The organism is Mycolicibacterium lacusdiani (assembly GCF_021916785.1).
Lineage (GTDB): Bacteria > Actinomycetota > Actinomycetes > Mycobacteriales > Mycobacteriaceae > Mycobacterium > Mycobacterium lacusdiani.
In genome coordinates, this window is sequence record NZ_JAKCFC010000010.1 from 1 (window position 1) to 227,053 (window position 227,053).

The 227,053-nt window shown below is 68.0% G+C and carries 218 protein-coding genes, 1 tRNA gene, 1 other RNA gene and 2 pseudogenes (1 of these 222 cut by a window edge); 103 read left to right on the top strand and 119 right to left on the bottom strand.

The window, feature by feature from the left end:
• Positions 1–161: 161 nt before the first annotated feature.
• The 3 genes from LOK44_RS23985 to hisN form a co-directional block, all read right to left on the bottom strand.
• Positions 162–1,370, bottom strand: a complete 1,209-nt coding sequence (locus LOK44_RS23985; RefSeq protein ID WP_237572599.1) for an acyl-CoA dehydrogenase family protein — start codon at positions 1,368–1,370, stop codon at positions 162–164.
• 35 nt (positions 1,371–1,405) lie between these two features.
• Entirely contained in the window at positions 1,406–2,803 is a 1,398-nt protein-coding gene (locus tag LOK44_RS23990; RefSeq protein WP_237572600.1) for an acyl-CoA dehydrogenase family protein, read from the bottom strand.
• 92 nt (positions 2,804–2,895) lie between these two features.
• Positions 2,896–3,675 carry a histidinol-phosphatase gene (gene hisN, locus LOK44_RS23995; RefSeq protein ID WP_237572601.1) on the bottom strand — a complete coding sequence of 260 codons (780 nt, stop codon included), beginning with the start codon at positions 3,673–3,675 and terminating at the stop codon, positions 2,896–2,898.
• Between the two features lie 24 nt (positions 3,676–3,699).
• On the opposite strand from hisN, the gene LOK44_RS24000 reads away from it, so the two are divergent.
• Positions 3,700–4,140 (top strand): hypothetical protein, encoded by a 441-nt coding sequence (locus LOK44_RS24000; RefSeq protein WP_237572602.1) that lies wholly within the window; start codon positions 3,700–3,702, stop codon positions 4,138–4,140.
• Here LOK44_RS24000 and LOK44_RS24005 read toward each other — a convergent pair.
• Entirely contained in the window at positions 4,137–5,414 is a 1,278-nt protein-coding gene (locus LOK44_RS24005) for a DUF222 domain-containing protein (protein WP_237572603.1), read from the bottom strand. The genes LOK44_RS24000 and LOK44_RS24005 overlap by 4 nt on opposite strands.
• Before the next feature lie 48 nt (positions 5,415–5,462).
• Between LOK44_RS24005 and LOK44_RS24010 the strand changes: the two genes are divergently transcribed.
• Entirely contained in the window at positions 5,463–5,867 is a 405-nt protein-coding gene (locus LOK44_RS24010) for a PPOX class F420-dependent oxidoreductase (protein ID WP_237572604.1), read from the top strand.
• On the opposite strand, the gene LOK44_RS24015 is transcribed toward LOK44_RS24010, so the two are convergent.
• A complete protein-coding gene (locus tag LOK44_RS24015) occupies positions 5,864–7,246 on the bottom strand; it encodes an FAD-dependent oxidoreductase (RefSeq protein ID WP_237572605.1) in 1,383 nt (460 codons plus the stop codon). The genes LOK44_RS24010 and LOK44_RS24015 overlap by 4 nt on opposite strands.
• A gap of 168 nt (positions 7,247–7,414) precedes the next feature.
• On the opposite strand from LOK44_RS24015, the gene prfB reads away from it, so the two are divergent.
• The 11 genes from prfB to LOK44_RS24070 all read left to right on the top strand — a co-directional run bounded on the left by prfB (position 7,415) and on the right by LOK44_RS24070 (position 16,279).
• On the top strand, positions 7,415–8,530 hold the full coding sequence (prfB, locus tag LOK44_RS24020) for a peptide chain release factor 2 (RefSeq protein WP_163918519.1): 1,116 nt from the start codon (positions 7,415–7,417) through the stop codon (positions 8,528–8,530).
• Positions 8,520–9,491 carry a mechanosensitive ion channel family protein gene (locus tag LOK44_RS24025; protein WP_237572606.1) on the top strand — a complete coding sequence of 324 codons (972 nt, stop codon included), beginning with the start codon at positions 8,520–8,522 and terminating at the stop codon, positions 9,489–9,491. Before prfB ends, LOK44_RS24025 begins: the two co-directional genes overlap by 11 nt.
• Positions 9,488–10,000 carry an Rv3103c family proline-rich protein gene (locus LOK44_RS24030; RefSeq protein WP_237572607.1) on the top strand — a complete coding sequence of 171 codons (513 nt, stop codon included), beginning with the start codon at positions 9,488–9,490 and terminating at the stop codon, positions 9,998–10,000. Before LOK44_RS24025 ends, LOK44_RS24030 begins: the two co-directional genes overlap by 4 nt.
• Positions 10,001–10,041: 41 nt before the next feature.
• Positions 10,042–10,731 carry a cell division ATP-binding protein FtsE gene (gene ftsE, locus LOK44_RS24035; RefSeq protein ID WP_163924744.1) on the top strand — a complete coding sequence of 230 codons (690 nt, stop codon included), beginning with the start codon at positions 10,042–10,044 and terminating at the stop codon, positions 10,729–10,731.
• On the top strand, positions 10,732–11,625 hold the full coding sequence (gene ftsX / locus LOK44_RS24040; protein WP_237572608.1) for a permease-like cell division protein FtsX: 894 nt from the start codon (positions 10,732–10,734) through the stop codon (positions 11,623–11,625).
• Position 11,626: 1 nt separating this feature from the next.
• Positions 11,627–12,127, top strand: coding sequence for an SsrA-binding protein SmpB (gene smpB / locus LOK44_RS24045; RefSeq protein WP_163918515.1), 501 nt, complete (start codon positions 11,627–11,629; stop codon positions 12,125–12,127).
• A 25-nt stretch (positions 12,128–12,152) separates the two neighbouring features.
• Positions 12,153–12,998 (top strand): EamA family transporter, encoded by an 846-nt coding sequence (locus tag LOK44_RS24050; protein ID WP_283817913.1) that lies wholly within the window; start codon positions 12,153–12,155, stop codon positions 12,996–12,998.
• A gap of 23 nt (positions 12,999–13,021) precedes the next feature.
• A complete protein-coding gene (locus LOK44_RS24055; RefSeq protein WP_237572610.1) occupies positions 13,022–13,867 on the top strand; it encodes a maleylpyruvate isomerase family mycothiol-dependent enzyme in 846 nt (281 codons plus the stop codon).
• 77 nt (positions 13,868–13,944) lie between these two features.
• Positions 13,945–14,313, top strand: a transfer-messenger RNA (tmRNA) gene (gene ssrA / locus LOK44_RS24060).
• 185 nt (positions 14,314–14,498) lie between these two features.
• Positions 14,499–15,365, top strand: a complete 867-nt coding sequence (locus tag LOK44_RS24065) for a cutinase family protein (RefSeq protein ID WP_372481315.1) — start codon at positions 14,499–14,501, stop codon at positions 15,363–15,365.
• A 254-nt stretch (positions 15,366–15,619) separates the two neighbouring features.
• Positions 15,620–16,279 (top strand): DUF305 domain-containing protein, encoded by a 660-nt coding sequence (locus LOK44_RS24070; RefSeq protein WP_237572612.1) that lies wholly within the window; start codon positions 15,620–15,622, stop codon positions 16,277–16,279.
• Here LOK44_RS24070 and LOK44_RS24075 read toward each other — a convergent pair.
• Positions 16,266–17,402, bottom strand: a complete 1,137-nt coding sequence (locus tag LOK44_RS24075) for a sensor histidine kinase (RefSeq protein WP_249784098.1) — start codon at positions 17,400–17,402, stop codon at positions 16,266–16,268. The genes LOK44_RS24070 and LOK44_RS24075 overlap by 14 nt on opposite strands.
• A 20-nt stretch (positions 17,403–17,422) precedes the next feature.
• A complete protein-coding gene (locus LOK44_RS24080; RefSeq protein ID WP_237572614.1) occupies positions 17,423–18,166 on the bottom strand; it encodes a response regulator transcription factor in 744 nt (247 codons plus the stop codon).
• Between the two features lie 122 nt (positions 18,167–18,288).
• On the opposite strand from LOK44_RS24080, the gene LOK44_RS24085 reads away from it, so the two are divergent.
• Positions 18,289–18,561: an SHOCT domain-containing protein gene (locus LOK44_RS24085; protein ID WP_237572615.1), complete on the top strand. Its 273-nt coding sequence runs from the start codon at positions 18,289–18,291 to the stop codon at positions 18,559–18,561.
• 347 nt (positions 18,562–18,908) lie between these two features.
• Positions 18,909–19,592, top strand: a complete 684-nt coding sequence (locus LOK44_RS24090; protein WP_237572616.1) for a sensor domain-containing protein — start codon at positions 18,909–18,911, stop codon at positions 19,590–19,592.
• Positions 19,593–19,904: 312 nt separating this feature from the next.
• Here the strand turns inward: LOK44_RS24090 and LOK44_RS24095 are convergent, their stop codons facing one another.
• Positions 19,905–21,056: an LLM class flavin-dependent oxidoreductase gene (locus LOK44_RS24095; protein WP_237572617.1), complete on the bottom strand. Its 1,152-nt coding sequence runs from the start codon at positions 21,054–21,056 to the stop codon at positions 19,905–19,907.
• A 309-nt stretch (positions 21,057–21,365) separates the two neighbouring features.
• Here LOK44_RS24095 and LOK44_RS24100 point away from each other — a divergent pair, with 309 nt between their 5' ends.
• The gene (locus LOK44_RS24100; protein ID WP_237572618.1) at positions 21,366–22,784 is read left to right on the top strand and encodes an SDR family NAD(P)-dependent oxidoreductase; all 1,419 of its coding nucleotides are present in this window, start codon (positions 21,366–21,368) and stop codon (positions 22,782–22,784) included.
• Between the two features lie 11 nt (positions 22,785–22,795).
• Here LOK44_RS24100 and LOK44_RS24105 read toward each other — a convergent pair whose 3' ends face one another.
• The 4 genes from LOK44_RS24105 to LOK44_RS29840 all read right to left on the bottom strand — a co-directional run bounded on the left by LOK44_RS24105 (position 22,796) and on the right by LOK44_RS29840 (position 25,650).
• Positions 22,796–23,284 carry an ATP-binding protein gene (locus tag LOK44_RS24105; protein WP_237572619.1) on the bottom strand — a complete coding sequence of 163 codons (489 nt, stop codon included), beginning with the start codon at positions 23,282–23,284 and terminating at the stop codon, positions 22,796–22,798.
• Between the two features lie 12 nt (positions 23,285–23,296).
• Positions 23,297–24,997, bottom strand: coding sequence for a tetratricopeptide repeat protein (locus LOK44_RS24110; protein WP_237572620.1), 1,701 nt, complete (start codon positions 24,995–24,997; stop codon positions 23,297–23,299).
• A 7-nt stretch (positions 24,998–25,004) separates the two neighbouring features.
• Entirely contained in the window at positions 25,005–25,436 is a 432-nt protein-coding gene (locus LOK44_RS24115) for a VOC family protein (protein WP_237572621.1), read from the bottom strand.
• 88 nt (positions 25,437–25,524) lie between these two features.
• Positions 25,525–25,650, bottom strand: a complete 126-nt coding sequence (locus LOK44_RS29840) for a hypothetical protein (RefSeq protein ID WP_283817910.1) — start codon at positions 25,648–25,650, stop codon at positions 25,525–25,527.
• A 294-nt stretch (positions 25,651–25,944) separates the two neighbouring features.
• Between LOK44_RS29840 and LOK44_RS24120 the strand changes: the two genes are divergently transcribed.
• Together LOK44_RS24120 and LOK44_RS24125 are read left to right on the top strand one after the other, a co-directional pair.
• Entirely contained in the window at positions 25,945–28,191 is a 2,247-nt protein-coding gene (locus LOK44_RS24120; protein WP_308192784.1) for a molybdopterin-dependent oxidoreductase, read from the top strand.
• Positions 28,170–28,868 carry a TetR family transcriptional regulator gene (locus tag LOK44_RS24125; RefSeq protein ID WP_237572622.1) on the top strand — a complete coding sequence of 233 codons (699 nt, stop codon included), beginning with the start codon at positions 28,170–28,172 and terminating at the stop codon, positions 28,866–28,868. Before LOK44_RS24120 ends, LOK44_RS24125 begins: the two co-directional genes overlap by 22 nt.
• Here LOK44_RS24125 and LOK44_RS24130 read toward each other — a convergent pair.
• Entirely contained in the window at positions 28,841–29,473 is a 633-nt protein-coding gene (locus LOK44_RS24130; protein ID WP_237572623.1) for a TetR/AcrR family transcriptional regulator, read from the bottom strand. The genes LOK44_RS24125 and LOK44_RS24130 overlap by 28 nt on opposite strands.
• Before the next feature lie 98 nt (positions 29,474–29,571).
• On the opposite strand from LOK44_RS24130, the gene LOK44_RS24135 reads away from it, so the two are divergent.
• A complete protein-coding gene (locus LOK44_RS24135; protein WP_237572624.1) occupies positions 29,572–31,332 on the top strand; it encodes an N-acyl-D-amino-acid deacylase family protein in 1,761 nt (586 codons plus the stop codon).
• Here the strand turns inward: LOK44_RS24135 and LOK44_RS24140 are convergent, their stop codons facing one another.
• Genes LOK44_RS24140 through LOK44_RS24150 form a run of 3 tightly spaced genes read right to left on the bottom strand, consistent with a single transcriptional unit; the run spans position 31,333 to position 34,639 of the window.
• Positions 31,333–32,313, bottom strand: a complete 981-nt coding sequence (locus LOK44_RS24140) for an enoyl-CoA hydratase/isomerase family protein (protein ID WP_237572625.1) — start codon at positions 32,311–32,313, stop codon at positions 31,333–31,335. It lies immediately after the preceding gene.
• Entirely contained in the window at positions 32,310–33,698 is a 1,389-nt protein-coding gene (locus LOK44_RS24145; RefSeq protein WP_237572626.1) for a cytochrome P450, read from the bottom strand. Before LOK44_RS24145 ends, LOK44_RS24140 begins: the two co-directional genes overlap by 4 nt.
• 11 nt (positions 33,699–33,709) lie before the next feature.
• The gene (locus LOK44_RS24150) at positions 33,710–34,639 is read right to left on the bottom strand and encodes an SDR family NAD(P)-dependent oxidoreductase (RefSeq protein ID WP_237572627.1); all 930 of its coding nucleotides are present in this window, start codon (positions 34,637–34,639) and stop codon (positions 33,710–33,712) included.
• Between the two features lie 324 nt (positions 34,640–34,963).
• On the opposite strand from LOK44_RS24150, the gene LOK44_RS24155 reads away from it, so the two are divergent.
• The 5 genes from LOK44_RS24155 to LOK44_RS24175 are packed head-to-tail and all read left to right on the top strand — an operon-like array spanning position 34,964 to position 41,068.
• Positions 34,964–36,130, top strand: coding sequence for a thiolase family protein (locus tag LOK44_RS24155; protein ID WP_237572628.1), 1,167 nt, complete (start codon positions 34,964–34,966; stop codon positions 36,128–36,130).
• 13 nt (positions 36,131–36,143) lie between these two features.
• Positions 36,144–38,345 (top strand): MMPL family transporter, encoded by a 2,202-nt coding sequence (locus LOK44_RS24160; RefSeq protein WP_237572629.1) that lies wholly within the window; start codon positions 36,144–36,146, stop codon positions 38,343–38,345.
• Positions 38,346–38,376: 31 nt separating this feature from the next.
• Entirely contained in the window at positions 38,377–39,315 is a 939-nt protein-coding gene (locus LOK44_RS24165) for an SDR family NAD(P)-dependent oxidoreductase (RefSeq protein ID WP_237572630.1), read from the top strand.
• A gap of 31 nt (positions 39,316–39,346) precedes the next feature.
• A complete protein-coding gene (locus LOK44_RS24170; RefSeq protein ID WP_249784103.1) occupies positions 39,347–40,318 on the top strand; it encodes an NAD-dependent epimerase/dehydratase family protein in 972 nt (323 codons plus the stop codon).
• Positions 40,319–40,372: 54 nt separating this feature from the next.
• On the top strand, positions 40,373–41,068 hold the full coding sequence (locus LOK44_RS24175; protein ID WP_237572632.1) for an Ntn hydrolase family protein: 696 nt from the start codon (positions 40,373–40,375) through the stop codon (positions 41,066–41,068).
• A 10-nt stretch (positions 41,069–41,078) separates the two neighbouring features.
• Here LOK44_RS24175 and LOK44_RS24180 read toward each other — a convergent pair whose 3' ends face one another.
• Positions 41,079–41,723 (bottom strand): cutinase family protein, encoded by a 645-nt coding sequence (locus LOK44_RS24180; protein WP_372481316.1) that lies wholly within the window; start codon positions 41,721–41,723, stop codon positions 41,079–41,081.
• Between the two features lie 133 nt (positions 41,724–41,856).
• On the opposite strand from LOK44_RS24180, the gene ggt reads away from it, so the two are divergent.
• Entirely contained in the window at positions 41,857–43,821 is a 1,965-nt protein-coding gene (gene ggt, locus LOK44_RS24185; RefSeq protein ID WP_237572633.1) for a gamma-glutamyltransferase, read from the top strand.
• Positions 43,822–43,859: 38 nt separating this feature from the next.
• Positions 43,860–44,969 (top strand): LmeA family phospholipid-binding protein, encoded by a 1,110-nt coding sequence (locus tag LOK44_RS24190; protein WP_283817911.1) that lies wholly within the window; start codon positions 43,860–43,862, stop codon positions 44,967–44,969.
• Positions 44,970–45,047: 78 nt separating this feature from the next.
• On the opposite strand, the gene LOK44_RS24195 is transcribed toward LOK44_RS24190, so the two are convergent.
• Positions 45,048–45,599 (bottom strand): hypothetical protein, encoded by a 552-nt coding sequence (locus LOK44_RS24195; RefSeq protein ID WP_237572817.1) that lies wholly within the window; start codon positions 45,597–45,599, stop codon positions 45,048–45,050.
• A gap of 54 nt (positions 45,600–45,653) precedes the next feature.
• Entirely contained in the window at positions 45,654–47,225 is a 1,572-nt protein-coding gene (locus tag LOK44_RS24205; RefSeq protein ID WP_372481306.1) for a PTS transporter subunit EIIC, read from the bottom strand.
• A 139-nt stretch (positions 47,226–47,364) separates the two neighbouring features.
• On the opposite strand from LOK44_RS24205, the gene LOK44_RS24210 reads away from it, so the two are divergent.
• Genes LOK44_RS24210 through nagA form a run of 3 tightly spaced genes read left to right on the top strand, consistent with a single transcriptional unit; the run spans position 47,365 to position 49,770 of the window.
• Entirely contained in the window at positions 47,365–47,835 is a 471-nt protein-coding gene (locus LOK44_RS24210) for a PTS sugar transporter subunit IIA (RefSeq protein ID WP_237572634.1), read from the top strand.
• Positions 47,836–48,621, top strand: coding sequence for a glucosamine-6-phosphate deaminase (gene nagB / locus LOK44_RS24215; RefSeq protein WP_237572635.1), 786 nt, complete (start codon positions 47,836–47,838; stop codon positions 48,619–48,621).
• Positions 48,622–49,770, top strand: coding sequence for an N-acetylglucosamine-6-phosphate deacetylase (gene nagA / locus LOK44_RS24220; RefSeq protein WP_237572636.1), 1,149 nt, complete (start codon positions 48,622–48,624; stop codon positions 49,768–49,770). It begins immediately after the preceding gene.
• On the opposite strand, the gene LOK44_RS24225 is transcribed toward nagA, so the two are convergent.
• Positions 49,771–50,382, bottom strand: a complete 612-nt coding sequence (locus LOK44_RS24225) for a TetR/AcrR family transcriptional regulator (protein ID WP_237572637.1) — start codon at positions 50,380–50,382, stop codon at positions 49,771–49,773.
• 128 nt (positions 50,383–50,510) lie between these two features.
• On the opposite strand from LOK44_RS24225, the gene LOK44_RS24230 reads away from it, so the two are divergent.
• Positions 50,511–51,599, top strand: coding sequence for a DmpA family aminopeptidase (locus LOK44_RS24230; RefSeq protein WP_237572638.1), 1,089 nt, complete (start codon positions 50,511–50,513; stop codon positions 51,597–51,599).
• Positions 51,600–51,627: 28 nt separating this feature from the next.
• Positions 51,628–52,221 (top strand): TetR/AcrR family transcriptional regulator, encoded by a 594-nt coding sequence (locus LOK44_RS24235; protein ID WP_237572639.1) that lies wholly within the window; start codon positions 51,628–51,630, stop codon positions 52,219–52,221.
• Positions 52,222–52,228: 7 nt separating this feature from the next.
• Here LOK44_RS24235 and LOK44_RS24240 read toward each other — a convergent pair whose 3' ends face one another.
• Complete coding sequence (locus tag LOK44_RS24240; RefSeq protein ID WP_237572640.1) at positions 52,229–52,411, bottom strand: hypothetical protein; 183 nt, start codon at positions 52,409–52,411, stop codon at positions 52,229–52,231.
• Between the two features lie 52 nt (positions 52,412–52,463).
• On the opposite strand from LOK44_RS24240, the gene LOK44_RS24245 reads away from it, so the two are divergent.
• Positions 52,464–52,889 carry a hypothetical protein gene (locus LOK44_RS24245; RefSeq protein WP_372481307.1) on the top strand — a complete coding sequence of 142 codons (426 nt, stop codon included), beginning with the start codon at positions 52,464–52,466 and terminating at the stop codon, positions 52,887–52,889.
• Here the strand turns inward: LOK44_RS24245 and LOK44_RS24250 are convergent.
• Positions 52,886–53,722, bottom strand: a complete 837-nt coding sequence (locus LOK44_RS24250; protein WP_237572803.1) for an NmrA family NAD(P)-binding protein — start codon at positions 53,720–53,722, stop codon at positions 52,886–52,888. The two genes, LOK44_RS24245 and LOK44_RS24250, sit on opposite strands and share 4 nt — an antisense overlap.
• A gap of 32 nt (positions 53,723–53,754) precedes the next feature.
• On the opposite strand from LOK44_RS24250, the gene LOK44_RS24255 reads away from it, so the two are divergent.
• Genes LOK44_RS24255 through LOK44_RS24265 form a run of 3 tightly spaced genes read left to right on the top strand, consistent with a single transcriptional unit; the run spans position 53,755 to position 57,190 of the window.
• The gene (locus LOK44_RS24255) at positions 53,755–54,831 is read left to right on the top strand and encodes a glycosyltransferase family 4 protein (protein ID WP_237572641.1); all 1,077 of its coding nucleotides are present in this window, start codon (positions 53,755–53,757) and stop codon (positions 54,829–54,831) included.
• On the top strand, positions 54,828–56,552 hold the full coding sequence (locus LOK44_RS24260; RefSeq protein WP_237572642.1) for an alpha-glucosidase: 1,725 nt from the start codon (positions 54,828–54,830) through the stop codon (positions 56,550–56,552). Before LOK44_RS24255 ends, LOK44_RS24260 begins: the two co-directional genes overlap by 4 nt.
• A gap of 14 nt (positions 56,553–56,566) precedes the next feature.
• On the top strand, positions 56,567–57,190 hold the full coding sequence (locus LOK44_RS24265) for a GNAT family N-acetyltransferase (RefSeq protein ID WP_237572643.1): 624 nt from the start codon (positions 56,567–56,569) through the stop codon (positions 57,188–57,190).
• A 10-nt stretch (positions 57,191–57,200) separates the two neighbouring features.
• Here LOK44_RS24265 and mbtN read toward each other — a convergent pair whose 3' ends face one another.
• The 5 genes from mbtN to LOK44_RS24290 are packed head-to-tail and all read right to left on the bottom strand — an operon-like array spanning position 57,201 to position 60,957.
• A complete protein-coding gene (gene mbtN, locus LOK44_RS24270; RefSeq protein ID WP_237572644.1) occupies positions 57,201–58,343 on the bottom strand; it encodes a mycobactin biosynthesis acyl-ACP dehydrogenase MbtN in 1,143 nt (380 codons plus the stop codon).
• Complete coding sequence (gene mbtM, locus LOK44_RS24275) at positions 58,340–59,917, bottom strand: long-chain-fatty acid--ACP ligase MbtM (RefSeq protein WP_372481308.1); 1,578 nt, start codon at positions 59,915–59,917, stop codon at positions 58,340–58,342. Before mbtM (LOK44_RS24275) ends, mbtN begins: the two co-directional genes overlap by 4 nt.
• Complete coding sequence (gene mbtL, locus LOK44_RS24280) at positions 59,914–60,183, bottom strand: mycobactin biosynthesis acyl carrier protein MbtL (protein WP_163918480.1); 270 nt, start codon at positions 60,181–60,183, stop codon at positions 59,914–59,916. The genes mbtM (LOK44_RS24275) and mbtL overlap by 4 nt, the downstream gene beginning before the upstream one ends.
• A gap of 40 nt (positions 60,184–60,223) precedes the next feature.
• Positions 60,224–60,580 carry a fluoride efflux transporter FluC gene (locus LOK44_RS24285; RefSeq protein ID WP_237572646.1) on the bottom strand — a complete coding sequence of 119 codons (357 nt, stop codon included), beginning with the start codon at positions 60,578–60,580 and terminating at the stop codon, positions 60,224–60,226.
• A complete protein-coding gene (locus tag LOK44_RS24290) occupies positions 60,577–60,957 on the bottom strand; it encodes a fluoride efflux transporter FluC (RefSeq protein WP_237572647.1) in 381 nt (126 codons plus the stop codon). Before LOK44_RS24290 ends, LOK44_RS24285 begins: the two co-directional genes overlap by 4 nt.
• Positions 60,958–61,040: 83 nt before the next feature.
• Between LOK44_RS24290 and pgm the strand changes: the two genes are divergently transcribed.
• The 3 genes from pgm to LOK44_RS24305 all read left to right on the top strand — a co-directional run bounded on the left by pgm (position 61,041) and on the right by LOK44_RS24305 (position 64,119).
• Positions 61,041–62,675: a phosphoglucomutase (alpha-D-glucose-1,6-bisphosphate-dependent) gene (gene pgm, locus LOK44_RS24295; RefSeq protein WP_237572648.1), complete on the top strand. Its 1,635-nt coding sequence runs from the start codon at positions 61,041–61,043 to the stop codon at positions 62,673–62,675.
• 13 nt (positions 62,676–62,688) lie between these two features.
• On the top strand, positions 62,689–63,990 hold the full coding sequence (locus LOK44_RS24300) for an MFS transporter (protein ID WP_372481309.1): 1,302 nt from the start codon (positions 62,689–62,691) through the stop codon (positions 63,988–63,990).
• 56 nt (positions 63,991–64,046) lie between these two features.
• Positions 64,047–64,119: transfer RNA gene (locus LOK44_RS24305), tRNA-Ala, on the top strand.
• Positions 64,120–64,348: 229 nt separating this feature from the next.
• Here the strand turns inward: LOK44_RS24305 and LOK44_RS24310 are convergent.
• Positions 64,349–65,212: a DedA family protein gene (locus tag LOK44_RS24310; protein ID WP_308192785.1), complete on the bottom strand. Its 864-nt coding sequence runs from the start codon at positions 65,210–65,212 to the stop codon at positions 64,349–64,351.
• Here LOK44_RS24310 and LOK44_RS24315 point away from each other — a divergent pair.
• On the top strand, positions 65,196–65,666 hold the full coding sequence (locus LOK44_RS24315) for a hotdog fold domain-containing protein (RefSeq protein WP_237572649.1): 471 nt from the start codon (positions 65,196–65,198) through the stop codon (positions 65,664–65,666). The two genes, LOK44_RS24310 and LOK44_RS24315, sit on opposite strands and share 17 nt — an antisense overlap.
• Positions 65,667–65,683: 17 nt before the next feature.
• Here LOK44_RS24315 and LOK44_RS24320 read toward each other — a convergent pair whose 3' ends face one another.
• Both LOK44_RS24320 and LOK44_RS30160 read right to left on the bottom strand, forming a co-directional pair.
• A complete protein-coding gene (locus LOK44_RS24320; RefSeq protein WP_237572650.1) occupies positions 65,684–65,824 on the bottom strand; it encodes a hypothetical protein in 141 nt (46 codons plus the stop codon).
• Between the two features lie 51 nt (positions 65,825–65,875).
• Positions 65,876–65,923: pseudogene (locus tag LOK44_RS30160) on the bottom strand (hypothetical protein); the annotation flags it as partial.
• An 8-nt stretch (positions 65,924–65,931) separates the two neighbouring features.
• Here LOK44_RS30160 and LOK44_RS24325 point away from each other — a divergent pair.
• Positions 65,932–66,432, top strand: coding sequence for a zinc-binding dehydrogenase (locus tag LOK44_RS24325; RefSeq protein ID WP_237572651.1), 501 nt, complete (start codon positions 65,932–65,934; stop codon positions 66,430–66,432).
• 13 nt (positions 66,433–66,445) lie between these two features.
• Here the strand turns inward: LOK44_RS24325 and LOK44_RS24330 are convergent, their stop codons facing one another.
• Both LOK44_RS24330 and LOK44_RS24335 read right to left on the bottom strand, forming a co-directional pair.
• Complete coding sequence (locus tag LOK44_RS24330) at positions 66,446–66,820, bottom strand: DUF6319 family protein (protein WP_237572652.1); 375 nt, start codon at positions 66,818–66,820, stop codon at positions 66,446–66,448.
• 84 nt (positions 66,821–66,904) lie between these two features.
• Positions 66,905–67,654, bottom strand: coding sequence for a helix-turn-helix domain-containing protein (locus LOK44_RS24335; RefSeq protein WP_237572653.1), 750 nt, complete (start codon positions 67,652–67,654; stop codon positions 66,905–66,907).
• A 63-nt stretch (positions 67,655–67,717) separates the two neighbouring features.
• On the opposite strand from LOK44_RS24335, the gene LOK44_RS24340 reads away from it, so the two are divergent.
• The gene (locus LOK44_RS24340; RefSeq protein ID WP_237572654.1) at positions 67,718–68,458 is read left to right on the top strand and encodes a DUF3159 domain-containing protein; all 741 of its coding nucleotides are present in this window, start codon (positions 67,718–67,720) and stop codon (positions 68,456–68,458) included.
• A gap of 166 nt (positions 68,459–68,624) precedes the next feature.
• Here LOK44_RS24340 and LOK44_RS24345 read toward each other — a convergent pair whose 3' ends face one another.
• Genes LOK44_RS24345 through chvE form a run of 4 tightly spaced genes read right to left on the bottom strand, consistent with a single transcriptional unit; the run spans position 68,625 to position 72,748 of the window.
• Positions 68,625–68,870: a hypothetical protein gene (locus LOK44_RS24345; RefSeq protein ID WP_237572655.1), complete on the bottom strand. Its 246-nt coding sequence runs from the start codon at positions 68,868–68,870 to the stop codon at positions 68,625–68,627.
• A 4-nt stretch (positions 68,871–68,874) separates the two neighbouring features.
• Positions 68,875–70,107 (bottom strand): multiple monosaccharide ABC transporter permease, encoded by a 1,233-nt coding sequence (gene mmsB / locus LOK44_RS24350; protein WP_237572656.1) that lies wholly within the window; start codon positions 70,105–70,107, stop codon positions 68,875–68,877.
• A complete protein-coding gene (mmsA, locus tag LOK44_RS24355) occupies positions 70,104–71,615 on the bottom strand; it encodes a multiple monosaccharide ABC transporter ATP-binding protein (protein WP_237572806.1) in 1,512 nt (503 codons plus the stop codon). The genes mmsB and mmsA overlap by 4 nt, the downstream gene beginning before the upstream one ends.
• A gap of 29 nt (positions 71,616–71,644) precedes the next feature.
• Positions 71,645–72,748 carry a multiple monosaccharide ABC transporter substrate-binding protein gene (gene chvE / locus LOK44_RS24360; protein ID WP_237572657.1) on the bottom strand — a complete coding sequence of 368 codons (1,104 nt, stop codon included), beginning with the start codon at positions 72,746–72,748 and terminating at the stop codon, positions 71,645–71,647.
• 287 nt (positions 72,749–73,035) lie between these two features.
• On the opposite strand from chvE, the gene LOK44_RS24365 reads away from it, so the two are divergent.
• From LOK44_RS24365 to LOK44_RS24405, 9 genes are read left to right on the top strand one after another with little or no spacing between them, the layout of a single operon-like run.
• Positions 73,036–74,022 carry an ABC transporter substrate-binding protein gene (locus LOK44_RS24365; protein ID WP_237572658.1) on the top strand — a complete coding sequence of 329 codons (987 nt, stop codon included), beginning with the start codon at positions 73,036–73,038 and terminating at the stop codon, positions 74,020–74,022.
• 25 nt (positions 74,023–74,047) lie between these two features.
• On the top strand, positions 74,048–75,580 hold the full coding sequence (locus LOK44_RS24370) for a sugar ABC transporter ATP-binding protein (protein ID WP_237572659.1): 1,533 nt from the start codon (positions 74,048–74,050) through the stop codon (positions 75,578–75,580).
• The gene (locus LOK44_RS24375; protein ID WP_237572660.1) at positions 75,577–76,665 is read left to right on the top strand and encodes an ABC transporter permease; all 1,089 of its coding nucleotides are present in this window, start codon (positions 75,577–75,579) and stop codon (positions 76,663–76,665) included. The genes LOK44_RS24370 and LOK44_RS24375 overlap by 4 nt, the downstream gene beginning before the upstream one ends.
• Before the next feature lie 5 nt (positions 76,666–76,670).
• Positions 76,671–77,672, top strand: coding sequence for an ABC transporter permease subunit (locus LOK44_RS24380; protein WP_237572661.1), 1,002 nt, complete (start codon positions 76,671–76,673; stop codon positions 77,670–77,672).
• Positions 77,669–78,703 carry a LacI family DNA-binding transcriptional regulator gene (locus LOK44_RS24385; protein ID WP_237572662.1) on the top strand — a complete coding sequence of 345 codons (1,035 nt, stop codon included), beginning with the start codon at positions 77,669–77,671 and terminating at the stop codon, positions 78,701–78,703. Before LOK44_RS24380 ends, LOK44_RS24385 begins: the two co-directional genes overlap by 4 nt.
• Complete coding sequence (araB, locus tag LOK44_RS24390) at positions 78,696–80,363, top strand: ribulokinase (protein ID WP_237572663.1); 1,668 nt, start codon at positions 78,696–78,698, stop codon at positions 80,361–80,363. The genes LOK44_RS24385 and araB overlap by 8 nt, the downstream gene beginning before the upstream one ends.
• The gene (locus LOK44_RS24395) at positions 80,360–81,073 is read left to right on the top strand and encodes an L-ribulose-5-phosphate 4-epimerase (RefSeq protein ID WP_237572664.1); all 714 of its coding nucleotides are present in this window, start codon (positions 80,360–80,362) and stop codon (positions 81,071–81,073) included. Before araB ends, LOK44_RS24395 begins: the two co-directional genes overlap by 4 nt.
• Positions 81,070–82,581, top strand: a complete 1,512-nt coding sequence (araA, locus tag LOK44_RS24400; RefSeq protein WP_237572665.1) for an L-arabinose isomerase — start codon at positions 81,070–81,072, stop codon at positions 82,579–82,581. Before LOK44_RS24395 ends, araA begins: the two co-directional genes overlap by 4 nt.
• The gene (locus LOK44_RS24405; protein WP_237572666.1) at positions 82,562–83,608 is read left to right on the top strand and encodes a zinc-dependent alcohol dehydrogenase; all 1,047 of its coding nucleotides are present in this window, start codon (positions 82,562–82,564) and stop codon (positions 83,606–83,608) included. Before araA ends, LOK44_RS24405 begins: the two co-directional genes overlap by 20 nt.
• 15 nt (positions 83,609–83,623) lie before the next feature.
• Here the strand turns inward: LOK44_RS24405 and LOK44_RS24410 are convergent, their stop codons facing one another.
• The 10 genes from LOK44_RS24410 to LOK44_RS24455 all read right to left on the bottom strand — a co-directional run bounded on the left by LOK44_RS24410 (position 83,624) and on the right by LOK44_RS24455 (position 94,648).
• The gene (locus LOK44_RS24410) at positions 83,624–84,040 is read right to left on the bottom strand and encodes a DUF6632 domain-containing protein (RefSeq protein WP_237572667.1); all 417 of its coding nucleotides are present in this window, start codon (positions 84,038–84,040) and stop codon (positions 83,624–83,626) included.
• A 76-nt stretch (positions 84,041–84,116) separates the two neighbouring features.
• A complete protein-coding gene (locus LOK44_RS24415; RefSeq protein WP_237572668.1) occupies positions 84,117–85,868 on the bottom strand; it encodes a dihydroxy-acid dehydratase in 1,752 nt (583 codons plus the stop codon).
• 2 nt (positions 85,869–85,870) lie between these two features.
• A complete protein-coding gene (locus LOK44_RS24420) occupies positions 85,871–87,601 on the bottom strand; it encodes a phytoene desaturase family protein (RefSeq protein WP_237572669.1) in 1,731 nt (576 codons plus the stop codon).
• Positions 87,598–87,957 carry a RedY/HapK family protein gene (locus LOK44_RS24425; RefSeq protein ID WP_237572670.1) on the bottom strand — a complete coding sequence of 120 codons (360 nt, stop codon included), beginning with the start codon at positions 87,955–87,957 and terminating at the stop codon, positions 87,598–87,600. The genes LOK44_RS24420 and LOK44_RS24425 overlap by 4 nt, the downstream gene beginning before the upstream one ends.
• 1 nt (position 87,958) lies before the next feature.
• Positions 87,959–89,395 (bottom strand): aminobutyraldehyde dehydrogenase, encoded by a 1,437-nt coding sequence (locus tag LOK44_RS24430; protein WP_237572671.1) that lies wholly within the window; start codon positions 89,393–89,395, stop codon positions 87,959–87,961.
• A 2-nt stretch (positions 89,396–89,397) separates the two neighbouring features.
• A complete protein-coding gene (locus tag LOK44_RS24435; protein WP_237572672.1) occupies positions 89,398–89,934 on the bottom strand; it encodes a TetR/AcrR family transcriptional regulator in 537 nt (178 codons plus the stop codon).
• 162 nt (positions 89,935–90,096) lie between these two features.
• Positions 90,097–91,521 (bottom strand): APC family permease, encoded by a 1,425-nt coding sequence (locus tag LOK44_RS24440; protein ID WP_237572673.1) that lies wholly within the window; start codon positions 91,519–91,521, stop codon positions 90,097–90,099.
• 193 nt (positions 91,522–91,714) lie between these two features.
• Complete coding sequence (dmpG, locus tag LOK44_RS24445; RefSeq protein WP_237572674.1) at positions 91,715–92,719, bottom strand: 4-hydroxy-2-oxovalerate aldolase; 1,005 nt, start codon at positions 92,717–92,719, stop codon at positions 91,715–91,717.
• Entirely contained in the window at positions 92,716–93,657 is a 942-nt protein-coding gene (locus LOK44_RS24450) for an acetaldehyde dehydrogenase (acetylating) (RefSeq protein ID WP_308192786.1), read from the bottom strand. Before LOK44_RS24450 ends, dmpG begins: the two co-directional genes overlap by 4 nt.
• A 28-nt stretch (positions 93,658–93,685) precedes the next feature.
• Positions 93,686–94,648 carry a hypothetical protein gene (locus tag LOK44_RS24455; protein ID WP_237572675.1) on the bottom strand — a complete coding sequence of 321 codons (963 nt, stop codon included), beginning with the start codon at positions 94,646–94,648 and terminating at the stop codon, positions 93,686–93,688.
• Positions 94,649–94,789: 141 nt separating this feature from the next.
• Here LOK44_RS24455 and LOK44_RS30010 point away from each other — a divergent pair, with 141 nt between their 5' ends.
• On the top strand, positions 94,790–95,563 hold the full coding sequence (locus LOK44_RS30010) for an IclR family transcriptional regulator (RefSeq protein WP_237572676.1): 774 nt from the start codon (positions 94,790–94,792) through the stop codon (positions 95,561–95,563).
• Positions 95,560–96,315, top strand: a complete 756-nt coding sequence (locus LOK44_RS24465) for an SDR family NAD(P)-dependent oxidoreductase (RefSeq protein WP_237572677.1) — start codon at positions 95,560–95,562, stop codon at positions 96,313–96,315. Before LOK44_RS30010 ends, LOK44_RS24465 begins: the two co-directional genes overlap by 4 nt.
• Positions 96,316–96,331: 16 nt before the next feature.
• Here the strand turns inward: LOK44_RS24465 and LOK44_RS24470 are convergent, their stop codons facing one another.
• Entirely contained in the window at positions 96,332–97,135 is an 804-nt protein-coding gene (locus LOK44_RS24470; protein ID WP_237572678.1) for a bestrophin-like domain, read from the bottom strand.
• 312 nt (positions 97,136–97,447) lie between these two features.
• Here LOK44_RS24470 and LOK44_RS24475 point away from each other — a divergent pair, with 312 nt between their 5' ends.
• The 3 genes from LOK44_RS24475 to LOK44_RS24485 all read left to right on the top strand — a co-directional run bounded on the left by LOK44_RS24475 (position 97,448) and on the right by LOK44_RS24485 (position 99,627).
• Entirely contained in the window at positions 97,448–97,705 is a 258-nt protein-coding gene (locus LOK44_RS24475; protein WP_237572679.1) for a DUF4235 domain-containing protein, read from the top strand.
• 79 nt (positions 97,706–97,784) lie between these two features.
• On the top strand, positions 97,785–98,411 hold the full coding sequence (locus LOK44_RS24480; protein ID WP_237572680.1) for a dihydrofolate reductase family protein: 627 nt from the start codon (positions 97,785–97,787) through the stop codon (positions 98,409–98,411).
• A 70-nt stretch (positions 98,412–98,481) separates the two neighbouring features.
• The gene (locus tag LOK44_RS24485; RefSeq protein ID WP_237572681.1) at positions 98,482–99,627 is read left to right on the top strand and encodes a zinc-binding dehydrogenase; all 1,146 of its coding nucleotides are present in this window, start codon (positions 98,482–98,484) and stop codon (positions 99,625–99,627) included.
• A 124-nt stretch (positions 99,628–99,751) separates the two neighbouring features.
• Here the strand turns inward: LOK44_RS24485 and LOK44_RS24490 are convergent, their stop codons facing one another.
• The 5 genes from LOK44_RS24490 to LOK44_RS24510 form a co-directional block, all read right to left on the bottom strand.
• Entirely contained in the window at positions 99,752–100,336 is a 585-nt protein-coding gene (locus LOK44_RS24490) for a carbonic anhydrase (RefSeq protein ID WP_372481310.1), read from the bottom strand.
• A 26-nt stretch (positions 100,337–100,362) separates the two neighbouring features.
• A complete protein-coding gene (locus LOK44_RS24495) occupies positions 100,363–100,683 on the bottom strand; it encodes a P-II family nitrogen regulator (protein WP_237572683.1) in 321 nt (106 codons plus the stop codon).
• Positions 100,680–103,235, bottom strand: a complete 2,556-nt coding sequence (locus LOK44_RS24500) for a DUF2309 domain-containing protein (protein WP_237572684.1) — start codon at positions 103,233–103,235, stop codon at positions 100,680–100,682. The genes LOK44_RS24495 and LOK44_RS24500 overlap by 4 nt, the downstream gene beginning before the upstream one ends.
• Before the next feature lie 8 nt (positions 103,236–103,243).
• Positions 103,244–104,758, bottom strand: coding sequence for a proton-conducting transporter transmembrane domain-containing protein (locus tag LOK44_RS24505; protein ID WP_237572685.1), 1,515 nt, complete (start codon positions 104,756–104,758; stop codon positions 103,244–103,246).
• 107 nt (positions 104,759–104,865) lie between these two features.
• Positions 104,866–105,807, bottom strand: coding sequence for a TerC family protein (locus LOK44_RS24510; RefSeq protein ID WP_308192787.1), 942 nt, complete (start codon positions 105,805–105,807; stop codon positions 104,866–104,868).
• Between the two features lie 263 nt (positions 105,808–106,070).
• Between LOK44_RS24510 and LOK44_RS24515 the strand changes: the two genes are divergently transcribed.
• The gene (locus LOK44_RS24515; RefSeq protein ID WP_237572687.1) at positions 106,071–106,478 is read left to right on the top strand and encodes a helix-turn-helix transcriptional regulator; all 408 of its coding nucleotides are present in this window, start codon (positions 106,071–106,073) and stop codon (positions 106,476–106,478) included.
• Between the two features lie 22 nt (positions 106,479–106,500).
• Here LOK44_RS24515 and LOK44_RS24520 read toward each other — a convergent pair whose 3' ends face one another.
• Positions 106,501–107,937 (bottom strand): MFS transporter, encoded by a 1,437-nt coding sequence (locus LOK44_RS24520; RefSeq protein WP_237572688.1) that lies wholly within the window; start codon positions 107,935–107,937, stop codon positions 106,501–106,503.
• 147 nt (positions 107,938–108,084) lie between these two features.
• Complete coding sequence (locus LOK44_RS24525; protein ID WP_237572689.1) at positions 108,085–108,510, bottom strand: PPOX class F420-dependent oxidoreductase; 426 nt, start codon at positions 108,508–108,510, stop codon at positions 108,085–108,087.
• A gap of 109 nt (positions 108,511–108,619) precedes the next feature.
• Here LOK44_RS24525 and LOK44_RS24530 point away from each other — a divergent pair, with 109 nt between their 5' ends.
• On the top strand, positions 108,620–110,896 hold the full coding sequence (locus LOK44_RS24530) for a glycoside hydrolase family 3 C-terminal domain-containing protein (protein WP_237572690.1): 2,277 nt from the start codon (positions 108,620–108,622) through the stop codon (positions 110,894–110,896).
• Here the strand turns inward: LOK44_RS24530 and LOK44_RS24535 are convergent.
• From LOK44_RS24535 to LOK44_RS24605, 15 genes are all read right to left on the bottom strand, one after another.
• Positions 110,893–112,137: an MFS transporter gene (locus LOK44_RS24535; protein ID WP_237572691.1), complete on the bottom strand. Its 1,245-nt coding sequence runs from the start codon at positions 112,135–112,137 to the stop codon at positions 110,893–110,895. The two genes, LOK44_RS24530 and LOK44_RS24535, sit on opposite strands and share 4 nt — an antisense overlap.
• A gap of 121 nt (positions 112,138–112,258) precedes the next feature.
• Entirely contained in the window at positions 112,259–112,465 is a 207-nt protein-coding gene (locus LOK44_RS24540; RefSeq protein WP_237572692.1) for a helix-turn-helix domain-containing protein, read from the bottom strand.
• Positions 112,465–112,944, bottom strand: coding sequence for a DUF2975 domain-containing protein (locus LOK44_RS24545; RefSeq protein ID WP_237572693.1), 480 nt, complete (start codon positions 112,942–112,944; stop codon positions 112,465–112,467). Before LOK44_RS24545 ends, LOK44_RS24540 begins: the two co-directional genes overlap by 1 nt.
• A gap of 70 nt (positions 112,945–113,014) precedes the next feature.
• Positions 113,015–113,224, bottom strand: coding sequence for a dodecin (locus LOK44_RS24550; protein ID WP_237572694.1), 210 nt, complete (start codon positions 113,222–113,224; stop codon positions 113,015–113,017).
• 123 nt (positions 113,225–113,347) lie between these two features.
• Positions 113,348–114,418: an aldo/keto reductase gene (locus tag LOK44_RS24555; RefSeq protein WP_237572695.1), complete on the bottom strand. Its 1,071-nt coding sequence runs from the start codon at positions 114,416–114,418 to the stop codon at positions 113,348–113,350.
• Positions 114,419–114,467: 49 nt separating this feature from the next.
• Entirely contained in the window at positions 114,468–114,965 is a 498-nt protein-coding gene (locus LOK44_RS24560; RefSeq protein WP_237572696.1) for a nitroreductase/quinone reductase family protein, read from the bottom strand.
• A 62-nt stretch (positions 114,966–115,027) separates the two neighbouring features.
• Entirely contained in the window at positions 115,028–115,528 is a 501-nt protein-coding gene (locus tag LOK44_RS24565) for a nitroreductase/quinone reductase family protein (protein WP_237572697.1), read from the bottom strand.
• A gap of 9 nt (positions 115,529–115,537) precedes the next feature.
• Positions 115,538–116,911: an MFS transporter gene (locus LOK44_RS24570; RefSeq protein WP_237572698.1), complete on the bottom strand. Its 1,374-nt coding sequence runs from the start codon at positions 116,909–116,911 to the stop codon at positions 115,538–115,540.
• Positions 116,912–116,974: 63 nt separating this feature from the next.
• Positions 116,975–117,637, bottom strand: coding sequence for an FMN-binding negative transcriptional regulator (locus tag LOK44_RS24575; protein ID WP_237572699.1), 663 nt, complete (start codon positions 117,635–117,637; stop codon positions 116,975–116,977).
• 1 nt (position 117,638) lies between these two features.
• The gene (locus LOK44_RS24580) at positions 117,639–118,379 is read right to left on the bottom strand and encodes a B3/B4 domain-containing protein (RefSeq protein WP_237572700.1); all 741 of its coding nucleotides are present in this window, start codon (positions 118,377–118,379) and stop codon (positions 117,639–117,641) included.
• Positions 118,376–118,975, bottom strand: a complete 600-nt coding sequence (locus LOK44_RS24585; protein WP_237572701.1) for a helix-turn-helix domain-containing protein — start codon at positions 118,973–118,975, stop codon at positions 118,376–118,378. Before LOK44_RS24585 ends, LOK44_RS24580 begins: the two co-directional genes overlap by 4 nt.
• 49 nt (positions 118,976–119,024) lie before the next feature.
• Entirely contained in the window at positions 119,025–120,500 is a 1,476-nt protein-coding gene (locus tag LOK44_RS24590; RefSeq protein ID WP_237572702.1) for an aldehyde dehydrogenase family protein, read from the bottom strand.
• Complete coding sequence (locus LOK44_RS24595; protein ID WP_237572703.1) at positions 120,497–121,300, bottom strand: carboxymuconolactone decarboxylase family protein; 804 nt, start codon at positions 121,298–121,300, stop codon at positions 120,497–120,499. The genes LOK44_RS24590 and LOK44_RS24595 overlap by 4 nt, the downstream gene beginning before the upstream one ends.
• A gap of 8 nt (positions 121,301–121,308) precedes the next feature.
• The gene (locus LOK44_RS24600; RefSeq protein WP_308192788.1) at positions 121,309–122,124 is read right to left on the bottom strand and encodes a mycofactocin-coupled SDR family oxidoreductase; all 816 of its coding nucleotides are present in this window, start codon (positions 122,122–122,124) and stop codon (positions 121,309–121,311) included.
• Entirely contained in the window at positions 122,121–122,954 is an 834-nt protein-coding gene (locus LOK44_RS24605; RefSeq protein WP_237572704.1) for a mycofactocin-coupled SDR family oxidoreductase, read from the bottom strand. The genes LOK44_RS24600 and LOK44_RS24605 overlap by 4 nt, the downstream gene beginning before the upstream one ends.
• A 114-nt stretch (positions 122,955–123,068) precedes the next feature.
• On the opposite strand from LOK44_RS24605, the gene LOK44_RS24610 reads away from it, so the two are divergent.
• Complete coding sequence (locus LOK44_RS24610; protein WP_308192789.1) at positions 123,069–123,725, top strand: TetR/AcrR family transcriptional regulator; 657 nt, start codon at positions 123,069–123,071, stop codon at positions 123,723–123,725.
• Here LOK44_RS24610 and LOK44_RS24615 read toward each other — a convergent pair.
• Genes LOK44_RS24615 through LOK44_RS24625 form a run of 3 tightly spaced genes read right to left on the bottom strand, consistent with a single transcriptional unit; the run spans position 123,651 to position 125,655 of the window.
• Positions 123,651–124,100, bottom strand: a complete 450-nt coding sequence (locus LOK44_RS24615; RefSeq protein WP_237572705.1) for a hypothetical protein — start codon at positions 124,098–124,100, stop codon at positions 123,651–123,653. The genes LOK44_RS24610 and LOK44_RS24615 overlap by 75 nt on opposite strands.
• 23 nt (positions 124,101–124,123) lie before the next feature.
• Positions 124,124–125,410, bottom strand: coding sequence for a cytochrome P450 (locus LOK44_RS24620; RefSeq protein ID WP_237572706.1), 1,287 nt, complete (start codon positions 125,408–125,410; stop codon positions 124,124–124,126).
• Positions 125,407–125,655 carry a ferredoxin gene (locus LOK44_RS24625; RefSeq protein WP_237572707.1) on the bottom strand — a complete coding sequence of 83 codons (249 nt, stop codon included), beginning with the start codon at positions 125,653–125,655 and terminating at the stop codon, positions 125,407–125,409. Before LOK44_RS24625 ends, LOK44_RS24620 begins: the two co-directional genes overlap by 4 nt.
• A 137-nt stretch (positions 125,656–125,792) precedes the next feature.
• On the opposite strand from LOK44_RS24625, the gene LOK44_RS24630 reads away from it, so the two are divergent.
• Positions 125,793–126,383: a TetR/AcrR family transcriptional regulator gene (locus LOK44_RS24630; protein ID WP_237572708.1), complete on the top strand. Its 591-nt coding sequence runs from the start codon at positions 125,793–125,795 to the stop codon at positions 126,381–126,383.
• On the opposite strand, the gene LOK44_RS24635 is transcribed toward LOK44_RS24630, so the two are convergent.
• Together LOK44_RS24635 and LOK44_RS24640 are read right to left on the bottom strand one after the other, a co-directional pair.
• Positions 126,376–127,215, bottom strand: a complete 840-nt coding sequence (locus tag LOK44_RS24635) for a mycofactocin-coupled SDR family oxidoreductase (RefSeq protein ID WP_237572709.1) — start codon at positions 127,213–127,215, stop codon at positions 126,376–126,378. The two genes, LOK44_RS24630 and LOK44_RS24635, sit on opposite strands and share 8 nt — an antisense overlap.
• A gap of 135 nt (positions 127,216–127,350) precedes the next feature.
• On the bottom strand, positions 127,351–128,004 hold the full coding sequence (locus LOK44_RS24640; protein ID WP_237572710.1) for a TetR/AcrR family transcriptional regulator: 654 nt from the start codon (positions 128,002–128,004) through the stop codon (positions 127,351–127,353).
• 181 nt (positions 128,005–128,185) lie between these two features.
• Here LOK44_RS24640 and LOK44_RS24645 point away from each other — a divergent pair, with 181 nt between their 5' ends.
• Together LOK44_RS24645 and LOK44_RS24650 are read left to right on the top strand one after the other, a co-directional pair.
• Positions 128,186–128,611: an MmpS family transport accessory protein gene (locus LOK44_RS24645; protein WP_237572810.1), complete on the top strand. Its 426-nt coding sequence runs from the start codon at positions 128,186–128,188 to the stop codon at positions 128,609–128,611.
• Positions 128,608–131,517 (top strand): MMPL/RND family transporter, encoded by a 2,910-nt coding sequence (locus LOK44_RS24650; protein WP_237572711.1) that lies wholly within the window; start codon positions 128,608–128,610, stop codon positions 131,515–131,517. The genes LOK44_RS24645 and LOK44_RS24650 overlap by 4 nt, the downstream gene beginning before the upstream one ends.
• On the opposite strand, the gene LOK44_RS24655 is transcribed toward LOK44_RS24650, so the two are convergent.
• Complete coding sequence (locus LOK44_RS24655) at positions 131,486–131,911, bottom strand: CAP domain-containing protein (protein WP_237572712.1); 426 nt, start codon at positions 131,909–131,911, stop codon at positions 131,486–131,488. The genes LOK44_RS24650 and LOK44_RS24655 overlap by 32 nt on opposite strands.
• A gap of 103 nt (positions 131,912–132,014) precedes the next feature.
• Complete coding sequence (locus LOK44_RS24660; protein ID WP_237572713.1) at positions 132,015–133,427, bottom strand: PucR family transcriptional regulator; 1,413 nt, start codon at positions 133,425–133,427, stop codon at positions 132,015–132,017.
• 169 nt (positions 133,428–133,596) lie between these two features.
• Here LOK44_RS24660 and LOK44_RS24665 point away from each other — a divergent pair, with 169 nt between their 5' ends.
• The 5 genes from LOK44_RS24665 to LOK44_RS24685 are packed head-to-tail and all read left to right on the top strand — an operon-like array spanning position 133,597 to position 138,377.
• Positions 133,597–135,087, top strand: a complete 1,491-nt coding sequence (locus LOK44_RS24665; RefSeq protein ID WP_237572714.1) for an APC family permease — start codon at positions 133,597–133,599, stop codon at positions 135,085–135,087.
• Positions 135,084–135,782: an SDR family NAD(P)-dependent oxidoreductase gene (locus LOK44_RS24670; protein ID WP_237572715.1), complete on the top strand. Its 699-nt coding sequence runs from the start codon at positions 135,084–135,086 to the stop codon at positions 135,780–135,782. Before LOK44_RS24665 ends, LOK44_RS24670 begins: the two co-directional genes overlap by 4 nt.
• The gene (locus tag LOK44_RS24675; RefSeq protein ID WP_237572716.1) at positions 135,779–136,543 is read left to right on the top strand and encodes an SDR family NAD(P)-dependent oxidoreductase; all 765 of its coding nucleotides are present in this window, start codon (positions 135,779–135,781) and stop codon (positions 136,541–136,543) included. Before LOK44_RS24670 ends, LOK44_RS24675 begins: the two co-directional genes overlap by 4 nt.
• Positions 136,540–137,526, top strand: a complete 987-nt coding sequence (gene speB, locus LOK44_RS24680; protein ID WP_237572717.1) for an agmatinase — start codon at positions 136,540–136,542, stop codon at positions 137,524–137,526. Before LOK44_RS24675 ends, speB begins: the two co-directional genes overlap by 4 nt.
• On the top strand, positions 137,523–138,377 hold the full coding sequence (locus tag LOK44_RS24685; RefSeq protein WP_237572718.1) for a polysaccharide deacetylase family protein: 855 nt from the start codon (positions 137,523–137,525) through the stop codon (positions 138,375–138,377). Before speB ends, LOK44_RS24685 begins: the two co-directional genes overlap by 4 nt.
• Before the next feature lie 9 nt (positions 138,378–138,386).
• On the opposite strand, the gene LOK44_RS24690 is transcribed toward LOK44_RS24685, so the two are convergent.
• From LOK44_RS24690 to LOK44_RS24700, 3 genes are all read right to left on the bottom strand, one after another.
• Entirely contained in the window at positions 138,387–140,690 is a 2,304-nt protein-coding gene (locus LOK44_RS24690; RefSeq protein WP_237572719.1) for a putative bifunctional diguanylate cyclase/phosphodiesterase, read from the bottom strand.
• Positions 140,691–140,788: 98 nt separating this feature from the next.
• A complete protein-coding gene (locus tag LOK44_RS24695; RefSeq protein ID WP_372481312.1) occupies positions 140,789–143,608 on the bottom strand; it encodes an MMPL/RND family transporter in 2,820 nt (939 codons plus the stop codon).
• Between the two features lie 322 nt (positions 143,609–143,930).
• Positions 143,931–144,170, bottom strand: a complete 240-nt coding sequence (locus LOK44_RS24700; RefSeq protein WP_237572721.1) for a hypothetical protein — start codon at positions 144,168–144,170, stop codon at positions 143,931–143,933.
• Positions 144,171–144,409: 239 nt separating this feature from the next.
• Between LOK44_RS24700 and LOK44_RS24705 the strand changes: the two genes are divergently transcribed.
• The gene (locus LOK44_RS24705; protein WP_237572722.1) at positions 144,410–145,084 is read left to right on the top strand and encodes a hemerythrin domain-containing protein; all 675 of its coding nucleotides are present in this window, start codon (positions 144,410–144,412) and stop codon (positions 145,082–145,084) included.
• On the opposite strand, the gene LOK44_RS24710 is transcribed toward LOK44_RS24705, so the two are convergent.
• From LOK44_RS24710 to LOK44_RS24735, 6 genes are all read right to left on the bottom strand, one after another.
• A complete protein-coding gene (locus LOK44_RS24710) occupies positions 145,041–148,334 on the bottom strand; it encodes an ATP-binding protein (RefSeq protein ID WP_237572723.1) in 3,294 nt (1,097 codons plus the stop codon). The genes LOK44_RS24705 and LOK44_RS24710 overlap by 44 nt on opposite strands.
• A 475-nt stretch (positions 148,335–148,809) precedes the next feature.
• Positions 148,810–149,274: an ATP-binding protein gene (locus LOK44_RS24715; protein WP_237572724.1), complete on the bottom strand. Its 465-nt coding sequence runs from the start codon at positions 149,272–149,274 to the stop codon at positions 148,810–148,812.
• Positions 149,275–149,362: 88 nt separating this feature from the next.
• The gene (locus tag LOK44_RS24720; RefSeq protein ID WP_237572725.1) at positions 149,363–149,722 is read right to left on the bottom strand and encodes an STAS domain-containing protein; all 360 of its coding nucleotides are present in this window, start codon (positions 149,720–149,722) and stop codon (positions 149,363–149,365) included.
• A 130-nt stretch (positions 149,723–149,852) separates the two neighbouring features.
• The gene (treS, locus tag LOK44_RS24725; protein ID WP_237572726.1) at positions 149,853–152,120 is read right to left on the bottom strand and encodes a maltose alpha-D-glucosyltransferase; all 2,268 of its coding nucleotides are present in this window, start codon (positions 152,118–152,120) and stop codon (positions 149,853–149,855) included.
• Positions 152,121–152,223: 103 nt separating this feature from the next.
• On the bottom strand, positions 152,224–153,195 hold the full coding sequence (locus LOK44_RS24730; RefSeq protein WP_237572727.1) for an aldo/keto reductase: 972 nt from the start codon (positions 153,193–153,195) through the stop codon (positions 152,224–152,226).
• Positions 153,196–153,249: 54 nt separating this feature from the next.
• Positions 153,250–154,083, bottom strand: a complete 834-nt coding sequence (locus LOK44_RS24735) for a siderophore-interacting protein (RefSeq protein ID WP_237572728.1) — start codon at positions 154,081–154,083, stop codon at positions 153,250–153,252.
• A 125-nt stretch (positions 154,084–154,208) separates the two neighbouring features.
• On the opposite strand from LOK44_RS24735, the gene mbtM (LOK44_RS24740) reads away from it, so the two are divergent.
• The gene (gene mbtM / locus LOK44_RS24740; protein ID WP_237572729.1) at positions 154,209–155,789 is read left to right on the top strand and encodes a long-chain-fatty acid--ACP ligase MbtM; all 1,581 of its coding nucleotides are present in this window, start codon (positions 154,209–154,211) and stop codon (positions 155,787–155,789) included.
• A gap of 2 nt (positions 155,790–155,791) precedes the next feature.
• Here mbtM (LOK44_RS24740) and LOK44_RS24745 read toward each other — a convergent pair whose 3' ends face one another.
• Genes LOK44_RS24745 through LOK44_RS24755 form a run of 3 tightly spaced genes read right to left on the bottom strand, consistent with a single transcriptional unit; the run spans position 155,792 to position 157,896 of the window.
• Positions 155,792–156,487 (bottom strand): hypothetical protein, encoded by a 696-nt coding sequence (locus tag LOK44_RS24745; protein ID WP_237572730.1) that lies wholly within the window; start codon positions 156,485–156,487, stop codon positions 155,792–155,794.
• A 6-nt stretch (positions 156,488–156,493) separates the two neighbouring features.
• Complete coding sequence (locus LOK44_RS24750; RefSeq protein ID WP_237572731.1) at positions 156,494–157,174, bottom strand: MspA family porin; 681 nt, start codon at positions 157,172–157,174, stop codon at positions 156,494–156,496.
• Between the two features lie 41 nt (positions 157,175–157,215).
• Positions 157,216–157,896, bottom strand: coding sequence for an MspA family porin (locus LOK44_RS24755; protein WP_237572732.1), 681 nt, complete (start codon positions 157,894–157,896; stop codon positions 157,216–157,218).
• Between the two features lie 355 nt (positions 157,897–158,251).
• On the opposite strand from LOK44_RS24755, the gene LOK44_RS24760 reads away from it, so the two are divergent.
• The gene (locus LOK44_RS24760; RefSeq protein ID WP_237572733.1) at positions 158,252–158,788 is read left to right on the top strand and encodes an Rv2240c family protein; all 537 of its coding nucleotides are present in this window, start codon (positions 158,252–158,254) and stop codon (positions 158,786–158,788) included.
• A gap of 130 nt (positions 158,789–158,918) precedes the next feature.
• Positions 158,919–159,488 carry a sensor domain-containing protein gene (locus LOK44_RS24765; protein WP_237572734.1) on the top strand — a complete coding sequence of 190 codons (570 nt, stop codon included), beginning with the start codon at positions 158,919–158,921 and terminating at the stop codon, positions 159,486–159,488.
• Here the strand turns inward: LOK44_RS24765 and LOK44_RS24770 are convergent.
• Together LOK44_RS24770 and LOK44_RS24775 are read right to left on the bottom strand one after the other, a co-directional pair.
• Complete coding sequence (locus tag LOK44_RS24770) at positions 159,436–160,959, bottom strand: class I adenylate-forming enzyme family protein (protein ID WP_237572735.1); 1,524 nt, start codon at positions 160,957–160,959, stop codon at positions 159,436–159,438. The two genes, LOK44_RS24765 and LOK44_RS24770, sit on opposite strands and share 53 nt — an antisense overlap.
• Positions 160,960–160,965: 6 nt before the next feature.
• Complete coding sequence (locus tag LOK44_RS24775; RefSeq protein ID WP_237572736.1) at positions 160,966–161,829, bottom strand: AraC family transcriptional regulator; 864 nt, start codon at positions 161,827–161,829, stop codon at positions 160,966–160,968.
• Between the two features lie 25 nt (positions 161,830–161,854).
• Between LOK44_RS24775 and LOK44_RS24780 the strand changes: the two genes are divergently transcribed.
• Together LOK44_RS24780 and LOK44_RS24785 are read left to right on the top strand one after the other, a co-directional pair.
• The gene (locus LOK44_RS24780; RefSeq protein WP_237572737.1) at positions 161,855–163,120 is read left to right on the top strand and encodes an amidohydrolase family protein; all 1,266 of its coding nucleotides are present in this window, start codon (positions 161,855–161,857) and stop codon (positions 163,118–163,120) included.
• 57 nt (positions 163,121–163,177) lie between these two features.
• Positions 163,178–164,104, top strand: a complete 927-nt coding sequence (locus LOK44_RS24785) for an extracellular catalytic domain type 1 short-chain-length polyhydroxyalkanoate depolymerase (protein ID WP_372481313.1) — start codon at positions 163,178–163,180, stop codon at positions 164,102–164,104.
• Positions 164,105–164,118: 14 nt separating this feature from the next.
• On the opposite strand, the gene LOK44_RS24790 is transcribed toward LOK44_RS24785, so the two are convergent.
• The 7 genes from LOK44_RS24790 to LOK44_RS24820 all read right to left on the bottom strand — a co-directional run bounded on the left by LOK44_RS24790 (position 164,119) and on the right by LOK44_RS24820 (position 170,415).
• Positions 164,119–164,532 carry a Zn-ribbon domain-containing OB-fold protein gene (locus LOK44_RS24790; protein ID WP_237572738.1) on the bottom strand — a complete coding sequence of 138 codons (414 nt, stop codon included), beginning with the start codon at positions 164,530–164,532 and terminating at the stop codon, positions 164,119–164,121.
• A 2-nt stretch (positions 164,533–164,534) separates the two neighbouring features.
• Entirely contained in the window at positions 164,535–165,740 is a 1,206-nt protein-coding gene (locus LOK44_RS24795; RefSeq protein WP_237572739.1) for a thiolase family protein, read from the bottom strand.
• Between the two features lie 42 nt (positions 165,741–165,782).
• A complete protein-coding gene (locus LOK44_RS24800; RefSeq protein ID WP_237572740.1) occupies positions 165,783–166,373 on the bottom strand; it encodes a TetR family transcriptional regulator in 591 nt (196 codons plus the stop codon).
• Positions 166,374–166,529: 156 nt separating this feature from the next.
• On the bottom strand, positions 166,530–167,654 hold the full coding sequence (locus LOK44_RS24805) for an acyl-CoA dehydrogenase family protein (protein ID WP_237572741.1): 1,125 nt from the start codon (positions 167,652–167,654) through the stop codon (positions 166,530–166,532).
• Entirely contained in the window at positions 167,655–168,887 is a 1,233-nt protein-coding gene (locus LOK44_RS24810) for an acyl-CoA dehydrogenase family protein (RefSeq protein ID WP_237572742.1), read from the bottom strand.
• 90 nt (positions 168,888–168,977) lie between these two features.
• Positions 168,978–169,688 carry a TetR family transcriptional regulator gene (locus tag LOK44_RS24815; protein WP_237572743.1) on the bottom strand — a complete coding sequence of 237 codons (711 nt, stop codon included), beginning with the start codon at positions 169,686–169,688 and terminating at the stop codon, positions 168,978–168,980.
• A gap of 49 nt (positions 169,689–169,737) precedes the next feature.
• Positions 169,738–170,415 (bottom strand): TetR family transcriptional regulator, encoded by a 678-nt coding sequence (locus tag LOK44_RS24820; protein WP_237572744.1) that lies wholly within the window; start codon positions 170,413–170,415, stop codon positions 169,738–169,740.
• A 408-nt stretch (positions 170,416–170,823) separates the two neighbouring features.
• On the opposite strand from LOK44_RS24820, the gene LOK44_RS24825 reads away from it, so the two are divergent.
• Positions 170,824–171,717 (top strand): hypothetical protein, encoded by an 894-nt coding sequence (locus LOK44_RS24825; RefSeq protein WP_237572745.1) that lies wholly within the window; start codon positions 170,824–170,826, stop codon positions 171,715–171,717.
• Here the strand turns inward: LOK44_RS24825 and LOK44_RS24830 are convergent.
• Together LOK44_RS24830 and LOK44_RS24835 are read right to left on the bottom strand one after the other, a co-directional pair.
• A complete protein-coding gene (locus LOK44_RS24830) occupies positions 171,685–173,541 on the bottom strand; it encodes a putative bifunctional diguanylate cyclase/phosphodiesterase (RefSeq protein WP_237572746.1) in 1,857 nt (618 codons plus the stop codon). The two genes, LOK44_RS24825 and LOK44_RS24830, sit on opposite strands and share 33 nt — an antisense overlap.
• Before the next feature lie 492 nt (positions 173,542–174,033).
• Positions 174,034–174,753, bottom strand: coding sequence for a hypothetical protein (locus LOK44_RS24835; protein ID WP_237572747.1), 720 nt, complete (start codon positions 174,751–174,753; stop codon positions 174,034–174,036).
• Between the two features lie 363 nt (positions 174,754–175,116).
• On the opposite strand from LOK44_RS24835, the gene LOK44_RS24840 reads away from it, so the two are divergent.
• Entirely contained in the window at positions 175,117–175,569 is a 453-nt protein-coding gene (locus LOK44_RS24840; RefSeq protein WP_237572748.1) for a MaoC family dehydratase, read from the top strand.
• Between the two features lie 13 nt (positions 175,570–175,582).
• On the opposite strand, the gene LOK44_RS24845 is transcribed toward LOK44_RS24840, so the two are convergent.
• The gene (locus LOK44_RS24845; RefSeq protein WP_237572749.1) at positions 175,583–176,800 is read right to left on the bottom strand and encodes an acyl-CoA dehydrogenase family protein; all 1,218 of its coding nucleotides are present in this window, start codon (positions 176,798–176,800) and stop codon (positions 175,583–175,585) included.
• Positions 176,801–176,898: 98 nt separating this feature from the next.
• On the opposite strand from LOK44_RS24845, the gene fabG reads away from it, so the two are divergent.
• From fabG to LOK44_RS24880, 7 genes are all read left to right on the top strand, one after another.
• Positions 176,899–177,639: a 3-oxoacyl-ACP reductase FabG gene (fabG, locus tag LOK44_RS24850; protein ID WP_237572750.1), complete on the top strand. Its 741-nt coding sequence runs from the start codon at positions 176,899–176,901 to the stop codon at positions 177,637–177,639.
• Entirely contained in the window at positions 177,639–178,856 is a 1,218-nt protein-coding gene (locus tag LOK44_RS24855) for an acetyl-CoA C-acetyltransferase (RefSeq protein WP_237572751.1), read from the top strand. The genes fabG and LOK44_RS24855 overlap by 1 nt, the downstream gene beginning before the upstream one ends.
• Entirely contained in the window at positions 178,853–180,046 is a 1,194-nt protein-coding gene (locus tag LOK44_RS24860; RefSeq protein ID WP_237572752.1) for an acyl-CoA dehydrogenase family protein, read from the top strand. The genes LOK44_RS24855 and LOK44_RS24860 overlap by 4 nt, the downstream gene beginning before the upstream one ends.
• Positions 180,030–180,737 carry a GntR family transcriptional regulator gene (locus tag LOK44_RS24865; RefSeq protein WP_237572753.1) on the top strand — a complete coding sequence of 236 codons (708 nt, stop codon included), beginning with the start codon at positions 180,030–180,032 and terminating at the stop codon, positions 180,735–180,737. Before LOK44_RS24860 ends, LOK44_RS24865 begins: the two co-directional genes overlap by 17 nt.
• Positions 180,738–180,822: 85 nt before the next feature.
• A complete protein-coding gene (locus LOK44_RS24870) occupies positions 180,823–182,175 on the top strand; it encodes a flavin-containing monooxygenase (protein WP_237572754.1) in 1,353 nt (450 codons plus the stop codon).
• Complete coding sequence (locus tag LOK44_RS24875) at positions 182,172–182,810, top strand: TetR/AcrR family transcriptional regulator (protein WP_237572755.1); 639 nt, start codon at positions 182,172–182,174, stop codon at positions 182,808–182,810. Before LOK44_RS24870 ends, LOK44_RS24875 begins: the two co-directional genes overlap by 4 nt.
• Positions 182,807–183,766: an alpha/beta hydrolase gene (locus LOK44_RS24880; protein WP_237572756.1), complete on the top strand. Its 960-nt coding sequence runs from the start codon at positions 182,807–182,809 to the stop codon at positions 183,764–183,766. The genes LOK44_RS24875 and LOK44_RS24880 overlap by 4 nt, the downstream gene beginning before the upstream one ends.
• Here LOK44_RS24880 and LOK44_RS24885 read toward each other — a convergent pair.
• The 8 genes from LOK44_RS24885 to LOK44_RS24920 all read right to left on the bottom strand — a co-directional run bounded on the left by LOK44_RS24885 (position 183,726) and on the right by LOK44_RS24920 (position 193,195).
• A complete protein-coding gene (locus tag LOK44_RS24885; protein WP_237572757.1) occupies positions 183,726–185,192 on the bottom strand; it encodes a class I adenylate-forming enzyme family protein in 1,467 nt (488 codons plus the stop codon). The genes LOK44_RS24880 and LOK44_RS24885 overlap by 41 nt on opposite strands.
• 5 nt (positions 185,193–185,197) lie before the next feature.
• Entirely contained in the window at positions 185,198–186,019 is an 822-nt protein-coding gene (locus LOK44_RS24890) for a mycofactocin-coupled SDR family oxidoreductase (RefSeq protein WP_237572758.1), read from the bottom strand.
• Positions 186,016–187,665 carry a class I adenylate-forming enzyme family protein gene (locus LOK44_RS24895; RefSeq protein ID WP_237572759.1) on the bottom strand — a complete coding sequence of 550 codons (1,650 nt, stop codon included), beginning with the start codon at positions 187,663–187,665 and terminating at the stop codon, positions 186,016–186,018. The genes LOK44_RS24890 and LOK44_RS24895 overlap by 4 nt, the downstream gene beginning before the upstream one ends.
• The gene (locus LOK44_RS24900; RefSeq protein WP_237572760.1) at positions 187,658–189,211 is read right to left on the bottom strand and encodes a class I adenylate-forming enzyme family protein; all 1,554 of its coding nucleotides are present in this window, start codon (positions 189,209–189,211) and stop codon (positions 187,658–187,660) included. The genes LOK44_RS24895 and LOK44_RS24900 overlap by 8 nt, the downstream gene beginning before the upstream one ends.
• Complete coding sequence (locus LOK44_RS24905; protein WP_237572761.1) at positions 189,201–190,658, bottom strand: class I adenylate-forming enzyme family protein; 1,458 nt, start codon at positions 190,656–190,658, stop codon at positions 189,201–189,203. The genes LOK44_RS24900 and LOK44_RS24905 overlap by 11 nt, the downstream gene beginning before the upstream one ends.
• Positions 190,655–191,431 (bottom strand): enoyl-CoA hydratase/isomerase family protein, encoded by a 777-nt coding sequence (locus LOK44_RS24910; protein WP_237572762.1) that lies wholly within the window; start codon positions 191,429–191,431, stop codon positions 190,655–190,657. Before LOK44_RS24910 ends, LOK44_RS24905 begins: the two co-directional genes overlap by 4 nt.
• 127 nt (positions 191,432–191,558) lie before the next feature.
• Positions 191,559–192,362 (bottom strand): enoyl-CoA hydratase/isomerase family protein, encoded by an 804-nt coding sequence (locus LOK44_RS24915; protein ID WP_237572812.1) that lies wholly within the window; start codon positions 192,360–192,362, stop codon positions 191,559–191,561.
• A 14-nt stretch (positions 192,363–192,376) separates the two neighbouring features.
• A complete protein-coding gene (locus LOK44_RS24920; protein ID WP_237572763.1) occupies positions 192,377–193,195 on the bottom strand; it encodes an enoyl-CoA hydratase/isomerase family protein in 819 nt (272 codons plus the stop codon).
• A 135-nt stretch (positions 193,196–193,330) separates the two neighbouring features.
• On the opposite strand from LOK44_RS24920, the gene LOK44_RS24925 reads away from it, so the two are divergent.
• The 3 genes from LOK44_RS24925 (at position 193,331) to LOK44_RS24935 (ending at position 196,169) form a co-directional block, all read left to right on the top strand.
• Entirely contained in the window at positions 193,331–194,005 is a 675-nt protein-coding gene (locus tag LOK44_RS24925; protein ID WP_237572764.1) for a hotdog fold domain-containing protein, read from the top strand.
• On the top strand, positions 194,002–194,892 hold the full coding sequence (locus tag LOK44_RS24930; protein WP_237572765.1) for an enoyl-CoA hydratase/isomerase family protein: 891 nt from the start codon (positions 194,002–194,004) through the stop codon (positions 194,890–194,892). Before LOK44_RS24925 ends, LOK44_RS24930 begins: the two co-directional genes overlap by 4 nt.
• A gap of 101 nt (positions 194,893–194,993) precedes the next feature.
• Positions 194,994–196,169, top strand: coding sequence for a thiolase family protein (locus LOK44_RS24935; protein WP_237572766.1), 1,176 nt, complete (start codon positions 194,994–194,996; stop codon positions 196,167–196,169).
• Here LOK44_RS24935 and LOK44_RS24940 read toward each other — a convergent pair.
• Positions 196,166–196,945, bottom strand: coding sequence for a TetR/AcrR family transcriptional regulator (locus LOK44_RS24940; RefSeq protein ID WP_237572767.1), 780 nt, complete (start codon positions 196,943–196,945; stop codon positions 196,166–196,168). The genes LOK44_RS24935 and LOK44_RS24940 overlap by 4 nt on opposite strands.
• Positions 196,946–197,196: 251 nt before the next feature.
• On the opposite strand from LOK44_RS24940, the gene LOK44_RS24945 reads away from it, so the two are divergent.
• The 9 genes from LOK44_RS24945 (at position 197,197) to LOK44_RS24985 (ending at position 206,750) form a co-directional block, all read left to right on the top strand.
• Positions 197,197–197,961 (top strand): crotonase/enoyl-CoA hydratase family protein, encoded by a 765-nt coding sequence (locus LOK44_RS24945; protein WP_237572768.1) that lies wholly within the window; start codon positions 197,197–197,199, stop codon positions 197,959–197,961.
• A gap of 16 nt (positions 197,962–197,977) precedes the next feature.
• Positions 197,978–198,775, top strand: a complete 798-nt coding sequence (locus tag LOK44_RS24950; protein ID WP_237572769.1) for an SDR family NAD(P)-dependent oxidoreductase — start codon at positions 197,978–197,980, stop codon at positions 198,773–198,775.
• Between the two features lie 191 nt (positions 198,776–198,966).
• Positions 198,967–199,794 carry an enoyl-CoA hydratase gene (locus LOK44_RS24955; protein ID WP_237572770.1) on the top strand — a complete coding sequence of 276 codons (828 nt, stop codon included), beginning with the start codon at positions 198,967–198,969 and terminating at the stop codon, positions 199,792–199,794.
• Entirely contained in the window at positions 199,791–201,017 is a 1,227-nt protein-coding gene (locus LOK44_RS24960) for an amidohydrolase family protein (protein WP_237572771.1), read from the top strand. Before LOK44_RS24955 ends, LOK44_RS24960 begins: the two co-directional genes overlap by 4 nt.
• The gene (locus LOK44_RS24965) at positions 201,014–202,621 is read left to right on the top strand and encodes an acyl-CoA synthetase (RefSeq protein WP_237572772.1); all 1,608 of its coding nucleotides are present in this window, start codon (positions 201,014–201,016) and stop codon (positions 202,619–202,621) included. Before LOK44_RS24960 ends, LOK44_RS24965 begins: the two co-directional genes overlap by 4 nt.
• Entirely contained in the window at positions 202,618–203,454 is an 837-nt protein-coding gene (locus LOK44_RS24970) for an amidohydrolase family protein (protein WP_237572773.1), read from the top strand. Before LOK44_RS24965 ends, LOK44_RS24970 begins: the two co-directional genes overlap by 4 nt.
• A 4-nt stretch (positions 203,455–203,458) precedes the next feature.
• Positions 203,459–204,526, top strand: coding sequence for an acyl-CoA dehydrogenase family protein (locus LOK44_RS24975; protein ID WP_237572774.1), 1,068 nt, complete (start codon positions 203,459–203,461; stop codon positions 204,524–204,526).
• The gene (locus LOK44_RS24980; protein ID WP_237572775.1) at positions 204,523–205,710 is read left to right on the top strand and encodes an acyl-CoA dehydrogenase family protein; all 1,188 of its coding nucleotides are present in this window, start codon (positions 204,523–204,525) and stop codon (positions 205,708–205,710) included. Before LOK44_RS24975 ends, LOK44_RS24980 begins: the two co-directional genes overlap by 4 nt.
• Positions 205,707–206,750, top strand: coding sequence for an NAD(P)H-dependent amine dehydrogenase family protein (locus tag LOK44_RS24985; RefSeq protein WP_237572776.1), 1,044 nt, complete (start codon positions 205,707–205,709; stop codon positions 206,748–206,750). Before LOK44_RS24980 ends, LOK44_RS24985 begins: the two co-directional genes overlap by 4 nt.
• On the opposite strand, the gene LOK44_RS24990 is transcribed toward LOK44_RS24985, so the two are convergent.
• Positions 206,701–207,186: a hypothetical protein gene (locus tag LOK44_RS24990; RefSeq protein ID WP_237572777.1), complete on the bottom strand. Its 486-nt coding sequence runs from the start codon at positions 207,184–207,186 to the stop codon at positions 206,701–206,703. The two genes, LOK44_RS24985 and LOK44_RS24990, sit on opposite strands and share 50 nt — an antisense overlap.
• 73 nt (positions 207,187–207,259) lie before the next feature.
• The gene (locus LOK44_RS24995) at positions 207,260–208,411 is read right to left on the bottom strand and encodes a thiolase family protein (RefSeq protein WP_237572813.1); all 1,152 of its coding nucleotides are present in this window, start codon (positions 208,409–208,411) and stop codon (positions 207,260–207,262) included.
• 61 nt (positions 208,412–208,472) lie between these two features.
• Between LOK44_RS24995 and LOK44_RS25000 the strand changes: the two genes are divergently transcribed.
• Complete coding sequence (locus LOK44_RS25000; protein ID WP_237572778.1) at positions 208,473–210,644, top strand: molybdopterin-containing oxidoreductase family protein; 2,172 nt, start codon at positions 208,473–208,475, stop codon at positions 210,642–210,644.
• Positions 210,645–210,691: 47 nt separating this feature from the next.
• The gene (locus LOK44_RS25005; protein ID WP_237572814.1) at positions 210,692–212,155 is read left to right on the top strand and encodes an aldehyde dehydrogenase family protein; all 1,464 of its coding nucleotides are present in this window, start codon (positions 210,692–210,694) and stop codon (positions 212,153–212,155) included.
• 3 nt (positions 212,156–212,158) lie between these two features.
• On the opposite strand, the gene LOK44_RS25010 is transcribed toward LOK44_RS25005, so the two are convergent.
• The gene (locus LOK44_RS25010; protein WP_237572815.1) at positions 212,159–213,295 is read right to left on the bottom strand and encodes a cytochrome P450; all 1,137 of its coding nucleotides are present in this window, start codon (positions 213,293–213,295) and stop codon (positions 212,159–212,161) included.
• Positions 213,296–213,428: 133 nt separating this feature from the next.
• Between LOK44_RS25010 and LOK44_RS25015 the strand changes: the two genes are divergently transcribed.
• Positions 213,429–214,895, top strand: coding sequence for an aldehyde dehydrogenase family protein (locus tag LOK44_RS25015; protein WP_237572779.1), 1,467 nt, complete (start codon positions 213,429–213,431; stop codon positions 214,893–214,895).
• Here the strand turns inward: LOK44_RS25015 and LOK44_RS25020 are convergent.
• Genes LOK44_RS25020 through LOK44_RS25030 form a run of 3 tightly spaced genes read right to left on the bottom strand, consistent with a single transcriptional unit; the run spans position 214,870 to position 217,081 of the window.
• Positions 214,870–215,475: a PaaI family thioesterase gene (locus LOK44_RS25020; protein WP_237572780.1), complete on the bottom strand. Its 606-nt coding sequence runs from the start codon at positions 215,473–215,475 to the stop codon at positions 214,870–214,872. The genes LOK44_RS25015 and LOK44_RS25020 overlap by 26 nt on opposite strands.
• Positions 215,472–216,092: a cysteine hydrolase family protein gene (locus tag LOK44_RS25025; protein WP_237572781.1), complete on the bottom strand. Its 621-nt coding sequence runs from the start codon at positions 216,090–216,092 to the stop codon at positions 215,472–215,474. The genes LOK44_RS25020 and LOK44_RS25025 overlap by 4 nt, the downstream gene beginning before the upstream one ends.
• Positions 216,089–217,081: an aromatic ring-hydroxylating oxygenase subunit alpha gene (locus tag LOK44_RS25030; protein ID WP_237572782.1), complete on the bottom strand. Its 993-nt coding sequence runs from the start codon at positions 217,079–217,081 to the stop codon at positions 216,089–216,091. The genes LOK44_RS25025 and LOK44_RS25030 overlap by 4 nt, the downstream gene beginning before the upstream one ends.
• Before the next feature lie 91 nt (positions 217,082–217,172).
• On the opposite strand from LOK44_RS25030, the pseudogene LOK44_RS30185 reads away from it, so the two are divergent.
• Positions 217,173–217,337 (top strand): annotated as a pseudogene (locus tag LOK44_RS30185) (NAD-dependent epimerase/dehydratase family protein); the annotation flags it as partial.
• Between the two features lie 290 nt (positions 217,338–217,627).
• Here the strand turns inward: LOK44_RS30185 and LOK44_RS25040 are convergent.
• Positions 217,628–218,260 carry a TetR/AcrR family transcriptional regulator gene (locus tag LOK44_RS25040; protein WP_237572783.1) on the bottom strand — a complete coding sequence of 211 codons (633 nt, stop codon included), beginning with the start codon at positions 218,258–218,260 and terminating at the stop codon, positions 217,628–217,630.
• Between the two features lie 37 nt (positions 218,261–218,297).
• Between LOK44_RS25040 and LOK44_RS25045 the strand changes: the two genes are divergently transcribed.
• The 3 genes from LOK44_RS25045 to LOK44_RS25055 are packed head-to-tail and all read left to right on the top strand — an operon-like array spanning position 218,298 to position 220,764.
• Positions 218,298–219,350 (top strand): phosphotransferase, encoded by a 1,053-nt coding sequence (locus LOK44_RS25045; RefSeq protein WP_237572816.1) that lies wholly within the window; start codon positions 218,298–218,300, stop codon positions 219,348–219,350.
• Positions 219,347–219,721: a nuclear transport factor 2 family protein gene (locus LOK44_RS25050; protein ID WP_237572784.1), complete on the top strand. Its 375-nt coding sequence runs from the start codon at positions 219,347–219,349 to the stop codon at positions 219,719–219,721. The genes LOK44_RS25045 and LOK44_RS25050 overlap by 4 nt, the downstream gene beginning before the upstream one ends.
• Positions 219,718–220,764, top strand: coding sequence for a TIGR03857 family LLM class F420-dependent oxidoreductase (locus LOK44_RS25055; RefSeq protein ID WP_237572785.1), 1,047 nt, complete (start codon positions 219,718–219,720; stop codon positions 220,762–220,764). Before LOK44_RS25050 ends, LOK44_RS25055 begins: the two co-directional genes overlap by 4 nt.
• Here the strand turns inward: LOK44_RS25055 and LOK44_RS25060 are convergent.
• A complete protein-coding gene (locus LOK44_RS25060) occupies positions 220,709–221,359 on the bottom strand; it encodes a TetR family transcriptional regulator (RefSeq protein ID WP_237572786.1) in 651 nt (216 codons plus the stop codon). The two genes, LOK44_RS25055 and LOK44_RS25060, sit on opposite strands and share 56 nt — an antisense overlap.
• Positions 221,360–221,425: 66 nt before the next feature.
• Here LOK44_RS25060 and LOK44_RS25065 point away from each other — a divergent pair, with 66 nt between their 5' ends.
• Positions 221,426–222,565, top strand: a complete 1,140-nt coding sequence (locus LOK44_RS25065; RefSeq protein WP_237572787.1) for a 3-ketosteroid-9-alpha-monooxygenase, oxygenase component — start codon at positions 221,426–221,428, stop codon at positions 222,563–222,565.
• Here the strand turns inward: LOK44_RS25065 and LOK44_RS25070 are convergent.
• Entirely contained in the window at positions 222,544–224,196 is a 1,653-nt protein-coding gene (locus LOK44_RS25070) for an acetolactate synthase large subunit (RefSeq protein ID WP_237572788.1), read from the bottom strand. The genes LOK44_RS25065 and LOK44_RS25070 overlap by 22 nt on opposite strands.
• Before the next feature lie 9 nt (positions 224,197–224,205).
• Complete coding sequence (locus tag LOK44_RS25075) at positions 224,206–225,702, bottom strand: acyl-CoA carboxylase subunit beta (RefSeq protein WP_237572789.1); 1,497 nt, start codon at positions 225,700–225,702, stop codon at positions 224,206–224,208.
• A 98-nt stretch (positions 225,703–225,800) separates the two neighbouring features.
• Here LOK44_RS25075 and LOK44_RS25080 point away from each other — a divergent pair, with 98 nt between their 5' ends.
• Positions 225,801–226,853 carry an LLM class F420-dependent oxidoreductase gene (locus tag LOK44_RS25080; RefSeq protein WP_237572790.1) on the top strand — a complete coding sequence of 351 codons (1,053 nt, stop codon included), beginning with the start codon at positions 225,801–225,803 and terminating at the stop codon, positions 226,851–226,853.
• Positions 226,850–227,053: the beginning of a cytochrome P450 gene (locus tag LOK44_RS25085; RefSeq protein WP_237572791.1), read on the top strand. Its footprint extends 1,029 nt past the window's final position; the window shows 204 of its 1,233 coding nt (coding positions 1–204); its start codon is at positions 226,850–226,852; its stop codon lies off the right edge, out of view. The genes LOK44_RS25080 and LOK44_RS25085 overlap by 4 nt, the downstream gene beginning before the upstream one ends.

Here is a 227,053-nt window from a genome sequence, read left to right on the forward strand (position 1 = left end):
CCTTCTCACCTGATGCCGACAAAACGCATGCACGCCAACCCGAAGGCGGCACCGACGCTACGAGCCAGACACCAGGTGATCAGGATCCAACCACCGCGATACGCGGCGACCTCACTTTGACACTGACGCCGACGCTAGCGCGTCGGGACATCGGGTTTGGGTTACTTCAGCTCTGAAGAAGACAGTCCGAGCAGGCGGCGTGCGACGACGAGCTGCTGGATCTGCTGGGTGCCCTCGAAGATGTCGAGGATCTTGGAGTCGCGCGCCCACTTCTCCAGCAGCAGTTCCTCGGAGTAGCCGGTGGTGCCTGCCAGTTCCACGGTCTTGAGCGTGACGTCGGAGGCGACGCGTGCGGCCTTCGCCTTTCCCATCGACGCCTCCTTGGAGTTCGGGATCTTGTTGTCCGCCTGCCACGCCGAGCGCAGCGTCAGCAGATAACCGGACTCCCACTCGGCCTCCATGCGGAGGAACTCCGCGGCGGCGGCGTTCTGGGCGTGTGCCGGCTTGTCGTAGGAGATCTCGACGCCGGCTTCGGTGAGGATCTTGCGGAGTTCCTCGAGCGACGCCCGCGCGACGCCGACGGCCATCGCCGCCACGATGGGCCGGGTGTTGTCGAACGTCTCCATGACGCCCGCAAATCCCTTGTCCACCTGGATGTCCGGGTTGCCGAGCAGGTTCTCCTTGGGGATCCGCGCGTTGTCGAAGCGGATGGCCGCGGTGTCGGACGCCTTGATGCCCAGCTTGTGCTCGAGCCGCTCGACCGAGACGCCGGGGTGGTCGCGGGGCACGATGAACGACTTGATCGCGGCGCGGCCCTTGGACTTGTCCAGCGTTGCCCACACCACGATGTGGCTCGCGCGGGCGCCTGCGGTGACGTAGATCTTCTCGCCGTTGATGACGTACTCGTCGCCGTCGAGTGTCGCGGTGGTGGACACGGCAGCCGAGTCCGACCCGAAGCTGGGCTCGGTGATGGCCATGGCGGCCCACACCTTGCCGAGGCGTTCGAGTTGTTCGTCGGTGGCGACACCCGACAGGGCGGCATTGCCCAGGCCCTGGAAGGGCACCGACAGCAGCAGGGCGACGTCGCCCCAGCTGATCTCGAGCGCGTTCACGAGCGCAGACATGTTGGCGCCGTTGACGTTTTCCTTGGGCCCGTCGACACCGCGGAAGGCATCGGTTCCGGCGAAGGAGATGGTGTTGGCCTCGGTGATCCCCTCGAACAGGTCGGCAAGGGTGTCCAGCTCGACGGGGTAGGCGTGCTCGGACAGGTCGTACTTGCGCGAGATCGGTCGCAGCATCTCCGCGGCACCCTCGTGGGCCATGTCGATGACGGCCTGCAACTTCTTCGGCATTTCGAGATTGATTGCCATGACTGGGTTTCCGTTCCTGGTCTGTTGCGTGGCCGTTAGAGGACGACGACGCCCTCGGCGACGCCGAGAGCCCGCAGGTCGCGATACCAACGCTCCACCGGGTGCTCCTTGGTGAAGCCGTGGCCGCCGAGCAGCTGAACGCCGTCGAGGCCGATCTGCATGCCCTTGTCGGTGGCGATGCGCTTGGCCAGCGCTGCTTCTCGCGCGAACGACAGGCCTTGCTCGGCGCGCGCGGCACCCCGCCAGGTGATCAGGCGGAGGCCGTCGAGTTCGATGGCGATGTTGGCGCACATGAAGGCGACGGCCTGTCTGCGCGCGATGGGTTCGCCGAACGCCTCGCGTTCCTTGACGTACGGCACGACGTAGTCGAGCACCGCGTGTGAGGTGCCGACTGCCAGGGCGGCCCAACCCAATCGGGCCAGCGCAATTGCTTCGGAGTAGTCCGAGTCGCTGGCCTCGTCCTCACCGAGCCGGTTGTGCAGCGGCACCGCCACGTCGTTCAGTTCGACGCGGCCCAGCGCGGCGGCACGGATGCCCATGCTGGGGTCGGCCTTGACCGTGAGGCCTTCGGAGGCCGACTCGACGATGAACAGTGCAGGCTTGCCGTTGAGCTGTGCCGCGACGATGAACAGTTCGGCGTCGGCGGCTGCGGGCACCAGCGACTTCACGCCCGAGAGACGGTAGCCGCTGGGGGTCCTTACCGCGGTGGTCTTCAGCGCGGTCGGATCGAACAGTGCATGTGGCTCGGCGATGGCGACGCACGCCTGCGGCACGCATTCGCCGGCGAACTCGTTGAGGTAGGTGGCCTGCTGATCCGCGCTGCCCCAGTGGGTGAGGGCCGACGCGACGCCGCCGGGAGCCAGGATCGGCAGTGCCTGACCCATGTCGCCGTATGCGAGCGCCTCGGCGACCAGGGCGTTGGTGATGGTGCTGCGGTGCTCGGCGATGCCGTCGAAGTCCTCGGGAACGTTGATCGCGGTGATGCCGAGTTCGGCGGCCTTGGCGATCAGGCCCTGCGGATACGTCGCCGCCGCGTCGGCGTCGTGGGCGGCGGGTCGCAGGATCTCCTCGGCGAACTCGGAGACCGTCTCGACGATCATCTTCTGGTCGTCGTCGGGGGTGAGGTCGAAGTAGTCGGCGCCGCTCGGCTTCAACCGGGTCGGGGGCTTGCCGCCGCTCTGCACCCGCTTGAACTGGCGGGTGGACGCGCCGAGTGCCGAGAACGCCGTCTTCACGCCGTAGCGCAGTCCTCGGTTGAGCGGGTCGCGCAGGCCGTAGCGGTCCAGGAACTCCTGGCCGACCAGGGGAGTGACGAGGGCGAGCCCGATGGAGGTCGCCGACCGCTTGGGCCGTTGCAGGCCGATGCCGCTCTCGGATCCGGCGCGTCGGGGGCGCTGGTTGGTTCCGCTCTTGGTCGGCAGGGTGTTGGTCATGTCGCAGCCTCGCGTCGTTGGGGCAATGCAATCTGACCGTATCTTACTCCCGAGTAAGATAGAGGCGCTCTGTTAGCGCCGTCACACCGTCGTCATGAAGCCGACAGTCGCGCGAGCACCGCGTCGTGCAGTAGACCGTTCGTGGCGACGGCGCTGCCACCGTGCGGGCCGGGAGCGCCGTCGAGGTTGGTGAACCGTCCGCCTGCCTCGCGCACCAGCACGTCGATGGCGGCGAGGTCCCACAACTTCACCTCGGGTTCTGCGACGACGTCCACCGCGCCCTCGGCCAGCAGGCAGTACGACCAGAAGTCGCCGTAGCCGCGGACCCGCCAGACGGCTTCGGTGAGGTCGAGGAAGCGCGAGCGCTTGTCTTCCCAGCCGACGAGGTCGGAGTACGACAGGCTGGCCGACTCGATGTCGCCGACCTTCGACACGGAGATGGGGCGGGTCTTGCCGGCGAACGACGTGAAGGCGCCCTCGCCCGTGCCGGCCCACCATCGGCGTCCCAGTGCGGGTGCGCTGACGACGCCGACCGTCGGTACGCCATCCTCGAGGAGAGAGATCAGCGTCGACCAGACGGGGACGCCGCGGACGAAGTTCTTCGTGCCGTCGATCGGGTCGAGCACCCACTGGCGGCCCTCGAAAACCGCTGTGCCGCCGAACTCTTCGCCAAGCAGCGCGTCGCCGGGCCGCTCGCGAGAGATCACCTCGCGCAGCGCCTCCTCGGCGCCGCGGTCGGCGTCCGTGACCGGCGTGAGGTCGGGCTTGGTCTCGATCTGCAGGTCGAGTGCGCCGAACCGGTCCATCGTCATGGCATCGGCCTCGTCGGCCATTCGGAGGGCGAGCGTGATGTCATCGGAAACGGTGCTCATGGCAAGAGTCCTACCATGGGCGGTGTGTTCGAATTCCTCGCGATAGTGGTCATCCTCGGCGTGCTGGCGATGATCGTGGTGCCTCGACTCCGCAATCGCGGGCCCGGCGGAGGTGGATTCGGGGGTGGCGGGGCTCGCGGCGGCGGATTGGCCCACGGAACGCTGCTGGTGACGGGGCTCAGCCCGCGGCCGGCCGATGCCGAGGGCGAGCAGTTCGTCACCATCACCGGCGTCATCAACGGCCCGACGGTCAACGAGCACGTCGTGTATCAGCAGATGGCCGTCGACGTGAACGCGTGGCCGACCATGGGTCAGCTCATCCCGGTCGTGTACTCGCCGAAGAATCCCGACAAGTGGGGCTTCGCTCCGCCCGAACAACCCGAAATGCCGTATCCAGACGGGCCACCGCCGCCACCGCCGCCGCCACCACCGCCGTACCTGCCGCCGCCCCCGTCGCCGAACTAGGCGGCGCGGCGGAACACGACTCGGAAGCGTGCGACGTCGATGCTGGTGACGTGTTCGCTGTTGCGGCCGGGTAGTGGTGGGGCCTTGCCGGTGTAGGTAGCGCCGGTCGGCGTGGTGACTTCGGTTGTGTGGCAATCAAACTCTTTGGATGTGCGGTCGCGCCAGCGGGGTGCTTCCTTGGCGTAGTTGCAGGCTTCGCACATGCCGTTGCCGTTGAGTGCGGTGGTGGGTCCGGCGCGTGCCTTGGGTTGGGCGTGGTCGGTGTGGCGGATGGGGGCGTTGCAGTAGGGGGTGCGGCAGGTGTCGTCGCGTAGCGCGATGAACGCGGCCAGCGCCTTCGGGAATCGCCGTGCCCTCGATTCCATCGTCACCAGCGTCCCGGTCTTGGGGTGGCGGTAGAGGCGGCGCAGGGTGGCGCGGGATCGGTCGTCACCAACGGCGCCGGAGATCAGGTGGCGGGCGACTGCTGCGGGGATGGGTCCGTAGCCGGGGATCCGGGCGGGTTCGGTGTCCCCGCCGAGCAGGGTTTCGTCGGTGATCACCAGGTCGACGGTGACGGGGATCGGGGTGTCGGCGGGGCGGCCGGTGATGCGTTCGACGGCGGTGTCGGCCATGACCTGGCCGCGGCTGCGGCCATCGCTGGTGGTGTCGGCGGCGTGCTTGAGGGCGGCGTAGACCGACACGCCCTGGGCGACGGGGAGCAGGATGCTCACCCAGGCCATGGCGTCGGCGGCGGGCCGGACGCTGACGCATCGGTCCTTCTCTGCCTGGCGGGCGCGTTCGACCACGGCGTGCGGGTCGAGGCGGTAGGCGATCGCCATGGCGTCGGCTGTGATCCGCTTGTCGCCCTTGCCCACCAGCGTTTCCGGGTCGGCGCACATCTCGGCATCCAGGGTGCGGCGGTCCTCGACCTCGAGGCAGGCGGATTCCTTGACGAGCAGCGTCGCCCGCCACTCCGAGAGCATCCCGGATTCCAGGGCGGCCAGGGTGTGGGGCATTTCGTGGACCAGGGCGCGGGCGAACCCGAGGTGGCGACCACCCTGCTTCGGTGACTCGCGCCTGGCCAGACCCACCTCGGAGGCGAGGCCCTGGCCGCGCTTGCGCAGTGGGATGCCGGCGTCGGCTTCGGCGCTGCGGCGCATCACGTCCAGCGCGGCGGTCATCCGGGCCTGTGCGGCCGCGGCGGCGGACTTGAGCCGTTCCAACTCGGTGATGCGGTCGATCAGGCCGGCCTCGTCCACCGTGGCGGGGTCGAAGTCCAGTAGATCGAACACGTGTTCGAGTCTACGACCACCCACTGACAAACCGGGTATGACAGAGGCATGCCGACTCCGCTCCCGTCCGACCTGGTCGATCTCATGCGCAAGCCCAGCCCGTGCTTCGTCGCCACGCTGATGCCAGATGGCTCGCCGCAACTCACCGAGACGTGGGTGACCACCGATGGGGAGAACGTCGTCCTCAACATCGCCGGCGGCATGCAGAAGCAGAAGAACTTCGAGCGCGACCCGCGGGTCGCCATCAACGTCGTCGACCCCGAGAACGTCTACCGCTTCTACGCAATCCGGGGACGCGTCGTCTCGATGACGAGCGAGGGCGGCAAGGAGAGCATCGACGAGATCTCGCAGAAGTACCTCGGAGCGCCGTACCCCTACTTCAGTGGGAACCCCGACGAGACCCGCATCATCGTGACGATCGAGGCCGACAAGGTAACTCCGCCGGCACGCTAGCCGTGCGTGATGCGCAGCAACTCCGCCAGGCTGGTGACCTTTACCCGCGGCCTGCCGAGTTTCTCGCCCGCAGACCGCTCGAAGTCGTCGATCAACTTCCAGTGGTCGCCAGTCACCACCTTGGGTTGCCGCTCCACCAGCCATTCGGCGATCTGGCGGTCGTGGTTCGGCTCGAGGTCGGCGAGGTCTGCCGACGCCAGGTCCGCCAGCAAGGTGTTGACGGTCGCCTGGGAGTCCTTCTTGTTGCTGCCGATCACGCCCGACGGGCCGCGCTTGATCCAGCCGACGACGTAGGCGTTGCGGGTGCCCTCCACGCGGCCGTCGCTGTGCGGGATGGTGCCCGAGCGTTCGTCGAACGGCAGGCCCGGAGTGGCGACGCCGCGGTAACCGACCGCGCGGACCACCAACTGGGCGGGCAATTCCTCGCGGATGCCGGTGTCCTTCGCGACCACCCGGCCGCCCTCGTCGACCAGCTCGTTGCGGCCGAGCACGATCGACTCGACCTTGCCGTCGCCCTTGATCTCGATGGGGGAGGTGTGGAATCGGAAGACGATGCGGCGCTTGGCTGCCTTGGACGGTCGCTCGGCGAAACCGCGCAGGACCTTGACGTTCTGCTTGACGGTCTTGCCCGCTGCCTCGAGATCCTCGTCGGTGATGCCTGCGAAGTCCTGGGGATCGACGACGACGTCGACGTCGGCCATCGCTTCCAGATCGCCGAGTTCGCGTAGTTCCAGTGTGGTGAAGGGCGCCTGCAGCGGCCCGCGCCGGCCCACCACGACCACTTCCTCGACCCCGCGCGCGTGCAGCGAGTCCAGAGCGTGGTCGGCGATGTCGGTCGCAGCCAGCAGGTCGGGGTCGCTGACCAGGATGCGGGCAACGTCGAGGGCGACGTTGCCGTTGCCGATCACGACGGCGCGGCCGGAGGTGAGGTCGGGCAGCATCTCGCCGAAGTGCGGGTGGGCGTTGTACCAACCCACGAAGTCGACCGCCGGCACGCTCCCGACCAGGTCCTCGCCGGGGATGTTCAGCGCACGGTCGGATTGCGCGCCGACCGCGTAGACCACCGCGTCGTAGCGCTCGGCGAGTTCGTCGGCGGTGACGTGGTTGCCGACTTCGACGTTGCCGAAGAACCGGAACCGTAGGTCCGCCGACGTCTTCTCGAACTGCGCGCTGATCGACTTGATCTTGGGATGGTCGGGCGCGACTCCGGAGCGGACCAGGCCCCACGGCGTCGGCAGCATCTCCAACATGTCGACGCGCACGTCGCGGGGTTCGACCCCGTCGACCGGATCCTTCGAGTCCGCGTACTTGAGCAGGGACGCTGCGGCGAAGTAACCCGAAGGTCCCGAGCCGACTATCGCCACGTGATACGGCCGCATACCTCCGCCTTCTCTGCAGACATCTGCTCGAGCCCTGGGCCGGGCGGCGCGCAAGAGGGCTGTCGCGTCGTCGCCAAGGGCGTTTGCAGCCCGACTCTAACTCCGCATCGTCGGTCGCGTGGGCAGGAGGGAAGGGTTGGGATGAGCCTGTCGGTACGCTGAACCACCGTGGAACCCGACCGTCAATCAGACATCGCTGCACTGGACACCACGCTGACCACGGTGGAGCGGGTGCTCGACGTCGACGGACTCCGGGAGCGCATCACCACCCTGGAGCAGGAAGCGTCCGACCCCAAGCTGTGGGACGACCAGACCCGGGCACAGAAGGTGACCAGCGCGCTGTCCCACGCCCAGGGCGAACTCCGTCGCGTCGAGGCGCTGCGCCAGCGGCTCGACGATCTGCCCGTGCTCTACGAGATGGCAGCCGAGGAGGAAGGCGCGGGCGCGACCGAGGCCCTCGCCGATGCCGACGCCGAACTCGCGTCGCTCCGCGAGGACATCGAGGCGATGGAAGTACGGACACTGCTGTCTGGCGAGTACGACGAGCGCGAGGCCGTCGTCACCATCCGGTCGGGCGCAGGTGGCATCGATGCCGCCGACTGGGCCGAGATGTTGATGCGCATGTACATCCGGTGGGCCGAGAAGCATGACTACGGCGTGGAGGTCTTCGACACGTCCTACGCCGAAGAGGCCGGCATCAAGAGCGCGACCTTCGCAGTGCACGCGCCGTACGCGTACGGGACGCTCTCGGTGGAGCAGGGCACCCACCGGCTGGTGCGGATCAGCCCGTTCGACAACCAGAGCCGACGGCAGACGTCGTTCGCCGAAGTCGAGGTGCTGCCCGTCGTCGAGACGACCGACCACATCGAGATACCCGAGGGCGACCTCCGCGTCGACGTCTACCGGTCCAGCGGGCCCGGCGGCCAGTCGGTGAACACCACCGACTCAGCGGTTCGTTTGACCCACATCCCCACGGGTATCGTCGTGACCTGTCAAAACGAGAAATCGCAGTTGCAGAACAAGGTTTCGGCGATGCGCGTTCTGCAGGCGAAGTTGCTCGAACGCAAGCGTCTAGAGGAGCGCGCCGAGATGGACGCGCTCAAGAGCGACGGCGGCAGTTCCTGGGGTTCGCAGATGCGGTCCTACGTTCTGCACCCCTATCAGATGGTCAAGGATTTGCGTAACGACTACGAAGTCGGCAATCCGGCCGCAGTGCTCGACGGCGACATCGACGGCTTCCTGGAAGCGGGAATCCGTTGGCGCAATAGGAAAGATGACGATTAACACCCTCCTGGCCATATCATTCTCCGACCAGTGGCATGACTTCTGGCACGGTGACATCGGCGCTTGGCTGATGACGCGTGGTCTTCGAATCGCGTTGCTCGTCATCGGGGCCTTGCTCACGGCCCGGCTCATCAACTGGATCTCTCGCCGGGTGACCCGCCGCATCGATGCGGAATACCAGGAGAGCGACCAGCTCGTGCGCTCGGAGAGTGCAAAGCACCGGCAGGCGGTTGCATCGGTCATCTCATGGGTGTCGATCGCCGTGCTGTTCGTTGTCGTCGCCGTCGAGATCACCGACGTGATCAACGTTCCCGTCGGCTCACTCGTCGCACCGGCCGCGGTGCTGGGTGCCGCGCTCGGTTTCGGAGCGCAAAAGCTCGTGCAGGACCTGCTGGCCGGCTTCTTCATCATCACCGAACGGCAATACGGATTCGGTGATCTCGTGCAGCTGAACATGATCGGCGCACCAGAGGCCTCCGAAGGAACCGTCGAGGAAGTCACGCTCAGGGTTACCAAGCTCCGCACCGGAGAGGGCGAGGTCTTCACGGTGCCGAATGGCAACATCGTCCGGTCGCTCAACATGAGCAAGGACTGGGCACGCGCCGTCGTCGACATCCCGGTTCCCGTGACGGCCGATCTCAACCGGGTCAACGACGTGCTGCACGAAGTGGGCGAGAAGGCGATGGAGGATTCGCGCCTACGTGCCCTGCTGCTGGACACGCCGCAGTTGATGGGAGTGGAGAGCATCGGCGTCGACACCGTCAACCTTCGAATGGTGGCCCGTACGCTGCCGGGCAAGCAGTTCGACGTTGGCCGCAGGCTGAGGATCCGGATCATCGCGGCATTGACCACGGCGGGTATCGCCACTCCCGACCAGATGCCGTCGGTGGGCAATCTGGCACCAGCGGTCAGCACCGCCGCCAAGGACGCCGCCCAGGGGCGAACCGAGCAGAAGTCATGAACGTACTCCAGCACGTGAAGAAGTGGCGCCGCACGGACCGGGGTTGGCCGAGGTACCTGCCCGGTGGGCGGGTTCGCACGTCGACCGCCGGACTGATGGTCGCGTTCGTTGCCCTGTTCTGGCTGTACCAGAACTACGACGAGCCAGCGCCCGCGCCGCCCGCCGCGCCCGAGACCGCGATCGTGCCACCGGGCTTCGTCCCCGACCCCGAGTACACGTGGGTGCCGCGGACCAACGTCCAGGAACGGCCGAGGACGACGACGCCGCGGACCACGACGACCACGACGACGCCCACCCCGACGACGACTCCGACGACGACGTCGACGTCGCCCACCACTCCGACGTCACCGACGACGACGGGTCCGCAGGCACCGTCCACCGTCGTCGACCCCGATGGTCCGGGGCCGCTGCCGCCGACGACCGTGGTGCAGACGACGCAGCCCGGGCTGCCATTCCAGCTGCCCACACTGCCCGGACTCGCTCCGACTCCCACGCCGCCCCCGCAGTAGCCGGGTCCGGAAATGGTGTCCCGCTACACTGGCGTGCCGTGATGATCACCCTCGACCACGTGAGCAAGCAGTACAAGTCTTCTGGCCGTCCGGCCTTGGACGACGTGTCGCTCAACATCGACAAGGGTGAGTTCGTTTTCCTCATCGGCCCGTCGGGTTCGGGCAAGTCGACGTTCATGCGGCTGCTGCTCGCCGAAGAGCACCCGACGCACGGCGACATTCGCGTCTCCAAGTTTCACGTCAACAAGTTGTCGAACCGCCACATCCCGAGCCTTCGGCAGGTGCTGGGGTGTGTCTTCCAGGACTTCCGGCTGCTACAGCAGAAGACGGTCTTCGAGAACGTCGCCTTCGCGCTGGAGGTGATCGGCAAGCGCAGTGACGTGATCAACCGGGTGGTGCCCGACGTACTCGAGATGGTCGGCCTGTCCGGTAAGGCCACCCGACTGCCCAACGAACTGTCCGGTGGCGAGCAGCAGCGCGTCGCGATCGCGCGCGCCTTCGTCAACCGCCCCCTGGTGTTGTTGGCCGACGAGCCGACGGGCAACCTGGACCCGGAAACCAGCAAGGACATCATGGATCTGCTCGAGCGGATCAACCGCACGGGTACGACGGTGCTGATGGCGACACACGACCATCACATCGTCGACTCCATGCGCCAGCGCGTCATCGAACTCGAGCTGGGACGCCTGATCCGCGACGAACAACGCGGTGTCTACGGAATGGATCGCTAAGTGCGCTTCGGCTTCCTCATCAACGAAGTCCTCACGGGACTTCGCCGCAACGTCACCATGACGGTGGCGATGATCTTGACCACCGCTATCTCCATCGGTCTGTTCGGTGGTGGGCTGCTGGTGGTCCGACTGGCGGACAGCTCCCGCACCATCTACCTCGACCGGGTCGAGAGCCAGGTCTTCCTCAACAACGACGTGTCGGCCAACGATCCGTCCTGCGACGCCGACCCGTGTGCGGCGCTGCGCAAGCAGATCGAGGACCGCGACGACGTCCGCTCGGTCCGCTTCCTCAATCGCGACCAGGCCTACGACGACGCGATCGCGAAGTTCCCGCAATACAAGGACGTCGCGGGCAGGGACGCGTTCCCGGCGTCGTTCATCGTCAAGTTGAACAACCCCGAGGAACACGAGGACTTCGACAGATCACTCGTCGGACAACCCGGCGTGCTGAACGTGTTGAACCAGAAGGACCTGATCGATCGGCTGTTCGCGGTGCTCGACGGGTTGAGCAGCGTGGCGTTCGCCGTCGCGCTGGTGCAGGCCGTCGGCGCGATCCTGTTGATCGCGAACATGGTTCAAGTCGCGGCGTACACCCGAAGAACCGAAGTGGGGATCATGCGGCTGGTCGGTGCCAGCCGCTGGTACACCCAACTTCCGTTCCTGCTGGAGGCGATGCTTGCGGCCTTCCTCGGCGTGGTGATATCGATCCTCGGTCTCATCACGGTGCGCGCGTTGTTCCTGGACAAGGCGCTCAACCAGTTCTACGAGGCCAACCTGATAGCCAGGATCGACTACGCCGACATCCTCTACATCTCTCCGCTGCTCTTGTTCGTGGCCCTGGCGATGGCCGGTGTGACTGCGTACGCGACGTTGCGCCTGTACGTACGGCGTTAGCGTGGTCAACAAGAAGAAGGTCGACGAGGCGACGCGACGCAACAACCAGGTGGTCGCGACCAATCGCAAGGCGCGGCACAACTACGCGATCCTCGACACCTTCGAAGCGGGTGTGGCGCTCATGGGCACCGAGGTGAAGGCGCTGCGAGACGGGACCGCATCGCTGGCCGACGCGTTCGCGACCGTGGACGACGGCGAGATCTGGCTGCGCAACCTGCACATCCCCGAGTATCACCACGGCAGCTGGACCAACCACGCGCCGCGGCGCAACCGGAAACTGCTGCTGCATCGCAGCGAGATCGACAACCTGATCGGCAAGATCCGGGACGGCAACCTCACGCTGGTGCCCTTGTCGTTGTACTTCACCAACGGCAAGGTCAAGGTGGAGCTGGCACTCGCCCGAGGCAAGCAGGCGCACGACAAGCGCCAGGACATGGCCAAGCGAGACGCCGAGCGCGAGGTGACCCGCGAGTTGGGCCGCCGCATCAAGGGCATGCGCTGATGTCGCCGCCGGAGCGGCTCCGACGCTGACCGGAATCCTGTTCGCCCTGCTGTCTGCCGCGGGCTACGGGGTGAGCGACTTCGTCGGCGGCATTGCGTCCCGCCGGGTCGCCGCGCTGCGCGTCGTCCTCGTCTCCTATCCGGTCGCGATGGTGCTGCTGACGGTGCTGGCCGCCGTCGTCGGCGGGACGGTCACGACGCCCGCGGTGGTGTGGGGCGCGCTGTGCGGGATCAGCCAGGCGTTCGGGGTGTGGTGGTTCTACGCGGCGCTGGCAGCGGGACCGATATCGGTGGTTTCGCCGCTGACCGCGATCCTGGTGGCCGGGGTGCCCGTCGGGGTCGGCGTGGCGCTGGGGGAGCGGCCGAGCGCCGTGGCCTACGCCGGGATCGTGGTGGCCCTGCTCGCCGTGGTCCTCGTCAGCCGCGAGGCCGGGGGTGAGGAAGACCGGCCGCATCGCTTCACCAAGCAGGTCGCGTGGATGACGGTTGGTGCGGGTCTGGCGTTCGGGCTGAACTTCGTGCTGATCGATCAGGCGCCGGCCGAGGCGGGGCTGTGGCCGCTCGTGTTCGCCCGGATATCGGCGACCGTGCTCGTCATCCTGATCGCGCTGGCGAGCGCCAACCTCGTGGTGCCACGCGGCGTCCCGCTGAAGCTGGCGCTCGCCGCGGGGGTGCTCGACACCGTGGCGAACGTCGCGATGCTGCTGGCGCTGCAGGCGTCGCTGCTCTCACTGACCGGGGTTCTGATCTCGCTGTACCCCGCGGGCACGGTGGCGCTGGCGATGCTGGTCCTCAAGGAACGCGTCACGCGCTGGCAGGCGGCCGGCATGGTGCTGGCAATGGCCGCGGTCGCGATGATCGCAGCGGGCTGACGCTCACGCGCTACGGTCGTCGGGTGAACAGCCCGTCACGACCCCTGACCCTGCTCGACAAGACCGAGGTACTCGACGGCCTCTTCAGCTCGTGGGACGACATCGACCGTCTGCTCGCCGACGTCCCCACCGACGCCTGGTCGACGCCCACGTCGCTGCCGGGATGGTGCGTCGGCGACGTCGTCGCCCACGTCATTGGAACCGAATCGATGCTGCTCGGCGAACCGACGCCGGAGCACGACGTCTCGTCACTCGAACACGTCCGCAACCCGATCGGCGAACTAAACGAATGCTGGGTCCGCCACCTCAGCGGCGAGCCAGGCGAGCAGGTGCTCGAGCGCTTCCGCAGCGTGACCGGTCGCCGCCGCGATGTTCTGACCGCGATGACCGACGACGAGTGGAACGCTCCGACCGCCACCCCCGCGGGACCCGACACGTACGGCCGGTTCATGCGCATCAGGGTGTTCGACTGCTGGATGCACGAGCACGACATCCGCGACGCGGTGGTGAGTGCGGCTGCCGACGCGGACCTCGAAGGACCGGCGGCCCGGCTGGCGCTCGACGAGATGACCGTCAGCATGGGCTTCGTGGTGGGCAAGCGCGGTAAGGCGCCGGACGGGTCACGGGTGGAGATCCGCCTCACCGGACCGCTGTCGCGCACGATCCGGGTAGCGGTCGACGGCCGGGCGGCGCTCGTCGACGACTTCGGCGGCGCCGAACCAACGACCACCATCACGGTGGACGGCCTGCAGTTCACCCGACTCTGTGGTGGGCGGCCGATGGTCGCGGGCCCGCCAGAGGAGATCGAGTACGGCGGTGACGTCGAGGTGGGCCAGCGGATAGTCGCCAACCTGAACTACGTGATCTAGATGGAATGAAAGGCCGTTGGCGTTTGTCATACCTGCCGGTAAGATGAAAGGTCCTGCTGAAGTTGGCAGGGGTGCGAGGGGCTGAACGGTTTCGACTTCGCGCATCGAATCAAGGGAAGCGTGCCGGTGCAGGCAAATGACCACCGTAAGCGTCGTTGCAACCAATTAAGCGCCGATTCAAATCAGCGCGACTACGCCCTCGCTGCCTAAGCGACGGTGTGTCTGTCAGACCGGGAGCGCCCTCGGCCCGGACCCTGGCATCAGCTAGAGGGACCCACCCATGGGTTCGGTCGCGGGACCCATGGGGACATCAAACAGCGACTGGGATCGTCATCTCGTCTTGTTCGCGTGAACGGGAGATCCGAGTAGAGACATAGCGAACTGCGCACGGAGAAGCCTCGAGGGAATGCCGTAGGACCCGGGTTCGATTCCCGGCAGCTCCACCGAAGGAAAGCGGGCCAGAGCGAAAGCTCTGGCCCGCATTCGTTGAGGTCGCCGCGCGAGCACGCATGTCGGGCGGGTGCCACAGCGCCGCTTCGAACTTCGCTGAAAAGCCACGGGCTGTGCGTTTCTCCTGGCGAAGCGATAGATTCGAGACATGTCTCCTCATTGTGGGCGTAGCTCGCGCGCGATGGGCCTGCGATCGGCGGCTCACTGGGTCGGCCGCGGCGCTGCCGCGCTCAGCATCGCCGCCTTTCCGCTGTGGTCTCCGAACGGCGTGCCGCTTGCGTCCGCCGCCGACTGCGCCGACGCCGAGGTGCTTTTTGCACGGGGCACGGACGAGCCAAAGGGCATGGGCGCCGTTGGCAACGCCTTCGTCGACGCGTTGCGCGAGCAGGCCGTCGGCCTGAACATCGCGACTTACGCGGTGGACTACGACGCGGGCAAGCTGCAGCTGGGCAGCGGGGACGGCGCCAAGGACGCGATCAAGCGCATCAAAGCCACCGCGACATCGTGCCCCGAGACCAAGATCGTGTTGGGCGGATACTCGCAGGGGGCGAACGTCATCAACATCGTCGCCGGCAATCCCATCGTCGGGATCGCATGGGGCGCTTCTCTGCCTTCTTCGTTCGCGTCCAACGTCGCGGCGATCGCCACATTCGGCAACGTTGCGAACCGCTCGGGTACGAAGCTGCCTTCCCAGTCCGAGATGTTCGCCGGGAAGGGGATCGACCTCTGCAACCCCGCCGATCCGATCTGTCACGCAGGGACCGGCAACGAGTGGAGCGGTCACACCGACGGCTATGTGCCCGGGTACACCTCGCAGGCCGCCGCTTTCGTGGCGTCCAAGTTGTTGGCGGGCGCGGACCAGGCGGCCCCCGGGTTCGGGCCGTCGACGGGTTACGGACAGCTGCCGGGGTATGACATGTCGCTGCCAGGGCCCGCTCCTCAGGTGCCGATCTACGCGTCGCAGCCGCGGGGCTCCGACCACATGCCGCCGGGGTGGGACCAGCCGGCGCCGGGATTCGATCCGTCGTTGGCGAACGGGTTGCCTTAGGCGCAACGCATCTCCAGGCGCCTAGACGACACCCGGCGACCACCCCGTCGATGCCATCAACACTATTCGCGAATCCGCAGAACTACGGCGTCTTTTCGTACGGTTTCGCGCCGTCACCCCTTGCGGTGCTGCCCGCCGTCTAACCGTGGCCCAGGGCTTCTTCATCGAATCTTGACGGAACGGCTAAGAAAGTCCGGATGCGGCGGCAGGAGGCTGGAGTCCAGCAGAGCTTCATCCGAAGAAGGGGATGTGGAATGGGCAAGTCGAAGACAGTGGTGAGCGGGATGGCCGTGCTGGCCGCGGTAGCCGCCATCGGCGCGTGTAGCAACTCGGCCACCCAGGAGGCGGCGCCGTCGTCGGCCCCGTCACAGACCCAGGCCACGGAGTCGGCGCAGGCTGCCGCGCACAACAAGGCCGACATGATGTTCGCGAGCATGATGATCCCGCACCATCAGCAGGCAATCGAGATGAGCGACATGGTCCTGGCCAAGCAGGGCATGGACCCGCGGGTGGTCGACCTGGCAAAGCAGATCAAGGACGCCCAGGGTCCGGAGATTCAGCAGATGCAGGGCTGGCTCGACGACTGGAACATGAACATGAACGACATGCCCGGTCACGGCGGTATGGAAGGCTCCGGCTCGATGATGCCCGGCATGCCGGGCATGGGTGGCATGGGCATGATGGACGGAATGTTGTCGGCGGCCGAGATGCAGGCACTGCGGGACGCCCGGGGTGTGGAGGCGGACAAGCTGTTTCTCACCGGGATGATCAAGCACCACGAGGGCGCGATCACCATGGCGCAGAACGAGATCGAGAACGGTGAGTTTCCCGAGGCGATCGAGCTGTCGAAGGCCATCGTGGAAAGCCAGCAGAAGGAGATCGACACCATGAACGAGATCCTCAAGACGTTGTAGGCAATCCGATTTCCGGCACGACCTCGGAGTGTTTCGCTGCCAGGCGCGCATGGATGGGCAACGCGACGGTGAAGGTCGTGCCGTAGCCGGGCCCGCGGCTGGTCACCCAGATGCGGCCGCCGTGAGCCTCGGTCAGGGCCTTGGCGATTGCCAGGCCGATTCCCGAGCCTCCGCGCCCGCGGTCGCGGGCCGAGTCGGCGCGGTAGAAGCGCTCGAACACGTGGGGCAGGTGCTCGGCGGCGATGCCGTCGCCGTCATCGGCGACGGTGAACGTCACCTCGTCGACGTACGAGGCAGCGGCCAGGTGGACGCGTCCGCCCGCCTGAGTGTGGCGCAGCGCGTTGTCGAGCAGGTTGCCCAGCACCTGAGCCAGCCTCTGACCGTCCGCCCACATCCGGCCGGATGCTGAAACGTGGGTCTCCAACGTCACGCTCTTGGCGCTGTATCGGTCGGCGACCGCGGCGCTCGCCGTCGCCACCAACTCGTTGGGGTCGACCCATTGCGGCGCATTGGCGGCGTGCGCCTCTTCGGCCTGGGCCAGAGCGGCGGCGTCAGCCGAGAACCGCACCAAGCGGCCTGTCTGCTCGCGCAGCATCGCGATGGTCGGCGGGTCGAGGGTCTTCACTCCGTCCTCGACGGCTTCCAGGTAGGCCTCCAACACCGACACCGGGGTGCGGATCTCGTGGGCGAGGTCGCTGAACAACTGGCGGCGAGTCGATTCCACCGTCTGCAGGCGTTCCGCCATCCGGTTGAACGCCATTGCCAACCCGTCGAACTCGTCGCCGAGTTGCGGGTTCGCAACCCTGATGTCGTAGTGACCTTCCGCCACCGCCGATGCGGCGGCGGACACTTCGGCGACGGAGCGCTGCAGGCGGTGACTGAGGTAGGCGGTGACGACGAAGGCGGTCAGCGCGGCGACCACGATCGCCACGGCGATCGATAGCGCCGTCGCGTGCTGATAGGCCTGCTCGGCGTGGAATTGCTCATTGGAATCCGGCGAAACACCGGCCTGGTAGAGGTGATGGCGGAACAGCGGCGGCCCCACCACCAGGGCCACCACCCAGGTGGTGACTCCGCCGGCGACGAGGACCAGCGTCTGTGCCAGCAGAAGCCGACGGCGCATCCCGAACCCGGTGGGCGGGCTCACTGTCCGCTGCCCATCCGGTAGCCCACGCCGCGGACGGTGTGAACGAAACGCGTATTGGCGGGGTCGTCGCCGAGTTTTCGTCGCACGTGTCCGACGTGGACGTCGACGAGGTGGTCGTTGCCGACCCACGGCTCTCCCCAGACCGCGTCGATCAAGTGGCGGCGGCTCCACACGACTCCGGGGCGGGAGGACAGTGCAGCGAGGATGTCGAATTCGGTGCGCGTCAGTGCGATCGGTTCGCCGCGGAGGAACGCCTCCCGGCTGGCGAGGTCGATCGACAGCGACCCGAAGACCCGCGGCGGCTGTTCGCCGGCATATGGCACGGGTGCGGGGACCGACCGGGGCCTGCGGAACATCGCCCTGATGCGGGCGACCAACTCCCGGGGACTGAAGGGTTTGGTCAGGTAGTCGTCGGCCCCGACGGACAGGCCGACGATGGTGTCGACCTCGCTGTCGCGGGCGGTCAACATCACCACGTAGGCGTCGGAGAAGGTGCGCAGCTGTCGGCAGACCTCCAGGCCGTCGATCCCGGGCAACCCGAGATCCAGCACCACGACGTCCGGGTCGACCTCGCGGGCGGCTTCTAGCGCCTCGACCCCGGAATGACACACCGTGACCTCGAAGTGGTCGCGTCGCAGGTAGCTGGCGACGACGTCGGCCAGTGGCGCCTCGTCGTCGACCACCAGGGCGCGGTAGCCGGGAACGGGACTGCTCGGTGTGCTTCCCGATATGACTTCCATGCATTCATCGTGTCGTGCCGTCGCGCCGTGTCACCGTCTTGAGCGAATCTTCACACAACGAACACTGAAGCGCCGAGGCGGAAGTGGAGTCTGGAACCGAGGTATTCCTCTATGGAGGGAGGATGGCGACCATGTGGTGGGACCACGGAATGAGCGGCTGGGGATACGCGGGCATGGCGGTCGGCATGATGTTGTTCTGGACGCTGATCGTGGTGGCGATCATCGCGTTGACCCGGTTCGGCACCGGAGCTTCCGAGCCGCGGACGATCTCGGGATACCAGCCGCAGCGCGAATCCCCGGAGCAACTTCTCGCGTGGCGCCTCGCCCGCGGTGAGATCGACGAAGACGAATACCAGCAGCGGCTGGCGGTCCTGCGGTCGACAGGCCAGCCTTGAGCTGCGCTGGATTCAGCTCGGCAGTGAGCTAGCCGGCATCGGCGGGTGTGACCTACGGACTTACGGCATCGGGTTCGGCGTAGTACAGCATGACCCGGCGACATCTGTTGAAGGCCCGCAACATCGCCGTCAGTGGCGACGACACCCGGGTCTGTTTCCTGCGCGCCATCCGCCCATGACGGCCCACGACGGCATGAATCGTTATCAAGAAGCGCCGCACATCGTTATCACGAATCACCGGGCGGCATTTCGAGCCTTCGGGGGGGTTTGCCGGACGATCGTTCGTGTGCGCTAAAGCGAATTGGTGCCACGTTGAACGTTCGGTCTCGGCTCGAAGGGAGAGCTACATGCGCCGATCAACGGCAGTGTTCGCAACGGCTGCCATCTGCATTCTCGTGAGCGGCTGCACGCGCACGGGTCACGCCGAGGTGGTGACGCCGACCCCGAGTCTGGTCCCGCGCCCCCTCGTCGAGCGGGAGCTGGCCAGCTTGTTGCTCACTCCAGACGAGGTCAACGCGGCGATGGGAACGACGGGGATGGCGCTCACGGGCAGCCAGTCCGCGATGAGTGACAACAGTGCCACCATGGCGCCCATGGAATGCCTCGCCATCGACGGCGCGGCGGAGGCGCCGGTCTACGCCAACAGTGGGTTCTGGGCCGAGCGCGACGAAAGCCTCAACAACGGCGACCGATTCACGCACTATCTCAAGCAGGCAGTAGTGCTGTTCCCGACGCCGGAGCTGGCCGGCGCGTTCTTCGACGCCTCGGTGGCGCAGTGGCCGGCGTGCCACGAGTACACCCACACCCAGAGTGGGTCGATGTGGTACCCGGGCGAGATCTCGAACGTCGATGCGACCCTCAGCGTGATCGCGACGCAGAAGGATGCCGCGGCCCCCGGCTGGGCGTGTGGACGCGGCTTGGCGTTGCGGAACAACGTCATCGTCGACGTCAACACGTGCAGCGCAGACCCCGCCGACTCGGCACAGAGGATCGCGCGTCTGATCGCCGACGACGTCAGTTCCCGGTGGTAGGTCGGAGCCATCCGTCGATTTCTGTTAGCGTGAAGACGTTGACTCACCAACGCCGTCGAAGGCGTCGCTGGCCGCTCTAAGCCGCTAGCTCGCAATGGCATTCCCCGGACCCCGATGTTCCACTACCCGCGGTCGCTACCGGATCACCAAGGGACGCACGCCTTTTCGGGCGCGCCCCAAAGCTCCGGCGCGCCGTCGTACGAGGTTTGCAAAAAGGCAGAGGCCACGCTGGTTGGTTGCCGATTTTGCAAAGGCGATGAGAAGACCAGTCTTCGTGTTGAGCAAACAGCAGCCGCTTTTCGTCGCCGCCCTCTACTTCGTCGCCGCCTGTTCGGCCGCGTGATCCTCGATCGCCTTGCCGATGGCGTGCGACGCCCGGTCTACGAACTCCGTGCCGCTCGCGGTGACCCAGTCGCGGGACGCCTGCGGTGCGGTGAGGTGACCGGTGAAGTGCGGCATCACGTACTGGGCGAACAACTCGTAGCTCCGAAGCTTGGCGGCGGGCGGGGCCCAGTCGTGGTCGAAGAGGAGGAACGCCCCGAAGCCGCCGTTGCTCGCCTCGACGAGTTCTTCGATCTTCGCCACCGCGTCGGCCGGAGTCCCGATCACGGCGAAACCCGATGCGTGATTGTTGGCGATGATCTCCGCGGTCGTCTCGCCCTGCACCGGTCCTGCGGGCAGGATGTGCGAAAAGTATTGCGAGAACTCGGCTATGCCGTACTCGACGTCGCGCTCGGCCTGCTCCCGGGTCTCCGCGAGGTGCATCGGCCCGACGAGCCGCCACTTCGAGCGGTCCGCGACGTGACCGTGGGCATGCGCGACCTCCTCCCACGTCGACCAGTGCTGAGCCAGCAGATCCATGCCCTGTTTCGCGGTGGCCGCGATCGACAACATGCCGATCCCGTGCTTGCCTGCACCGCGCGGGCCCGTCGGGGAGAACGACGCCGCGACGGCGACGTCGAAGCACGGATCGCTGTACGGCTTCAGCTGTAGCCGCGCGTCCTGCAGCGTGAAGCCGTCGGTGTGCATGGTGACGGTCTCGCCGCGCAGCAGTCGCATGATCGCGTCGAGGCACTGCTCCATGCGCGGACGCTGTTCGTCGGCGGGGATGCCGAGCATGTGCGCGTCCGACGTGAGCTGTCCGGGACCGCACCCGAGCATGACCCGGCCGCGGGTGAGGTGGTCGAGCAGGACCATGCGGTCGGCCAGCATCAGCGGATGGTGATAGGGCAGCGAACTGACGCCGGTTCCGAGCTTGATGTGCTTCGTCCGCTCCGCGGCGACGCCGATGAACACCTCGGGCGAGGCGATGATCTCGAACCCCGCCGAATGGTGCTCGCCCACCCACGCCTCGTCGAAACCGAGGCGATCCATGGCCACGATCAAGTCGAGGTCTCGTTCGATTGCAAGTGTCGGGTTCTGACCGACGGGGTGGAACGGTGCCATGAAGTTTCCGAAGCGCATGCGGCGATTGTGGTCTGGAGTCGGCCGCCAGTGGTGCACTTCGGGTCGATGTGACGTGTGGTGCGTTGTTGAACCACTCGTTCAACATGTCCCGTCGCACCGGTTGCCTGCGTTATATGCGTTTGACTACAAGCACTTACGGCGATCCACCCCATAGGGCCCGGCTTCGAGAGCTGGTCCAGCGAGGCCCCGCCGCCCCGAGTGTTCAGCCAAGTGCACTCATCTTCTCAGCGGCGGGGCACCGTGCCGCCGGCGGAATCACTGATTCGCCATGCCGGTCGACGGGGCTGTTGCCCGTACTCTTCCACCGTGAACGCGATCGACCCCGACAAACTCAACACGTGCCTGCAGGTGCTGGCCGACATCGAGTCGTTGCCACCCGAGCACCCGGATTCGGTCACGGTTCGTCGGGCCACCGCGAGCATCTTCAAGTCGGTCAAGAAGGCCCGCCGCGACGCCAAGCGCGACGCCGTGGCCGTCGCCGACCACGCCGTGACTGCCGCTACCGCGACCGGCGCACCCGGGCGCATCGACGACGAGACGCAGGGCCTGCCCCTGGTGTCCACTGCCGTCGGCGCCAGCGCGGGCACGCTGCTCCGGTCACGCGCCTGCTACATGTGCAAGAACCGCTACACGATGGTCGACGCCTTCTATCACCAGCTCTGTCCGGGTTGCGCGGCGGTCAACCACGCCAAGCGCAACGCCCGCACCGACCTGACCGGCAAGAACGCCCTGCTCACCGGCGGTCGCGCGAAGATCGGCATGTACATCGCGCTGCGTCTGCTGCGCGACGGCGCCCGCACGACGATCACCACCCGCTTTCCCAACGACGCCGTGCGCCGCTTCGCCGCGATGCCCGACAGCGCGGACTGGCTGCACCGGCTGCACGTCGTCGGCATCGACCTGCGTGACCCCGCTCAGGTGGTCGCGCTCGCGGACACCGTGGCCGCGCGGGGTCCGCTCGACATCCTCGTCAACAACGCCGCGCAGACCGTGCGTCGGGCCCGTGGCTCGTATGCGGCGCTCGTGGAGGCGGAACGGACCCAGGCGCCGGAACTCGTCGACGTGGTCACCTTCGACCGGATCAGCGACGCCCATCCCGCCGCGCTCGCCGGCAGCCTGGCGCAGCATCACAGCCCGCATGCGCTCACCGAACTCGCGCTCGCCGCGCGCAGCGCCTCTCCTGATCGCATCGCGGCGGGTACGGCCATCGACGCGGGTGGTCTGCTGCCCGATACGGCCGCGGTCAACAGTTGGACCCAACGCGTGCACGAGGTCGACGCCATGGAGTTGCTCGAGGTGCAGCTGTGCAACCAGACCGCCCCGTTCATCCTGATCAGCCGGCTACGTCCGGCAATGGCCGCGTCGTCCTCCCGCCGCACCTACGTGGTGAACGTCTCTGCGATGGAGGGGCAGTTCAGCCGTGCGTACAAGGGGCCCGGGCACCCGCACACCAACATGGCGAAGGCCGCGCTCAACATGCTGACGCGTACCAGCGCCGCGGAGATGCTCGAGCAGGACGGCATCCTGATGACGGCCGTCGACACGGGATGGATCACCGACGAGCGTCCGCACCCGACGAAACTGCGGCTCGCCGAGGAGGGTTTCCACGCCCCGCTCGACCTCGTCGACGGTGCCGCCCGCGTCTACGACCCGATCGTGCGCGGCGAATCCGGCGAGGACCTCCACGGGTGTTTCCTCAAGGACTACGCGCCGAGCAACTGGTAGTCGCGAACTCCTCAGACCCGTCGGCCGCCTGCGATGGACGTGGGCTTCGAGTAGCACTGCGCGAACCGCATGCAGATCGTGGTGCCGTCGTCCCGGCCGTCGATCGTGATGTCGTCGGCGAGGGCCTTCATCAGCAACAGACCCCGCCCGCGCGCTGACGGGGTCGGATGGGCCGCGGGTTCGGCCCAGGCGCCCTCGTCTTCGACGCACACCGTCACGACGCTCTTGGCGTGGTCGAACGTGACCCCGAGTGACATGGGACCGCACGTTTCGGCACCTCGGTAGGCGTGCTCGGCGCAATTGGAGAGCGCTTCGTCGGTGGCCAGGATGATGTCGGCCCGCCGTTCGGGGGAGACGGTCACCGCGCCGTGGATCCACTCGTCGACCTTCGTGCGGAACGACGCCGCCGTCCGTCCGTCCGCCCGCCCCCGCTCCTTGAGTTGCTTGCCGCGGCTCGCGTGGGCACTCGGCGTCGTCACCATGAACGTTCGGCTACCCATTGCGGGCAATTGCTACCCGCTCGTCCCGTCACAACATGGTTCCGGGGTCTCGAGTCGACAGGCGCAGGAAGCCCGGACGTTCACGTCCGCCCGTGCCGCTGCCAGCGCCAGCTGGTTGCCGATGATGGTGGCCTCGTCGTCGCGCCACAGCCGCAGTAGGCACTCGTGATACCCGTGCAGGCTCCACACGTTCGCGGGATGCTGGCAGGACCTCCCCAGCGTTTCGTCGAGTCCCAGGTCGGCCGCGTACACGCGGGCGGCCTCATCCACGCGGTCCTGCTCCAGCAACAGGGCACCCAAGGCATGCCGCGCCGGCTGCATCCAGCCCCACGGCTCGTCGTAGGGCAGCGAGTCGTCCAACTCGACCGCCCGGCGCAGGTGGTCGAAGGCAACGTCGTAATCGCCCTCGCGGTATGCGATTTCGCCGTCGAGCATGGCGGTGGCGATTGCCATGGTGTCGACGCTTCGGACCTTGAACAGCGATCGCGACGTCGGGATGCGGCGGCGGGCAGCCTCGAATTCTTCGCGGACAGCACGTGCTTCGGAGACGCGACCGGTCGCGGCGAGCGCCACGCCGCGGCCGTAGAGGATGGTCGCCGCCGTCGTGCAGTACAGGCGGGTGTCTTCGGGCAGCGGCTCGTCGATCAGTTCCGTCCATCTGCCGAATCGGATGAGCACGTGGACGCGGATCGGGGTGAACGCCTCCAACCAGTCGGCCATCGGCAGCGACGGGTCGCTCAGTTGTTCGGGCGTGAGCTGGCGGGAGAGTTCGTCGGCGGCCTCGATGGCGGTCTGGTACGCACCTTGGAACATCGCCGCGTACACGACGAAGTGCAGGTTGTGGGCGCGGTAGCGCGAGTAGGTGTTGGCAGCGCCGCGTCGGTGCACGAATGCTCGATCGGCTTCCACTGCGATCTGGTTGGCGATTACGGCATTCCGGTAGTCGCCGCACAGCACGTCGATGTGCGACGGCATGTGCTGCAGGTGGCCGCAGCCGGGGACGAGCCCGCGGAGCCAGTCGGCGGCGGGCAACGCCGCCTCGGGGGTGCCGGACATCTCCATGGCATGGAGGTAGAAGTGCAGCAGCCCCGGGTGCCGACGGCCTTCGGGGGTGCCGAGCGCGGACTCCATCAACCGGCGGGCTTCGACCACCCGGGACCCGGGCGCCGGTTCGCCGGTCTTGACGTCCCACAGCTTCCACACCGTCAGGTTGATCAACGCGTCGGCGGCGAGCGTCTGCACGTCGACGTCATGGGGGTGTTCGAGCGCCAGTTCCAGCATTGCGTCGGCGTACGCGGCGTGCCCCGTCTCGAGTGTCTCGAGGTCTTCGGCGTCGTCGGTGGGGAAGCGGGCGGAGAGCGCCGCGATCAAGCCCTTCTCGACGGTTCCGCCGCCGTGTTCGGCGGCGAGGGTCAGCTCGGTCAGCGCCCGTTCGAGGGCTGCTGCGCGCCCCTTGGTGTCGAATGATTCCCACGCCCGGTTGTAGTTCGGGCCGACTGCGTACGCGATCGCCCAGCGTGCGAGTGACAGCGTCGGGTCGAGCGCCAGCGCCTGCTCGAAGCACCAGACCGCCTCGTCGTGGTTGAACCCGTACGCCCACACCATCCCGCGGTCGAACCAACGTCCAGCAGCAGGCGACTCGGTGTCCACGGCCCGGTGGTAGCCGCCGAGGTCGAAGTACGAGTCGTCGTCGAGCATGTGCGGTCGATCCATGTAAGGGCTACGACAACGGTGCGGTCAGTTCGACGTTGATGCCGTCGGGGTCCTGAAACGACAAGATGGCGATGCCCGCGTCGGCCAGGTCGATGATTTCACCGCGCTCGATGCCCGCCTCGCTCATCGACCGCGCTGCCGTCTCGAGGTCCTCTCGGCTGGAGACGGCGAAACTGATGTGGTCGAGACCGGTTCGAGTGGAGTCGAAGTGGTCGCTGCCGACGGGCCTCAGACCGAACAACGTGCCCTGGGGCGTTTGATACACGACGCCGCCATAGAACTTCTTCGGCGAGTCCTCGACGCCGGGGTCGTTCGCCGACGCCGATGCGTCGATGGCCCTCGGCCAGCCGAACACCTGGTCGTAGAAGCTCGCAGAGCGTCCGATGTCGGTGACCGTGAGACGGACGTGGGCGTACCCGGTGCTGTTGACCAATGCCATGTGGCGGTATTACCCCGCGAATCGGCGACTCACGCAGTCAGAGCGGACGATCGAGCGTCACGTCACCGACGCGAAAGATCGGACGTCCTCAGACCCGCTCGTCGGCCGATTCGTCGAGCCACTCGTTGGGCCGCGGGCCGAAGGCCGCCACTGCGACCCGGACGGCGACGAGTAGAGCGCGGTCTCGGTCGATCGCATCGTGTTCGCCGTTCATGTCCCCGCCCCGTTCCTATCCGCCACCCTGCTGAACGCTTCCCACCATAGAGACAATAATTGCTAAAAGCTAGGTCCCGTGCACATTGAGTCCGCGAATGTGTCCATAGCGGCTGTTCAAGCCCGAAAACGAGGAGGACTAGCAATGTTGCACCGCGTGAATTGAATATTTGCCAAACTTTCATCGGCGTGCGCACTTTCTCCTCCTGCCGCGAACCCCCTTGACCGCTGAGCTGCTTTTCGATAGGCATTATCAAAATCATTGTGGCAATGGCGCGCGGTGCAAGGGGTCGACGTGGACGAACGCAAGATCACCTGCCCGTTGTGCGAGGCCATGTGCGGGCTCCGGGTCCAGGTCGAGCAGGACCGTGTCACGGGCATTCGTGGCAACGCCGACGACGTCTGGTCGCGTGGACACCTGTGCCCCAAGGGCGTGTCCCTGGGGCATCTGCACGACGATCCCGATCGACTCCGTCGTCCCATGGTGCGCCGCCGGAGCGGCGGGCACGAGGAAGTGTCCTGGGACGACGCGTTCGCCGAAGCGGAGCGGGTGCTGCGGCCCGTCCTCGACACCGACGGTGCCAGGGCGCTGACCGTCTACGTCGGTAACCCGGTGGCGCACAACCACGCGCTGGGGACCCACATCGGAGCGCTGATCGGCTTCGCCCAGGCAGCCGGGATGCAGGCGTACTACTCACCGGGGACTGTCGACCAGTGGCCACTGAACGTCGTCGGATCGCTGCTCTTCGGCGCGATGTGGAACGCCCCGGTCCCGGACCTGGCGCGCACCGACTACCTGATGATGTTGGGCGCCAACCCGTCTGCGTCGCAGGGGTCGATGCTCTCGGCGCCGGACATCATGGGCCTGCTCTCGGCGATCGCCGGGCGCGGTCGGGTGGTGGTGGTCGACCCGCGCCGCACGGGTACGGCCAGGCAGGCGAGCGAATGGGTACCCGTCCGGCCCGGCACCGACGCCCTACTTCTGTTCGCCCTGCTGCGCACGCTGGGTGAGCAGGGATGGGTCCGGCGGCCCGCACATCTCGCGGGCCGCGTCGACGGTCTGGACGAGGCGATCGCGCTCGCCGAGCCGTTCACCCCGGAGCGTGTCGGGCCCGTCACCGGAATACCGGCGGAGACGATCCGGCGGCTCGCTCGTGAACTGGCTCACGCTTCGAAGCCCGTGCTGTACAGTCGAATCGGAGCATCGACACAGGAGTTCGGGACGTTGGCCACCTGGCTGGTGTTCGTCGTCAACACCGCCCTCGGTGCGCTGGACAGACCTGGCGGGGCGGTGTTCCCCAAGCCCCCGGTGTGGACGCCGATGTTCGCGAAGTCGCCCGATCAGACGGGCGTGGGGTGGGAATTCGGGCGGTTCCACAGTCGGGTGCGCGGGGCTCCGGAAGTCTTGGGACAGTACCCGGTCGGGTGTCTCGCCGAGGAGATCGACACCCCGGGCGACGGCCGTCTCCGGGCGTTGATCACGGTCGCGGGCAACCCGGCGGTGTCCGCGCCAGGAGCGGGCCGGCTGGCCGACGCGTTGCCCCGGCTGGACGCCATGATCGCCGTCGACAACTGGCTCAACGAGACGACGCGACACGCCCACGTGATCCTTCCTGGGCTCTCCCCGCTGGAACGGCCCCACGTCGACGACCTGTACTGGATGCACTCGATCGCGTCCTGCGTGAAGTGGTCCGATGCCGTCTTCGAGCCCGACCCCGCACGCCCCCTGGAGTGGGAACTGCTGCTGCGCCTCGGCGGCGCCATGTTCGGCACGCCGGTGCCCGACGTCGACGTCGCCGGGCTCGACGACCTCTACGTCGGTGGCATGATCGCCACCATGTCGGCACTGCCCGACAACCCGCTCAGCGGCCTCGACGCCGCGACGGTCATGGCTCGGCTCGATGGTCGCGGACCAGAGCGCCTGGCAGATCTCGGCATTCGGGTCGGGCCGTGGGGCGATCGCTTCGGCGAACGGCCCGATGGATTGACGCTCGCAGAGGTCCGGCGTCACCCCGACGGCCTGCGGCTGGCCGAACTGGAGGGCGGCCGGCTCGACGACGCCGTGACGACGCCGTCGGGACGAGTCGAACTGATCCACGCCCACATCGTCGACGACATACCGCGGCTGGTGCGACGGATGGAACGGGACACCCCCGAACTGGTGCTGATCAGCCGACGGCACCTGCGGTCGAACAACTCCTGGCTGCACAACGTGCCCGCCCTGATGCGTGGCCGGGAGCGGTGCACGCTGTTGATCAATCCCGCCGATGCGGCCCGCGTGGGCGTGCTGCACGATCAGGACGTGTGCGTCCGTACGACCGAGGGTGCGGTCACCGTCGTCGCCGAGGTCAGCGACGAGGTGATGCCGGGTGTCGTGTCGCTGCCGCACGGCTGGGGGCACGGTGTCGATGGCACCCGAATGGCAACTGCCAATGCGCATCCCGGGGTCAACAACAATCTGCTCAACCCCACCGACTTCATCGACGTGCCCAGCAACACGCACGCACTCAACGGGGTGCCGTGTCAGGTCAGTCGGGTGTGACGATGCCGCCCGAGGATTCTGCGCCGCGACGCGGCAGGCCGCGGCGCATCAGCTCGGAGGCCATCGCGCAGGCCGTGCTCGACGTGGGCGCCGAACGCGCCACCATGCGGCGGGTGGCCGAGCGGCTGGGCGTCAGCGTGCCGGGCCTCTACCACCACGTGAAGAACAAGGACGAGTTACTCCGGCTGGCGGCGCGACGGGCGCTGGGGGACGCGCCTCCGCCGCGTTACGCGGGTGAGCACTGGGCGGCCTTCCTGCGGACCTACGCCGACTACGTGCGTGGCGCACTGTCGTCCGAACCCGCACTGGTGGAGAAGTTCGTCGGCGGCCAGGTGGCCGACGACGGGCAGATGGAGTACGTCGCGCACGCCCTGGATGCACTGCGCGCGCAGGGGCTCGAGCCCGATCAGGCCATCGAAGCGTGGGCCGCCGTCACGGCCCTGGCGATGGGCAGCGTCACCGAAGCGCACAGGGAGCGGATCCTCGCCGAGTCCGGTCGACCGTGGACGTCGCGGATCTTCGCGCTGACGGCCCGCAGCGGGCCGGGTGCCCATCCGACGCTGAGGGCAGTCGCGGCCGCCGGGTACGACCCGTTCGGCGACGAGGCCTTCGACCGCCGTATCACGTTGTTGCTGAGAGGGATAGCGGCTCAGTACTCGCTCGACCGCGACGGCTGACGACGATCTCGCAGCGGGGCGACCAACGCGTCGAGCCCGTATTCGAAGACGGCGTCGTAGTCGGTGGGCGACTGCAGGGCCCGGACGAGTTCGCGGTCGGGCCAGTCGTCGGTCCACAACGATGGGTCCTCTTCGTCGTGCTTGGCGCCGCGCACCGCCGAGAACTGCATCACCGCCGACGAGATGACGTGCACCTGGATCGCACGCAGCACGAGCGCGGCATCGGTTCCGATGACGCCCAGTTCGGCGAGTTGCGCGGCCAACGTCTGCTGAATGGGCAGGAACAGCATCGGCGTTCGGTCCCGCTCGTGGGCGATGGCGAGGAGATGTTGGCGGTCGATGAGTACGCGGCGCTGGTTGCGGGCCAGCGATGCGATGCGCTCGACCGGAGCGCTGCCGTCGGCAGGCAGGTTCGCCAGCTCGCCGAGCAGTCGTTCGACCAGCCGATCGAAGAGGGCGTCCTTGCCGCCGACGTGCCAGTAGATGGACGTCACCGCGACGCCGAGGCGGTCGGCGAGGCTGCGCATGGTGAACGCTTCGACGCCGTCGCGCTCGATCAGCTGGGCGGCGGCGTCGAGGATCGATTCGGCGCTCACGGAAGTCATGACGTGCCTCCTCATTTCGGCGCCGCGGGCTCTGTAGCGGTGTTACATTCTGCCGCGTAACGACGTTACAACCACAAGCGGCCTGCGAGGGAGTATTCGTGTTCGACGTCAAGATCACTGGCGGAACCGTCGTCGACGGAACGGGCGCGGCACGATTCGCCGCCGACGTCGCGATCAAGGACGGCAAGATCGTCGAGGTCCGGCGCCGAGGTCCCGGCGACGAGCCGCTCGGTGGTGAGGCGGCCGAGACGATCGACGCGACGGGACGGATCGTCGCCCCTGGCTTCGTCGACATCCACACCCACTACGACGGGCAGGTCAGCTGGGACAGTCTGCTCGAACCGTCGAGCAATCACGGCGTGACCACGGTCGTCGCAGGCAACTGCGGCGTCGGGTTCGCTCCGGTGCGCCCCGGTCGAGAGCAGTGGCTGATCGAGCTGATGGAGGGCGTAGAGGACATCCCGGGCACCGCGCTCACCGAGGGCATCACGTGGGGCTGGGAGACCTACGCCGAGTACCTCGACGTCATCGAACGCCGGGAGCTGGCCGTCGACATCGGAAGCCAGGTCGCGCACGGCACGGTGCGCGCATACGCGATGGGGGAGCGCGGCGCCCGCAACGAGCCCGCGACCGAAGACGACATCGCGGCGATGAGCCGACTGGTGCGCGAGGCGGCGGAAGCCGGCGCGCTGGGATTCTCGTCGTCGCGGACCCTCGCGCACCGCGCCATGGACGGCGAACCCGTTCCCGGCACGTTCGCCGCCGAGGAGGAGCTGTTCGCGCTCGGACGAGCGATGGCGGCCGGAGGCGCAGGCGTCTTCGAACTCGCGCCGCAAGGCGCGGCCGGCGAGGACATCATCGCCCCGAAGAAGGAACTCGAGTGGATGCAGCGCTTGGGCTCCGAGATCGACTGTGCGCTGAGCTTCGCGCTGATCCAGGTCGACGCCGACCCCAACCTGTGGCGGGAGCAACTCGACATCTCCGCCGCGGCACACGAGGCGGGTAGCCGCCTGCACCCGCAGGTCGCCGCCCGCCCCTTCGGGATGCTGCTCGGCTTCCCTGGCCACCACGCCTTCACGCACCGCCCGACGTATCGAAAGCTCAAGGCGCAGTGCAGCCGTGAGGAACTCGCGGCTCGCCTGGCCGAGCCCGCGGTGCGCGCCGCGATCCTCGCCGAGGAGGACCTGCCGCTCGACCCGAACATCCTGTTCGACGGAATGTTCGCGCTGGCACAGTATTCGGGTGACCGGCTCTACCACCTCGGCGAGCCGCCGGACTACGAGCCCACCGCCGACCGCACCGTCGCGTCGATCGCCCGCGAACGCGGCCAGGAACTGCTGCCGACGATGTACGACCTGATGCTCGAGGCGAACGCCGCCGCCATGCTGATGCTGCCGATGTTCAACTACTCCGACGGCAACCACGACGCGATCCGCGAGATGATGACCCACCCCGCCGGCGTCCTCGGGCTCTCCGACGGCGGCGCGCACTGCAGCATGATCTGCGATGCGTCGTATCCGACCTTCCTGCTGACCCATTGGGCACGCGACAGGCACCGCGGCGACAAGCTCCCGCTGGAGTACGTGGTGCGCAAGCAGTCCCACGACACCGCGCAGCTGTTCGGTCTCTCCGACCGGGGCGTCATCGCCGCGGGGAAGAAGGCCGACGTCAACGTGATCGACATGGACGCCCTCACGTTGCACGCGCCACGGATGGCGTACGACCTGCCTGCAGGCGGTCACCGTCTGGTGCAGGGTGCCTCGGGGTACGACGCGACGATCGTGAGCGGGGTCGTGACCCGACGCCACGGCGCCGACACGGGCGCCCGGCCGGGTCGATTGGTTCGCGGCGCGCGCTGATCAGCCCGGTGGCGTTGGCGAGCCCGTCCACCAGCGGCCGACGTCGGTGACGAACGGGCTGTCTCCAAGTCTGTCGACGTCGTCGCGGAACGCGTTGGCGATGAACTGCTTTCGTGGGTTCCTGCCGGTGGACACGAAACACGACAGTTCGTAGTCGAGGCCCGTCGACGGCGAGCGGTGGCCGCCGAAGTAGACCGCGCGCTTGAGCGCCGATACCGCGTACGGCGAGCGACGGGCGAGTCGATCGGCCATGGTGGCCGCTTCGGCCAGCAGATCCTCGGCTGCCACCACGCGATGCACCAACCCGGCGTCGAGCGCCTCGGAGGCGGTCAGCGGACGCCCCTCGAGCATGTGCTCGAGCGCCCGCGACTGGCCGAGGATCGCCGTGAGGCGCTGTGTCCCACCGCCTCCGGGGATCAGGCCCGCGAGAATCTCGATGAGGCCGACGCGGACGCGATCATCGTCGGACGCGAGCCGAAGATCGCAGAACAGCGCGAGTTCGAGGCCGCCGCCGAGAGCCACGCCGTTGATTGCGGCGACGTAGACGACCCCGGAACGGTTCATGCGCAGCATCGTCCGTTTCAGCACGGCGCTGTACACGATGCCGGACCCCCAGTCCCCGCCACGCTTCTCCGTCATCGTCAGCAAGCCGGGTAGCCGGAATGCGGCGTTGTTCGCGCGGATCGACCACTGAACGAGGCGTCGTGGCAGCGGCGGCGCCGACATCTCGAAGAAGAGTCGTACCTGCTCGGGTTCGGAATGCGACACGAACTTCGAACCCGTACCCGTGAGGATCACCGCTCCCACCGACGGATCGCCGTCCGCAGCTCGGGTGAGTGCGTCTAGGTCCTTGACCAAGCGCAACGACAGGAAGTGATTGGGTGGGTCGGCGAAGACCGCGGTCAGTACCCGGCCTTGCTGGCTCAGCGTGAGGGTGGCCAGGCGAAGGTCCTTCGCGCGGGTCGACGTCTCCTTCGTCATAGCGTTCCTTGGCGGTCCGGCGACGCCCGTCGTGGGCGGATCGCGGCGTGGATCGGACCATCCGGGACGATGGTCAGCGGCGCGGTGACCGGGAACGTGTGCGTCGTCGCGCCGATCTCCACCTGCCGCACCACGGCGGCCAACTCGAGTACTGCCGCGGTGAGGGCGAAGTGCTCGCCGATGCACGAACGTGGTCCGCCCCCGAACGGCAAATACTGCCAGCGGTCGATGTGCGCGGCGTTCTCGGCGTCGAACCGGCTGGGATCGAAGGTCAGCGGATCGGTCCACAGTCGTGGATCGCGATGCAGCGCATAGACACCCACCACCAACTGGCTGCCCGACGCGACGTGATGACCGTCGACCTCCATGTCGGTGCGGGCGACCCGCATGATTGCGGGAGTGGGCCCGCCCAGCCGCAGGGCTTCCTGCACGACCATCGTCGTGTAGGGCAGCTGGCCCCTGGGGTCGGCGATGAAGACCGCCTCCTCGACGGCATGGGCTTCGGCTGCGACCCGCTCCTGCACCTCCGGATGCCGTCCCAGTGCCCACAGCGCATAGGCCAACGTCGTGGCAGTCGTCTCCAGGCCAGACGCCAGGAAGATCACCAGTTCGTGGCAGATGTCGTCGTCCGACATCGGTCGGCCGGTGGTGGGATCGGTCGCCTCGATCATGGCGCGCACCAACGGCGCATCGCGGTCCGGATCTGCACGGCAGGACCGCAGGATGTCCGCGGCGAGCCCATGTGCGAATTCGTTGAATGCCAGCGCGTTTCGCCGGGCAGGTGTCGGTACCCATCGTGGCAACTTCAGCGGGGCACGTCCGCGGGCGGCAATGTAGCCGCTGATCCTGCGCATCGGCTCCACCAGCGCATCGGTGTCCTGGTCGGGCTCGAACGCCATGATCGAGCGGCCGAGGACGCGCATCGTGATTCGTCGGCCGTCCCGGTCCAGATCGACCTCGGTCCGATCTCGCCACGACGTGGCGCATTGCGCTGCGATCTCGTACATCTGCTCGCTCAACCGGGACAACCGCTGCTTGGTGAAGACCGGTTGGAGCAGGCGGCGTCGCCCGATCCAGCTCTCGTGCGGGAAGTTGAGCAGCGATCCGCCGTTGAGTTCCCGCTGCTCGGTCATGAAGGGAAAGTCGCGGTCGACCGTCGGAAACGTGGCGGTGAGCACGTCGCGTGCACCACGGGGCGAGGTGACGATCACGAATGGCGGCATCAGGCGACGCGGGGCGATCGACACCTCGGTGACCGGACCGCCCGCATCGCGGAACACCTCGCAGCCGGTGTGGATCTCCTGGATGGCCTGTATTCGGCGTTGGTAGCTCAACGGGGTCGGTGGCACCGGGGGAAGCGCTGCCAGATCGAGGTTGGTGGTCACGGGGTCTCTCCTCACACGTCGAAGCGAATTCCGGTGTGACGCTCGGCCGATGCCCACGACTCGGTGGTCAGGCCGGGGTCCGACGGGGTCCGGCCAGGTTTCATCTCGGCGGGCAGGCCCCGCATGCCGAACAGGCGATCGGGGCCGTAGTAGCCGCCCGGACGTGCCGAGGGCGACGTCGCGGCGTACAGAATCGACAGCGCGCCGACGGACGGAGGTTGCCCGATCAGCCGGCAGGACGCTCGCCAGAATACGTCGCCGACCCACCGCTCGGAGTGCATACCGGCCTCGGTGTCCGCCCATCCCGGTTGCGCGGCAACGGCTCTCACCTTCGATCCCGTCGCATCGAGTCGGTGCTGCAGTTCAGTGACGAACAACAGGTTCGCGAGTTTCGACTGGCAGTAGGCGTCGAAGGCGTTGAAGTTCCGGGTGCACCAGGCGGGGTCGTCGGGCACGTAGGCTCCGAAACCTGCCCGCCCGCAGAACTCGAGCGCCCGGCTGGTGACCACGACGACGCGGTCGCGGACCTTGTTCAGAAGCTGACCGATCAGGGCGAAGTGGCCCAGGTGATTGACGCCGATGTGCTGTTCGAACCCGTCTGCCGTCAACCCCCATGGTGCGTAGCAGACCCCGGCCAGGGCGATCACGGTGTCGACTGGACCGCAGGACTTCGCTGCCGTGGCAACCGATCCGAGGTCCGCCAGGTCGAGCGGGAGCACGTCGGTCCCGGTCCCGACACGGGACGCGACACGCTCCCCTTCCTCGGGTCGTCGGCATCCCAGGATCACGTGGGCGCCGGCCCGCGCGAAGTGCTCGGCAGTTGCCGCACCCAGTCCGCCGTTTGCGCCCGTGATGAGGATCGTCCTGCCGGTCTGGTCTGGTACGTGCTCGGCGACCCACCGCCCGGCGATCTCGGGTGTCACCGATTGGGTCAGTGGCATGGGTCGTCACTCCTCGTCTCGTGTCGCGGTCGAGGCAATGGATGCGCTGGGTGCCGTGATGGCGACTGTATGTCTGAAGAGTTATAACAAGTTCTAGTATTATCGTCCAACACGTCAATATTGTGGGTTGGACGTGCAGATTTGTCGTCGAGACGATGGACTCGTCACATGGAACGTGTTACAACATTTTGGATTGATCGCTGGACTTCGGGCGATCGACGGCCCGCGGGGAACGGGCGTCGGCGGCTTCGTCTTCGTCGACTCCGAACCACCGGATCGCTGAGTTCGACCAAGAAGTGAGCGCTTCCCGGAGGAGGAACCGAGATGTCCGACGCGGTCATCGTCGCCTATGCCCGTACTCCCTTCACCCGTTCGCTGGTCGGCGGATTGGCGAAGGCGTCCGAGTTCGACCTGGCCAACACGGTGATCGCGGAGGTGATCCGGCGTTCCGGCATGCCTCCCGAGTCCATCGACAACATCGCGATGGGGGAGGTGCTCCAGGGCGGCGGGTGCATCGCGCGCTATTCGGCGCTGGACTTGGGGCTGCCGCCGGACACCCCGGCAGTCGCCATTGGCGGCTGGTGCGCCTCGGGAATGATCGCGATGCACCAGGCGGTCGCGAGCATCCGCGCAGGCATGGGGCGGTGCATCATCGCCGGTGGTGTCAATACTCCTTCGGCATCGCCGATGGCAGGGCCGCACTTCGCGTCGACGGGCATCACCGACACGCCAATTGCCCCCATGCACCCGGGAATTGGCGAAATGCCCGCTCTCGACTTGGCGCTCATGCTCGGTGAGGGCACGGCCCGGCAGTACGGCTTGACCCGCGAGGAGGTCGACGAGTGGGCGGCCCGTGCGCACTCCCTGGCCTCGGATGCCATCGAGGCCGGGGTGCTGGACTGGGAGAAGGTCGCCGTGGCAGCCGGCGACACCGTTGCCACCGCCGACGAGCTGCCGTGTCGCGACTTCACCGTGGCCGCGCTGGGGCAGATGGACTCCTTCCTCGGCACCGACTGCACGGTCACCGTCGGCAATCAGACCGGCCTCACCGACGGTGCGGCGGCGTTGATGATCTGCGACCGAGCCTTCGCCGAGTCGCTCGGCGTCCAGCCGCTCGCCCGCATCGTTGGCTGGTCGGTGGTCGGCTCGGAACCAGAGCGCGCCACCGAGGCAACCGTGACCGCGACTCGGCGTGCCCTCACGCTGGCGGACGTCGACGTCGAGGCAGTGGACCTGTTCGAGGTGCACGACTCCTACGCGTCCATCGGGGTCGCCTACGGTCGCGAGCTGAAGCTCGCCGACGACCGGCTGAACGTCCGTGGGGGCGGGCTCGCCCTGGGCCACCCGTATGGTGCATCGGGAACCCGGGTGGCCGGCACCCTGATCGCCGAACTCCAGCGCCGGGGCGGAGGCGTTGGGGCCGGAGCGATCGTCAGTGCCGGCGGGCTCGGTGCCGCAGTCGTACTCGACGTCTTCCCAGCCGCGGCCTGAGGCTGACGGACACGTGCTCGATCTGATCACCCGCGCCGTCGTCGCCGCGCCGAAGCGGATCCTCTTGGCGGCGCTCCTGTTGGTGGCGGTATGCGGTCTGCTTGCTGCACCGGTGAATTCGATGCTGTCGGCTGGCGGCTTCACCGATCCGGACGCCCAATCGAATCAGGCCAACCGCGTCCTGGTCGAGGAGTTCGACCGTGGATTCGTCAATGTGAACCTCTTGATCGAGTCATCGGAGCCAGTGTCCTCGCCGCCGGTGCGGCGTGCGATCGACGAACTCGTCGCCGACCTCCGCGGCGCCGAGCACGTCGCGCGGGTGCTCTCGCCCGCCGACACGTCGGACCCGGTCACCGCAGGATTGGAGAGCAAGGACGGCCGGTCCGCGCTGGTGATCGCCTACCTCGAGGGCGACGAGAGCGCGGGCATCGCGAACTCGGCCAGCCTGGTCGACCGATTCACGGGCGAACGGCAGCCCGGCATCGTCGTCTCGGCAGGCGGACCAGGAGCCGTGTACGCGCAGGTGAACGAACAGAGCCAACGAGACCTGACGGTCAGCGAGGCGATCGTGCTACCGATCACCTTCCTGGTGTTGGTGTGGGTGTTCGGCGGGGTCGTCGCCGCCCTGATCCCGTTGGCGGTTGGGGCGTTCGCGATCTCGGGTTCTATCGCGATTCTCCGCGTCATTGCCGAGTTCGCCGAGGTGTCGGTATTCGCGCTCAACCTGGCCGTGGCGCTCGGGCTGGCGCTCGCGATCGACTACTCGCTGCTTCTGGTGAGCCGTTACCGAGAAGAAGTCGGCGACGGCTCCGATCCCGACGGTGCGCTGCGTCGCACGATGCGCACCGCCGGGCGCACGGTCGTGTTCTCCGCCGCCACGGTCGCGTTGTGCCTTGCCACCATGGCGGTCTTCCCCATGTACTTCCTTCGTTCATTCGCCTACGGCGCGGTGTCGGTCGTCGCGCTCGCCGCTCTCGCGGCGCTGGTGATCACGCCCGCTGCGATCAGGATCGCCGGCAGCAGGATAGGACGGCCCGGCGCACGGGGCCCGCTCGCGTCGTCACGCTGGTACGGGTGGGCGCATGCGGTGATGCGGCGACCGATCATCGCCACGGCGGTCACGGTCGTGCCGCTCGTAGTCGTCGGTCTGCCATTCCTCGACGTGAGGTTCGGCTTCCCCGACGATCGGATCCTGCCGACGTCGTCTCCCGCACGGCAGGTTGGTGACCAGATCCGTTCTGACTTCACTCAGGACGCCGGCCTGCCGGTGCACATCGTGTTGAGGCATGACGACGGCTTCCAGGACGACGGGCGCATCGACGGCTACGCGGCCGAACTCTCACGCGTCCCATCGGTCGTGGCCGCGGCAGGGCCGGGCGCCACCTTTGCCGAGGGCCGTCCGGTGGCCCCGCCCGGCACCGAATCGGCCAGCGCTGCCGATAGCAGCTTCTTGACCGTGAGCACCACGACCGAGCCGTTCGGCGCGGCGTCCGACGAACTGTTGGACCGGTTGCACGCCATCCCGCCACCCGAGGGGACGACGGCGCTGTTCACCGGCGCAGCACAATCCAATCGCGATGGTGTCGAATCGATCTCCACCCGGCTGCCTGCACTGCTCGGGCTCATAGCGGTGGTCATGTTCGCGTTGCTCTTCCTCCTGAGCGGCAGTGTGGTCATCCCGCTGAAGGCCCTGGCGATGAACGCCTTATCACTGACGGCGACGTTCGGCGCCATGGTCTGGATCTTCCAGGAGGGGCACCTGGGCGGGCTCGGAACGACGGTCGTCGGCACCTTGGTCTCGACGATGCCCGTGCTGATGTTCTGCGTCGCCTTCGGCCTGTCGATGGACTACGAGGTGTTCATCATCGCCCGGGTCCGCGAGTTCTGGCTCGCATCCGACCGATCCGCCGCGGCGAGCCGCGATGCGGTGGCGCTGGGGCTGGCGGGGACGGGTCGCATCGTGACGGCCGCGGCGCTGGTCATGGCCATCACGTTCGCGGGCCTCATCGCATCGCAGGTGTCGATGTTGCGCATCTTCGGGTTCGGGCTCGCAGTCGCAATCTTGGTGGATGCCGTCGTGATTCGATCCATCCTCCTGCCCGCGGTGATGGTGCTGCTCGGCCGCTGGAACTGGTGGTCGCCGCGCTGGTTGGCTCGGCTGCACGGCCGCCTGGTGGTACCCCAGACAGCGACGCGCGCCACCACGTCGGTGTGACGGTATCGGCACGTTCGGAACGGAGTTCGTGATGGAGCGAAGCCTGCTGTTGACGGGTGCCACCTCGGGACTGGGCCTGGGGGTGGCTCGACGATTGGTGGGACGGCCGGGGTGGCACGCAGTCCTGCCGGTTCGAAACGCGGCGCGCGGCAACATGCTCGAAGGGCTCCTCGGCGACTGCGCTGCGAACGGTCGGACGCACATGGTCACCTGCGATCAGGGGAGTCGCGATAGCGTCCGAGTGGCAGCGGAGCAGATTACGACGATGGTCGACTCCGGCGTGATCGCACCCTTGAGCACCGTGATCCTCAATGCCGCCGTGCTGCGCAACGATGCGCTGGCGCTCAGCCCGGATGGCGTCGAGCTGACGGTGGCCACCAACCTCCTCGGCCCGCACGCGCTGCTGGCGCGCCTGAGTCGTCACCTCGCCCCGGATGCGCGGATCCTCGTGGTCGGATCTCCAACCATCCGTCAGACGTGGTTCCAGCGGGCGGCCCGCGTGCGGCCTGCGGTGTGGGAATCACTGGCGCGGCAGTGCGTTCCGCACGACGACGGGGTGCAGGCCTATGCCCGAACCAAGCTCGGGTTGTACTACCTTGCCTGCGCGGTCAACCAACTCGTGCCCGGCGACATGTCGGCGGCCTACTTCGACCCGGGCGTGATGCCCGGTACCAACATCCTGCGGGAGCGACATCAAGCCAGCCAGATCTACTGGCGACGCGTACTGCCATACGTGGCATGGACGTTCGGGGGTGTCACGGTGGGTCGTGGCTCGCGCTCGATGGCGCCCTACGCGCTGCACGAGAAGCCGATGAAAGCTGATGGCTTCCTGTCGGTCAAGAGGGGCAAACGTGGACCGCGCGTGGAAGGCGGCCGCCTTCGCGAGTACTTCGCGGACGCCAACGAGATGTGCGGGCTTCAGCACGTGGACGTGGCGCCCTGGTGGTTTCGCCTCGACGATCTGTGCTGACGTCGTGACCTCGGTTCGAAAGTCGCTCGTCATGGGCGCCAGCGGTTTCGTCGGTTCGCACGTGACCCGTCAACTCGTGGAACGTGGCGACGACGTGCGGGTGCTCCTGCGCACGACGAGTTCGACGCGGGGGATCGACGACCTCGACGTCGAGCGCCGATATGGCGACGTGTTCGACGACGAAGCCGTCGAGTCGGCGATGTCCGACCGCGACGTGGTCTTCTACTGCGTCGTCGACGCCCGGGCGACGCTGCCCGACCCGGCGCCACTCGTTCGTACCAACGTCGAGGGACTGCGCCGGGTCTTGGACGTCGCGATGCGCGCGGAACTCGAGAAGTTCGTGTTCCTCAGCACGATCGGCACCCTCGCCGTCAGCAGCGACGGTAGCCCGGTCACGGAAGACACCCCGTTCAATTGGTCCGGTCAGTGCGGCGACTACATCCAAACCCGGAGGACGGCAGAGCGACTCGTACTCGAGGCTGCGCAGAGTGGACGGGTGCCTGCAGTGGCCATGTGCGTGTCGAACACCTACGGTCCCGGGGACTGGCAACCGACACCGCACGGCGCAGTCGTGGCCCGCGCGGCGCACGGCCGAATGCGCTTCTATGCTGCCGGAGCGTCGGCAGAGGTGGTGGGCATCGAGGACGCCGCTCGAGCACTGATACTGGCCGCTGAACGCGGCCGCGTCGGGCAGCGGTACATCGTCTCGGAGCGCCACCTGCCGCTGCGAACGATTCTCGAGACCGCGGCAGCCGAGACCGGTATGCGCCCGCCGCGCTTCGGTGTCCCCATGACAGCGCTGTACGCCGGCGCCTACGCGGCGGAGCCGGTTCGTGCCGTGCTGCCCGGCCGGATCACCCCGTTCCTCACGATCGCGCGACTGCTGGACTTCACGTGCCCCGCCGACCATGGGAAGGCAACGCGGGAACTCGGCTGGCATCCCGAGCCGACGGTGGAAGCAATCCGGCGGGCGGCCCGGTTCTACGTCGAGCAGTCGATCTGAGTCGGAGTCGGAGTAAACCGCCGCGCCCGCTCGTCCGGCGTATACGGTCACCCCATGACCGTCGTCCTTGCCATCAAGTGCGCCAACGGAATAGCCATGGCGTCGGACTCGCAGATCACCGATCCCGGCCGTGGGCTCACCTATCCGGCGCAGAAGTTGCATGCGATGGGCAAGCATGCGGCATGGGGCGGCAGCGGATCCCGCGCGGTGCTCTACGACCTCGAGCAGATCTTCGATGCCGAGGGCGAGGCCGTCGTGGAGTCGAACGACGTCGGCCACTCACTGCAGGCCCGGGTGGTGCCGGTGCTCAAGCACCACTACGCGAACTTCATCGAACACGTGCCGGGGCAGGGGGAGGCGGGTACGCCCGCCACGTACGTCCTGACCGCCGGATACGCCGACGGCAAACCCTTCATCGTCGACCTGGACCCGAACGGGCTCATCGGGCATCACGAGGAGACCGGCTTCCAGGCGATCGGCAGCGGCGCCCCGATGGCTCAGCAGGCACATGCTCTGCTCGCCCACTTCCAGATGACCGAACGCGACGTCGAATACGGCATGGTGGCGGCGATCCGGGTGCTCGACGCACTGGATGCGTCGTCGCCGAGCGTCGGTGGACCGATGGATCTGTGCCGCATCACGCCGGACGGCGCCGAGCACCTCAGTGAGGACGAGGTGAAGGGGATTCGGGGACAACGGGATCGGTGGATCGCACTCGAACACGATGCGCTCGACCGGCTCTTCGACTGACGTCGGACGCTCAGTCGCGCGGCTTGACGTGCTTGGTCACCCACTCGGCGGCGAGCTTGACGAGGCCAGACTGCTGATACCGGACGTGGGCGTCGAAGTCCCTGCCCGGTGAGCAGATCGGATCGTTGGTGTTGCACAGGTCCGCCGTGCGGGCGCCGAAGTCGGGACTCATGAGGGTGAGCGGTCGGCCCAGGCGCGCTGCCGGGTTGCCGAAGACGGTGACGGCCGCGACGTGGGGCACGACCGCGGCGGGCAGTGGCGCCGTGTACCCGAGCCCGGCGATCGGCGAGGTCGTGACGACGTCGATGACCGCCGCGCCCTGGGAGTACCCGCCAAGCACGATCTTGGTGTCGGGGCACTTCGCTGCGGTCGCCTGCAGGCGCTTGCTGGCGTCGGTGGCGCCAGCCGCCACCTGAAGGAAGTCGTACGACGCGGGATACTTGACCGCGTACGACTCGACCTTCTGGCCCTTGACCATCGGTCGCAGGGCGTCGATCAGCGCCTTGCCGACCTTCCCGATGCCCGGGGGTTCGTCGGTGCCGCGGGCGAAGATCACCTCGACGTCGGGGCACTTCGAGGCGGCGGCAGCCACCGGCATCCCGATGCAGGTCGAAAGCGTGAGCGCGCCGAGGACCGCAGCGACCATCGCGGTCATGCCTGTGCGCTGCGTGCTACCGACGGACACGGGATCTCCTCGACATGGGCGTGCTGGGCATATACCCATGCGCCACAGGGATCACTCTAGTAACAGAGTCACGAATTGGCTACCGATGAACTACCGTCCAAAGATGCTGCGGATCCAGCTCACTTCCCGCATGGTGACGGTCCACCTCGCAATCCTGGTGCTCGTGCTCGCCGGTTGCGGTGATGACGGTGCATCGACCGCCGTGGCCCTCACGCCATGCGAGATCGTCTCGAACGGCACGCCCGCGCCCAAGACGTCGGCCAAGCCGTCGCCCGCCGCGTCGCCGACGACCACGCAGAACCTCGCGACGAACCCGGAGGTGGCGACGGGCTACCGGACCGACATGACCCCGGTTCGGACGTCGACGTATGGGGTCGTGACGGCCAACCCACTCGCCACGCAGGCCGCCTGCGAGGTGCTTGGCGAAGGCGGAACCGCCGCCGATGCCCTCGTCGTCGCGCAGACGGTGCTCGGGCTCGTCGAGCCGCAGTCGTCCGGGATCGGTGGCGGCGGCTTCCTGGTGTACTACGACGCCGCATCGAAGTCGGTGCAGGCCTACGACGGCCGCGAAGTGGCTCCCGCCGCGGCCACCGAGAACTATCTGCGGTGGGTCGACGACGTCGACCGCACCGCGCCCAAGCCGGATGCCCGCGCGTCCGGCCGGTCGATCGGCGTGCCTGGCGTGGTGCGCATGCTCGGCGACGTCCATGCCGAGCACGGCAAGGCGCCGTGGCGCGACCTGTTCGCTCCGGCGGTCGACCTCGCCGACGGTGGCTTCGACGTCAGCCCGCGATTGGCGAGCGCCATCGCCGACTCCGCGGCGATGCTGAAGATCGACCCCGAAGCCGCCGCGTACTTCCTCGGGCCCGACGGCAGCCCGAAGGCGGCAGGCACGCGTCTGACCAACCCGGCGTACTCGAAGACGTTGGGCGCCATTGCATCCGAGGGTCCGCAGGGGTTCTACACCGGGGCTGTCGCCGAGGCAGTGGTTGCGGAAGCCGCGGACACCTCGGGGGGCCGTACGCCGAGTCTCATGACACTCGCCGACCTCGAGCGCTACACCGCGAAGAAGCGTGAGCCGCTGTGCGTTCCGTACCGCAACCACGAGGTGTGCGGCATGCCGCCACCGTCGTCGGGCGGCATCGCGGTGGCCGCGGTGCTCGGCATGATCGAACGCTTCGACATGAGCGAACACCGCCCCACCGACATGGATCTCAACGGCGGCAAGCCCACCGTGATGGGTGTCCACCTCATCTCCGAGGCCGAGCGACTGGCCTACGCCGATCGAGACCGATACGTCGCCGATACCGAATTCGTACCGCTTCCCGGTGGCACGCCCGACACCTTGCTCAACCCGGCATACCTCTCGCAGCGATCCGCCGGGATCGACGAACGTCGGAGCATGGGCACCGCCAAGCCCGGTGAGTTCGGCCCGCCGAAGGCCCCCACCGAGGACGTTCCGGAACACGGCACCAGCCACATCAGCATCGTCGACGGGCAGGGCAATGCCGCATCGTTCACCACCACGGTCGAATCGGCGTTCGGGTCGTTCCACATGGTCGACGGCTTCATCCTCAACAACCAGCTGACCGACTTCTCCGCCGAACCCGTGGGCCCGGACGGGGCGCCGGTGGCCAATCGCATCGAGCCCGGCAAGCGGCCGCGCAGCACGATGGCCCCCACGCTGGTGTTCGACCGAACGGAGCAGGGCCGCGGGCCGCTGTACGCCGCGCTCGGCTCGCCGGGTGGTTCGGTGATCATCCAGTTCGTGGTCAAGACCCTGGTCGGGATGTTGGATTGGGGCATGGACCCGCAGCAGGCCGTGTCGATGGTGGACTTCGGGGCCGCCAATTCGCCGAAGACCAACGTCGGCGGAGAACACCCCAACGTCGACGTCACCGACGACGGCGACCACGACGCCCTGGTGCGAGGCCTACGCGCGCTGGGCCACCAGGTCGATCTGGCCGACCAGTCCAGCGGCTTGTCCGCCATCGTGCGCAGCGACCCCGGCTGGACCGGCGGCGCTGATCCCCGACGCGAGGGTTTGGTGATGGGTGATGCCACCTGACGTCGGTATCCGTCGGCCAACGGTTGCGATGAGGCATCATGGCGCAGGTGACGACGCCGCCACCGCAACGTCCGGGAGAGCCAGGTTGGCGCGGCCGGCGGACTCCACCGCCCCCGCCGTCTGACCCGGCTACGCGGCGCATCCCGCACGCGCCCGAACCGCCCACCGAACAGTTCCGCGCACCGCGCCGACCCGGTCCGCCCGGCCACGGGGCCCCACCACCGCCGCCACGCGTGCCGCCTCCGCCCCGCCAGCCGCCGCCACCACCGCGGATGCCGCCCCCGCCGCGCGCTGCGCCGGAGCCTCCGACCCGCCCCGTCGAGCGCCCGCTACCCCCGCGCCAGCCGCCTCCGCCACCGCCACTTCCGCCGTCGGAACCGGCGATCACCGCCGAACCCGACCAACCCGCGCCGCGGGCACGCCGCGGGTTCGTCCTCAACCGGCAGACCGTCGCACTGCTGGCCCTCATCGTCGTCGCGGTACTCGCCGGCGGCCTCGCGGGAGGGGAACTGTATGCCCGCAGCCGGGCCGACGGCATCCTGGTCGACGTCGCAGAATGCGTCGTCGAGGACGGAGCCACGATCTCGTTCGGCGTGAACCCGCCGTTCCTGTGGCAGCACATCACCGGGCACTACACGAACATCTCGGTGATCACGGCGGGAGACCGCGTGCAGTCCGCCGACGGCATGACGGCCGACGTGACGCTGGAAGACGTGCGGTTGCAGGAGACCGACGATTCCAAGGGAACCATCGGGTCGCTGCAGGCGACGCTGACGTGGAGGTCGGCCGGCATCAAGGACACGGTGGCCGCCGAGCTTCCCGGGGTCGGAAACCTGATTACCGGGGTGAGCACGAACACCGGACAGGGCACCATCGTCCTCGAAGCCGGGGAGAATAGCGTCGTCGCCAAACCCGTTGTCGTCGATGGTGATCTGGATCTTCAGGTCCTCGAGGTCACCGGACCGATCCCGAAGGACACCATCCAGAAGGCCCTCGACGACCTGACCACGAAGCTCAACGACAACTATCCGCTGGGCATCCACGCCGACAGCGTCGAGGTCACCGACGCCGGCGTGGTCGGGAAGTTCTCCAGCCAGGACGCGACGATTCCCAAGGAGGACGCCGACCCCTGCTTCGCGCGCCTCTAGGCACCACACTCTCGTAGGACGAACGAAGGCGGGCCAGGACTTTCGTCCTGGCCCGCCTTCGCCTTCGATGAGCTTCGGTTACCTGCTACCGCCGACACATCCCACGTTCGCGATGCAGAGTTCTGCGCCGCCGGGTCCGGCCTCGGCGTTCGCTCCTGGAACGTTCGCCTGGGCTCCGTCCGGTCCGGCCACGGCTCCGGCGCCCGGAACCGTTGCGGCCGCGCCACCGCGATCGGCTTCGACGTTGGCACCCGGCACGTTGGCCTGCGCACCCTCGGGGCCCGCAGTCGCGCCGGCACCGGGCACGGTCGCGACCACGCCACCCGGTCCTGCCTCGGCGCCCGCACCGGGCACGGTCGCGCCGACGCCACCTGGGCCAGCCTCGGCACCGGCACCTGGGACGACGGCCTGCGCACCGTCGGGGCCTGCAATGGCGCCCGCGCCGGGGACGGTTGCCTGCGCGCCACCCGGGCCCGCGGTCGCGCAACCCGGTGCGTTGACGTCGGAGCACGGCGGCGGGGGCGCGGGCTCGGCGAGCGCGGTCGGAACACCGAGCGGTGTGATGGCGAGAGCGGCGGCGGCCGCACCTGCGATGACGATCCGTTTCGTGAAATCAGTGTTCAGCAACATGACAGGTGTCTACCACCGCGTTGCGCGAGTGAAACATCCAAGCGTGGGAGCGTTCTACAGAATCTCGGTGATGTCGTTCTTCAATGCCTCGGCCTGGGTGCCGAACACGGCTTGAACGCTGTTGCCGACCTCCACGACGCCTGCTGCGCCCAGGCTCTTCAGCCGCGCCTGATCGACCTTGCCCTTGTCGACGACCTCCATGCGAAGGCGCGTAATGCAGGCGTCGACGTTGACCAGGTTGTCCCGGCCGCCGAACGCCGAGATCAACTGTTCGGCCTTGCTCTCGACGGCAGTCTCCGTGGCGGTCGCGGTACCGGTTCCGGTGGTGACGGTCGTGGGGGCGTCGGTGCCCTCGCCCAAGTTGGCACGCTCCTCGGCCTCGAATTCGTCCTCGGGTTCGCGGCCCGGCGTGCGCATGTTCCACTTCGTGATCGCGAACCGGAACAGCAGGTAGTAGATGGCGAAGAACACCACGCCCATGCCGATGAGCAGTGGGATGTTCTTGGCCGCAGGCGCCGTGCCGTAGAGCAGGAGGTCGATGAGACCGGCCGAGAACGAGAAGCCGAGGTGGATGTCGAGCAGGTACGCGATGGCCAGTGAGAGGCCGGTCAGCACGGCATGGACCACGTAGAGCGGGAACGCGACGAACATGAAGGCGAACTCGAGCGGCTCGGTGATGCCGGTGACGAACGCGGTCAGGCCGGCCGCCGACAGGATGCCGACCGCGACCTTGCGCTGCTTCTTGTTGGCGACGTGGATCATCGCCAGAGCGGCTGCGGGCAAACCGAACATCAGGATCGGGAAGAAGCCCGACGTGAGCAGACCGGCCGTGGTGTCGCCTGCAGCGAACCGGGTCAGTTCTCCCGTGACGACGTTGCCGTCCGGGGTCTGGTAGTCGCCGTAGATGAACCACACGTAGGAGTTCGGAATGTGGTGCAGGCCCAGCGGAATCAACATGCGGTTGGCGAAGCCGTACACGAAGGCGCCCAGCGCTCCCGCGCCGCCGATGAACTGGCCCAGGCTCGTCAGACCGGCGTCGAAGATGGGATAGAAGTAGCTCATCGCGAACGCGAGGAAGAGACACGCCAGTGAGACGACGATGGGCACGAACCGTCGACCGCCGAAGAAGCCGAGGTACGAGGGCAATTCGATGGTGTGGTACCGGTCGAACAGCCATGCCGTGAGCAACCCGACCACGATGCCCGCGAATACGCTGTAGTTGATCTGCGCCTGGTCACCGGCCTTGTCCAGTTCGCCGGCCAGGACGATCGGCGACATGGTCTTGAAGACCGCCTCGACGACGAGATAGCCCACCACGGCCGCCAGTGCCGTGGATCCGTCGGCCTTCTTCGCGAATCCGATCGCGACGCCGACGGCGAACAGCAGGGGAAGGTTGGCGAACAGCGCGTCTCCGGCCGCGCTCATGGCGAGGAAGAACGGGCCGATCACCGGGGCGTCGATGCGGCCCAGCAGGTCCGGTTGTCCCAGACGGAGCAGGATGCCCGCGGCCGGCAGCACCGCGATCGGCAGCATCAAGCTCTTGCCCAGCCGTTGCAGCTGGGCAAAGCCCGGTATCCGGAGTCCGGACTTCGACTGTGCCTTGGGGGTTTTCGTCGCTTCACCCATGGTCGTGCTCCTCCCGTGCCGCATACGTCACCCGCTGGGTGAAGCCATGCGGAAGCTTAGACGAGAACCCATGAACGCGAGACCCTCTTACGCGCGCGCTCGTATTGTTGAGTCAATCGAAGACGAAGGAGCCATCACTGTGAGCACCACGCCAGTTCTCGCGCCGGTCACCGGGCGTGCCGTTGCGTTGCAGGACGTGCCGGACCCCGTCTTCAGTCAGGGCATGGTGGGCCATGGCGCGGCGATCGACCCGCCCCGCGAGGTGGTCGAGGCGGTCGCGCCGGTCAGCGGCAAGCTCCTGAAGCTGATGCCGCATGCCTTCGTGGTCCTCACACCCGACAACGTCGGGGTGCTGGTGCACCTCGGCCTGGACACCGTCGCGCTCGAGGGCGAGGGGTTCACCGCGCACGTCAGCCAGGGCGACGACGTCACCGCAGGGCAGTTGATCATCACCTACGACGTGCCGGCGGTGGTGGCGAAGGGGTTGAACCCGATCGTGCCGGTCGTCGTGATGGACGAACGCGAGGCGGCCAACGTGGTGCCGACCGAATCCGTCTTCGAGGGGGCCGACATCGCTTCTGGTGCAGCGTTGTTCACGGCGCACAGGTAGATGGAGGTCGTCATCCTGGCCGATGCCGGGGAGATCGCCTCGCTCGCGTCGGACGCGATCGGGGCGCTGCTGCATCGCAAGCCCACTGCGGTGCTCGGCCTGGCGACCGGCTCGTCGCCGCTGGCGATCTACGACGAGCTGGCCACACGCTGCGAGGCAGGGGACGTCTCGTTCGCACATGCCCAGGGCTTCACCCTCGACGAGTACGTCGGTTTGCCAGCAGAACACCCCGAGCGCTACCGCACGGTGATCGACGAGGTGTTCGTCTCGCGCGTCGACTTCGGGCCGGACGCCGTGCAGAGCCCGGACGGCCTGGCGGCCGACATACCCGCTGCCTGCGCAGCGTACGAGGCGGCGATCCGCAACGCGGGCGGGGTCGACCTGCAGATCCTCGGGATCGGCACTGACGGCCACATCGCATTCAACGAACCCGGCTCGTCGCTGGCCTCGCGCACCAGGATCAAGACGCTGACCCGGCAGACCCGCATCGACAACGCCCGGTTCTTCGGCGACGACGTCGACGCCGTGCCGACGCACTGCCTGACCCAGGGTCTGGCGACCATCATGGCGGCCCGCCACGTCGTCCTGGTCGCCACAGGTCGCGGCAAGGCCGAAGCCGTGCACCAGCTGGTGGAGGGGGCGGTCAGCGCGATGTGGCCGGCGACGATCCTGCAGCACCACCCGCACGTGACGGTGCTGCTCGACGACGCTGCCGCCCGGCGGCTACAACTCATCGACTACTACCGCGAGACCTACCTGTCCAAACCGGATTGGCAGGGCATCTGAGTGCTGCTCACCGCAGGCACCGTCGCCACGGGCTCGAACCTGTTGCGGCCCGGCTGGATCGAGGTCTCGGGAGGTTCCGTCGTCGGTGTCGGCGAGGGCGCGCCGGTTCGTGCGTCGGACCGCGATCTCGGCGAGGTCACCGTCGTGCCGGGGTTCGTCGACACCCACGTCCACGGCGGGGGTGGCGCTGACTTCTCCGCAGCGTCACCAGACGAGACGGCCAGGGCCGTGGCACTGCACCGCGGTCACGGCACCACGAGCCTGATCGCGTCGCTCGTCACGGCGGCTCCCGAGGATCTGCTGCGCCAAGTCGAGGCACTCGCGGTCGACGTGCGGGCCGGTCGCCTCGACGGCATCCACCTCGAGGGGCCGTGGCTGTCGACCCGACGCTGCGGCGCGCATCAGCCGTCGTTGATGCGCGACCCCGACCCGGCCGAGATCGACCGCATCCTGGAAGCGGGTGGGGGAGCGGTCCGCATGGTGACGATCGCACCGGAGCGCGAGGGCGCGATCGCGGCGATCCGCCAGCTGACGGCCGCGGGAGTCGTTGCGGCGGTGGGACACACCGAGGCCAGCTTCGACCAGACCCGCGCGGCGATCCAGGCGGGCGCGCGCGTCGGCACGCACCTGTTCAACGCCATGCGTCCGATCGACCGTCGCGAGCCGGGCCCGGTGATCGCCCTGCTCGACGACCCCCGCGTGACGGTGGAACTGATCACCGACGGCGTGCACGTCGACCCGGCGATCTATCGCCACGTCACGCGAGCTGCGGGTCCCGACCGGGTCTCGCTGATCACCGACGCCATGGCCGCCACCGGAATGGCCGACGGGGTCTACCACCTGGGGCCGCTGGCGGTCGACGTCGTCGAGGGAGTGGCACGGGTGGCGGGCACCGACACCATTGCAGGCAGTACCGCCACCATGGACGTCGTGTTCCGGTACGCCGTCACCCACGGCGGGTTGGAGCGCGACGACGCACTGCTGTCCGCGGTGCGGCAAGCGTCGATCAATCCCGCACGCGCACTTGGCCTCCCCGCGTCGGGTCTCGTCCCCGGGGCGCCTGCCGACCTCGTGGTGCTCGGCGCCGAATTGGACGTCCTGGGCGTGCTCCACCGCGGCGTTTGGGCCGTCGAGCCGCAGCCGAGGTAGTCATAGGGTCGCCGGAAGCCTTGCGCCGGTGGCCAACTGAGCATAGTCGCGCATCAGCCGGAGCGCGGTGGCCCGGTCCATCTCGGGATCACGCGCCACGATGCGGTAGCCCAGGTAGTCCTCCATCGACATCAGCGTCATCGCGACGTCGCGGGCGGGTGTCGGGAGCCGGAAGCAGCCGGCGTCGACGCCTTCGGTGAGGATCTGGGCGTACAGATCGACCTGGCGGTGATAGATGCCCTGCACGTCGCGGCGCTCGTCGAGTTCGAAGCCCGCAGCCAGCACGGCCCGCCAGATCGCCCGCCACTCGGCGTCCTCGGGACCGGACGGCAGGCCGGCCGCGATGGTCAGGGCCAGGCGCTGGCGGACGTCGTCGGCGCTGCGGGCGATCGCCAGGCGGTCGTCGTAGAACCGCACGTCGGATCGCAGCGCCAATTCCGACAACAGGTGGTCCATGTCGCGGAAGTAGTAGCGCACCGCGTTCGCCGTCAGGCCGAGTTCAGCGGCGATGTCGGCGATGCGCAGGGTGGCCAGATCGTGGCGTTCGATCAGCCCGACTGCAGCCGCGAGGATCTCCTCGCGGCGCTCGGCTTGCCGATTGGGTCTGGCCACGGGTCCATGATCCACGCGGGGGAGCGGCCGGCGGGGGCAAACCCGACTTTCGGCGTTCCGTTGCGGTTCGCCGGCCGGTCCCGCATTATTTTCGCGATAGGAAAAGAACCCCTGATACCGGAGCTGCCATGCGCGCACGAGACCTCGGCGTGGTGGTCGGATCACACCCGACCGGACCGCACAACGCCATCACCGACGTCGGCGGCGTGCGTGTCGGACACGTCACCCTGCACGCCGACGGGCCACCCGCCGTCCACACCGGGGTGACGGTCGTCATCCCCCACGCAGGCATCTGGGGTGAGCCGGTGTTCGCCGGCGCGCACCGGCTCAACGGCAGCGGGGAGTTGACCGGCCTCGAGTGGATCCGGGAGTCGGGCGAGTTGACGACGGCGATCGGCCTGACCAACACCCACAGCGTCGGCGTGGTCCGAGATGCGCTCGTCGATGCCCAGATCGAAGCGCGCGGCGACGGCGTGTACTGGTCGCTGCCGGTGGTCGGCGAGACCTATGACGGCCTGCTCAACGACATCAACGGCCACCACGTCCGCGCCGAACACGTCCGCGAGGCGCTGGCGGCCGCCAGCGACGGTGCGGTGGCCGAGGGCGGCGTCGGCGGCGGCACGGGGATGATCTGCCACGAGTTCAAGGGCGGCATCGGTACCGCGTCGCGCGTCACCCGCACCACCGCCGGCGGCTACACCGTCGGCGTGCTGGTGCAGGCGAACCACGGTCGGCGGGAGCACCTGCGGATCAACGGCGTGCCCGTCGGCGAGATGATCGGGCCGGACCGCGTTCCGCTGCCCGGCGTCCCGTCGCGCTACGAACGTGGTTCGGGATCCATCATCGTGATCGTCGCGACCGACGCCCCGCTGCTCCCGCACCAGTGCGCCCGTCTCGCGCAACGTGCGGCGCTCGGGGTGGCGAACGTCGGCGGCAGGGGCGAGCAGTACAGCGGTGACCTGATGCTGGCGTTCGCCACCGGCAACCGCGGCATCCCGGCCTACGCATGGGACGAGGACGCCGACGCCGGGACACCGGAGATCCCGCTGCGGATGGTTGCGCCGCAACTGATGACGCGGTTGTTCGACCTGACGATCGAGGCCACGGAGGAAGCGATCGTCAACGCCATGGTCGGCGCCACCACGCTCACCGGGCGCAACGGGATGACGGTGCACGCGCTGCCGCACGACGCGCTGCGGCAGGCGTTCGCGAACTAGCTGGTAAACCAACCGGTATACTTCGGACATGACTACCCAAGCCGAGCCGCGGCGCGGTGGCCGGGGTGCCCGCCAACGGATCATCGACGCCGCCGTCGAACTCTTCTACCGGGAGGGCATCAACGCCACCGGTGTGGAACGGCTGGCGGCCGAAGCCTCGGTGTCGAAGCGAACGCTCTACCAACACTTTCCGAGCAAGACGGCCGTGGTCAAAGAGTATCTACGCTACATCGGGCAAACCGTCGGCGATCCCGTCCATCCCGGCGAGAAGGCGCCGAGGCGCAGCCCCAGGTCGCGCATCCTGGGGTCGTTCGAGACGCCGCCCTCAGCAGGGTTGATGCGCGGCTGCCCGTTCCACAATGCCGCCGTCGAAGCCGCCGACGGCATGCCGGAGGTGCACGACATCGTCGAGGCACACAAGCGCAGCTACATCGACGCGATGACCGACTTGGCGCGGCAGGCAGGCGCTGCCAACCCGAAATCGATGGGCCACCAGCTCGCGATCCTGTTCGAGGGCGCCGCCGCGATGTCCACGTCGCTCAACGATCCCGCACCCTGGACCTACGCCAGGAAGGCGGCTCAGACCCTCCTCGACGATGCGGTCGGCCGAGCTTCGGCTTGACGGGCCTCTAGCCGTCGACGAACGCGATCAGTCGGGGATCGTCGGAGGTGAACCGGTCGACCTCCTCGCCCCCGTCGCATCGCAGTAGCGCGACCGTCACGCCGTGCCTGGTGCGGGCGACCACCTGCCAGGTGGCGCCTGCGTCTACCCAGCGCTGCAGTTCGGCCACTCGGTCCCGGTCTGCGGACATGTCCCCACGATCGCACACCCGCGCGCGTCACCCGCTGTAATAGGCTGCCGCCGTGGACGTCAGCTCGCGGGTAGGCATCGGTGCCGTGTTCGTATGGCTCGGCATGGTCCTGGCCATATCGTTCCTCGAGGCGCCGCTGAAGTTCCGCGCGCCGGGCGTGACGCTGCAGCTGGGGCTTGGGATCGGCCGACTGGTGTTCCGCGCGCTGAACGTGTGCGAACTCCTGCTCGCCGTCGTCATCGCCGTCACCCTGTTCACCCACGACACCTCGACCAGCGTCGACGCCGCGGTGACGGTGGCGGTGGGGTCGCTGCTGGTGCAGACCGTGCTGATCAGGCCGATGCTGTCGCGGCGGACGGCGGCGGTCCTCGAGGGCGAGGAGCGGGCGCGGTCGGTGGCGCACTTCGCCTACATCGCGTTGGAGGTGGTGAAGGTGGTGGCACTCATCGTCAGCGGCGTCCTCCTGCTCGGGAGCTAGCCCGCCTCCTGCACCCACTGCTCGAAGGACTGCCAGCCGATGTCGGGGTAGCGGTCGCGCAGGGCGGGAATGTCGGCGCTGTAGCCGGTCGTCGAGAGGAACCCGAACATCGCCCGCATGTCCGGCGACTCGATCTCAGCCGGGTCGTGGGAGTGCGCCACCACCTCGCGTCCCCACGTCTCGGACAGGACGGCAGCCATCTGCCGCGGTGTCGGCGCATCCGACGCGACGTCGATGCGCGCGCCCAAATGCGTTGTGGCATTCTCGAATACGTGCACCACGAACCGGCCGAGGTCGCGTCGGGACAGTTGCTGCAGCTGAGTGTCAAGCCCGACGGCCAGATCCAGGCGGCCGGCCTTCACGTCGTCGATGCCCCCGAGGAGGTTGTCGTAGAAGTACGTCGGCCCGACGATGGTGTACGGCACGCCGGAGTCGGCGAGCAGACGCTCGGTCGCCGCCTTCGTCTCGAAGTGCGGAATGCCGGTGCCGCGGTCCGCGCTGGCGACCGACGAGAAGACCAGGTGCGGCACGGCGGCGATTCCGGCGGCAGCGACGACGGCGCGGCCCTGGGCCAGTTCGGCCTCCTCACCGTCCTCGAACGGCGTGGTCATCGCGAAGACGCCGGCCGAGTCGCGCATCGCTGCGGCGAGGGCGTGGGCATCACTGATGTCGGCCTCGGCGAGTTCGGCCCCGCGGTCCCGCAATGATCGCGACCGCGCCGAGTCCGCCGAGCGCACCACGGCGCGCACGGACCGCCCGCCTTCGAGCAGCGCGTCGAGCACGGCGCCACCCTGGCCACCGGTGGCTCCCAACACGACGTACGGGTCATTCATCATCAAGGCCTCCACATCGGTGCGAGCAAGAGGTGACACGCTACCCGAGTAGGCTCACGGTCATCCCCATCAACGACGCGTCCGGCCCAGCACTCCGCGTTGCCGTGTTGTCCCCACTCGCGTGGCGGACACCCCCGCGGCACTACGGGCCGTGGGAGCAGTTCGCGTCGCTGCTCACCGAGGGACTCGTGGCGGCAGGCCACCACGTCACGCTGTTCGCCACCGGTGACTCGCTCACGTCGGCCGAACTGCACTCCACCACGGCGTGCGGGTGGTCGGAGGACGAGTCGATCGACGCCAAAGTCGCCGAGTGCCTGCACATTGCGTCTGTCTTCGAGCGGGCCGACGACTTCGACGTCATCCACAACGGCTTCGACTTCCTGCCCCTGACGTACAGCGACCTCGTCAGCACGCCTGTGGTCACCACGATTCACGGGTTCTCATCCGAGCGCATCGTGCCCGTCTACGAACGGTACGACGCGACAACGGCTTACGTCTCCATCAGCGACGCCGACCGGCATCCGCGCCTGCACTATGCCGCGACGATCCACCACGGCATCGACTTCGGCGGGTTCGCGGTGCACCCGTCGCCGGGGGAGCATCTGCTGTTCTTCGGAAGGATCCACCCCGACAAGGGCACTGCCCACGCGATCGAGGTCGCCCGCCGGTGCGGCCGGCGGCTCGACATCGCAGGCATCATCCAGGACGACGAGTACTTTCGCACCGAGGTCGAGCCCCACGTCGACGGCGATCGCGTGCGCTATCTCGGCGCCGTCGACGCGTCGGCTCGGGCCGAGGTCCTCGGAGGCGCGTACGCGCTGCTGCATCTGATCGACTTCGACGAGCCGTTCGGCTACAGCGTCGTCGAGGCCATGGCGTGTGGCACGCCGGTGATCGCCACTGACCGCGGGTCCATGCCGGAGCTGATTACCCATGGCCTCACGGGGTTCCTGGTCCGCGACGTCGACGCGGCCGTGGGGGCGATCGGCGACGTCGGCGGGCTGGACCGGCCCGGCATCGCCGACCACGCGGCGCGGCGCTTCACCGTCGAGGCCATGGTGGACCGCTACGTGGACGTGTACCGCGACGTGATCGGAGACCGACCGTGACATTGCCTTCGCCCGCACCGTGGTGGCGAACCGCCGTGGTCTACCAGATCTATCCGCGGAGCTTCGCGGACTCCGACGGCGACGGCATCGGCGACCTCGGCGGCATCGTGCAGCGGCTCGGCCATCTCCAGACGCTCGGGGTAGACGTGATCTGGTTGTCACCGGTCTACCGCTCGCCGCAGATCGACAACGGTTACGACATCAGCGATTACCGCGACATCGATCCCTTGTTCGGCACCTTGGCACAGTTCGACGAAATGCTCGCCGAAGTGCACCGACGCGGGATGAAGCTGGTAATGGACCTCGTCGTCAACCACACGTCCGACGAGCACCCGTGGTTCGTCGAGTCGCGGTCGTCGCGCGAGAACCCCAAGCGCGACTGGTACATATGGCGCGACGCACGCGACGGCGCCGAGCCGAACAACTGGGCGTCGTTCTTCTCGGGCTCGGCCTGGACGTGGGACGACGCCACCGGCCAGTACTACCTGCACCTGTTCGACCGGAAGCAACCAGACCTCGACTGGGAGAACGCCGAAATGCGCAAGGCCGTTCACGACACCATGTCGTGGTGGCTCGACCGCGGCGTCGACGGCTTCCGCATGGACGTCATCAACTTCATCTCCAAGGTCGACGGACTTCCCGACGCCCGCCCGGTCCCCGGACAGCAATTCGTCAGCGCCCTCGACCAATTCGCGGACGGGCCGCGCGTCCACGACTACCTCGCGGAGATGCGCCGCGAGGTGTTCGGCAGTAGGGACGCCGACGTCATCACCGTCGGCGAGATGCCCGGCGTGACCACCGAGCAGGCCCGGCTCTACACCGACCCCGCGCGCGGGGAACTCGACATGGTGTTCCAGTTCGAGCACATGTCGGTCGACCAGGCGCCGAACGACAAGTACGTCGACGCAGGCCTGGACCTCGTCGTGCTGAAGAAGTCGCTGCACCGATGGCAGGCGGCGCTGGCCGACGCTGGATGGAACAGCCTGTACTGGAACAACCACGACCAACCTCGCGTGGTGTCCCGGTTCGGCGACGACTCCCCGGAGTTCTGGGCGGCTTCGGCGAAGGCTCTCGGCACCGTCTTGCACGGCATGCGCGGCACACCGTTCGTCTATCAGGGCGAGGAGCTGGGGATGACGAACTTCCCGTTTCGGTCGGCGCAGGACTTCGTCGACCTCGAAGCCGTGAACTACCACCGGGGCGTGCTCGACGGCGGCGGCGATGCGGCCGCTGCACTGGCCGGTCTCGCGCACTTCAGCCGGGACAACGCACGCACGCCAATGCAATGGGACTCGGGGCCCAATGCCGGCTTCACGACCGGGGAGCCCTGGCTCCCGTTGAACCCCAACCACTCCTGGCTGAACGCCGCGGCGCAGGCCGACGACGGCAACTCGGTGTTCGCGCACTATCGGGCACTGATCCGCCTCCGCCACGAGCTGTCGGTTCTGGTCGACGGTGACTTGACGCCACTGTGGGAGGAGGACCCGCAGATCTGGGCTTACGTCAGGAGCACGGCCGAGACCGCACTGCTGGTGGTCGCCAACTGCGGGCGGGAAAGCCGGACGGTGGACGTTGGCCCGGAATGGCTGGCAGCCGAACTGGTGCTGGGCAACCTCGCGGGCACCCCGGCCACGGTCGAGTCGACGGCCCTTCACCTGGGCGGTTGGGATGCGCGGATCTACGTCAAAGGTAGACAAAGCTACCCTGACCAGGTCCGGTAGGCTCTGCGGTCGAGATGACTGAGATCGATGAAGCGTTGCCGGTCCTCCCGCGCGAGCTGACGTCCATCACCGACGCGGTGCGCGCCGTTCCGGCGCCACCGACACCGGCGCTGGCCGAGCCGTACTACTTCCGCCTCGTCGATGCCCGTGCCGACGCCGAGATGATCTCCGAGTGGATGAACCGGCCGCACCTCGTCGAGGCGTGGGAATACCCGCACCCACCGAACTGGTGGCGCGGTTACCTCGGTGCGCAACTGGCAGGCGACTACTCGCGCCCGTTCATCGCCAGCTTCAAGGGCAAGGAGATCGCCTACCTCGAGATCTACCGCGCCGCAAGGGATTCGATCGCTCCGCGCTATGCATCCGATCCGCACGACCTGGGGCTGCACGCAGCGATCGCCGACCTGCGCTTCCTGAACAAGGGCATCGCGCCGATCCTGCTGCCGCGGGTGATGGCCAGCCTGTTCGAACTCGAACCCCAGTGCCGCCGAATCATGTTCGACCCCGACCACCGCAACACCGGCGCTCGCGCGGTCTGCGAGTGGGCAGGGTGCGCGTTCCTCGGCGAACACGACATGGCGAATCGCCGGATGGCGCTCTACGCGCTGCCGCGCACCCCGGACGACGTGCCCAGGTAGCTCAAGGTAGCTAGGGCAGCTGGTTGAACTCGGCGTAGCCGTCGTAGTCGGGCTTCATCGCCGCCGCCACCAGCTCCCACAGCACCTCGTCGGTGCCGCCGCCGACGCGTGCCAACTTCATGTCACGCCACCACCTTCCGAGCGGTGTCTCGTCGACCAGGTAGCCCGAGCCGCCGAAGACGTGCATGCATTCGTTGACCACCTCTTCGCCGAGGCGGGCGGCGTTGACCTTCATCGCGGCTGCGGTACGCAGATCCAGCTTGCCGGTCGCGGCGATGCCGTCGAGCGCGTAGCGCAGCATGTCGACGCGCGCCTGCAGGTCGGCCATCCGCAGCCGGAGTGCCTGGTGCTCGTACAGGGTTTGGCCGAACTGTCGGCGAGTCATCATGCGCGCCAGCGTGATCCCGAGCACGCGCTGGGCCGACGACGACACCAGGCCGGCCACCGACATCCGCTCCTGAGCGAGGCCCCACGAGATCGCGGCCAGTCCGATGCCCGCGCGGGCGACCAGGGCGTCGGCGGGCACCCACGTGTCGATGTGCACGGCGGCGGTGTCGAGCGGTCCGGCGCCGACCTTGCGGTACGGCGTCTGCACCTCGCACTGCGCCAGCGGGACGGCGATGACGACGACGCTGCCGTGCTTGCTGTTCGGGTCGTGGTCGACGCTCCGGGCCACGGCCATGACGTGGTCGGCGATGGGGGACAGTGATACGTACTTCTTGATGCCGGTGACGCGGAACCCGTCGCCCTCGGTGCGGACTTCGGTGCCGACGATCTGCAGGTCGGATCCGCCGGACTGCTCGGAGGCGCCGATGCACAGCACGGCCTCGCCGCGGATGGCTTGTTCGGCGATGTCCTTGAGGTAATCGGACTTGCCGAAGCGGCGCAGGATGGCGATTGCCGAGTCGTGCAGGCCGATACCGACGCCGATGCCCGCGGACCCCAGCTGGCCCAGCTTCCTTGCCAGCGCGATGACCTTGGCCACGTCGGACTGCTGCTGCCCGGCAGGCCACTTCGCCGCGAATACGCCGTTCTCGCCGAGGTATTCGATGAGTTCACGCGGGAAGTGCTCGGTGTCCTCGGCCTCGGCTGTCCACTTGGTCACCCGGTCGTCGAACACGCTGTCGAGCAGTTCGGTGTAGCTCTCGGTCATGGGTTCGCGCCCTCCAGGTTTCGCTTGACCTCCAGCCGGCGCAGCTTGCCCGACGAGGTTCGGGGCAGTGCCCCGGGTGCCATGAACACGACGTCGGCGGGTACCACCCCACACTCGGATGCGATGCGCGCCACGAGTTCACTGCGCGCGGCGGGTTCGTCGGCGCCCTTGAACTCCGCGGCGATCACCAGGCCGGGGCGTGCGGACGACTCGCCGGTGCCCACGGCGACGACCGCACCTTCGCGCACGCCGTCGACCTGGCCGGCGATGCGCTCGATCTCGGTGGGGAAGACGTTGCGGCCTGCAACGGTGATGAGTTCCTTCGCGCGGCCACAGACGACGAGTCCGCCGTCGACGAAGTAGCCGATATCACCCGTCGGCAGCCACGCGTCGCGGTCGATGGGGTCGTCGTCGACGTATCCGCTCATGAGCGACGTACCGCGGACCTCGACGTCGCCCACCTCGCGGCCGGTGACCTCTGTGCCCCGCTCGGCGTCGGTGTTGATCCGCACCTCCATGCCTGGGATCGCGTCGCCGAGCACGGCGAACCGCCGGGTCGACTCACCGGTGTCGGTCGCGACGGTGGGCTCGTCGACCGCGAGGCCGGAGAACGGGATGGGAACCGTGACCGCACAAGTCGATTCGGCCAGACCGTAGGAGGGTGCGAGGGCGGTCGGGTCGAACCCGAAGCGCGCCATCTCGGTGGCGAACCGCTCGGTGCCCGCGCAGTCGACCGGCTCACCGCCGTTGAGTGCGAAGCCAAGGTTGCTCAGGTCGACGTCGTCGCCGACGATGCGCGCGTACTTTCCGATGATGTTGTAGGCCATGTTGGGAGCGGCGGTCATGGTCGCCCGACTCTCGGTGAGCCACTTCAGCCACCCGAACGGGTTGCCTGCGAACGACGTGGTGGGCGCCTGCCAGAGATCGGCGCCGCCGAGCGCCGAGGTGAGCATGAAGGCCAGGCCCATGTCGTGGTAGATCGGCAGCCAGCTGTGCGCCCGGCTGTTGTGGTCGACGACGACGCGGTCGACGAGACCGCGATAGTTCGCCAGCGCCGCCGCGGGCGAGATGCGCGCTGCCTTCGGCGTTCCGGTGGAGCCTGCCGTCCCCTGCAGGATCGCGACCTCGCCTTCGGACGACGGCGTGAACGTGGTGGACCGGCGGTCGTGCGCCACCTCGGTCACGTCGTGCAAGGCGACGGCGTCATCGCGACCACGCAGTAGATCGAGCTGCGTGCCGTGGCTGAACACGGTCGTGACGCCGATGGACCGGAACCGGCTCAGCGTGGCCTGGGACCACTGGTCGGGATCGGCACCGCGAATGGGTCCCGGCAGGATCGACAGGGCCGCGCCCGAGAGGAACGTGCCGGGAATGGCGGCGAGGAACTCGATACTCGGCTCGCCGACGAGGCCGACCGCGGTGGCACCGTCGATGCGCTGGGCGACGTTCTGGGCGCGGGTGTGCACCTCGTCCCACGGATGGCGCTGCCAGTCGCCGCTGTCGGCGTCCAAGACGTTGAGCGCGTTCGGCGACCTCGTCATCGCCTCCGACAATGCGGACGCGAGGACGTTCACGAGTTGCTGGGCGCCGCAGGCGTCTTGGCCAGGATGGCGTCTTCGAGTTCGCCGACGGTGTCGCAGCTCAGCAGGTCCTCTTCGGTCAGCGCGACGCCGAGCTTGTCCTCGATCGCCACCATGCCGACCGCGAACGCAACCGAGTCCAGGCCGACGTCGTCGATGAGGCGCGAATCGCGCGTGACCCGGCTGATGTCGACGTTCATGTCGTCGCGCAGGATCTCGCTGAGGGCAGCGTTGACCGAGTCCGAAGTCGAGTTCTCCATGGCCGGGGACAGTACACCGCCGCCTAAGGCAAGGCTATGCTTACGTACCCGTGACGAGGTCACCGACGGCGAAGCCGGCAAACGCGGCAGCGAGGCCCACCGACAGGCTCGCCACGCCGTAGACGAGCGCCACCCGTCGACGGGTCCGCAGCTGCAGGATCCACTCGAGGCCGAACGTCGAATACGTGGTCAGCGCGCCGCAGAAGCCGACTCCCAGGATCTGCGACGCGACGGGCCCGACGGGGATGCTGACCAGAACGGCGAGCAGGAACGAACCCACGACGTTGACCCCGAACGTGCCCCAGGGGTACGTCCGTCCGGCATTGAACGCGCGATCCGCGAGGTACCGCAGGGGCGCCCCGATCGCCGCGCCGAGCGCCACCCACAGCAGCGTCATCGTGCGGTCCTCTTCTCGAAGACCCACAGCCCGAGGGCCGCGGCGAGGACGCCGGAGACGAGCTGCAGCCCGAGGTATGTCATCCCGAGCCCGATGCGGCCGTTGGCGATTAGCTGATGCACCTCGACGATGTGCGTCGAGAATGTGGTGTAGCCGCCGAGGAACCCGGTGCCCAGGAACGGCCGCAGCAGATGGTGTGGCGCGAAGCGCTCGACGCCGGCGACCAGGACGCCGATCAGGAAGCAGCCGGTGACGTTGATGGTGAACGTCGCCCAGCCGATCGACGTCACGGGATGCGGCCACGTTTGCTCGATCACGGCGCGCAAGACGGCGCCCAGCACGCCGCCGAGCGAGACGACCGCCAGTGTCCGCCACATCGTGGGAAGCATAGGAGCCGCGGGAAGTTGAATTCTCGTGGACGGGCGGGTGCGCGGCGGTCGGGGAGAGCAGAATCGTCACCATGGCGGCCAATCCCCGCGCTGGGCAACCAGCGCAAGCAGACGACCTCATCGACGTGGCCCACGTGGTCACCGCCTATTACACGGTGGCGCCCGATCCCGACGACGTCGCGCAGCAGGTGACGTTCGGCACCTCGGGGCATCGGGGTTCCAGCCTCGATGCGGCATTCAACGAGGCCCACATCCTGGCGACCACGCAGGCCATCGCGGAGTACCGCGCCGCCCAGGGCACCACCGGGCCGTTGTTCATCGGGCGCGACACCCATGCGCTGTCGGAGCCGGCGTGGGCGTCGGCGCTCGAGGTGCTGGCCGCCAACGACGTGGTGGCGATGATCGACGCCGCAGACCGCTACACGCCCACCCCTGCGGTCAGCCACGCGATCCTGACGTTCAACCGCGGCCGGGACAGTGATCTGGCCGACGGGATCGTCGTGACGCCGTCGCACAACCCGCCGCGCGACGGCGGCTTCAAGTACAACCCGCCCAACGGCGGCCCGGCCGACACCGATGCGACGAGTGTGATCGCCAAGCGCGCCAACGAGATCCTGCGCGGCGGTCTGGCCGACGTGAAGCGCATTCCGCTGGCGCGCGCACTCAACACAGCTGAGCGGCACGACTACATGAATGCCTACGTGGAGGATTTGCCGAACGTCGTCGACCTGCACGCGATCCGCGCCGAGGGGGTGCGGATCGGCGCCGACCCATTGGGCGGGGCCAGCGTCGACTACTGGGCGGCCATTGCCGAGACGCACGGGCTCGACCTCACGGTCGTCAACCCGCTCGTCGACGCGACGTGGCGGTTCATGACGCTCGACACCGACGGCAAGATCCGGATGGACTGCAGCTCGCCGAATGCAATGGCGTCGCTGATCGGCAAGATCGGTGACTACCAGATCGCGACAGGCAACGACGCCGACTCCGACCGGCACGGCATCGTCACGCCCGACGGCGGGCTGATGAACCCGAACCACTACCTCGCCGTCGCCATCGACTACCTGTACGGCAACCGGCCGGGGTGGCCCGGCTCCGCGGCCGTCGGCAAGACCGCGGTGAGCAGTTCGATCATCGACCGCGTGGTCGCCGGGTTGGGCCGCGAACTCGTCGAGGTGCCCGTCGGGTTCAAGTGGTTCGTCGACGGGTTGATCGGCGGCTCCATCGGGTTCGGCGGCGAGGAGAGCGCGGGCGCATCGTTCCTGCGGACCGACGGGTCGGTGTGGACCACGGACAAGGACGGCATCATCCTGGCACTGCTGGCGTCGGAGATCCTCGCCAAGACGGGGTCGACGCCGTCGCAGCGCTACGCCGAGCTGGCCGAGAAGTACGGGGCGCCGACCTACGCACGCGTCGACGCGCCGGCCAACCGCGAGCAGAAGGCACGGCTGGCCAAGTTGTCGGCCGAGCAGGTCACCGCGACCGAACTCGCGGGGGAGCCGATCACCGCGAAGTTGACCGCGGCGCCGGGCAACGGTGCTCCGCTGGGTGGGCTCAAGGTGACCACCGAGAACGCGTGGTTCGCGGCGCGCCCGTCAGGCACCGAGGACGTCTACAAGATCTACGCCGAGTCCTTCCTAGGCCCCGAGCATCTCGCGCAGGTGCAGGAGGCAGCCCGGTCCGTCGTCGGCTCGGTGATTGGGTGAATACAGTCATGGCGTGAGTTCCGACGCCGAAGCCGACTGTCCGGCTGCAACGGAGGGCAAGGGCAAGGCGACGAGCGAGTCGGCCCCGAAGGACAAGCTGCCCAGCGAGGTCTGGGTCCTGATCTTCTGCAACGCGGTCGTCGCACTCGGGTACGGCGTCGTGGCGCCGGTGCTGCCGCAGTACGCGCGCAACTTCGGCGTCAGCATCAGCGCGGCGACCTTCGTGATCACCGCGTTCGCGTTGATGCGCCTGGTGGGCGCGCCGCCCGCCGGCATGCTGGTGCAGCGGTGGGGAGAGCGGCGGGTCTACGTCTCGGGCCTGCTGATTGTCGCGCTGTCCACCGGTGCGTGCGCGTTCGCGCAGACGTACTGGCAGCTGCTGGTGTTCCGGTCCCTCGGCGGGCTGGGCTCGGCCATGTTCACCGTGTCGTCGCTGGGGCTGATGATCAGGATCTCGCCGGCCAATGCGCGTGGCCGGGTGGCGGGCATGTTCACCTCGGCGTTCCTCGTCGGGTCGGTGGGCGGCCCCGTGCTCGGCAGCCTGACCGCCGGGCTCGGACTGTCGATGCCGTTCGTCATCTACGGCTGCGCGCTCCTGATCGCGGCGGGCGTCGTGCTGATCGTGTTGCGCAAGTCGTCGCTCGCGACGCCCGACGAGCAGACCGAGCGCGCCCTGAGCGTGCGCGAGGCGCTGCGCAACAGCGCCTACCGTGCCGCCCTGGCGTCGAACTTCGCGACGGGGTGGTCGGCGTTCGGGCTGCGGGTCGCGCTGGTCCCGCTGTTCGTCGTGGAGGTGCTGCACCGGGGGACGGGCGTGGCAGGGCTGGCGCTGGCGACGTTCGCGGTCGGCAACGTGTCGGTGGTCATCTTCAGCGGGTACCTGTCCGATCGCGTGGGCAGACGGATACCGCTGCTCGTCGGTCTGCCGGTGGCCGCGGCGATGACCGTGCTGGTTGGCTTCACGACGTCGCTGCCGGTGTTCCTGGTCGCGGCGTTCATCACGGGCGCGGCGACGGGCATCTTCATCTCTCCCCAGCAGGCGGCGGTGGCCGACATCGTCGGCAGCAAGGCACGCGGTGGCACGGCCGTCGCGACGTTCCAGATGATGTCGGACTTCGGGGCGATCCTGGGCTCGCTGGCGGTGGGTCAGATCGCCGAGCACCTGTCGTATGGGACGGCGTTCACGATCAGCGGCGCCATCCTGCTGTCGGCGGCGATCTTCTGGATATTCGCCCCGGAAACCCGCCCGCAGCCGTGTCCGGAGCACACACCTGCCCGGCCGCTCGGTCCGGACGCCGGTGGAGAGGTGCCCTGACCAGTGCTTTTGAACCGCGGGTTACCAGTGGTGTAACTTCGACTGGCACGACTCGAGGGGCTATGGCGCAGTTGGTAGCGCACCACACTGGCAGTGTGGGGGTCAGGGGTTCGAATCCCCTTAGCTCCACTTCATAAATGCAGGTCAGAGGCTTGGCCCGGATACGCGTCAACCCGTGCGCACTTTGCCTGCGTGCGGTCGCCATTGACGCGGGCCTGCGGGCCGCCCGAGCGAGATGGGCTTCGCCAGGACGACGGCCGGGCGCCATTACCGTCGCGTCGGTCCCAAACCAACCCGCGAGTCCGCGAGAACCGACGGGTTTCACCGACTCCTGTCGCAGTTGCTCTAATCCGCGATCTCAGCCGTGATCAGGGTCCGCTTCCGCTGAGCGCAGTCGGCGGCGCCGGGTCACGACGAATCGCAACGCCCAGACCGCGATGGCGGCCGCGATCACGTACTGCAGGGTCGCCGTATAGGGCTCGATGGCGTGCCAATTGGCGCCCAGCGCGTAGCCAGCCGATATGAGCGCGCTGTTCCACACCAAGCTGCCCAGCAGGGTCAGGACGGTGAAGGTCGCGGCGCTCATCCGCTCGGTACCTGCTGGGATCGAGATGAAGCTGCGAAACAGCGGCACCATCCGTCCGAAGAACACCGCCTTGGTGCCGTGGCGCGCGAACCACGCGGTCGTCTTGTCCATGTCTTCGGCCGCCAGCAGCGGAATGCGCAGTGCCAGCTTGCGAATTCGTTCGTGCCCGAGCCAGGCACCGAGCCCGTAGAGCATCCAAGCCCCGACCACCGAGCCGATCGTGGCGCCGATGATCGCCTCGGCCAGCGACAGGTCGCCGAGACGCGCGGCGAAACCGGCCATCGGCAAGATGACCTCACTGGGCACGGGGGGGAACAGGTTCTCGGCGGCGATCGCCAGACCCGCGCCGAGGCCTCCCCAGCGCTCCATCAATTCGACTGTCCAGCCAGCGACACCGTCGACATCGGTGGCGAAGTGCGTCGCCAACAAGCCGCCTTTCGTCGGGGGGTCTGTTTCGAGGGTACCGGTGTCGGCGGGGAGCGAGAGTCGGCGCAAAGCGGGCTCAGCCCGGGCAACATGGGGCGAGCAGAGCGTCGGAAACCGCAGGTGACGAACCGCACTGAAAAGACGGAGCATGCGCGGACTCGACGCGACCTTACTTCGAAGTAAGGTCAGCGTGATGACCAGCTCACTCACCTACCGTGCCTGGCAGAGTCTTTCCGGCAAACCCGGTGGCAGCCGCATCTTCTCCGTCGCGGCCATGGCCCGCGTGCCGTACTTCGCCTCCGTCCTGCCTCATGTCGTCCGCATGGAGCTGGGCCTGGCCGAGGTCGAGATTCCGAAGTGGCCGATGATCCACAACCACCTGCACACCGTCCATGCAATCGCGTCGTGCAACGCCGCCGAGATGGCGATGGGAATGCTGATGGAGGCGACGGTGCCGAGTACCCACCGCTGGATTCCGAAGGCGATGAACGTCCAATACCTGCAGAAGGCGACGACGTCGCTGCGCGCCACGGCACAGCTCGACGCACCCGACTTCGGCACGATCAGCGAGGGGACTGAGATCGTGGTGCCGGTGAGCGTCACCGACCGACACGGCGTCGAGGTCGTACATGCCGAGATCACCACGTGGGTGACGCCGAAGTAGTTCGGACCCGGACCCGGCTACGACACGTGTCGGCCGTTCACCAGATCGTCAAGGGCTGCCTCGGCGTCGCGCCACGTCGGCACGAACGTCGCCATCGGCGCATCGCTCGTCCAGGCTTCCCACAGCGCACGGACCTTGCCGTTGCGATCATTGACCACGATGTGCTCGATCCCGCAGAGCGTCGCGATGACGTGTCCGTGCAGGCGGTCGGTGACCAGGACGCGCCCCCGCGACAGGGTTCGGATGCCCCACCGCAGGTTCTGTCGTGCAAATCCGTTGGCCGCGGTGGCGCGTCCTCGCTTCCGACAACGTCGCGGTGGTGCCCGACGCTCTGGAATTCCAGACTGCGGCGGCGCTTCCGGTCGCCGGCGTGACCGCGTTACAGATCGTGCGACGACTCGGGGCCGATGAGGTCGTCGTCGGACTTCGGGGAGTAGCACCCGTGTACGGGGTGCTCGAGCACGTCGGCGGCGAGATGCTGGCCGAGGCGTTCGCTCTGCACGACGGTGGGCGGGTGATCTCGGTAGGTGCTGCCTCAGGTCAACCGACGATCATCGACTACGAAGCGGAACGAATGACGATGTCGAAGAAGCGGATCGAAATCTTCATGATGGAGTGGCCGATCGCGGCGGACCTGCAATACGTGGTCGACCTGGCCGCAAGCGGCCAACTGGATGCACAGATCGGCCATCGCGATTCCTGGGACGCGATCGACGCACTGCTCGGCCGCAAGGTCGTAGGCAAGGTGGCGCTCACCGTCCGTTAGGCGCGCCCGAACCTCAGTCCAACTCGGCGAGGGCCTTGCGGGCGGCCTCCAGTTCGGCCTCGAGCGCAGCGACCTTGGCGGCCTGCTGGACGCGTGCCTCCTCGATCACCTCGTCGATCGGGGTGGCCAGGTCCTCGTGGAGTTCCTTGGCTGCGCGGGAGACTGCTGCGGCTGCGACGGCGAGGTCTCGAGCCAGGAAGGTGCTGCCCTGCTTGAGTTCTGCGCGCCATTCGCCATCAGCGGTTCCGGTGACGGTCAGCGTGAGTTCGAGGGTCTTGGCCTTCCTGCCGGTCGACTTCTTGGCCGGAGCCTTCGTCGGTGCCTGCTCCACCGGGGCAAGGGTGGAGTCGGCGGGCGGTGCGTCGACTGGCAGGGTGTCTACGGTCATCGGGCGGCGATCTCCTCGAAAGATTGCCCGCTGTGCGCGGGCGGGCGCTGGAGCAGTCATTAGAACACGCGTTCGAAGATCGGATCAACCCGTGCCGGATCCGTCGTCCGTGGCACGCAGGATCTCGCGGGTCCGACGCAGCACGTCCAGTTGGGCGTCGTTGTACAGCTCTGACATCGCCGCAGCGACGGTCCGATCGAAGTGGCTCGGCCCCTTCGGGGCGTCTGCCCGCGACTCCAGTACACCGGGATGAGCTGCGTAGACCGCGCGCAGGTACGGCACGAGGTGCTCGACGATTTCCCGACGAGTCGACTCGTCGGCGTCGGCAGGCAGGTCGTCGAACGCGAGCACGCCCGCAGGCTCCTCGGGAACGTTCTCCAGCAGCTTGCCGTAGTCCGCGAGGCCGCGCGGTCCCAGCACCCTCGTCATGACGACGACGAGCGACCGGTCTACATCCGAGAGCTTGGCCACTGCATCGGGTCGGACGAAGTTCGACGGCAGGTCGATGTGCGACGAATCATCCAGTAGCGCAGCGAGTTCGGCGCGTGCGCTCCGAATGCGCTCCATCTTGGCCGCGAGTTCATCGTCCAGGGCGCGCAGTGCTTCCTCGGGGTGTTCGTCGCTGTCGCCCATGGCGGCGATCTGAGGCAGGGAGAAACCCAGATCGGTCAGTCGTTTGATGCGCACCAGTCGCACGAGATGAGCAGCGCCGTACTGTTTGTAGCCGTTGTTGTGACGGTCGGGTTCGGCGAGCAGGCCGATCTGGTGGTAGTGCCGGACCGCTCGCAGGCTCGTGCCTGCGAGTTCGGCGATCTCACGGGTGCTCCATGCCACGCGTCCATTGTCGGGCACGGCGGAGTTTGACTGTGCCGCTGCGTCACGGTGTGTCCTGGCGGCATGGCATCACAGGACGCGACGACACACGACGGGACCCCGCAAGGCACGACACGGGCAGACGAGCACCTGACACTCCTGGACCGCATGGGTGGCGTGTCCGGCCTGGTCGCCGCCAGCATGCCCACGTTCGCCTACCTCGTGGCGAACGCGCTGGCAGGGCTGGACGCTGCAATCGTGGCTGCACTCACCGTCAGCGTCGCGCTGATCGCATGGAGGAAGTACCGCAAGCAGCCGATCCAGCCGGCCGTCTCCGGACTGCTGGGCGTGGTCGTCGCGTCGTTGATCGCCCTGTACACCGGTTCCGCCGAGGGCTACTTCCTACCCGGCATCTGGGTGAGTCTGGTGCTGGCCGCCGTGTTCGCGATCTCCGTGGTGGTGCGACGGCCACTGGTGGGCGTGGTCTGGCACGCGCTCACGAGCACGGGGGAGCGCGCCGCCTGGCACGCCGACAAGGGTGCGCTGCACGCATTCGACGTCGCCACGCTGACGTTCGTGGCGGTGTTCGCCGCGAGGTTCGTCGTCCAGGACTGGCTGTACGACGCCGGTTCCGCCGGTTGGTTGGCGTTCGCTCGGATCGCGATGGGTTACCCGCTGCTCGCGCTGGCGCTTCTGGTGACCTTCTGGGCGGTTCGCCGTGCACGCGGACGGCTCGATGTCGTGACCGACGAGCAGCGGGAGAGGCTCGCGACGCGGCCGAGCAGTCAGCTAGTCGACCGAAGCAACTGCAGTGAGTACTCGTAGGCCCAACTGGCCAGCGCCGATTCCCTGACGCTGTCGTATCCTGGCTGAGCCGAACGGTATTCGTGCATCCTGGCATCCGCCGCATACCGCGCGGCGGCCTGCTCCACGGTCTCGTGTGCGATCGGATCGGTGGTGAGCAACGCGAAGTCTCGCATCGGGTCCATCGTCATCCTTGGGGTCCGGTACTGCTGGGGCTGTGGACGGCCTGGGGAGCACTGTGCTGCAACCGTAGCCATGGCTGGCGCATCTCCTGCTCACGACGAGCCTGCTCGGCAGCGACGATCAGGTGAATTCTGCGGGTGAGCTGCTCCCGGGTCATGCCGAACTCCAGCATCACCTCCTCGGCGGGCGGACCGCCGTAGGGGACCCAGCTGCGGACGAAGTCCATGATCTGTCGGTCGAACCGGTCCATCACGTCACGACCCGCCCTTCTTCTTGTTGTAGACGTCGAAGCCGACTGCGGCCAGGAGCACCAGGCCCTTGATGAGCTGCTGAATGTCGCTACCGATTCCGATCAGGGACATGCCGTTGTTCAGCACGCCGAGCACGAAGCCGCCGATGATCGCGCCGAACACCGTCCCCACCCCGCCGTTGGCGGACGCGCCGCCGATGAACGCCGCCGCGATCGCTTCCAACTCCATGCCGATGCCGGCCTGCGGCGTAGCGGAGTTGAGTCGGGCGGCGAAGAGGAGGCCGGCCAGGGCCGAGAGCAGACCCATGTTGACGAACACCAGGAAGGTGACCCGCTTGGTCTTCACGCCGGACAGCCGCGCGGCTGCCACGTTGCCGCCGACGGCGTAGACCTGTCGCCCGAAGACGGTGCTGCGCATCAGGAATGCGTACAGCACGAACGCAACAGCCAAGATGATGCCGACGACCGGGACGCCCCGGTAGCTGGCGAGCAACAGCGTGAACGCGGCCAGCGCGGCGACGATCGCGGCGCACTTGGCGATGAACCAGACCAGCGGCAGCACGTCGAAGCCGTAGCGGGTCTGCGTCCTTCGCTGACGGACCTGCTGCCAGATGGCCGCGGCCATGACGAACACCCCGAGGATCACGGTCGGCCAGTGGTAGAGGCTGGCGCCGCCCACCTCGGGCAGGAACCCGCTGCTGACCTGACTGAAGCTGCGGGGGAACGGGGCGATCGACTGCCCCTCGAGCAGATACTGCGTCGCACCGCGGAACACCAGCATGCCGGCGAGGGTCACGATGAACGAGGGAATGCCGACGTATGCGATCCAGAACCCCTGCCACGCACCGATCAGCGCACCCAGCAGCAGACACACGACCACCGCCACGGGCCAGGGCATGTCGTAGCGGATCATCAGGACCGCCGACATGGCGCCGACGAATCCCGCGATCGAGCCGACCGACAGGTCGATGTGCCCGGAGATGATCACGATGACCATCCCGATCGCCAAGATGAGGATGTAACCGTTCTGCTGAACGATGTTGGTGACGTTGAGCGGTTTGAGCAGGATCCCGCTGGTCCACACCTGGAACAGGATCACGATCAGCACCAGCGCGACGACCATGCCGTATTGCCGGAAGTTGCCCCGCAGCGCGGTCTTGAGTCGCGACGCCGGGGAGTCCGGTGGTGGGGGTGCCTGCGCGCTCGACGCCGCGTCCACCGTCGAACTGGTGGTCATGTGGTCGGTCCCTTCATCATGAAGTGCATCAATGTCTCCTGGGCAGCGTCCGCGCGGTGTACCTCACCGGTGAGCCTGCCCTCGTTGAGGGTGTAGATCCGATCGCACAGGCCGATCAGCTCCGGCAGTTCGGAAGAGATGACGATCACCGACTTGCCCTGCGCAGCAAGGTCGTTGATGATCGTGTAGATCTCGTACTTGGCGCCGACGTCGATGCCGCGTGTCGGCTCGTCGAGGATCAGCACGTCCGGGTCGGCGAAGATCCACTTGCTCAGCACCACCTTCTGCTGATTGCCGCCCGACAGGTTGCCGGTGATCGATTTCACCGATTGCGCCTTGATGCGCATGTCCTTGCGGAAGCGCTCGGCGACCACCGTCTCTTCGTGCTCGTTGACGACCGATGCCCTGCTCACCTTCGACAGCGAAGCCAACGTCACGCTGCGGGCGATGTCGTCCATCAGGTTGAGGCCGTAGTGCTTGCGGTCCTCGGTGGCGTAGGCGATGCCGTGACCGATCGCCTCTGACACGGTGCGCGTCCGAATCTCCCTACCGTCCTTGAAGACCGCGCCGCCACCCTTCTTTCCGTAGCTGCGGCCGAAGACACTCATCGCCAACTCGGTGCGCCCTGCGCCCATGAGGCCGGCGAGGCCGACGACTTCACCGCGCCGCACGTTGATGGAGACGCCGTCGACCACCTTGCGCTGCTGGTCGAGTGGATGGAACACCGTCCAGTCCTCGACGGCGAAGGTGACGTCGCCGATGGCGTGCGGGCTCCGCTCGGGGAAGCGGTCGACCATGTCGCGGCCCACCATCCCGCGGATCACGTGTTCCTCCGTGAGCCCCGTTTCGACCGGCCGGGTTTCGATGGTCTGTCCGTCGCGCAGGATGGTGATCGTGTCGGCGACCCGCATCACCTCGTTGAGCTTGTGCGAGATGATGATGCAGGTCAGGCCTTGGGTCTTGAGTTCGACGATGAGGTCGAGCAGATGCCTGCTGTCCTCGTCGTTGAGCGCCGCGGTGGGCTCGTCGAGGATCAGGAGCTTGACCTTCTTCGACAGCGCCTTGGCGATCTCGACCAGTTGCTGCTTGCCGACGCCGATGTCGGCGATCCGCGTATGCGGGCTCTCCTGCAGACCGACCCGTTCGAGCAGTCGCTGTGCGTGGGTCATCGTCTCGTGCCAGCTGATGACCCCGGCGGACGCGTGTTCGTTGCCGAGGAAGACGTTCTCGGCGATCGACAACACGGGTACCAGCGCGAGTTCCTGGTGGATGATCACGATGCCGCGCCGCTCGCTGGACCGGATGTCCTTGAACTCGCCACTGGCGCCGTCGAAGACGATGTCGCCCTCATAGCTGCCGTGGGGGTAGATGCCGCTGAGCACCTTCATCAGAGTCGACTTACCAGCACCATTCTCGCCGCAGATCGCGTGCACCTCGCCGGTGCGCACGGTGAGGTTGACGTCGCTCAGGGCGGTGACGTCGCCGAACCGCTTGGTGATGCCGCGCATCTCGAGCAGCGGCGCGGCCGCGGCATCGTTCACGCGACCTGTGCAGCCGTGTAGTAGCCGGAGTCGACGAGCACCTTCTGGTAGTTGTCCTTGTCGACGCTGACCGGTTCGAGCAGGAATGCCGGGACGACCTTCACCCCGTTCTCGTAGGTCGTGGTGTCGTTGACCTCGGGGGTGCCGCCCGTCAGCAGCGAATCGGCCATCTGCACAGCAGATTTGGCGAGTTCACGGGTGTCCTTGAACACCGTCTGCGTCTGCTCGCCTGCGATGATCGACTTGACCGAGGCCAGTTCGGCGTCCTGGCCGGTGACGATCGGCAGCCGCTTGTCGGGGGTACCGTATCCGGCGCTCTTCAAGGCGGAGATGATCCCGAGCGACATGCCGTCGTAGGGGGACAGGACCGCGTCCACCCGGCCGCTGGTGTAGGCCTTGCTCAGCAGGTTGTCCATGCGCGACTGCGCGAGGCCACCGTCCCAGCGCAGAGTCGCCACCTGGTCGAAAGTGGTCTGACCGCTCTTGACGACGAGCTTGCCGCTGTCGATGAAGGGCTGCAGGACGCTCATCGCGCCGTTGAAGAAGAACGTCGCATTGTTGTCGTCCGGCGATCCGGCGAACAGCTCGATGTTGAAGGGCCCCTTGCCCGAAGCGAGACCCAGCTTGTCGGTGATGTAAGACGCCTGCAGCACGCCGACCTTGAAGTTGTCGAACGTGGCGTAGTAGTCGACGTTCGCGGTACCTCGAATGAGCCGGTCGTAGCTGACGACGGGGATCTTGGCGTCGGCGGCGCGCTGGAGGATGTCGGTCAGCGACGAGCCGTCGATCGGTGCGATCACCAAGGCCTTCACGCCCTTGGTGATCATGTTCTCGATCTGCGACACCTGGTTCTGCACTACGTCGTCGCCGTACTGCAGGTCGGTCTGATAGCCCAGCGCCGTGAACTGCTCGGCCATGTTGTTGCCGTCGGCGACCCAGCGTTCGGAGGACTTCGTCGGCATCGAGATGCCGACCGTCCCCGTGCGCTCGCCATCGCCGCCACCGGTTGTCTCCGTGGTCGTGGAGCGACCGCAGCCGGCGCTGGCGAGCGCGGCGACGACGGCGAGCGCGCCCGCGACACGAACAAAGCTCTTGCGCATGAATTCCTCCGGTTGATCCCGTGCCGCCCATCTCCGTCGCGGGGCGGCAGGCCACCAGCGATGTGAGCGCTAACATTGAAGATCATGTGACGCGGCTCACGGCTTTGTCAAGGATCGCCGGGCGCCGATGTGAACGTTCACGAGACCGTTGACATCGGCTGAATGTGAGCGTTAACATCCGAGCCAGTGTAATCCCGGTCACAGCGCTTGAGTCCGCACCGCGACCAGCTCTCCGCTCATCATCACCGCCCTGAACAGGGCGAACGCACCCACCACGAGGAGTCGACGTGAACAGAGTCATGACCGCGATGGCCGTCATCGCCACGGCGGGCGTGCTGGCCGCCTGCGGCAGCGGACCCGCGCCGGGCACGGCGCCCGGCGCCGGTTCCGAGGGTGGCGCGATCACCATGGGGTTCTCTCAGGTCGGTGCCGAAAGTGGATGGCGAACCGCCAACACCAAGTCGATTCAGGAAGCGGCGACGGCGGCCGACGTCGACCTCAAGTTCTCCGACGCCAACGGCGAGCAGGAGAACCAGATCAGCGCGATCCGCTCGTTCGTGCAGCAGCGCGTCGACGTGATCGCGTTCAGCCCGGTGGTTCGCACGGGGTGGGACGCCGTGTTGCTCGAAGCCAAGAACGCCGGAATCCCGGTGATCCTCACCGACCGGGCCGTCGACACGCAGGAGAAGGACGTCTTCAAGACCTTCGTCGGAGCGGACTTCGTCGAGGAGGGCCGCCGCGCCGGCAAGTGGGTGGTCGAGCAACACGCGTCGGCACCGGGACCGGTGAACATCGTCCAGCTCGAGGGTACGACGGGTGCCGACCCCGCCATCGAGCGCAACTCCGGATTCGCCGACGCCATCGCGGCGAACCCCAACCTGAGGGTGATCGCCTCGCAGAGCGGTGATTTCACCCGATCGGGCGGCAAGCAGGTCATGGAGGCGTTCCTGAAGGCGAACCCGAAGATCGATCTGGTGTTCGCGCAGAACGACGACATGGGTCTGGGTGCGATGGAGGCCATCGAGGCAGCAGGGCTCACTCCCGGCAAGGACGTTCAGATCGTCGCCGTGGACGCCACCCATGACGGCATGCAGGCCTTGGCGGACGGCAAGTTCAACTACATCGTCGAGTGCAACCCGCTGCTCGGTCCGCAGCTCATGGACCTCGCCAAGAAGGTGGTCGCCGGCGAGCCGGTACCGCCGCGCGTCGTCACCCCGGACGAGGCCTTCGACCAGCAGCAGGCCGCGGCCGTCCTCCCGGACCGCAAGTACTGACGCGCGCCCAGACGAGGAATTCCCCATGACCGCTTCGGTTCTCGCGCCCGCCGACACCCCCGTGGTCGACATGCGCAACGTCACCATCGGCTTCCCCGGTGTCAAGGCACTCGACGGTGTCGACTTCCGGCTGCTGCCTGGCGAGATCCACGCGTTGATGGGCGAGAACGGCGCTGGGAAGTCGACGCTGATCAAGGCGCTCACCGGTGTCTACGACATCGACGCGGGACGCATCGCCGTCGACGGCGTCGAGCAGCGGTTCAGCGGTCCGCGCCACGCGCAAGCCGCCGGCATCAGCACCGTCTACCAGGAGGTCAACCTCTGCACCAATCTGACCGTGGCGGAGAACATCCTGCTCGGTCGCGAGCCGCGTCGATTCGGACGCATCGACTACCGGGCAATGAACGAACGGGCCGGCGAACTGCTGGCCGAGCTGGACGTCACCATCGATGCGAGATCCACTCTGGGCGACCATCCGATCGCGCTGCAGCAACTGGTCGCCATCGCTCGAGCGACGGCAGTGTCGGCGCGGGTGTTGATCCTCGACGAACCCACGTCCAGCCTCGATGCCGACGAGGTGGCCGAACTCTTCCGGGTCATGCGCCGCCTGCGCGACGGCGGTACCGCAATCCTGTTCGTGTCGCACTTCCTCGATCAGGTGTACGAGATCTCGGACCGGATGACGGTGCTACGCAACGGGCGTCTGGTCGGCGAGTACCCGACCGCCGAATTGGACAGGGTGAGCCTGATCGCGGCGATGCTCGGTCACGACCTCGAACTGCTCGAGAAGATCGAAGAAGCCGTGGCCACCAGCGAGGACGCGGGCGACGAGACGGTACTGAGCGCGCGGGGGATTGGGCGAGCACCAGGTCTCCATCCCGTGGACGTCGACGTTCGTCGTGGCGAGGTGGTCGGACTCGCCGGGCTACTCGGTTCCGGCCGAACCGAGCTGGCGCGGCTGCTCTTCGGCGCGGATCGTCCGACCACCGGCGAGATCTCGGTCAACGGGATGGCAGCAGCGATCCGCTCGCCCCGCGCCGCAATCGCCAAGGGCCTCGCGTTCTCATCGGAGGATCGCAAGCGCGAGGGGATCGTCGGCGACCTAACCGTGCGCGACAACCTGGTCCTGGCACTGCAGGCGCGTCGCGGGTTCGCACGTCCACTGTCTAGGAAGGCCAAGGACGACCTGGTGGCGAACTACATGGAAGCGCTCGACATTCGGCCGCGCAACCCGTTGGCACTGGTGCGAAACCTCAGCGGCGGCAATCAACAGAAGGTGCTGCTGGCGCGGTGGCTCATCACCGAGCCGCAGCTGATCATCCTCGACGAACCCACCCGCGGCATCGACGTGGGCGCGAAGGCCCAGATTCAGCGACTCGTCACCGATCTCGCCACCGACGGAATGGGCGTGGTCTTCATATCGGCAGAACTCGACGAAGTCGCGCGCATCAGCGACCGCATCGTGGTCCTGCGCGAAGGACGTCGCATCGCAACGGTCGGCAACGACTGCACGGTGCGGGAACTGACGGCACTGATCGCCGGCGGTGACGTGCGATGAGGCACAAGGTGCTTGCCTCACCGCTGCTGTGGCCCGTGGGGGCGCTGATCGCGTTGCTGGCCGTCAACGTCGTCGTGACACCCAGCTTCCTGGCCATCCGCGTTCAGGACGGTCACCTGTTCGGCAGCGTCATCGACATCCTGCGCAACGGTGCACCCACCATGCTGGTCGCCCTCGGCATGACTTTGGTGATCGCGTCGCGCGGCATCGACCTGTCGGTGGGCGCCGTCGTCGCCGTCAGTGGAGCCTTGGCATGCGCCCACATCGCCTCCTCGACCGATCCGGCCGGCGCGGGCACCGTGATCACCGCGGCCGCCATTGCCCTCGGTGTCGCCGTCGCACTCGGCCTGTGGAATGGTGCGCTGGTATCGGTGTTCGGCGTCCAGCCGATCATCGCCACGCTGATCCTGATGACGGCTGGCCGGGGCATCGCGCTGTTCATCACCGACGGCCAGATCGTCACGGTGACCAGTGCGCCGTTCAAGGTGCTCGGTGCGGGCTACGCGTTCGGCCTCCCGGTCGCGATCCTGGTGAGCCTCTCCGTGTTCCTGGTCGTCGGTCTGCTCACGCGGCGTACCGCTCTCGGCATGCTGCTCGAGTCCGTCGGCGTCAACCCCGAGGCGAGTCGGCTCGCCGGGGTGCGGCACCGCTCTATCGTGTTCGCCGTCTACGTGTTCTGCGCGCTGTGCGCCGGAATCGCCGGCCTCATGATCGCGTCGAACATCTCCGCCGCCGACGCCAACAACGCGGGGCTCTGGATCGAGATGGACGCCATCCTCGCCGTCGTCATCGGCGGCACGTCGCTGCTCGGCGGACGCTTCAGCCTGACCGGGACGATCATCGGCGCGCTCATCATCCAGACCCTCACCACCACCGTCTACACCGCAGGGATCACCCCGGAGACCACGCTGGTGTTCAAGGCGCTCGTCGTCATCGCGGTGTGTCTGCTGCAGGCGCCGAAGTTCCGGGCAGCGCTCACCCGGCGCCGGCCAACCCGCAGCGCCACGGTGTCGACGCCGGAAGGCGTTGCGCAGGAGACCATCCTGGCGCCTCAGTCGGCAGTGTCCGGGATGGCGACGAAGTGAGCACCGTGAGCGCACCACCGCAAGCCCGGCCCCGGCCCGTCGTCGGGCACCTCGTTCGACGTGCCCGGGGGCGCTACCTCTCGCCACTGGTGTCGCTGGCCCTGTTCGTCGCGATGTTCGGTGCGCTGATCGCTCGCTACGACTTCGCCAGCCCCACCCAGGTGTTCTTGAACCTGCTGGTGGACAACGCGTATCTCGTCGTCCTCGCCGTCGGCATGACGTTCGTCATCCTCACCGGCGGCATCGACTTGAGCGTCGGATCGGTGGTGGCACTGTCCACGGTGATCGTCGCCACCACGCTTCAGGCCGGCTGGCCGATGCCGCTGGCTGTGGGGGCGGTGCTGATCGTCGGGCCGCTGCTCGGGCTGATGATGGGGCTCGTCATCGAGTACTTCGACGTCCAGCCGTTCATCGTCACGCTCGCCGGCATGTTCTTGGCCCGCGGACTCTGCTACGTGATCAGCGTCGACACGCTGCCGATCGAGGACCCGCTGTTGCGCGAGTTCGGGCTGAACTACGTGTACCTGTACGAGGACAAGTTCATTCGCTGGACCGTGGTCATCGCCGTCGCGGTGGTCGTGGTCGCGGCGTACGTACTGCACGAGTCCCGTTTCGGCCGGACGGTGTACGCCATCGGGGGCAACCGCCAGTCGGCGCAACTGATGGGACTCGGCGCCGCACGGGCGCGGGTGTCGGTATACGCGATCAGCGGCCTCTGCGCAGCGCTGGCCGGTCTGCTGCTCGCCGTCCAGAAGTTGTCCGGATACAGCCTCAACGGCATCGGACTGGAACTCGACGCGATCGCCGCGGCGGTCATCGGCGGAGTCCTGCTCTCCGGCGGCGTCGGATTCGTCCTGGGCTCCGTCATCGGCGTGCTCGTGCTCGGCACCATCCAGACGTTCGTCACGGCCGAGAACCTCGACTCGTACTGGACCCGAATCATGACCGGCGTCCTGTTGCTGGTATTCGTCCTGGTTCAACGCCTAGTGATGAGGAAACCCGGATGAACAGCCCCTCGATGCCCCCGATGACGCCCAAGCCGGTCATGGCCGACGTCGCCCGCCTCGCAGGCGTCAGCCACCAGACGGTCTCGCGCGTGATCAACGGCTCGTCGAGCATCCGCCCGGCGACCAAGGCGCGGGTCGAGCAGGCCATCGAAGAACTCGGGTACCGGCCCAACACCGCGGCGCGGGCGCTGGTGACCAGACGCTCGGGGATCATCGGCATCGTCGGGACCAACAGCGCCCAGTACGGCCCCTCGAGCATCCAACGCTTCGTTCAGGAAGCCGCCCACGCGGCGGGCTACTTCTCCAGCCTGGTGCCGCTGTCGGAGATCACGCTCGAGGAACTCCGCAGTGCGCTGGACCATCTCGCTCGTCAGTCCGTCGAGGCGATCGTCATGATCGCCGCTCAGGAGGAGGCGCTGGCCGTCGTGCACTCCGCCGACGCCGGCTTGCCGCTGATCGTGGTCGAAGGCGATCTCTCGGGACGCGGGCTCAGCGTCGGCGTCGACCAGATCGACGGAGCGCGCCAAGCCACCCGGCATCTGATCGACCTCGGGCATCGCGCGATCGTCCACGTCTCGGGTCCGATGACCTGGACCGAGGCAAAGGGTCGCCGGACCGGGTACGAGGCGGCGCTGCGCGATTCCGGGCTGACGGTGCCCGAGGAGCACTGGGAAGGCGACTGGACGCCGGCACGCGGGTACGAGATCGGCCGCGAGCTGGCGCGACGGGGTGACGCGACGGGTGTGTTCGTCGCCAACGACCAGATGGCGATCGGCGTGCTGCACGCGTTCGCCGAGGCGGGCGTGCGAGTCCCGGAGGACGTCAGCGTCGTCGGATTCGACGACATTCCCGAAGCCGGCTACCTCAACCCCGCGCTCACCACCATCAGGCAGGACTTTCAGGCCGTCGGCCAACGGGCGATCGATCTGGTGACGACGACGTTGAACGGGATGTCGGCCTCCGTACCGCTCCTTCCCCCCGAACTCATCATCCGCAAGAGCACGCAACGCACTAGGAGACCCCTTGAGTGACGAGAAGTACACGGTCGGAGTGGATTTCGGAACGCTGTCCGGTCGAGCGCTGGTCGTCCGGGTCAGTGACGGCCACGAACTGGCAAGCGCCGAGCACGCGTATCCGCACGGGGTGATCTCCGAATCGCTGCCGGGCAGTGCCACGCGACTTCCATCGCGCTGGGCCCTGCAGGTGCCCAGCGACTACGTCGAGGTGCTCCGGATCGCGGTGCCGGAGGCCGTGGCCAGGTCCGGCATCGATCCGGCCGACGTGATCGGGATCGGAACCGACTTCACCGCCTGCACGATGGTGCCGGTGCTCGGCGACGGAACGCCGCTGTGCGACGTGGCCGCGTACCGCGACCGGCCGCACGCCTACGCCAAGCTGTGGCGCCACCACTCGCCCCAGCCGCAGGCCGACCGCATCAATGCCGTTGCTGCGCAACGTGGCGAGTCGTGGCTGCCGCGCTACGGTGGCCTGATCTCGAGCGAGTGGGAGTTCGCGAAGGCGTTGGAGATCTTCGACGAGGACCCGCAGCTGTACGAGGCGATGGACTCGTTCGTCGAGGGTGCCGACTGGATCGTGTGGCAGCTGTGCGGTGCGTACGTCCGCAATGCCTGCACGGCCGGCTACAAGGGCATCCGTCAGGACGGCAACTACCCGTCGCGGGAGTTCCTCGCCGAGGTGCGTCCCGGCTTCGCCGACTTCGTCGTCGACAAGCTGGAGCACCCGATCGGCCAGCTCGGCGACCGCGCAGGCTCGCTCACCGCGGAGGCCGCAGGATGGACCGGCCTGCGCGAGGGGATCCCCGTCGCCGTGGGTAACGTCGACGCCCACGTCACCGTGGCCGCGGCCGACGCGCTGCAGCCAGGACACCTGGTCGCGATCATGGGTACGTCGACGTGTCACGTGATGAACTCCGATGTGCTGCGCAATGTTCCGGGCATGTGCGGCGTGGTCGACGGCGGGATCTGCGAGGGCAGCTGGGGCTACGAGGCCGGGCAGTCGGGCGTCGGCGACATCTTCGGCTGGTTCGTCGACAACTGCGTTCCAGAGGACTACCAGGTCGAGGCGCGCCGTCGCGGGCTGACCATCCACGAACACCTCACCGATCTCGCGGGCCGCCAACGCGTGGGGCAGCACGGGTTGGTGGCGTTGGACTGGCATAGCGGGAACCGTTCGGTGCTCGTCGACCACGAACTGTCGGGCGTCATGATCGGCCAGACGCTCGAGACCACCTGCGTCGACATGTACCGGGCACTGCTCGAGGCCACCGCGTTCGGTACCCGGATGATCGTCGAGACGTTCGTCGACAGCGGCGTGCCGGTCACCGAGCTGGTGGTCGCCGGTGGGCTCTTGAAGAACGGCCTGCTGATGCAGATCTACGCCGACGCCGTCGGATTGCCGCTGTCGATCGTGCCGTCGGCGCAGGCGCCGGCGCTGGGCGCGGCGATCCACGCCGCTGCCGCTGCGGGTGTCCATGCCGACGTCCGCACGGCCGCCTCGGCAATGGGCAGACGAATACCCGCTGCTTACAAGCCGATTCCAGACAACGTGGCCGCCTACGACCGGCTCTACCGCGAATACGTCGCCGCCTACGAATGGTTCGGCCGCGGCAACGACATGATGCGACGGTTGCGCCGGATCGACACCCGGGAAGCCGTGGGTGCCTCGTCATGACCATCACCTCCGAAGTCGACCGCGTCGTATCCGAACTCCGCCGCCAGGTCTGCGACCTGCATGCGCATCTGACCCACTACGAGTTGGTGATCTGGACCGCGGGCAACGTCTCGGCCCGGGTGCCCGGCCGCGACCTGATGGTGATCAAGCCGTCGGGTGCGGACTACGACACACTGACCGCCGAGGACATGGTCGTCTGCGACCTCTACGGGAACCTCGTCGACGGTGCCCTTGCCCCGTCGTCGGACACTGCGGCGCACGCCTACGTGTACCGGCACATGCCCGCGGTGGGTGGCGTCGTGCACACCCACTCCACCTACGCGACCGCGTGGGCAGCGCGCGGCGAGCCGATACCGTGCGTGCTCACCATGATCGCCGACGAGTTCGGCGGTGACGTCCCGGTCGGACCGTTCGCGCTCATCGGCGACGACTCAATCGGACGCGGCATCGTGGACACGTTGCGCGACAGCCGATCTCCGGCGGTGCTGATGCGCAACCACGGGCCGTTCACCATCGGGCGCACTGCCCGGGATGCGGTCAAGGCCGCCGTGATGGTGGAGGACGTCGCGCGCACCGTGCACATCAGCAGGCAACTCGGGGATGCAACCCCGATCGCTGCCGCGGACGTGTCGGCGCTGTTCGAGCGGTACCAGAACGTGTACGGCCAGGCCGGCCGGCATGCCGACCCCGTGCAGGAGGACCAGCGATGATCGCGTCTCGACTCGTGACCAGTCAGGTGTGGTTCCTCACGGGCAGCCAGTCGATGTACGGGCAGGACATCCTCGAGCAGGTGGCCGATCAGTCCCGCCGGATCGCCGACCGCCTCGACGGCAGCGCCGAGATCCCGGTCGAGGTGCGCTGGATCCCGGTGGTCACCGATTCCGACCAGATCGCCCGAGTCCTGGGTGAAGCCAACGCGTCCGCCGAGTGCATCGGCGTCGTCGCGTGGATGCACACGTTCTCCCCGGCGAAGATGTGGATCCGCGGGCTGAAGGCGTTGCGCAAACCGCTGCTGCACCTGCACACGCAGTTCGGCGTCGAGTTGCCATGGAGCAGCATCGACATGGACTTCATGAACCTCAACCAGGCCGCCCACGGCGACCGGGAGTTCGGCTACATCCAGTCGCGGCTGTCGCATCCTCGCAAGACGGTCGCCGGACACGTCGACGATCCGCGCACGCGGGAGCGCATCGGGTCGTGGACGCGGGCCGCGCTGGGGCACGCCGAGCTGTCGACGATGAAGGTCGCCCGCTTCGGCGACAACATGCGCGGCGTCGCCGTGACCGAGGGGGACAAGGTGGAGGCCGAGGCACACTTCGGTGTGTCGGTCGACGCCTACGGTGTCAACGACCTGGTCGACGTCGTCGAGCGCGTCCGACCCGTCGACGTCGACAAGCTGGTGCGCGAGTACGTGGGCACCTACGAGGTCGCCGCCGAGCTGCTGCCGGGCGGGATCCGGCACGCCGCCTTGCGGTACGCCGCGCAGATCGAAGTCGGATTGCGGAAGTTCCTCCACGACGGCGGCTTCCACGCGTTCACCACCAACTTCGAGGACCTGGGCGGCCTGCGCCAGCTGCCGGGTTTGGCCGTGCAGAGGTTGATGGCCGACGGCTACGGCTTCGGCGGCGAGGGCGATTGGAAGACCGCCTTGATGCTGCGCACGATCAAGGCGATGGGCGAGGGTCTGCCTGGCGGGACGTCGTTCATGGAGGACTACACCTACGACCTGACGCCGGGGCGCGAACGCATCCTCGGAGCGCACATGCTGGAGGTGTGCCCGAGCATCGCGGGCGCCACGCCCACCGTGGAGGTACACCCGCTGTCCATCGGCGGCCGGGAGGATCCGGTGCGACTGCGCTTCACCGCAGCCGCCGCCGACGCGGTCGTCATCGGGATCTGCGACATGGGTTCGCGTTTCCGGTTGGTGGCCAACGAGGTTCGGATCATCGAACCGCCCGCCGAACTGCCGAACCTGCCGGTGGCGTGCGCTGTGTGGGAGCCCCTGCCGTCCTGGTCCACGTCGGCCGAAGCATGGCTGATGGCCGGTGCGCCGCATCACACGGTGATGACGACCGCGGTGGGAACCGACGCGATCGAAGACCTTGCGGCGATGACGAACACCGAGCTGCTCCTCATCGACGCCGACACCACCGTGCGGGGCTTCGCGCACGAGCTGAAGTGGAACGACGTGTATCACCATGTCGCCGTCGGCCTCTGACACCGGCGGGCGCCGGATGCTCGCCGCACGCCTGCACGCCGTCGGTGACGTGCGGGTAGCGCACGAGCCGGCTCCCGACGAACCCGGCCCCGGCTCGTCGCTCGTGGCCGTGACGTCGGTCGGAATCTGCGGATCGGACCTCCACTGGTTCACCGACGGGGGAATCGGCGAGAACCGGATAGAGCACCCCGTGGTGCCGGGACACGAGTTCGCGGGGGTTGCACTCACCGGCCCGTACGCGGGCCGGCGGGTCGCGGTCGACCCCGCGATTCCGTGCCGGCTGTGCGAGATGTGCCGTTCGGGCTACCACAACCTCTGTCCGACGGTGGAATTCGCCGGACACGGTGCCCTGTACGGCGGCCTGCAGGAGCAGCTGGTCTGGCCCGACCACCTCCTGCACCCGCTGCCCGACGATCTCAGCGACGATGCCGGGGCCCTGCTCGAGCCGCTCGGTGTCGCCATCCACGCCGTGCGCGTCGGTCACGTTCGGAAGGGAGCCGACGTACTGGTGGTCGGAGCGGGACCGATCGGCGTGCTCGCCGTCCAGGTGGCCCGGGAGTCCGGGGCAGGCCGGGTGTTCGCCGTCGAACCGCTGGCGCACCGTCGCGCCACCGCGCAGCGCTGCGGCGCCGACGCGGTGTGGAGCGCCGGTGACGACGCTCAGGCGGTGCTCGACGCCACGGATGGCCGGGGCGTGGACGTCGTCGTCGAACTGGCAGGCACCGACGCGGCGATCGCCACGGCGGTCTCTGCAGTTCGTCCGGGTGGCCGGATTGCATTGGGCGGCATCCCGTCGGAGGACGCCTCGTCGTTCCCCGCTGCGGCGGCGCGGCGAAAGGGTTTGACGTTCGCCATGGTGCGCCGGATGAACGACACCTATCCACGCGCGATCGAACTGGCGACCACGGCGATCGACCTGGATCAGCTGGTCACCGAACGGCACCCTCTGACGAAGGCTGCCAAGGCCTTCGGCTCCGCCGCCGAGCGTCACGGCGACAAGGTCATAGTGGCCGTATCGGAGAGCTGAGGCCGTCCGAACGGTCTATTCGACCCGTCCGTCGTGGGAACGTCGATCGAGGTCCGACATCAGCACGAGCGCCGACAGCACGATGGCGACGAGGAGCAAAGCCGGGACGTCACCCCACATGTGTCCGATGTCGTGGTGGTCACCGCCGATGGACTGCACCGCCATGATCGCGGCGTGGATGACGCTCGAGCACACCGTGAACCACATCAGACTGACGTGCGCCTCCGGACGTCGTGCGGCATTCCACAGAAAGGCGCCCAATGTGAAATAGAGGCCAACGATCATCATGAAGTAGTTCGATTCGTGCGGCGCGCCTGAATGCCAAGCCCATCCCGACGGCCAGATCAGGGCGAGGGGATAGAGCAGCATCATGACGGCACCGAACACGACCAGCGCGACGCGGAGCAATCTGTACCTGGTCGATGGAGTCATGTGCGCCCCCCGAGGATGCGGCTTGCAAGCCGATCTTCGAGACGGTACGCCGGGCGCGTCGAGTTGGGCGCCTAGTTCACCAGCCGCCGATCCAGCCCTCGAAGATCGCATCCGGTTCGTCGTCGGGACTCGTCGAACGCCCGACCAGGAAGTCGAAGTCGCAGCCCTGGTGAGCCTGCAGTACGCGCTCGACGTACATCGACGCATACCCGCGGGTATGGCGCGGCGGTGTGCGTACCAATGCCGCTCGGCGCACCGACAACTCGTCGTCGGAGATCAGCACGTCGAGTGTCCCCGCGTGGGCGTCGAGTGCGATGACGTCGCCGTCGCGGACCAGAGCGAGTGGGCCGCCCACGGCCGACTCGGGGCTGACGTGCAGCACGCAGGTGCCGTAGGCCGTGCCACTCATCCGGGCGTCGGAGATGCGGACCATGTCGGTGACGCCCTGTTTGAGCAGCTTGCTGGGAATGGGCAACTGGCCCCACTCGGGCATGCCGGGAGCGCCGCGCGGACCCGCCGATCGCAGCACCAGCACGGAATCCGCGGTCACCTCGAGGTCGGGATCATCGAACCGTCGGATCAAATCCTTCATGTCCTCGAACACCACGGCCGGCCCTTGGTGGACGAGCAGCGACGGGGTGGCCGCACTGCACTTGATCACCGCACCGTCGGGAGCGAGGTTGCCGCGCACAACCGCGAGTCCGCCGGGCGGCTGAAACGGCGCGCTCAGCGCAGCGATGACCGCAGTGTCGGTCGCGGAAACCGTGGGCAGGTTGTCGGCGACGGTCTTGCCGGTGACGGTGACGGCCTCGGTGTGCAGCAGCGGCTCGACCGCCTTCAGCACCGCCGGGATTCCGCCGGCGTGGAACACCTGCTCGACGAGGTGCTCGCCCGCGGGCCGCACGTTGACCACCAGCGGTGTGCGCGCGGACAGTTCGTGGAAGCGGTTTAGCGACAGGGGGACTCCGACCCGGCCGGCGATGGCGAGCAGGTGCACGATCGCGTTGGTCGAGCCGCCGACGGCCAGCATCAGCGTGATGGCGTTGTCGAAGGCCTCGGCCGTCATGACCTGCGACGGCCGCAGCCGCTCGACGGCCAACCCGACCGCTCGCGCGCCGACCTCCTCGGCGACCTGCAGCCGGCGCGAGTCCATCGCGGGAATGGCGGCACTGCCGGGCAGCGTCATGCCGAGGCCTTCCACCAACGTGGCCATCGTCGACGCGGTGCCCATCTCCGGACAGTGCCCCCGGGATGGTCCCGCTGCCGCCTCCAGCTGCTCGTACTCGGCCATGGACATCCGGCCTGCCCGCACGTCGTCGATGTACTCCCAGAGGTCGGTGCCCACCCCGAGTTGCTTGCCCCGGAACACCGCGGGGGCGGCAGGCCCGCCGGTCAGCGCGATCGCGGGGACGTCGGCGCTCGCCGCCCCCATCAGCTGCGCCGGGACGGTCTTGTCGCAGCCGCCGAGCAGGACGACGGAGTCGAAGGGGTAGGCGCGGATCGACTCCTCGACGTCCATCGCCATCAGGTTGCGGAACAGCATGGTGGTCGGCTTCATCAGTTGCTCACCGAGCGACATGGTGGGGAACTCCAGCGGGAACCCGCCCGCCGCCAGCACGCCGCGTCGCACCGAGTCCGCTAGACCGCGAAAGTGCATGTTGCAGTTGACGACCTCGGACCAGGAGTTGCAGATGCCGACGATGGGTCGGCCCTCGAACGCCATCCGGGAGAACCCCGATGCCCGCATCGCCGACCGGTGGACGAAGCCGGGTACGTCCTTGCCCGCGAACCACTTCGCGCTCCGCAACCCCACGGGCGGCGTCGACACGGTCAGCGGACCCGCGCCGCGTACGCGGTGACCTTGCGCAGCGCCGGCTGTCGTGCCGCCCGGTACCCGACCCAGCGTCCGGGCTTGGTCGACATCAGGGTGCCGACGAACCGCTGCTGCCACGGGGCCTTCTTGCCTCCGGTGCGAACGCCCGTCGTCGCGGTCGGGGCGGCGATACCCGCCGCGTCAGCGAGCGCGACCTTGGCCGCGTTGTGTCCGTTGGCCCCCATCACGCCGCCGCCGGGGTGGGTGCCCGAGCCGCACAGGTAGTAACTGGTCACCGGGGTGCGGTAATTCGCCAACTCCGGGATGGGTCGCGCTCCGAACAGCTGGTCGAGCATCATGCTGCCGTGGAAGATGTTCCCGTCGGTGATCAGGTACTCGTCGTTGAGATCGTCGGGTGTGATGATCACGCGGTCGACGATGTGCTCACGCAGATTGGGCGCATAGGTGAACAGGTCTTCGAGTACGAGGTCGGCCCACTTCTCCTTCTCGGCCGCCCACGTCGTGCCGATCAGCTCGGACGGGAGCTGCTGGATGCCCAGGGTCATGGTGTGCAGGCCCGCAGGCGCCAGCGAGTCGTCGGTCACCGATTGCGTAACCGCCTCGATCACGAACGTGCTGGGGAAGGTGCCACGGCGCTGCGCCTCGTAGGCCTCCTCGAACGCCTCACGGCTGGGTCCCAGCAGTTGATGCCCGTGGTGCTGCGGTCCCTCCGAGGCGTCGGGGAACGGAAGGTACTGCGGCAGTTCGTCGACGAGCAGGTGAATCCTGGCCATCGACCCGCGGGTGTCGATGTTCTCCACGTCGCGGACTAGCTTGGCGGGCAGCACTCCAGGCTGGATCAGCTGGAGCAGCGACCGCTTGGGGTCGGCGTTGGAGAAGACCTGCCGCGCGGTGACGACGCTGCCGTCGGCGAGGCGCACGCCGGTCGCCGTTCCGCGTTCGACGATCACCGTGTCGACGGGGGTCGAGGTGCGGATGGTCGCGCCGTAGTGTCGCGCGCCGGCCGCGAGGGCCTCGCTGATGGCGCCCATACCGCCTCGCGCGAGGCCGAATTGGCCGAAGTTGCCATTGAACTCACCCCAGGAGTGGTGCCCGTAGGTGTACGCGGTCCCGGGCGTCGAGGGACCGCCGAAGATCGACACCATGCCGAAGAAGGTCAGCATGCTCTTGAGGCGCTCGTCCTCGAAGTACCGATCGAGCAGGTCCCGTACGGAGAGCAGCGTGAACTCGTCGAACAGCGTCTGCTCACCCGCGGCCTCGAACGCGGCGAAGACCTCAGAACGCTGCGGCGGCGGGGCCAGCAGGTAGGGGGTGACCAGCCCGGCGAAGCGCTGCAGCCGCACCCCGAAGTCGAGGAACGCCTGCGCGTCGTTCCTGTTGATCTTCTCCAATTCGCGCAGTGTGCGGTCGGTCTCCTTCCACATGGTGAAGGAGGTGCCGTCGCGGAACAGGCTGAATGACAGGGCGTCACCCTGGTACAGCTCGAGACCGAACCGTGCGAGTTCGAGTTCGTCGATGATCTCCGGCCGCAGCAGGCCGGCGATGAACGCGCACGACGACCACTTGCTGCCGGGGATGAGTTCCTCGGTGACGCAGGCCCCGCCGACGACGGCCCGCGCCTCGAGGACCAGCACCCGCTTCCCGGCCCGGGCCAGGTAGTTGGCGGTCACCAGGCCGTTGTGCCCGGCGCCGATGATGACGGCGTCGTAATCCGGTGTCTCGGTCATGTCAGATCTCCTGCGGAAGGGGTGAGTTCGCGGGTCAGCAGTGTCGAGACGCTGCCGGGCTCGACCAGTTCGTCGAACCTCTCGATCACGGGTTTGAGTTCGGGTGCCGACTCGAGGAGCCGTTGCCATTCGGACCACGACGAGACCGTCATGACCTCGACGACCGTGACGCCACCGTCGCTCGTGTCATCCCCCGTCGCTTCGCTCGCCCCGCCCTCGGCGAGGTATACGTCGAACCCGAGTACGACGTCGAAGGCCAGGCACGTCGGCCGGTCGAGTTCGGCGGAGAACCGCTCGAACTGCTCGGCGCCGACCCCGGGACGCAACCGAAAGGTGTTGATTGCGCTGACTGCCATGTCAGGCGATCTCGCGGTTGATCATCACGTGCTTGACTTCGGTGTACTCCTCGAGGGCGTAGACCGACATGTCCTTGCCGTTGCCGGACTGCTTGAAGCCGCCGTGCGGCATCTCGGGTGTGACGGGCAGGTGGTCGTTGATCCACACGGTGCCGAACTGCAGATCGCTCGACGCGGTCATGGCCTTCGAGAGGTCGTTGGTGAACACCGATGCGGCTAGGCCGTATTCGGTGTCGTTCGCCCAGGCGATGACGTCGTCGCCGTCGTCGAACCGCGTCACCGACGTGACCGGACCGAACACCTCCGTGCTGACGATCTCGTCGCCCTGGAGGGCACCGACCACGACGGTAGGGGCGGTGTAGAAGCCGGTACCGGGGTTGTCGCCCTGGATGAGTTCGGTGTGTCCGGTGGCCTTGGCCCGCTCCACGAAGCCCTCGACCCGGTCACGGTGGGCAGCGGTGATGACCGGTCCCATGCTGGTGCTCTCGTCGGCGGTGTCGCCGAGATCGAGTTCCTTGACCGCCTTCTCCAGGCCGGCGACCAACTCGTCGTGCACGTCGGCGTGAACGTAGAGCCGTGAGGCGGCCATGCAGTCCTGGCCTGAGTTGCAGAACGCCCCCTCCATGATCTTGCCGACGGCCAGCGGGACGTCGGCGTCGGAGTACACCAGCACCGGTGCCTTGCCGCCGAGTTCGAGGTGCAGCCGCTTGAGGTTCGAGTCTGCCGAGGCGTGCATGAGCGCCCGCCCCGTCGCGACCGACCCGGTGAGCGACGACATCCGCACCCGCGGGTGGGCGACCAGCCGGGCGCCGACGTCCTTGCCGTCGCCGGTGACGACGTTGAACACGCCCGCGGGGAAGAGGTCCTCGGCGAGTTCGGCGAGCCGCAGCACCGAGTAGGGGGTGTGCTCGGAAGGCTTGAGCACCAACGTGTTTCCGGTGAGCAGTGCGGGGGAGATCTTCCAGATCGCCATCAGCAGCGGGTAGTTCCATGGAGCTACCGAGCCGACGACGCCGAGCGGGTCGCGCCGGATGATGCTGGTCTTGCCACGGACGAACTCGGCTGCGGCCCGGCCCTCCATGGTGCGTGCGCCGCCGGCGAAGAACCGGAGGTGATCGGGAATCATCTCCATCTCCTCCAGCGCGAGGCCGATGGGCTTGCCCACGTTGCGCGACTCGATCTCGGCGAGTGTGCGCTGATCGGCCTCGACGCGGTCGGCGAGCGTGAGGAAGGCCCGAGCCCGCTCTCCCACGGGCGTTCTCGCCCAATCGGGGAAGGCGGCCTCGGCGGCTGCGACCGCGCGGTCGACGTCGGCCGCACCGCCACGGGCGATCTCGGCGAAGGCCTCTCCGGTCGTCGGGGCGTTGACCTGGTCGACGCCGCCGTCGACTGCGTCGGTCCAGGTGCCGTCGATGAACATCTTGGTGTGGAAGGTCATGCTCACTCCTCGGTGGTGGTGGTCGTATCGGTGGTGGGTGCGCCGCCGGCCGCCATGGTCAGCAGGGCGCGGACTTCGTTCTTCGACATGGGTTGTTGCGCAATCGACGTGTGCACCATCAGGCCCTCGACGACGACGTCGACGAGCCGCGCGGTGGTGCGATCGAAGTGCTCCGCCAAGGCGTCCTCGGCGCGTTCCATCCAGCGCTGAGTCAGGCGCCTGATCTCTGGCCTGCGCACCGCGTCGCCGTACAACTCGTAGGTGACGGCGAGTTCGTTGGGACGGCCCGCGAGGTCGTCGGTGATCGCCGAGGCAATGCACTCGATGAGGTCGTCACCGTCGCCGCACGACGCCAGCCGGGTTTCGAACCGGCTGGCCAACGTGTCGACGTGCGCCTCGAACGCGTGCTGGACGAGGTCGTCCAGCGTGGCGAAGTGGTAGGTGACCGAGCCCAGTGGCACGTCGGCGGCCGTGGCGACGGCCCGGTGCGTGATGCCGGCCACGCCGTCGCGGGAGAGTACGTCCAGGGCCGAGGCCACGATGCGCTCCTTTCTGTCGGGGTCGTGTCGACGTGCCCGCCGCGGTGCGGAACCCATGCCCACTCCTTCGTTAAGAACATTCGTACGCATCGTTGCGGACAAATGTACGTAACGTCGGGCGTCGGCGCGCGGCGAATCGTGAAAGAGGGTGGTGCTACTGAGTTATTGAGCTTCTGGCGCAGGCTCGGCCAGATCGCGCTCGTTGAGCGCCTGCCCGACCAGTTCGTATCGCGCCGGTGCGACGAACCGCAGGTAGAGCCCATATGCCGCGCCCGCCAGGAACGCGATGAACACGAGCGACAGCATGACCGCGGCCATCGTGCCTTGGACGCCGAGCAGGACGTCGAGGCTGTCGAGCGTCAGGACGAAGAACCCGGCCAGCCCCGCGATCGCCAGCAGCGGTGCGATCACGGTGTTCCATGGCCGCTTGTCGACGTTCGACCTGCGGAAGAACGCGAAGATCGCGATGCCCGCGACGAGCTGGGACAGGATGACCCCGACCGTGCCGATGCCCGTCGCCCACGTGAACAGCGTCGCGAACGGGTCCTGGTCGAAGAGCGCGAACAGTGCGATCACGATGCCGACGGACGCGCTCTGTGCGATCGCGGCGACCCACGGGGTCTGGCGACGGGGCAGTGTCCACCCCAGTGGCTTCCAGATCAGCCCCTGCCTCCCGAGCGAGAACATGTACCGGGCGACGTTGTTGTGGAAGGTGACGATGGCAGCGAACGTCGCGGTGACGATCAGGATCTGGAAGAGCAGCGAGACGTTGTGGCCGATGATGGTGTCGCTGGCCACGAAGATGAAGTTGCCCCCGGTTTCGGTGGCGATGCCGACCACCTTGTCGATGCCCATCGCGTTGATGATGAGCCAGCCCGACACTGCGTACAGGACCCCCATGAACGCGATGGACAGATACGTCGCGCGCGGGATGGTGCGCGCCGGGTCCCGTGCCTCCTCGCCATAGATCGCCGATCCCTCGAAGCCGATGAACGAGGCGTGCGCGAACATCAAGGCGACGCCGAGCGCTCCGCCGAGCACCACGCTCGGCGCGAACGGTTCGAAGGAGAACTGCGACACGGGCACGGCGTCACCGAACAGGCTGAACGCGCTGAGAACGGTGATCACGGTGACTTCCAGCGTCATGAACACCCCGAGGACCTTGGCGCCGGAGTGCACGCCTTGCACGCCGAGGCCGAGACACAGCACCAGAGCGCCGAATGCGTAGACCCACCAGGGGATTTCGACACCTAGCCGTGGGTTGAGCAACTCCGAGGCGTAGTACCCGAAGCCGCCGTACAGACCGGCTTGGATGGCGTTGTAGGCGAAGATCGCGAGGAACGCCGATCCCAGCCCGGCGATCCGCCCGAGGCCGAGGGTCACGTAGGCGTAGAAGGCGCCTGCGTTGGTGACGTGTCGGCTCATCGCGACGTATCCCACGGCGAAGATCATCAGCACCACCGCGGCGATGACGAAGGCCCCTGGCATGCCGACGCCGTTGCCCGCGCCGATGATGATGGGGTACAGCGCGACCACGACGGTCAGTGGCGACGCCGCAGCGATGATGTAGAAGAAGATGCTCGGCACGCCGAGGCTGTTCTCCCTCAGGCCATGATTGCGCCGCCCGGCAGGCGGCGACGTGTCGGACGGTGGCGGATCGACGGCCGTTGGCGTCGGCCGTCGCGGGGGCAAGGATGCAGTGACGTTCTCCATAGTCGTTCATTCCTCGTGTCTTGGGCGTGTGAAGGGTGCGGTGACCTGGCCCCGGCTGGGGTCTCCCTCACCTCCTCATGTCGAGAGCGAGGTCGAGGAGCAGGTCTTCCTGGCCGCCGACCATCGACCTGCGGCCGGCTTCGACCAGCAGGTCGCGAGTCTCGACGCCGACGTCGGCGGCGATGCGCTCGGCGTGCAGGAGGAAACTGGAGTAGACGCCCGCGAAGCCCAGAGTCAGGGTTTCGCGGTCCACCCGCACCGGCCGCCGTTGCAGCGGTCGCACGATGTCGTCGGCGGCGTCCATCAGGGCGTACAGGTCGCAACCGTGGCGCCACCCGTTGAGTTCGGCGACGGCGATGAACGCCTCCAATGGGCAGTTGCCCGCTCCCGCACCGAGACCCGTGAGCGATGCGTCGACGCGGTGCGCGCCCTCGTCGACGGCGACGAGCGAGTTGGCCACTCCCAGCGCCAGATTGTGGTGTGCGTGCACGCCGATGGACGTCGTCGGTGCCAGCACGTCGCGGTAGGCGCGCACCCGGTCGCGGACGCCGGTCATGGTCAGCCGGCCACCCGAGTCGGTGACGTAGACGCATCGGGCACCGGCGTCCTCCATGACCTTCGCCTGCTCGGCGAGACGGTCGGGCGGACAGAGGTGCGACATCATGAGGAAGCCTGCGACGTCGAGGCCGAGGTCCCGTGCAGTTCCGATGTGCTGCCTGGCGATGTCGGCCTCGGTGCAGTGGGTGGCCACCCGTACCGAGGTCACGCCGAGGTCGGCGGCTGCGCGCAGGTCGTCCAGCGTCCCGATTCCCGGAATGAGAAGCGTTGTCAGGCGGGCGGTCTGAACGACCTCAGCCGCAGCACTGATCCACGCTGCGTCGTCGTGCGCGCCTGCGCCATAGGTCAGGCTGCCTCCGGCAAGGCCGTCGCCGTGCGCCACCTCGATCGCCGCGACACCCGCAGCGTCAAGCGCGCTCGCGATGAGCCTGACATTGGCCAGACTGAACGAGTGACCGACGGCGTGCATGCCGTCGCGCAGCGTGACGTCCTGGACGTACACGTCGGTCGTCATCGGACGGGCTCCGGCGTCATGGTGACCAGCCGTTCGCCGACCCGAACGGCGGCTGCGGTCATGATGTCGAGATTCCCCGCATACGCCGGGAGGTAGTCGGCGGCGCCCTCCACTTCGAGGAAGACGGTCACCTGCGTCAGGTCGCCGTGCCCGGCGACCCCGGCCAGCCGCCGCCGAGGGTCACCCTGCGGGACGGGTGAGGTCCGGACCTGCTGCGCCAGGCGATATCCCGGCACGTACCGCGCGACGTCGGCGACCATCGCCGCCACTGCCGACTCGAGCACGTCCTCGTCGGTCGCGGACACCAGCGCAGCGACGGTGTCGCGCATCAGCATCGGCGGCTCGGCCGGGTTGAGGACGATGATGGCCTTGCCGCGTGCAGCACCGCCCACGGTCTCGATGGCGCGTGCCGTCGTGCTGGTGAACTCGTCGATGTTGGCACGGGTTCCCGGGCCCGCCGACCGCGACGAGATGGACGCGACGATCTCGGCGTAGTGGACCGCGGTGACGCCGGCCATCGCGGCGACGACGGGAACGGTGGCCTGACCACCGCACGTCACCATGTTGAGGTTCCGGTGCCCCGTGACGCGGGCCATGTTGACCGCGGGCACGACGAAGGGGCCGATCGCCGCGGGAGTCAGGTCGACGACGCGCTTGCCGGACCGGGCGAGCGTGGCGTCGTTGACGTGGTGGGCGCTGGCACTGGTGGCGTCGAACACCACCTCGACGTCGTCGAATGCGTCGAGCCCGAGTAGCCCGTCGACGCCACCGGCGGTGACGGCCACGTCGAGCGCCGATGCGCGCGCGAGACCGTCACTGGCCGGGTCGATCCCCGCCATCGCCGCGACGTCGAGCACCGTGGAACGGCGCAATTTCATCATCAGGTCGGTACCGATGTTGCCCGAGCCGATGATTGCGGCCAAATGTCGTCGAGTCACTCGTCGTCCGTTCGCCGGTTCTCGAAGGTCAGTTGGTGAGCGCGTGAGCAGCGGTACGCGGGGCGGGGGACACTGCCACGTCCGGAGCACTGGTCTGCACCAACTCATTGAGGATTGCGGCGTGACGAACCTTGTGGCGCACCAACTCCGAGTGGAATTCGGGGCGGACCCAGCCGTTGTACATCACGGCCTCGGACTCGCCGGGCTCGATCTTGAAGTAGACCGGCCCTGCGACGCGCGCGATGTCGCCGGCCTCCCAGAGCCGGTTCATCCCGCCGAAGGACTCGAAGGTCTCGGCCCAGACGTCGAGCGGCACGTCGACCGAGTTCCTGATGGCGGCGAGCATCGGCCGGGACAGGTCGCCGACGGGATTGACGCTGTCGGCACCGAGATCTTGCAGGATCCGGATGGACGCCGGGTTCGCATGACCCGCGTAGACCGAGATCTTGAACTTCGCATCGGCCGGGATGTGGCCGGCATCGCGCGCCTTGTTGAGGATGTCGAGCACGCCCTCATCCCAGACCAGCACGCCGCGGATGCCGGTCGAGAAGATCCTGAGGTAGTCGTCGAGCAGATAGCGGATGTTGTCGAGGCCGCGCACGCGTCGTCCACCGGCCTGGCCCTCGGTGCTCAGTGCCTGACGGCCGAGGTCCCAGCCGGTCCGCGGGCCGGGCACCGCGATCAGTTCGATGGCACGCTCCGCGGCCAGCGCGGCGACGTCGCTCAGTTCCTTGGTGGTCAGCAGTGTGGTGCCGCCGCCGAAGGCGATGACGCGGTGGATGAAGACGCCTTGCGCATCGGCCTCGTCCAGCATGGCCTCGAGAGTCGAGAGGCGTTCGACGCCAGAGATTTCCAGTCGGTACCTCCCGCCGTCGTCGAACGCCTTCGTAGACGGGGTGAGGGCGTAGTCGTCGGCCGTCAAGAGATCTTGTGAGGCCAGGATGCTGGCTCCGTCGACCTTGGAGGTACGGCTTTCGGCTGCGGTGGGCATCGCGTCTCCTTCGAGGAACGGACTGCGCTTGATCCGTTTTTCACTGAGTGATAACTAACTGCGCTGAATGAAATTTAAGGTCTACGGACTCGCCTGTCAACAGGGACGGCCGAATCGCTGTGTGCTGGTAACCTTCACTGAGTGAAAGCAGCATCGGTCTCGGAGAAGCCTTCGACTCTCATCGGCGTCGAGCGCACGGCAAGGATCCTCACGGCCGTGGCCGACTCCGAGGTCGGGAACTTGACCGAAATCGCAAGGCGCACAGAGCTGAACGAGGCGACGGTGCTGCGCTACCTGAACTCTCTGTCGTCGCTCGGTTACGTAGAACGCTTCAACGCCAACCAGTATCGGCTCGGCTGGGAGATCTTCCGACTCGGGCAACGCGCCTTCTCGAACCAGGTACCGTCCGACGCGGTGGTCCCCACCATGGAGCGCCTGGTGAACGAGTTCAACGAGACGGTCAACTTCGCCGTGCACAAGGACCGCAGCGTGGTGATCCTCGACGTGGTCGAGGGGAGGCGGGCGGTCAAGAAGGTCAGTGACGTGGGTCAGACCGACCCCTGGCACGCGTCTGCACTGGGCAAGGCGCTGCTGGCAACCATGCCAGACAGCGTGTGGCGCGACATCGTGGCTACGGCCGGCCTACCGGAGCTGACCACGCACACGATCACGTCGATGAAGAAGATGGCGGCCGAGATCAAGGACATCCGGGAGCACGGCTTCGCCGTCGACCGGGAGGAGGCGGCCGAGGAACTGACGTGCGTGGCCGCAGCCGTGCCGAACTCCAACGGCGAACCGTCTCGCTACGCGCTGAGCATCAGCTTCCTGACCCACCGACTGACCCCGGAGAACCTGGAACACGCAGGCACGCAGGTGATCGCTGCAGCACGCGAGATCGCGGCCAAACTGCCGTGACCCTGCGACTCGACGGCAAGGCCGTCGTGATCACCGGCGCTACCTCGGGAATCGGCTGGACGACCACGGTCCGACTGCACGCCGACGGCGCGTGCGTCGTGGCGACCGGCCGAGACGTCGATAGGGGACGGGCGCTGGTCGAGACACTGGGTGACCGCGCCCACTTCGTCGCCGCGGACCTCGTGGATCCGACGGCGGCCGACGAGGTGCTTGGCGCCTGCGTCGCATCCTTCGGCGCCGTCGACGGGGTGGTGAACAACGCGGCGCTCGACCACACCGGACCCCTCGAGTCCGTCTCGATGGACGACGTGCGAAAGGTGTTCGAGGTCAACGCGTTCGGCACCATCGCGATGACGCGGGCTGCGGTCCGGGCCATGCCATCGCATGGCGGGTCGATCGTCAACGTGACGTCCCGGCTGGCGTACGCGGGCGTGCCCGAGATGGCTGTCTACGCGGCGTCCAAGGGAGCAGTGCACGCCTTCACGCTCTCGGCCGCCGTGGAACTCGCTCCACGAGGCATCCGGGTCAACGAGGTGGCGCCGGGAATGACCGCGACTCCGCTGTACGACGCCTGGCTCTCGGGCTCTGCGGACCCCGAACGGACCGCACGCGACGTGGTGTCCCGAATTCCGCTGGGGCGCGTCGCCATACCCGAGGACGTCGCGGCGGCCGTCGTCTACCTGCTCTCGGACGACGCCGCCTACGTCACCGGGACGACGATCAACGTGGACGGCGGATACACCGCCCAGTAGCCCGCGACCCGAGGCGTTACGTCGGCAGGCCACCCGTGTCGCATGGCGCGTCGTGGCCGTCGTCGATGAGCTGCAGCGTCACCCGCATCTGAGAGGGCTCGATGCTGCCCGACCAGTCGTCGTAGGGATGGTCGAGGAACCCCACCACGAGCATTGCCGACGTCACGAGGGCTGAGACGAACGCAATGGGCAACGCCTGGACCACGGCGCCCTCGCGGCGGTCGGCCTGCACGCACATGTAGGTGAGGATGGAGGTCGCGCCGATGCCGAGGACGATCCACAGCGGCATCGGCACCGAAGGTGCGGCCTCGGCGGCGCGGGCGCGGCGTCCGTCGCGGCGCTGCGCCTGCTGGTCGAACCACTGGCTGTACGCCGCCTCCTGCTTCGCGGTGGTCGGAGTGATCGCCGCGAAGTCCGTCACCATCGTGTCGACCCAGCCTTGCACTGCAGCGGAGGATTCTCCGCGCTCCATCGCAGGCCACTCGTCGGCGACGACGGCGCGCGAATAACAAATCAAGTCGCCGTGCAGGCGCGTGCCGTCGTGCCCCTCGAGGACGTCTGCCACGTTGTGCAGTTCCGTGACGGAGATGGCCTCCATGGTGCCGCCGTCGCGGGCGCGCTGATAGTTCTGCAGCGCGTAGAAGATGGTGAAGGCAAGCAGCACCGCGAACATCGTGCCGATCACCGTGAGAGCACCTGCGGCCCGGGTGCTGTCGATGAACCAACCAGGGTCCGGTGCGCGACGCCGCGCCGACAGCTTCACGACGACTGCAGTCGTCACCACGATGACGAGTACCGCCCCCGCCAACAGAGTGAGCATGAAGATCTCATCGCAAAATGCGGTGATCGCTGCGAGCACCGCCCGCCCATTGTGGGGCCACGCAAGCGCGCACGGTGAGAAACCGACTACTGCACTTTCGGCGGCGTCAACGCAGTGACTACACATCGTCTGTGCGCCCGCGACTCAGAACCCACTCGTCGGCTCCGATCGCACCGTCCTGAGCTGGCCTTTTCTGGTCTGGCGGTTTGGCTGCCCCCGGTTGCGGGCATCTCGCCCCCGACGACCAACTGTTGCCAGACAACAGCGAAAGGGGCCTTGATGCCAAATCAATCCAGCACGACGGCGAAGATCATGTACAGGCCATTCGGATTGGCCGGTTCTCTGCTCGGTGGTGTCATTGCGACCGCGATCTTCAAGCAGATCTGGCAGAGGGCGGCGCCGGGACCCAAGGCGGACCCGCCAGGTCCGCTGGAGACCGAGTATCCGTTGCGCCAGATCCTGATCGCCGCCGCAATCCAGGGCGCCATCTTCGGCGTGGTCAAGACCGTCATCGACCGCCAAGGTGCCCGGATGTTCCAGCGGGCGACCGGCGAGTGGCCCGGCAGCTGATTCGCCGCTGGCGATGAATTCCGCACGGCCCACGGGTCCACCTCCCGACTGAGACGACCAACTCTGACGGGAGCATCGCATGGGCCTCATCCACATCGAAGTGTTCGCAACGGTCGATCTCGTCGGGCAGGCGCCCGGGGGACCCGACGAGGACCCGATCGGATTCTCGTTCGGCGGATGGCAGGCGCCCCTGATCGACGAGGTCGCAGGTGCCCAGATCGATGCTGCCTACGAGGGCACCGATGCCCTTCTGCTGGGCAGGCGCACCTACGACATCTTCGCCGCCTTCTGGCCCGAGCGGGACGACGAGTTCGCCACGCTCTTCAACGCCGTCCCGAAGTACGTGGCCTCCCGTGGGAAACCCGATCTCTCCTGGGCCGGCTCGACTCGACTCGGTCCGGACCTGGCACGCGAAGTGCGCGAGATTCGCGACCGACACGAGCACGTGGTCGTCGTCGGCAGCCTGAACCTGGTCCAGACCCTGTTGCGCGAGAAGCTGTTCGACCGCCTCGACCTATGGGTGCATCCGATCGTCCTCGGAGTCGGGAAGAAGGTCTTCGACGATGGCGCGGTGCCCACGAGCCTGGCGCTCCTCGAGCCTCCGGTGGCCAGCCCGAAGGGCACCGTGTTCCTGCGTTACGGGCTGGCCGACGGGACGCCCGAGACCGGCGACATGAGTGCGCCCGAGCGCGCCTCGGCGACGTGATGCGCGATGCGGGGGGCCGACACGCGGGCACACTGGTGCCAGACCGCCTGACAGGAACGAGGCACCAGCCATGACCGCACCGTTACCCGACACCGCGCTGGAAGTGCGCTCGCTCGTGACGTCGCAGGGCACGCTCGAACTCTCCCTGCAGGACGTGAGCGTCCCGGCACCCGGCGTCGACGAGGTGCTGGTTCGCGTCGAGGCGGCCCCGATCAATCCATCGGACCTGGGACTGCTCGTCGCCGGCGCTGACATGTCCGCGGCGAAGGTCGAGGGCACACCGGAGCGTCCCGTCGTGACGGCACAGCTGGGCGCGGGCGCGCTGAAGGCCTTGTCCGCTCGCGTGGACGAGTCACTTCCCGTGGGCAACGAGGGTGCGGGGACCGTCGTCGCCGCGGGATCGTCCCCGGCCGCGCAGGCGCTCCTCGGCAGGACGGTAGGCGTCGCCGGCGGCGCGATGTACAGCCAGTATCGCGTGGTCGGCGCCGCATCGTGTCTCGTTCTGCCCGAGGGCACTTCGGCGAAGGACGGCGCATCGTCGTTCGTCAATCCCATGACCGCCCTCGGGATGGTGGAGACCATGCGCCGCGAGGGCCACTCGGCCCTGGTGCACACCGCGGCCGCGTCGAACCTCGGCCAGATGCTCGTCAAGCTGTGCGCCAAGGACGGGGTGCCGCTGGTGAACGTGGTCCGCAAGGCGGAGCAGGAGGACCTGCTGCGCGGGCTCGGGGCAACGCACGTGTGCAACACGTCGTCGCCGTCCTTTGCGACCGATCTCGTCGAGGCGCTCAAGGCGACGTCGGCGACGCTCGCGTTCGACGCCACGGGCGGAGGAAGGTTGGCCAGCGACATCCTCAATGCGATGGAGCAGGCGATCAACGCAGCGGCGGCGGAGTACTCCCGCTACGGGTCGGCCGTCCACAAGCAGGTGTACGTCTACGGCGGGCTCGACACGGGCCCGACGGTGCTCACCAGGAACTTCGGCATGGCATGGGGTTTGGGCGGATGGCTGCTCACCCCATTCCTGCAGACCGCAGGCGCCGAGACGATCGGCCGGCTCCGCGCGCGGGTGGGCGAAGAACTCACCACCACGTTCGCCAGCACCTACACCCGTGAGGTGTCATTGGCCGGGATGCTGGCACCCGAGGCGTTCACCGCCTACGTCAAGCGCGCGACGGGAGAGAAGTTCCTCGTGACGCCGCATTCGGCCCAGTAGTCAGTACGCCAGCTGGTTGACCGCGCCTCCGAAGACGCGCGGTAGGGCCGTCGCGGCAGGCACCAGGCGGGCAGGGTGGGCGCAAACCACGAGGGCAGCTAGATGAAGGAGGTGTCGTCCGCTGCTAAACGCACTCCACCAGGCCGCGCGTGTCCTCGCCGATGATGCCCACGGTGGCGTGGAGACGGAACCGACGTTCGGCGTCATCGTAGGTGGCGCAGACGATGCCAAGCTTCTCGGCGTCGACCAATCGTGCCACCACGGGCGATCGCTGCATCAGGAGCAGGCCGGTCTGGGCGATGTGAGCCGTCGTGATGGACTCGACCGTGGCGGCGGTGGTTCCGCGGTGTACTACCGACAGCAAGGCATGTTCCACGGTTGCGCGCATGGCACCCGAGGGCAGTTCGGCGCTCTCCCATGCGTGCAGTGCCGCCCTCATCGCAGAGCAGTCATCGTGGCCGAGCACGACGATCAGTGGGACTTCCATTGCCTCGACGGCATGTTCGATGCTGGCCAGAACGCTCGCGTCGATGGTGTGCCCCCATGTGCTGACGTCTATGAGGGGGCTCTGCGGCCCGAACATCGCTTCACTCGACTGCTGCGCGTCGGAGCATCGGAAGAGCGCAGCGACGGGGTGGACTGTCGGCTTCGCGGAGCGATTCTGGCTGGCCTCACGGAGTCGATCCCAGGCCATTGAAGGAGAAACCATGACAGAAGACACCTTTCGCGGATTGGCTAGCTGAAGTATTCGGGGCGGCTGACGTAGGTGTCGCTGACGAACATGACGCCGGAGGACGCGTCCAGTAGTGGCCGCAGGCCGGCGAGGAGCGCGTCGGCTTTCTCGTCGGGTACGACGGTGATGATCAGTTCGAGCGTTGCCTGCTGATTGAACAGGAGACGACCTTGCCGGTAGCCGTGATGGCCGAGCCCCGAAACCCCGGACAGACTGGTGTATCCGGTGGCGCCGACACTGCTGATGAGTTCCCTCACCGCTGGGGTGTCGCTTCCGCTGACGACGACTTCGATCTTCGTCATCTTGGTCAATGCAGGTGTCATGAGAACATCTCCTCGTTGTGAGCGGTTTCTTCGATGGGCGTTCCGTTCCATGGCCGCCAGGCGGTGTGCGTCCAGCGTTGCCACGGCTCTCCAGGCCGTCCGCGAGCGGCGATGGTGATCCAGTCATTCCCGATGATCTGTTGCAGGATGGGGTTGCGACTGATCACGGCGTCGACGCGGGCGAGGGGTGCCTCGATGATCGCAAGCAAGCGCTGGGGCTCGTGCACGTGCCGGTGCCCGTGACCGACCGACTGCCACGGGAGTCCGAGCCGTAGGTCGCCTGAGTGGCCGGCGAGGACTCCGACGTCGCCGACCACGTTGTGAATGGTCTTCGTCCCGGCGCCGAACACGGCGGGGGCAACGGTTGAGAAGTAGTACTGGTTGTTGATCCATTGGGCGACCACCAGTGGTGCGGTGAGGATGGTTTCGAGGGCGGTGCCGTCGACGTCTGCTTCGCCGTCGTAGGAGTGTAGGAACGCTCGACGCTGCAAGTCGAGCGTGCGTGTCATGGTGCGGGGACCGATGATGAACGCGGCGTTACCCGCCAATCCCCACTCGGGATACACCTGCGCCCAATCAACCGATCTGCCGGCAACGTGCGCCGCAGCTGCGTTGGGCGACTTCCGCTTTCCGGCACCTGGGAGGGTCGCGGACCGCTCTGAGGCCAGCGTGCGTCCGGCAGCAGCGAGGTCGGTCTCGAGACGGGTGAGATCAGCGCGGTGGCTCGGCGGTACGAGATGCGGGTCGAGCACGGTGACGCAGTCGGTAGTCGTGTCATGCACGGCCGCGACGACGTGAGTGTGTTCGGGAATGCGGATGCCGGACCGTGCAAGCTCGTCGCGTACGTCAGGCTGGTTCAGGATGCGCGCAGCGGTTCGTGCATTGGGGCTACCGCTCTGCCCTCCACAGGCTCCGCAGTCGAGCGACGCTTGGTAGGGGTTGTTCTCGGTGCTGCTCTCGTGGCCACACAAGACCACCAGTCGACCGAAGTGTTCGGTCAGGCCGATCGTCTTCAGCATGACGAGGCCGAAGAGCGCGCGGTCTGCCAATTGCATCGCGTCCACGTTGACCTTGGTCGACACCGGTGGAGCCATGACGGAGCGGAACCTGCGTCGGACACTCCCTGCGAATGACGGGGCTAGCGTCTTCGCCGCCGCGAGCGGACCCGCGATCCACCCTGCCGCTTCTGCAAGGGTGAATGGCCCCGTCATGGATTCCTTGGCGGCGTGGAAGGCCGACTCGGCCCCTGCCACTCGAACAGCTCCCGTGACCGTTCTCTTGGTGGCAACGCCCGATCTCGTGTCTGGTTCCTCGACGACGTCGTGGCTCGGCGCGATCAAAACCGGGCACGAATCGACTGGAGCGCCGCCCAGCATGTTCGTGAAGCGTATTGCGACGGCGAAGAACCCGGCAAAACCAAATGTCTCGTAGTCGCCTCGAGCCTCGAGGTGACGCCGCAGGCCTTCTGATCGAGTGTCGATGCACGCGATCAACTGTGTGTGGGCCGGCGACGCGGGCGATCGGGAGTCGATCGACAGCCGCGAGAGGAGTTCGTCTTGGTAGTGAGCTTCGTAGGCGTTCTGCCAGATCATCGGCCGGGCTTGCGGTGGCATCGCTGCCAATAGCCTGGCAAGTGTGATCGCTTCTGATCGGGAGGGCTGAGGCAGGGCCCAGACCTCGACGAGGCGAGCGACCCGGTCGCGGGCGGTTGGAGGTTCCGGTGATTGGTGCCGCACTGGCGTGGGTTGGCGCTGGTCGTATTTCAGCAGTGCAGCCTCGTACGTCACGCGCATCGCCAGGTACTGCAGGAGGTCGATTCCGGTCTCTCGGTCTGAGCACCAATGCACGTGGGCTGCCCAGCCCGGCTGGCGAGTCAAGTGCGCCTGGAAGTAGGAAACCCGCTCCTCGTCTGCGACGTCGAGGGCGCGAAGCGCTTCGAGCAGGGCATCGTCGGGGCGGTCAGCACAGGCACGTAGTTCGGAACGAACGGCGGGAGACAACGTCCGATCATTGTGGGCGAGCATCCGCCAGGCCGAGTAGAACCCGAGGTGTCGGCCTGGCATGGGCCACGCCGACTCACCGAGGAAGGCAGCCGACCACTTCGCGGCCTGGGCGTCCACGGTGTCGACCGCGTTGGAGGCCACCTGCTCGGCCCGAATCCGATATCGCCTGAATGGGTTTGAGACGGGTTCGCCGTGCACCAGGTCAGCTCGCAACAACTCGACCGCGGTGATGCGACGGCCGGACAGCTCGACTTGCGGCTCCTTCGGCAGCCTGGGGAAGCGGCGCAGTAGCGCCTGTTCGACATCGGCATCGGTGATCCGTCCTCGCGCGTGCAACGACCGGAACGTGTCCTCGTCGAACGTTCCGCGCATGCCATAGAGGTCGCTTGCACGACGGATCGCCTGTTCGAAGGGCATCGACTGAAGGCCGCCAAGCGGGTTGACTGCGATGAACGTGCCAAGTGGGTAATGGGTGGGGAGCGCACGCGCAGCTAGTCGGACGTCGCTGCGTAGCCGTGTGCGACGGGAATCGAGCTGCCGATCGGTCATCTCTGTCACTACTGCGGTCCTGTCGTTGCAGATCGGATGGTGCCTGCGCTGAGCGCGTAGGCATAGAGCGCCCGTTGTAGCGGCCGGGCGCGCGGGGACAGGCGCACACCTGCAAGCAGGCCGAGCGCGACGGCGGTCACCGCGATGACTGCCCATACCGCGGGCGCCGGTACCGAGGCTGGCGGGAGTGCGGGGGCCAAGAAATGGGTGACGGCACTGACCAAAGCCAGGTAGGCGATGGCAGCGGGCACTAGAACAGCAGCTGCGCTGAGCACTCCGCCCATGTCGGGCCTGCGCTGCAACCAGCCCCATGTGAGGGTTGCCCCAGTCGCCCAAGCGAATAGCAGGATCGCTTGCTCGGCGATGTGCCCACCGGCAGCGTATGGGACGACCGTGATGGCTGCGTAGATGCTCGCGAGCGGAACCGTCGCGGCGATCACGATTGCCACGGGTTTGCGCCGACCGAGCCGCCGAAGCGCGGGCATGCCAGCAGTGCGGTGGTGCCGGGCGATTGCCGATCCGGAGGAGAGAAAGAGTGTCGCCTTGTAGAACCCGTGCGCGAACAGGTGCATGAGGGCTGCGGCCCACAGTCCGAGGCCGCACGTGAGGATCATGAATCCCATCTGCGCCATCGTCGAATACGCCAGGGCGCCTTTGACGTCGGGCTTCACCAGCGTGATCGTCGCTCCGTATGCGAGCGTGGTGACACCAGCGATGACCGCGAGGGCGGCTGCGAGGGTGGGGCTGGGCAGAGGGCTCGATTTGATCAGCAGGATCCCGCCCGCGTTCACCACCCCCGCGTGCAGCATGGCCGATACCGGTGTGGGGGCGGTGAGGGTCGCGGGCAGCCACCGATGGAACGGGATCTGGGCAGACCGGCTCAGCGCGGCGACGACGATGAGCAGAGTCATTACAGCGGCCATCGCGCCGCCGATCGGTGCAGTACGAAGATCGGCGAGATCGATCGACTTCGTCTGCGTCGCAGACAAACCGACGGCCACCCACAGCGCACCATCGCCGATCGAGAATGCGATGGCGGTGCGTCGGACGCCGTCGCGCGCATTGGCCATTTGCCAGTAGGTGCCCAATAGCAAGCAGAGGGCGATGCCGGCCAGCGTCCATGCCGCTGCAAGGCCGACGAGGGTCGTCGCCGTCGCCAACATGGCGGATCCGGCGGTCAGTAATCCTGCACAACCGGTGAACCAACCCGCGCGGGGGTCGCCCGTCATGTATCGCATGGCGAATGCCTGTGCCACCGCGCTGACGCCAAAGATCAGCAGTAGGAGCGCCAAGGCCAATCGGTCGGCGGTCATCGAGAAGGCCCCGGCATCGAGGCGAGCGGCGTCCCCGTCGGCAGATGTGATGGCCAACAACGCCGCGACGAAGAACCCCAGTCCCGCGGCCAGGGTGCCGATTCCGGCCGTCAGTGCCGGAACTCGTCGGCCAAGTATCGCTGCGCTGATGGCTGCCAGCAGCGGCGCGGTCATCAGCGCCGCCAGTGCCATCGTGTCGGGCTGCAACATACGAAGCAAATTACACGTATTAAAAAACGTGTGTCAAGCTTCGTGAAATATCTTGCAGGTGGAGACGGTACTACGGGAGGCTCGGGTGTCGCAGCGCTCGGCCGCCCTCAGCGCGCGTCATCCGCGGGCGCAGGGCTAGCTTCGTTGCGGGTGCGCATCCAGCTGGCGGTTACCGCGACGGTGAGTAGGGCGATGACGACGGCCAGCGAGATGCCGGTGGGGATCTTGTAGACCTCCAGCAGCAGCATCTTGATGCCCACCCAGACCAAGACCAGGGCGAGGCCGAGTTTGAGGTAGATGAAGCGGTGCATCAGGTCGGCGAGCAGGAAGTACATGGCCCGCAGCCCCAGGATGGCGAAGGCGTTCGACGTGAACACCAGGAACGGCTGCTGGGTGACCGCGAAGATGGCAGGTATGGAGTCCACGGCGAAGACGATGTCGGTGACTTCGATGAGGACCAGGACTGCCAGCAGTGGGGTCGCCACCCATCGGCCGGCGCGGCGGATGAGGAACTTCTGGCCGTGATACTCATCGGTGACCGGGATCATCCGGCGGAACAGGCGCAGCACGATGCTGCGCTCGGGATCGATGGTGTCGTTGCGGTGCAACGCCATTCGGATGCCGGTCGCCACCAGGAACGCGCCGAAGATGTACAGGATCCAGGCGAAGCTGGCGATGAGGACCGAGCCGGCGGCGATGAACACTGCCCGGAACACCAATGCGCCCAGGACGCCGTAGAACAGCACCCGGTGTTGGTACTCCCGCGGTACGGCGAAGTAACTGAAGATGATCGCGAAGACGAACACGTTGTCCACCGCGAGCGATTTCTCGATCACGTACCCCGCGAAGTACTGCCCGGCGAACTCCGCACCCCACACCCACCAGACGAGGCCGCCGAAGGAGAGGCCCAGGGTGACCCACACGCCGGACCACATGGCGGCTTCCCGCACACCGACGACGTGCGCCTTGCGATGGGCGAAGAGATCGATCGCCAGCATGATGAGAATGACACCGAGCACGGCAGCCCAGGCCCAGAGCGGAACGGTCACGGTCATGTCCTCCGGTCGTGAAACCGGAGGTCTTCCCGACCACCACCGACGTTTCAGCCGGACGGTGGCGCTCAGACCGGGCAGTTGCACGGAACTGCCGTAGTGACGATCTGAAGCTGGGCGGGTACTCCCCTCCAACGCCCATCATACGAAGTCGACTTCGTATGTCAAGGACTGATGGCAACGGTCTCGAGTGGCCGCGAAAGCAGGACTCGACGATTCATGAAAGCGCAAACGCGTAATTCAGCTCTAACATGGTCACGATGGTCACGACGCGACGTACGTCAACCGGGCGCCGACCAGCACGCGCCCGCGCTGCAGACGAGGGGGAGGTGCGCGCGAAGGCGACCGCCTCCAAGCCGAGGACTCCCGCGACGTCGGACGCCGAGTCCAGGGAGCACTCCCGCGGATGGACGTTCCTCACCAACCACGCGCACATACTTCTCTGCCTCGCCCACGACGAGACTCTGACCGCCCGGGAACTCGGCCAGCGCGTGGGAATCACCGAGAGATCTGTGCAGACGATCCTGTCGGATCTCGTCAGTGGTGGTTATCTGGACAAGACCAAGGTCGGTCGTCGGAACCACTACACGGTCAACAGGTCCGGACGCCTCCGTCACCCCGTCGAGGCCGCGCACACCATCTCGGAGTTGATAGAAGCCCTGACCTAAGGCGGAGGATGCGCAGCGGGCGTCACTCTGCCGTCGCCGGCACCGCGGTGGTCGCAGGTGGCGTACGCGGCATGGCGAGGACGGCGGCAGCGGTCGCCACGGCCACCACCAGTACGCCGATGAAGACGGCGGCCGACCCGGACTGGACGACCGCAGGCCCGAGCGAGTTCAGGTCACCGGAACCGAAGATCGAGTTGGCGATGGCACCGAAGACTGCGACTCCGACCGCGCTGCCGAGCGACCGGGCGAACATGTTGTTTCCGGTCACCATGCCGCGCTCGTCCCAGTCGACGCTCGACTGTGCGGCGATCAGCGTCGGTACGGCCAGTAGGCCCATGCCGGCGCCGATCACGAAGCACACGACCGCCACGCTGGCGACGTTCGGCCGGTGCGCCAGCGCCGCGAGCCCGGACGACCCCGTGATCACCAGCGAAGCGCCGAGTACCGCAGTGCGCTTGAACCCCCATCGCAGATAGAGCTTGCCGGCGATCGCCGCGGTGGCCGGCCAACCGATGGTCAGCGCCGCCAAGGCGAGTCCGGCGACGATGGGCTGGACCCGCAGTGATCCCTCGAGGTACGTAGGCACGTAGGACGTCAGCCCCATCAGGATGGCGCCGACTCCGAACGCGACGATGGTGGTCGCGCAGAGCAGGCGGCGCGAGAACACCCACATCGGCAGAATCGGCTCCGGAGCGCGGCGTTCGACCACGAAGAAGATCGCCAGCAGCACCGCGCCCGCCGTGAAGGCGCCGATGCTCGGCGCGGAGGTCCACGCCCACGTCTGGCCGCCACCCAGGACCGCCAACACCAGTGAGGTCATGGCCGCCGCCAGGAGCACCGCGCCCAAGACGTCGACGCTGCGGTCCTTTCGCGTCACGTCCTCGTGAAAGTGGCGGTTGAACATCCACGCCGCGAGCAGGCACAGCGGGATGTTGATCAGGAAGACGCCGCGCCAGATCCCGAGTTGCGAGAAGGCGCCACCCAGCATCGGCCCGACGACCGACGAGACGGCCCACACACTCGCCAGGTAGCCCTGCACCCGTGCTCGCTCGGCGACCGTGTAGACGTCACCGACGATGGTCAAGGCCGTCGGTTGCACTGCGCCGGCGCCGATGCCCTGAATGGCTCGAAAGACGATCAACGCGAGCATGTTCCACGCCGCGGCGCACAGGACGGAGCCCAACAGGAACACCCCGATCCCCACCAGGAGGATCGACTTGCGGCCGAACACGTCGGACAGCTTCGCGTAGATCGGAGTGGTCACCGCCTGTCCCAACAGATACGCCGAGAATAGCCATGGGAATTGGTGAAACCCACCCAGTTCGCCGACTATCGAGGGCACGGCGGTCGCCAGTACCGTGGCGTCGATGGCGACCAGGCCGGTGCTCAGCATGACCGATATGAGGACCGGTCCGCGCTCGGAGCGGAATCCGACTGCGGCGGTCGAGGTCGACGTCACCGCCGTGTGACCCGAGCGTCGTTCGGGGCATTCCGGTGACGTCTCGAAGCCATGACCACTGAACCGAATCTACGCCCCGCGGACACGCCGCTTCCTGTCAGTCGGCTGCGCAAGCGATCGTTGCGGTTCAAAGTCATTCGGCTCTACCTAGCCGCTTCCGTCGGGCTGATCGTTGTTCTTCTGCGCGCCCCAGCCGTGCACGCGGTCGACCTCGATCAGGGCGCTGACCCGTGGGCGGTTGCGGTCGGGATACTCCTTGCCCTGGTAGTGCTGGGACAGCGCGTCGATGTCGGCCAGGCCGTCGTCGTCGTAGATCTCCGTCACGTGACCGATGACGGTCACGTGGGTGTACCAATCGTTTTCGTCGATCACCGTGAGTGAGACCCGCGGATCCCTGCGCATGTGATCCAGGCGCTTCCGGCCGACGTCCATGTTGACCAGGATGCGATCGTCTCGGAACAGGTACCAGGTGGCGGCGGACACCGGCTGGCCGTCGCGTCGGGTGGTGGCTATCACGGCGGGATTGGGCTTGGCCAGCATCTTCTTGGCGTCGTCGGTCAGTGACGATGACATGGGAATCTCCAGGGTCGGGGTCGGGTCCATGCAGGGATGCCCAGCCTGGCGATTCTCAAGCCGCGCGCCACGGGGGTGGATGCGTCGGCCGTGGTACACCGATGTGGTGATGGAAGGGTCGGAACACAGCACTCGGGCGTCGGGCGACGTCGTCGGCGAACTCACTCTCGAGCAGCAGGCAGCGCTCGGGGGAGGGGCGTCCTTCTGGCGGACCAAGGCCGTAGCGGGCGTATCGCCTGTGGCGATGTCCGATGGGCCACACGGCGTCCGCTTCCAGGCCGAGGCCGGTGACCACCTCGGGCTGGGGGGCAGCGTTCCGGCTACCTGCTTCCCTCCGGCCGTCGGTCTGGCGCAGAGTTGGGATCCCGAACTGGCCCGGCGCATCGGCGCGGCGCTCGCCGACGAGGCGCAGGCCGTCGGGCTTGGTGTGCTGCTCGGGCCGGGCATCAACATCAAGCGGGATCCGCGCTGCGGGCGGAACTTCGAGTACTTCAGCGAGGACCCGTACCTGTCCGGCAGGCTCGCCACCGAGTGGGTTCGCGGACTGCAGTCGGGCGGAGTCGGCGCGTCCCTCAAGCACTTCGCGGTCAACAATCAGGAACACGACCGCATGCGCACCAGCGCCGAGGTGGACCAGCGCACGCTGCGAGAGATCTACCTCCGCGCGTTCGAACGGGTCGTGCGCGACGCCGAGCCGTGGACCGTCATGTGCTCCTACAACCGGATCAACGGCGTGTATGCCTCGCAGAACCACTGGCTGCTCACCGAGGTGCTGCGCGACACGTGGGGCTTCGACGGTCTGGTGGTGAGCGACTGGGGTGCGGTGGCCGACCGAGTCGCAGCCGTCGCCGCAGGACTCGATCTGCAGATGCCGGGCGATACCGTCGCCGACGACGCCGCGGTCGTCGGCGCGGTGTCCGATGGCCGACTCGACGCATCCGCGGTCGATCGAGCAGCGCGGGCCGTTGCCCGGCTGTCGGCGCGGGTGGAGGTTGGACGGCGCGACGTCGCCGTCGATGCCGATGCGCATCACGCGCTGGCCAGGGAGGCAGCAGGGCGCAGCGTCGTCCTGCTCAAGAACGAGAACGACCTACTGCCGCTCGACAGGCGCCGATCGGTGGCGGTCATCGGCGCGTTCGCCGAAGACCCGCGCTATCAGGGCGGCGGCAGTTCGCACGTGACCCCCACGCGGGTGGACTCGCCGCTCGGGGAGATCCGCGCGGCCGTCGACGGCGAGGTGACCTTCGCCCGAGGCTTCGACACGGGCGGCGCAGCCGACGATGTTGCGTTGCGTGCCGAGGCAGTCCGCGCGGCCGCGGCCGCAGACGTCGCCGTCGTCTTCGCAGGCCTCGCCGCGAGCCAGGAGTCCGAGGGGTTCGATCGCGACGACATCGACGTGCCCGCCGATCAGCTGGCTCTCCTGGAGGAAGTGGTTGCGGCGCAACCCAACACTGTCGTGGTCGTGTCCGCCGGAGGTGTCTTGCGCCTCGCGCCGGTGCACGCGTCAGCGCGCGCCATCCTGGGTGGCGCACTGCTCGGGCAAGCGGGTGGGGGCGCGATCGCCGACGTGCTCACCGGTGCGGTGAACCCCTCGGGTCGCGTGGCCGAGACCTTCCCGCTGCGGCTTCAGGACGCACCCAGCTTTCCGCACTTCCCCGGCGAGCACTCGCGTGTGCGGTACGGGGAAGGCATCTTCGTGGGATATCGGGGCTACGACGTCCGCGAACAGGACGTGCTCTATCCGTTCGGGCATGGCCTGTCCTACACGTCGTTCGCCTATGACGGACTGGCCCTGGCAGCAGATCGCGAAGGGATCCTCGCCCGGGTCACCGTGACGAATACCGGGGATCGTGCCGGCCGAGAAGTGGTGCAGATCTACGCGTCCTTGGCCACCTCGAGGGTCAGCCGTGCGCCGCGCGAACTCGTCGGATTCGGGTCGGTCGACCTCGAACCCGGTGAGAGCACGGTCGTCTCGGTGCGAATCGAGCGCCGCGATCTCGCGTACTGGCATGACCGGTTGAACCGGTGGGTCGTCGAGGGCGGGACCTACCGCATCGACGCGGGCGCGTCGAGCCGTGACCTTCGCATGGGGGAGGACGTCGAGGTCGACGGTGACGACATGCGCCTGCCGTTCACACTCGAATCCACCCTCGGCGAGCTGATGTCGGATTCCGTTGGCGCTCAGGCTCTCGGCGAAGCGCTCGCATCGTTCGCGCCGGCAGGCGACGGTGGCGGCGAGGCGCTCGGCGTCGACATGCTGCGCATGGCTGCGTCGATTCCGATCGGCCGATTGGTCGGGAGCTTCGGTGCGGGAAGCGGCGTCGGGACCGATGAGGTTCTAGCGCTGCTGGATTCGATCAACGCACGGAACTCGGTGAGCGACTAGGCCGGCAGGGGCCCGGTCAGCTTCGCCGGCCGGCACAGCAGCGTCACCACGACGGTCAGGACGGCCGCGACGGCGAACCCCGCCTGGACGTTGATCAGGTCCGCGGTTCCGCCGAGGACGGCGGCGGCGATCGGTCGGGAGCCGACGAACCCGACGAGCCAGAGGGCCATGATGCGGCCGCGTAGTTCCTCGGGTGCGCGCTCCTGTACCACCGTGCTCAAACCGGTCATGGCCCACCCGAACCCGAGGCCAGCGAGGGCGAATCCGGCGAACGCGATCTCGGTGACGGTGCCCACCGCGAGCACCGCGGATCCGAGTGCGAGGCCGCCGAGTCCGATCGACGAGACCCACGCGGACGCGACCCGTCCTCGCATCAGCGCCAGGCTGGCCATGCCCACGGCTGCGCCGACGCCGAAGACCGCCGACAGGGTCCCGACGAGGCGGCTGTCGCCACCGAGGGCATCGGCGAGCGAGGGCGCCAGCGTGATCGACGGGTCCGAGGCGATGCCCACCGTGGCCACGGCGAGCAGCGCCAGCAGCAGCGGGCGGTCACGCCAGACGTACTTGACGGCGGCGCGCACGCGGTAGTCGGTGCCGGAGCGCCGCTTCGGCGGTGCGGGGAACCGCACGGCGACGATGAAGAGCGCGAAGACCAGGTGCAGCGCGGCCGCCGCGGCGAACGCGGCGCCCGACCCCAGGTGTGCCGCGAGATAGGCGCCCGCGGCGGGACCCACGATGCGGCCGATGGTCATCGGAATGCTGTTGAGCGCCATGGCGGTCGACAGCTCACCGCCGCGAATGATGTTCGGGACAATCGACTGCATGGCCGGACCGCCCACGACGAAACCGAGCCCCACGAGCAACGATCCGATGAGGACCGGAACGGCCACCGCGAGTCCCTGGAGCCCGGGGTCGACGAACAGCCACGCTGCCACCAACCCCGACCCGAGGACGCAGAGCACCCTGCCCAGCAGGATCTGCCGTGCCGGGTTGCCGGTGTCCGCCCACTTGCCGCTGGTGGGCGTCAGGATCAGTTGCGGTCCGAACTGGACGACACCGACCAGGCCGACCATCAGGGCCGAACGCGTCGCGTCGTAGATGACGATGGCCGCGACGATGCCGTGCGTCCACACCGCGACGACCGCGAACATCTTTCCCCAGAACAGCGCACCGAACACCGGGTCGAACATCAGTCCCAGCGCGTTTCGTGGGCGCTGGGTGGATACGGCCTCCGCGGTCACGTGGACACCGCGCACTGGTGCCGCGGACTCAGCCCGGGGGGCGGGGTGGAAAGGCACGGCACCAAATATGCATAGCACATCCATGTTTCTCGAAGCGCCTAGCGGCGAGCACGCAGCGCGGTCACTCCTCGACCCACTCGAGCAGGTCGCCGGGCTGACACTGGAGCACCCGGCACATGGCCTCCAGCGTGCTGAAGCGGATCGCCTTGGCCCGGCCGTTCTTGAGCACCGCGACGTTCGCCGGCGTCAGTCCGATCCGTTCGGCGAACTCGCCCACGCTCATCTTTCGCTTCGCCAATTCCACGTCGATGCGGACGATGACGGGCATCAGATCACCGAATCCATGTCGGTGCGCAGCGAGGTGGCCTGGCGCAGCAGGGCCCGCATGACCACCATCAGCGACCCGAGGACGGCACCGCCGGTCAGGAGCAGGAACATCAGCAGTGGCTCCCCGGGATCGGTCGCGTGGAAGCCGACGTAGAGGAACACGCCGAGGAACGTCACCCATCCGGCACCGATCGCCCAGATGATCACGTCCACCCACACCAGCGATGCCGGCGTGAAGATGCGGTCGCTCTTGACCATCGTGAGCAGCTGCCAGATGCAGACGAGCACCACCTGGACGCACAGCACCCAGAAGATGGAGACCACTGTCAGAGGCCACCGGAGGTGCGCCTGGTCCGGCGACTCCTGGGCCATGTGCGCGAACTGGCCCGGCAGCGACATGACCTGGAGCAGCAGCAGCACCGCGAACAGCACGACGAGGAAGGTCCTCAGGGCGGGGACGGCCCAGCGCTCGATTGGCATGCACCAAGAGTCGATCGATATCTATCGATTGTCAATAGGTGCGCTTTGGCCGGCTCGGCCGCGGGTCAAGTCAGTCGTCGATGCGGAAGCCGACCTTGAGCGTCACCTGAAAGTGCGCAACCGCGCCGTCGGAGATCTCACCGCGCACCGAGGCAACCTCGAACCAGTCCAGGTTCCGCGTGGTCTGAGCGGCGCGGCCGATGCCGTTGCGGATCGCGGTGTCGATGCCGTCGGGCGACGTGCCGACGATCTCGATGACGCGGTAGGTGTGCTCGCTCATCGGTTCTCCCTTCGCGGCCGTCGGGCGGCCGGACGCTGCTGTCGTGTGTCGATCGAGTCGACCACGTCCACGTCGGTCACGCCGCGGTTCTGCTCGGGTGGATTCCAGATCGTGACGTCGCCGCTAGACGTCGGAACTCTCGCGCCACAGATCGATGCCGGAATCGGATGCGTACCGGTCGATCTCGCCGAGTTCCTCCGCCGTGAAGTCCAGGTTGTCCAGCGCGCCCAGGTTCTCCTCGAGCTGTGCGACGCTCGACGCGCCGACCAGGGTGGAGGCCACCGTGGGGTCGCGCAACACCCACGCCAGGGCGAGCTGGGCCAATGACTGACCGCGGCGCTCGGCGATGCCTGCGAGTCCCCGGAGTCGTTCGAGGACCTCGTCGGTCACCAGCTCGTCGTCGAACGTGGGACGCGCCGTCGCTCGGTCGACGTCACCCGCGGGCCGTTGCAGATAGCGGTCGGTCAGCAGGCCCTGCGCCAGCGCGGTGAACGCGATGGCCCCCATGCCTGCGTTTCCGAGTTCGGCGGTCAGATCGCCCTCGATCCACCGGTTCAGCAGCGAGTACGACGGTTGGTGGATGACCAGCGGGGTGCCCAGACGACGTGCGATGGCGGCCGCCTCGGACGTCTTGGCTGCCGAGTAGGACGAAATGCCAACGTAGCGAGCCTTTCCCGCGCGCACGGCGGTGTCCAGTGCGCCGATCGTCTCCTCCAACGGCGTGACCGGGTCGATGCGGTGGGAGTAGAAGACGTCGACGTAGTCCAGACCGAGCCGGTCGAGCGAGGCATCGAGGCTCGCCAGGAGGTAGGTCCTGCCACCGAGCTGGCCATAGGGCCCCGGCCACATGTCCCAGCCGGCCTTGGTGGAGATGATCAGTTCGTTGCGGTAGGGCTTGAAGTCCCGACGCAGCATCCGGCCGAAGTTCTCCTCGGCAGAGCCATACGGTGGGCCGTAGTTGTTGGCGAGGTCGAAGTGCGTGATTCCACGATCGAACGCGTAGCGCAACACTTCTCGTTGCCCGTCGAAGGGGCGGTTGTCGCCGAAGTTGTACCAGAGCCCGAGCGATATCGCCGGGAGCAGGAGCCCGGACGTCCCGACCCGTCGGTAGGGCATCGCGTCATAGCGTTCTCGCGCCGCTACCCAGGGATCGTTGGTGAAGGGGACGTCGGAGATCGCGAGTTCGTCGGTCATCACCCCATCGTAGGGACCGCCACCCATCGGTAGTGGTCATGTCCGGGAGTCAGGCGTCGGCGGGGGTGAAGACTGCGATCGGGCGCACGGTCTTCAGCATCACGACCGGGATGCGGCGCGTCGTCGACGTCTGGTAGCCGAGGTACGGCGGGTACAGGTGGGTCATGTACGTCCAGACGGCATGACGCTCTTCGTCCTCGGGCTCGCGCCACGTTGCCTCGAACGCCTGCGTGGCGATCTGAACGCCGATGGTCTCGCTGTCCTGGATGTTCAGGTACCACTGCGGATTGTCGTCGGCGCCACCCTTGGAGGCCACGATGACGATCTCGCCGGCGACGTTGCCGTAGATCAACGGCTTGACGTGGACCCGTCCGGACTTGCGCCCCACGCACTTGATCAGGCAATGGGTGGTCAGCGCGTGGCCGCCCACGGAGCTGAGATCGAGGATGTGCCCCTGTGTGCCGCCCGATTCCAGGTAGCTCCGAAGGTGTTCATCCGCCCACTCGCCTCGGGCTGCTCGGATCGATGCGGCGTCTGCGTCGGCCATTCGTCATTCCTCCCGGCTTGGTGTCCAGCGACCTAGACCGTACGTGGCGGGGCGACGAGCGGTCAGGCGGTCTCGGTGAACGCCACGACCGGGATCGTGCGCTTGCCCGCCAGCTCCTCGTACTGGGCGTAGGACGGGATGAAGGTGGTCGCAAGGCTCCACAGCCGGTCCCGTTCGGAACCCGAGACCTCCTGGGCGATGAAGTCGCCGGTGTACCCGCCCGCGGAGATGGTGACCCGGGGGTGTGCCAGGACGTTGTAGTACCAGGACGGATGTCGCGAGCTGCCGTAGTTGGACGCGATGACGATGGCCCGTCCGCCGTCGGTGAAGTAGGTCAGGGGAGTGGTCCGTCGCTGACCCGTCTTCGCTCCGGTGCTGACGAGCAGCAGTTCGGGCGTCACCATCGCCGTCGACAGCTTGCCCTTGCTCAGGCGGAGCAACTGGCGGTCGACGCGCGGCGCCACCCGTCGGGCGAGCCAGCGGCCGGGCTTGTTGCCCGTCACCCGCGCGCCGTGGCGAAGCAGTGGCGATGCGGCCGTCGGGTCGACTTCGGGTATGCCCATCCCGCGATGCTATTTGACCGCCGACGTGGGTTGCAGCCAGGCGCTGCCCTGCTCGCGGTCGAGCACGGTCAGGCTCTTGTTCTTCAGCGCGAAGACGTACACCAGCAGGCTGACGCTGATGATCACCGTCACGTAGAAGATGAACCAGCCGATGTTGTCGCCCGACTTGGCGCCCTGGTACAGCAGCGGTGCCGTGCCGCCGAACGCCGAATTGGCAAGGGCGTAGCCCAATCCGACGCCCAACGCCCGGATCTCGGCGGGGAACAGCTCAGCTTTGACGATCGCATTGACCGACGTGTACCCGGTCAGGATCACGTACCCGACGGCGGTCAGGGCGAACGCCATCAGCGGCGACTCGGTCTGCGGGAGGTAGGTGAGCAGCACGTAGGTGTACAGCACGCCACCGATGCCGAAGAACACCAGCAGCGGCTTGCGGCCCACCCTGTCGCTGAGTAGGCCCCCGATGGGCTGCAACGACATCAGGAAGATCAGGCCCGCCAGGTTGATCCACGTACCCGTCAGCGCCTGGTCCTTGCCGAACGTCGACTTCACGATCGCCGGCGCGTTGATCGTGTACGTGTAGAACGCGACGGTGCCGCCCGCGGTGATGAGGAAGACCAGCAGCAGCGGTCGCCAGTGCGTGGTGAACAGCGCCTTGAGCGAACCGGCCGACTGGTCCTTGCCCTCGCGGATGGCCTCGAGGTGCGACTCGCTCAGGGATTCGTCCATCGAGCGACGCATCCACAACACCACCAGCGCGGAGATGCCGCCGATGAAGAAGCCGATGCGCCATCCCCAGTCGCTGACGGCGTCGACGTCGAGCACGCTGAGCGCGATGAGGAGCGTGAACTGCGCGAGGACGTGGCCACCGACCAGGGTCACGTACTGGAACGAGGAGAGGAAGCCGCGCCGGTTCGCGGTGGCCGCCTCGGACATGTAGGTCGCCGACGTGCCGTACTCGCCGCCCGTCGCGAAGCCCTGCAGCAGGCGGGCGAGGATCAGGATGACCGCCGCCCACCAGCCGATGACCTCCCTGGTGGGCATGATCGCCACGAGGAACGAACACGACGACATGATCGTGATGCTGAGCATCAGTGCGGCCTTTCGGCCACGGCGGTCGGCGTAGCGGCCGAAGAACCACGAGCCCACCGGCCGCATCAGGAAGGTGACCGCGAAGATCGCGTAGATGTACAGCGTGGAGTTCTCGTCGTCTTGGTCGAAGAACTGCGCCTCGAAGTACGTCGCGAACACGGTGTAGACGTAGACGTCGTACCACTCGACGAGGTTGCCCGCCGAACCCCTGATGGTGTTCAGGACCGCGCGCCGCGTGCTGGTCGGTGCGCGGGTGGGACCGGTCGGGACGGGTGACGTCCTATCGCTCATCCGGGCACGGTAGCCGAATCCCTGGCGCCTGCGGGGATGAACGCGCGCTGGGGTGAACCAGGTTCAGTTCTGCCTGTGCTGCTTCCAGTCGCCGATCGCGGCGAGGCGTCTGCGCTGCTGTGCGGCGGCCCCGCCGTCGAGTCCCCTGTTGCGCTGCTCGAGGTTGGTGATGACCCGTTCCCGGTGCCCCACGGGGTTGGCGTCGTCGTACTTGAACTTGGCCTCCACGCGCACGATCCGCAGCCGGACACCGCGGATGCCGGGCAGCATGCGACCGTACGGTTCGGCGTCTGGTGCCACGGCGGCGTGCCGCCCCTCCGGTTGGAAGTCCGACAGCTGGGTGGCGAGTATTCGCGCCTTGCCGTCGGGGTCGTCGACGATCGTTGGCTCGCAGACGAATTGGACGGCCGAGTAGTAGCTGGTGGGCACTCCGTCCTCGTCGGGCCCGCCGGCCTTGGCGCGCCAGTAGGTGGGAATGTACGCATAGTCGCCGATGACGGCCAGGCGCACCCTGGTGGCGGCTTGCAGGTGCGGCCACACGGGGTTGGGCCGGGCCAGATGGATCAGCAGGTCGTCGCCGTCCAGGGTGAAGTGGGTCGGAAGGAGCACCGGCGCTTCGGCGGGGTCGACGTTGTTGACCGCCAGGGTGCCGAATCTGTCGGTGGACGCCAGCCAGCTCTGCCACTCGTCGGCGTCGAAAGCGGAATCCCATGGGTGGATGAGCACGTCAGTCTCCTTGTTGGGGCGCTGCGTCGTTCGACACGAGCCTGCGGGTGATTCGGACGTCGGTACCGAGCCGGGTCAGGTGCCCGCACAGGTCGTCGTCCGCGGCCTGCAGGTCGGCATCGGTCAGCGGGGCGAGTCCGTCGAGGATGAACAGCGCGGTCGTGGTGTCGTCGCGCAGCGCGGTGCGCCGGGCCTGCCGCCAGTTCCATCGCCGGCACGTCACACCGGCGTCGTCACACCACACCACCTCGCCCGGCGCGGGACGTTCGACGACGTCGACGCCCCCGGCGGCGGTGTCGAACGGTTCGTCACCGGTCGCGCGAACCAATCGGGGCGCACCGGCATAGCGGGTGAGATCCTCCCCGCCGATCGGTATGCGGTGCAGCACCGACACGGCGTTGTAGACGTCGGTCAGCCGGTTGATCCTCGGCAACCCCGACTCGGCCCGGCGAAGCAGAGCCTCGACGCTGTTGCGGGTGCGCTGGGGCTTGGCGCCGAACGCGCGGTAGGCGTCGCGCCATGCAGCGATCTCGGGAAGCTGGTCGACCGGGGACTCGGTGAGCGCCTCGCGGGCGGCGACCTCGGCGTGGCGCAACAGTGCCTCGCTGCCCGCGTCGCCACGCCCGGGTTCGATGCCGTCGGCGGCGATCAGCACGACTCGATAGTCGGGCCGCAGCGCGAACACCGAGGCGTCGACCCACGCGCGGGTCAGCCAGTCCGCGTTCGGGTCGGGTTCAGTCATTGGCTGGCCCGCGGCCGTGGGGCGCCGACGCCGGGTTCGAACACCGTGAGCGAGAAGCGGGTTGGCGCCGTGCCTTGGTTGACGTACGCGTGGGCGACGTCGCCGGGGAAGGTCACCGCGTCTCCGAGGTTCAGGTCGATGGACTGACCGTCGACGTCGATCACCAGCGCCCCGTCGAGCACGTGCACGAGTTCCCGAGTGCCCCCGGCATGGGCTTCGCTGACATGGCTGTCGCCGACGCCGAGGGTCCAATCCCACAGCTCGACGACGTCCGGCGGCGTGGTGCCTGCCACGAGAACGCCGCGTCCGCCGAACTCTCCCGACCACAGCGCGGCGCCATCGCCTGCGCGGGTGATGGTCACCGGCGAGCGTTCGGGTGGCTCCACCAGCGCCGGCAAGCCGACGCCGAGCGCGTCGCTGAGCCGAAGCAGCGTTCCCACACTGGGATTGACCGCACCCTGCTCGACGCTGACCACCATGCGCCGGCTCACGGCAGACGCTTCGGCCAGCTGATCCAGCGTCCACCCGCGCGTCGTGCGCTCGTGTCTCACCCGTGCGCCGATGGCGGTGGCCAGCTTGGCCGCATCGTCGTCCACGAGTGCACTATAACGCACTGTTGGTGCACTGCTCGGTCGGCGGGGGCGCTCAGCCCATCGCGATGCGAATGTTCTTGATTTGCAGGAACTCGTTGAGGCCGTCGAGCCCGCCGGTACGGCCGAAGCCGCTCTGCTTGTAGCCGCCGTACGGACCCTGCGGCGCCATGTCGCTGAACGTGTTGATCCATACCGAACCGGCTTCCAGCTGCCGGGCGACGCCGTGCGCTCGCCGCAGGTCGCGGGTGTGCATGAACGCGTTCAGCCCGTAGGGGGTGTCGTTGGCGAGGCGCACGGCTTCGGCCTCGTCGGAGAATCGGATGATCGACACCACCGGTCCGAACGTCTCGAGCTGGGCCAGGTTCGACGAGTTGTCCACGTTGCCCAGCACGGTCGGCTCGACGTAGTAGCCGTGGGCGAGGTCCCCTCCGATGCGGTGCCCGCCGGTGAGCAACTCGCCGGCCCGCCCGTCTACTGCCTCGCCGACTGCGCCGAGGATGCGGTCGACGGCCGCCTGATTGATGACCGGCCCGAAGCCGACCGCCGGATCGAAGGGATCGCCGACCTTGGCTGCCTCAACCACGGCGAGGAAGCGCTCGGTGAACGCGGCGTAGACCGAGTCGTGCACCAGAAGGCGACTGGCGCACGCGCAGCTCTGACCCGACTGCATCAGCGGGCCCTGATGCGCCGACAGCATGGCTGCCGCGTCGAGGTCGGCGTCGTCGAAGACGATGTTGGCGGACTTGCCGCCGAGTTCGGCCACCACCGGTGTGAGATTGGTTGCCGCTGAACGGATCACGGTGCGGGCCGTGGCGCCTCCACCGGTGAAGTGGATCTTGCGGATTCCAGGATGGCGCACCAAGGCGTCACCGCCATTGGGGCCCGCGGGCACGACGTTGACCAGGCCGGCGGGGAGGCCTGCCTCAAGGCACAGCTCGCCGAACCGCAGGGCGGCCAATGGTGCCAGGTCCGATGGCTTGAACACCACGGCGTTGCCTGCCGCCAGGGCGGGCGCGACGCAGCTGCCCGCGACGGCGAGGGCGCCGTTCCAGGGGGCGATGACCCCGACCACGCCGTACGGTTCTCGCTCGACGAGATTGACGTCGAAGGAGCCGTGGACGGGCGTGCTCAGTCCGTGCGGCTTGTCGACGTAGCCGGCGTAGTGGCGCAGGAACCGTTCCAGGAGCAGTGCCGTGCCGGCGTAGGACACCGGGACCGCGTAGTCGTGCACGTTGAGTGCGGCGAGTTCGTCGAGGTGTTCTCCGACGACGTCGGCGAGGTCGATCAGCAGGTCGCGGCGTCGGTCGACGGTGAGCGCTACCCATTCGCGTTGCGCCCGTGCGGCTGCGGTGACGGCCAGGTCGATCTCCACCTCCGACGCCAGCGCGACGGTGGTGTTGGGTGCGCCGGTCGCGGGGTAGAGGTGTTCGTGCGTGCCCGCCGCGGTGGTCGTGATGCGGTCGCTGCCGATCAGCAGCCCCACCGGTCCCGGTGGAGCGGCGGGGCGGGTGAGCGCCGCCGCGGTCACGATGCCGCCTCGGACGTCGCCTCGTCGAGTACGCGCTGCTTCTGCACGCCGATGGCGGAGTTGAGGTGAGATGCCTTGGGCCACCCGTAGTAGGCGGCGAAGTGCAGCGCGACTTCGTCCATCTCGTCGAACGAGACGTCACCACTCTTCAGGGCGGCGTACACGTGGGATTGAATCGGCAGTTCCGCGTCCTGAAAGGCGACGCAGGCCACCGTGACGAGGCGCCGCTCCTTCATGCCGAGTCCGGGACGTAGCCACATCTCGCCGAAGACGAAGTTCAGGATGCCCGCACCGGAGTACGGGTTGTCGCGGACCGGCGCGAACGGAATGCAGTTGATCTCCTTGAACGATCGCTCGCCGCCCTGGAGGCGGAGTTCGGGGTCGCTCTCGGTGGTCAACGGCAACAACGGATCTGGCGCCGTGTCGGTCAGCCCGCGCTCGTCGAGTATGCGCGCCCACTGTGCGTCGACCACGATGTTGAAGCGCGACGCCTTCGGCCAACCCGCGTAGACCGCGAAGTGCAGCACCGTCTCCCGCATCTCGGTGATGCTCAGGTCGCCGCTGTTCAGCCCCGCGTAGACGTGTTGTTCCAGCGGCTCGTCGGCGTCGGCAGCGGCGACGCAGGCCAGCGTGACGAACCGGCGGTCGCGTCGGCTCAGGCCCGGGCGTGACCAGATCTCGGCGAACACGAAGTCGATCAACCCGTCGGCGATCGCCGGGCTGGCGTCGGAGGGAGCGTCGACCGTCATCACCTCGGCGTACTGCCGAAGGCCGGTCTCGCGGCGGTGTGCTGTGTTCATCGTTCGTCCTATCTGATGGTGACGCCGGCGTCGACCTTGAACTGAAGTCCGGTGACGTACCGCGATTCGTCCGAGACCAGGTAGAGCACCGCGTTGCTCACGTCGACGGGTTCGATCAGCGGTGTCGGGAGCGCGTTGCCGAACAGCGGTGCGAGGTCGGTTCGCGTCTCGGCGAGCAAGGTGTGGATCGTCGCGGGCGCCATGCCGGTCATGACACCGGTCGGGTGCACCGTGTTGACGCGGACGCTTTGGCTGGCAAGCTCGTTGGCCAGCGCGACGCTCATGCCGACGATCGCCTGCTTGGAGGCCGTGTACGGGATGTGCAGGGGGTTGCCCTTGATGGCTGCTGCCGAACTGATGTTGACGAGGCTGCCGCCGCCCTGCTCGAGGATGAAGGGGAGCGCGGCGACGCACGTGTTCCAGGCGCCGATCAGGTTGACGTCCAACACGAGCCGCCAATGCTGGTTGGTGGTCTCGCTCCACAACCCGGCGGTGAGGACGCCGGCGTTGGCGACGGCGGCGTCGAGACCACCGAGTTCGGTCGCGGCGTCGGCGACGGCGCGCTTCATCGCCTCCTCGTCGCGGACGTCGACCACCTTGGTGACCGCCCGGCGTCCGTGGGCGCGTACCAGGCGCGCGGTCTCCTCGAGGTCGTCGATCGACGCCAGCGGGTACTCCAGGCCCGGCAGCGATTCGCAGACGTCGATCAGTACGACGTCGGCGCCCTCCTCGGCCAGTCGGACCGCGTGGCTGCGGCCCATGCCGCGTGCCGCGCCGGTGATCACCACCCGCTTGCCGGCGACGCGGCCGTCGGAGGCGCTCACAGCTTGTTGCAGAAGCCCGCGTCGACGGGGAGGGTGACCCCGGTGACGTACTTGGCTTGGTCGGAGACCAGGTAGGCGATGGCGGCGCTGATGTCCTCGGGTTCGAGCATGCCGATCGGCATCGGATTCTGCAGGTGCGGCCCGCCGCCGTCGGGCATGTTGGCCAGGAAGTCCTGCATCTGCGGATTCATCGCCATCATCGTGTTCACCGCCGTCGGGTGCACGGTGTTTACTCGGATACTTTGGGCGGCAAGCGCATTGGCGAGCGTGCGCATCAGTCCCACGATGCCGTGCTTGGACGCGGCGTATGCCAGCCCGCCGCCCTGCAGTCCACCGAAACCCTTCAACCCGGCCGTCGAACTGGTGAAGACGATGGACCCGCCCCGTCCACCGGCGATCAGGTGGGGGATGGCGGCCTTGGCGGTGTGGAACGCCCCAACGAGGTTGACGTCGAGGACGTCGGTCCACTGCTCGAGTTCCTCCTCGATGCTCAGCTCGCGGAACGCCATCGTCGCGATGCCCGCGTTGGCCAGCACGATGTCGAGTCGCCCGAAGTGCGCGACGCCGGCGTCGAGGGCGGACTTGAGTGCGTGGTAGTCCCGGACGTCGGCGACCGAGCCGACCATCTTGCCGCCCTGGGCCTCGACCAGTGCGATGGTCTCGTCGAGTTCGTCCCGCGACGCCATCGCATAGCCGTTGGACGCGATGTCGGCGCAGATGTCGACGCCGACTATGTCGGCGCCCTCGGCAGCCAGCCGGACGGCGTGGCTACGGCCTTGACCTCGGGCCACGCCGGTGATGAACGCGACTTTGCCGTCCAGAGAACTCATCGATCCTCGCTTCATTGCGGTGGTGGTCACATCGGGTGCTGAGCCGCGACCTGGGTAACACGGTTACTGCAGGTACAGTAACCTGGTTACACGTCGACGGCAAGGGGCGGTTCCGTGGGGAAACTCGAAGCGGCAGAGGCTGGTTCACGCCAGCCAGACGGTCGGATCCTCGACATCGTCGTCGAGATGCTCGAAACCGACGGTTACGACGCCGTTGCCTTGCGCGAGGTCGCCCGCCGTGCGCGGACGTCCCTGGCGACCATCTACAAGCGGTGGGCCAACCGCGACGAACTGATCCTCGCCGCGCTGCAGGCCTGGATGACCGAGAACCGCTACTCCCGGGTGCCGCGGCCTGCGCGGGGGCCGGACGAATCGATGTCCGACGGTCTCGCCCGACTCTTCCGCGCCATCTTCGAACCGTGGGAGCAACACCCGGCGATGCTTGCCGCCTTCTATCGAGCCAGGTCCTCGCCGGGCGGCCAGGCGCTGCTGCACCAGGGCTTGGACGTCGTCGTCCCCGCAGGCATGGAAGTGCTCGCCGGCGTCGACGAGCGGTTCGTCGCCGACCTCGACGCCGTGATGTCCAGCCTGGTCTACGGCCTGCTCGGCAGGTTCACCGCCGGCGAGATCGCCATCACCGACATCGTGCCCACCCTGGAGCGTGCCGTCTACTGGATGACCAGTGGCTACGACGCGCTAGTGGCGCCGCAGGGCGAAGGAATGCGTCTCGACTCCGCCCGGCCCCCCGTAACACCCTGCCGGGAAGGATGATTCGATCGATCCCACGAGGCTGACCGCGTCCCACGTGTAGACGTCGTGGGACGGCAGGTTGTAGCCGATGCACCGGACGCCGTCGGCAACGTCGACGGTGAGCGTGTACCGGCCATCGGCGAAGAACGCCGACTGCTGGAATGCGTGGCTCTTCAGTGGTCGAGGGATGGCGCGGACGTTCATCGTCTCGGCGGCGGGGGCGATGACGGGATCCTCGAAGTAGGTGCCGCAGTCGGGGCCACCGCAGGAGTGCATCACCGACCAGATCCACGAGTGGTCGTTCCAGCGGTCGGTCAGCACCTCGTAGTTGCCGATTCGCATGTCCGCGTGGGCGATTGGAGCAGACAGGACCGAGGTCAGGATCAGCGTGGACACCGTACCCAGAATGGCGGCCCTGCTCACGACGCTTCGACGGGCGTGAACTCGATGTGCAGGTCGGTCAGCCCGCGCAGCAGGAACGTCGGCTCGTAGGCGTACTGCCGGTCATGGGCAGGCCCGTGCGCCTCGGTGCTGACGGTGATGTCGCGCATGCGGTCGAGGAGGCGGTGCACGGTGATCCGTCCTTCGACACGGGCCAGGGGAGCGCCTGCGCAGGTGTGGATGCCGCGGCCGAAGGCGATGTGCTCGCGCACGTTCCTGCGGTCCAGGCGGAACTCGTGCGGATCCTCGAACTTGGCGGGGTCGCGATTGGCGGCGCCCAGACACAGCATCAGCACCGTCCCCGCGGGGATGTGCACACCGCCCAGCGTGGTCGTCTTGCGTGCCAGTCGGAAGTCCACCTTGGTCGGGCTCTCCAACCGCAACGCCTCCTCGATGAAGGCCGGTATCGACTTCCGGTGCTCGCGGAGCTCGCCCTGCAGCTCCGGCCGGTCGCCGAGCGTCTGAACCGCAGCGCTGAGCAGTTTCGTGACGGTCTCCTGGCCGGCGGCGAACAGGAACGTGGCGGGTCGAACCACCTCGAGCAGCTCGGGCACCGATCCGTCGGGATAGGTTGCGGCAGCCATGCCGCCGAGCACGTCGTTGCGCGGATTGCGCCGCCGCTCCGCTATGTAGGCGCTGAACTTGTCGTCGAGGTACTCCAGCGGGTTGAGCCCCACCGCCGCACCGTCGAGGGCGCCGACGCGGTTGCCCTCCGGCTTCTCGGCGCCCAGCGCCCGTCGGAACTCGGCACGGTCTTCTGCGGGCACGCCGAGCAGGTCGGTGATCGCCAGGGTCGCGAAGGGTCGCGCGTACTCCGACAGGAACTCACACCGCCGATTGCCGATGAACTCGTCGAGCTGGGTGTCGACGAGCTGCCACATGAACTCCTCGTTCTCGGCGAGCCTGCGCGGCGTGAGGAGCCTGCTGAGCAGCGACCGGGCCCGTTCGTGTGCAGGCGGATCCATGACCACCATGTGCTCGTGGATCGGGAACTCGTGCCGGTGTGCCTCGATCTGGGCCGTGATGTCGTCGCCGTCGGGCTCGAACGGCAGCGGTGGGAAGGGCCCGCCGATGGCATTGACCGCAGAGAACGAGTCGGTGTCCTTGAACGCCGCCATCACCTCGGCGTAGCCGGTCACCGCAACGACCCCGTGGTGCGGCTCCCGGTAGACGGGACCGTGACTGCGCAGGTGCTCGTAGTAGTCGTAGGGGTCTTGGGCGATGGCGGCGTCGGTGAAGTAGTCCGCCGAGGCGAGATCGGTCATGCGGTGGTCCTCTCGGAGCGGTCGTGGGCTGGTGCGGGCTGGGCGGGCTCGATGGTGATCGCTCCGCGCGGGCAGGCGTTCATCGCGGCGGTTACGGCGTCCCACAGAGACTTCGACGGCCGCTCGTCGCACGTCGCGATGTCGTCGTCGGAGAGGTCGAACACCTCCGGCGCGAGGTCGATGCACAGCGCATGTCCTTCGCACAGCCGAGGGTCGACCCGAACGCGTGGCTCCGACGCCGCCATGCACACTCCTCGAAGACTGATCGATCGATCAAATGCTGCGATGGTCATGAATAGCACGCGTCCGATCAGACGGTCAAGGACCGAATCGCGTGCGCCGTATATGCTTCGCGTCAGCCGATTACGTAGGGAACGTCGACATGCCTGCCGCCAGTAAGCCCAAGGAGAAGGACGCCGGCGCGCGTCTGCGCTTGATCGAGGCAACCGCTCAGATCATGCGTGACGAGGGGTATGCCGCGGCGACGTCGCGCAGGGTCGCCGCGCTGGCTGGCGTGAAGCCGGCGTTGGTGTACTACTACTTCGACACCATGGACGATCTGTTCCTGGCCGTGCTGCGCGCAGGCGCCGAGGTGTCGCTGCAGCAGATGCGACGGGCACTGACCGACGACAACCCCTTGCGCGCACTGTGGCTCGTCAATTCCGACCCGCGCCGCACCGGGCTGAACACGGAGTTCATGGCATTGGCCAACCATCGCAAGGTGATTGGCGCCGAGCTGAAGGCTTACGCCGAGCGGGTGCGCGACATCGAGACCGCCGCGGTGACCGTTGCCCTGCGCGCTCACGGCGTGGACCTCGAGGCCTACCCGCCGATCGTGATCGCGATGCTGCTGGCCCAGATGGCCCGCAGCCTGTGCAACGAGGTCGCCATCGGCGTGACCGACGGGCACGACCAGATGTCGTCGTTCATCGAACGATTCCTGGTCCAGTACGACGCGAGCCGGTCTACTTGAGCATGCTGCCCGCGTCGACCGTCACCGGAAGTCCTGTGACATAACGCGACTCGTCGGAGGCTAGGAACAGCACGGCGTTGCTGATGTCCTCCGGCTCGACCCAGCCGACGGGGAGCACGTGCATCATCTTCGCGACGACGGCCATGTCGTCGGGACCCGGGTTCTCCAGATCGGGGCGGAACAGCCGCATCGTGCCCTCGTTCATGAACATCGGCGTGTTCACGTTGGTGGGGTGCACCGAATTTACCCGGATCGAGTGCTCGCCCAGTTCGACGGCGAACGTGCGCATGAGGCCGACCACCCCGTGCTTGGCCGCGATGTAGTGGCCCGTGTGTGGGTACGCCTTGAGGCCCCCGACCGAGCTGGTGAGGACGATCGAACCGCCTCGGCCACCCGAGATCAGATGGGGTACGCCGGCCTTGACGGTCTTCCACACCCCCGAGAGGTTGACGTCGATCATCTCCTGCCAGTCCTGCTCGCTGGTCTTGTCCAGCGTCTGCCCACCGTTGCCGATGCCTGCGTTCGCCACGATGACGTCGAGCCGTCCCAGCTGTTCGACGCCGCCATCCACGGCGGCCTTCAGGCTGTCGTAGTCGCGGACGTCGACCTCTGCGGTGACCACGCGGCGATTCAGTCCCTTGATCAGATCGGCGGTTTCGGCCAGATCGTCTGGCGTCGACGGCGGGATCACGCTCGAGTCGCTGATCGGGGCGCACACGTCGACGGCGATGATGTCGGCGCCCTCCTGAGCCAGCCGCAGCGCGTGGCTGCGCCCTTGCCCGCGCGCTGCACCCGTGATGAAGGCGACCTTGCCCTCGACCCGACCGCTCATCATGTCCTCCACTCCCGACGGCGACCGTGCGACCACGGGCACCTCGATTAAAACTGATCGACTGATCAGGAACCCTCCCAGGGTCGGGTCATGGAGTCAAGAGCTCGGTGAGGGTCGAGCTGTGGAATCGACCGCTCAGCCTGCCGGGTGCCAGCCCCGCATCGCCTCGTCCATCTGGTCGTCGTCCAGCGCCTCGACGGCCAGAGGTCTCTGGCCGTCGCCGTGTCGCATCCCGTCCAGCAGTAGCGCGACGTAACGGCGCCAGAGTTCCGGCTCGACGTGGCCGGCCCATTCGCTGACCGTGCCCGCCAGCATGCCGATGATCGGCATGTCGGTGTGCTCGACGTCGGGGCGCAGGTAGCCGTCGTGGCGGGCCCGCTCGACGAGTTTCGAGATCGGTGGACGGAGCCGGTCGCGAGCGCATTCGACGCGGTATCCGCCGTATGCCTTGCTGTAGACCATCTCGCGCAGGCCGCGGTCGGTCGCGGTCAACTCGCACAGGTGCTCGACGAACCACACGAAGCCATCCCACGAATCATCGTGCAGCAGTGCGGTTTCGGCGAGGCACACCACCTGTTCGATACCGTCCTCGAAGATCGCCTCGACCAGCTCGTCCTTGGTCGCGAAGCGCCGGTAGACGGTACCCACGCCGACGTTCGCGTGACGGGCGACGTCGTTGAGTGTCGCCTCCATGCCCTTCGCAGCGAACAGCTCACGGGCAGCTTCGAGCACGAGCTGCCGGTTGCGTTCGGCGTCCTTGCGCAGGCCGCGGCACGGTTTGTCAATCATCGCCCCCACTTTAGTGATGTGCGCGACTTACGGGCCATAACCGGATTGACTCTATCCACTTCGGGACTTAGATTGCCTATCTAGATCACCCGTCGGGGGCCGGTCTACTCAGTCCTTCGTCGAAAGGCCCGACCGTGTCTCCAACGATCGATGGCGCCCGGGCCACGGCGGGTCGCCCATGGTGATCGCCGCGGTCAAGCGCGTCTGGCTACCGGTCCTGGTCGTGGCGGCCATCGCGATCGGTGTCGTCAGCGTCGGCAATCTCCGGTCCGTCTTCGGTTCCGATGGTGCCGTCGTGACGCCGGTCGGGTCGGACACCGCGGACTCGTTCAACCCGAAGGTCGTCACCTACGAGGTGTTCGGATCCGGCAGCACCGCCGTCATCAACTACACCGACCTCGACGGGTTGCCGCAACGGACGGGCGAGGTCAGCCTGCCGTGGTCCTTGCGGCTCGAGACCACGGTCCCGTCGGTTCAGCCGAACCTCGTCGCCCAGGGCGACGGTGGCTCGATCGGCTGTCGCGTCACCGTCGACGACGAGGTCAAGGACGAAAGGATCGCCGACGGCGTGAATCCCGCAACGTACTGCTTGGTGAAGGCGGCATGACCAGCACCCTCGAAGGCAACCCGACCAATCCGATCCCACGCGTCCGGCACGCAGCCCGGCCCCCGGTGGCGCGGTTCATCCGCCTGTTCGCCGTGCCGATCGTCCTGGTGTGGATTGCGATCATCGCGTTCCTGAACACCAGCGTGCCGCAGCTCGAAGAGGTGGGGAAGCTGCGCGCAGTATCGATGAGCCCCAACGATGCACCCTCGCTCATCGCGACCAAGCGCGTCGGCGAGGTGTTTGCCGAGTACGACACCAGCAGTTCGGTGATGATCGTCCTGGAGGGCGACGATCCGCTGGGACCGGACGCCCACCTGTTCTACGACGAGATGGTGCGCGAGCTGCGCAACGACACCACCCACGTCCAGCACGTCCAGGACTTCTGGGGTGACACGCTGACCGCGGCGGGCGCCCAGAGCATGGACGGCAAGGCCGCTTACGTGCAGGTGTACATCGCAGGCGACCAGGGCGAGACGCTGGCGAACGACTCGGTGGCCAGCGTCCGCGACATCGTCGCGAGCGTCAAGGCGCCACCGGGTGTCGAGGCGTACGTAACCGGCCCTGCCGCGACGACCACGGATCAGAACGAAGTCGGCGACGCGAGCATGAAGACGATCGAGGCGCTGACGTTCGCGGTCATCACCGTCATGCTGCTGCTCGTATACCGCTCCGTGGTCACGGTATTGGTGACGCTGTCGATGGTCGTCGTGGGCTTGCTCTCGGCGCGCGGCATCGTCGCCTTCCTCGGGTACCACGACGTCTTCGGCCTCACCACCTTCGCGACGAACATGCTGGTGACCCTCGCCATCGCCGCGGCCACCGACTACGCCATCTTCCTGATCGGCCGCTACCAGGAGGCGCGCCGAGCGGGCGAAGACCGAGAGTCCGCGTACTACACCATGTTTGACGGCACCGCGCACGTGGTGCTCGCATCGGGTCTCACCATCGCGGGCGCAACGCTGTGCCTGCACTTCACCCGGCTGCCGTACTTCCAGACGATGGGCTTTCCGCTCTCGATCGGCATGACGATCGTGGTCGCGGCCGCACTCACCCTCGGGCCTGCCCTCATCTCGATCGTCACCCGCTTCGGAAAGGTACTGGAACCGAAGGGTTCCGGACGTGCCAGGGGGTGGCGTCGCATCGGCGCGGCCACCGTGCGCTGGCCCGGCGCGGTCCTCGTCATGGCCATCGTGCTCGCGCTCGTCGGGCTGCTGACGCTGCCCGGCTACCACACGACCTACGACGACCGGATCTTCCTGCCCGAGGAGGTGCCTGCGAACGTCGGCATGGCCGCCGCCGACCGCCACTTCTCCGACGCCAAGATGAACCCCGAACTCGTGATGGTGGAAGCCGATCACGACCTGCGCAACCCGGCGGACTTCCTCATCATCGACAAGATCGCCAAGGCCATGGTCCGCGTGCACGGCATCGCGCAGGTCCAGACGATCACCCGCCCGGACGGCAAGCCGATCGAGCACGCCTCGCTGGCGTACTCGGTGAGCCAGGGCGGCACAGGCCAACTCATGAACAACGACATGCAGCAGACGGTGCTTGCCAACACGCTCAAGCAGGCCGACGAGATGCAGGTGACCATCGACTCGATGACCAAGATGCAGGGCATCACGCTGCAGATGGCCGACGTCACCCGGCGGATGGCGGAGAAGTTCAGGAACACCTCGGCCGACACCAACGAGATCCGCGACCACCTCGCGGACTTCGACGACTTCTTCCGACCGATCCGCAACTACTTCTACTGGGAACCGCACTGCTACGACATCCCGGTCTGCTGGGCCATGCGGTCGATCTTCGACACGCTCGACGGCATCAACACGCTGTCTGCCGACATCCAGGACCTGGTGCCCGACATCGAGGAATTGGCTGATCTGACACCGCAATTGGCGGCATTGATGCCCGCGATGATCCAGACGATGAAGAACCAGAAGCAGATGATGCTCAACCAGTATCAGGCGCAAAAGGCACAGCAGGACCAGAACATGGCGATGCAGGACGACGCCACCGCGATGGGCAAGGCGTTCGACGCTGCGCGCAACGACGACACCTTCTACCTGCCACCCGAGGCGTTCGAGACTGCCGACTTCAAGCGCGGCATCAAGCTGTTCCTGTCGCCAGACGGTCACGCCGTGCGGTTCACCGTCTTCCACCAGGGCGACCCGTTGAGCGAGGAAGGCACGTCGCACATCGAGCCGCTGCGCATCGCGGCTGCCGACGCCATCAAGGGCACACCGCTGGAGGGGTCGACGGTGTTCGTCGGCGGTACCGCAGCGATGTACAAGGACATGCAGCAGGGCGCCGACTACGACCTGCTCATCGCCGCCGTCGCCGCGCTGATCCTCATCTTCCTCATCATGGTGATCCTGACCAGGGCGATCGCCGCGGCTGCCGTGATCGTCGGGACCGTGGTGCTGAGTCTCGGTGCGTCCTTCGGTCTCTCGGTTCTCCTGTGGCAGCACCTCATCGGCATCCCGCTGCACTGGATGGTGCTGCCGATGACGGTCATCGTGCTGCTCGCGGTCGGCGCGGACTACAACCTGCTGCTGGTGTCGCGCATGAAGGAGGAAATCCACGCCGGCTTGCACACGGGCATCATCCGGTCGATGGCAGGCACCGGGTCCGTCGTCACCTCGGCCGGTCTGGTGTTCGCCTTCACGATGGCCGCCATGGCGGTCAGTGAGATGATCGTCATCGGACAGGTCGGCACCACGATCGGTCTCGGCCTGCTGTTCGACACGCTGGTCGTGCGGTCGCTGATGACGCCGTCGCTGGCAGCTCTACTGGGTCGGTGGTTCTGGTGGCCGCGCCACGTCCGGCTGCGTCCGGTGCCGAAACCTTGGCCCCGAGGCGATGATTCGACCGTTACGAGCCCTGTGCAGCCTGCGGTCCCCTGATCGCTCCCAGCACGAGGCCGACGACGCTGTACTCGCCGCTGCTCACCATGCCCACACCGAGATCGGTGTTGCGGCAGTCGAGGATGTGGCCGTTGCCCAACGACAGCGCCTCGGAGATCGCAGACGCCGTCGGAGCCGACGTCGCCACGATCGGAGTCGGCACGCCCGGGTAACCGTTCGCGTTGAGCGCGCCCGCTCGGACGAGTTGCTGCGCGGCGGCCTCGAGTTGGGGGGAGTAGGCCAGATTGGGGCAGCCCGAGCGCTCACGCACCGACTCGACGGCTTCGGTGATTCGGTCGAGGGTCGGATCGGCGTGCGCCGCTGGCGCCAGTACGAGCCCGAACACCGCGAGGGCGCCGGCCACGACGATGGGTGTGCGGTCGAGCCTGCTCATGACGGTCGGTCTCCTTCACGCCGCGACGTTCGCTGCTCGAAGGATGGCACGTCAGGGGCTTCGCGGAAGCGGAACTCGATTAAGCGCACCGTTCACGGCGCGGCTAGTGCAGTCGGGGAGTGCGTTCCTCGCGGGTGCTGGCGTGCAGACCGACGGCGAATGCGGTCTGATCGGAGTGCACGAGGGGGTCACGTCCGGTGATCTCCTGGATGCGGGCGAGCCGGTGCCGCACCGTGTTGGTGTGCAGATACAGCGCCCTGCCGGTCTCGCTCAGCGAGCAGTTCGCGTCGAGGAAGGCGCGCAGGGTCCGGACGTGCTGGGTCCCGCGCGCCCGGTCCATCTCCGCCAGCGGGTCGATCAACTGCTGCTTGAACGGGGTCAGCTGAGCCAGCGGCAACTGCTCGAGCAGGCTCTCGAAGGTGCTCAACTGGTCAGGGCCGACGTGGCCGCCGCGGTACCGAGCGAGGTCCAGCGCGATGCGGGCCTGGGCGATGGCCGAGCCGACTTCCGTCATGGCCACCGCGGCCGAGCGACCCGACGGCAGGGATAGATCGTCGGTGACGTCGAAGGGCTGCGCCGTCAACATCAGACACAGATCCGGGGCGTCACCGATCAAGGCGTCCGGTAGTGCCATCGACAGCAGCGCACCCGCACCGGCGGGCCACGCCGAGCAGGTCACCTCGTTGGCGGTGAAACCCGGCCACTCGATCAGTTGGCTCAAGGCGTCGGGCAGCAGCATGCGCCGTTCGACCAAGGACAGCAGTTGGCCGACGCGTTCGCGGGCCAGCACGGCCTCGATGTCGCGTTCCCCCTGGGCCGCGCGCACGAAGCGTGCGATGAGGTCCAGTAGTGCGGGTTCGGGCTGCTCGCCGCGGCCCATCCACACCAGGGTGCCGAGCCCGGGCACCGCGACGGTGGCTACCTGATCGTCGTGGCCGTCCTCCTGCCCCTGCGGGACGCCGTCCGGCTCGAGCAGGAAGTAGCAGTCCAGTATTCGGCCCGCCCCGTCGAGCAGCTGTCGTGCCGAGTCATGCCGCCGCAGGGAGGAAAGCAGTTCCGGCACCAGTGCGTTGGTGGCGCGGGCCACCGCGATCTCCGCACCCAGCCACGACTCGGCGACGTAACGGCTGACGGCACTGAACGGCGCATCGGGCGAGGCCACCAAGACCGGTAACCCCAGCGTGCGGCACTCGGCCAGCAGCGCCGCCGGAACCGCGTCGTGGCGGTCGCCCACCCCGAAGCAGATGCCGGCCGCGCCCGCACGCGTCAGTGCGGCCGCGAACGCCTGGCAGTCCCGATCCGTCTGCAGGCTGATGCCCACGGTGCACACCAGCTCACCTCCGCGGAGGTACCGCGACGGGTCTTCCATCTCGGTGGTGTGCACCCAGCTGATCGGTCGGCCGAGGTCCTGGTCGAAGCCGTCGGGCACCGCGAGACCCAGGCCGGGAGCGTCGAGCAGGTCCGCCAGCGTGGGCGCGACCGGCTCGTCCGCAGGAGTGCGCTGCGGCGAGGTCACGGCCCGAGCGTAACGCCGCGGACACACGCCGGAGCGGCACCGTTGTGCAATCGTTCAACGGGCGGGGGTCGCAGCAGTGCGATCTCTGCGTCTTCGGCCAATGGGCTGGCATCCGGACCGGTGCCGGGGGAGGGTTCCTGCCACCAGCACCGAGTAGTGGGAGCAGTCCATGTCGACACCGGTCACCCCCGCAGAGCGACCCCAGCAGTTGCGCCGCGAGTTCTCGTTGTGGTCGGCCTTCGCGTTCGCCTTCGCGTTCATCTCGCCGATCGTCGCGCTCTACGGCATCTTCGGTCTGGCACTGTCCGCCGCGGGGCCGAGCTTCTGGTGGGGCTTCCTCCTGGTGTTCAGCGGCCAGTTCCTGGTTGCGCTGATCTTCGCGACCCTGGTGTCGCGCTGGCCGCTGGAGGGGTCGATCTACCAGTGGTCGCGCCGACTGCTCGGTACCACCTTCGGCTGGTTCGCGGGCTGGGTCTACATGTGGACCCTGGTCATCGCCATGGCCACCGTCGCACTCGGCGCTGCGGGCTTCATCGCCAACATCTTCGGGATCGCGGAGCCGTCCGGCGGCACGCTCGCGCTGATCGCGCTCCTCATCCTGCTGGCGGGGACCGCGGTCAACCTGGTGGGGCGGCGGGCGCTGAAGATCTTCATGGTCGGCAGCATCATCGCCGAGGTGATCGGCTCGGTCGTGCTCGGCACGTGGCTGCTGCTCTTCCACCGGCAGAACTCGCTGTCGGTGCTGTTCGAGGGTGGCGGCGCGGACAACACCGACACGCTCGCGTACCTGACCGGGCCGTTCATGCTCGCGGTGGCCTTCATCGGCTGGTCGTTCGTCGGATTCGAGAGCGCGGGTTCGATCGCCGAGGAGGTCCGCGAACCGCGCAGGGATCTGCCGAAGGCAGTGCTGTTCTCGCTGGTCTTCATCTTCGTGGTGGTGGCGTACTCCGCCCTCGCGATCATCCTGGCCATCCCGGATCTCGGTGCGGTGGCCGACGGTACCGTCGCCGACCCGGTGTACGACACGCTGACCACGGCGCTCGGCGCCGGGGTCGCCAAACCGGTCGAGGTGCTGTTCGTCATCGGCTTCCTCGCCAGCTTCCTCGCTCTGCAGACGTCGGCTTCGCGGGTGATCTGGGCCTACTCACGCGACGGTGCGCTGCCCGCCGCCGGCGCCCTGGTGCGGCTGCGCGGCAAGGCGCGCATCCCCACGGTGGCGATCCTGGTCACCACGGTCATCGGTGCGGGCCTGTTCCTCCTGTCCATCGTTGCGGGGGACGTGTATTCGCTGATGGTCAACTTCACCGCGGGTGGCTTCTACCTCGCCTTCCTCTTCCCGCTGGTCGGCTTCCTTGTGGTGCTGCTGCGCCGCGGCTGGACGCCGGCCAAGTTCTCCCTGGGCCGCGCGACGCTGCCAGTCGCGCTGGTCGCCGTCGTGTGGGCGGTGCTGCAGTTCCTCAACATCGCGTGGCCGCGGGTGGCCTTCGAGCAGCGCTACCTCGACTGGTCGGTGTGGATCGGCATCGCGGTCCTGGCGGTCGTCGGAGCACTGCTTTACGCGAGCGTGCGGACGAGGATCGCGAGCACGGCAGACGTCGACGACATGGAGTCGATCGACGCGATCGACGCACGGACCGACGACAGGGGCGCGACCCGGTGACCGGTCGACCCGTCGCGCTGGTGACCGGCGGTGCCAGTGGCATCGGCGCCGCCATCGTCGACGCACTCGTCGCCCGGGGTTTCGTCACCGGCTGCCTCGATCTGCGGGGATCGGCTCCCGGCGCCGAGCACACCGTGGCCGTCGACGTCTCCGACGCCGATGCGGTCTACGCCGCCACCGAGAAGATTCGGTCCCGGCTCGGACCGATCAGCGCGGTGGTGACGTGCGCCGGGTACTACGAGATGGCCGCCGTCACCGACATCACCCCCGAGTCCTGGCGGAAGATGCTGCGAGTGCACCTGGGCGGTCTCGTCAACGTGGCCCGGGCGACGCTGCCGGACCTGATCGAACGGCGCGGCGCGCTCGTCGCCGTGGCCAGTGAATTGGCCATCGGCGGTGGCGATCACGACGTGCACTACGCGGCGGCCAAGGGCGCCATCCTCGGTGTCGTGCGCAGCCTCGCCGTCGAGGTGGCCGCCCACGGCGTCCGGGTCAACGCCGTCGCACCCGGTCCGACCGACACGCCACTGCTGGCCGCCGACTCTCCGTGGCGCGCACCCGAATACCTGAACACGCTGCCGCTGCGCCGCCTGGCCACGCCGCCCGAGGTGGCGCGTTGCGTCGAATACCTGGTCTGCGACGGCACGTTCAGCGTGGGCGACGTCGTCAGCGTCAACTCCGGAGCAGTGATATGACCACCGACCTCACCGGACACGTCGCGCTGATTACCGGTGCGGCGCAAGGGATGGGCGCCGCCCACGCCCGCCGCCTCGCCGCCGCGGGCGCCACCGTGGCCGTCAACGACATTCGCGACGGCGACGCCTTGCGCGCCCTCGCCGACGAGATCGGCGGACTGACCGCGGCGGGCGACGTATCCGATCCCGCGGAGTGCGTGCGCATCGCGGAGGACGTCGCGAACGCGGCCGGCCGCCTCGACGTCCTGGTCGCCAACCACGCCTACATGACGATGGCTGCGCTGGCCGACCACGACGACGCGGACTGGTGGAAGGTGGTCGACACCAACCTCGGTGGCACGTTCTTCCTGGTGCAGGCGGTGCTCCCGCACATGCGCCGCGCGGGTGCCGGACGCATCGTCGTGATCAGCAGCGAGTGGGGCATCACCGGCTGGCCGCAGGCCACGGCCTACGCCGCCGCCAAGTCGGGCCTCGTCTCGCTGGTCAAGACACTGGGCCGGGAGTTGGCGCACGAGCACGTCATCGTCAACGCCGTGGCGCCCGGCGTCACCGACACGCCCCAGCTCCTGGTGGACGCCGACGCCGCAGGCGTCGGGATCGACGAGATGCACAACCGGTATGCGTCGTCGATCCCGTTGCGGCGCATCGGGTCCAGCGACGAGGTGGCGGCCGCAGTGGAGCTGCTGGCGGACTTCGACCTCGAGGCGATCGTCGGTCAGGTCATCTCGTGCAATGGCGGCTCGACCCGGTGTCGGGCATGACGGAGGGAAGTGCGGTGGACGGCCAGCCTTACGTGAGAACGGCCGACGGGGTCGTCGGTCAGGTGGATGCCCGTGCCGTGCCCCGCTATGCGGGCATCGGCACCTTCGCCAGGTTGCCGCAGCGACACGACGTGGGCGACTACGACATCGCGGTGGTCGGCGTGCCCTTCGACAGCGGGGTCACCTACCGTCCGGGGGCGCGCTTCGGACCGTCGGCGATTCGGCAGGCATCTCGGTTGTTGAAGCCCTATCACCCGGCGCTGGACGTCAGTCCGTTCGCCGCCGCCCAGGTCGTGGACGCGGGTGACATCGCGGCCAACCCGTTCGACATCGCCGCTGCGGTCGACCAGATCCGCGACGGCGTCCTCGGCTTGCTGGCGAGGCCCGAGCAGCGCGTCGTCCTCCTCGGCGGTGACCATACGATCGCCCTGCCCGCGCTGCAGGCGATGAACGAGGTGCACGGTCCGGTTGCGTTGGTGCACTTCGATGCTCACCTCGACACGTGGGACACGTACTTCGGCGCACCGTGTACCCACGGCACGCCGTTCCGGCGGGCCTCGGAGCAGGGCCTGCTGGTCAAGGACCGCTCCGCGCACGTCGGGATCCGTGGCTCGCTCTACGACCGGGCCGATCTGCTCGAAGACGCCGAACTCGGGTTCACGGTCGTGCACTGCCGTGACATCGACCGCATCGGCGTCGACGGCGTGATCGAGCGCGTGCGCGAACGCGTCGGCGAGCATCCCGTCTACGTGTCGATCGACATCGACGTGCTGGACCCGGCTTTCGCCCCGGGTACCGGCACGCCCGAGATCGGCGGGATGACCAGCCGCGAACTCGTGGCCGTGCTGCGCGCCATGCGCGGACTCCGCATCGTCGGCGCCGACGTGGTGGAAGTGTCCCCGGCCTACGACCACGCCGAGGTCACCGCCGTCGCCGCGGCGAACCTGGCCTACGAACTCGTCACCCTGATGGCCGACCGGTGAGCGAATTCGCCTGGCCCGAGGGCAAGACTGCGGCGGCCGCCTTCACGTTCGACGTGGACGCCGAATCCGCCGTGCTGTGGAACAACGAGGCCGTGGGCGCCCGGATGAGCATCATGAGCCATCAGGCGTACGGCCCGCTGGTCGGCGTACCGCGGATCCTGGACATGCTCGATCGCCACCAGATCGCGTCCACGTTCTTCGTCCCCGGACACACCGCCGTTCGCTACCCGGAGGCGATCCGCAGCATCGTCGCCGCCGGACACGAGATCGCCCACCATGGATACCTGCACGAGCAGCCCACGTCGCTGACGCTCGAGGAGGAGATCGACGTCCTCGACAAGGGTCTGGCCGCTCTCGCCGACGTCGCAGGGGTGAGGCCGACGGGCTACCGCGCGCCGATGTGGGATCTGTCGTGGCGCACCCCGGCGCTGCTGGCCGAGCGCGGATTCCTGTACGACTCCAGCCTGATGGACGCCGACCACCCGTACGAACTCGGGATCACCCCGGGTGCGTCGGAATCGCTGGTGGAGTTGCCGATTCAGTGGGCGCTCGACGACTGGGAGCAGTACTGCTTCCTGCCCGACGTGTCGGGCAGCGGACTCATCGAGAGTCCCCGCAAGGCACGCGAACTGTGGCAGTTGGAGTTCGACGGTCTGCGGCGGGTCGGCGGGTGCTGGGTGCTGACCAACCACCCATTCCTGTCCGGTCGCCCCTCGCGCGCTGCCGAACTCGACGACTTGATGCGGTACGTCGTCGATCACGACGACGTCTGGGTGACCAACCTGGGCACGATCGCGGAACACGTTCGCTCGCTTGGTCTTCCGCCGCGCAGCATCACGCCTCAGGGGTAGGACGTGCCGTCACCACGGTGCGGCGACGCTCAGCACCTCGCTCGCGTTCACCGGCGGACTGCAGTAGTGGCCCTGGATGACGTCGCAGCCGTGCTCCGCGAGCAGCTTCGCGGTGGCCGCATTCTCCACTCCCTCTGCCACACACGTCATTCCGAGGCGGTGGGTGAGATCGATGATCGCGCGCACGATTGCCTCGGCGCGTTCGTCGGTCAGCATGGGGGCGATGAAGTGGCGATCGAGTTTGAGTTCGTCGATGGGCAGCTCACGCAGATAGCTCAGGGCTGAGTAGCCGCTGCCGAAGTCGTCGATGGAGATGCGGATCTGCCAGTCCCGCAGCATCTCGAGGACCCTGCCGGCCCGTTTGACGTTGCCGAGCAGGAAGTCCTCGGTGATCTCCACGGTCAGGCAGTCCGTGGTCAGCCCGCCGTCGGTGACGATGCGGACGATGCGGTTCGGCAGCTCCAGGTCGCCGAGCGTCGGCGGGAAGAGGTTGACGGCGAACGGGACCTCGGTGCCCTCGGCGCGCCACGCGACGGCATCGCGCACGGCGCGCTCGACGACCGCCTCGGTCAGCGCCCCCATCAGACCGTTCTGTCGGGCCAGCGGGAGGAATTCGTCGGGCAGCATGAGCCCGCGCTGCGGGTGCTCCCACCGCACCAGTGCCTCCACGCCCGCCATGCGACCCGACGGGACGGCGAACTTGGGCTGGTAGACCAGGCTCAGCTCGGCATGGTCGATGGCTCGACGGAGCTGGGCGAACAACTGCAGGCCGGCCGAACCACTACGGCGTGGCGTCACGTCGCGATCACGCGGCGGGTCCACCTCGCGAAGGTCGATGCGGTGCATGTCCGCGGTGAACGCGGCGACGCCGCCGTGCTCGCTGCGCTTGGCCGCGTACATTGCCAGATCGGCCTGCTTGAGCAGTGCCTCGGCGGACGTGGCGGGTTCGTCGGCACTCCGACCGGTCGACACGCCGACGCTGGGCCGCATGTACACGTCGTGCCCCTCGACGGAGAACGGCTCGTCGAAGGCATCGAAGATCCGGTGCGCCAGGACGATCGGTGGCTCGGAACCATCCTCGAGCAGGACGGCGAACTCGTCGCCGCCGACCCGCGCGACGGTGTCGCCCTGTCCGACGCACCCGACGATGCGGACCGCGACGGACTTCAACAGCGCGTCGCCGGCCGGGTGGCCCAGCGAATCGTTGACGAGCTTGAAGTCGTCGAGATCGATGGTCAGCACGGCGATGCTGCGTCCGTCCCGAATCCGCAGCGCCACCGCATGATCGAGGCGGTCACGAAAGAGTGCGCGATTGGCCAGTCCGGTCAGGGGATCGCGCAACGCCTGATCCGCCACGGTCACCAGCAGGCGCCGGTTCTCCTCGGCGATGATGAGTTGCCGGGCCACGACGGCGGATACGACTACGAGTCCCGCGATCATCAGTGTCGGCGACCCGTCGTCGTTGGCGCCCAACGCGACCGCCAGCGGCAGCGGAACGTACGGCAGCCACAGCGCCGTCTGAGACCCTGGCCGGGCGGGCCCGAACTCGATGTCGGCCGAGCGCAACCCCATCATCGCGGCCACGGCGAGCAACAGCAGGCCCGCCACCCAGCCCACGTCGATCAGGCCACCGCTGATGTAGGAACCGTTGGCGTTGACCAGCACGAAGGCACTGTCGGACACCGCCATGACCGCCATCGCGATCGTGAACACGACGACCAGACCGCGCTGCCCCGAGCGTGCCCGGGTGAGCATCAGCAACGCGACGCTCAGCAGCACGATGTCGGTGATCGGATACGCGACGGACACCGCGAAGGCGAACCAGTCCTCGCTGCCCAGCCGGAACACCTCGTCGAGCCCCGTGGTCCACATGATGACGAACAGCGACCCGGCGATGATCACCCCGTCGAGGAGCGGACGCGTCTGGGACTGTCCGACGGTGCCGATGGGGAGCAGCAGCAGCGCCACGCATGCGGCGACGGGGAACACCAGATAACCGGCGTCCGACAGCGAGGGGAACGGGGCAACGCCCACGCCCTGCACCAGTTCGGTGTACGCCCACACCGCGTCGCCGAAGAACCAGCCGGCCAGCGCGATGGTCAGGGCGCCCCATGCCCGCCGCTGTCGACCACGGCTCGCCCGTGTCGTGACCGCCGCGCACACCGCGGCGAGACCGCCGGCAAGCAGGGAGCCGAGGTCGCTGACGACGAGCACCGTCGCCGGGCTGCCCCAGCCGCCGATGAGCCAGGCGGCGAACACGGCGAAGCAGACACCGAGCACGCCGCATACGAGGGTGAACCTCGACCGCGGCATGTAGTCCCCCCACTCGTCGCGCACGCGGCGCCCGAGGTGGCTGGACGGGTGGACGCCGAGTAGGAGACTACGGCGTCACGACGGAGCGGACGCGCAGATCAGGGGAGTGCGGGCTCCGGATCGTGGCGAGGCGGCGCGGGCCAGGGGGAGGGACGTGGTCTGGCGCGGACGATCTGCGGCCACCAGAACCAGCGCCCGAGCAGTGCGGCGATCGACGGCATCATCAAGGAGCGGACCACCAGGGTGTCGAAGAGCAGTCCGAGTCCGATGGTGGTGCCGACCTGCCCGATGACCGTGAGCGAGCTGACTGCCATCGACATCATCGTGAACGCGAACACCAGGCCCGCCGACGTCACGACCGAACCGGTGCCGCCCATGGATCGGATCATGCCGGTGTGCAGGCCGGCGTGAATCTCCTCCTTGAACCGCGCCACCAGGAGCAGGTTGTAGTCGGCGCCGACCGCCAGCAGGATGATCAGCGACATCGGTAGGACCATCCAGTGCAACTCGATGCCGATGAGGTGCTGCCAGATGAGGACCGACATCCCGAGCGACGCCCCGAGCGAGATCGCGACGGTGGCGACGATGACCGCCGACGCCACCACCGCACGGGTGATGATCAGCATGATGATGAAGATCAGCGCCAATGCGGCGATGCCTGCGATGACGAGGTCGTAGTTCGCGCCGTCGGACATGTCCTTGAACGTCGCCGCACTACCGGCCAGGTAGACCTTCGATCCCTCGAACGGCGTGCCCTTGATCGCCTCCTTGGCGGCCAACTTGATGGCGTCGATGCGGGCGATGCCCTCGGGCGTCAACGGGTCGCCCTCATGAGAGACGATGAAGCGCACGGACTTTCCATCGGGAGAGATGAAGTTCTTCATGCCGCGCTTGAAGTCTTCGTTGTCGAAGATCTCCGGCGGCAGGTAGAACGAGTCGTCGTTGCGCGCGGCGTCGAACGCCTCGCCCATCGCGGTGGCGTTCTCCGAGCCCTCGGCCTGCTGGTCCTGCATGCCCTTCTGGGTGGCGTACTGCGTCAGCATCATCGCCTTCTGGGACTTCATCGATGCGATCTGCTCGGGCATCAGGGCCACCAGTTGCGGCATGAGTGCGTCCAGCTTCTCCAGTTCCGGTACCAGCAACTGAATGTCGTCGCTCATCGTGTTGATGCCGTCGAGGGTGTCGAACACCGATCTGATGGACCAGCAGACCGGGATGTCGTAGCAGTGCGGTTCCCAGTAGAAGTAGTTGCGGATCGGGCGGAAGAAGTCGTCGAAGTTGGCGATGTCGTCGCGCAATTCGGCGATGTCGACGACCATGCCCTTGGTCTTGGCGACCATTTCGTGCGTGACGTCGGCCATCTGAGCGGTCAGGGCCGACATCTTCTCCATCGTTGCGATGGTTCTGTCCAAGTCGGCGGCCTGCTTCAGCATGTCGGCCGAGCGGTCGGAGTTGTACTTCTCGTTGAGCGTCTGCGTCGTGCTCTGCATGCTGATTTGGAACGGAATCGTCGAGTGCTCGAGAGGCTTGCCCTCGGGGCGGGTGATCGCCTGCACCTGGCCGACGCCCTGGACCTTGACTACCGCCTTCGCGATCTTGTCGATCACCAGGAAGTCGGCGGAGTTGCGCAGATCGCGGTCTGTCTCCACCAGTAGCAGTTCGGGATTCATCCTGGCGGGGGAGAAGTGCCGCTCGGCCGCCGCGTACCCCGCGTTGGCTGGCATGTTCTCGGGCAGGTAGTTGCGGTCGTTGTAATTGGTTCGGTACCCCGGGAGCACCAGCAGGCCGATCAGGGCGAGTGCGACGGTGGCGACGAGAATCGGGCCGGGCCACCGCGTGACCGCCGCCCCGACCTTGCGCCAACCGCGGGTGCGCAGGGCGCGCTTCGGTTCCAGCGTCCTGCCGAACCGGCTGGCCACGGCGACGACTGCGGGACCGATGGTGAGCGCCGTCAGCACGCAGGTCACCATCCCGATGGCCAGCGGGATGCCCATCGTGTTGAAGTACGGCAGATTCGTGAAGTGCAGGCAGAACGTCGCGCCGGCAATGGTCAGGCCCGATCCGAGCACCACGTGAGCGGTGCCGTGAAACATGGTGTAGTAGGCCTCTTCTCGGTCCTCGCCCATGCCCCGGGCTTCCTGATATCGCCCGATCAGGAAGATGGCGTAGTCGGTCGCGGCCGCGATGGCGAGGGTCACCAGCAGGTTGGTCGCGAACGTGGACAGGCCGATGACGTCGTGGAACCCGAGGAAGGCGACCACGCCGCGGGTCGCGGTCAGTGCGAGCACCACCATGGCCAGGGTGATCAGGACGGTGACGACCGATCGGTAGACCAGCAGCAGCATCACGATGATCACCGTGAACGTGACCGCCTCGATCAACCGCATGCTCTGGTCGCCCGCGGTGGTCTGGTCGGCGGCCAGGGCGCCCGCGCCGGTGACGTAGGCCGTGATGCCCGGTGGCGCGGGAACGCCGGCGACGATGTCTTGTACCGCCTCGACGGATTCGTTGGCCTGCGTCTCGCCCTGATTGCCACGTAGGTAGATCTGTACGTAGGCGGACTTGCCGTCGGAACTCTGCGATCCCGAGGCCGTGAGAGGATCGCTCCACATGTCCTGCACGTGCTCGACGTGCTGATCGTCGGCCTGCAGTTTCGCGACGACCTGGTCATAGAACTGGTGGGCCGTGTCGCCAAGTGGCTCTTCACCTTCCAACACGACCATGGCCGAGCTGTTCGAGTCGAATTCCCCGAACACCTCGCCGACCCGCTTCATCGCGATCATCGACGGTGCCGAATCCGGCGTCATCGACACCGACCGCATCTTGCCGACCTCTTCGAGCTGTGGCACGACCACGTTGAGGACCGCGATGATCACGATCCAGCCGAGGATGATCGGGACGGCCAGTGTCCGGATCATCCGTGGAATGAACGGCCGCGCCGCTCGGCCGGACGTCGGGGTGGCGCGTGTCATCGTTCACCGTTCGTCGCGTGGAATCGGCGTCGCCGATCGGAGCCGGCGCGGGGCGACGTCTTCGACGGTCGGCGACCGCTCGCGGCGGTCAGGGGCGGCTCGGCTTTTTACATAGTACGGCTAAACACATTGCGCGCAAGCTCGCCGTACATGATGCCGAGCACATGCGGTGTCGATGTGTGACGGCGGTTACACCTCAACGCGCGCAACGGATCCGGCGACCACGGCGTGAATCGAACCACGCCCGCTGATGAAACCGCCTATGCCACTAGCCGATCAGCCACCGGCACACGACCGGGTTCTGCATGCAGGCAGCGTTGATGTCGGGCAGCGCCCCCGAACACGGCATGCCGTTCTCGTGCACGCAGCCGGGTGCCATCGGCGGACACGGTGTCCCGTCGGGCCGAACGCACGCCTGCTCGGGGCTTGCCTGAGCGGGAACCGCGGACGTGAACGCCATGCCGATGGCAATGACGGCCGCGCATCGGATTACGTGGCTGAACTTCATGGTCGTGTGCCTCCCCCTGCGACGAAGCGGTCGTCGCTTGTTTCCCCTGTGCCGAGTACCTGCCGCGTCAGCAAACCCGACACGTCCATGGAGGCTAACGCTGGCCTGTGACTCGGCGACCCGCTTTTCGCAATTTCGCCGCCGGGGCCGGTTCGCCAAGTCGCTGCCAAGTCCATCGCAAGTGGACGAGGGCAGCGTGGACGGCGTCACCACCCGCCACCCCGACGAGGAGCCACGACATGAATCCCGATCCCGCCATGACCGAGTCTGCCGACGCCGACGTCCCGAACGTGCGCGGCATGCAGATTGCGCACCGGGTGATGCTGCGCGACCTCGACCGAACCATCGGCGTCACCATGGCGATGGCCGACGGGGGCGTCGACACCACCCGACGTCGCGTCCGAGCCCTGGTGCGCTACCTCGAGTCGATGGTGGACTCCATCCACCACCATCACCGTGCCGAGGACGACATCCTCTGGCCGGTCATCGAACTGCGCGCCGGCGCGCACGTCGACCTCACCGCGCTCACCGAAGACCACGAAGCGCTCGTCCCGAAACTCGACGGGCTCGCGGTGACGGTGCGGCAGTTCGGATCCTCACCGTCGCGACGCACTGCAGCGGTCGTAGCCGGCCGTCTGGTCGACGTGCGAAACACGTTGGCCGAACACATCGCCGAGGAGGAGCGTGACACCCTTCCCGTCATCCGGCGCTATCTGTCGGTTGCCGACTGGCAAGACGTCGAGAGCCGAATTCGCAAGGGCGCCACGATGTCGTTCGAACTGCCGCGGATCGCGGCGGCCGTATCCGCCCAGGAACTGCGCGCTTTGAAGGAGGACGCCGGACCGGTGATCGACGTCATGCTGTTCCTCGTCACACCGCGGTACCGCCGGATGGAGAAGGCGATCTGGGGGTGACGCCCGCACGGTCGAGGTGAGCGGCGAGGCGCACCCGCACGGCCTCTGCCGCATCGCGGTGCCCTACGGCGTCACTCGTCCGACCGAGCGCATCCGCCAGCAGGGCCAAGGCATCGTCGACGATTCCGAACGAGACCGACCCCGAGTCGATGCCGGCGACGCCGCCGGCCCAGGGGCTTAGCTCGACGTAGGCACGGGCACACTCGTCGAGGTCGCCCACAGCCACGGCAGCCCGTGCGTACAACGCCATCCTGGCGAGCCAATAGTAGTTGCGACGCACCGGCTTTCGCATCGCCCAGCGAGAACGGGCCTCGTCCTCTTGGCCCGCGGCGATCAGGGCGAGCACGAAGACCTCGTTCATCGCGTCGGGGTGTACGTCGTGCAGTGCGGTCATCGCATCGGTCAGGCTCGCCATGTCATCGCGGTGGAAGGCGACGACCACCTCGAACACCACCGCAATCTCGGCGGCGCTGGCCATCCCGGTCGCGGCGAGCCGTTGGGCCGCCTGGCGATATCGCATGGCGGCGTCGTCGTAGCGGCCTGCGAGTACGCAGAGGACGGCCTGATGGATCTCGACCACCTGGACGAGCGCGGCGAGCTGACCCATCGTGGACTTCTCGACGGCGAGGTCCGCCTGGTGCGTCGCCTCGGTCAGATCGGTGCGCGCCGACGCGCAGAGGAAGAGGAACCAGTGCGCCAGCGCCTCGTACCCGAGCAGGCCGTTCGCGCGGGCCACGAAGAGCAGTTCGTCGACGAGGCCGTCGCGGTCCTCGGCGCGGTCGGGGCCCAGGGACAGGTAGGCGGCAGCGTTGAGCGCGGCGCACGTCGCGGTGGCATCACTGGAGCTGCGCGCCAGCGCCACTGCTTCGTCGGCCAGTGCGAAGGCCTCGCTCATGTCACCGGCAGCGGCGTCGTTCTCGATCTCGAAGATCAAGGCCACCAGCAGCCAGACCCGGGTCACCGGGTCGGTGTGCGGGTGGCCGGCCAGTGCGCGGCGTAGCGGCTGTTCGACGTCGGTGTCGTCGGCGCCGAAACCGCGCACCGTCCACGAGATGGGTGCGCGGTAAGCAGTGAGTGCGGCGAGCAGGAGATCGTCGTCACCACACTCCGCGGCCAGCTGGACCGCGCGAGAACGGGCGGGACGTGCCCGCGCTGCGGCGCCCGATTGCGCTGCCGCGCGCGTGAGTTCCACGAGTATCCGCACCTGGTCCTCGACGGATACGGCGCCCGGCGCCAGGTCGGCCATCCGAATTGCAGACTCCGCCAGGTGCATGGCTTCGCCGGGCGCGTTGAGTTCCATCGCCTGGGCGGCGGCCCGCGCAGCGAGGTCGGCGGCATCGGCCGCGGTGGCGGGGGTTGCAGCGGCGAGCGCGTGATGGGCCAGCGCGGCGACGTCGGGGTCGGGCGCAGTGCGCAGTTCCTTCAGTGCCGCTGCGTGCCAGCGTGCCCGGCGCAGCTGCGGGGTGTCGTCGTAGAGCGTGTCGCGGACGAGCGCGTGTGTGAACCGCACGTGTGCCGGACCTGGCTCGTCGAGGAGGCCGGCGAGGACGGCGGCCTCGAGCCCGTCGAGCACCTCGTCCTCGTCGCGCCGCGCGATGCGGATCAAGAGGTCGACGTCGGCCTCCCGGCCGAGCACGGCAGCCTGCTGCAGCACCGTACGCGCCGTCCCCGGCAACCGGGTCAGTCTGCGGCGCAGGACGTCTGCGACCCCCGCCGGCACCGCGGTGGCGGCAGCGGATCGGCCCTCCGAGGACACCAGGCGGGCGAACTCCGTCACGAACAGTGGATTGCCGCCGGTGCGCAGGGTCAGCGTGTCCACCACTTCGGGATCGTGCTCGAAACCCGGCGCGTGTTCACCGATCAGGGCGAGGACTCCATCGCGGCTCAGGCCGCCGAGTTCGATGCGCTCGATGGTGACGGCGGCCAACGCCGCCCACGTGGCCGCCAGATCGGGTCCGGACTCGGAGCTGCGGTGGGCACCGAGGACGAGTATCGGATGTTCGGATAGGTCGAGGGCCAGCGTGCGCAGCAGCTGCAGTGTCGCTCCGTCGGCGCGGTGCAGGTCGTCGAGGATCACGAGCAACGGGGCATCGGCGGTCGCAGCTCGCAGCCGGTCGCCGACGGCAGCTGCCAGCTCGAACGCGGACCCGATCGAGGGGGTCGAATGGCCAAGGGAATCGATGACTTCCGACCATGCCCAGGCCGGGGGAGCCCCATCCACCTCGGGACACCGGCCACGCGCAACCGACCAGCCCGATGCCCGCAGGCGTTGAGCGGCAACCTCGGTGAGCGTGGTCTTCCCCACGCCGGCGTCGGCGCCGATCCAGACGGCGCGCAGACCGTCGGTCGCCACCGTTCGGGCGGCCGCGTCGATCCGGGCCAGCTCGGCCGAGCGCCCGAGCGCAGTGGCGCGAGTCCGGGCTCCCGTCGTCGTCGGATGCGGGCCCGACGGCGGGGTCGAAGCCCGAGGCGCCACCGACGACGGCGTGAGCAGCGCATCGGCCTGCGCCAGGATGTCTGTCTCGAGCGCACGTAGCGCAGGCCCGGGGTCGACACCCAGCTCGTCGACCAGGCGGGCGCGCGCAGCACGCAGCTGCGCCAGCGCGTCACGTTGACGGCCGGACCGGTACAGCGCGATCGCGAGTAGCCGGACCGCCTCCTCGCGGAGCGGATCGGCGGCGAGGTGCCGCTCCAGTTCGGGGATGAGCGTCGCGTGCCAGCCGAGGTCCATGCCGATGGCGGCGTACTGCTCGAGAACGGTGGCCCGCAGGTCGGCGAGGCGCCTCGATTCGGTTGCGGCCCAGGCGGCGTCGGTGAACTCGGGAAGCACGGGCGCGGCGGAGCAGTCCAGCGCCTCGCGCAGCAGGCGGGCGCGAGCCGTCGGGTCGCCGATGCCGGCGGACTCACGCAGCAGCGCCTCGAACCGCCAGGAGTCGACCGCCTCGACGGGCAGGCGCAGGGCATACCCCGGCGGCGCACTCACCAGAATTCGCGCAGGTGCCCGGCGTTCACGTCGTGGCTCCAGCGCCCGGCGGAGATGGGACACGTGAACCTGGAGCCCGCCCAACGCCTTCGGGGGTGGCTCGCCGGCCCAGATGTCGTCGATGAGTCGGTCAATCGAGACCGCTTCACCGCCGGCCAACGCGAGGCGGGCCAGGACGGCACGCGGCTGTGGACCCCTCAGATCAATCGGGCGGTCGTCCACGTGCACGGTCAGCGGCCCGAACAAGGTGATCCGGATCTCGGTCATTGCCGACACAGGATAAGCAGTGAGGCGCCCCCGCGGGCAGAGGACGGGACGCGCGTGCGCCGCTACCCGACGCGGGTCAGCGAAGCCGCCTCGACGGCGACGTCACCAGCAAGCACGAACGCCGTGCAACGACACCGCTCGTATACGTGGTCACTGCGATCGTCGTCGTCGTTGCAGCAGTGGCAGCCATGGCATGGACCCGACAGGCCGTGCTCGGGGTGCCGGTGCCCGCACTCGCACTGTGAGGCGAATTCCGCGTCCAGTGCCGCATTCGCGGAGTCGATCGAAGTCTGTTTCGCCCCGAGTGCGTACTTGGACCCCTTGTTCCGCATGGGTAGGGACGTTACCCAACGCATCGGGTGCCGTCCACTCGAATCAGGGAAAAGGTTTGTTTTGCTGCTGTGACATGGCCGACAGCTTCTTGCAGGCAGTATCGAAGGCCGGAACGAGTATCTAATTAACTAAAACTGCAGCGCTATGCGACACCGCGGAGGCGACGTGGTGACTTCGCCCCGCATGCCGAGAACCGCAAGCTGACCGTGGTGCCGTCACCGCGACCATCAATGGAGACGTCGTCGGCCAGTGCGTTCATCAGCACGATGCCCCGGCCGCGAAGCGCCGCGGCAGTGCGCGATTCGGGTGCCGTCCACGCCCCGTAGTCCCTGACGCAGACCACGACCGTCGCGTCCTCGCGCTGGTGGGTCACCTCGATCGCCATCGTGCCCAGATCGCCGTGCTCGCGGTACGCGTGATCGGCGCAGTTGGAGAGCGCTTCGTCGGCCGCGAGCAGGATGTCGGAACGACGTTCGGCGGTCACGGCGATCGTCTCGTCGATCCACTCGTCGACGGCATTGCGGAACTCTGCGACGGTGTCGGCGTCGGCGCGGCCCCAACGGGCGAGGCCGGCACCGACCGGGCGCTCAATCGTTGACGAAGACATGATGAAGGGTTGGTTACCCAAACGAAGGGAGTTGTATCCCACGACGGCCAGGTGTGACCGAATCGGATGGGTCTAGCGCTCGATGCCGTCAGTGCCCGATGCTCTCGACGGCCTGCTGCAGCGTCGGATACAGCGCCACGATCTGGTCCACGCCCGTGATGCGGATCGGCCTGCTCGTGGCAGGCCCGTCGGCGACCACGGCCACCCGGGTGGTCGGCGGCGCCGACCGGTGCGCACTGACGAGTACCTCGAGGCCCACCGACGCGAAGAAGTCGACGTCGGTGAGGTCGATGAGCAGAGCCCGAGGCGCCTCGGCCAGAGCAGCGTCGACGTGCTCGCGGAATGCGGGCGCGGAGAGGAGGTCGATTACGCCGCGCACGTCGAGGACGCGGGCCCCATCGACATCGCGAACGGTCAGTTCGACACCGCGCGGTTGCGCAGGATTCACGTCGCCACCTTGCTGCCAATCAGCTGTCATGGTCCGAAAGAACCGAGAAAACCTGGCGGGCGGCGTTCTGCACCCATTACGCCTGAATCATGCCATCCTGCTCCGACTTCGTCGCGGGTGCGTGGTGCCGTCAGGCGGACCCGTCATCGGCTGACGGCGCCTCGACGAGAAGTGACATGCCGTGATGCGGAGGCATCTCCACCGCGAAGCTGTGCAGGTCGTCCACGGTCGCCAGCTGCTTGCCGGTGAACATGTCCGACACCACGCCACCCGCCGGGATCTTGTCCGATCGAACGGTGCCTGCGACCTCCTCGTTGGCGAAGTTCAGCACGGTGAGCTGGTAGCGATCCTCGTCGGCGAGCTGGTGCACCAGCACCAGCATCCCGCGGTGCGACACCTCGGGAATGTCGATCTGACGGCTCGTCGCGATGCCGTAGTGCGACCGCACTCGCAGGATGGCCTGCAATTGGCGCAGGAAGCTGGCGTCGTCTTCGAGCTGCTCGGGAATCGAGCCGTACAGGCTCCTGCCCCGCGGCATGCCCGCACTCGACTGTGTGGCGGTCGGGTTGACCCCCATCAGGTCGTGTGCCGCTCGGTGAATCCACCGGGTGTCGCCGCCGCGCAGCAGCTCCGCCACGTCGCCCGCGGGTAGCGTCAGCATCCCGCACAGGTCCCACCCCGACAAGGCGAAGACGCCCGGCTGCAGTGCGTTGAACATCGCCAGCAGCAGGTGCGCCCGGCGGATGCGATCCACGTCGGAGATCTCGTCGAGGTCGGTGATGCCCAGGGTCGCCGCGATGACCGTCGCGGTGGTGCATGCGATGCCGTTGGTGGTGAAGACCAGGTTGTACGGGCCGTTCTCGCCGGTCAGACGAGTGGCGAGGTCGGACCGAATGGTCTCCCCGAGGGCCTCGCCGGTGATCTCCTCGCCCTTGTAGGTGTAGACGTCGTCGCGGTGGCCGGTGGACCAGTGCACGAGTTCGTAGGTCAGCTCGTCGTGGTTCTGCAGCGCGTGCACCAGCGAGGCCGGGTCGACGTTCAGCTCGAGCGTCGTGCGCAGCGTCAACCGAAGGAACTCGGTGTCCGCGGTCGCCAGGGCGTGCTGGTAGGCGGGGCGGTTGACGAAGTCGTAGGACAGGTCCGCCCCGGCCTCGCCGATCTCGCGGATGTCGTCGATCGTCAGGTTGAGTTCCTGGAAGGTGAAGCCGCCCACCTTGCGCACCATGCTGGCGATCAGGTGGTTGGCGGCCTCGGACAGCGGATGGCCCTCCGACCAACCCACGCCGTCCTCGGCAGCGGTCTTCTCCGCGCCCAGGAAGCCGTTGGCGTCCAGGCGCAGTCCGCCGGTGCCCAGGTCCGTCAGCGAATGCAGTGCATCGCCGATGACCAGCCGCATGCCTGCGAAGGAAGGGTCGAGCCAGTTGATCGACGGCTGACCGTCCTTGAAGTAGTGCAGGTACACCCAGCGTCGTTCGACGCCGTCGACGCCGACCACGGGACGGGTCACGCTCCAGTTGGTCTCCTTGACGCCCTCGGCGTAGAAGATGACCCGCTGCAGCCGCCCGATGATGTAACCGGCCTTGTCGAGCCACTCCTCGGTGGCGGCGTCGATGTTGACCGAGTCGACACCGGGCGGGACGTCGGGCAGGTGCTCCCAGTCCCGCGGGTCGATGTCGACCATGTGATAGATGCCGGGGTAGTCGGCGTACTTCAGTTCGGCGAGCCGGAAGTCAGCGCCCTTGCCCGTGTGGCCGGGCACGATGTCGTCGATGATGGTGCCGCCGTACCAGTTGGCGGTGCCGCACATCTTGCGGAATTCGTCCTCGGTGCCGAACGCCGGATCGATCTGCGTGCTGATCCGGTCGAAGTGACCGTCGACGCTAGGCGTCGTCTCCCAGCCGGAGATGCCACCCGCCCGCTTCACGGGGCCGGTGTGGATGGCCTCGATGCCGATGTCGGAGAACGCCTGCCACATGTTCTCGTCGGCCATCGAGTGCAGGAACGACTCGTTGGGGCGGGTGATCAGCGACAGCGGGTAGGCCGTGAACCACACCGAGGCGGTCTCCACGGCGCCACGCGGACTGGGATTCGCGTACGGGTTCTGCCACATCGAGCCCTGGCCGGAGAACTGCTGGCTGATCTCGTTCGCATCCGCCAGCATCGACTGGGTCAGCAGCCAGGAGACGTAGGCCTGGTTGTCGCCCGTCGCCGGACCGTCCTGCGTGACGGATCGGCGTGTGAAGGGAGCCTTGACGCGTGGCCGGTACCGCAGCGAACGGGGACGCGCGGGATGCAGGTACTCGTCGAAGGTGACTTCACTCGGCTCGTTGCCCTGGTCCTCGGTGGTGTGATCCTCGGTGCCTTGATCGTCGTGTTCCGACTCGGCCGCCTGAGACATGTATGCCCTTCACGAAGTAGTTGCCTGCCCGGACCGATGGTCGATCAGTCCTCCGGACTGGTGTCCGTCGCAGTATTGCCAGCTTGGCGCGCTGTTGAAACAGTCAGCCGCGGCCGAGCTTCTCCTTGACCAGCTCGGTGACGTATTCGCCCGTCGAGACCGGTCGAAACGCCCTAGCTGCTTCGGTCAACGCGTCCCGGGCGGCGGTGGTGAGTTCCACGTCGGCCGCCGCCACGTTGAACTCGAGCTGCTCGACGCTCGAGGCACCCGGGATGGCCACGACGCCCGGCAGGCTGATCAGCCAGGCCAGCGCCACCTGCGCCGGTTTGGCGTCGACGTCGGAGGCCACGTCGCGCAGCGTGTCCAGCAGCGGCTCGACGCGACGCAGGTTCTCGGTGCCGAACAGTGGATTCAGTGCGCGCACACCGCCGGGCCGATTGTCCGGCCCGTACTTGCCGCCGAGCAGTCCCTGGGCGAGTGGGCTGTAGGCGATCACCATCCGATTCTCGCGTTCAGCGAACGGCACGAGGTCGTCCAGCGCGCCGGGATGGGCCAGCGAGAAGTGCACCTGATTGCTGATGACCGGTCGGCCCAGCGCGGCGTCGGCCTTCTGCCAGCGCGCCAGCGAGTAGTTCGAGACGCCCACCGCGCCGATGACTCCGTCGTCGAGCAGGTCGCGCATCCCCGGCATGATGACCGAATCGGGCACCAGCGGATTCGACTGATGAATCTGGTAGAGCGGGATGCGCGTCAGCTGCAGTCGCTTGGCGCTGGCCCTGGCCCGTTGCTTCACGATGGCCGGGATCGGTGCGACGGGCATGATCTTGCTCGCCACGGCGACCTCGGCGCGCTCGTCTCCGAGGGCATCGCCGAGGATGCGCTCGCTCTTGCCGAGGCCGTACACCTCGGCGGTGTCGAAGAGCGTCACGCCGAGTGCGCGGGCGCGCGCCACGATGTCGCGTGCGGCGCCGGTGGCGTACTGGTCGCCGTAGCCCCATTCGCGCGAGCCGAACTGCCAGGTGCCCAGACCGATACGGCTGACCCGACCCACTCCGTCGAACTCGAGATACTTCACGGGGTCAACCGTAGTGACCCGCAGGCGATCGTGACGGACGGGCGGGTCCCACGGTCACAGCCCGGCACGCTCGAGCGCTTCGTCGAAATCCTCCGCCGCCACCTTGGCGCCCTTCCCGTCGGCCAGTGCCCGGGAGTAGACGGCCACGGCCTCGTCGCCGAAGCGGGCGAACCTCGCGTCCCACGCCTCGCTGCCGGACCTCCAGTACCCGGTCACGTCGAGCTGATCCACGGCCCAGCCGAGCCCGCGGAAGTGCTTCCGCACCGCACGCGACTCGGCGGCCTCGCCTCCGAACCAGCAGTACCCCCGCCCGTCCGGGTGCGGCCACGTGCGGACCAGCTCGGCGAGGCGACTGGGACCCCGTCCGTTACCCGTGCCGACGGTCGGGATCACGGTGACGCCGGAACGGACGGGTAGGTAGTACAGGTCGTCGACGTCGAGAACCTCGACCAGCGCGGTGACCGACGCTCCGGCGGGCAATTGCTCGACGATGCGTGCCGCGGCGGGCAGCCCGGACAGGTCGGCCACCAGCAGCTGCCAGTCGGCCGCACCGGGCTGGTACCAGGAGCGTGCGTGATCGAGGCCGACCTTCGCGCCGACCGTCGTCGTAGTGGCCCACGTCGAGCCGATCCCAGGGCCATGCACCAGGACGTCGATGTCGATCCGCTCGGCCACCCCGTCGACGAGATGGCGGCGCACCGTGTAGTTGCGGCCGGGGTTGGATGAGTCTTTGGGTTCGAACTGGGCGGGCTCGAAGTACACCCCGACCGCCGAGTCGCCCTCGGGTCGCAGGCGCAGTGTGGCGGGATCGTGGACGTCGAGCGTGATGCGCTGCATCCTCGAGGTCACCTGAGCGACGGCGACGACGGTGGCAAGGGTGAAGGTCATCGGGGGCGAGGTTACGCGGGCCGCGGTAACTAACACCTCCGCTAATTGGCCAGGTACCTTCGCAGCGTGCGCTCGGACTCCGGACTCGCCTTGGCTGATGGCCTCGTCGCCATGTTGGTTACGGCGTGAACCCGCTCGCATCCGCACTGGCCGACCGGCTGCGCACCAGCGACAACCACCTCGTCGTCCTCACCGAGGGTGTGTGGCAACACCATCCGTGGCCTGAGGTGCTCGAGCGCGCCGAGAACGTGGCCGAGCGTCTCCTCGACGCCGACGTCGACGCGGTGGGTCTGGTCGGCGAACCCACGGTGGAGTTCATCGCGGCGATAATCGCGGCGTTCCTCGCCGACGCGGCCGTGTCGATCCTGCCGGGCCCGATCCGCGGTGCCGATTCCGGCCAATGGGCCCAGTCGACCTTGGCGCGCTTCGACGGCATCGGCGTGCGGCGGGTGTTGAGCAACGGCACACAGTTCGACGGACTCGCCGCAGCAGGTGGGCCGCTACCCGTCGACGGACTGACCGACGTCGCGACCGCCTCGCGCAGCACCGCCTTCGTCGCGCCGAGTGGCCCGGCTACCACCGCGATCCTGCAGGGCACCGCCGGATCCACGGGAACCCCTCGGACGGTGCGACTCTCACCCGAGGCGGTGCTGGCCAACCTCGACGGGCTAAACGCGCGCATCGGCGTGACCCCGGCCGACGTCGGGTGCTCGTGGCTCCCGCTCTACCACGACATGGGCCTCAGTTTCCTGCTGTCGGGTGCGCTCGGCGGTACCGACGTGTGGCAGGCCCCCACGGCGGCGTTCCAGGCGTCGCCATTCCGGTGGCTCACCTGGCTGACCGAGAGCCGCGGCACCATCACGGCGGCGCCGAACATGGCCTACGGCCTGATCGGCAAGTACTCGCGTCGCGTCACCGACGTCGACCTCGGCCCAGTGCGCTTCGCGCTCAACGGTGGCGAACCCGTCGACGTGGAACTCACACAGCGGTTCGCCGCCGAGATGGCTCGGTTCGGATTCTCCGAGGGCGCCCTGTCGCCGTCCTACGGTCTGGCCGAATCAACCTGTGCCGTAACGGTGCCCGTGCCCGGCGTCGGCATGCGGGTCGACGAGACGGCGATTCGGACGGCAGACGGCGCCACCTCGTCGCGGCGACATGCCGTGCTGGGCGAGGCGATACCGGGGATGTCGGTGCGGATCGAACCCCGCGAGGACATCGGGGCCGAACACCACGACCGCGAGATCGGCGACATCCTCATCCGCGGCACGTCGATGATGAGCGGCTACGTCGGAGAAACGCCCCGCGACCCCGAGTCCTGGTTCGCCACCGGCGATCTGGGCTACTTCACCGACGGCGGCCTCGTCGTGTGTGGCCGCGCCAAGGAGATCATCACCGTGGCGGGGCGCAACGTCTTCCCGGCCGAGGTGGAGAGGGTGGCGGCCACGGTCCCCGGGGTTCGCGAAGGTGCGGTGGTCGCGGTCGGCATCGGCGAACGGTCGATTCGACCTGGGCTCGCCGTCGTGGCCGAGTTCCGCGGACCAGACGAGGCAGGCGCGCGGGCAGACCTGATGCGTCTGGTGGCGTCCGTCTGTGGCGTGATGCCTGCCGATGTGACGTTCGTCCGGCCCGGCTCACTGCCCCGCACGTCGTCGGGCAAGCTGCGCCGACTCGAGGTGCGGCGCAACCTAGAGGACGGCCGGAGCTGACGTCAGCCGGCTGGCGGGGGTGGCAGTGGCGGCGGCGGAAGGATCAATCCGGGTGGCGGTGGGGGCGTGCCGTCGACGGGGGCGGGCGGCAGGTTCTGCACCAGTCCCGGTGAGATGACGGTCCCCGGTGGCGGTGCCGTGCCCGGCAGAGGTTGACCCAGTTGCTCCTTGGGCATCTGACCGAGGAACCCGCCCTTGAGCCGTCCGTCGCGGTACAGGTCGACGTAGCGTCCGAGCCATTCGCGCTTGCCCACGTCGGCGTTCTCCTGCCCCGGGGCCACGTCGAACTGCTGGCCCTCACCGGGTGCGGCCGGAACCTCGTTCTGCGGCAGGCCGTATGCGTTGTTGAAGACGTTGAGGTTCGGCACGACGCCGGGCCCGGCACCTGGCGGCAGCGGTGTGGGATTGAGGCCCAGCACGCTGCTGCGGTCCAGCCCCGCCATCGCCGGTGCGCCGAGTCCACCCGGCACGCCGGGTTGACCGGTTTGCCCCAGCACGCCCAAGCCGTTGGTCAGCGGTTGACCGAGTACGGGAACGGTGGGACCCGGCGGTGGCGGAGGAACCGGAAGCCCGGGCGGTACCGGCTCGGCGACGGCGGTCGCCGGGAAGGCGACCGCCGCGCCGATCAGTGCGGCGCCGACGGCGACACCGACGGCCCTACGCGGAGTCAGGGCCCCGATGTCGTTGCGTGACGCCATGATTGCCTAGACCGACTTCGTCACGCCGTAGTAGGCGACGATGTCATCGGTGTCGGTGGTCGAGCTGGTGAGCGTCGCGTAGGACCGCAGGAACGACTGACCCACGCAGCCGTCGACCTTGATGTGGGTGTCCTTGATCGTGACGCGGACCGGAGCGGCCTTGTAGGACTTCTTGTTGACGGCGACTTGCTGCACCGTGCCGGGCTTGGCGTGGATCTCGATGGTGCCCGAGACCGGGAACGACAGGGCAGGCGCGAAGACGGGACCGCCCGCGGGGAAGCTCAAGCCGCCGAGGCCGATGCCGGCCTGGCCGATCAGGCGGACCTGGCCGAGCTCGATGCCGCAGCCGATCTGGTATCCGCTCTCCATGTTGCCGCCGCTGAGCGTGGTGCTGCCTTCGCCGGTGACGGTGCCGGTGAAGGTGCCGCCGACGAGGTATTCACGCGACGACACAGCGGTGGTCAGCGGTGCGATCGGCAGCTGGGTCTCGTTCGAGGCGGTGACGGTCAGCGTCCAGCCGTCGGGCGTGGTGACGACTCCGGGAGGGGCCGATGCGACGACACCGGTGTCCGGCGGGGGGCCGGGATTGCCCGCCGGGTCGACGGGGGGCTCGGCGAACGCGAGTGGGGACGAGACGGCGAAGGGGATGGCGACGAGCGTGGCGGCCACCGTGGCAAAGCGATTCATTGTGCTCTTTCGTTCTCGGTGAGGGGAAGTCGGACGGCCGGTCAGACGGCTTTGGTGACGCCGATGTAGGTGATGACGTCGTCGGTGTTCTCCGTCGACGACGTCAGCGTCGCGTACGAGCGGATGAAGGACTGTCCCGCGCACTGGTCGGTCTTGATGCGCACGCCGGTGATGGATACGCGCGCCGTGGTGCCCTTGAAGGACTTCTTGTCGATCGCGACGGTCGTGACGGTGCCGGGCTTGAGGTAGACCTTGCCCTGCAGGCTCACGCCGGCGCTGACGCTCGGCAGGCCGATGGCGCTGATACCCGGGTTGATGCTGGCGCCGGGGTTGATCTCGACCTCGTCGGAGACGATGCCGCAACCGATTTGCTCACCGGCCTCCAGCGTGCCACCGGCCAGCTTGGTCTTGCCGTCGCCGGTGATCCTTCCGGTGAAGGTGCCGGCGATGAGGTACTCGCGCGAGGAGATCGCCGTGGTCAGCGGTGCCACCGGCAGTTGGGTCTCGTTGCTGCCGGAGACCTCGACGTGCCAGCCGTCGGGGGTGTCGAGGATGCCGGGAGCGGCGGACGGTACGGCGCCCTCTGGCGGCAGCGGATTGGACACCGGGACGATGGCGGGATCGTTGGGAGGCGGCGGTGCTGGCTCCGCGAACGCGAGGGGCGTGGTGCCGGCGGTTGCCAGTACGCCGATGGCAGCCAGGGTGGCGAAGCGAGTGAGCATGGGGTCGTGGGCGCCTCTCGTTTGTCCGGACCGCAGCGGCCCGGGGGATCTGTCGCGTCGGAGCATCCACGGGAAGAGTTGCCGATCGGTGAACGGATGGCCAATGGTTCACGCCGCGTTCCCGTCGAGTGGGCACGCAGGCGTCGCGGCGTACACCGTTGTCTGCGAGGCATTTTCGGCTGACAGCGAGTCGGCAGCCAGCGGACACTCAATCGCCGCCCGAGTACACCCCGCCGGGCGCCCTTCGTTCACCATCCGGACATGTCCTGCTCTGAACGTAGGGGAGCCCGTGGCACCGACGACGTTGCCGAGGCGGAGAGGTCGCATCAACGCGGCCCACTTGGAGGGAGTGAACGTGGAGTCATCACACGTTGCAGGACGCGCGGCGATCGGGACGCTCGTCGGGTTCGCCATCGCGCTGTCGATGGCATCGGGTGCCGGCGCCGAGCCCGAGGACGTCGTCGATCCCGGCCTGCCTGCTCCGGTCGTCGCGCCGGTGACCGCCGACGACGCCGACCCCGCCGCCGTGCTGGCGTGCAGCCAGTTCGCCGAGGTCCTCACCGCAACCGCCACCCACTATGGCGATTTCGCCGATGCGCTGGAGACCTATGAGCATCCCGACTACGACGACCCGGCGACCAGCACCAGCAACGTGACGGCCCGGACCGCCCTGCGGCAGGGCGCGGGCGTAACCATGTCAGCGGCGAACACGCCCGGCCTGTCGCCTCAGATCGCCGAACCGATGCGTTCGTGGTCATGGGGCGCAACGAAATTGCTCGTCAAGATGGGTGTTCGCGGCGGCAGGGAAACCCTGAACACGACTGCCGACGACATGAACACCGACGCCTCGAACGTCCAGGCGGCGTGTGCTACTGCCGGAACCCATGCCTGACGTCGGTGCCATGGCGCGCCTCGTCGCTGCCCTCTTGGTCGTCGCGGCAGCGCTGCAGGGCTGCTCGAGCGAAAGGGCGCAAGGCGCAAGCGAACCGGCGACTGTGCCTGCATCGGCTTTGGTTCGGTCGTTGGCGAGCGTCGCTGACATCAACCGCGTGATGGACGGCACCGCGATGACGCCGCATCCGGTGACCGACACCATGGCAGACGATCGCGCATTGCTGCCCAACCTCAACTGTCTGGGCGTCTGGCAGCCTGACCAGGCTGCCATCTACGGTGCGCCGGGGGAGCCCGACGGGTGGAATGCGCTGGCGCGCCAGACGCTTCGCACCCCTGACACCGAGCAGTGGTCCAGCCTGGTGCGTCAGTCCGTCGTGGCGTACCCGTCGGCCGACGCCGCCCAACGGTTCTTCGACCAGTCGGCGCAGCGGTGGTCGCAGTGCACCAACCACCGCGTCAACATCACTCTCAACGACAGGCCGATGCCGAAGTGGCTCTCGGGTGACCTCGGCCGCGCCGAGGGTCAACTCGCCATGCCGGTCGCCATGGGCATGGGCGCGGAAAACCGCGTCTGCCAACGAGTCCTGTCGATCTACTCGAACGTCATCATCGACGTCGAGGCGTGCCGTCCACCGCTGCCGATCGTCACCTCGGCATCGGAGATCGCCGCGAAGATCCAGCGGAGCCTGCCTGCCTGACGGCGTAGCGGGCACGAACGCGCACCGCGTTCTTGGCGACCTTGCCGTTGGTGGTGGTGGGAAGGGTGTCGACGAACAGCACGTGCCGCGGCCGCTTCCACGGTGCCAGGACGGCCCGCACGTGCGCGACGAGATCGTCGGCGTCGGGTGATGACCCGGCCCGAGCCACGACCACCGCGCAGATGGCCTCGCCCCAATACTCGTCGGGCACTCCCACCACGGCCACCTGGTCGACGTCCCCGTGGGTCGACAGGGCGTCCTCCACCTCCCGAGAGCTGACGTTCTCGCCGCCGGTGATGATCACGTCCTTGCTGCGGTCGAGGATGACGAGCCGGTTCGCCCCGTCGATCCGTCCGACGTCGCCGGTGTTCAGCCAGCCGCCGTCCGTCACCGGCCGCGGATCACGCCAGTAACCCACCGCCACTTGCGGTCCGCGCACCTGGATCTCGCCGACGTCACCGCCTGCGATGCGGACCTCCACACAGCTGTGCGGCCGCCCCGCGGTGGCCAGCACTCCTGCGTCACCGCCGGCGCCCGCCCGGTGGTCGTCCGGGCCGAGAAACGTCACGTTGCCCCCGGTTTCGGTCATCCCGTACCCCTGATGGAAGCCGACGTCGAGACGTGCCATGGCGCGGCGCAACAGGTCGGCGGGGATGGCGGAGGAGCCGTAGGCGATCTCACGCAGCGTCGGCAGGTCGGCGCCCGTGTCGTCCAGGTGGGCGAGGAGCCTGTGCAGCATGGTGGGTGCCAGCGAACACGACGTGACGCCGTACGCGTTCACGGCGGCGACGAAGGCCTCCGGCCGGAACGCGGGTACCGGCACCACCGTCGACTGCGCCGCGTGGTGCACGAGCACGTTGTAGCCGGCGACGTGACACATCGGAAACGGCAGCAGATAAACCCCGCCCGAGCGCACGGACCGGCCCTCGACGGTGCCGTGCACCGCCGCGATGATCGACCGATGCGTGTGCAGCACCCCCTTCGGGGAGCCGGTCGATCCGCTGGTGAACAGCAGCCAGGCGGCGTCGTCGGGGTTCGCGCCGACCTCGACCTCCGAATGCCGCTGTGCCGCTTGCCATTCGGCGGAGTCGAAGCAGATCGCCTGCGCGGTCGTCGTGGGTAGTTCGTCGAGGTAGCGGGCGTCGCCGACGATCATCGCCGGTTCGATGGCGGTCAGCAGTGACGCCTGCTCGCTGGTGCTCAGTCGTTGGTTGACCAGCGCCAGCACCGCCCCGCTGCGCGGGATCGCGTAGTACAGCCGGGCGTAGTCGACACCGTTGTCGGCGATGACCGCGATGCGCTCGCCGCGTCCACATCGCTGCGCTGCCCATCCCGCGAGGCGCGCGATTTGAGAGTCGAACTCGGCGAACGTGATCGAGGTGCCGTCGTCGGCGATCACGGCGGGCCGATCGGGCACGGCCCGTGCGGCCGACACCACCAGGTCGTGCAGGAGCGGGCCGTCGGTCGGCATCGGTGTTCAGGACCCCGTCTCGGCGACCCGCCGCCGGTAGGACGACGGCGTCTCGCCACAGAACTGGGCGAAGCACCGGGTGAACGAGCTGAGGTTCTCGAAACCGACTGCCGTCGCCGTCGCCTGCACCGACTGACCCGGCGCGGCGAGAAGCGCCATCGAGCGCAGCATCCGCGCCTGCAGAAGGTAACTGCGCCAGGGCATTCCGAGCGTGTCGGAGAACAGCCTGCGCAGCGTGCGCTCCGATACGGCCACTGCGCGGGCCACGTCGTCTGCGGTCACGGAATTCAGGTGTTCCTTGGTGTAGGCGAGCGCCGCGGCGACGATCGGATGGTCGGAGGTCGGAAGGCTCAGCGGCGCCTCGTGATCGAGTGCCTCGGCGACCAGCGCGGCCAGGGTGCGGAAGAAGTCGTCGGATCTGCCGTCGCCCTGCGCGCGGTCGATCGGCCAGCGCAGCGCGTAGATCATCATCTCGCGGATCAACGGTGACACGGCGATGATGCGCGCCCGTCCGCCCGCGTCGCGAATCAGCTCCGGCGCGAACATCACCGCGACGGTCTTGACGTCCGGATTCATCACCGCCTGGTGTTCCAGGCCCACCGGAATCCAGGCTGCCTGCTGCGGCGGCAGCAGGTAGTGGGCCGAGTCGGTCTCCACCTCGACGACGCCGTGCAGGGCGTACTCGATCTGATGCACCTCGTGCGAGTGCCACCCGGTGATCAACCCGTCGCCCTCGTACAGGTAGCTGCCCGCCATGGCGCGGCCGCCGCGGCGCAGTTCGATCACCGGCCGGAACGCGGCGTTGCGAGTGGTCGCCCGAGCCTTGGCCGAAAGAGTCAAACCTCTGTCCGAAGGTGCAGAGACGGTCACGGGATCCGAGGGTACTAGTTGAGACATGAAAGCCGAAGACCTGATCCTGGTGAGCATCGACGACCACGTCGTCGAGCCGCCGGACATGTTCCTCAATCACGTGCCTGCCAAGTACAAGTCCGAGGCCCCGATCGTCGTCACCGACGACAAGGGTGTCGACCAGTGGATGTATCAGGGCAGGCCACAGGGCGTCAGCGGCCTCAACGCCGTCGTGTCCTGGCCGCCGGAGGAGTGGGGCCGCGATCCCGCAGGCTTCGCCGAGATGCGGCCCGGCGTGTACGACGTCCACGAGCGGGTCCGCGACATGAACCGCAACGGAATCCTGGCCTCGATGTGCTTCCCGACCTTCACCGGGTTCTCGGCACGTCACCTCAACATGCATCGCGAAGACGTCACGCTGGTCATGGTGTCGGCCTACAACGACTGGCACATCGATGAGTGGGCGGGCAGCTACCCGGACCGCTTCATCCCGATCGCCGTACTGCCGACGTGGAACCCCGAGGCGATGTGCGACGAGATCCGCCGGGTCGCGGCCAAGGGGTGCCGTGCGGTCACCATGCCGGAGCTGCCGCACCTGGAAGGACTGCCCAGCTACCACGACGAGGACTACTGGGGTCCGGTGTTCCGGACGCTGTCGGAGGAGAACGTCGTGATGTGCCTGCACATCGGCACGGGCTTCGGAGCGATCAGCATGGCGCCCAACGCGCCGATCGACAACCTGATCATCTTGGCCACCCAGGTGTCGGCGATGTGCGCCCAAGACCTGCTGTGGGGGCCTGCGATGCGCAACTACCCGGACCTGAAGTTCGCGTTCTCCGAGGGCGGCATCGGCTGGATCCCGTTCTACCTCGACCGCAGCGACCGGCACTACACGAACCAGAAGTGGCTGCGCCGCGACTTCGGGGACAGGTTGCCCAGCGATGTGTTCCGCGAGCACTCGCTGGCCTGCTACGTGACCGACAAGACGTCACTGCGGCTGCGCCACGAGATCGGCATCGACATCATCGCCTGGGAGTGCGACTACCCGCACTCCGACTGCTTCTGGCCGGACGCACCCGAACAGGTGCTCGCGGAACTCAACGGTGCCGGCGCCGATGACTCGGACATCGACAAGATCACGTGGCAGAACTCGTGCCGGTTCTTCGGCTGGGATCCATTCGCGCGTACTCCGAGGGATCAGGCCACCGTCGGTGCGCTGCGCGCCAATGCGACAGACGTGGACGTGTCCATCAAGCCGCGCAAGGAGTGGGCGCGCCTGTACGAGGAGAAGCACCTCGCGGCGACGACGTAGGAGTTTCCGTCACGCATTCTTCGCACGCCGTTCGCGTCCACTACCTACGGTTGGCGGGTGTTCACAGTTTGCCATCGGCTTTTACGCCTCCCCGCCGTCCTGCTCGCGGGGGCCCTCGCGGCATTGGCCCTGACGCCAGTTCCGACGGCGTCCGCCATTCCCGCGAAAACCGCTCAACTCGACCACGGCGGTCTGCCGCGCACCTACGTGGTGCACGCGCCGTTCGGCGTCGAACGTCCGTCGGCGCTGGTGATCAACCTGCATGCCGCAGGCGGCACCGGTGGCGGACAGGCCGGACTGACCCGCTACGACTCCGTTGCCGACGCCAACGGGTTCGTGGTGGCCTACCCCGACGGCATCGACCTGAGTTGGGCCGACGGCCGGGGGGCCTCCGTCCCAGATCGACAGGGAGTCGACGACGTCGGGTTCATCTCTGCGCTGACGACCAAGCTCGTCGCCGACTACGGCATTCCCAGTGGTCGCGTCTTCATCACGGGCCTGTCCGCAGGCGCTTTCATGGCCAACCGGATGGCGTGTGAGCGTGCCGACCTCTTCGCCGCCGTCGCTCCGGTTGCCGGGACGCTCGGAACCAACGTCGCGTGCAACCCGTCCCGGCCGGTGTCGGTGTTCGCGACTCACGGAACAGTCGATCCGATCGTGCCCTACGGCGGCGGCGGCATGACGGGGCGCGGCGGCGCCAGCACCGTCGTCCCGGCACCGGCGATGGCGGACCGCTGGCGACAGGTCGACGGTTGCCCGCCGCCGGTCGACGAGACCCTGTTCGGCGCCGGGTACGGACAGCAGATCCAGCGCACGACGTCAGCGCCGTGCGCCGCCGGAACCGCGGTGGTGTTCAACCGCGTCGACGGGGGAGGCCACACCTGGCCGGGAGCCCCCGCCCTGATGGACACCGCAGGAGCGACGACCAACGTCATCGACGCATCGGTGGCGTCGTGGCAGTTCTTCGACACCCACGGACGGTGAGCGACCGCGACTGATCAGTCGGCGGGTTCGTACCGCAGCATGGTGATGCCGGCGTCGGGATGGTCGGTGAACACCGGCCGAACCCGCATGCCGACCCGGACTTCATCGGGCGTGGCGTTGACGATCTCAGTGGAGAAGCGCGGTCCCTCGTCCCATTCGACGACGGCGAGGATCTGAGGCACGTCGTCGACGAAGTGCGGTGAGACCGGTCGATGGCTGACCGTGAACGTGTACAGCGTTCCTGCACCGCTGATCTCGCGCCACTCCAGGTCGTCGGCCAACGTGCCGGGTGCCAGCACCCGGGGGTAGAACACGTAGCGGTCGGCAGACGGCGAGTACTGAATGCGGATCTCGTGTCTGGCCAGGGCATCCCAGAAGGGGCGCGTCGTGGGCGTGGGAATCGGCATGGGCCGGCTGGTCGTGCTCATCGTCAGTCGCCCTCCAGGACGAGGGTGGTCTGCTCGGAGAGGATGCCGCCGTTGCCCGACACGAAGGCGCGGTGGCAGTCGGTGACCTGGGCTCGATCGGCACGTCCCATGATCTGGCGGGTCGCATCGCACACGTGGTGCATGCCGCCCGCCGTGCCTGCCTGGCCGTAGCCGAGCTGACCGCCCGCGGTGTTCATCGGGAAGTCGCCGCGGAACGTGAGGTCGTGGTCCGCAACGAATTTCAAGCCCTCGCCCTTGCTGCAGAAGCCGGCGTCCTCGAGGCTCAGCAGCGCGGTGATGGTGTAGCAGTCGTAGATCGATGCCATGTCCATGTCCGACGGTCGCAGACCTGCCATCGTGAAGGCACTTTCGGCCGCCTTGATCATCGGCGTCTGCAGCAGGTCCTCGGCGTACGTCGGCGTCTTGTAGGGCACCCGCTCGCCGAATCCCTTGATCCACACCGGCCGATTGCGGCTGCGGCGGGCGACTTCTGGGTTCGCGACGAGGACTGCCGCACCGCCGAGCACGGGCATCACGATCTCGAGCATGTGCAGAGGCGACGCGATCACCGGACTGGCGAGCACGTCGTCGATCGTGAGTGGCGTATCGGCGAAGATGGCCCCGGGCGTGTGATTGGCGTTCACCCGCTGGTCGACGCTGATCTTGGCCATTGCCCGCTCGTCGTAGCCGTGCGTCGCGGCGTAGAGCGTGGCCACCTGGCCGTAGGGGCCGTTCTGGCCCAGATTGCCGTATGGGATCTCGAATTCGGCCTGTGGTGACCCGTATCGGTTGCTCGACGCGCCGAAGTACAGCATGTCCCCGAAGTCGACCGGCTTGTGCTCGCTCACGGGGGTCAGGGGAGTGGCGGGTAGGACGCACAGCACGGCGTTGCAGATTCCCAGCTCGATCGCTGCCGCTGCACGCCACACCATGCCCGAGGCGCTGGCGCCGCCGAGGTCGACGAGTTCGGCGAAGTTCGCCCGGATGCCCAGGTACTCGACGATGGTCGACGGCACGAAGATCTGCGATTCCTGCAGGTGTCCGGTGCAGATGCCGTCGACGTCGGAGGCGTCGAGGCCGGCATCGGCGAGCGTCGCCGCAGCCAGACGTGCCCACTGCTCGAGGTTGAACTCGAGGGGTCCGGTGGGCCGCTTGGTCGCGGGAAGTTCGGTGAAGCCGACGATCGCGGCCTCGCCACGTAACCCCATACCCGTTGTCCTCCTGCAGAAGTGGTGGCCGGTGTGGCGCTGCTAGCCGTCATCCCCCGGGAGGATCAGCGACAGCATCGTGTCGAGGCGATCGGCCATGGTTCGGTAATCGATGTCGCGAGACTGGGCCTGCAGCAACGCGCCCCAGAACACGGTTTCCACGGTGGCGAGCACCTCGGGCCATGCCCCGGTGCCGAGCGCGGCCGCCACTCGGCGCCGTACCTCTGCTGCGATGCGTGCACGCACGTCTGCGACCGCTGGATCGTCGGTCGACAACAGGGCACGCGTGCACATCCGGGCCAGGCCGGGCCGGTCGGCCAGGATCATCGTGATCGAGCGCAGCTGCGAACCCACGCGTGCCTCGACGCGGGCGGATCGGTCGACCACCAGTGGCAGCGTCGAGACGTGGTGCAGGTACAGCTCGGCGAAGACTGCGTCGACCGAGGGGAAGTGCGCGCGCAGGGCCGTCGGCGCGACGCGAGCACGCGCTGCGAGCGCGGCGACCGAGACGTCTGGATGAGCCGATTCGTCCAGCATCGAGGCGGCGGCACCCAGTACGCGCTGCTGCGTGCGTCCGTGGTGGGCGTGTGGGTCCCGTAGGCGGGCGACATGGGTCACCGCTGAACTGGACATGTGTCCAGGCTAGCCGACCTCAATGGGGTTGGCAATGACCCGCGAAACATCCACCAACAGGACGAAATACCAGCTTGGAGGCCTGCGCTCGCCTCGCGACGCGTAGTGCACCCACGGTCATCACGGGATCCGTGCCGGACAGGTGTCCAGGGGCGGTCAGCCCGCCGTCGACTCCGCGTACCGCGCGAGGTGGAAGTCGGTGCTGCCGAATTCGTACTGAACGGCCGTCAGGCGCTTGAAGTAATGGCCGATGGCCAGTTCCTCGGTCATGCCCATCCCGCCGTGCAACTGCACCGCGTTCTGTCCGACGAACCGAGCCGCGCGCCCGATGGTGACCTTGGCCGCCGACACGGCCTTCGCCCTCGCAGTCTCGTCGGCCTCGAGGTTGAGGACGGCGAGCAGTACCGCTGCCGCGGCCTGCTCCACCTCCATGTGCATGTCGACCATGCGGTGCTGGAGAACCTGGAAGCCTCCGATCGGCTGCCCGAACTGATGCCGCTGCTTGCTGTATTCGACGGTGTCGGCCAACACCTTTCGCATGCATCCGACCGCCTCGGCGCACACCGCGGCGGCACCCTCGTCGCGCGCCCGCGACAGCGATGGCCACGCCGCGCCGTCGTCACCGAGCAGGGCGTCGGCAGCCAGTCGCACGCCAGAGAACTCGACGTCGGCCGCCCAGCGGTCGTCGACCGTGCGGTACGCGTGCTGCACGAGGGCGGGGCCCGCAGCCTCGACGTCGACGAGGAACAGCGAGGTGCCCGACTGCGTGCGCGCCGTCACCAACAGGTGCGTGGCGAGCGGGGCGGAGACGACGACGAGCTTGGTGCCGTGCAGGAGCCAGCCGGTGCCGTCGGTCGTCGCGGCCGTCGTGACGCGCGACCAGTCGTCGCCCGACTCCGCTTCCGATGCCGCCAGGGCGACGACGGCGTGCCCCGCGGCGATCTGCTCGAGCAGCGCGGTGGCCCGAGCGCCGCCGGCGCGGCGCAGCAGGCCGGCGGCCACCACCGCGGTGTCGACGTAGGGCTCGACCACCAGCGCGTGGCCGAGCGCCTCGGCGATCACCATCACCTCGACGACGCCACCCCCGATGCCGCCGACGTCCTCGGGCAGTGCGGCGCCGAGAATGCCGAGGTCCTCGGCGAAGGCGCGCCAAGTCTCGGGCTGCCAGCCCGCGCCGGTCTTGACGGCGGCCCGGCTGGTGGCGAGGTCGTACCGCGTCGAGAGGAACTTGGTGAGCCCGTCGCGCAGCATCTTCTGTTCGTCGGAAAGCGTGAAGTCCATCTACAGTCCCAACTCCGCCTTGGCGAGGATGTTGCGTTGAATCTCGTTGCTACCGGCGTAGATCGAGCCCGCGCGATCGTTGAAGTAACGCAGCGGCGCGACGGCCTGCCACGGCTCGCCGCTGACGTATCCGTCTGACGGAGGCCTGAAGTCGGCGACCGGGCCGCCGGGACGGGTGGCATGGGGCTGATACGCGCGGCCGCGAGGTCCAGCGGCCTCCATTGCCAGTTCGGTGATCGTCTGACTCAGCTCGGTGCTCAGGATCTTGAGCATCGACGAATCCGTTCCGGGATGTCCGCCACCGGATAGCGCTGCGAGAACCCGGAATTCGAGGATCTCGAGCACGTCGGTGCGGATGCGGGCGTCGGCCAGCTTGCGCGAGAACGACGGGTCGTCGACCAGGCGGCCCCCCGCGGGTCCCGGTTGTGCTGCCGCGTTCGCGGCCACCTGCTCTGCCATCACTTGAAGCGCAGGCGCCGTTGCCCCACCGCCACGCTCGAACTCGAGGAGGTACTTGGCCACGGTCCAGCCGTCGTCGATCTGCCCGATCACGTTCGACTTGGGAACCCGGACGTCGTCGAAGAAGACCTGGTTCTGAATCTCCTCGCCCGAGGTCATGACCAGGGGCCGGATCTCGATGCCCGGCGAGGTCATGTCGATCAGGGCGAACGTGATGCCCTGTTGCTTCTTGCCGGTGCGGGACGTGCGGACGAGGGCGAACATCCAGTTCGCCTCCTGGGCGTGGGTGGTCCAGATCTTGCTGCCGGTGCAGACCAGGTCGTCGCCGTCGTCGGCTGCTGCCATGGTCAGCGAGGCCAGGTCGGATCCGGATTCCGGTTCGGAATAGCCCTGGCAGAAGAACACCTCGCCGGTCAGGATGCGCGGCAGGAAGTAGTCCTTCTGCGCGGGCGTGCCGAACGCGATGATGGCGTGGGCGACCATGCGGATGCCCATCGGCGACAGTGACGGCGCGCCCGCCAGCGTCGACTCGCGGCTGAACAGGTAGTGCTGGGCGAGGCTCCAATCGCAGCCGCCGTACTCGACCGGCCACGCAGGCGCCGCCCACCCGCGCTCGTGGAGGATGGCCTGCCACTGCAGGCTGGCCTCGTGGTCGCTGTACACGCTGGTCATCAACCGGCCGGCGTCTCGCAGGTCCGGTGTCAGCTTCTCCCGGAGGAACGCCCGGACCTCATCGCGGAACTCGAGGTCGGCGGCGGACCACGTCACGTCCATGGGTCTTCCCGTCAGTCGAAGCGTCTTCGAAGACAGTAAACCTAGTTAGTCAGGTGGGAGGCACCCCGGGTGTAGGCGAAGCGGTGACGCTCAGCGATCCTGCGCGGAATCACCCGGTTGGTCGTCGCCGCGGGTGTCGGTCGGGCGGTCGGCCCCGCGGGCGTCGCCGCGCAGTGACTGCCGCGCCAGGAACTCGCGGTAGTAGGCCAGCGAATCCTCGGAGATCAGTGCAGGAAGCAGCAGGGCCCAGGTCCGGCCGAATCGTCCGCGGAGGTCCTTGCCGTCGGTCAACGCACTGGACAGCAACTCGGCGCCGAGCAGCGAGCCGATGATGGCGCTGCTCGCCTCGGCCGGGTCGAGTTCGGAACGCAGGTCGCCCTCGGCGATGGCGCTCGTGGTCAGCATCGTCATCTCGTCGAGCAGCACGGCGTACGTCTTCTTTGCCGCGGGATTGAATCCGCCGAACGTGCGCAGCAAGCGGCCCGCGGCCTGGGCGACACGGTCGTTGCCGAGCACGTCGGTGACCACGAACAGCCCGTGCACGATGTTCTCCATCGCGGGGGAACTGGACCGGCCCGCCGCGCGGAACGATTCGAGGACCTTGTTCGCGCCCTCCTCGATGATCGTGGTCGCCAGGGCTTCCTTCGAATCGAAGTGGTAGTAGAGCGCACCCTTGGTGAGGTCGGCGCGTTCGATGATGTCCGCCAATCCAGCGGCGGGATAACCGATCTCGTTGATCAAATCAATTGCCGAGTCGATGATCCTCCGTCGGGTCGCCTCGGATCTGGCCTGGCGCACCACGTTCGACTACCTCCGTTGGCTCGGTCCCCGGAAACAAGCTAAAGCGGAATCATAGAACGTCGGTGCTGCGCGACGCTGCATTCTTGATCGCGCGTGCGGTGCGTCGCTCCACGAAGCCCTTCAGATACGGGAGCCGGTCCGGGCTGGCGAAACCCGGCAGGATCAGTAGCCAGAGCGCCTCGAGATCGCACGTGAACGCCACCGGATCGTCGAGATTGCTCGTCTGCCGCAGGCCCAGGTACAGCGACACCACCAGGCGGGCGACGTGTGCCGGGTCGACGCCCTTTGCGATGTCGCCGTCGTCGGCCGCACGTCGAGCGAGGTCGGTGAAGGCGGTGACCCATCCGTCGAGCACCTTGGCCTGCAGGCCATCGAACCGGCCGAGTGCCTCGAGGAGGTTGAGCCCGGCGCGGGCCATGTCGTCGCAGATGTCGTCGCTGCCGATGCGGTAGGACAGTTCGATCATCGACTCGAGGCCGGGGCGCGACTGCGCAAAGGCCTCGTCGAATGATTCCGCCCGCGCCTGCGCATGGTTCTCCACGATCGCGATGGCCAAGTCGTGCTTGGAGCGGAAGTGGAAGTACAGCGCGCCCTTGGTCACGTTGGCGATCTCGAGGACGCGGTCGAGGCTCACTCGACCGTACGGCTCGCGCGCGAGTTGCTGCGCCGCTGCTCGCAGGATCTGCATGCGCGTGCCGTCTGGTCGACGTTCGGGGTTGTCACTCACCGTTGTTGCCCGTTCTCGACTTTCCGTGCTGACCGACCCCCGCGTGCGTGTACGCCCCAGGAAGTTGTACACGTATTTGCTGCGATCCACGGCCTAGAAAGGGGGGCCGCACACCGCCGGACTCCGGGTCCAGGTACGCACTGCGTAGCATCCCATAGGTATGTAAAGTCCGAATCGTGATGACTTCGGGTCTAGCTCCGGAAGGGGTCGGCCACCACGTCGATACGGCTCGGCGCCGCCCTGACGTGCACCTTCGGCCTGCGGCGCCCACGACGGCGCCGTGGCGACCGGGTGTCTCGCCGAGACCCGGCCCCGCCCGCTTCCGCACAATGCTTCGACACCGCCAACGGCCGGGATGGCGGGTCGCTGAGTGAGCATCGTCACAGCAGCCGAACCCGGGGGTAGCTGATGCAGAAGTGGGACCGCGAGGTCGACCTCGTCTCGATTGGTGCCGGCGTCGGTGGACTCGCGGGAGCGATCGCCACCGTCGACACGGGATGCGACGTCTTGGTCGCCGACGCCCCACCGGCTCGCGCGCAGCGGGGCTCGGGAGTCGTCACGCGGCGGCGCGTTCGAGCCTGCGGTTGGTTGATCACCGAGGCCACCGACGCCCAGACCGCCGACTACTTCGCGGAATTCGCCGCATGGGTGCCAGGGTCTGCCCACGTCGCCCGCGACGTGCCGGTGCCGACCCGCGTCGTCAGCGCGGTCCGCGATGGCGAAATCGAACCCTTCATCGGCTCCCGTCTGAGCGATTGGGCCGTGCAGTGCCTCACGTCGCCCTACGGCATGCTCCACTCCCGCGTCTTCGCCAGGGGAGACCACACGATGCGAGCAGCCGACGGCGGGACCGTCGAGGTGTTGCCCATCGGCTCGATCGGCTGGCGCCACGGCATGGGCGCGCCCGAACTGCGGGACTGGATGGTCGGCCAGGCGCGCAGTCGCGGCGTGGACGTGCTGACCGGTACGCCACTGCACCGGCTGGTGTTCGACGACGGACGCGTGGTCGGCGCCGTGTTCGGCACGCCGGATGGGCCCCTGGCGGTGCGTGCCCGCAGGGGCATCAGCGTGGCGCCGACCGAGCACGAGGGGTTGACCGGCCAGCCCGTGGCAGGCGTCGGCGGTGAGCAGCGACGGGTGTGCCTGGTGGGTCGTACCGCGAGCCGCTTCGGTCGCGTCGAGATCTTGCGCACGGCCGCGCCGGACGCCGGCACCCGCCCGCCGTGCTCAGCCGTGCACCGAACGCTGCGCGACGCGCGCTACTCGCGCTCAGGCCCCGGGCACTGCCGGAAAGTGAACTGAGACGCCACCCTCGACGAGCAGCGCCAGCATCTCGTCGCCGGCCAGGGGCTCGGAGAGCAGGAAGCCTTGCGCCCGCTGGCAGCCGTGGCGCAGCAGTGTCTGCGCCGCAGCCTCCGTCTCGACGCCCTCGGCCACCAGCTGCAGACCGAAGGCATCGGCGAGCGCGATGATCGCACGCACGATCGCGAGGTCGTCGGGGTTGCGGCCCAGATCCGTCACGAAGCTGCGGTCGATCTTGAGGACGTCCACCGGCAACTGCTTGAGGTGTGCGAACACGCTGTAACCGGTACCGAAGTCGTCGATCGCCACCTTGACGCCCGCCTCACGCAGCCCGGCCAGCGTGATGCTGGTGGTCTCCAGGTCGTGCACCACCACGCTCTCGGTGATCTCGACGCACACCGACCCCCTGGGCAGGTCGAACTCGGCGAGGATGCCGGCCACCGACTCGACGAAGCCCCCGGCGACGAGCTGCACGGGAGAGACGTTCAGCCGCAGTACCACGTCGTCGGCGACGCCCGTGGCGCGCCACCGCGCGAACTCCGCACAGGCGGTGCGCATCACCCACCGGCCGAGTTCACCGGCCAGGTTGATGGACTCGGCCACCGCGATGAACGAGGCGGGGGACAGCAGCCCCCGGGTCGGGTGTTCCCACCGCACCAGGGCCTCGGTGGCGAGCACCCGTCCGGTGCGCATGTCGACCTCGGGCAGGTAACGCAGGAACAGGGCGCCGTTCTCGATGACGTTTTGCAGGTGCAACTCGATGTCGTTGCGGAACTCCGACTCCAGCGCCATCTCCTCGGTGGCCACCGCGACGCGGTTGCCACCCTCTGCCTTCGCGGTCATCAACGCCTGATCGGCCCGGCGGAGCAGTTCCTTGGTGGTGTCGCGACCGGGAACGCCGAGCGCCACGCCGATGCTGACGGTGCGGGTGAGCATTTCGCCGTCGATGGCGACGCGCTCGCGCAGTACGCCGAGCAGGTGTTCGGCGAGTTCCTCGGCTTCGGTCGCAGAGGTCGGCTCGGTCGGCACGACCACGAATTCGTCGCCGCCCAGGCGCGCGATGACGCTCGGGCGCTTGGTGCTCTGCTGGAGCCGGTCGGCGAGCACCCGGATGAACCAGTCGCCGGCCGTGTGTCCGAGGTAGTCGTTGATGGTCTTGAGCCGGTCGAGGTCGAAGTACAACGTCGCGACGGGACCCGGGCTACCCGGCGCCAGCCTGGCCGCCAGGTGGTCGAGCAGCGCGCGGCGGTTGCACAGGCCGGTCAGGTCATCGTGTTCGGCGCGGTGACGGAGCTGATCCTCGGCCTTCACCCGCGCCTGCACCTGCGCGAACAGCGACCCGATGGCCTCGAGGGCGTTGAGTTCCTCGGGTCGCCACTCGCGATCGCCGAACTTCACGAAGCCGAGCACGCCGGTGGTGAGGTCGCCGGACACCAGCGGTGCTGCGGCCATCGACGTCTGGGGGACCGTGCGGGCCTCCTCGATGCGCCGCTGGTAGTCCTCGTTCTCGGGCCGGAACACCAGCGGCTTCTTGCCGTGCTCCGATGCCGCGAACACGGGGTCGGCATCGGCGAAGTAGACGACGCCGAGCGGGTCGGGGTCGGGTACGTCCAGGCGCTCCGGCCACTCGGCTACCAGCAGCGACGCCCGAATCGAATGGTCGTTGTAGCGCAGGAAGCTGACGTCGACGTCGAAGTACGCGACGAGCATGGCGAGCACCTTGCGGGCCGCCGGGACGGAGGTGGCCGCATTCGACGCCATGAGATCGACGGCGACGTCGGTCACCAGCCGCTCAAGGCTTACGCGAGGCGTTCCTCCGGACATTGTGTAGACAGTATCGCCGGTCGTGTGCGTTCACGCTGCGTACGCCCCGACCGACGCCAATCAGTCATCTCGGGCGCGGAACTTCGGTCTCGGCCAACTGCGGGCGCGTCGCTGAAGACGAGCGCTGCGCGAACGGCCGCGGGCGGACGGGACCCGTCACACCGGCGAGGTGCGCAATTCGGAGGACTCCGGTTCGACCACTCACCGCAACCTGCCGGCAACGTCGACCCCGCTGAGCGCGCGGTGCGGCGTGGTCGTCGAAGATCGGCGGGCGACAGGCATCCGGCTACCCGTCGCACCCGTCCTCGACGAGGCCTCCCGCACGGCCCCGTCGGCGGACATCTCGCGCACCTCGGCGGCCGCGCTACCCGCCGGCGCGCGTTGGCGAGCGACCCATGGCGGACGGCCAGGCCGCCTCGGCTCGGTCCGTCTACGGTGCGGTGATTGTGGCAATTCGGCCTGCCGTAGCGCTCGTCACGCCGTTGCGGGCGGTCACAATGCGATCGCCGGACGGGACGCGATCGCAGCGGTCTCCCGCAGGATCTTCGACAACTGTTCGGGCTCAGCATGATTGGCGAATGTCCGCCTGTCCCACCACATCATCTTCGTGCGGTAGCGGTCGTCGGGGTACGCCGCCGCGGGGATGGGGGCCACCACACCGCCCGACGATCCCCAGCGCTCCAGGATGTGAGGCGCGGAGGTCGCCATGCAGAACTGGATGCCCATGAGTTCCAGTGCGTGAAATCCACTGCGCGCGAGAGCGGTGGACACCAGGCCCGCCCGGGTCCGATCATCGGTCGTCCACGCCGACTTCATCTCCAGGATGCCGAACGGCGCCCGGTCGTCGATCATCTTGCGCACCATGGGCAACCCCTCGTGGCCCGCCCACTCCACCACGGCGTGCGAGTCGTCGGCTCCCGTCAGCGGCCCCTTGGCACGAACGCCGCCCAGCATGACCCCGTCGTCGTCGACCAGTGCCCAGAACATCGCGGTGTCCGCCCCGTCGGCGATCGCCGCCACGTCGAGCGCCTTCTCGACGCCATGCTTGCGGTAGCTGCGCTCGGCGCAGCACAAGTATTCCGACCACAGCGCGGAGTCGAGTCCCGGGGTCGATATGACCATCGTGGCCCTCGAGTCCCGGTCCCACCAGCTGATGTTCTCGGGCATGCGGAAGGCCGCGTAGTCGTGGAATTCGAAGCTGGGAACGCTCATTCAATGCCCCATTCGTAGGGCAGCCGAGCGGCCTAGTACGGCGCCGCTGGCCGCCGTTCATTCGCATCGGATTAATGCGAATCGCGCAGTCAGTATCGGGCCGTACGAGCCAGGAAACCAGCCGTGAAATATGGTTACCCGCAGGTCACAAGCCTAAGCCGGGAAATTGTGCAGGCGCGTCAAAACTCTGCAATGACAATTTGGCTTATTAGTCCAGCGTACGAACCAGACCGGCAAAATTCGGCGCGAAATCCGACCAATTCCCCGGTTTTTCAGCAAATGGGAGATTGTGTTCAGATCGCGCAGCGACTACATCTATTACGGGCGGCGTACGGCGCCGCGATCACACCGAGAGGAGCAGGCGTGAAAGTCTTCAAGGATCTGAACGAGTTTGCAGCGGCCCAGGGCAGCCAACTCGGCCCCACCGAATGGATGGAGATCAGCCAGGACCGCGTCAACCTGTTCGCCGACGCCACGGACGACCACCAGTGGATCCACGTCGATCCGGAGAAGGCAGCCGACGGCCCGTTCGGAGGCACCATCGCCCACGGACTGCTGACGCTGTCACTGCTCCCGCACTTCTCTCACGACCTCTACCGCGTCGACGGCATCTCGCTGGCGGTGAACTACGGCTACAACAAGGTTCGCTTCATCACGCCGGTCAAGGTGGGGGCGAGGATCCGCGCCCGCGGCGAGGTGACCGCGATCAACCAGCTCGAGAGCGCGGTCCAGGCGACCACCACGATCACCGTGGAGATCGAGGGCTCGGAGAAGCCGGCGGCGGTCGCAGAGTCGATCATCCGCTACATCGCCTGACGCCGGCCGGGCATCAGCGGGCGCGCTGAGCCGCCTTGACGAGGCCGCCGCCGATGATCAGGCGCTGGATCTCGCTGGTGCCCTCGTAGAGGCGCAGCAGCCGCACCTCGCGGTAGATGCGTTCGACGGGAACGTCGCGCATGTAGCCCGCGCCCCCGTGGACCTGAACCGCGAGATCGGCCACCTTGCCGACCATCTCGGTGCAGAACAGCTTCGCGGTGGACGGTGCGATGCGCCGATCCTCCCCTGATAGCCACAACCGCGCGGCGTCGCGGACGAGCGCGCGTCCGGCCATCACGCCGGTCTGCTGGTCGGCGAGCATCGCCTGCACCAGCTGGAAGTCCCCGATAGGCGTGCCGCCCTGGGTGGCGGTGGCCGCGTAGCGCACCGACTCGTCGAGTGCGCGCTGCGCGGTACCCACCGACAGCGCGGCGATGTGGATGCGTCCGCGTGCCAGTGACGTCATGGCTGCGCGGTAGCCGATGTCCACGGCGCCGCCGATCAGGGCATCGTCGCCGACGCGCACCTCGTCGAACGCGACGTCGGCGGTCCAGGCGCCCTCCTGGCCCATCTTGGCGTCCTTGCCTGCCACCCGTACGCCCTCGGCGTCTGCGGGCACGAGGAACACCGCGATGCCTGGCCCGTCGGCGTCGGCGGGCCGCGTCCTGGCGAACACCACGAACAGGTCGGCGGTCGGCGCGTTGGTGATGTACTGCTTCTGGCCGGTGATCACCCAGTCCCCGTCGTCGGAGGATCCCTCGCGCACCGCCTTGGTGCGCAGGCCCGCAGGGTTGGACCCGGCGCCCGGTTCGGTGAGGGCGAACGACGCTACGACGTCGCCGCTTGCGACGCCTTCGAGCCAGCGCCCCTTCTGCTGGTCGGTGCCAAAGCCCACCAGGACCTGGCCAGCAATGCCGTTGTTGGTGCCGAACATCGACCGCAGGGCGAGCGTCGTGTAGCCGAACTCCATGGCCATCTCGACGTCCTGGGCGAGGTTCAGTCCCAGCCCGCCCCATTGCTGGGGAATCGCATAGCCGAACAGGCCCATGTCCTTGGCCTGCTGACGGATGTCGTCGGGTACCCGGTCGCCCGCCATGATCTCCTGCTCGCGCGGCATGACGACGTCGCGGACGAACTCACGGGTTGCGGCAAGGATGTCGGCGAAGTCGGCGTCGCTGACCGGCTCGTCGTGCGCGACGGTGGCGGTATCGGCCGTGGTCGGGTTGGCCATTCGTCGGACTCTCCTGCTCGAGGGATGCGGCGTGCGTGCCACGAATATCATATTTTATGTTTGACGCCGACGGCTGGACTGAGAGGGGTACGACGACCATGGGACTGCTTGACGGACGCACCGCGGTGGTGACCGGCGGCGCACAGGGGATCGGCTTCGCCATCGCCGAGCGCTACGTGGCAGAGGGCGCGCGCGTCGTCCTCGGCGACCTCGATCTCGATGCCACCGAGGCCGCGGTCGGCCGGTTGGGTGGTGCCGACGTGGCTCGCGCCGTGCGGTGCGACGTCACGAAGGCCGACGACGTCGAGGTGCTCGTCGCGGCGGCCGTCGCGGAGTTCGGTGCGCTGGACGTCATGGTCAACAACGCCGGCATCACGCGCGACGCGACGATGCGGAAGATGACCGAGGACCAGTTCGATCAGGTGATCGCCGTGCACCTCAAGGGCAGCTGGAACGGCACCCGCAAGGCCGCCGACGTCATGCGCGAGCAGAAGCACGGCGCGATCGTGAACATCTCCTCGATCTCGGGCAAGGTCGGGCTGATCGGGCAGACCAACTACTCGGCGGCCAAGGCCGGGATCGTCGGCCTGACCAAGGCCGCTGCCAAGGAGGTCGCCCACCTGGGGGTGCGGATCAACGCCATCCAGCCGGGGCTCATCCGCTCGGCGATGACCGAGGCCATGCCGCAACGCATCTGGGACGCGAAGCTGGCCGAGATCCCGATGGCGCGCGCAGGCGAGCCCAGCGAGGTGGCGTCGGTGGCGCTGTTCCTCGCCTCGGACCTGTCGTCGTACATGACCGGCACGGTGCTCGAAGTGACCGGGGGACGGCACATCTGATGAACCGCGACGCCATCATCTGTGAGCCCGTCCGCACGCCGATCGGCCGCTACGGTGGAATGTTCAAGAGCCTGACCGCGGTCGACCTCGGCGTCGCCGCACTGCGGGGGCTGCTCGAGCGCACCGGCATCGGACCGAACGACGTCGAGGACGTCATCCTGGGGCACTGCTATCCGAGCATGGAGGCCCCGGCGATCGGGCGCGTGGTCGCGCTGGACGCGGGCCTGCCTGCCACGGTGCCCGGCATGCAGCTCGACCGCCGGTGTGGCTCCGGCCTGCAGGCCGTCATCCAGGCCGCCATGCAGGTCGGCAGCGGCCAGAACGACCTCGTGGTGGCCGGGGGTGCCGAGTCCATGAGCAACGTGGTGTTCCACTCCACGGACATGCGTTGGGGTGGCGCGAGGGGAGGCGTACGGGTGCACGACGCACTGTCGCGCGGCCGCACGACCGCGGGCGGGCGGGACTACCCCGTCCCGGGCGGCATGTTGGAGACGGCCGAGAACCTGCGTCGTCAGTACGACATCCCGCGTGACGAGCAGGACGAGCTGGCCGTGCGATCGCACCAGCGTGCGGTGGCAGCGCAGCGCGACGGGTCGCTGGCCGAGCAGATCATCCCGGTCACGGTGTCGGGCCGCGACGTCGACACGGTGGTCGACACCGACGAGCATCCCCGCGCCGATACCTCGGTGGAAGCGCTGAGCAAGCTGAAACCCGTTCTCCTGAAGCAGGATCCGGAGGCCACCGTGACGGCTGGCAACTCCAGCGGTCAGAACGACGCGGCATCGATGTGCATCGTGACCACCGTCGACAAGGCGGCCGAACTGGGGTTGACGCCACTGGTGCGGCTGGTGTCCTGGGTCGTGGCGGGGGTGGCGCCCAACGTGATGGGCATCGGTCCCGTGCCCGCGACGGAGGTGGCGCTGCGCAAGGCAGGGCTCGACATCGCGGACATGGACCTCATCGAACTCAACGAAGCATTCGCCGCTCAGGCGCTGGCGGTGACGCGGGAGTGGAAGTTCGGGCCGCGCGACTTCGACCGCACCAACGTCGCCGGCTCGGGTATCTCGCTGGGCCACCCCGTCGGCGCCACCGGCGGCCGGATGCTGGCCACGCTCGCGCGCGAACTGCACCGCCGCGACGGTCGATACGGCCTGGAGACCATGTGCATCGGCGGCGGCCAGGGTCTGGCTGCCGTGTTCGAGAGGGTGGGCCCATGACCAGGCTCGCGCAGACGGTCGGCCTGACCGACGTGCAGCGCGAGATCGTCTCGACGGTGCGCGATTTCGTCGACCGGGAGATCATCCCGAACGCCCAGGAACTCGAGCACTCCGACACCTACCCGCAGCAGATCGTCGACGCGATGCGCGAGATGGGGCTGTTCGGCCTGATGATCGACGAGGAGTACGGCGGACTGGGGGAGTCGCTGCTCACCTACGCGCTGTGCGTCGAGGAGCTGGCCCGCGGCTGGATGAGCGTGTCCGGCGTGATCAACACGCACTTCATCGTGGCGTACATGATTCGCCAGCACGGTACCGACGAGCAGAAGCAGCGGTTCCTGCCGCGCATGGCCACTGGCGAAATCCGTGGAGCGTTCTCGATGTCGGAGCCCGAGCTGGGTTCCGACGTCGCAGCCATCCGTACCAGGGGCGTCCGCAGGCCCGAGGGTGGTTACGCGATCACCGGCCAGAAGATGTGGCTCACCAACGGTGGCAGCTCGAGTCTGATTGCGGCGTTGGTCAAGACGGACGAGGGCGCAGACAAGCCACACCGCAACCTGACGGCGTTCCTGATCGAGAAGCCGCCCGGTTTCGGCGAGGTGGCTGCCGGGCTGACTATTCCGGGCAAGCTCGACAAGCTCGGCTACAAGGGCATCGACACCACCGAGCTGATCTTCGACGGGTACGTCGCCTCCGATGACGATGTGCTCGGCAACGCTCCTGGCCGTGGCTTCGCCCAGATGATGGACGGCGTGGAGGTGGGCCGGGTCAACGTGTCGGCCCGTGCTTGCGGGGTGGCGTTGCGGGCGTTCGAACTCGCGGTGCGATACGCCCAGCAGCGCAGCACCTTCGGCAAGCCGATTGCCGACCACCAGGCGATCGCGTTTCAGCTCGCCGAGATGGCGACCAAGGTCGAGGCGGCGCATTTGATGATGGTCAACGCCGCCAGGCTCAAGGACTCCGGTGAGCGCAACGACGTCGCGGCGGGCATGGCGAAGTACCTGGCCAGTGAATATTGCATCGAGGTCACCCAGCAGAGCTTCCGCATCCACGGCGGCTACGGCTACTCCAAGGAGTACGAGATCGAACGGCTGATGCGCGACGCGCCGTTCCTACTCATCGGCGAGGGCACCAGCGAGATCCAGAAGACCATCATCAGCAAGAACCTCCTCCATGAATACCGACTCTGAGCCGGCCTTCGCGGCGCGGCCGCAACTCTCCGACGACGTCGCGCGCTACGTCCGTCGGCGAATCTTCAACGGCACCTTCGCTGCCGGGGTGTACCTGCGCCTCGATCAGCTGGCCGCCGAACTCGGCATCAGCGTCACCCCGGTGCGGGAGGCGCTACTGAACCTGCGGGCCGAGGGTCTGCTCGTCCAGCATCCGCGGCGCGGCTTCATGGTGCTCGAGGTGACCGCGCGCGACATCGCCGACGTGGCGGGGGTGCAGGCGTTCATCGGTGGAGAGCTGGCCGCGCGGGCCGCGATCAACATCACCGACGACCAGCTGGCGTCGCTCAAGGCCGTACAGGACGAACTCGAACGGGCCTACGAGACCGACGATCTCGAGCGGACGGTGCGGCTCAACCACGAGTTCCACCGCACCATCAACGTCGCCGCCGGGTCGCCAAAGCTGACGCACGTGATGTCGACCATCACGAGATATGCGCCGGAGTCGGTGTTCCCGACGCTGGAGGGCTGGCCAACGCAGTCGATCAGGGACCATCGTCGGGTCATCGCCGCCTTCGAGCGCCGCGATGCCACCCGGGCCCGGACGGCGATGGCCGAACACTTCACCATCGGCGTCGCGCCCTTGACCGAGCACCTGATCGAGCGCGGCGTGATCGCCGCGGCCCCACCCTCGGAAGCGGCGGGGTCGTAGGGCTCGCTTTCTGACACTTGTCAGAAATCGTTGACGGGCGTCAGAAGGCGCTGATAGTGTCCGCCGCAGACCCCGAGGAGCGGCCGTGACCCCCACCCTTCCGCGCACCGCTGTCATCGGCGCGGGCATCAGCGGTCTCACGGCAGGCAAGATGCTCAAGGACTACGGCGTGCCGTACACCACCTTCGAGACGTCGGACCGGATCGGCGGGAACTGGGCGTTCGGCAACCCGAACGGGCGCAGCAGCGCCTACCGATCGCTGCACATCGACACCTCCCGCCAGCGGTTGTGCTTTCGCGACTTCCCGATGCCCGACCACTACCCGTCGTTCCCGCACCACACCGACGTCAAGGAGTACCTCGACGCGTACGCCGACACCTTCGGACTGCTGGAGAACATCGAGTTCGGCAAAGGCGTCGAGCACGCGGCGCATCGCGACGGCGGTGGGTGGGAGATCACCGACCAGGCAGGCAACCAGCGCGACTTCGACCTGCTGGTGGTCGCCAACGGCCACCATTGGAATCCGCGGCTGCCCGACTTCCCGGGTACGTTCACGGGCACGGCGTTTCACTCGCACCACTACGTCGATCCGCATCAGCCGATGGAGCTGACCGGCAAGCGAATCCTCGTCGTGGGCCTCGGCAACAGCGCTGCGGACATCACCGTCGAACTGTCGTCGAGGGCACTGCAGAACGAGGTCACGCTGTCGACCCGGTCGAGTGCCTGGATCGTGCCCAAGTACATCGCGGGACGCCCGGGGGACACCCTGTGGCGCACCAGTCCGCACCTGCCGCTGTCGTGGCAGCGCAAGGCACTGCAGCTGGTGGCGCCCGCCATGGGCGTCGACCCGACGAAGTACGGACTGCCCGCCCCGAATCACAAGCTCTTCGAGGCACATCCGACCCAGTCGGTGGAACTGCCGCTGCGGCTGGGCTCGGGTGACGTGACGCCCAAGCCGAACGCCGAGCGGCTCGACGGCGACACCGTGCACTTCGTCGACGGCACCGCAGGCCAGTTCGACGTCATCGTCTACGCGACCGGTTACGACATCACGTTCCCGTTCTTCGACGCCGAATTCCTCAGCGCCCCCGGCAATCGAATCCGGCTGTACAAGCGGATGTTCGTGCCGGGTCTCGACGACGCCGTGTTCATCGGCTTCGCGCAGGCGATACCGACGCTGTTCCCCTTCGTCGAGTGTCAGTCGCGGTTGTTGGCCTCCTACGCCGTTGGTCGCTACGCGCTGCCGCCGGTGACGGAGATGGAACGCGTCATCGACGTCGACCAGCGGCTGTACACCGGGCACTGCACCGACTCGGCGCGACACACGCAGCAGGTGGATTTCTTCCACTACGAGCACGACATGCGCACGCGTGAGCTGCCCGCAGGTCTCAAACGGGCCGGAAGCCGTTCGCCTTGGGCGCGATTGGCGTCGGTATGAGGTCTCCCACCGACCGCCGTCCGGCGCAGCGCAGTGACGACCGCCGTGAGGCCATCCTCGATGCGCTCGACCGCTGGCTGCGCGAGGAGAGCCTCGAGGCGGTGAACATCGCCGAGATCTCGAAGCAGGCAGGCGTCAGCCGCTCGGCGTTCTATTTCTACTTCGAGAACAAGGGTGCGGCGGTCGCCGCGCTCATGGAGCGCATGGTCGACGAGGTGTTCGACCTCAACGACGTGTTCACCGCGGCGGGCGGTCCACCCGAGCAGCGGATCAGGGCGATGCTCGAGGGTCTGTTCGGCAGCTGGGAGCGGCACCGGCACATGTTCAAGGCGATGCTCGACGCGCGGGGCTCCAGCGCGTCGGTGCGCGACATCTGGGATCAGGCGCGCGAGTCGTTCGTGGAGCCGGTCGCTGACATGATCCGCGCCGAACGCGCCGCGGGCACTGCGCCGGGCGGGGTGGCCCCGGAAGTCCTGGCGTCGGTTCTGCTGGAACTCAACGACCGCCTGCTCGAACGACTCACGCTCGGCGGGCCGCTGTCGCGCGATGACCTGATGGCAGGCGGCACCGCCGTGTGGCTCAACGCCATCTACGGCGTCTGCGAGCCCTCGAAGCGTTCGGAGGAGACGGCGTGACCCGCACCGACGTCGCATTCACCTCCCACGGCGTCACCTGCGCCGGCTGGCACTTCCGCAGCGACTCGGACGCGCTGACCGGACCCGACGGCCGACCCATCGTGGTGATGGCGCACGGGTTCGGCGGCACCATGGACTCTGGGCTGCAACCGTTCGCCGAACGCCTCTGCGACGCGGGCATCGACGTGCTGACGTTCGACTACCGCGGGTTCGGCGCGTCCGATGGTGAACCGCGGCAGACGATCTCGATCCGGCGACAGCAGCAGGACTTCCACGCCGCCGTCGACGCAGCCCGAGCGCTGGACGGCGTGGACGCGGCGCGCATCGGCCTGTGGGGTTCGTCGATGGCCGGCGCGCACGTGTTCCAGGTGGCGGCCGACCGCACCGACGTCGCCGCCGTCATCGCGATGACGCCGTTGACCAGCGGCCTCGCGGCGGGTCGCGCGTCGATCGGTGAGCGCAGCGTCCTGACCGCCCTGAAGTGGACCGCCGACGGCGTCGCCAGCAAGGTCGCCGTGCGCCGCGGCGGCAAGCCCAGGACCATGCCGCTGGTCGCGCGGCCGGGTGAGATCGGTGCGCTGGCGCTCGACGGTGCCTACGAGAGTTACACGTCCATGGCCGGACCGACGTGGCGCAACGAAATCGACGCCTCGGTGGGGTTGGAGATCGGCGCGATCCGGACGACGGCCGCCGCCAAGCGGATGCGTGCGCGACTGCTGGTGCAGATCGCGGACTTCGACCGCTACGTGCCCGCCGAATCCGTCGCGAAGACCGCCGTCCACGGCAGGGCGGTGGTGCACCACTACCCGTGCGACCACTTCGACGTGTGGCCCGGCCACGACTGGCACGCGCGCGCCGCCGCGGATCAGGTGGCGTTCCTGCGCAGGGAGTTCGCGGTGGGCAGGGCGGAGTCGATCAGCGGGGCCGGTACCACGCAGCCACGTCGGCAGGCTTGACCTTCATCGCGGCGTTGCGCGGCAACGTGCCGATCGCGACCGCCACCGGAACGTGGTGACTTGGCAGCGTGTCGCGCACCAGGGCCTTCAGCTCGTCCTCGGTGGGTGCGGGCGCGCCATGGCGCAGTTCGACGGCGGCGAAGGGGACGTCGCCGAGGAGGCGGTCGGGCACGCCGACCACGCACGCGTCGAGGACGGCGGGGTGCGCCAGTAGCGCCCGCCGGACGGTCTCGGGCAGCACCTTGAACCCGCCGCGGTTGATCGCGCCGTCGGCGCGGCCGTGCAGCGTGATGAAGCCGTCGGAGTCGATCGACGCGAGGTCGGTGGTGCGCTGCCAGTGCGGGCCCATCACCTCTACCCGCGCCTCGAGCAGTCCTACCGCGCTCGTCGGCATTTCGCGTCCGGAGTCGGCGTCCACGATCCGGACTTCGACGCCGGGCAGTGCCCGGCCTGAGCTGTCGAGCTTCTCCGCGCCCCACCGGGCGCGTAGGTCCGGTGTCCACGCGCAGATGGATCCGGCGAATTCGGTTGCGCCATAGGCCCACAGCACCGGAATCCCGAAGCGGCGCTCGAACTCCTCACGCAGCTCGCGTTCCAGCGGACCCGACCCGCCCACGACGCACTGCAGCGAGGACAGATCGGCGGGGTCGACGTCGGCGTCGAGCAGCATGCGCACGATCGCGGGCTGGACGGCGGTGCGGGTCAGGCGGTAGGTCCGCACGGCGCGCACCCATTCGGCCACGGTGAACTTCTCCAGCAGCACCATTCGCTTGCCGACGAAGGGTGCTGCCAGCAGCTGGCACACGCCGATGCTGCCGAACGGCCAGAACACCAGGTCGGGCGGATCGTCCGCGAACAATTGGTGCCCGTGCGTCATGCTGAGCACGGTGTGCGCCAGCACTGCGGTGGGGATGGGAATCCGCTTGGGCGCGCCGGTGGTGCCGCTGGTCAGCACATGGATGCCCGCTTCGGCGAGGACGGGGTCGGATATTGCGGCGCCGCGCGCGTGCAGGGTATCCACCGTCGCCGAGGTCAGCGAGATGGCGGCGCTGCCGGTGCCTCGGGCTGCGGCGACGACCGGGTCGGTCCAGTCCTCGGGGTCGGCAAGCACTGCGGCGAGCCGAAGTCGCTGCACGTCGGCGGCGATGGCCGTGGGCGACTGGTAGGAGTACACCATCACCACGGGGCGGCCCGACGAAATGAAGTTCAGCAGCGCCGCCGCATGGGGCAGCCGGTTGCGCACGACCACCCCGACCGGCTCGCCGGGACGCACCCCCGCCCGGTCGAGAGCATCGTCGAGCGTCGCCCGGTACGCGGCGATGTCGTTGCCGGAAAACCACTTTCGGTCGAACTCGATGAAGGCGGCAGGCCCGTAGCTCGCCAGCCCGGTGGCCAGCGTCTCAGCGAATTCCCGACGAGCGCTCATGGCGGTCAGTACTGGGTCGTGCCGCCGTCGACCGCGATCGCCGCGGCGGTGACGAACCTGGACTCGTCACTGGCCAGCCACAGCACCGCGTCGGCGATGTCCTGCGGTTCGCAGATGCCCTCGGGCAGGAAGCCGACGAGCATGTTCGACAGCTGCGGGTGGGATTCCATGGTTCTGCCGATCTCGGCGACCATGTCGCCCGATCCCATGTCGGTGGCGACCGGGCCGGGGTGCACGCTGTTGACCCGGACGCCGTGGCGGCCGAGTTCGGCGGCGAACCCGCGCGCCATGCCCGTGACGGCGTGCTTGCTCGCGGTGTAGTGAATCATGAAGGGCTGCATCTTCAGTCCGGCCGCCGAGCTGATCAGCACGATCGACCCGCCCCGCCCGCCGTCGATCACGTGCCGTGCGCCCGCCATCACGGTGTTCCACGTGCCGGTCACGTTGACGTCCATGACGTCGCGGAACGAGTCCGGGGTGATCTCGTCCCAGGCCTGTGGCACCGCGATGCCCGCGTTGGCGACGATGACGTCGAGGCGTCCCAACTCCGCCACCCCCTCGGCGACGACGGCGTTCAACCGTTCGTGGTCGCGGGTGTCGACTGCCGACGCCAGGATCCGGCGCCCGGTCTTCTCTACCAGCCGAACCGTCTCGTCGAGGTCCTCCGGCGTGGCGGGGTCGTAGCGCACGCACGGCGGAAGTTGGCCGACGACGTCGACGGCGATGACGTCGGCTCCCTCCTCCGCCATCCGGACCGCATGCGCGCGGCCCTGCCCTCGTGCCGCGCCGGTGACGAATGCGACCTTGCCCTCGAGGCGTTCGCTCACGTGTCATTCCCTTCCGGGGTCTGCTCGACCACTGTGCTCTTGCCTTCGTACACGATCGGGGTCGGGGCGCTGGTCATGGCCGTTCCCGCCTCGGCGAGCATGTCGCGAAGCCGACGGACGTCGACCTTGCCGGTGGTGCCGCGTGGCACCTGGTCATCCGAGGCGAGCCGGAGCCAGACGGTGGGAACCTTGAACGCGCTCAGCACCTTCCGGGCGGCGTGCCGAAGAGTGGCGTCATCGCGCAACTCGTCGCACGCCTCATCGCACCTGATGGCGGCGCCGACCCGATCCGAGTCGCCGGTGGGCACGTTGGTCACGAACGCGGCGCCGACGCCGGGCAGTGTGCGTAGCGCCGACTCGACTTCGCTCGGGTACACCGTGGCCCCGCTGACCTTGAACATGTCGTCGGATCGCCCGTGGTAGAACAGGAAGCCGTCGTCGTCGAGGTGGCCGAGATCGCCGGTCGGGTAGAACCCGTCGGCGGTGAACAGGTCTTCCCGGCTGCGCCCGCACACCCCCAGCAGCGTGTGTGGCCCGCGGATCTGAATCTCGCCGATCGTGCCGGGCGCTGCGGTACTGCCGTCCTCGACGTCGACGATGCGCACCTCCATGCCGTCGAACGGCTTGCCGCAACTGCCCCAGGCAGTTTCGGGCATGTCGGTGTCGGCGCGGTAGCCGCAGTACGGGCCGAACGACTCGGTCATGCCGAACAACCGCGCCCTGGCTCCCGGCCTGGCTCGGACTTCGGGCGGAAGGAGCGCATCCAGGCTGCCCGGCTGCAACGACGACAGATCGGCGTCGATCGAAGGAGCGTGGCGGGCAAGGGCTTCCGCCTGGTCGGGCCAGCCCCGGAACAGGGTGACGCGCTCGCGTTCCAGTAGGCGCAGCGTGGTCTCGGGGCGGGGCGTGGGCTCGGTCACCAGCGTGGCGCCCGCGATCAGCGCCGACAGCACGCCAGAGCCGAAGCCGCCGACCCAGAAGAACGGCATCGGCAGGTACAGCCGGGTATCGGCCGCAATGCATCGCGGCTCGAGGCCGGCAGCGACGGCGCCGAGTGCGCTGCCGTGGGAGTGCACGACCCCCTTCGGTGCGCCGCTACTGCCGGAGGTGAAGACGATCGCCAGCGGGTCGCTCGGGGTGACTGCGCAGGCCATCGCATCGACGATGCCCACCGCGTCGTCGCTCGGGGCGGTCCCCATGGCCTCCTTCGGCGACCACACGTGGCGCAAGGCGGGCAGTTCCGAGTGCAGCAGTGTTCGCCCCGTCAGCGGAGCGGCCAGTTCCGCGGCGAGGTCGTCGGTGTACCGGCGGCCGCGGAACTCGTCGACCGCGACGAGCGCTGAGACGGCCGACGTCTGAAGCTGCGCCACCAGCTCGCGGGGTGCGAGCAAGGTGCTGAGCGGGACGAGTACCGCACCGATGCGGGTGAGCGCCACGGCGAACCGCACCCAGTCGGTGCAGTTGGGCATGACCAGTCCCACCCGGGTGCCCTTGCCGACGCCCATGTCGATCAGTCGCGCTGCGATTGACCGGCTGTCCGAGTGCATTGCCAGATAGTCGATTCGACTCTCCGGATCGACGACGGCAGTCCTGTCCGGCGTGCGCTCGGCGTGGTACCGGAGGATGCGGTCGATCGTGTCAGTCATCGAAGGCCTCGCGCAGGCGCCGGACGTCCACCTTGCCGCTGGCCAGCAGCGGCGCCTCGCTGACGGTAGCCACACGGCGTGGCAGCTTGTACGACGACAGTTCGACGGCGAGCAGGTCGCGCAGCGCCGACGGGTCGACGGCCCGATCGGTGACCAGCACCGCGCCCACCACCTCGCCACGCTCGCCGTCGGGCAGCCCGACGACGTGCGCGACCATCCCGCCCGTCACGCGGTTGATGGCGTTCTCCACCTCGACGGGCGAGACGTTCGCGCCTGCGGTCTTGATCATCGACCCGCGCCGCCCGAGGTAGTACACGTACCCGTCGAGGTCGGTGCACACGACGTCGCCGGTGTGGAGCCAGCCGTCGGCGTCGAAGGTCTCCTCGCGGCTGCGCCGGTGGTAGCGCTGCAGCAGGTAGGGCCCGCGCAACAGGAGTTCGCCCGGTGCGCCCGCCTCCACGGTGGTACCGGTGGAGGGGTCGACGACGGCGACCTCGAAACCCGGTGCGGGCCTGCCGAAAGACCCCCACCGTTCCTCGGGCTGGTCGGACTCGTCGGCGTCGAGCAGAAAGGTGCCGCCCGCCTCGGTCATCCCGAGCATGCCGTGGCGGAGCGAGGGATCTCGGGGACGGACGTCGGCGGGCATGATCGGGTACAGGTTGCCGCGGCGCATCGAGGTGAGGTCCCGCGTGGGGAACGACTCGTGCCGCGCGAGGTGCGCGACGGATGCGGCGAAACCGTTGGTCAGCGTTGGTCGTTCGGTCTCCAGGAGGTCGAGGACCTCGGCGGCGTCGGTCGCGTTCGAGCACACCAGTGTCGCCCCGGCCACCATCGTGGCGAGCAGTCCGAAGGCGAACCCGCCGACCCAGAAGAACGGCGAGTTGCAGAACAGTCGGTCGTCGGCGGTCAGGGCGCGGATTCCGTTGAGGTTGCGCTGGTGTGCCAGCATCGAGCCGTGGGTGTGCACGGCGCCCTTCGGCGTGCCGGACGAACCCGACGTGTAGACGATCGCGAGGGCGTCCGACGGGTGCACGTCGGCCCCGATGGCCGCGAGCAGACGCTCCGGAACGTCGCGGCCGTGCCGCGCAACGTCGTCCTGATCGAAGCTCGCGTGGCGCAGCAACGGTGCGGTGGTGCAGAACAGCGGACGGTCGAGGGCGTCGACGCCGAGCGCGTCGCGCAGCTCGACCGCGAAGTCGTGCGAGCGGTACCGCGGCGTGGCCAGCAGGATGGCCACGTCGGCGTGCGCGAGCTGCTCGGCGAGTTCCCTGGCGGTCGAGAAGGTCGTGAACGGCACCACGACCGCGCCGATGCGCGCGGCGGCCAGCATCGCGACCACGAAGTCGGCGCCGTTGGGGTACAGCACGCCCACGTGTGTCGCCCTTCCGGCGCCGAGCGCCACGAGGCCGCGGGCCAGCGCCGCCGACCGGCGTTCGGCCTCGGCGTACGTCAACCGCTCGGCGTCGCAGACGAGCAGGGGGTGGTCACCTCGGGCGCTTGCCCGTTCGGTGACGAGTTCGGCGACGGTCCGTGGTTCAGCCGGCACGGCCGCTCCCGACCTCGTCGGCGAAGTGCGCCCGCACGGCAGTCAGGTCGGGCTTGCCGGAGGGAGTGCGGGGGATCGCGTCCACCACGGCGATCTCGGCCGGGACCTCGTAGTGCGCCAGTCGGGTGCGCAGATGGTCCACCAGCTCGTCGGCGGTGACCGGCGCGCGCAGTTCCACCATCGCCACCGGGGTCTCGCCGAGTCGCTCGTCCGGCCGCCCCACCACCGCGGCGCCGGCGACGGCGGCGTGCGCCTCCAGCGCGGCCCGCACGTCGTCGGGCATCACCTTGAAGCCGCCCCGGATGATCGCTTGGTCCGCGCGGCCGAGGATCCAGAGGAACCCGTCGACATCGATCCTCGCGAGGTCCGTGGTGCGGATCCATTCGGTGCCGGGGCCGAGTTGACCCGGCTTGACCTCGAGCAGGCCGGCCTCACCGGGGCGCACCGGGTCACCCTGCTCGGTGACCACCCGCAGGCGGGCGCCGAGGGTGGCCCGGCCGACGCTGCCTCGCTTGGCCTGCCAATGGCGGTCGTGGTCTGCGAGGGTCCAGCCGGCCACGCCGCCACCGAATTCGGTTGCCGCGTATGACGTCAGCACCGGAATGCCGAACTTCTCGGTGAATGCGTCGGCGTCATCGGCCGACAGGGGAGCGGTTCCGGACGTCACGACGCGGATGCCCGCGAGGTCATCTCGGGTCAGGCCGGACTGCAGCACCATGCGCAGCGCCGCGGGAACCAGCGACACCGCCCCGGGCCGGTGCCTGCGCACAGCGTCGGACCAGCGGTCGAGTTCGAAACGCGGTAGCAACGCGAAAGGCCTTGCTGCCGTCGCGCATTGCAGGACGCGGTACACGCCGCCGATGTGGACGAGCGGTGCGTTGACGATCGCGACGCCGCGCCGCGGTGCCGTGGGCATGTCGCCGAGGGTGCCCCGCGCCAGCATGTCGTAGGTCAGATCGATGCGCTTGGGCGGGCCCGTGGTGCCCGAGGTGAGCATGCGGACGGCCACGCCGAGCCTGGGGTCGGGGGTACCGCGCCCGAATACCGAGACGGCCGGCGCCTCCGCGAGTGTGGTGATGGTGGCGACGGTCATCCGGTCGGACGGTGCGAGGAGCGTGGCTACGTCGTCGGGTGTCCCGATGGCGAGCGCCGGTGCTAGTTCAGCGAGATCGGCGCGGGTGCGATCGTCGCCACGGGCGGGGTTCACCACGACCACGGTGGCGTCGGCCAGCAGGAGTCCGAGGACAGTCGCGACATGAGCGGGGCTGTTGCGCAACAGGACTGCAGTCTGGGTGCTGTCGTGCCGAACGGCCAGGTCGGCGATGTTACGGGCAGCGGCGTCCACCTCGCCCCACGACCACCAGGTGTCGTCGAACTCGATCGCGGGCGAGTCGGGCGCGAGTGCCAGGACGTCGGCGATGCGTCGGCTGAGCGGGTGACGCGTCACCGGACTCTGGGTGACCGGCGCGGCCGATCGGGGTCGAGTTCGGCCCGGCCCAGCGCGTTCCCGAGCCGGGTGTAGATCAAGCCCTGGTCGAGCGCGGCGCGGTAGGGCTTGTCGAGGGATTCCCAGATGGCCTTCACCGTGCCCTGCGTGGCCGAGGTCGGGTGGGCGGCGATGCCGGCGGCGATATCGTCGGCGCGCGCCCATAGCGCCTCTCGGGTGACGACCTCGGTGACCAACCCGATCCGCAACGCGGTGTCCGCGCTCACCCGTTCGTCGTTGCCGGTCAGGGCCATCCGCAACGTCTCGCCCAGGCCGATGCGCCGCATGAGGCCGACGGGTTCCAGCGCCGACACCATGCCGGAACTCACGTGGGAGTCGAAGAACGTCGCGTCCTCGGAGCAGATGACGACGTCCGATTCGTTGACGAAGTAGAAGGCGCCCGCAGTGCACATGCCCTGTACCGCACACACCACGGGTTTCCACATCTTCTGCCACTTGGGGCTGAGGAACTCGCCGGGGTCTTCGTGATTCCACACGACCGACGGCTGACCGTAGGGCGTCTTGACGTCCAGACCGGCGCTGAACGCACGCTCACCCGCCGCGCGGAGCACCACGGCGTTGACCCGGTCGTCGTGCTTCACCGTCCGCCAGACGTCGGCCATCTCGTGGCACATGTCGCGGTCGAACGCGTTGAGCCGCTTCGGCCGATTGAGCGTCACGGTGGCCACCCGGCTGGCCTCGTCGACGTCGAGCAGGACCGCGCAAGAGCTCATCAGCGTGCTCTCTTCTTCGCGCAAGCGCTCATCAGCGTGGTCTCTTCTTCGCGCAAGCGCTCATCAGCGTGGTCTCTTCTTCGCGCAAGCGCTCATCAGCGTGGTCTCTTCTTCGCGCAAGCGCTCATCAGCGGCACTTCCAGTTCGGCGCACGCTTCTCCATGAACGCCCGCGGCCCCTCGGCGGCGTCCTCGGTGCGCACGACGCGCTCGCGAAACGTCTCGGCCAGGATCTCCGCCTCGTGCAGCGGCAGGTCGAGCGTCTTGTGAATCGCCAATCGCGTACCACGCACGGCCAGTGGGGCGTTCGAGTTCACGACGTCGGCGATCTCGTGGGCGCGTTCGAGCAGCCGGTCGTGTTCGACGACCTCGCTGATCATGCCGAGGTCATAGGCGCGCTCTGCGCTCATCCGTTCGTGCTTGCCCATCAGCGACATCCGCAGTGCGATGTTGCGGGGGAGCACGCGGGCCAGTCGCACCATCTCCCGTCCGGCGACCAGGCCGATGCTGACGTGCGGGTCGAAGAACGTCGCCCGGTCGGACGCGATCACGATGTCGCCGGTGGTGACCCAGTCCAGCCCTGCGCCGCAGCAGATTCCGTTGATCGCGGCAAGGACGGGCTTGGCCATCCGACGGAACGGCGGCGTGCCCTCCTGCGGTGCCTCCCACTGGTCGTAGGTGGAGAGGTACGGCCGCTCGTAGATCACCCTGCCGTCGTCGGGTATCTCGCCGACGTCGGCTCCAGTGCAGAAGGCGCGGCCGTTCCCGGTCACGATGACGATCCACACGTCGTCGTCGTTCTCGGCGGCGTCGTAGGCGGCGCGCAGTTCGGCGACCATCCCGGGGCTCAGCGCGTTGAGTGCCTGCGGCCGGTCGAGCGTGATGGTGGCCTTGTGGTCGGCGACCTGATAGTCGATGTCGCGGTAGGACATGTGGATCCCTTCGGTCATCGCCCGCTGAATCCGGGGGTACGGCGTTCTCGGAAGGCTGTCAGGCCCTCCTTGAAGTCGGCCGTGCGACAGGACAGCTCGAGGTCGTACAGTTCCTGGTTCATGGCCGCCGCGAGCGTTGCGTTCGCGTTCGTGCGGATCGCGGACTTGGTCAGTCCAAGCGCGACGGTGGGGCCTGCCGCCAGCCGGGCCAGCAGTTCCTCGGCCACCGCGTCGACTTCCTCCGGCGACGCGGCGCCGTGAATCATGCCCCAGTCCACGGCGTCCGAGGCGCCGACCTTCTCGCCGAGCAGCAGCATGCGTCGGGCCTTGGCCACGCCGACGAGCCGTGGCAGTAGCCAGGTCGCCCCGGAGTCCGGCGTGAATCCGCGGTCGACGAAGGGTTCCCAGAACACGGCGTCCTGCGCGGCGACGGTGAAGTCCGCGGCCAGTGCGATGTTGCAGCCGAGGCCGACCGCCCAGCCGCGCACCGTGCACACGACGGGCAGGGCGATCGTGGCGAGCAACTCGATGACGCGGTGCGCGGTGAGCGGAATGCGCCGGATCAGGTCGCCCGTGCGGGGCCGTCCCGACCCGGAGTTGGTGGCCACCCAGTCGGCGCCCGAGCAGAAGTCGCTGCCTGCTCCGCTGATGTGCACGGCGCGCAGTGCGTCGTCGGTCGAGGCGTCGGTCAGTGCCGCCACCAAGGTGTCGATCATGGCGTGGCTCAGCGAATTTCGATGGGCGGGGCGGTCCAGGACGATGCGCAGGATCGTCGCGTCGCGGCTGACGTGGACCGAGCCGTCGGCAGCAGCGGTGCTCGACTGGTCGCCCACGCATCCTCGTTCCACTGGTTACCGATAGCCATACAGTAGACATTTCAGGGCCATTCTTGTACAAGTTAGCAAGGAAAGGCCGAGGACGAAAGGTGCCGGCGAGACGCGACGGATGACCTACTGGAGGGAGGCTGCGTGACCGACGCACCGCGCTTCGGCGAACAGCCGTTGCCGCAGACGACGCAGGCCGCCGCCGCACTCCGACGGCTCACGGGCCTACTGCTGAGTCTGGAGAACGCACACCCCGCGGTCGACGACATGCTCTCGCGATTCCCCGGCTGGGAGGCCGAGTTGTCCGCAGCCGCAGCGGCCGACGACGCGCCGCGGATCGGCGAGGACCCCGACGGCAGGCGGCGCGTGTACCTCGACCATGCCTTCGACGTCGGCGCCTACAACCCGTGCTTCCCGGAATACCGCTTCGCCGTCGACTCCGGCGACGACGCCTCGGGCACCGTGACCTTTCCACTCGTCTACGAGGGCCCACCCGGATCGGTCCACGGCGGGTTCCTGGGGGTGTTCTTCGACTGCATCGTCGCGCACCACAACTGCGCCACCCGGCTGGCGGGCAAGACCCGGTCGTTGACCGTGAAGTACCGCAGGCCGACCCCGCTGGGCACCGAGTTGCGGTTCGCGATCGACCGCGCGAACACCGACCGCGGTCTGACGTCGACGGCCCGGCTGTCACTCGACGGCGAGGTGCTGTGCGTCGGCGTGGTGGAGACCATGGCCCTGCCCGTCGAGAAGCTTGCCGGCTCCGACTTCGGCGCACGCCGGGTCCCCACCACCGAACACGAGGAGTCCCACCGATGACCAACGACGACCGCGTGCGCTTCGACGTCGACCCGGACGGGCGGATCGCCACGATCACGCTCGACAACCCGGAACGGCGCAACTCCTATGACGCGGCGATGCGCGACGAGATCGCGCGCTACCTCGACCGGGTCGCCGAGGACGACGACGTCACCGTCGTCCTGCTGCGTGGGGCCGACGGGGTGTTCTCGACCGGGGCCGACATGAACAACGCCTACGGCTGGTACGGCAAGCCCGGCGACGGCGAGTCCGGCGACGGGACATCGGCACGGCGACCCAGCCAGCGCAGGCGACTCACGGTGGATCGCAAGTCATTCGGCTTCTACCACAACCTGATGGGCTTTCCGAAGGTCACCGTGGGCGAGATCGGCGGGTACGCACTCGGCGGCGGCTTCGAGATGGCGCTGATGACCGACATCTCGGTCATCGCGCGCGACACGCGCATCGGCATGCCGGCCACCCGCTTCCTCGGACCGGCACTGGGCAGCCTGCACATGTTCTTCCACCGGCTGGGGCCGGTGCTCGCGCGGCGGATGCTGCTGACCGGTGACGTCATCGAGGCCGGCGCCCTCGAACACCTCGGCGTCTTCACCGAGACGTGCGCGCCGTCGGCGCTGACGGCGCGGGCGCGCTTCTGGGCCGAGAAGGCAGCGAAGATGCCCGCGGACGGCGTCGTCATCGCCAAGGAAGCGTTCCGCCTGGTCGAGCAGAGTCAGGCCTACCAGGGCGAGGAGGTCGCGAGCTACCTCTTCCACGCCTACGGCACCAACCTGCAGTTCGCCGATGGCGAGTTCAACTTCGTCAAGACCAGGGCGCAGCACGGCACCAGAGAGGCGTTCCGCCTCCGCGACGAGCACTTCCACGTGCCCGAACCCGACGTGCCATGACCTACTGTTGGCGGCACTACAGTTTCTGCTAGATTTGTAACGCAGGTCCACGCTGCCGCCAGTGCTGCCCAGGTAGCCCGAGAATCCCGAGGTTCGAAGACATGTCCACACCCGTCATCGTCGGAGCAGTCCGAACCGCTATCGGGCGGTCCTTCAAGGGCACGCTGGTCAACACGCCGCCGGAGACCCTGATCACCGCCGTGCTGCCCGAGATCGTGCGCCGCTCCGGCATCGACCCCGCGGACGTCGACGACCTGATCTTCGCCGAATCCCATTACGGCGGCGGCGATCTCGCCCGTTATGCGGCCACGGCGACGGGGCTCGAGCACGTGCCGGGCCAGTCGGTGAACCGGCACTGCGCGGGCAGCCTCACCGCGATCGGCAACGCCTCTGCGCAGATCGGCTCCGGCATGGAGCGCGCCCTCATCGCAGGCGGGGTGCAGTCACTGTCGATGACGCCGCTGACCAACTGGCGCATCCCCGGCCCGGAACTGAAGTTCGAGGAGCGGTGGATGCCGCCGACGCACGTCGAGACGCCCGACGCGCCTGCCAAGGACATGTCGATCACCGTCGGATGGAACACCGCCCAGGCGGCGGGCATCAGCCGGGAGGAGATGGACGCGTGGGCCGCGCGCAGCCACCAGCGCGCCGTCGCCGCCCAGGACGCGGGCAAGTTCGACGACGAGATCCTGCCGCTGAAGATCACCCAGTTCGACGGCTCGATCACCGAGTTCGCCGTCGACGAGCACCCGCGTCGTGACACCACCGTCGAGAAGCTGGCGGGCCTCAAGGTCCTGCACCCCGAGATCGAGGGCTTCTCGATCACCGCGGGCAACGCCAGCGGCACCAACGACGCGTGCGCCGCGGTCGCCCTGACCGAGCGCGGCTATGCCGAGGCGCAGAACCTCGACGTCATGGCCACCGTGAAGGCGTGGGCCTCGATCGGCGTGGCGCCACGCGACACCGGTCTGGGCGGCGTGCGGGTCATCGGCAAGGTGCTCGAGCGTGCCGGCCTATCGGCCTCCGACGTCACCCTGTGGGAGATCAACGAAGCGTTCGCCTCGGTGCCGATCGCGGCATGCAAGGAGTACGGCCTCGACGAGGAGAGGGTGAACTTCTCCGGCAGCGGGTGCAGCCTCGGGCACCCGATCGCCGCGTCGGGCGCACGGATGGTCACGACCCTCGTCTACGAGCTGCGCCGTCGCGGTGGGGGCATCGGCGTTGCAGCCATGTGCGCGGGCGGCGGCCAGGGCGGCGCCGTCGTCATCGAGGTCTAGCGGTCGGCAGCAGCCTTGCGGCGCGGCGTCGCGGTCTTGCGGCGCTGGGCCGGCTTGGCCGCCGACTCCTCGATGAGCCGCGCGGCATGGTCGAGGATGCAGTCGAGCCCGTACTCGAAGTTCTTCTCGTCCGACGCCCCGATGCGGTGGCCTTCGCCGCTGACCTTGGCGAGCAGGGGAGCGGTCTCTGGATCGATGACCATCGCCTCCTCGAAGTCGCCGGGCCCACCGTCGGTCGAGCGGTTCTTGTCGTAGAGCCGCTGCAGGACGACCGAGCCGCGGACGTGCAGCGAGACCGCCGAGTACGTGTCGAATGCATCCTCGGGCGACAGGCCGGCCTCGGCGAGGCTCTCGATGGCCTTCTCCACGGCGGCGACGCCGAGCTTGGCCGCCCGCGGTGACAGCGCCGAGCGGATCAGGATGAGGTCGCACAGAATCGGGTTGCCCAGGAACGCCTTTCGCATCACCCGAGCGTGGTTGCGCAGGGTTTCGCGCCAGTCGGCGGCTTCGACGTAGGGCGTGGCGAACACGTACTGGCGCAGTGCGCGGTCGGTCATCGCGTTGAGCAGGTCGTCCTTCTTGCGGAAGTACCAGTAGATGCTGGTCACTCCGACGCCCAGGTGCTTGCCAAGCAGGGGCATACTGAGGTTGTCGATGCCGACGTCCTCCGCGAGTTCGAACGCACCGTTGATGATGTCGTCGGGGTTGATGGAACCGCGCTCACGGCGCTGCCGCTTCTCTGCGGTCGGTTGCTTGGCCACCGGGGGCACCTCCATCGGTTCAGTGGGCGGACGACACCGTGAAGCTTACCGGTAGGCATACCGTGTGGGTTTCGTCACGCTGTGGGCGCAGCTGTCCCGCGCGGGCCCGTCCGGCGTCGGCTGCTGCTGATGCGATTCGAATGAGTTGCACTGCAACGCTATTCGTAACAGCCATCTGCCGGTGCATCGCTATCGAAAGCCCTATAGTAGGTTTCACCCGTACCGACCCGAAGTGGCATTCGAACTCGACGGCAAAGGGGCCCCACGTGTCCGATGAAGTAGTCATTCGCGAGCGACGGGGGCGCACCCTGATCGTCACCATCAATCGGCCGCAGGCCCGCAACGCGTTCAATCTCGCGGTTGCCCAGGGGCTCGCCGACGCTATGGACGAACTCGACGACACCCCGGAGCTGTCGGTCGCGATCGTCACGGGCGCGGGTGGCAACTTCTGCGCGGGCATGGACCTCAAGGCCTTCATGGCAGGCGAGGTCCCGGCCATTCCCGGGCGCGGAATCGGCTTCACCGAGCGCCCGCCGCGCAAGCCGCTGATCGCGGCCGTCGAGGGCTATGCGCTGGCCGGTGGCACCGAGATCGTGCTCGCCACCGACCTCGTCGTTGCTGCCAAGGACGCGAAGTTCGGCATTCCGGAGGTCAAGCGTGGCTTGGTGGCAGCCGGTGGCGGCCTGCTCCGCCTGCCCCACCGCATCCCGTACCAGAAGGCGCTCGAACTCGCCCTGACCGGGGACAGCTTCACCGCCGAGGAAGCGTCGCAGTGGGGTTTCGTGAACGTGCTCACCGAGACCGGCGGCGCGCTCGACGGTGCGCTGGCACTGGCCGAACGCATCACGGCCAACGGTCCTCTCGCCGTGGCGGTCACCAAGGAGATCATCGCGAAGTCCGCCGGGTGGAGCGAGGCCGAGATGTGGAAGAAGCAGAACGAACTCGTCATGCCGGTCTTCTCGTCCAAGGACGCGATGGAGGGCGCGACCGCGTTCGCCGAGAAGCGCAAGCCGAACTGGACCGGCGCCTGACCGACGAGGTCGAGCCGTGGACCTGGGCTTCGCCGATGCCACCGCCGTCGTCGTCGGGGGTGGTCGCGGCATGGGACTGGCCACGGCGCGCTGCCTTGCCATCGACGGCGCACGGATAGCGCTCGTCGGTAGATCCCGCGACGTGCTCGACGCCGCCGCGGCCGAACTCGTGCGATGCGGTAGTCCCGAGGCCTTCGGGCTCGTCGCCGACACCGGCGACGCCGCTCGCGTCGACGACCTGTTCGGTGACGTCGCCGCGCGCTGGGGTGGCGAACTCAACGTGCTGATCAACACCGTCGGGCCGGGCGCGGCGGGCACGTTCGAGGACCTGACCGACGACCAGTGGCTCGCCGCGATCGACGCGGGCGTGATGGGCATGGTGCGGTGCGTGCGCGCCGCGATGCCGCTACTGCGCGCCGCGGAATGGGCACGGGTGGTGAACTTCTCGGCGCACTCGACGCAACGCCAGAGCGTCAGGCTGCCCGCGTACACCGCGGCCAAGGCGATGGTGAACAGCGTCTCGAAGAACCTGTCGCTGCTGCTCGCTCCCGACGAGATCATGGTCAACGTCGTCTCGCCGGGCAGCATCGCGTCAGACGCGCTGATCGCGTGGGCGGACTCGGTCGGCGTCGACGGGTCCGACCCCTATCGCCTGATGGCGGCGATCGACGAGCACTTCGGCCACCCCGCGCACCTGCCCCGCGCAGGGCTGCCCGACGAGATCGGGCCCGTCGCCGCGTTCCTGGCATCGCGGCGCAACTCCTACATGACCGGGGCGAACGTCAACGTCGACGGCGGCAGCGACTTCATCTGAGAGTGATCTCTCGCGACGTCTACACCAGCGTCGTGGAACACCACCCGATCACGACGCTGGTGTAGATCTCGCGAGTAGCAGACGCCCGCCCGGGCGTCCGCCCAAGCGCTGCCGAAGGCGCTACCGATAGGTGTACAGTAAGTCCAAACACAGCGCCCTGCCCTTCAGGAGTCGACGACGATGAGGTCGCATTGACCGCCACCGAAACCAGTCCCGTGCTCTACGAGGTGCGGAGCAGCGGCGTCGCCGTCGTGACGCTCAACCGGCCGGAACGGCTGAACGCCTGGGGTGGCGGATTGGCTGCGGCCTTCTACCGCCGCATGGACGCCGCCGAGGCCGATCCGGCGGTACGCGTCATCGTCGTGACCGGCAACGGGCGTGCCTTCTGCGCGGGCGCCGACATGGGCGACCTCGATACCATCAGTGGCGCAACCGAACCCGGCTCGAGCGACACCGACGTCACGGCGCTCGTCGGCGAGCGCCACCCGCACTTCGTCACCAAGCTGCGCAAGCCCGTGATCGCGGCGATCAACGGGGCCTGCGCAGGCATCGGGCTCACCCAGGCCCTCATGTGCGACATCCGCTTCGCAGCCGCCGGCGCGAAGTTCACGACGGCCTTCGCGCGTCGCGGCCTGATCGGCGAATACGGCATCTCGTGGATCCTGCCGCGCGTGGTGGGGTGGAGCGTCGCCCTCGATCTGCTGCTGAGTGGGCGCACGTTCCTGGCCGAGGAGGCCGCCGAACTCGGCCTCGTCAAGCAGGTGGTCGCGCCGGAGGACCTGCTGCCCACCGCACTGGCGTACGCCGAGGACATCGCCGTCCACTGCGCCCCCAGCGCGCTGGCCGTGATCAAGCGCCAGCTGTACGACGACGCATTGCGCGACGTGGAGACCACCAGCGACCGCGCCGAGACCCTGATGCACGAGTCGATGCAACGGCCCGACTTCATCGAGGGCATCACCGCCTTCTTCGAGAAGCGACAGCCCAGTTTCCCGCCGTACGAGGAGGACCCGACGTGAGCGAGCCCGCGCCCCTGGACTACCAGGCGATCGACGTCGACAACCACTACTACGAGCCCGTCGACTCGTTCACCCGGCACCTGCCCAAGGAGTTCAAGCGCCGCGGCGTGCAGATGCTCACCGAGGGCAAGCGGACCTTCGCGGTCATGGGCGGGGTGGTGAACCACTTCATCCCGAACCCCACGTTCGACCCGATCATCGAGCCCGGCTGCCTGGATCTGCTGTTCCGAGGCGAGATTCCCGACGGCGTCGACCCGGCGTCGCTGATGAAGGTCGACCGGCTCGCCGATCACCCCGAGTACCAGAACCGCGACGCCCGGGTGAAGATCCTCGACGAGCAGAACCTCGAGACGGTGTTCATGCTGCCCACGTTCGCCTGCGGTGCGGAGGAGGCGCTCAAGCACGACATCGAGGCGACGATGGCCTCGGTTCATGCCTTCAACCTGTGGCTAGACGAGGACTGGGGTTTCGACCGGCCCGACCACCGATTCCTCTCGGCGCCGATCATCTCACTGGCCGACCCGGACCAGGCGGTCGACGAAGTCGAGTTCGTGCTGGCGCGCGGCGCCAAGATCGTCTGCGTGCGACCGGCGCCCGTACCCGGTGTCGTCAAACCCCGTTCACTGGGCGATCCACTGCACGATCCGGTGTGGGCACGGTTGGCCGAAGCCGGTGTCCCGGTGGTCTTCCACCTGTCCGACAGCGGTTACCTCGCGATCGCGGCACTGTGGGGCGGCAAGGCGACGTTCGAGGGCTTCGGCAAGAAGGACCCGCTCGACCAGGTGCTCCTCGACGACCGTGCCATCCACGACTCGATGGCCTCGATGATCGTGCACCAGGTCTTTACCCGGCACCCCACGCTGAAGGTGGCGAGCATCGAGAACGGCTCGTACTTCGTGTACCGGCTCATCAAGCGGCTGAAGAAGGCGGCCAACACCGCGCCGTACCACTTCACCGAAGACCCGGTCGAGCAGTTGCGCAACAACGTCTGGATCGCGCCGTACTACGAGGACGACGTCAAGCTGCTCGCCGCCACCATCGGCGTGGACAAGATCCTGTTCGGCTCCGATTGGCCGCACGGTGAGGGGCTCGCCGACCCGATGACCTTCACCGCCGACATCCCGCAGTTCCCGGAATTCAGCGCCGAGGACACCCGGAAGGTCATGCGGGACAACGCACTCGAACTACTCGGAGCGAACGTGGCGGCCGCGTCCCGCTCATGAGCGAATGGACCATCGGCGCCGTCGTCGACGCCATCGCCGAGGTGGTGCCGGATCGGGTGATGACGATCTGCGGGGAACGCAGCAGCACCTTCGGCGACACCGCCGAACGCACGCGCCGGCTCGCGAACTTCCTGGCGGCCGGGGGATTCGGAGTGCATCGAGAACGCGACGAACTCCAGCAGTGGGAGTGCGGACAGGATCGCGTCGCGCTCATCATGCACAACGACCTGTACCCCGACGCGGTGATCGGGTGTCTGAAGGCGCGCGTCGTGCCGGTCAACGTGAACTACCACTACACCCCGCGCGAGGTCGCCGAACTCCTCGCGTACGTGAAGCCGCGCGCGGTGATGTACCACCGATCCCTCGGTGCCAAGTTCGCCGACGTACTGCCCTGCGAGAGCGCCGAACTGCTCGTTTCGATCGACGACGGCAGCGACGCGCCGATGCTCGCGGGCGCGATCACGCTCGACGATGCGCTCGTCGCCGGTGAGGTCGATCAACCGATCGCCACCTCGCCGGACGACCTCCTGATGATCTGCACCGGTGGCACCACCGGGCGCCCGAAGGGCGTGATGTGGCGCCAGGGCGACATCTACGTGTCGTCGATGAACGGGGCCGACCACGACGCGGTGGGCGAGATCCACCAGAAGGTCGCCCACGCCGGGCCACCGTGGTTCGCCGTGTCCCCGCTGATGCACGCCGCGGGACTGTGGACCGCGTTCTCGGCGGTGCTGTGCGGTCAGACCACGGTCCTGTCCGAGACCAAGCTCGGGTTCGACCCCCGCACGGTGCTTCGGACGGCGCAGCGCCACCGGGTCGGCCTCATGACCATGGTCGGCGATGCCTACGCAGCGCCCCTGGTCGAGGAACTGGGCCGCCGGACTTACGACTTGTCGGCCCTGTTCGCGATCGGTACGGGCGGCGCCGCTACCAACCCGAAACACCAAGCGGCACTGCTAGAGTACCTGCCGCAGATCACCATCATCAACGGGTACGGGTCGTCGGAGACCGGGAACATGGGGTTCGGCCGGAGTCAGCGCGGCGACCAGAAGGACACCTTCGAGCTTCGCGCAGGCGGGCTGGTGCTGTCGGAGGACTACACGCGATTTTTGCACCCCGGCGACGACGAGATCGGTTGGGTGGCACGAGGCGGCCGAATTCCGCTGGGCTACTTCAACGATCGCGACGCCACGGCCAAGACCTTCCCGACCGTGGCGGGGCAGCGCGTCGTCATCTCCGGGGATCGCGCCTCGATCGAGCCGGACGGCACGCTTCGGCTCTTCGGCAGGGACTCGCTCGTGGTCAACACCGGCGGCGAGAAGGTGTTCGTCGAGGAGGTCGAGGAAGTGCTGCGCGCATATCCTGGCGTTTTGGACGCCCTCGTCGTCGGCCGCGACAGTGAGCGGTGGGGGCAGGAGGTGGTGGCGCTCGTCGCGCTACGACCCGACTGTGCGCTGACGCGCGAGCTGCTGCACGCGCACTGCTGCGAACACCTCGCGCGGTTCAAGGCGCCCAAGGACGTCGTCTTCGTCGACGCGGTCAGACGGCTCGGCAACGGCAAGGCCGACTACCGCTGGGCCAAACTGGAAGCGGCTCGCGCATGACCCACCGCGCCATCGACTGCCTCGTCAACGTCCACTTCGGTGAGACGGCCAAGCAACCCGAGTTCATGCTCAAGGTGCGAGACGACTACTTCAAGGGCCCACAATCGCTCTACGACCAGGTCGAACTATCCCAGCTGCTCGACGAGATGGACGCGCACGGCGTCGTCAAGGCGATCCTGATGGACAACGTGGTCAAGCCCTCGGTCACGGCGAGGTCGTTCGTCGAGCAGCGACCGGACCGGTTCGCCCTCGCCGTGGGTGGGGTCAATCTGCTGCGGCCGGTTCCCGCGCTGCGCGATCTCGCGGCCATCGCGGCCGACCTACCGGTCGCCTACGCCGCTGTGGGCCCCAGCTTCTGGGGTGACGGCATGTACCCCCCGAGCGACGCGGTGTACTACCCGCTCTACGCCAAGTGCGCCGAGATCGGACTGCCGCTGTGCGTCAACACCGGCATGCCAGGGCCGCCCATCCCCGGTGAGGTGCAGAACCCGATCCACCTCGACCGGGTGTGCGTGCGGTTCCCGGAACTCAAGCTGTGCATGATCCACGGCGCGGACCCGTGGTGGGACGTCGCGATCCGGATGCTGATCAAGTACTCCAACCTGCGCCTGATGACGTCGGCGTGGTCGCCGAAGCGGTTGCCCGACTCGTTGCTGCACTTCATGCGCACCCGCGGCAAGGACAAGGTGATCTTCGCCTCCGATTGGCCGGTGCTGCGTCAAAGTCGCGTCGTGCCCGAGGCATTGGCCCTCGATCTGCCGCCCGACGTGCTCGACGGATATCTGTACGACAACGCCGAGAAGTTCTTCTTCGGCGCAGGAGAGGACCGGTAATCGGATGGACCGCTACGAACTCCGCCGCGAGGACTACAGCCTGTCGGAGGATCAGTCCGATCTCGTGGACGCCTATCGCAAGTTCTTCAAGGCGAACTGCTCGATCGACGCCGTTCGCGCCGCGGAGACCACGGGCTTCGACAAGAGCCTCTGGGAGCGCCTGTGCGCCACCGGCGCCACCACGATGGCGCTACCCGAGTCGGTGGGCGGCGACGGTGCCACGCTGGTCGACCTGACGCTGGTCGCCGAGGAACTCGGCCGGTCGCTGGCGCCGGTACCGTGGATCGACCAAGTCTGCGCGGCACGACTGCTGGCCCGCCTCGGCGCCTCCGATCCGGCGATCGTCAGTGGTGAACAGATCATCGGCTTCGACGCCCGCGAGGTGGATGCGCCCGGCCGACGGCTGATCCCATCGGGCGCGGTGGCCGATCACGTGATCGTGCGCGACGGTGACGACGTGGTCCGCCTGACGTTCGCGACGCGGCCCGGGCGGGTGGAGAACATCGCCCGGCTGCCGATGGCGTGGGTGGACCCCGCGGCGGCCGACACCCGCACCGTGCTGGCCAGCGGTTCCAGCGCGCTGGCCGATTACCAACTGGCCCTCGACGAATGGCGCCTGCTCACGGCCGCGGCGCTGGCCGGCCTGGTGGAGGAGGCGATGACCATCGCCGCCGAGTTCGCCAAGACGCGGTACACGCTCGGCGTTCCCATCGGGACGCTGCAGGCCATCTCGCACCCGCTGGCCAACATGGCGATCGTGGTCCAGGGCGGTCGGGCGCTGGCCCGTCGCGCGGCCTGGTACCTCGACAACGAACCCGGTGTGCGGCCGGAACTGGGCGCGTGCGCATTCGTGTTCATGTCCGAGGAGGCAGCGAAGGCGGCGACCATGGCCGTGCACGTTCAGGGTGGGCTCGGCGTGTCGGCCGAGGCCGCGGCCACCGCCTACCTGGTGCGCGCCAGGGGGTGGCCACTGGCAGGCGGAGATCCCGGTGCCACCGCGGTCCGCATCGCCCGCATCGTCGCCGAGCGCGAGAACGCCTTGGCCGCAACATCTGTCGAGCAGACACGATGAACTTCGAGCGGGTCGAACTATCCGCCGAGGATCAGGCCTTCCTCGACGACACCCGTGCGTTGCTGTCGACCCTCGTCACCGACGAGGTCCTGCGACGGGACCGCGAGACCGGCGACAACTTCGACGAGGGCGTGCATCTCGCGCTCGGCGCCGCGGGATACATCGCCAACGAGTGGAACTCCGAGGCCGACGGCGGCTTTCCGCGCGTGCGACGGCGACTGTGGGAGCAGGAGAAGCGACGTTTCCACGTGCCGTGGGTGACGTCGGGCACGACGTCGATGGTGGCGCGTTCGGTGCAGAAGTTCGGCAGTCCAGAGCTGCGCGACGAGGTGCTGCCCGGGGTCTTGAGCGGCCACGTCCGGCTGTGCCTCGGCTACACCGAACCCGAGGGCGGCTCCGACATCGCCACCTGCAAGACCCGCGCCGTCCGCGACGGTGAGCACTGGGTGGTCAACGGCGCCAAGATGTTCACCACTGGCGCGCACAACTGCCAGTACGTCTTCCTCATCACCAACACCGACCCCGAAGCGCCAAAGCATCAAAGCCTCACCATGTTCCTGGTCCCGCTCGACACGCCCGGCATCGAGATCCAGGGCATCCGCACCGTCGACGGCGACCGCACCAACATCGTGTACTACAGCGACGTGCGGGTCGACGACCGCTATCGGCTCGGCGAGGTCAACGGCGGCTGGACGGTGCTGCGCGAGCCGCTCAACGCCGAGCACGGCGCCGTGGACGCCAGTGCCGATGGGCTGCAGGACGTCTCGATCATGATGCACCAGGGCGGCTTCATGGTCAGCGCGTGCGACCGGGCGGCAGCCATCGTGGGGCGCCCCGGGCACGACGGACGCAGGCCGGTGGACGACGGGTCGGTAGCCTACCGACTCGGCCGCAGCGTCGCCCGCATGGAGGTGGCGATCAGCACTCCCAACATCTTCGGCCGGGTGGCACTGGCTCAGACCATGCGCGACGTGGCGCCGGACCTGATGGACGTCCTCGGCGAGGCGGCCGCCCTGCCGATCGACACCGACGGGGGGATCGACGACGGGGCCGCGGAGTACGTGTACCGATTCGCCCCGCTGGTCGGCATCTACGGCGGAACGCTGGAGGTGTTCCGAAACATGATCGCGCAGTACGTGCTCGGACTCGGCAAGCCCAGCTACTCGGTGGCGAAGACCTCGTGAGTCTGCGGGTCGTCCAGTGGACGACGGGCAACGTCGGCAAGCAGTCGGTGGAGGCGATCGCCGCTCATCCCGACCTCGACCTCGTCGGGTGCTACGCGTGGTCGCCCGACAAGGTCGGCAGCGACGTCGGAGTGCTGAGCGGCATCGAACCGTTGGGCGTCACCGCCACCGACGACGTCGATGCGTTGCTGGCGCTGAAACCGGACTGCGTCGTCTACAACCCAATGTGGATCGACGTCGACGAACTGGTCCGGATCCTGGAATCCGGCGTCAACGTCGTGACGACCGCGGCGTTCATCACCGGTCACTCGCTGGGCGATGGTCGGGGACGGATCGCCGAAGCGTGCGCGGACGGCGGCGCATCGATCTTCGGGTCGGGCATCAACCCGGGGTTCGTGGACCTGCTGGCCATCGTCGCCGCGGGTGGGTGCAACCGCGTCGACAAGGTCACCGTCATCGAGGAGGCCGACATCAGCGGCTACGACTCGCCCGCCACCGAGATACCGGTGGGGTTCTCGCACCCGATCGACCATCCCGATCTGCAGGCGATGACCGCCAAGGCGACCGACGTGTTCATCGACGCCGTCCACCTGCTCGGCGCCGCCTTCGGCGTCGAGTTCGACGAGGTGGTCTGCGAGGCCGAGTACGCGAAGACCACCGCCGACGTCGACCTGGGTTCGTGGTCCATCGCCGCGGGCTGCGTTGCGGGCATCGCCTTCAGCTGGCACGGCAAGGTGGCCGGCCGCAGCGTCGTCGAGCTGAAGTTCGTGTGGCGCAAGGGTCAGACGCTGGAACCGGACTGGCCCATCGACACCGGGCACCGCGTGGTGATCGACGGCTCTCCCAACGTGTCGATCAAGGTCGACATCACGCCGCCCGCCGACTTCACCGGCACCACGATGAACGACTTCATGAAGCTGCCGATGATCCTCACCGCGATGCCTGCGATCAACGCCATCCCGAAGGTGGTCGCCGCCGCACCCGGCATCGTCACCTACGCCGACGTCCTTCCACTGCCACGGGGACTGGTTCGGCTCTAGAGCGCGTCAGACTCTTGCGCGCAACGCCGCGTGGGCAGCAGCTCGGACCGCCCGGATGTCGTCGATGAGGACGGCCGCCCAGCCGGCTGGCCTCGGACATCCACGCCTGCTGGCATTCGCCGTCACCGGGTGCAGCGGCGCGGATGCTGGTCCTGCCGTGCCATGCGGCGCGGCACGGGTTCTCGCAGTGGTCGTCGTAGGGCGCGCTGAGCCGTTCGTCGAGTGCGTCGGTGCCCACCGACGTGATCCGTCGCCCGCTGCGCGTGAGCAGGATGAGACCGCATCCGCGCTCGTAGTCGGCTCCAGCCCCGGACAGTCCGACGGCACGTTCGGCGATGAGGCGCAGCGCCCCGTCGACGGTCGCCCGCGAGGCTTCCTCGGCCGACGGCAGAGCGATGGCCGGGTCGGCTGCCGGTGATCGATGCGATAGGGTCACTGGGCTGCTCCTTCGGGGCGGGTGGGCGGCGCGCTGACGCCACCGGTACCCCGAACGAGGTGAGGCAAACGGGTCAGGTCGTCAGCAGCGTGGCGCCCGCGGTACCCGGGGCGCCATAGAGCTGGGCGAAACCGACCCGCGGATCGCCGGGTACCTGACGCTCGCCCGCCTCGCCGCGGAGCTGGCGGACCAGCTCGTGGATCTGGCGCAGCCCGGAGGCGCCGATCGGCTCGCCGTTGGCGATCAGGCCGCCGTCGGTATTGACCGGCAGCGCCCCGCCGATTTCGGTGGCACCGTCGGCCAGCAGTCGCTCCTGGTCGCCGTCCTCGCAGAACCCGCACTCCGCCATGTGGATGATCTCGGCGCCGGCGTCGGTGTCCTGCAGTTGGACGACGTCGACGTCGCGAGGATCGATGCCGGCCTTCTCGAACGCCGCGCGGGCGGCGTGCACGGTGGGGGAGACGCCCTCGTCGACCGGTGCGCACGTGGTGTTCACCTCGTAGGCGCCGTAGGTGCGCGTCCGCACCTCGACCGCGCGCAGGTACACCGGCTGGTCGGTGTAGCGGTGCGCGATGTCGGCGCGGCACATCACCACCGCTGCGGCCCCCTCGTCCGGCGCGCAGAACATGTACTGGGTCAGCGGGTAGTTCAGCATCGTCGAGTTCAGGATATCGTCTTCGCCGATCGGATTGCGGCGGAACGCATTCGGGTTCAGTGCACCGTTGCGGAAGTTCTTGGCGGCCACCCTGGCCAGGGTGCGGTGCGAGATGCCGTGGTCGTGCAGGTAGCGGTTGGCCTTCATGCCGAAGAACTGCGTGGTGAGGTACTGGCCGTTCTCGGCGTACCAGCGCGGCATGCCGACCAGCGCGGGGTCCTCGGTGAACGCACCGCGGGGATGCTTGTCGAGGCCGACGGCGATGCCTATGTCGTAGTCGCCCAAACGTATTCCGTCGGCGCAGGCCTTGACGGAGCTGGCGGCCGTCGCGCACGCGTTGAAGACGTTGGTGAAGGGGATGCCCGTCAGGCCGACCATGCCGACGATGGCGTCGGGGTTGGCGACGGTCCAACTGCCGCCCGCCGCGCCGCCGACGTCACCCCACTCGACGCCAGCATCGGCGACGGCCGATCCGATGGCGTCGACGCACATGTCGAGGGCGCTCTTGCCATCGAAGCGTCCGAACGGGTGGATGCCGACGCCGATGATGGCCACGTCGTTGGTGAGCATGAACGTCCCCGCGCTGTCGAAAACCGGATTCAACTGTAACTCTTACAGTAATCTAGTTGCGATGGTCGAGTACAAGCCCACCTTCTGCCGGATCTGCGAGCCGCTGTGCGGCATGATCGCCACCGTCGAGGACGGTCGGCTCACGGCGCTGCGCCCGGACTCCGACCACCCGCTGTCGGCGGGTTTCGCCTGCCAGAAGGGCATCGCCTTCACCGAGGTGGTCAACGATCCCGACCGCGTGACGACCCCGCTGCGCCGTCGCGACGGTGGCTTCGAGCCGGTGAGCTGGGACGAGGCGCTCGGTGACATCGCGGCTCGGTGCGCCGACATCCACCGCAGGCACGGCTCCGGCGCATTCGCCTGGTACATGGGCAATCCCGCGGCGTTCAGCTACTCGCACCTGTTCGGCGTGATGGCCTTCATCAAGGGCATCGGTCGGCACAGTCACTACTTCACGTCGTCGACGCAGGACACCAGCAGCCGCCTGCTCGCGAGCCAATTCCTGTACGGCGCACCGATGTCGGTGCCGATCCCCGACCTGATGCGGACCGACCTGCTGGTGATGATGGGGGCCAATCCGGTCGTCTCGCACGGCAGCTTCCTCACCGCGCCGCGGATCAAGGACCGGATGCACGACGTCGTCGGCCGGGGCGGCCGGGTGGTGGTCGTCGATCCGCGGCGGTCCGAGACGGCGGCTCGATTCGAGTGGCTCGGCATCGTGCCGGACTCCGATGCCTACTTCCTGCTGTCGCTGCTGTCGGTGATGTTCGACGAGGGGCTCGTCGACCGGCCGGCCGTCGACGCCAAGGCCGACGGGCTCGAATGGCTCGCAGCTCAGTGCGAGCCGTTTCCGCCCGAGCGCACCGAGCGGTTCACCGGCATCGCACCCGGCACCGTCCGCGCACTCGCACACGACCTCGCCAGGACCCCACGCGCCGCCGTGTACGGCCGGCTCGGCACCTGCGTGGGACGGCAGGGAACGCTGACGTCGTATCTGATCGACGCGGTGAACCTGGTGGCAGGCAACCTCGATCGACCTGGCGGCAGTGTGTTCAGCACCCTCGGCATCCCCGGTCAACGGCTGGGGCTGGTGGCGATGGGCGCGTTCCTGCGCCGCTCCTACCGTCGCAAGCGCACCCGCGTCGGAGGCTTCCGCTCGGTGATCGCCTCGGAGCCTGCGGCCCTGATGGCGAAGGAGATGTCGACCCCTGGGAAGCGGCAGATCAAGGCGCTGTTCGTGAGTGCGGGCAATCCCGTGCTCTCGGTACCCAACGGTCTGGAACTCGAGGATGCGCTGGACGGCCTCGAGTTGGCCGTCGGCCTCGACTTCTACGTCACCGAGACCACCGCGCACTGCGACTACGTCCTGCCGGTGACCACGATGTACGAGCGCGACGACTTCGCGCTGACGTTCCAGCAGTTCCAGGCGACACCGTTCCGCCAGACCACCGAGGCCGTGGTCGACGCCCCGGGTGAGGCACGCACCGAGTGGGACGTCATCGACGACCTGACCGACCGCATCGGGGCTCGCACCCCGGTCTTCGCGGTACTCGCCGGGATGCGCAGGGCCCTGGGCATATTCGGACGCAGGCTGAACCCGCGCGTGATCGTCGACGGCATGATCCGGTTGTCCGACGGCGGCGACCGGTTCGGCATGCGCCCGGGCGGGTTGACGTTCGACCGGCTCTCCGCCGAGCACCCGCATGGCGTAGTCGTCGCACCCGGCATCCGCACCGGCGTGCTGCGCGAGGTCGTGACCTACCGGCACGGCCGAATTCGCCTCAGGCACGACGACATCGCCGGCGAGATCTCCGCGATGGTCCGGCGTGACCAGCCAGCGCGCTTCCCGATGCGGATGATCGGGATGCGGGAGCCGCGGTCGGAGAACTCGTGGATGCACAACGCGCCGCTGCTGATGCGCGGCGAGCGCGGACATCGCGGGCTCATGCACCTCGACGACGCAGCCGACCGCGGAATCCTCGACGGCGACGTGGTGGAGGTGTCCTCGGAACACGGCCGGATAGCGCTGCCGGTGGCACTCACCGCCGACATCGTGCGCGGCACGATCGCGATACCGCACGGCTGGGGACACCGGGGCACCGGCGGCTGGCGGATCGCCAACCGTGCGGGCGGGGCCAACGTCAACCAGCTGACGTCGAGCGACCCGCGTGACGTCGAGGCGCTGGCGGGCATGTCGTGGCTGACCGGTGTGCCGGTGCAGGTTCGGGCGTGAGCAGCGTCGAGATCGGGGAGCGTGCCGCTCGACGAGCCGAACCCCGCATGCTCGTCGACGGCGATCTGCTGGCTGCGCAGTCTCATGCCGAGTTCGACAACGTCTCTCCCGCAACGGGTCTGGTCCTGGGTACCACGGCGGCTGCCGGTGCGGCCGACATGGACCGCGCGATCGGGGCGGCCCGGCGAGCGTTCGACTCAGGTGACTGGTCGACCAACCGTGCACTCCGCAAGCGCTGCCTCGAGCAGCTGCAAGCCGCGATCACCTCCGAACGGGAGCCGTTGCGCGAGGAACTGATCGCCGAGGTCGGCTGCCCCGACATGACGATCGCCACCGCACAGCTCGACTGGCCGCTCGCCGACGCGCTGCGCTACCCGGCGGGACTGATCGACGACTTCGAGTGGGAGCGAACGCTGGACGGCGGCGGTCTGTTCGGCAACCGCAACGTCCGGACCGTCGTCAAGGAGCCCGTGGGCGTGGTCGGCGCGATCACCCCGTCCAACTTCCCGATCGAGGTCATCCTCAACAAGCTGGGGCCCGCGCTGGCGACCGGCAACACCGTCGTCCTCAAGCCCGATCCGCACACCCCGTGGAACGCCACCCGGATCGGCAGGCTCGTCGCCGAGCACACCGACATTCCGCCGGGCGTGCTGAACGTCGTGCCCACCCCCGACAATGCCGTCGCTCAGGCGCTGGCCACCGACCCGCGCGTCGACATGATCTCGTTCACCGGCTCGACCGCGGTCGGCAAGGAACTCATCCGCCTTGGCGCGGACACCATGAAACGGACATTCCTGGAGCTGGGCGGCAAGTCGGCGCTGATCGTCACCGAGGACGTCGACCCGGCCAAGATCCTTCGGGCTGCGGTCGGGGTGTGCGTGCATGCCGGGCAGGCCTGCGCGCTGACCACCCGGTTGCTCGTCCACCGGGCACTGTTCGACGAGGCGGTGCACCAGGTCGTGGCCGCATTCGGGATGGTGCCCGTCGGCGACCCCGCCGCGCCGAACACGTTGGTCGGCCCCGTGATCAGCGCCAGGCAGAAGCAGCGCGTACTGGACGCGTGCGATGGCGCGAGCCGCGACGGTGCCGAGATCCTCATCGGCGGCGGGTCCTTCGACGACCTCCCCGCCGAACTGGCGGGCGGCTTCTACGTCCAGCCGACGGTGATCGTCGGCATCGACAACACCGCGGCCATCGCCAGGGAGGAGATCTTCGGGCCCGTCCTGGTGATCCTGCCGTTCGCCGACGACGAAGATGCCGTACGCATCGCCAACGACAGCGCGTTCGGGTTGGCGGGCGCGGTGCTGTCGGGAAGCACCGAGCGCGCGATGGCGATCGCGCGGCGCATCAGGACCGGATCGCTCGGCGTCAACGGCGGCATGTTCTACGGCGCCGACGCACCGTTCGGCGGATACAAGAGTTCCGGTATCGGACGCCAGTGCGGCATCGAGGGTTTCACCCAGTACCTGGAGACCAAGACCATCGGCTGCCGGATGCCGCGGCCCGCGTGACCGTCAGCGCGCGGTGAAGGTCACCGGTAGCGCCGTGGGGGAGCGGAACGGCTGGCCGTGGATGTGCGGGTCGCCGTCGGTGACCAGCCGGATGTCCGACAGCCGATCGAGCAGGCATTCCAGTGCGACGCGCGTCTCCATGCGAGCCAGGTGCAGCCCCATGCAGGTGTGCTCACCGGCAGCGAAGGATATGTGCGGCACGCGCTTGCGGAAGACGTCGAACGTCTCGGCGTCCTCCCAGCGCCTTTCATCGCGGTTGGCCGAGCCGATGCAGACGTCGATCACGGCGCCTCGGGGGATGGACACGCCGTCGAGTTCGGTGGCTTCGGTGGCCGAGCGCTGCACGGTGGTCAGCGGGGTCTCGAACCGCAACCCCTCCTCGATGGCCGGTGCGATCAGCTCGCGGTCCCGCGCGACGGCGTCGAGTTGTTCGGTGTGGGTGAGCAGCAGGTAGAGCAGATTTCCCGAGGACCGGTAAGTGGTCTCGAGCCCGGCAGGCAGCAGCAGTCGCAGGAACGAGTAGATGGCTTCGTCGCCGAGCTTCTCGCCGTCGATCTCGGCCGACACCAGGTCGCCGATGATGTCATCGGTGGGGGCCGACCGCCGCAGGTCGATCTGCGTCATGAAGTAGTCCTTCAGGGCGGCGGACGCCTCGAACGCCCGCTTGAACTTCACGTGGTAGCTGATCAATTCGACCGCGCGCGTGCGAAACCAGGGGAGGTCCTCCGACGGCAGGCCCAGCAGCTTCGAGATGACGCGGGTGGGGAACTCGAAGGTGAAGTCGCGCACCAGATCGGCCTCGCCTGCCGAGACGAACTCGTCGACCAGATCCTCGACTACCGGTCGCACGATCTCCGGCTCCCACCGGGCGAGTGACCGCGTCTTGAATGCAGCCGACACCAGGTTGCGGTGCTCGCGGTGGGCCTTGCCCTCCATCGCCAGGATCGTGGGCCCGATGAACAGGCCGATGGTGTCGTCGTAGATCTTCGAGTCGAACGTCCGGCCGTCGCGGAAGACACGGTTGACCGCGTCGAAGGAGACCGCGGCATACAGGTTCTCGGGCATGAAGTCCGCTGCCTTCGACCAGTCCATGACGCTGCCACGGAACACGCCGGATTCGCTGCGCCGCTTGGCGAACATGGGGTACGGATCTCGCAGTATTCCGGCGTCCCCCACGATGTCCTCCACGGCTCGACCGATCCAACCTGCAAGCAATACTGTAAACCATACGGTAAGTCCGCCGCCAAGGTGCGCCGGATGCTACCGTGAAGCCATGCTGGCGATCCTCGATCGACAACGGCAGGCGTTCCTCTCCGAGGGGCCGGCCACGCTGGAGACCCGGCACCACCGCATCGACCGGCTGCTGGCCATGGTTCTCGACAACACCGATGCATTCGTCGATGCGATGGCCGCCGACTACGGCACCCGCTCACGGGCGGCGTCGGTGTTCACCGAGGTGGTCGGAATGATCCCGGTGATCGAGCACACCCGGGCGCACGTCCGGACCTGGATGAAGCCGACGCGAATCATGCGTCCCGCCCGGCTGTTCGGCATCCGGGCGGAGGTCGAGGCCGCCCCGCTGGGCGTGGTCGGGATCATCGGTCCGTGGAACTTTCCGCTCAACCTCGTCGTGCTCCCCGCCGCGGCGGCATTCGCGGCGGGCAACCGGGTGATGATCAAGATGTCCGAGATCACGCCCGCCACCGCGGAGCTGATGCGCAGTACCGCGCCGTCGTACTTCGACACCGAGGAACTCGAGATCGTCACCGGCGGAACGGACGTCGCCCAGGAGTTCTCCCGGCTGCCCTTGGACCACCTGTTCTTCACCGGCTCGCCGTCGGTGGGTGCGCTGGTCGCGCGCGCCGCAACGGAGAACCTCGTCCCCGTCACCCTCGAACTCGGCGGCAAGAACCCCGTGGTGGTCGCCCCCGATGCCGACCTCGAGCGCGCGGCAACGCGAATCGCGCAGGCGCGCATGGTCAACGGTGGTCAGGTGTGCGTGTGCCCCGACTACGTCTTCGTGCCAGAGGACCGGGTGGACGCGTTCGTCGAGAGGGCGAGCGAGACGTGGCGCGCCACGTTCCCCCAGATCGTCGCCAACGCCGACTACTGCTCGTCGGTGAACGACGCCAACTTCCTGCGCGTCGTGGGTTTGATCGACGACGCGCGTGACCACGGTGCCCGCGTCGACGCGGTGGTACCGCCGGGTGAGACGCTGCCGGACCCCGGCACGCGAAAGATCGCACCGACCATCGTCCGTGACGTCGACGACCGCATGCGGATCGCCGAGGAGGAGGTGTTCGGGCCCGTGCTGACGGTGCTGGGATACCGGGCGTTGCGCGACGCGATCGACTACGTCAACGCCCGTCCCGCGCCGCTCGTCGCGTACTGGTACGGGCCGGACGGCGCCGACTTTCGCCGGTTCGTCGCGGGTACGCGCAGCGGCGGCGTGGCCCGCAACGACTTCGCCGCGCAGATGATCCCGTCGGCCGCCCCCTTCGGCGGCGTGGGACGCAGCGGCATGGGTGCCTACCACGGCAAGGCCGGGTTCGACGCGTTCAGCCACCAGCGCACGGTGGTCGGAACGGATCTACCGTTCAGCGTGACCGGTTCGGCTGCACCACCATTCACCCGGCCGATGAAGGCCTATGCAGACCTGACGCTGCGGCTGGCACGCCGTCGCACCCACAGGCGGTTACGACGCCACCGCGCGGTCACGGCTGGTGGGGCAGGAGTTTGATCATCAGCCCGTTGGCCTCGCTCAGGACCGTGCCGTCGAGGTCGGTCATCGTGGCGGTCAGGAACGCCTTGCGCCCGTCGAGGCGGTCGACGCGGCCACGGCTGATCAGGGGCTGATCGATCGGCGTGACTGCGCGATAGTCGACGTGCAGGTACGCCGTCCGGCTGATCGGCCTGCCCGCGGCGGAGACGATCATGCCGAAGTGCCAGTCGTAGAACAGGGGAATCACGCCGCCGTGTACGGCCATGTTGCCGCCGACGTGATAGCGGGTGAAGTGGCCCTCCATGGTGACGTTGCCGTCGGAGTCGGACGCCGTGAACGTCCACGGCGGCATCAGCGGATGGCCGAGGCCAGGCAGTTTCGTGGCCCGGCCTGCCGGGGCCTGCCCGTCGGGCACCACGTGCGGCTCGAGGTCGTCGCAGACCCGCTCGATGCGCTCGGCCACGGCCGACCAGGTGTCGCCGTCGGGATTGGTGGACACGGCGAGGTCCTGGAGTCGTCGCACCGCGGTGGCGAAGCGGTCGAGTTCCGGCGGCGCCTCGACGGGCGTGATCTCCGGGAAGCCGCGGGTCTCGCTCATCGGGGCAGCCAGGCGTCGACGAGTTCGTCGGTGGTGGTCACCGTCGCGAGCAGGGAGAGGCTGTAGTCGATCACCGCCGCACCGTACTCCGCCGGATGGCCTGCCACGGCGTCGCGCGGCAGCACCACCCGATAGCCGTGGTTGACGGCATCCATGACCAGGCTGGGTATGGCGATGTTGAGCGATACCCCAACGGCGACGATGGTCGTGACGCCCAGGTTGCGCAGCACGGCGTCGAGATCGGTACCGCCCATCGGGCCCACCCCGTGCCAGCGGGTGAGCACGAGATCGCTTGCCTCGGGCCCCAATTCAGGCAGCAGCGTGGCGCCAACGCTACCGGGTGTGAGTTCGACCCCTCGGGCCGCGGCACCGAAGAGGCGGGCGTTGTGATTGGACCCCAGCCCGTCGGGACGGCGTTGGACCAGGCAGTGCACGACGCGCGCGCCCGCGCGGCGCGCGACGGGAACGAGCCTGGTGATGTTGGGCAGGGCCTCGCGGCGCGCCTCGGCGGCCAGCACCGCCAGTCCGGCGTCGATGCCCATCACCGCGCCCTGGCATTCCTGGGTGACCAGTGCGGTGTGTTCGGGCGCCGCCAGTTCCGCCAACGTCGGCCTCACGCCGGCACTTCGTAGAACTGCTTGGCCCATTCGCGCATCGTCATGTAGGGCTTGGCGTCGATCTTCGCCAAGGCCGGGTGCTCGACGTACTTCTGGTACCGCCAGATGTCGCAGTCCTCCCACACGGTCTTGAGGAACTGCTTCTCGACCTTCGCGCGGACGTGATCCGGTGGTACGTCGGACGTCTCACCAGGAGCCTTCGGCCACCAGATGGAATAGAACATGTCAGACACCTCGTCGTCCACCGGCGTGCAGGCGAAGATCAAGCGGTGGTTCGACGACCCCTCGAACACGCTCATCGCGAAGCCGAGTCCGGAGAAGTGGCTGTGGATGCGCAAGGCCATCGCATCCGGGTCGTCGCTGCGCGCGTCGGGCCAGCCGGTCAGGAAACGCCACTGTTCGTCGACGTTCTCCCAGTGCAGACAGACCGGGGTCACCGACGCGCCGTGTACGTAGCGGAAATGCGAACTGTCCGGACCGTTCTCGGCGACGATCTGCGGGTGCACGGGGATGGCGTCGGCGCGGCTGGAGAACTCCGGATATGGCCGGTAGTACGCCGCCGGGTCGGTCTCGAACTGAGGGAACTCGTGGAAGAGGTCGGGCAACTCCCATCGCGGCGGGTCGCCTGCGGGGTGATGCCACGCGAAGATGCAGCCGTACTGCTCCCGCACGGGGTAGGAGCGCAACCGCAGGCCTCGGTTGGGGCGGTCGGGCTGATAGGGGACGAAGCGGTTGGCGCCGTCGGGTCCCCATCGCCAGCCGTGGAACGGGCACTCGACGCAATCGCCGACGACCTTGCCGCCGTGGCCGATGTGGGCGCCGAGGTGCTTGCAGTGCGCCTCGAGCAGGTGCAGTTCGCCGGACTCGTCGCGGTAGGCCGCCAGGTCCTCGCCGAAGTACCTCAGCGCCTTGACGTCGCCGACCTGGTACTCGGCAGACCAGCCGATCATGAACCAGCCGGTGACCTTCCAGGTGAACGGGACTTTCACTCGTGACCCCTTCCCGAGCCAGGACGCTAACGGAATACATTACAGTAGTGGTTTCGGCAGATGGTCGATCCGACGAGGGAACGAGTGGCCGATGAGACCCCAACGCGCACTGGTGATGGGAGCGAGTGGCTTTCTCGGCAGTCACGTCGTACGCCGCCTCGTCGAACGTGGCGACGACGTCCGCGTGTATCTGCGCGCGACGAGTTCGACCCGAGCGATCGACGACCTGAAGGTCGCCCGCTGCTACGGCGACCTCGGAAGTTCGTGTTCACCAGCACGATCGGCACCATCGCGATCGGGCGGGGAGCCGACTCGAGCGCCGTCGACGAGGACACGCCCTTCGGCTGGGGCCCCTACCGGTGCTCTACGCGGTCGGGTTCCTGGGCAGCCTCTTGGGTCGCCTGCTGCGCCGCGATACGCCGGTGACGCTGACGTCGGTGCGCCTCCTGCGGTTCACCTCGCCTCTGAACCACGACAAGGCGATCCGCGAACTCGGGTGGGAGCCACGACCGACCGCCGAGGCCGTCCGGCGCGCGGCGCGGTTCTTCACGTCCGTCGCCGACGCACGGGCCGGCCATAGTCGGCGATGATGCGCTGCCGCAGTGAGTTCAACGCCCGATCGAGCGGGTAGGGGTCGTCGAACAGGATCCACTGGTAGACCACTCCCAGCCCGGCGGTGCTGATGTCGGTCGTCGCTGCCTCGACGTCGATGCCGGTGCGGACCGATCCGTCGGCGAGCCCGGCGCGCAGACCCGCCTCCACCGTGGCCGCGCCGCCGGCGAGCCAGTGCTGCATGCGGGTCCTGACCGGCGACGTGGACTTGACCGCTTCGAAGGCCAGCACGAACACCGCCCGCGTGAACGCGGTGTCCTCGGCGTAGAGCTCGATGATCCGGTCGACATGGCGGAGCGCCGTGGTCAGGCCGTCGGCGCCGGCCACCGGTGTGGCGTCCAGCCGGGCCCCGTAGGTGTCGCGGAACAGCCTGTCCAGGATGGCCTCCTTGTTGCCGTACCTGGCGTGCACCATCGCCCGGCTGTAGCCGGCCCGCCGACCGATCTCGGCGGCCGTGGTTGCCTCCCATCCCTTCTCGACGATCAGACTCGCCGCAGCTTCCACCAGCTTGCGAGCCGACAGTTCGACGCGCTGGGTTTGGGTCAGCCCGCGGGCGGGGGAGGGCACCCTTGCATATTAGACGCTCGACAATTAACTTGAGCTCATCGTTGATCAATCAGTAATTCCGACCGGCATCGAGGGCGTCGATGCCGCGTGGCTCACCGACGCCCTCGGCGTCGAGGTCACCGGCGTCCGAAGCGACCGCATCGCACTCGACACGGGGTTCTCGTCGCTGCTGTACCGATTGCACCTGACCGGCGACCACGTCCCGGCGACCGTCATCGCCAAGTTGCCGGCGCAGTCCGAGGCGCGCGGTGCCATGGAACTACTGGGCGGGTATCGCCGGGAACTGGCGTTCTACCGCACCGTGGCTGGCCACGCCCCGATCGCGACACCGCACGTGCGCGCGGCCCGCATCGCCGACGGTGGCGCCGACTTCGTCCTGATCCTCGAGGACCTCTCGAACTGGGAGAACGCCGACCACCTCGCCGGACTCTCTCTTGCCCGGGCGCGAACCTGCATCGCCGCACTGGCCGGCCTGCACGCGTGGTCAAATACGTCGGCGGATCCGGCCGTGCTGCAAGCATTCCCGAGCCTGGACACCCCGATCGCGCGGGATCTGCTGCTGCCCGTGTTCGCACCCGGCTGGCAGATCTACCGCGAACACACGGACGCGACGGTGCCGGACGCGGTCGGCGCGTTCGCCGAGCGCTTCGCCGACCGGGCTGCGGCAGCGCTGCCGCAACTCACCGAGCGCGAGATGCTGCTCCACGGCGACATCCGCGCGGACAACCTGTTCTTCTCCGGCGACGCCATGAAGGTCGTCGACTTCCAGTTCGCAGCCCGCGGCTGCGGGGCATCGGACATCGCCTACCTGGTCACCCAGGGTCTGCCAAGCGCCGTGCGGGAGGGTCACGACGAAATCCTCGTCCGCGAGTACCTCGACCACCTGGCCGCAGCGGGTCTGCGGGACTACGGCTTCGACGATGCCTGGCGGCACTACCGCCTGGCCGCCGTCTACCTGATGCTGCTGCCGGTCATCACGCTCAACGGGTGGGATGGCTTGCCGGAACGGTCGAGACGACTGTGCCTGACGCTGACCGACCGGGCGGTCGCCGCGATCGACGCCATCGACGCGCTGGCGGCCTTCCCGTGACGCGGTCGGCGCGCGAGGTGGTCGAGCTGTACAACCTGGTCGTGTGGAACCAGCGGGACTTCGCACTGGCCGAGGAGTTGATGGGCGAGACGGTCACCCGCCACGACGTGGGGGAGGCGACCGTGCTGACCCACGAGCAGGCCGTGGCGCGAATAGTCGACCACTGGGCCATGTTCGAGACCATCCACTTCGAGCTGAACCTGGTCGTTGCCGGTGATGACGGCGAACACGTGGCGATCGTGTACCAGTCGCCGATGTCGTTGAAGGACGGTACCGAGACCACCGTCGGCAGCATGGAGATCTTCCGCGTGGTCGGCGGCAGGATCACCGAGGTCTGGAATTGTGGCTACAAACAAGGAGTGTGGGGATGACACAGCGCGTGTTGGACGAGCTGGGCTACTACCTACTCGCCGGTGCCGGTGGAGAGGGTCCGGCCACGCTGATGGACGAGGCCGGCCGCGGCGAGGAACTCGGCTTCGGCACCGGCTTCATCTCCGAGCGGTGGAACGTCAAGGAGGCGTCGTCGCTCACCGGTGCGGCGCTCGCCGTCACCGAGCGGATGCGGATCGCCACAGCCGCAACGAATCACAACACCCGGCATCCTTTGATCACTGGTTCGTGGGCGACGACCATGCACCGGCTGTCCGGCGGCCGGTTCACCCTGGGGCTCGGTAGGGGCATCGCCGCGATGTACGACGCGTTCGGCGTGCCCGCGGTCACCACTGCGCAGATGGAGGACTTCGCGCAGGTGATGCGCAAGCTGTGGCACGGGGAGCTGATCTTCGGCCACGACGGGCCGATCGGCAAGTACCAGGTGCTGTTCCTCGATCCCGACTTCGACGAGGACATCCGGCTGGCGATCGTCGCGTTCGGTCCACAGACGCTCGCCCTGGGCGGCCGTGAGTTCGACGACGTCATCCTGCACACCTACTTCACGCCGGAGACACTGCAGCGGGCGGTCAAGACGGTCAAGGACGCCGCCGAGCAGGCAGGGCGCGACCCGGCCAGCGTGCGGGTGTGGTCGTGCTTCGCGACGGTGGGCGACCACCTGCCCGAGGAACTGCGGCTGAAGAAGACCGTCGCCCGGCTGGCGACCTACCTACAGGGCTACGGCGATCTGCTGGTCAAGACCAACGGCTGGGATCCGGCAGTGCTGCAACGATTCCGGGACGACCCGGTGGTGCAGTCCATCCCCGGCGGCATCGACCACAAGGCCACCGCCGATCAGATCGAGCACGTCGCGACGCTGATTCCGCAGGAGTGGTTGGAGCCGTCGGCCACCGGCACGGCGAGCCAGTGCGTGGACCGGGTGCGCAAGGAGTTCGACTACGGCGCCGACGCGGTGATCATGCACGGCTCTACGCCGGACGAGCTGGCGCCGATCGTCGCCGCGTATCGGGAGTCCGTGGGCTAGCGCCCGCCATCGCGTCCGGCAGGGGTGCGGTCAGCATCGCCCCCAGCATCGCGATCAACTCCTCGGCCGTTGCGGCCGTGTCCGGCTCGTGCTGCGCCCGGTGTTCGCGTTCGGCCAGCAGGGCGAACATGGCCGTGGCGACCGCGCTGACGCGCCGGTGACGGCTCGCGTGGTCGGTGGTGGGAACCGCGCGTGCCAGTCCGTCCATGACGTCGGGCCACACGGAGTTCGGGGTCTGATCGGTGTCGGTGCGCAGGTAGTGGGCTGCCGCGTGCAGGAAGCGCGCGTAGTAGGCGCTGTCGACGTGGAGCAGCGGCAGCACCATGACCCGCAGCAGCACGTCGACGTCGGTCCGCTGATCCGCGTCGAGCCCCTGGAGCAGCAGACGGCGCTCGTACTCCATGGGCTCGAGTCTGCGCACCACGATCGCGTCGATGAGGTCCTGCCGGTTGCGGAAGTGGTAGTTCACCGCCGAGTTGTTGCGCTGCCCCGCGGCAAGGGCGATGTCGCGCAGCGGTACTCGGACGCCCTGCTCCGCGATGAGCCGCTCGGCGGCATCGAGGATGGCGTGTCTGGTCTGCTCGCCCCGGGCCATGCGGTAACCATACTTGAAGAATTAAGCGATTTCGCTTAGTGTCGGTGGTCGACGAAGGGGACGCCCATGACCGAGGCCGACGCAATTCGGGAGATCGACACCGGTTCGCCCATGGAGCGCTTCGCCAGGGGATGGCACTGCCTCGGACTCGCCGAGGACTTCGCCGACGGGAAGCCCCATGGAATCGAGGCGTTCGGCACCAAGCTGGTCGTGTTCAGCGACGCCGACGGTGCCCGCCACGTCCTCGACGCGTACTGCAGGCACATGGGTGGGGATCTGTCGCAGGGCACGGTCAAGGGCGACTCGCTGGCGTGCCCGTTCCACGACTGGCGCTGGCAGGGTTCGACGGGGCGCTGCTCGCTGGTGCCCTACGCCAAGCGCACACCGCGTCTCGCGCGTACGCGCCGGTGGCCCACCCGCGAGGTCAACGGCCAACTGATGGTCTGGCACGACCCCGAGGGCTCGGCGCCGCCGGACGAACTCTTCCCGCCCGAGATCGACGGGTACTCCGACGGAGCGTGGTCGCCGTGGTCGTGGAACCGCATCCTGATCGAGGGTTCGCACTGCCGCGAGATCGTCGACAACAACGTCGACATGGCGCACTTCTTCTACATCCATCACGCCTACCCGACGTACTTCAAGAACGTGATCGAAGGGCACACGGCGACGCAATTCATGGAGTCCAGGGCGCGGCCCGACGTGACGCCCAACTTCGAGAAGCTCTGGGAGGGCACGAAGTTGCGGTCCGAGGCGACCTACTTCGGTCCGGCCTACATGATCAACTGGCTGCACAACGACGTGGCGCCTGACTTCACCATCGAGGTGGCGCTGATCAACTGCCACTATCCGGTGACGCACGACTCGTTCGTCCTGCAGTGGGGTGTGGCGGTGCAGGCGATCCCGGGTCTGCCCGCGGACAAGGCCGCGAAGCTGGCGGGCTCGATGGCGAAGTCGTTCGGGGAAGGCTTCCTCCAGGACGTCGAGATCTGGAAGCACAAGGCGCGCATCGACAATCCGCTGCTCACCGAGGAGGACGGCGCGGTGTATCAGCACCGCCGGTGGTACGAGCAGTTCTACGTCGACGTCGCCGACGTCACCCCGGACATGACCGACAGGTTCGAACTCGAGGTGGACACCACGCACGCCAACGACTTCTGGCAGTCGGAGGTAGCCGAGAACATGGTTCAGAGCGTCCCGTCGAGCTGACCGAGACGGTCCGTCAGCCGCAGGTTCTCCGAGTAGTCCACCGGACAGGCGATGATCGACACGCCGTCGTCGGCCAGCGCCGTACGCAGCGTGGGCAGCAGGTCGTCGGCGGCCTCGATCCGGTAGCCCTTGGCCCCGAAGCTCTCTGCATACTTGACGACGTCGGGGTTGCCGAATCCGACGTAGTAGTGGTCGCCGAGTTCGAGGTCCATCTTCCACTCGATCAGGCCGTACCCGTTGTCCTCCCAGATCAGCACAACCAGCGGGATGCGTTCGCGCACCGCGGTTTCGATCTCCTGGGAGTTCATCAGGAACGCGCCGTCGCCCATCACGGCCAGCACCTTGGCGTCGGGCCGGGCCAGCTTCACCCCCAGCGCGCCGGGTAGCGAGAACGCCATCGTGGACAGGCCGTTGGAGATCAGGCAGGTGTTCGCCTCGTAGGTGGGGTACAGCCGCGCCATCCACATCTTGGCCGCGCCGGTGTCGACCAGTACCACGTCGCCATGCCCGAGCGCTGCGCGGGTGTCGGCGACGATGCGCTGCGGGGCCAACGGGAACCGGGCATCGGCCTGCCCGCGGGCGAACTCCTCGCTCAGCAGGTCGGCGCCGGGTGCGGCCGTGTCGGCACCCTCGAAGCGGTGCCCCGCCAAGGCCTCCCGCAGCGCGTCGAGTGACGCCCCGATGTCACCGACGATGCCGACGTCGACGGAGTAGTGGGCGTCGACCTCGGCGGGGAAGCGGTGCACGTGGATGATGCGCTTGTCGGCCTTGGGGTTGATCCGGACCGGGTCGAACTCCTGCAGTTCGTAGCCAACCGCGATTACCAGGTCCGCGTCGTCGAAGCCGAAGTTCACGTAATCGTGCCGCATGAAGCCGATGGTGCCCATGCCGTTCGGGTGGTCGTCGGGCATCACGCCCTTGCCGTGGAACGTGTTGGCCACCCGGATGCCGAGTTCCTCGGAGAGCCGCACCAGCGGCGCGGTGGCGTGCGCACGTGCCGCGCCATGGCCGGCGAGCACCACCGGACGCTTCGCCGACCGCAGCAGATCGGCGGCGCGGACCACCTGTGCCGGTGAGGGCGCCTCCGCCCGGACGACGTTGCGCGGCAGGGGAGCGATGTCGTAGCCGGACTCGTCGGCGTCGATGTTCTCCGGGATCGCCAGGTACACCGCGGCCGGGCGTTCGGTCTCGGCGAGCTTGAACGCCTTGCGGAACATCTCGGGGATCGCCAGCGGTGACGGGACGCCGTCGGACCACCGCGTGATCGGGGCGAACATGGCTACCAGGTCGACGTACTGGTGGGACTCCTTGTACTCCCGGTTTTGTCCGACCTGCGCCGAGATCGCCACCAGCGGAGTGCTGTTGGTGGTCGCGTCGGCGACGCCCAGCTGCATGTTGATCGCACCGGGGCCGAGTGTGGCCGATACGACCGCGGGCCTGCCGGTGACTCGGCCGTACATCTCGGCCATGAACGAGGCGCCCTGCTCGTGCCTGCACAGCACGTACCGGATTTGGTCGGACCGGGCGAGCGCCCGCACGAAGTGGATGTTCTCCTCGCCGGGTATGCCGAAGACCAGCGTCACGCCCTCGGCCTCGAGGCACTCGACCATCAATTCGGCAGGAGTCGGCATGCTGCCACGCTACGGCAGGATGACCGTCCGGCTCACGGGTTCGGCGGCGGCCTGCCTGGCGTGCAGACCGCGATGCAGGCCGGCGAGCAGCGCATCGCGCGTCTCGCGCGGGTCGATCAGCTCGTCGAACCCGAGGTGTTCCGCCGAGCGGTAGGACGCCTGCAACTCGGCGTCGCGCAGCTTGGCGCTCACGTCCTCCTCGGCGTGCGTGGCGCGGGTCAGTGCCGCTGCACTCATCGCGCCCATCGTCGCCCCGGGGTAGGCGTAGGTGGCGCCCTGGTTGTCGAAGCCGAGCAGCGACATGACCATCGACCCGAATCCGTATGCCTTGCGCAGGGTCACGTGCAACTTGAGCGTCGTCGCCGCGGTCTGCGCAGCGAACATGCGGGCCCCAGCGCGCAGCACGCCGCTGCGCTCGGATCGGCTGCCGGGCATCATGCCCGGGTTGTCGGCGAGGAACACGATCGGCAGGTGGAACGAGTCGGCGACCATGATGAAGTGCGCGGCCTTGTCGGCAGCGTCGGCGTCGATCGAGCCGGCCATCACCTGCGGCTGATTCGCGACCACGGCAACGGGATTGCCGCCCAGGTGACCGAGCGCGCAGATGATCGCCCTGCCGAACTTCGGCTGCACCTCGAACCAGTCCGGACGGTCGAGGATGACGTCGAGCACCTTGCGCATGTCGTAGACGCGTTTGTTGTCGCGCGAGACGATGTCGAGCAGCTCCGGGGTCGGGCGGGCTGCGGTGGTCGAGTCGTCGGGCAGTCGCGCCGGGTACGACCAGGCGCTGGGCGGGAAGTACGACAGGTACCGGCGGACGTCGTCGAGCACGGTTTCGTCGTCCTCGCCGAGATTGTGGATCACCCCGCTGGGCAGCGCGACGTCCGGTCCGCCGAGATCCTCCTTGGTGATCTCCTCGCCCGTCGACTCCTTGACCACCGGCGGCCCTGCCGTGAAGATCGCGCCCTGGCGGCTCATGATGCGGAAGTCGCACACCGGGGCGACCAGCGCGCCGTGCCCCGCCGAGGGGCCGAGCACCGCGGCCACGGTCGGTACCTTGCCCGAGCAGTTCGCCTGGGCCAGCAGGTCGGTCGGGGTGCGGCCGTAGTGGCCCCCGGTGGGCCGAAAGCCGGCCCCTTCCAACAACATCACCAGCGGCACACGATGACGCAGCGCGAGTTCGGCGATGCGGTACCGCTTGGAGTTGCCGCCGGGGCCGATGCTGCCCGCGAGCGTCGTGAAGTCCTCGGCGCCGACCATCACGGGGGTCCCATTCACCGCGCCCGAGCCGACGACGATCCCGTCGGCGGCGATGTCACCGCCGACCAGGGTGCCTAGTTCGCGAAACGATCCCGCGTCCAGCAGTCGGTCCAGGCGGGCACGGGCGTCGAGCTTGCCCTTGGCGTGGTGCTTGGCGACCCGCTCCGGCCCACCCATGGCCCTGGTGTGGTTACGCCGCCGCTCCAGGTCCGCCAGTGTCTCGTCCCAGTCGGAAGCCTTCGCCACGTCGTCCTCCTACCAAGACCGTTGACCATACTGAAGTGCTTACTGTAGCGTCTGCCGCATGCACTGCGGCGACGAGGGGCGAGCTGCCGCGCGGGCCGTTGACTGCTGACCTCGCTCCGCGACTACGCGTCGACCGGGGCGTACCGAGCGACCTATCCCGGGTCCCCGGCATCGCCCGCGACATCGAGCGCCTTGGCTACGACGGCTGCTGGACCGGCGAGATCGACCACGACCCCTTCCTCCCACTGTTGCTCGCCGCCGAACACACGTCGCGCCTCGAGATCGGCACCAGCATCGCGGTGGCCTTCGCGCGCAATCCCATGACGGTGGCCAACCTCGGCTGGGACCTACAGGCTTACTCCGCAGGCCGGCTGAATCTCGGTCTGGGTTCGCAGATTCAAGCCCACGTCGAGAAGCGGTTCAGCATGCCGTGGAGTCACCCGGTGCGCCGAATGCGGGAGTTCATCGAAGCGCTGCGGGCGATCTGGACGTGCTGGCAGGACGGAACGCGCCTGAGCTTTCGCGGCGACTTCTACACGCACACGCTGATGACGCCGATGTTCTCGCCCGAGCCGATGCCGCACGGTCAGCCGAACGTCTTCGTCGCCGCCGTCGGCGAGGCCATGACCGAGATGTGCGGCGAGGTCGCCGATGGTCTGCTCGCCCACGCCTTCACCACCAAGCGCTATACCGACGAGATCACCACGCCCGCACTGCTGCGCGGGCTGAGCCGCGCCGGCCGGGAGCGCCGTGACGTCCAGGTGTCGTGCCCGGTGTTCGTCGTCACCGGCGACACGGAGGAGGCCATGGCGGAGGCTGCCGTGCCCGTCCGCAAGCAGATTGCGTTCTACGGATCCACCCCGGCGTACCGCAAGGTGCTCGAACTGCACGGGTGGGGTGACGTCCACACCGAACTGCACCGGCTGTCGAAGCTGGGGCAGTGGGACGCGATGGGCGACCTGGTCGACGACGACGTTCTGCGCGCCTTCGCCGTCGTCGCTCCTCTGCGCGACGTCGCCGATGCGCTGCGGGTGCGCTGCGACGGCGCGATCGACCGCGTGCTGCCCGCGCTGCCCGCCACGCTGAGCGACGAGGCCGTCGAGTCGGTGCTGAATCAACTCCGGACCACCGATGAAGGGAGCCCACGGTGAGCACTCCAACCATGGACGACGCCGCCAAGGTACTGGCCGATCCGTTGGCCTACACCGACGAGGTGGGCCTGCACCGCGCGCTCACACACCTGCGCGCCACTGCGCCGGTGTCGTGGGTGGACGTGCCGAACTACGCGCCGTTCTGGGCGATCACCAAGCACGCCGACATCATGGAGATCGAGCGTGCCAACGACGTGTTC

What these genes read in the sequence shown, in the direction of transcription:
- LOK44_RS23985 (WP_237572599.1), bottom strand. Translation starts at nt 1,370, where the DNA reads ATGGCAATCAATCTCGAAATGCCGAAGAAGTTGCAGGCCGTCATCGAC.
- LOK44_RS23990 (WP_237572600.1), bottom strand. Translation starts at nt 2,803, where the DNA reads ATGACCAACACCCTGCCGACCAAGAGCGGAACCAACCAGCGCCCCCGA.
- hisN (WP_237572601.1), bottom strand. Translation starts at nt 3,675, where the DNA reads ATGAGCACCGTTTCCGATGACATCACGCTCGCCCTCCGAATGGCCGAC.
- LOK44_RS24010 (WP_237572604.1), top strand. Translation starts at nt 5,463, where the DNA reads ATGCCGACTCCGCTCCCGTCCGACCTGGTCGATCTCATGCGCAAGCCC.
- LOK44_RS24015 (WP_237572605.1), bottom strand. Translation starts at nt 7,246, where the DNA reads ATGCGGCCGTATCACGTGGCGATAGTCGGCTCGGGACCTTCGGGTTAC.
- LOK44_RS24025 (WP_237572606.1), top strand. Translation starts at nt 8,520, where the DNA reads ATGACGATTAACACCCTCCTGGCCATATCATTCTCCGACCAGTGGCAT.
- LOK44_RS24030 (WP_237572607.1), top strand. Translation starts at nt 9,488, where the DNA reads ATGAACGTACTCCAGCACGTGAAGAAGTGGCGCCGCACGGACCGGGGT.
- ftsE (WP_163924744.1), top strand. Translation starts at nt 10,042, where the DNA reads ATGATCACCCTCGACCACGTGAGCAAGCAGTACAAGTCTTCTGGCCGT.
- LOK44_RS24065 (WP_372481315.1), top strand. Translation starts at nt 14,499, where the DNA reads ATGGGCCTGCGATCGGCGGCTCACTGGGTCGGCCGCGGCGCTGCCGCG.
- LOK44_RS24070 (WP_237572612.1), top strand. Translation starts at nt 15,620, where the DNA reads ATGGGCAAGTCGAAGACAGTGGTGAGCGGGATGGCCGTGCTGGCCGCG.
- LOK44_RS24075 (WP_249784098.1), bottom strand. Translation starts at nt 17,402, where the DNA reads ATGCGCCGTCGGCTTCTGCTGGCACAGACGCTGGTCCTCGTCGCCGGC.
- LOK44_RS24080 (WP_237572614.1), bottom strand. Translation starts at nt 18,166, where the DNA reads ATGGAAGTCATATCGGGAAGCACACCGAGCAGTCCCGTTCCCGGCTAC.
- LOK44_RS24085 (WP_237572615.1), top strand. Translation starts at nt 18,289, where the DNA reads ATGGCGACCATGTGGTGGGACCACGGAATGAGCGGCTGGGGATACGCG.
- LOK44_RS24090 (WP_237572616.1), top strand. Translation starts at nt 18,909, where the DNA reads ATGCGCCGATCAACGGCAGTGTTCGCAACGGCTGCCATCTGCATTCTC.
- LOK44_RS24095 (WP_237572617.1), bottom strand. Translation starts at nt 21,056, where the DNA reads ATGCGCTTCGGAAACTTCATGGCACCGTTCCACCCCGTCGGTCAGAAC.
- LOK44_RS24105 (WP_237572619.1), bottom strand. Translation starts at nt 23,284, where the DNA reads ATGGGTAGCCGAACGTTCATGGTGACGACGCCGAGTGCCCACGCGAGC.
- LOK44_RS24110 (WP_237572620.1), bottom strand. Translation starts at nt 24,997, where the DNA reads ATGGATCGACCGCACATGCTCGACGACGACTCGTACTTCGACCTCGGC.
- LOK44_RS24115 (WP_237572621.1), bottom strand. Translation starts at nt 25,436, where the DNA reads ATGGCATTGGTCAACAGCACCGGGTACGCCCACGTCCGTCTCACGGTC.
- LOK44_RS29840 (WP_283817910.1), bottom strand. Translation starts at nt 25,650, where the DNA reads ATGAACGGCGAACACGATGCGATCGACCGAGACCGCGCTCTACTCGTC.
- LOK44_RS24130 (WP_237572623.1), bottom strand. Translation starts at nt 29,473, where the DNA reads ATGACTTCCGTGAGCGCCGAATCGATCCTCGACGCCGCCGCCCAGCTG.
- LOK44_RS24140 (WP_237572625.1), bottom strand. Translation starts at nt 32,313, where the DNA reads ATGACGAAGGAGACGTCGACCCGCGCGAAGGACCTTCGCCTGGCCACC.
- LOK44_RS24150 (WP_237572627.1), bottom strand. Translation starts at nt 34,639, where the DNA reads ATGCCACTGACCCAATCGGTGACACCCGAGATCGCCGGGCGGTGGGTC.
- LOK44_RS24155 (WP_237572628.1), top strand. Translation starts at nt 34,964, where the DNA reads ATGTCCGACGCGGTCATCGTCGCCTATGCCCGTACTCCCTTCACCCGT.
- LOK44_RS24165 (WP_237572630.1), top strand. Translation starts at nt 38,377, where the DNA reads ATGGAGCGAAGCCTGCTGTTGACGGGTGCCACCTCGGGACTGGGCCTG.
- LOK44_RS24170 (WP_249784103.1), top strand. Translation starts at nt 39,347, where the DNA reads ATGGGCGCCAGCGGTTTCGTCGGTTCGCACGTGACCCGTCAACTCGTG.
- LOK44_RS24175 (WP_237572632.1), top strand. Translation starts at nt 40,373, where the DNA reads ATGACCGTCGTCCTTGCCATCAAGTGCGCCAACGGAATAGCCATGGCG.
- LOK44_RS24180 (WP_372481316.1), bottom strand. Translation starts at nt 41,723, where the DNA reads ATGACCGCGATGGTCGCTGCGGTCCTCGGCGCGCTCACGCTTTCGACC.
- ggt (WP_237572633.1), top strand. Translation starts at nt 41,857, where the DNA reads ATGCTGCGGATCCAGCTCACTTCCCGCATGGTGACGGTCCACCTCGCA.
- LOK44_RS24190 (WP_283817911.1), top strand. Translation starts at nt 43,860, where the DNA reads ATGGCGCAGGTGACGACGCCGCCACCGCAACGTCCGGGAGAGCCAGGT.
- LOK44_RS24195 (WP_237572817.1), bottom strand. Translation starts at nt 45,599, where the DNA reads ATGTTGCTGAACACTGATTTCACGAAACGGATCGTCATCGCAGGTGCG.
- LOK44_RS24205 (WP_372481306.1), bottom strand. Translation starts at nt 47,225, where the DNA reads ATGGGTGAAGCGACGAAAACCCCCAAGGCACAGTCGAAGTCCGGACTC.
- nagB (WP_237572635.1), top strand. Translation starts at nt 47,836, where the DNA reads ATGGAGGTCGTCATCCTGGCCGATGCCGGGGAGATCGCCTCGCTCGCG.
- LOK44_RS24230 (WP_237572638.1), top strand. Translation starts at nt 50,511, where the DNA reads ATGCGCGCACGAGACCTCGGCGTGGTGGTCGGATCACACCCGACCGGA.
- LOK44_RS24235 (WP_237572639.1), top strand. Translation starts at nt 51,628, where the DNA reads ATGACTACCCAAGCCGAGCCGCGGCGCGGTGGCCGGGGTGCCCGCCAA.
- LOK44_RS24240 (WP_237572640.1), bottom strand. Translation starts at nt 52,411, where the DNA reads ATGTCCGCAGACCGGGACCGAGTGGCCGAACTGCAGCGCTGGGTAGAC.
- LOK44_RS24250 (WP_237572803.1), bottom strand. Translation starts at nt 53,722, where the DNA reads ATGAATGACCCGTACGTCGTGTTGGGAGCCACCGGTGGCCAGGGTGGC.
- LOK44_RS24265 (WP_237572643.1), top strand. Translation starts at nt 56,567, where the DNA reads ATGACTGAGATCGATGAAGCGTTGCCGGTCCTCCCGCGCGAGCTGACG.
- mbtN (WP_237572644.1), bottom strand. Translation starts at nt 58,343, where the DNA reads ATGACCGAGAGCTACACCGAACTGCTCGACAGCGTGTTCGACGACCGG.
- mbtL (WP_163918480.1), bottom strand. Translation starts at nt 60,183, where the DNA reads ATGGAGAACTCGACTTCGGACTCGGTCAACGCTGCCCTCAGCGAGATC.
- LOK44_RS24285 (WP_237572646.1), bottom strand. Translation starts at nt 60,580, where the DNA reads ATGACGCTGCTGTGGGTGGCGCTCGGCGCGGCGATCGGGGCGCCCCTG.
- LOK44_RS24290 (WP_237572647.1), bottom strand. Translation starts at nt 60,957, where the DNA reads ATGTGGCGGACACTGGCGGTCGTCTCGCTCGGCGGCGTGCTGGGCGCC.
- pgm (WP_237572648.1), top strand. Translation starts at nt 61,041, where the DNA reads ATGGCGGCCAATCCCCGCGCTGGGCAACCAGCGCAAGCAGACGACCTC.
- LOK44_RS24315 (WP_237572649.1), top strand. Translation starts at nt 65,196, where the DNA reads ATGACCAGCTCACTCACCTACCGTGCCTGGCAGAGTCTTTCCGGCAAA.
- LOK44_RS24330 (WP_237572652.1), bottom strand. Translation starts at nt 66,820, where the DNA reads ATGACCGTAGACACCCTGCCAGTCGACGCACCGCCCGCCGACTCCACC.
- LOK44_RS24340 (WP_237572654.1), top strand. Translation starts at nt 67,718, where the DNA reads ATGGCATCACAGGACGCGACGACACACGACGGGACCCCGCAAGGCACG.
- LOK44_RS24345 (WP_237572655.1), bottom strand. Translation starts at nt 68,870, where the DNA reads ATGGACCGGTTCGACCGACAGATCATGGACTTCGTCCGCAGCTGGGTC.
- mmsB (WP_237572656.1), bottom strand. Translation starts at nt 70,107, where the DNA reads ATGACCACCAGTTCGACGGTGGACGCGGCGTCGAGCGCGCAGGCACCC.
- mmsA (WP_237572806.1), bottom strand. Translation starts at nt 71,615, where the DNA reads ATGCGCGGCATCACCAAGCGGTTCGGCGACGTCACCGCCCTGAGCGAC.
- chvE (WP_237572657.1), bottom strand. Translation starts at nt 72,748, where the DNA reads ATGCGCAAGAGCTTTGTTCGTGTCGCGGGCGCGCTCGCCGTCGTCGCC.
- LOK44_RS24370 (WP_237572659.1), top strand. Translation starts at nt 74,048, where the DNA reads ATGACCGCTTCGGTTCTCGCGCCCGCCGACACCCCCGTGGTCGACATG.
- LOK44_RS24375 (WP_237572660.1), top strand. Translation starts at nt 75,577, where the DNA reads ATGAGGCACAAGGTGCTTGCCTCACCGCTGCTGTGGCCCGTGGGGGCG.
- LOK44_RS24385 (WP_237572662.1), top strand. Translation starts at nt 77,669, where the DNA reads ATGAACAGCCCCTCGATGCCCCCGATGACGCCCAAGCCGGTCATGGCC.
- LOK44_RS24395 (WP_237572664.1), top strand. Translation starts at nt 80,360, where the DNA reads ATGACCATCACCTCCGAAGTCGACCGCGTCGTATCCGAACTCCGCCGC.
- araA (WP_237572665.1), top strand. Translation starts at nt 81,070, where the DNA reads ATGATCGCGTCTCGACTCGTGACCAGTCAGGTGTGGTTCCTCACGGGC.
- LOK44_RS24405 (WP_237572666.1), top strand. Translation starts at nt 82,562, where the DNA reads ATGTCGCCGTCGGCCTCTGACACCGGCGGGCGCCGGATGCTCGCCGCA.
- LOK44_RS24410 (WP_237572667.1), bottom strand. Translation starts at nt 84,040, where the DNA reads ATGACTCCATCGACCAGGTACAGATTGCTCCGCGTCGCGCTGGTCGTG.
- LOK44_RS24420 (WP_237572669.1), bottom strand. Translation starts at nt 87,601, where the DNA reads ATGACCGAGACACCGGATTACGACGCCGTCATCATCGGCGCCGGGCAC.
- LOK44_RS24425 (WP_237572670.1), bottom strand. Translation starts at nt 87,957, where the DNA reads ATGGCAGTCAGCGCAATCAACACCTTTCGGTTGCGTCCCGGGGTCGGC.
- LOK44_RS24430 (WP_237572671.1), bottom strand. Translation starts at nt 89,395, where the DNA reads ATGACCTTCCACACCAAGATGTTCATCGACGGCACCTGGACCGACGCA.
- dmpG (WP_237572674.1), bottom strand. Translation starts at nt 92,719, where the DNA reads ATGACGACCGACGTGTACGTCCAGGACGTCACGCTGCGCGACGGCATG.
- LOK44_RS24455 (WP_237572675.1), bottom strand. Translation starts at nt 94,648, where the DNA reads ATGCCCACCGCAGCCGAAAGCCGTACCTCCAAGGTCGACGGAGCCAGC.
- LOK44_RS24470 (WP_237572678.1), bottom strand. Translation starts at nt 97,135, where the DNA reads ATGCTCACTCTGTTGGCGGGGGCGGTACTCGTCATCGTGGTGACGACT.
- LOK44_RS24475 (WP_237572679.1), top strand. Translation starts at nt 97,448, where the DNA reads ATGTACAGGCCATTCGGATTGGCCGGTTCTCTGCTCGGTGGTGTCATT.
- LOK44_RS24480 (WP_237572680.1), top strand. Translation starts at nt 97,785, where the DNA reads ATGGGCCTCATCCACATCGAAGTGTTCGCAACGGTCGATCTCGTCGGG.
- LOK44_RS24485 (WP_237572681.1), top strand. Translation starts at nt 98,482, where the DNA reads ATGACCGCACCGTTACCCGACACCGCGCTGGAAGTGCGCTCGCTCGTG.
- LOK44_RS24490 (WP_372481310.1), bottom strand. Translation starts at nt 100,336, where the DNA reads ATGGTTTCTCCTTCAATGGCCTGGGATCGACTCCGTGAGGCCAGCCAG.
- LOK44_RS24495 (WP_237572683.1), bottom strand. Translation starts at nt 100,683, where the DNA reads ATGACACCTGCATTGACCAAGATGACGAAGATCGAAGTCGTCGTCAGC.
- LOK44_RS24500 (WP_237572684.1), bottom strand. Translation starts at nt 103,235, where the DNA reads ATGACCGATCGGCAGCTCGATTCCCGTCGCACACGGCTACGCAGCGAC.
- LOK44_RS24505 (WP_237572685.1), bottom strand. Translation starts at nt 104,758, where the DNA reads ATGTTGCAGCCCGACACGATGGCACTGGCGGCGCTGATGACCGCGCCG.
- LOK44_RS24515 (WP_237572687.1), top strand. Translation starts at nt 106,071, where the DNA reads ATGGTCACGACGCGACGTACGTCAACCGGGCGCCGACCAGCACGCGCC.
- LOK44_RS24525 (WP_237572689.1), bottom strand. Translation starts at nt 108,510, where the DNA reads ATGTCATCGTCACTGACCGACGACGCCAAGAAGATGCTGGCCAAGCCC.
- LOK44_RS24530 (WP_237572690.1), top strand. Translation starts at nt 108,620, where the DNA reads ATGGAAGGGTCGGAACACAGCACTCGGGCGTCGGGCGACGTCGTCGGC.
- LOK44_RS24540 (WP_237572692.1), bottom strand. Translation starts at nt 112,465, where the DNA reads ATGCCCGTCATCGTCCGCATCGACGTGGAATTGGCGAAGCGAAAGATG.
- LOK44_RS24545 (WP_237572693.1), bottom strand. Translation starts at nt 112,944, where the DNA reads ATGCCAATCGAGCGCTGGGCCGTCCCCGCCCTGAGGACCTTCCTCGTC.
- LOK44_RS24550 (WP_237572694.1), bottom strand. Translation starts at nt 113,224, where the DNA reads ATGAGCGAGCACACCTACCGCGTCATCGAGATCGTCGGCACGTCGCCC.
- LOK44_RS24555 (WP_237572695.1), bottom strand. Translation starts at nt 114,418, where the DNA reads ATGACCGACGAACTCGCGATCTCCGACGTCCCCTTCACCAACGATCCC.
- LOK44_RS24560 (WP_237572696.1), bottom strand. Translation starts at nt 114,965, where the DNA reads ATGGCCGACGCAGACGCCGCATCGATCCGAGCAGCCCGAGGCGAGTGG.
- LOK44_RS24565 (WP_237572697.1), bottom strand. Translation starts at nt 115,528, where the DNA reads ATGGGCATACCCGAAGTCGACCCGACGGCCGCATCGCCACTGCTTCGC.
- LOK44_RS24570 (WP_237572698.1), bottom strand. Translation starts at nt 116,911, where the DNA reads ATGAGCGATAGGACGTCACCCGTCCCGACCGGTCCCACCCGCGCACCG.
- LOK44_RS24580 (WP_237572700.1), bottom strand. Translation starts at nt 118,379, where the DNA reads ATGACTGAACCCGACCCGAACGCGGACTGGCTGACCCGCGCGTGGGTC.
- LOK44_RS24595 (WP_237572703.1), bottom strand. Translation starts at nt 121,300, where the DNA reads ATGAACACAGCACACCGCCGCGAGACCGGCCTTCGGCAGTACGCCGAG.
- LOK44_RS24605 (WP_237572704.1), bottom strand. Translation starts at nt 122,954, where the DNA reads ATGAGTTCTCTGGACGGCAAAGTCGCGTTCATCACCGGCGTGGCCCGA.
- LOK44_RS24620 (WP_237572706.1), bottom strand. Translation starts at nt 125,410, where the DNA reads ATGACCGATCTCGCCTCGGCGGACTACTTCACCGACGCCGCCATCGCC.
- LOK44_RS24625 (WP_237572707.1), bottom strand. Translation starts at nt 125,655, where the DNA reads ATGGCGGCGTCGGAGCCACGCGTTCGGGTCGACCCTCGGCTGTGCGAA.
- LOK44_RS24630 (WP_237572708.1), top strand. Translation starts at nt 125,793, where the DNA reads ATGCCTGCCGCCAGTAAGCCCAAGGAGAAGGACGCCGGCGCGCGTCTG.
- LOK44_RS24635 (WP_237572709.1), bottom strand. Translation starts at nt 127,215, where the DNA reads ATGAGCGGTCGGGTCGAGGGCAAGGTCGCCTTCATCACGGGTGCAGCG.
- LOK44_RS24640 (WP_237572710.1), bottom strand. Translation starts at nt 128,004, where the DNA reads ATGATTGACAAACCGTGCCGCGGCCTGCGCAAGGACGCCGAACGCAAC.
- LOK44_RS24650 (WP_237572711.1), top strand. Translation starts at nt 128,608, where the DNA reads ATGACCAGCACCCTCGAAGGCAACCCGACCAATCCGATCCCACGCGTC.
- LOK44_RS24655 (WP_237572712.1), bottom strand. Translation starts at nt 131,911, where the DNA reads ATGAGCAGGCTCGACCGCACACCCATCGTCGTGGCCGGCGCCCTCGCG.
- LOK44_RS24665 (WP_237572714.1), top strand. Translation starts at nt 133,597, where the DNA reads ATGTCGACACCGGTCACCCCCGCAGAGCGACCCCAGCAGTTGCGCCGC.
- LOK44_RS24675 (WP_237572716.1), top strand. Translation starts at nt 135,779, where the DNA reads ATGACCACCGACCTCACCGGACACGTCGCGCTGATTACCGGTGCGGCG.
- speB (WP_237572717.1), top strand. Translation starts at nt 136,540, where the DNA reads ATGACGGAGGGAAGTGCGGTGGACGGCCAGCCTTACGTGAGAACGGCC.
- LOK44_RS24690 (WP_237572719.1), bottom strand. Translation starts at nt 140,690, where the DNA reads ATGCCGCGGTCGAGGTTCACCCTCGTATGCGGCGTGCTCGGTGTCTGC.
- LOK44_RS24695 (WP_372481312.1), bottom strand. Translation starts at nt 143,608, where the DNA reads ATGATCCGGACACTGGCCGTCCCGATCATCCTCGGCTGGATCGTGATC.
- LOK44_RS24700 (WP_237572721.1), bottom strand. Translation starts at nt 144,170, where the DNA reads ATGAAGTTCAGCCACGTAATCCGATGCGCGGCCGTCATTGCCATCGGC.
- LOK44_RS24705 (WP_237572722.1), top strand. Translation starts at nt 144,410, where the DNA reads ATGAATCCCGATCCCGCCATGACCGAGTCTGCCGACGCCGACGTCCCG.
- LOK44_RS24710 (WP_237572723.1), bottom strand. Translation starts at nt 148,334, where the DNA reads ATGACCGAGATCCGGATCACCTTGTTCGGGCCGCTGACCGTGCACGTG.
- LOK44_RS24715 (WP_237572724.1), bottom strand. Translation starts at nt 149,274, where the DNA reads ATGTCTTCGTCAACGATTGAGCGCCCGGTCGGTGCCGGCCTCGCCCGT.
- treS (WP_237572726.1), bottom strand. Translation starts at nt 152,120, where the DNA reads ATGTCTCAGGCGGCCGAGTCGGAACACGACGATCAAGGCACCGAGGAT.
- LOK44_RS24735 (WP_237572728.1), bottom strand. Translation starts at nt 154,083, where the DNA reads ATGACCTTCACCCTTGCCACCGTCGTCGCCGTCGCTCAGGTGACCTCG.
- LOK44_RS24745 (WP_237572730.1), bottom strand. Translation starts at nt 156,487, where the DNA reads ATGGCGTCACGCAACGACATCGGGGCCCTGACTCCGCGTAGGGCCGTC.
- LOK44_RS24750 (WP_237572731.1), bottom strand. Translation starts at nt 157,174, where the DNA reads ATGAATCGCTTTGCCACGGTGGCCGCCACGCTCGTCGCCATCCCCTTC.
- LOK44_RS24755 (WP_237572732.1), bottom strand. Translation starts at nt 157,896, where the DNA reads ATGCTCACTCGCTTCGCCACCCTGGCTGCCATCGGCGTACTGGCAACC.
- LOK44_RS24770 (WP_237572735.1), bottom strand. Translation starts at nt 160,959, where the DNA reads ATGCCGACCGACGGCCCGCTCCTGCACGACCTGGTGGTGTCGGCCGCA.
- LOK44_RS24780 (WP_237572737.1), top strand. Translation starts at nt 161,855, where the DNA reads ATGAAAGCCGAAGACCTGATCCTGGTGAGCATCGACGACCACGTCGTC.
- LOK44_RS24790 (WP_237572738.1), bottom strand. Translation starts at nt 164,532, where the DNA reads ATGAGCACGACCAGCCGGCCCATGCCGATTCCCACGCCCACGACGCGC.
- LOK44_RS24795 (WP_237572739.1), bottom strand. Translation starts at nt 165,740, where the DNA reads ATGGGGTTACGTGGCGAGGCCGCGATCGTCGGCTTCACCGAACTTCCC.
- LOK44_RS24800 (WP_237572740.1), bottom strand. Translation starts at nt 166,373, where the DNA reads ATGTCCAGTTCAGCGGTGACCCATGTCGCCCGCCTACGGGACCCACAC.
- LOK44_RS24805 (WP_237572741.1), bottom strand. Translation starts at nt 167,654, where the DNA reads ATGGACTTCACGCTTTCCGACGAACAGAAGATGCTGCGCGACGGGCTC.
- LOK44_RS24810 (WP_237572742.1), bottom strand. Translation starts at nt 168,887, where the DNA reads ATGGACGTGACGTGGTCCGCCGCCGACCTCGAGTTCCGCGATGAGGTC.
- LOK44_RS24825 (WP_237572745.1), top strand. Translation starts at nt 170,824, where the DNA reads ATGCAGAAGTGGGACCGCGAGGTCGACCTCGTCTCGATTGGTGCCGGC.
- LOK44_RS24830 (WP_237572746.1), bottom strand. Translation starts at nt 173,541, where the DNA reads ATGTCCGGAGGAACGCCTCGCGTAAGCCTTGAGCGGCTGGTGACCGAC.
- LOK44_RS24835 (WP_237572747.1), bottom strand. Translation starts at nt 174,753, where the DNA reads ATGAGCGTTCCCAGCTTCGAATTCCACGACTACGCGGCCTTCCGCATG.
- LOK44_RS24845 (WP_237572749.1), bottom strand. Translation starts at nt 176,800, where the DNA reads ATGGCCAACCCGACCACGGCCGATACCGCCACCGTCGCGCACGACGAG.
- fabG (WP_237572750.1), top strand. Translation starts at nt 176,899, where the DNA reads ATGGGACTGCTTGACGGACGCACCGCGGTGGTGACCGGCGGCGCACAG.
- LOK44_RS24855 (WP_237572751.1), top strand. Translation starts at nt 177,639, where the DNA reads ATGAACCGCGACGCCATCATCTGTGAGCCCGTCCGCACGCCGATCGGC.
- LOK44_RS24860 (WP_237572752.1), top strand. Translation starts at nt 178,853, where the DNA reads ATGACCAGGCTCGCGCAGACGGTCGGCCTGACCGACGTGCAGCGCGAG.
- LOK44_RS24865 (WP_237572753.1), top strand. Translation starts at nt 180,030, where the DNA reads ATGAATACCGACTCTGAGCCGGCCTTCGCGGCGCGGCCGCAACTCTCC.
- LOK44_RS24875 (WP_237572755.1), top strand. Translation starts at nt 182,172, where the DNA reads ATGAGGTCTCCCACCGACCGCCGTCCGGCGCAGCGCAGTGACGACCGC.
- LOK44_RS24885 (WP_237572757.1), bottom strand. Translation starts at nt 185,192, where the DNA reads ATGAGCGCTCGTCGGGAATTCGCTGAGACGCTGGCCACCGGGCTGGCG.
- LOK44_RS24895 (WP_237572759.1), bottom strand. Translation starts at nt 187,665, where the DNA reads ATGACTGACACGATCGACCGCATCCTCCGGTACCACGCCGAGCGCACG.
- LOK44_RS24910 (WP_237572762.1), bottom strand. Translation starts at nt 191,431, where the DNA reads ATGAGCTCTTGCGCGGTCCTGCTCGACGTCGACGAGGCCAGCCGGGTG.
- LOK44_RS24915 (WP_237572812.1), bottom strand. Translation starts at nt 192,362, where the DNA reads ATGTCCTACCGCGACATCGACTATCAGGTCGCCGACCACAAGGCCACC.
- LOK44_RS24930 (WP_237572765.1), top strand. Translation starts at nt 194,002, where the DNA reads ATGACCAACGACGACCGCGTGCGCTTCGACGTCGACCCGGACGGGCGG.
- LOK44_RS24935 (WP_237572766.1), top strand. Translation starts at nt 194,994, where the DNA reads ATGTCCACACCCGTCATCGTCGGAGCAGTCCGAACCGCTATCGGGCGG.
- LOK44_RS24940 (WP_237572767.1), bottom strand. Translation starts at nt 196,945, where the DNA reads ATGGAGGTGCCCCCGGTGGCCAAGCAACCGACCGCAGAGAAGCGGCAG.
- LOK44_RS24965 (WP_237572772.1), top strand. Translation starts at nt 201,014, where the DNA reads ATGAGCGAATGGACCATCGGCGCCGTCGTCGACGCCATCGCCGAGGTG.
- LOK44_RS24970 (WP_237572773.1), top strand. Translation starts at nt 202,618, where the DNA reads ATGACCCACCGCGCCATCGACTGCCTCGTCAACGTCCACTTCGGTGAG.
- LOK44_RS24975 (WP_237572774.1), top strand. Translation starts at nt 203,459, where the DNA reads ATGGACCGCTACGAACTCCGCCGCGAGGACTACAGCCTGTCGGAGGAT.
- LOK44_RS24980 (WP_237572775.1), top strand. Translation starts at nt 204,523, where the DNA reads ATGAACTTCGAGCGGGTCGAACTATCCGCCGAGGATCAGGCCTTCCTC.
- LOK44_RS24995 (WP_237572813.1), bottom strand. Translation starts at nt 208,411, where the DNA reads ATGCTCACCAACGACGTGGCCATCATCGGCGTCGGCATCCACCCGTTC.
- LOK44_RS25000 (WP_237572778.1), top strand. Translation starts at nt 208,473, where the DNA reads ATGGTCGAGTACAAGCCCACCTTCTGCCGGATCTGCGAGCCGCTGTGC.
- LOK44_RS25005 (WP_237572814.1), top strand. Translation starts at nt 210,692, where the DNA reads ATGCTCGTCGACGGCGATCTGCTGGCTGCGCAGTCTCATGCCGAGTTC.
- LOK44_RS25010 (WP_237572815.1), bottom strand. Translation starts at nt 213,295, where the DNA reads ATGTTCGCCAAGCGGCGCAGCGAATCCGGCGTGTTCCGTGGCAGCGTC.
- LOK44_RS25015 (WP_237572779.1), top strand. Translation starts at nt 213,429, where the DNA reads ATGCTGGCGATCCTCGATCGACAACGGCAGGCGTTCCTCTCCGAGGGG.
- LOK44_RS25020 (WP_237572780.1), bottom strand. Translation starts at nt 215,475, where the DNA reads ATGAGCGAGACCCGCGGCTTCCCGGAGATCACGCCCGTCGAGGCGCCG.
- LOK44_RS25055 (WP_237572785.1), top strand. Translation starts at nt 219,718, where the DNA reads ATGACACAGCGCGTGTTGGACGAGCTGGGCTACTACCTACTCGCCGGT.
- LOK44_RS25060 (WP_237572786.1), bottom strand. Translation starts at nt 221,359, where the DNA reads ATGGCCCGGGGCGAGCAGACCAGACACGCCATCCTCGATGCCGCCGAG.
- LOK44_RS25065 (WP_237572787.1), top strand. Translation starts at nt 221,426, where the DNA reads ATGACCGAGGCCGACGCAATTCGGGAGATCGACACCGGTTCGCCCATG.
- LOK44_RS25070 (WP_237572788.1), bottom strand. Translation starts at nt 224,196, where the DNA reads ATGCCGACTCCTGCCGAATTGATGGTCGAGTGCCTCGAGGCCGAGGGC.